This is a genomic window from Synechococcus sp. Nb3U1 (genome assembly GCF_021533835.1).
Lineage (GTDB): Bacteria > Cyanobacteriota > Cyanobacteriia > Thermostichales > Thermostichaceae > Thermostichus.
In genome coordinates this window covers 707,422-938,107 of sequence record NZ_JAKFYQ010000001.1, presented here as the reverse complement: position 1 = coordinate 938,107, position 230,686 = coordinate 707,422, and the positions used below count along the sequence as shown (strand labels likewise).

The window sequence follows — 230,686 nt, the reverse complement described above, 5'->3', positions numbered from 1 at the left end:
TTGCGGCGACGACCGACCGAACAGTACGGTGATGCCATCAGTAACGAGTACAACATCCAAACCGAAACCATTCCCCACTGGTTGCAGCACTGGCTGGGATCCCGTGGGGGATATTTGATCGGTAATGTGCGTACGGGCCGCCTGGATTTTCGCTTTTTTTCGTTGGGAAACTGTTTGGGGGCCATTTTCGATGTACTCTCTCAAGCCCAACAACGGGCTTTATTCAGCCTGATTTTGCACAACCGGGGTGAGCTGATTGCGGAAATGCCCTTACGCATTTGTCATCCACCTCTAGATGATGTTGACTGGCGCAACAAAACCGGCTACGACCCGAAAAACCGCGCTTGGTGCTACCACAATGCTGGACATTGGCCCTGCCTGCTCTGGTTTTTGATTCTGGCGGTGCTGCGTCATCAGCAGGGTGCGCCAGGCTCGGGTGCACAGAGATCCGGCCCCGATTCCGGTTTGCGCAATGGCTGGCTATACCTGCCGATGCAGGATCTGTTGCAGGAGTCTTATCAGAAGTTGCTGAAACGCTTGCCAGAACAGAAATGGGCAGAATACTTCGATGGCCCTACAGGGATGTGGATGGGACAACAGGCACGACTTTATCAAACCTGGACGATAGCAGGGCTGCTGCTAGCTCATCATCTGCTCAAGGTGAACCCCGAAGATGCCACCGTGTTTAATCTGCCTAAGCTGGGATCCCTGTATCGAGGCTGTTAAGAAGGAGAATCTGAGCAAGATTCTAAAACCTATTCCCTGAAGCAAGAGGAACACACATCCTTTTTACATCCCGTTTAACAAGAGAGATTTCCCTAGTTTTTCACTGTCTTGCGATAAATTTGATACAAACCTATGATTTTCGATCAATGATGCCGTCTTTAGTCAGTCGGTGTAGGTTTTTTATGTCCCTACACCAGAAAGTTACTGTTGCTCTACTGAGTGGGGCTGTGGGACTCCTTGGCTTAATGTATGGCTTAGCGTCGGTCACACTACACAGAGGTTACCTTCAGCTCGAAGAAGAGGAAGTGAGTCGAAATGTAGGAAGAGCTCAAGAAGCCTACGAAGGTTATCTTAAGCAGCTCAATGCTGTGAATTATCAATGGTCTGTATGGGATGACAGCTATGAATTTATTCAGAATCCCAGGCCAGACTATGTCGAAAATAACTTATATTATGATGTATTCTTGACTTCCGGGTTTGACTTAATCGCTTTTTTTAATTCCAATAATCAATTAGTCTATGGAGATTTCTACGATCCAGTCACTGGCGAGAGACATCCATTTCTAGAAGAGATTTTCGATTATCTAAGGAGCAATAATCTATTCGACAAGTCTTCGGATCCCAAAGCCCCTGTCTCGGGATTTATCAAGGTAAATAAAGATATAGTTATAATTAGCTTAAGTCCAATTGTACGAAGCAACGAATCAGATCCTATTCAAGGAGAACTTCTAACTGGAAGAGTCCTGAGTCAACACATTACTGATGATATCTCTAACAAAACTCGTCAAACAGTTATTTTCCATCCCCTCTCCAGTCAACTCATCTTTCAAAGGAATGATGTTCTTGATATGCTTCTTGCTGGACAATCCACTGTTGTTTGGCTTAAAAATGAAAATACCATTCATGGCTACAGTATCCTGTCGGATCTTTCCGGTAATCCAGGCTTGTTATTGCAAACCATACAAGATCGTTCAATTTATCAACAATTTATCAACAAGGCTTAAAAAGTCAAAGATTTCTATTTATATCTATTGGTGGTGTCACCCTCTTATTTGGGACTTTAATTATCGCCCTATCCCAAAGAATTATTACATTCTGGGAGCGTCAGAAAGCTGATCAAGCCAAGTTGGCCTGGCAAGCGAGTCGGGATCCCTTGACTGGTTTGTTCAATCGTTGGGAGTTTGAGAATAGACTAGGGCAACTTTTGAATGATGGTAAATTACACTCTCTTTGCTATCTTGATCTAGATCAACTGAAGGTTGTTAACGATACCTGTGGTCATAATGCCGGGGATGAGTTGCTACGACAGGTTGCCAAGACTCTACAAGCCCAACTTCGTTCAGCAGATATATTGGCTCGGCTAGGTGGAGATGAGTTCGGTGTGCTTTTGCCCAACACCACTTTAGAACAAGCGGAAAAAATTGCTGTAAATCTCAATCAATCCATTCGAGAATATCGGTTCCTCTGGCAAGATAAAGTTTTCTTTCCAGGAGTCAGCATTGGTGTAACGAGCTTCCATAGTAATAGAGAAACCCTAGCTCAGATCATGAGTGCTGCAGATGCTGCCTGTTATGCTGCTAAATGTCAGGGGCGAAATCGAGTGCAAATTCATCAACTTGGGGATGAACACTCAACCGTCAACAACGGGAAATGGAGTGGATTTCAGTATTAACTAAAGCTCTGAGCGAAGATCGATTCTGTCTTTTCGCACAAACAATCTTGCCAATTCAAACTGCTGTTCAAGCAGAAGGCAAACACTACGAAGTTCTCTTGCGTCTTACAGATGAAAAGGGAGGCTTAGTGAGCCCAGGTGTATTTATCCCAGCGGCGGAACGTTATGGCGTCATGCCCATGCTCGATAGATGGGTTATCCATACACTGTTCTCCAACTATTCCAGAATATGTTCCCAAGTTTGGCAGGAGTGTCCTCTAGATAACTGTACCGCCACATATGCGGTCAACCTTTCTGGAGCCAGCATTAGTGACTTGGAATTTGCCGATTTCCTTCAGGCTGAATTGGAACGATATCAGATCCCAAATAGGCTCATTTGTCTTGAAATTACCGAGACTATTGCTATTAATCACCTGGAAAGAGCTACACAATTTATACGCAGATTTAAGTCGCTAGGCTGTCGATTCGCTTTAGATGATTTTGGGGCTGGCATGTCATCTTTTACTTATCTCAAAGAGCTGCCAGTTGACTTTATCAAGATTGATGGTCATTTTGTTCAAGATCTACTGACTAACCCAGCCCATCTGGCGATTGTGGAAGCCTTTTGTCAGGTAGCACATGTAATGCAATTACAGACTGTGGCAGAATTCATAGAATCACCAGAAATCCTGAAAAAGATACAAGAAATAGGTATTGATTATGCACAGGGATTTGCTATTGATTATCCACGCCCTTTGTTGATGAAGTCTGCTGAAAATTTGGAACTACTCCTTGGGCAAGGGAAAAGTTGATTTTGGTATCTTGAAAAACACGGGCGGTACCAGTTCTTGTCGCCGTCGCCACCGGCGCTTCTCTGAGGAGCTTGAGTCCCAATTACTGAATCACCTCTGTCGGTAAGTGAAGGGTTGTGGCCCCCGTATCAACTAGCACTATCAACTAGCACATTGTTGAGGGTTACTGAACGAATCTTATCCGAAGGGAGCAACCCATCTTCGGTGTTGGCCTGGTCAACCCGATTGATGACAGTGAGGCTGGTGATGATTTTGCCCATTGGTGAATCGGGTGATGATAAGGTTCGCGGTTGCATCACGGATCCCTCTTGTGAGGTGTGCCTACAGCCCAATCAATCCGGATCCAGCCTTTTCTTAAGACCGGATCCCTAGCAAATCCTCGATTTTGGGCATTTGATCGAGGGGAATGACTCGTCCTTCGTCCTCAAAGTTGGGAATCTCATTGAAGTTGAGGTAACGATACAGTTCTCCGGCGAAAGGTTGCAGTTTGTTGGAGACAATATCTTGATACTCTTCAGGCGTTGGGATCCGTCCTAGCAGAGCACAAGCTGCCGAAAGTTCCGCAGATCCGAGGTAAACCCGGGCATCTTTGCCCATGCGATTGTTGAAATTGCGAGTGGAGGTGGACATCACCGTAGCCCCATCTTCTACGCGGGCTTGGTTGCCCATACAGAGGCTACAGCCGGGCATTTCCGTGCGGGCACCCACAGCGGCAAAGGTGCCATACACCCCTTCTGAACGCAATTGCGATTCATCCATGCGAGTGGGAGGACAGATCCAGAACTGATGCACTTTAGCCCGCCCTTGGCCTTCCAAAACTTTAGCAGCAGCGCGATAGTGGCCGATATTAGTCATGCAGGAGCCGATAAAAACCTCATCAATGTTGATGGGAGTATCGGGGTTGCCCGCTGCATTTTGAGCATAAACCTCGCTCAAGGTCATCACCTTATCGGGGTCATTGGGGGCACAGACAATCGGCTCGGTGATGGTGCTCAAGTCAATCTCGATCACCTCGGCATATTCCGCATCTTGATCGGCTGCCATCAAACTGGGATTGGCCAGCCATTCCTCCATTTTGGCGATGCGCCGCAATAGGGTTCTGGCATCCTGATAGCCCCGAGCAATCATGTTTTTCAACAATACAACGTTAGAGCGCAGGTATTCTGAAACTGTTTCAATACTGAGCTTGATCGTGCAACCGGCACAGTTGCGCTCCGCAGAGGCATCAGTAAACTCAAAGGCTTGTTCCACTTTTAGATCGGGCAAACCCTCGATCTCCATAATCCGTCCAGCAAAGACGTTCTTTTTGCCTTTTTTCTCAACCGTTAATAGGCCCTTTTGAATAGCCACATAGGGGATGGCGTGGACGATATCCCGCAGGGTGATCCCGGGTTGCAACTCCCCTGTAAAACGCACCAAAACCGATTCTGGCATATCCAAAGGCATTACCCCCAGTGCAGCCGCAAAGGCCACCAACCCTGAGCCAGCCGGGAACGAGATCCCCAGCGGAAACCGAGTGTGGGAATCGCCTCCAGTGCCGACCGTATCAGGCAGCAGCATCCGATTCAGCCAGGAATGGATAATGCCATCCCCGGGGCGCAGGGCCACCCCCCCCCGTGAGGCGAAAAAGTCCGGCAACTCTTTGTGGGTTTTGATGTCCACAGGCTTAGGATAGGCTGCCGTATGGCAGAAGCTCTGCAGGACCAAATCGGCGTTAAAGCCCAGACAGGCCAGCTCTTTGAGCTCATCGCGGGTCATCGGCCCGGTGGTGTCCTGGGATCCTACGGTGGACATCAAGGGTTCGCAGCTCATGCCCGGACGTACCCCCGGCAGGCCACAGGCTTTGCCCACCATTTTTTGGGCCAGGGTATAGCCTTTGCCCGTTTCCATGGGAGGCGTGGGGCGAATGAAGAGGGGCGAGGGAGCCAGTCCCAGAGCTTGGCGGGTTTTGTCGGTGAGGGCGCGGCCAATCAGCAGCGGGATCCGTCCCCCGGCCCGCACTTCATCAGTGAGGGTTTCTGGCTTGAGGCTGAAAGTGGAGAGGGTCTGACCCGACTCAGAGGTGATCACACCCTGGTAGGGATGGATGGTGATCACCATGCCGGTTTCTAACCCGGAGACATCGCACTGAATCGGCAGCGCCCCGGCATCTTCGGCAGTGTTGAAGAAAATCGGCGCGATCGTGCCTCCCAGGATTACCCCCCCAGCCCGCTTATTCGGTACATGGGGAATGTCGTAGCCGATATGCCAGAGCACCGAGTTGATGGCGGATTTGCGGGAGGATCCCGTCCCCACCACATCCCCCACAAAGGCGACAGGATAGCCCTTCTGCTTCAGCTCGGCAATCGTGGCTAGGGATCCCGGAGCGCGAGATTCTAGCATCACCAAAGCATGTAGGGGAATATCGGGTCGGGTGGTGGCATGGGCAGCGGGCGACAGATCATCGGTGTTGATCTCCCCGGGCACCTTAAATACCGTCACGGTCAGGGACTCGGCTAAGGGCTCTTTGCCGGTAAACCATTCGCCATTCACCCAGGACTCGATCACCTGTTGGGCGTAGACATTGCCAGATTGGCTGAGTTCCAGCACATCATGAAAGGCATCGAAAATCAGCAGCGTATGGCTGAGGGCCCGAGCAGCAGCAGTGGCCATGTCACCCCGGGGATCCTGCAATAGATTCACCAGCACCTGAACGTTGTAGCCCCCCAACATCGTGCCCAAAATCTCTACCGCCTGTAGAGGGGTGATCAGAGGAGAGTTGGTCTCCCCCTTGGCTACCGACGCCAAAAAGCCCGCCTTCACGTAGGCTGCCTCATCCACCCCCGGCGGGATCCGCTCCGTCAGCAGGTGCATCAAAAAGGCTTCTTCCCCGGTGGGCGGGGCCTTGAGCAGATCGCACAACTGGCTGGTCTGGGCCGCATCGAGGGGTAACGCCGGAATCCCTTGGCTCTCACGGGCAGCAGCATGGGTGCGATAGTCGGCCAGCATAGGGATCCCCTCCACGAATCGAGACGCAATGGACAAGGATTCCTATTCTACGCCTGGAGCAGGGATCCGAGGTGTTTGGGATGGACTCAGGGGAGTAGCTTGCCGATTTGAACCTACGTTTTCCTACTTTTTCAAGTAGACGGCTGCCCCTAGCCCCACCAACATCTCCTCAGGGGTGATCTTGCCATCTTGGTTGGCATCAAGGGCATCGAAGACGCGATCGGCTCCCATCCATTCCTCGCGGGTGATGAAGCCATCCCCATCCAGGTCATAGACCCGGAACACATCCTGGGCGGCATGGGTGACGATTTCTTTGTTGCCCTCTAGCTTGTGCAGCCGTTCGGTGAGCAGGTTCTCCAAAGCAACCAACGCCTTGGAGAAGCCCTGGATCCCTTCTTCCAGCTTTTCGGTAGCCATGCGATTTTCACTGTGCATTTGATCGAAGGTGGCTTTGTCGATCACCAGACGGGGGATATCCAAACTTTGGGCTTTTTCCGGATCTAGCTTGCGGGTCAACTCTCCTTCTGTATTTTGCAGCTCTGTCAGCAAGCCAGGGGAAATGGTGAGCAGATCACACCCGGCCAACTCTATAATTTCGCCAATGTTGCGGAAACTCGCCCCCATTACCTCCGTTTGGAAACCAAATTTACGGAAGTAGTTGTAGATCTCGGTTACTGAGAGCACGCCCGGATCTTCGGCAGGGGGGTAACTCTCACGGCCTGTGTTTTTCTTATACCAGTCCAAAATTCGGCCCACAAAGGGGGAAATCAGCTTGACGCCTGCTTCCGCACAGGCAATGGCTTGGTGTAGGCCAAACAACAGGGTGAGGTTGCAGTGGATCCCTTCTTGTTCCAGGATCTCGGCAGCTTGAATCCCTTCCCAGGTGGAGGCGATCTTGATCAGCACCCGACTGGGGTCCGCTCCAGCCGCTTTGTACTGCTCGATGAGATAGCGGGCTTTGGCCACAGTGGCTTCGGTGTCGTAGGAGAGGCGGGCATCGACTTCGGTAGAGACCCGTCCGGGGATGATCGACAAAATGCGTAACCCAAAGGCAATCGCCAGTTGATCGATGGCGCGGGAGACCACCGTTTGCGGATCCGCCTGGGATCCCACTTCTTGGCGGGCTTTGAGCAGAGTTTCATCCACAATGCCCTGATACTGAGGCATCTGGGCTGCAGCCGTGATCAGGGAAGGATTGGTGGTGGCATCTTGAGGCTTAAAACTCTCAATGGCATTGATATCACCCGTATCGGCGACCACGACAGTCATCTGCCGCAACTGCTCCAGCAAGCTCTTACTCATTTCCGGCTCCTCGGGATTGCGCTACGCGCCGCTTTTGCGACCTTAACCCAGTTCTACCCTCTTCCTGCAGGGATCCCGGCAGACGTGAGATTGTCTTAATTGTCTGGTCATTGTCTGGAGGGTCTGGGGTGAGGTTTCTAACGCTTTCCCGCAGTAGACATGGCCCCAAGCCGCTATTCTCTGCGCTTCCGGTTGGCAGGGATCCCATTTGTCGTGTAGAAATGTGAAGGATTGCTTAAATCAAGCCTCTGAAAGGTTTGCAAAGTCAACCATCAGAGTTTGAACCATTTGCGGAGGGGAGCAGTCAAACCCAGTGGGTCTTCTATTTTTGTTGATCTGAGGTTTTGACACGGGCAGTGATGGTAAGCGAGTAGGTTGTGAGTGGCAATGCGGTATTCTCAAACCCCAAAGGGCTCCGGGCTGCGGAGTTTAGCAGGCGGGATGGGTCGGACTTGTGTCACTGGTCTGTTGTGGGTGTTGCTGCAGCTGGATTGGACTTGGGCTCAGCCGGGGGTAGGAGCTCAGGGGGGAGAGGCTCGTCTGCTATCGGTGGATGTGGCGACGGCCCAGAGGGGATCCCTGAAGGCTAATTTGCGTTACACTGGCACCACCCAACCGTTGCGGCAAGCCACGCTGCGCACTCGTACTGAGGGATTACTGCTGGAGCTAAGGGTGGATGTGGGGGATCCCGTCCGAGAGGGGCAAGTTTTGGGGCAATTGGATCCCACTCTGTTGCAATCGGCTCTGCTCCAGGCCCAAGCTCAAGTGGCGGCGCAAGAGTCCCAGGTGGCCCAAGCGCAAGCGCAACTGAGCCAGGCCCGTACGCAGGTGGAGCAGGCCCGCGGCAATCTCTTCCAACAGGAAGCGGATGCCGAGCGGCTGGGGCAGTTGGCCCAAGAGGGAGCGGTGCCTGCCCAACAGGCGGAACAAGCCCGTACCGCCGCCCGTACCGCTGCCCAAGCCCTGCGTTCTGCCGAAGAACAGGTGCGCGCCCAAGAACAAGCGGTGATCGCCGCTCAACGCCAGGTGGAAGCCCAGGGATCCCTGGTAGCCCAAGCCCAAGAACGCCTTTCCTACACCCAACTGCTGGCCCCCCTGAGTGGAGTGGTGCTCTCCCGCCAGGCGGATCCCGGCACCTTTTTAAACTCGGGGGCGGATGTACTGACGGTGGCGGATTTTAGTCAGGTGAGGGTGGAGTTTCCCCTCTCCGAGTTGGAGCTAGGGCAGGTGCAGGTGGGGCAAGCCGTTCAGATAGAATTGGATGCTTTCCCTGGTCAGAGCTTTTCTGGACAAATTACCCGCATTGCCCCAGCGGCGGATCCACAGGCACGGTTAATCCCGATTGAAGTGGTGATCCCCAACCCCGACGGGCGGATCGGCAGTGGGCTGTTGGCACGAGTGCAGTTGGCCCTACCGGAAAATCAACGGGTGATCGTTCCTGAAAGTGCTATCCAGCAGTACCAGGGCTCTGCTGCGGTGTTTGGGGTGGAACGACAAGGGGAGTCAGTACGAGTGGTAGCCCGTCCGGTGCAACTGGGGGAACGGCGGGATGGCCAGGTGGAAGTTTTATCGGGGTTGGAGGTGGGGGATCCCTTTGTGGTGCGCAGCTCTACCCCCCTCCAAGACGGCCAGGAAGTGCAGTTGAGTGTCATTTCCACCATGCCCGATTAAGGAAGGATGCCAGATGAATTCGCAAAGGAGCTAACCCCATGACCACAGCCAAAACTGGACTCAGTGTCAGTGGCCTCTCGATTCGTCGCCACATTGGCACGCTGATGTTGGCCCTGGCGGTGATCATCATGGGCATTTATTTCATCACCCGCCTGCCTGTGGATCTGTTGCCTGCCATTGTCTATCCGCGCATTGGGGTACGGGTGGATGTGGCAGGAGTAACACCTGAGGTGGCTATCCAGGAGATCACTCAACCCCTGGAAGAATCCCTCTCCACCGTAGAAGGAGTCGAACAGATCTACTCCACCACCCGTGAAGGCCAGGTACGGGTGGATCTCTACTTTGCGCCAGGCGGCAACATCGACCAAGCCCTGAACGATACAACGGCGGCGGTGAACCGGGCCAGGGGACGACTGCCAGAGGATGTTTCGGCTCCCACGGTGTTTAAGTTCGACCCTTCGCAGCTGCCTGTCTACGAGTTTGCCTTAAAGGCACCAGGTTTAGAAGGCGTGGAGCTGCGTCGCTTTGCGGAAGAAGAATTGGCCCGCGATCTGGGGGTGGTGCCGGGGGTGGCCACGGTGGATGTGGCGGGGGGCATTACCGAAGAAGTGCAGGTGGATCTGGATCTGGAGCGGATGCAGGCGTTGGGGTTGGGCCTGACGGATGTGTTGAGCCAGGTACAAGCCCGTAACCAAGATATTGCCGGTGGACGCATTCGGGGGGGATCCTCTGAATCTTTAACCCGAACGGTAGGACGGTTCCGTAGCCCAGAAGAAATTCAGGCTTTGCGCTTCAATACCCCCAACGGCTCGACCGTCCGCTTGACAGATTTTGCGGCAGTGGCGGTGCGTCCGGCTGCCGAAGGAGTACGGGTAACCCTGAATGGTGAGCCAGCGGTGCGCCTGAGCATTCAAAAACAGCCGGATGCCAACACCATCGTGGTGGTAGAAGGAATCCGTCGTCGCCTCAACCAACTGCGAGCCAGCGGCATTATTCCCCCCGAGATGACCCTAACCCCTACCAGTGATGAATCCCGCTTTATTCGCAGCTCCATTCAAAATGTGGCCACCGCCGGTTTGAGTGGAGCCCTGCTAGCGGGCCTGGCGGTGCTGTTGTTTTTGGGATCCCTGCGCCAAACCGTGATCGTGGTGATCGCCATTCCCTTGGCAACCCTAACGGCGATTTTGCTGATGGGCCTGTTTGGTCTCTCCATCAACATCATCAGCTTGGGGGGCTTGGCTCTGGGGGTGGGCATCGTGGTAGACAACGCTATTGTGATGCTGGAAAACATCGCCAAAGGGGTAGAAGGGATCCCGCGAGAGAACGGCAACGCCCAGTGGTTTGGGCAGCGGGTGATCGATCAGGCGGAGCGCAGTAGCCGCCAGTTGGAGTCGGCTCTGTTGGCTTCTACGGCCACCAACCTGGTATCAGTCTTACCCTTTTTGCTCATTGGCGGCTTTGTATCTTTGATCTTTAACGAGTTGATCCTAACCATCAGTTTTGCCGTGGCCGGATCCCTGGTGGTGGGCCTGACGGTGGTGCCGATGCTCACTTCTCGTCTGCTGACGATTCGCCGCAGCAGTGGATTGAAACGATTCTGGTTGTTGCAACGGTTTGAGCAGGGGGTGATCAGCGGTACCTATGCCTATCAACAACTGTTGGGTCGCCTGTTGTTGCGGCCTGGGTTGTTGATCTTGGTGGCCTTTTTGCTGCTGGGGGGCGGCAGCTACTGGATGGCCGGGCAACTGAATCAGGAGCTTCTGCCTCGCATCAGCACCGGCCAGGTGAACCTATTCGCCAACTTTGCCCCCGGTACCACCCTGGAGACCAACCAGCGCATCATGCAGGCGGTGGATCGCATCCTGCTGGAGCAACCGGAGGTAGAGTATGTGTTCACCACGGCGGGAGGCTCCGCCTTCGGGGGTAACACCACCGAAAATCCGCTGCGGGGCACCAGCAATATCACCCTTAAACCCGGTACGGAAGTGGGCCCTTTTGTGGATCGGGTGAATGGCTTGATGAACCGCCTGAATTTGGTGGGATCCCGGATCCGGGTTGCGTCGGGCAGTGTACGGGGGCTTTCCACCCGCAATTCGGCGGTGAATGCCGAGGTGGATGTGGTGTTGCAAGGGGAGGATATGCAGGCGCTGCAACAGGCCAGTCGCTTGGTATTGCGGGCTTTGGATGAACAAGCCAACCTCTCCACTTTCCGTCCCGATGCCGATGACAACCAGCCAGAGGTGCAAATTTGGCCGGATTGGGAGCGAGCTACCCCGCTGCGCCTGAGCACCCAAGATATGGGCCGGGTGGTGCAAACGGCGGTACAGGGATCCGTGCCTACCCAATTGCAACAGGGAAACCGCCTCATGGATGTACGGGTACAGTTGGGCTCCGGCGGCATTACCCGACCCTCGCAACTGGAGCGTTTGCCCCTGTTTGTGCAGAACGGTCAGCCGGTGCGCCTGGGGGATGTGGCCCGGTTGCAAATGGCGGAAGCCCCCGGAGAAATTCGCCGCATCAACCAACGGCAGGTGGCGATCTTGAATGGCAGCCTCACCGCTGGAGCTAGCCAGAGTGCCGCCATCACCGAAGTGGATGAGATTTTATCCGGCTTGGAGTTGCCCGCCGGTGTCACCCGCTTGCCCAGCGAGGCTCTGGCCACGAATCGGGAGCTGCGCAACAACCTGCTGCTGCTGGGATCCCTGGCGGCTTTTCTGGTGTTTGTGGTGATGGCGGTGCAATACAACTCCCTCATCGACCCACTGGTGATCATGCTGACGGTGCCCTTGGCTTTGTCAGGGGGGATCCTGGGCCTATTCATCACCCAAACTGCTGTGGGGGCAACGGTACTGGTGGGAGCAGTGCTGCTGGTGGGGATTGTGGTCAACAACGCCATTTTGATGGTGGAGTTGGCCAACCAAATTCGGGAGGAGCAGGGCTTGGATTATCGCAGTGCCATGTTAAATGCTGCCCCGCAACGGCTACGCCCGATCCTGATGACAACCGTGACAACCGTGTTGGGCCTGTTCCCCTTGGCGCTGGGTTTGGGGGAAGGCTCTGAGTTATTACAACCCTTGGGGGTGGTGGTGTTTTCCGGCCTCTCGCTGGCGACGCTGCTGACGTTACTTGTCATTCCCTGCTTCTATGTGCTGCTGCATGGCTCCGGGCCGCAGACCCCCACTTTGCCCAGCCTACCCAGCTTGTCATCCCCGGCTGTGCCGGTGGGCAGTCGGAAGTAAACGCTTTTGTTTAACCCACTTTTGGGCTGCAGACTAGGGTCAGGCCTTGGGTTACGGGCTGGGTTTCCTCAGTAATATCCGGTACCAAACGCAGGGGTGAGCCAAAGTGGCCAATGGCAATGGTGTTGTTCAAGGTTTCAATCTGTCGGATGGATCCCTGACGCAGGCAACGGTGGAGGCGGCGGAGTAAAAACAGGTCAGCTTCAGAACATTCTTGCTTGAACAGCAGCACATTCAGCTCGTGCTCCTGAGCGGAGGTGAGCAGCCCAGTCATCATGGCGGATTGAATGATTTGCTGCACGGTCATGGTCTTAGCCTCATTCATATTTTTCCTGTTTTTATTCTCGACAAATACCTCCAAGAATTACTCCGCCGAATAGCGGATTGGATGTACGCACTTTGCCTTTCCTTTCTGCCCTCTGTGGAGGGTGAATTTTGAGGTGTCAATCGATGCTGCTTTGGGCCAAGAGCCGGTGCTTGAATCTTAAATCCCTTGCTGTATAAGACTTTTTTAAGTCACCGTAGAATGAATAAGCGATTTAGCGTATAGAGATACGACTCTTGTCTTAGCCTGAAATTAGACCCATTAACTAATTATTTGAACTCGCAAAAGAGCCAGTGATTCCATGTTTTCCCGAACTCTTTTTTGAAGTGGCTAGCCTGCATCTGTGACAATACGGAAATAAAAGGCAATTCTCAGCACCGACAAATGGCGTAGAGGAACCTGTGATTTTGTGCAGAACGGTGCTGTGTTAGGGTGAGACCGTCCTATTCTTTACGGTTGCCTGTGTCAGAAAGTCCTCAAAAGGTGGGGTGTGCTACTCCTTTGGGCTGTTGTGGTTGTGGTTGCCTGGGGGCGCTGGCGGTGCTGAGCTTAGGCCTGGCGGGAGTCGGGTTCTTGGTTTGGACTGGGATCCGCGCTTCTGGGGCCTTTCGCAGCTACCACTTGGCGGTTGAGGTGCTCGAACACAATCCGGTGGTGGTGGAGCGTTTGGGGGATCCCTTAAGGCCGGGATGGCTGTCTCAGTTGCGCTTTCAGGAAAATGAGGAGGCAGGTTGGGTGTGTCTCTCCTTTTTGATCACGGGGGCTCAGCGGACGGGAGATGTGACTGTGGAGTCGGAACGGGGCGCAGCCGGATCAGAATGGTATTTGCGGGATGTGCAGGTGAAGGTCGATGGGGATCCCAATCCGATTCAGGTGATTGGCTCAGAGGAACGGGGATCTCGGTGTAGGCAGGCAGAACCAGATAGCGAATGGCAGCCTGAGGCCGATATTTAGATGTCTAGTTGTGCAGCCAGAATTTGAGCAGGTAGAGTAAATCCATTTTGGCCTGGGGTTCCTATGCGTTTGGTTCCTTACCTGCGCTTGCTGCTGTTGTTGGTGCTCTTGGCTTTTTTCACGGGCCTGATTGTTTGGCTGATTCAGTCTTTTCTTGATTTGTACTATGCCACCCGTTACCACCCGATTCTGGGGGGGCTGTTGATCACGGTGCTGGTGCTGCTGTTGCTGGTGTTTTTGGCGGCTTCTATCTATTATCTGTTTCTGTTTCGTCGCCCGCCAGAAACGTCCCCACAACCGGCCCTACCGGAAAAGGCTGCGGACAAGCGAAATGTTGTCCAACAAAACTTGGCCCAACTGGAAGCCCAGATGGCGCAAATTCAGGATCAAGTGGCACGGGCAGCTCTGGCGGAACGCTCAGCTCTGTTGGCAAAACATTTGGCTCAGCCACAGCTCAAGGTGGTGGTTTTTGGCACCGGGTCGGCAGGCAAGACCTCTTTGGTAAATGCCTTGCTAGGGCGGCGGGTGGGGGCGGTGGGGGCAACTCTGGGCACCACCGAGGCGGCCACCCTTTACGAATGGAACTTGCCTGGGATCCCGGAACCTGTCCAGATTATAGACTGCCCTGGCATTCTGGAGATTGGCCCGGCGGGGGCGCTGCGGGAAAGTGAGGCCCGTGCCCAAGCGGAAGCGGCCGACTTGCTCGTGGTGGTGGTGGATGGGGATCTGCGCCAGTCGGAGGTGGATCCCTTACGACAGTTGATTGCTCTCGGGAAACGCGCCCTGCTGATCTTCAATAAAACCGATCGCTATACCTCCGAAGAACAAATAATTTTGCTACAACGCCTGCGGGAACGGGTTTATCCGCTGATTCAGCCTGGCGATGTGTTGATGGCCTGTGCCGCTCCGGCTCCCGTACAAGTGGGATCCCAAACCTGGCGACCAGAGGCCAATGTGGTGGCGGTGCGGGATCGCATCCAGGCGATCCTCTATGCGGAAGGGGGATCCCTGGCTTTAGACAACGCTTTGTTGCAGTCACAACAATTGGGAGAAGAAGCCAAACGAATTATCCAAACCCAATTGCGCCAGCAGGCAGAGCAAGTGATCGATCGCTTTCAGTGGATTGTTACAGGCGTAGTGTTTGCCAACCCAATCCCGGCGGTGGATCTGTTGGCCATTGCGGCAATCAATGCCCAGATGGTGGTGGAATTGGGATCCGTCTACGGTTGCAAAATGAACCTGCAGCAGGGGCGGGAGCTGGCCCTTTCTTTGGCCAAAACCCTGGCTAGCCTGGGCTTGGTAGAAGGGGCAATCCAACTGACCACGGGGATTTTGGCAATGGTTGCGGAGGTGAGTGTGGTGGGATTTTTGGTCACTGCTCCAATCCAAGCCGCCAGTGCTGGCTACCTCACCCGCATTGCGGGCAAGAGCTTCATCGAGTATTTCCAGCGCAACCAAACCTGGGGGGAAGGCGGGATGCAAGCAGTGATCCAGGCTCAGGTTCAAAGCACACAGAAATCCGGCTGGCTGCAAGACTTCATCCGCGAGGCTTCTAGGCGTATTTTTCGGAATGGCTAGAAGGGTTAAGAGCCAGCGCTAGATCAAGCCTGAGCCAAGGGATCCCTAGTGGCTACTCATGGCAATATCCGTCGGCAGAAAGGCCAGCTCCATTTGCGCCACATAATCCGCATAGCTGAGCACCGGCACCGTATTCCATTCCGCTAAGCCGTGCATACACTTCGACCACTGAATGAAAGCGGCAGGATAGGCATACACCAAGCTGGGATCCTGCAACACCTCCTTAGGCAGGGGAGGAATAGACTTGAGCACTGCCAAAAGAGCCGGAGGTTTGTGGAGAACCCCGCGCGTGGCTTCGATTTGCTCTGGGGAAACCTTGAACTTAGCGGCAATAAACGAGATCACCCTGGAAATTCTCATCGCTCAACACCAACCTTGCTTAGACATAGGGTGCCCCAGGGCCAAACTCCAAACTTCAGGGATCCTACGGAGCCTGGAAAATTTAAAGAATCACAAGGAATCAAACCCTTTGCCAAAGACATACGGAAAAGGAGCCGGGGCTCGGAAAGGGTGCGGCTAGCATCCTCGGCGGTGATGTTCGCATCTGAAGGGGACTTGGTTTTGCTTCGCATCGGGATCCCCTTGCCTGAGGCAGGCGGTTCTCGTTATCCTGGTAAAGCTGAAAAATCTGGGGAAACAAGTGAACCGTGGCTAAAAAGAGCATGATCGAGCGGGAGAAAAAGCGCCAACGCTTGGTCGATAAGTATCGGGAAAAGCGACAACAACTGAAGGCAGAAATGGCCAATCCAGAGATCGACCAGGCCACCCGCATGGAGCTGCACGCCCAATTGCAAAAACTCCCTCGGGCCAGCTCACGTACCCGTCTACGCAATCGCTGCTGGCAAACGGGCCGTCCACGCGGTTATTTTCGGGATTTTGGCCTGTCTCGCAACAGCCTGCGGGAAATGGCTCACGAAGGGCTGCTGCCCGGCGTGGTTAAGTCCAGCTGGTAAGCCCCTAAATCTGCGATCGATTGAGCTTGATTGAGCATTTGAGGGATCCCGGGTGGGCCTACAGCCTTTTCAACTTTGCGATGAGGATCTCTCTGCCGAGGTTCTAGAGGCTCTTGCCCAGGAGTCTTGTTTGGCTGTGGATACCGAAACCATGGGCTTGATCCCGCAACGGGATAGGCTCTGTGTGGTGCAAATTGCCAATCCTGCTGGGGAGGTGGTGCTGTTGCGGCTGAGTCGCGGGGTACGACAGACCCCTCGCTTGACCCAGTTGATGACGGATCCCGGCATCGAAAAGATCTTCCACTATGCCCGCTTCGATCTGGGGATGCTGTTGTATCATCTCGGGATCCCGGTTTGGCCTGTGTTTTGCACCAAAATTGCCAGCAAACTGGCGCGTACCTACACCAACAAGCACGGCCTTAAAGAAGTGGTGAACGAGCTGTGCGGGGTGGAGTTGAACAAAACTGCCCAAAGTTCGGACTGGGGATCCGTCCAGGCTTTGTCTGCCGAGCAACTGGAATATGCCGCCAACGATGTTCGTTATCTGATCCCAGCTCGGGATAAGCTAGCCCAAATGTTGCAACGGGAAGAGCGCTGGGAACTGGCACAGCGTTGTTTTCAACATTTACCCACGCTGGTGGATCTGGACTTAATGGGCTTCAGCAACATCTTCGAGCACCAGTAGCTCCCCTCCAAAGGGCATTTCGACAGTCCGTTGTACAGGGCGGAAAGACGGTTAGAGTCCCCCACGAGGGTTTCCAGAAATCACCAGGTGCAGAGCCTGAGCCGTGACGAATCTCTGCTTTATCTCACTTTTTCTCTGCAATGAATGAATCCCTAGGGATCCCTCTCAGGCAGGCTCCTCTCCTCTGCCGGGAAATGGGCATATTTGGGGGAGGGTAAGGTGAGCTGGAGTCTAGCGGACAAAGTATCAGGCAACACAGTTGGCTGCTGCTCTCTCTGGTGTAGTGATGGCAGGATGAGCTCTAAAAACATTTTTATTGTTTTTTATTATGAAAATTTTTAGTAAAAACTAAGCCTTCCTAGGCCTTCCCTGCCCTGTGCGTTTGCGCAAACACCCGGAGTTAAGTCGATGTTGGAGTCTCAGAGGGTTGCCCAAGATCCGTCAAGCCCCCGCAATAGGATTCTGGGGCAGCCGGTTCTGGAATTTCGCCACGTCTCGCTGCAATACCCTGGCAAAGGGGCTCCCGTCACCATCATCCGGGATCTCAGCTTTTCTGTAGAGCACTCTGAATTTGTCTCCATCGTCGGGCCGAGCGGCTGTGGTAAAACCTCGCTGTTAAAAATGGTGTCGGGTTTGAATACCAACCATGGCGGCACCATCTACTTTCAATCCCAACCGATCGATGGCCCCCTGAAAAACGTGGGCATGGCCTTTCAAAACCCGGTGTTGCTGCCCTGGCGCAATACCCTGAAAAATGTGTTGCTGCCTTTGGAGGTGGTACAGCCCCACAAGCGCACCTTCAAGCAAAACCTGGCCCAGCACAAAAAATCTGCTCTTGATCTGCTGGCGACCGTTGGTTTGGATGGCTTTCAAAATGCCTATCCCTGGCAACTGTCGGGTGGAATGCGGCAACGGGCTTCTTTGTGTCGAGCCTTGATTCATCAGCCGGAGCTGTTGCTGTTGGATGAGCCATTCGCTGCTCTAGATGCCTTTACCCGCGAAGATATGTGGGAGATGTTGCAGCGGCTGTGGATGCGCACCGCTTGTACCAGCATTTTGATCACCCACGATTTGCGAGAGGCCGTTTTCCTCTCCGACACCATTTATGTAATGGGGCCGCGCCCTAGCGAGATCATTTTTTCCCTCAAGGTGGATCTGCCCCGCCCACGCCCGCTGGAGATCTGCCTGACGGATGACTTCCACCATCTGGTTTCGGAAGTGCGCAAACACATTCGCCGAAGCTATTAGAAGCTATTAATTGGTTTGTCCTGCAAGGTTTTGACCGACTGGCTGCGAGCACCATTTGCCGAGGGATCCCGATGAAGAAATCATTCAACCAATTTCTACACACCAAAGCGGCTTCGATCATCCTGCCCGCCGTCACCATCATCCTCAGCATTGTGCTGTGGCAGGTGGGGGTACGCCTACTCAATGTTCCCCGTTTCATCTTGCCCGCCCCCACCGAGATCATCGGGGCCATGAACCAGTGGAGTCAAGTGATCATGCGCCATTCCCTGATTACCGTTGGCTCGACGCTGTTGGCCTTTATACTGGCGTTGGTGGGGGGGGTCTTGCTGGGATCCATTATCGGCAGTTCCCGCCTGGCCTATCTGTCTTTGTATCCGCTGCTGGTGGGCTTCAACACGATCCCGAAGGTGGCCTTGGTGCCCCTGCTGGCGATTTGGTTTGGTTTGGGCCTGATCCCAGCGGTGGTGACGGCCTTTTTGCTAGCTTTTTTCCCGATCGCCGTGAATGTGGCGGTGGGCCTAGAAACCGTCGAGGCAGAAATGCGGGATGTACTGCGCTCTTTGGGGGCAAGTGGCTGGGAGATCTTCATCAAGGTGGGCCTGCCCCATAGTATGCCCTATCTGTTTGCCTCCTTGAAGGTGTCCATTTCTTCAGCGTTTGTGGGTTCTGTGATCTCAGAAACGGTGGCCTCCAATGGCGGCTTGGGTTATCTGATCGTGTCGGCCAGTTCCTCTTTTGATGTGCCTTTAGCCTTTGCTGGGTTGGTTGCTCTCGGCATTATGGGCATTTTGCTCTACACCTTCTTCGCGGCGCTAGAGCGATACGTGCTGGCCTGGCGGCAGTAGGGATCTCGGATCCCTCGTGGAGGTGGAATTGGCTTGGGGGCTATTTGGATGGGCTCCTTTTACCAACAAGCGGGTTTCAGCTCAAATCGGGGAAGGTGGCCTGCACCGCCGGATGGCTCAGCTTTCCGGCTTTGACGTTAAGTCCTTTGGCCAGAGCCGGATCCTGTTCCAGAGCCGCTGTTAAACCCAAGCGAGCTAGTTTAAGGGTGTAGGGCAGCGTCGCGTTGACTAGGGCCTGGGTAGAAGTCCAGGGGACGGCTCCCGGCATATTGGCTACACCGTAGTGCAGTACTCCATAGGCTTCGTAAACCGGCTGGGCGTGGGTGGTCACCCGTGTCGTGGCAATGCAGCCCCCCTGATCCACCGCCACATCCACAATCAAGGAGCGGGGCCGCATTTGGGCCACCAAGTCTTCTTTCACCAAAACTGGAGCCCGACTCCCCGGTACCAGCACCGCTCCTACCAGCAGATCGGCATCTTTGACGCAATCTTCCACACTTTGGGTGGTGCTGTAGATCAGCTCAACCCGGGATCCAAAAATCAGCTCCAACTCATTCAGGCGATGCAGATTGATATCCAGAATTTGCACCCGCGCCCCCAAACCCACGGCCATTTTGGCGGCTTCTGTACCCACCGTGCCGCCCCCCAAGATCACCACCCGCCCGGGCGATACCCCAGGGATCCCGCCCAGCAACACACCGCGTCCCCCCTGTTGTCGGGTGAGGTAATGAGCGCCAAACTGCACCGATAGTCGCCCGGCAATCACGCTCATGGGCATCAGCAAGGGCAGGGAGCCATCCGTCAATTCCACCGTTTCGTAGGCGATGCAGGTGGCTCCCGATTTCATCAACGCTAGGGTAAGCTCCCGGCTGGCGGCTAAATGCAAATAGGTAAACAGGATCAAATCGGGATGCAACAAAGGATACTCAGCAGGTAGAGGCTCTTTCACCTTCACCACCATCTCCTGCTGGTAGATCTCCTGTGGGGTGGTTGCCAGTTTGGCCCCTGCTTTTAGGTAGTCTTCGTCCGTAAAGCCTGCCCCTTGGCCCGCTTGGGTTTCTACCCAGACTTGATGCCCTTGTTCCGTCAGCGCCCGTATCGCCGCCGGAGTTAACCCGACCCGGAATTCTTGCTCTTTGATCTCCTTAGGCACACCGATTTGCATAGGGATCCCTGTTGTCGCTGGTCTTTCCAGTGTGACATCCTCTTCACACATTCTCATCTCCTCGAAAATTCCCTCGATCCTCTTGCTATGGCTGCCTTTGCCTGAGCAAATGGGAGGGTAAACTAAACGCACCCTCACATCTCTGCTATGGATCCGCTGATCAATCCGCTGCGCAGCGTTCATACCACCCACTTTCCGGCCATTCTCAATCAGTTGGGGATCTCGCTGGTGGTCTCTACTTATCAGGCGGGCAAGCTGATCGTGGTGCGGGCGGATGGAGACAAGCTCAACACCCACTTTCGCATCTATCAAAAGCCCATGGGCCTGGCGGTTGCAGAACAAAGGCTGGCAATAGGCTGTGCGTACCAAATCTGGGAGCTGCGCAATGTCCCAGCGGTGGGGCACAGGTTGAATCCACCGGGGAAACATGATGCTTGTTTCATCCCCCGCCAAACCCACATTACCGGGGATATCGACATTCACGAGATGGCCTACGGAAAGGAGGGCTTGTGGTTTTTGAATACGCGCTTTTCTTGTCTGTGCACGGTGGATACTGAGCATAGCTTTGTCCCTCGCTGGCGGCCCCCCTTTGTGACCGCCTATGACCTGACGGATCGCTGTCATTTGAATGGGCTGGCCTTGGTGAACGGGATCCCCCGCTACATCACGGCCCTGGGGGCAACCAATACCCCTGGAGGGTGGCGGGCCAACAAGGCTAACGGCGGCATTTTGATGGATGTCGGCAGCAACAAGATTCTCTTGCAGGGGTTATCGATGCCCCACTCTCCTCGCTGGTATCAAGATCGCCTTTGGGTGCTGGAGTCGGGGCAGGGCAGTTTGGCTCGAGTAGATTTGCACAGGGGTACTTGGCAAGCGGTTGCCACTGTGCCGGGGTTCACCCGTGGAGTTGACTTCTACGGGCCACTGGCCTTTGTGGGGCTTTCTAAGGTGCGAGAATCGGCGGTGTTCAGTGGGATCCCGTTGACTCAGCGCTTAACAGAACGGATTTGTGGGGTTTGGGTAATACACATTGAAACCGGAGAGACACTGGCCTTTTTGCGATTTGAAGAGGGTGTTGAAGAAATTTTTTCGGTGCAGGTGCTGCCCGGGATCCGCTTCCCTGAGGTCTTTGGGGATCCCCGGTTTAATGATCCGGAGCAAGAGAAGCTGATTGGATCCACCTATGTACTGCCGGATGAAGCCCTCAAACAAGTGGTCAATGAGCCAGTGCCAGTTTTTTGCATGGATACAGCCACAACCGAACCTGAACCGGAAGTTAAAAGTTTTGCCGTAGTTGTGCCGATATTCAATAAAAAAAAGAACAAAAAGAAAGGTTGGCCAATTATCGAGCAAACCCTAACAAGCATCGAAGCCAGTACTCAGCATTTTTATAAAAACTATCCTTTTGCCGAACAGATAAGTCACGAAATTGTAATTGTAGACGATGCCTCAGAAGGCAATACCTGGGATTTGCTAAATCAATGGGCCCAGCAAAAGAATAGGATCCGTTTGATTCGGCATACAAATCATCAAGGGCAAGGGGCAGCCAGAAATACGGGCATACAAGCCACTCAGGCCCAGGCCATTTTCTTTTGTGATGAAGGCAATTTGTTTTTGGAAGATCACGTTTTGACCTGTCTGAAGCTTATTAACCGACCCTTGGATCCCAACTTGGCCAATCCTATTTATCGCCTGCCCAAGTCCTATCCGGCAGCAGTAAAGACCGGGATCCGCATTCAGCTGAGCCTTCATCCCTACTGGTATGACCAGATTAAACAGGTATTGCCTTTGAATCTATGTATTCGACGTGAGGCCCATGAATTCATTGAGGGCTTTCCTGCTGACAAGCCTTTTCGAGAATCAAATTATGAAGATGAAGGCAAAGCCTATATCCAATGGTTGACAACATTTTTTAGCGTTGTCTGGACTCCTGAGCAAACTGTAGAATATGTGCATTATCCTGGCAATTATTTGAGTCGGCAGCTCCAAAAATTTCAATCTGATCCGCGTACCTTTCAAGAGACAATACCCCCAGAGCAGCAGACATACTTTGAGCAAATCCATCAAATCATAGCCCAAAGACAAGCCTATCTCCATCAAAAGTTCGAGCAAGATTTCAACCCGGATCGATTGCTGGCCTTAGGTAACGAAGCCCATGTGCAAGGGGAGTGGGAAAAAGCTGCCGATTACTTCCGACGATGCTTACAGCTGGATCCACAGATGAAAGTGGCCCGCTACAACTTGGGGGTAACCTGTGGCGATTTGGAGCACTGGCAGGAAGCTGAATATCACCTGAGTCTATCCATTCAAGAGGATCCAGGTCACCCACGCGCCCACAATTACTTGGGGCTTATCTATGTCAAGCAAAACCGTTTGGCTGAGGCCATTCAGCAATATGAGAAGGCGATCCAGTTGGATCCCCAATTTGCGGATGCCCACATGAACTTGGGAATGGCCTGGCTCAAGCAAGGGGAACTGAAGCAGGGGTGGCAAGAGTTTGAGTGGCGCTGGCAAACCAGCCAATTTACACCTTTTCAATGCCCTCACCCCCGCTGGCAAGGGGAAGATATCTCTCAGCAAACCTTGCTGGTGCATACGGAGCAGGGATCCGGAGATTCTATTCAGTTTGTTCGCTTCCTACCCTTAGCAGCTCAGCGGTGCCAAAAGCTGATCTTGGTCTGTCCGAATCCCCTCAAAACTTTGTTTCAAGGGATCCCTGGGGTGAGCGGTCTTTACGGGGCAGGAGAGATCCCCCTGACGGCTTTTCAGGTGTATTCTCCCTTAATGAGTTTGCCCTGGTGTCTAGGGATCCATTCCCTTGATCAAATCCCCAATCAAGTGCCTTATTTGCAGGTACCAGAGATCCCGAGCTCTCTTAGGATTGAAAAATCACCGTCCATCCTCAACGTGGGCATCTGTTGGGCAGGTAGCCCCACGCAGGGGAACGACCGCAATCGCTCCAGTCATCTCAAACAATGGCTACCGATTTTGTCTGTATCTGGGATCCAGTTTCACAGCCTACAAAAAGGGCCACAGGTGAAACAACTGGCAGATCTACCCTCAGATATTCAGCTCAAAAATTGGGATCCCTGGATTACAGATTTTGCCGATACGGCGGCCTTGATCAGCCAACTGGATCTGGTCATTTCTGTAGATACGGCAGTTGCCCATCTGGCCGGAGCCCTAGCCAAACCGACCTGGATCCTCTTGTGCCAAAACTGTGACTGGCGATGGTTAAGAGAGCGACAAGATTCTCCTTACTACCCCTCTGTACGGTTGTTTCGCCAGCAGCAGGAGGAGCTGGGATGGGATCCGCTGATGCCTAGGGTCAGCCAATCTCTGAGAGAACTGTCGCTGGGTTCTACCATCTTAGTTTGAGTGTGTTCGAGGATCCTTGCCAAACTGGGCGATGGTGCGTGACTCGTTCAGGCTCTGAGCTAGAGCTGCCAAATCAGCCCCTGTAACCCGGTTCAAGATCCACTCTGTGTGTTGTTTAGCCCCCATCCGGCGGTAAAATTCAATCGCCGGTTCATTCCAATCCAGCACCATCCACTCCAGCCGTCCGTATCCCTTAGCCACCGCCTCTTGCGCCAACCGCACCAACAGCGCTTTGCCAATGCCGCGACCGCGAAACTCGGGCAATACAAACAGGTCTTCCAAGTAAATGCCTGGTCGAGCGAGGAACGTAGAAAAACTACGGAAATAGAGGGCAAACCCTACAGGGGATCCGGGACGTTCTTCCACTTCAGCCAGCAACACCATCGCCACCGCCTCAGGGCCGAACAAATGTTGCTGTAACTCTGCTACGGATCCAGTCACTAGATGGCTCAGTTGTTCATACTCAGCCAGGGCACAAATCAGCTTATAAATGATCGGCACATCAGCTGGGGTAGCGGGTCGAATCTGCATAGGACAGTTGGATACAAGAATAAACGTAAAAACCACTAGCGGTGACTGGTGCGCAGGGCTTTACCTCGATTGTTCACCTGTTTCAAAAACAAGGGTAAAAGTTGCTCTTGAATATGAACAAAGGCGGCTTGTAACCCCTTACTTTCATAAAGCAGCCCAATTTCCGCCTCAACACGAGTAGGATCTCCTAAAGCAGAAAGAAATTGATTGGAAGTGATCCAGGTAAAAAGCTCTGCTCGGGTTAAATCACAATTTGGGGGTGCAGGAAGCTGCCCCTTTTGCGACGAACCAAGTAGCCATTGGCGGGCAAATAAACTCAACACCGCATCCCCCAGCCAAGCTTTATCCCGACGGGATCCCTCATCTAATTGTGCCACTTGCTGTTTGAGAGTGAGGGGGAAATGAGAGCCTGTGGACATGGTGATTAAATCTAATAAATCTAAAAAGATCCAAAAAGAGTCCTTGAACCAGGGAAAATCACTGTTTGGCTATTGTGAATCCATTTTCTGTACTGATATCAGGTTGATATTCCGGTAGTAAGAAGTAGAAGGTTGTACCCATACCTACGGCTGAGTCAAACCCAATTTCTCCTCTGTGCTGTTCGATGATCGCTTTGCAGATGCTCAAGCCCAAGCCCGTGCCTCCCCGCATACGAGTGGTGGAGCTATCCGCCTGAGCAAACTTTTGGAAGATGCGCCCCTTGAATGCCTCAGGGATCCCTGTACCTTGATCGATCACAGCCACCCGTACCTGACCCTGAAGTTGGCCTACCTGAATCTGCACTGTGGATCCTGGCGGAGAAAACTTACAGGCATTGGAGAGCAAGTTAGTCAGTACCTGCAACAATCGATGGCTATCCCCCATCACCCAACATTCTGTTGCACTTGGATCCAACTGCAGCTCTACTTCATACTGAGTGGCATAGGTGCGATTGTCTTCCATGGCCTGATGCACCAGCTCCAACATCTGTTGTGGCTGCATTTGGAACTCCATTCGGCCCGCCTCGATCTTCTCAATATCGAGAATGTCATTCACCAAAGCTACCAACCGTTCCACACTTCGATAGGCAATTTCCGCCAAAGACTTCACCTGGGAAGGTAATTCTCCCGCTGCACCACCAATAATCAAGCCTAAGGCTCCTCGAATAGCAGTTAGGGGAGTACGCAGCTCATGGTTGACTGTCGAAACAAATTCTTTTTTCATCTGATCTATGTGCTTGCGCTCGGTGATGTCTTCGATAGTGCTTTCGAAATAGAGCAACTCGCCTTCGCGGCTATACACGGCCTGTGCACTTTGTGAAATCCAGACCAAACGACCATCCAATCGCTGCACCTGAGCCTCAAATTGGGAAATTTGCCCCTTCGCTTGTAAACCTTGCAAAAAAGTTTGATAATGCTCTGGATCTACGTAAAATTGCTCCATACCCTGCTTCAAATTTGCCAGCAAATCTGCCGGGGATCCATAGCCAAAAATGCGAGCTAAGGCTTGATTTGCACTTAAGTATCGTCCTTGCGGTGAAATCTGACACATGCCCTCGGGTGCATTTTCGAAAATGCTACGAAAGCGAGCTTCAGAGGCCCGTAGATCTGCTTCTATCGTATCCCCATGCTCAGTGGTAGTTTGTAGGATCAGCTCCAAATCTGATTTGGCCAAGACCAATTCTTCGGTTTTCTGGAATAAAACTGCCTCGACGGTATCGGCATGTTCAGTGGTGGTTTCCAATAAAATTTCCAGATCCCGCTTCTCTTGGGTCAGTTTTTGAATCTGTTGCCAATACTCCTCCACCTGGGTGAGCAGGTGCATCCGCTCTTTTCGTTCACTGGCAAGCTGCTGTTGCAAAAACTCCACTTGTTTTTGCAGATCAGTCTCTACCCAATCTGGCATTGCGTCAGAAGGCTGCGAAGATGGCACGGACAGGGGAGCCTCAACCTCTTGATATTAGCGACTTAAGGCTCGATTGAGCCATCCGAAACGACACAGGGAGGAGAGAGCAGTAACTGGAGCAGTAAGTAAACCCAGCAGCAAAGCGCTCCTAGCTCATTTTAAGATAGGGGCTGGCCTACCCTCTATCGGGCTACGGATTAATTTTGGCATTGTTGAGGATCCTAGAGCATGTTGTTGGAGCTAACCCCAGAAGAGTGTGAAGCGGTGATTCCGGTGGTGCCGACCCGCCTGCAGTATGCCGCCTACTGGAGCGATGCCCTCAAGAGCACCGGTCGCATCATCACGGCTATTTTGGTCGGTGTAGCACTGCTGGTGCTTTCCCGTGCCTTTGGCGAGGGATCCTTTCTTGGGGCCATTTGTTTTCTAGCCGGGATCCTCTCCTTGTTGTACCCCTTCTTGTGGGGGCCGCTCTACGGCATTTCCCGCCGCCAACTGGCGTTTCGAGAGATCCCTTATGGGGGCCTGTTTTTTGGACAGGTGTTGCGCACGCGCCGCATCAATGTAGTGGTAGAGGAACGGGAAAAGCTGGACGAAAACGGAGACCTGTATATCGAAGAGGTGCAGGAGCGGCAGTTTGAGATGGAAATGGGGGATGAAACCGGGGTCACCTATCGCCTGCGGGCTAAGGATGATCCCCGCTATGGGCGGATTGTGAAGAAGCAATCGGTGATTGGCTTGGTGAAAGCCTATTCCCGCGATCTGGAGCGGCGCCCTACCCTGAGCGAAATCTATGTAGTCAAGCTGGGGGAATGGGTGGGAGATGTTTCCTACCTGGATCGGGAGGCTTTTTTGGATATGGCGGACGAACTGTTAGAGCTACAAGCGCAAGGGCTGGCCGTGGAGAGTGGAGAGTGACCAGGGGATAGTGAAGTTAGAGCTACAAGCGCAAGGGCTGGCCTGATCCCAGCTTCACCCCCTGAACGACTTTTCTCTGTTTTGTATTTGTAGAGCTTTTATAAAACATTAGGGCCATCCGCAGCCCTTTTTCATCTACAGGGATCCCTCTCGAAAGGACCCCAAATCAAGTCAATTGCAAAACGCTTGCATTACGAAGTCACTTGTATTATCTTTGATCGTACATAAAGTGCGGTTTTCCTTCGTATTTACCGTAGATTATAGTGAGCTTTAGGACTTGTGTATGTCAGTGTTTTGTGTGGGTTTTGCTCGACGGGGATTTCTGGCAGCCACCGGTATGTTTGTGTTTGGTTTGGTCTTGAGCCGTCTGTTTATTGCGCTTAGCCAGGCTCAAGAGCGGGTAAATCTCACCTTGGTCAGCTATGCTGTCACCCGTGCCGCCTACGACAACATCATTCCTAAATTTGCTGCGCAGTGGGAAGCGGAAACTGGACAACGGGTGTTCATTGAAGCTAGCTATGCTGGATCTGCTACCCAATCTCGCGCCGTCATTGATGGGTTAGACGCTGACGTTGTGGCTTTGGCGATGGCTTTGGATATTTATCGGATCCAAGAAGCGAACTTGATCCAACCAGGCTGGGAAGACCGCGCCCCCAACGGAGGTATTCTGACTCGCTCTGTGGCGGTGATCGTCACCCGTGAGGGCAATCCCAAAGGGATCCAAGATTGGGATGATCTGGCTGAAGAGGGTATCAACGTGGTGACCGCCAATCCCAAGACCTCAGGTGGGGCACGCTGGAACTTTTTGAGCCTCTGGGGACACAAAACCCTAGTTCAAGAGGCAACTGATGATGAAGCGCTGGAGTTCACCACCCAGGTCTACCAAAATGCCGGCGTCTTATCTCGGGATGCCCGCGAAGCCACCGATGTCTTTTTCCAAAAAGGTCAGGGGGATGCCCTGATCACCTATGAGCATGAGGTCCTGCTGGCGAATAGGCGCGGCAAGAATCTGCCCTATGTCCTCCCTAGCTCCAGTATCTCGATTGAGAATCCCGTCGCCGTAGTGGACGAGATTGTGGATCGCAAGGGTACCCGCGAAGTGGCAGAGGCGTTTGTGGCATTTTTGTTTACCCCCGAGGCCCAGCGGGAGTTTGCCGCCGTTGGCTTTCGCCCTGTGAATAAAGAGGTGGCTGCCGAGTTTGCCGATCAGTACCCGACCCTCGACAACCTGTTCACAGTGGAGGATTTAGGGGGTTGGGATGCCGTGCAGCAACAATTCTTCGACGATGGGGCCATCTTCGATGACATCCAGGCGCAACTTTGACAACGGATGACAACGCTGAAATCAAGCCCTGCTGGGCGACAAACGGATCAAAGTCTCGGTTCCTGTCAAGCAATGGGATCCAACTAATAGCAAAGGTACAGCCCTTTCCAGCGATATATACCACAGATACATACCACAGTCGATGCAGGCCAACCCTTTGTCCAACAAGAATTTCTTCTTGACCTTGTGTTGTACGTGAAGTCGGAAAAGACTGTAGTAACTGAAATCACGGTTGGCTTTCTAGACACATCCCAGACCGCCCTAGCTGGTGAGCTGGAATTGAATCCTAAAACACTTGCATTCTAAGCTTGACCGTGGTAGATTCAACCTTAATTAGCGGTTATTCGACCGGAATACCGTGGAATTGAGTACTGTAAGATTATGTCTCGTCTAGCCAGCATTCGTTTCATCGCCAAAGGCACGTAGCATGGGCATCACGATTGAAGGGGTTTCAAAGCGGTTTGGAGATTTTCAAGCTCTGCAACCGACGGATCTCACCATTGAAACGGGATCCCTTGTTGCTTTGCTAGGGCCATCGGGATCTGGGAAATCCACTTTGCTGCGGCTGATTGCCGGCCTGGAGATGCCCGATACTGGGCGGATCTTGCTCACCGGACGGGATGCCACCTATGCCAGTGTGCAGGAGCGCAACATTGGCTTTGTATTCCAGCACTATGCGCTGTTCCGGCACATGACGGTGCGGCAAAATGTCGCCTTTGGCCTGGAGATCCGCAGAGCATCGCGGGCAGAGATTCGGGCGCGGGTGGATGAGCTGCTGGAGTTGGTACAGCTCTCAGGCTTTGGGGATCGCTATCCCTCGCAGCTCTCGGGCGGGCAACGGCAGCGGGTGGCGCTAGCCCGGGCCTTGGCGGTGGAGCCGCAGGTATTGCTCTTGGATGAACCCTTCGGGGCCCTCGATGCCAAAGTGCGCAAGGAGCTACGGGCTTGGTTGCGGCGGCTACACGATGAGGTGCATGTTACCACCGTGTTTGTCACCCATGACCAAGAGGAGGCGATGGAGGTGGCGGATCAAATTGTGGTGATGAGCCACGGCCAGATCGAACAGGTGGGATCCCCGGCGGAAATCTACGACCATCCGGCCACCCCCTTTGTGATGAGCTTTGTGGGGCAGGTGAATGTCTTGCATCCGAAGTCTGCCCTGTCCTGCCAGTTACCTGAGTTTCAGGGATCCCAGCAGGTGTTCTTGCGCCCCCATGATGTGCTAGTCGAGACGGATCCCTGCAGTGGTGGAGTCTCGGCGCAGGTACAGGATGTGCTGCACTTAGGTCGAGAAATTCAAGCGGAGTTGGTTCTCCATGATGGCGGATCCCTGTGGGCACACCTGAGCCGCGAGCAATATGCCGCAACCCCCATCCAGCGGGGTCAACGGGTGTATGTACGACCCAAAGCAATCAAGGCATTTCCCATGGATTCAAATCATCGGGCAGTACAGAACAGCTCTATTCCTGCCTGAGATAACCTCACTATTCTGGGTTTAATATGTGTTCAGAGGAACACCCTTAACTAACTCTGTTACCAAGATAGATAGCTCAACTTGATTCTTCAACTTGATTCTATAAGATTAAGATCACCTGAGCAGAGGTCAGAGTGACCTTTCAACGCAACTACAGCCTTTTCCGACTTCACGCAGACTCTTGAGCTAAGCAAAAAACCTTATGAAGCAAGGGATTGAGCTGAATCTGCTGTATCTCCCATTTCTGTCAGATTTCATAGGATAATACGAGCTTCAGGAGCAAAATTCATCATCACATTCACCATCACATTGATGTCGCTAACCGGTTGAAAGTTATCTTGCAATAGGCAGACAAATAGGGCAAATTCCGTCACCTGCTACTTCTGGCAAAACTCGATAATCTGGATAATCTGCTCCATGGCTCACTCAACCTAAAGCGTGCTCACACTGAACTACCCTCTATGACTTTATCTGCTGCTCCTTCACAGTCTAACGTCAACTCCTTCAAGGCTCTGGCCAATCTATCGTGGCCGTGGCGGGTGACCTTCATCTATTTGTTCTTCATGCTGTTGGTGCCCCTGACAGCCTTGGTTCTGCGGGCGAGCACGGTGGGGCCGGCGGAGTTCTGGCGGATTGCCACGGATCGGGTGGCGGTGTCTACCTATGAAGTTACCTTCGTTACGGCGTTGATCGCGGCCTTAATTAACGGCATTTTGGGCACCCTGACGGCCTGGGTGCTGGTGCGCTATCGGTTCCCATGCAAAAAAATGATCGAGGGGATCATCGATTTGCCTTTTGCCCTCCCCACGGCAGTGGCAGGGCTGACCCTGGCGACGGTCTACAGCAACAATGGCTGGATGGGATCCCTGGTCGCCCCTATGGGAATCCGCATCTCCTTTACCCGCTTGGGGGTGGGGGTGGCGATGTTGTTTATCTCGCTACCCTTTGTGGTGCGGACGGTGCAGCCGGTATTGCAGGAGATCGAAAAAGAGGTGGAAGAAGCCGCTTGGAGTCTGGGGGCCTCTCGCTTTCAGACCTTTTGGAAGGTGCTTTTACCACAGTTGATGGCAGCCATTTTGACGGGGGTGGCACTGGGCTTTTCGCGGGCGGTGGGGGAGTACGGATCGATTGTGATCATCGCCTCTAGCATTCCCTTTCGAGACTTGATTTCGGCTGTGCTGGTGATCCAACGACTGGAGCAATATGACTATGCGGGCGCGACCGTGATCGGCACGGTTTTGCTCTTGATCTCGCTAGTTTCGCTCATTGCTATTAACCTCTTACAAGCCTGGGGGCGTCGCTATGAAACCTGAGATCTACGGCCAAACTGGGATCCTTCCACCCTCTCAACACGAGCGCCCAGGAAAATCTCAAGGCTCCCGGGTACAGTGGGTGTTGATTGGCATAGTGGTTGTCTATATTGCCTTGCTTTTAGGGATCCCGGCAATCAATGTGTTTTATCAGGCGTTTAAGGGTGGCATTGGGCCATTTTTCCAGAATCTAACCCAGCGAGATTTTGTTAGTGCCCTATGGCTGACAGTAATGACAGCCCTGATTGTGGTGCCCCTCAATACAATTTTTGGGGTGTGTGCTGCTCTGGCGATTGCCCACAAAAGATTTCGAGGGCGCACATTTTTACTAAGTCTGATTGATCTGCCTTTTTCCATCTCGCCGGTAGTAGCGGGTTTGATGTTTGTGTTGATCTTTGGTCGCCAGGGGTGGCTGGGGGATTGGCTGCAAGCCTGGAATATGCGGGTGATCTTTGCGTTTCCGGGGATCGTGCTGGCCACAACCTTTATCACCATTCCCTTTGTGGCGCGGGAAGTGTTGCCCGTGCTGGAAGAAGCCGGCACCGATCAAGAGGAAGCAGCCAAAACCCTAGGAGCCAATCCCTGGCAGATCTTCTGGCGGGTGACGTTGCCCAACATTCGCTGGGGCCTGCTCTACGGGGTCATCCTCACCAATGCGCGGGCCATGGGGGAATTTGGCGCAGTAGCAGTGGTCTCAGGCAACATCATCGGTCGCACCCAAACCCTACCCTTGTTTGTGGAGGATGCCTACAAGAGCTATGCCACCCCCTCGGCCTATAGTGCAGCGGTGTTACTGTCTTTGTTAGCGCTGGTTACTATCCTTGCCAAAGAAGTTCTGGAGCGAAGAACCCCAGTTCGATGAAGGAACAACTGCAAGAAAAATCTGTTTTTCGGTCATTTTTGGGGTGTCTGGATCGGCCCTAGGGCATAAGACTTCTCCAAAAAATCAAGGGCATGGTTCCGCAAATCATGATAGTTTTGCATCTCCCTCAAATCATGTCGGCTGGGGCGAGGGCGCGGCAGATCCACTGTCAAGATTTCGCCAATTCGGGCTTTGGGCCCATTGCTCATCAGGATGATTTTGTCTGACATATAAACAGCTTCATCTACATCGTGGGTAATCATGATTACCGCCTGCCGATGTCCCTCCCAAATGGCCAAAACCTCCTCCTGCAGGCGGCGGCGGGTTAAGGCATCCAAAGCGCCAAAGGGTTCATCCATCAGCAACAACTTGGGTCGAATTGCCAAGGCACGGGCAATGCCAACCCGCTGCTTCATCCCACCCGAAATTTGGTCAGGATATTTATTGGCCGCCGCCTCTAGATGCACCAGTTGAATGTGGGCTTCGACAATCTGGCGCCGTTCTTGCAGAGATTGGGTTTTGAGCACCTCATCTACCGCCAGTTGAATGTTTTCTCGCACCGTCAACCACGGCAACAAGGAATAGTGTTGAAACACCATCATCCGCTCGGCTCCGGGCTTGCGAATGGGCTTACCCTCTAAGGTCAGAGAGCCCTCGGTGGGTTGCTCTAACCCTGCCACCAATTTGAGCAAGGTGGATTTGCCGCACCCAGAATGCCCAATAATCGAGATATATTCGGTTTCACCTACAGTCAGATCAATGCCATTGAGCACCACCAGATTCTGGCCTTGGGGATCTCGATAGGCTTTCACCAAGCCCCGGATCTCTAAAAACTTCTCTGATGAATGGGCGGCATCTAGTGTCTGGGAAAACGGCACAGGATAATTCATCAAAACCACCTCCTTCTGTTTAGCTTCTCTCACTGCACAGCCATGGCCTAACCCACCACAACCGTCTCAGACGGCACAACCCCTGTCTCCGGGATCCCCAGAACCACAGCCGGACAATTTCCTAACAGCCGTACCAAGGGATGTTGGGATGACCGGCAGCCCACGATCAAAATCTGGATCCCTTCTTGGGCGACCACCGTTTTCAACTCCGCAGCCGGATCCCCAAACCGCAAATGGGCATGGAGTTGCCCCCGCCATTCATCCGCGAGAGCACGGGCTTGATGGAGTAGGACATCAGCCTGGCTGAGGGCGGGGGCATTGCTTTTCAGGTTGGGATCCCCGACAAACACCACATGCAGAGCCACAATTTGCGAGGTGGCAATACGAGTTTGATGAGCCATCCAAAGAGCTAAATCCAGGGCCGCGTGACTGCCGGGGGATCCGTTATAGGCAACCGCCAGCTTGAGATAATCTTGGGGGGCATCACTTTGGGATCCTGAAACCAAAATAGGCGGATGTAAGGCTGGATGATCTAACCCATCCTGGAGCTGTTGCAAAATTGGGCGCAAAAACGGAGAGGACTGTAATGTTTTTTGGGTCTTCATGGTGAGATCTCCGGTGAAGAGTGTTCACGTCAGTATGCACTTGGCGCAGTGAGAAGAAGAATCTTTGGAACTGGATTGGACTCAACGTCTTGACCTTATGACGGATAAAAAGCTAACGGGCGATTGGCTCGAATCTCAAAGCTATTCAGATAGCCCACTGGGTCACCCGCATCAAAGGCTTTGTTGTCGATAAATACTTCTGCTGGCTCAAGCTTGAAATCCTCCGCCGGGCAGGGGATCCCCATATCAGCGGCAATGTCCCGGTAGAGATCGGTGCGCCAAGCCCGTCGGATCCGCTCTTCTACATCAGCGGGGATCTCCGGGATCTGACCCCAACGGGCCGCCTGAGTAACTAGCCAGATGCCCTGGGATTGCCATAGAAAGGTGGAGTGATCTTGCTCGGGATGGGGCAAATCCTCCGGAAGCCGGAAAAATAGCGTGCTGTCTGGCATCTGGCGGATGCGATCCTGTTCATCAAAGCCGCCGTAGTTATAGTTCCCGACAATGGCGGGGCTGGTGTAGCGAGTTGGGGCACCCGTATAGGCTCGGGCCGAGATCAATTCTGCTATCTCCTCCCGGTGTTCATCGCAGTAGCGACAAGCCTCGATCATCGCCATCACCAGGGCGCGATAGGTGCGAGGATTCTTTTCAATAAAGTTCTCCATCACCGCCAACACCCGGTCGGGATGACCTCGCCAGACCTCTTTGCCATGGGCGAAGGTGAACCCTACCCCCTCATTGCCCGTGATGGCGCGGGTATTCCATGGCTCCGCCACCATGTAGGCTTGCATGGCGCCAATACGAATGTTGGTCACCATCTGGGGCGGCGGAATGATGATGATACGAAACCCTGCGATCGGATTGATCCCGGCATCAGCGGCCAAATACCGGATGAAGTATTCGTAAATGGCCGAACTGAGCACCGTGGCCCACAGTCGCCGCTGGCTGGGCAAAGTTTGAAAGTAGCCACGAAAGTCTCGCCCAAAGGCTTCTAGATTCCCGGCATACTCATACCAAGGCCGCAAGCCAGCCTCCCACATGGCAGGGTTCATGGTCATGGCATTGCCGTGGCGGTGAATGGTCATGGCCGCACACATAGGCGCTCGCCGCGCTCCTTCCGCCCCCAAGCGGGCATTGGTTACAGCCCCGGCCACCACAGGCGAAGCATCCAACCGCCCGAAGATTACCCCATCCCGAGAGTTGGCCCAACTAGATTCGCGATTGAGGCGGACATTCAGCCCATATTTCCGAAAGAAGCCCTTCTCATAGGCCACTGCAAACGGGGCACAATCGTTGACCGGCACATAGCCCACCGTCAAATTGGGCTTCTCCAGAGAACTCGGATCCACCACTGGCTCGATGTCGGCTGCTTGTACGGTTGGATAGATCCTGCCTGTTAGGATCCCAGCCCCGGCGGCGCCCAACCCTCGCAATAAGCTGCGCCGGGAATGAGGTCTTGAGAGCATGAAAAAACCTCGCAATCGTATCGATAGATCAAGTCAGAAAATCAAAGAAAATCAAATCAAAGACCAGCACCAGAGCAACTTCCTACCTCAATGTGGGGATATTAGGCCCTGCTCCTAGTTAGTCATTGCCAGGTTAGTCATTGCCAGGATGATGAGCCGAACCGCGGGATCCCTCTCGGTTAGCCTTGGGCTGCCGGTCGATGGGTCGCCCACACTTGGATCTGGCCCAATAGGTAGTCCAACACCAACCCCGTCACTCCAATCACCAGCACCGATAAAAATACAGCGCTGAGATTGAGACGGTTCCACTCATCCCAGACGAAAAAGCCAATACCAATGCCGCCCGTGAGCATTTCCACCGCCACAATCACCAACCAGGCGATCCCCAAGCTAATCCGCAAGCCTGTAAAGATGTAGGGCAAGGCTGCCGGCCAAATAACCTTGAGGATTTGCCGCCAACGAGGCATTTCCAATACCTGTGCCACATCCAGATAATCTTGCGGCACACTGGCCACGCCGACGGCAGTATTGATGATCGTAGGCCAGAGGGAAGTGATAAAAATTACGAAGATGGCGGAAGGATTGGCCAAATTAAAGATAGAAAGAGCAATCGGCAACCAAGCCAGGGGAGAAACCGGCTTCAATATCTGCACGATCGGGTTGAACATCAGCCATGCTGAACGTGACATTCCCAGCCAAAATCCCATCGGAATGGCCACAACAGCACCCAACAAAAAACCTGTCAGCACTCGCCTTAGGCTGGCCAAAAGCAACCAGCCTATCCCCAAGTCCCCGGGGCCCCGGCGATAAAAGGGATGCAAAATGTAATCCAAATTGGCCACGAACGCCTGAGGTGGGGTGGGCATCAAGTCGCTGCGCCAGAGGGCTATCCCCCACCACAAGGCCAAGAGGATCCCGAATCCGGCCGAAGGCCAAAGTATTTGCTCTTGAAAGACCCAGGCCCACAGTCGCCGCACCCAGGCAGCCGTATCATCAAATCTATTCTGCATAGGGGCATCCGTGGGGAGTGAAGTAATAGGAGAAAGCAGAGGACTCTGGCCAAAAGCCCAAAAACCTCTGTCACCACTGATGTTCAGCCCCGTAGGTCTCTAACGAACGAAACTCCGCTCACAGACGGATCCCTCATTCTTTAGCCACCTCTTAATGCCGACGGAGTTAGCTGACGGGCTAGAGCTAAGAGATACTCTCCCTGGCGTATGCTCAGAGTAAGCCCCTGGAAATGGTTCCCCCGCTTCTGCATTTAGATCGGTGAGTCGGCAGACTGAATGGCCCTTAACCCAGTGTGACCCGCAGAATTAGGCTGGCTGACATGAAATTATGGTATCTATGCAGCCTAATTCCTGTCAAGCTACCGTCACGTACAATAAATTCCCAACTTGAGGATTTTAAAGTTCTATTTGATTTCGATCTATACATGATCTATGTAGAGATCTATACAGAACTATCCTTGAGAGTTAATCTCATTCATGAATCTCACCCATGAATCGAGATGGCTATTTTGGATACACCTATTTTGAACACACATAATACAGCTAATACAGCTCTTGAGGCCAAGGGCACGCTAGCGCGTTCGCCTGTAGCGGCCCATAGGGCAACGCTCGTCACCTTGCATAGGCTATGTCACCAGAGTATTTTTCTACAATCTTTCAGGTAAAGTCTTTCAAGGACACAAGCATTGTTGTAGGAAAACCGCGCAAGAGCTGAATCTACAGAGGGTTGTCGAGGATGAGAGATAGCATCTCTTGTACAGGCCTGATGCCTCCCACAAGAATCCTCTGGCTTGTGCAAAACCTGTTTGTTCCTCTTGGTTCAGGATGAGATCTGAGGTTAGGCTATTCCCATTCCGGGGTAGCAGGGATCCCTGTAGCACTGACCGGATAAGCAACCTAGCTGTATGTGAGGTAGAGCTGAGGTGAATTGGAAACTTGTTCGCCTGACCGCTGTGCTGTCGCCTGTCCTAGTTTCTTGGGGATCCCTAACCTGGGCGGGAGAGTATTTCACCGAGGAAGTGACCAGTCCTAGTTTGGAGATCATTCACGGTTGGCGGCAGGACGTGTACGGCATTACGGTCACCATTACCAATACCAGCCTGGGATCCTTTCAGGTGCCGATGGAAATCGACCTAGAGGATCGGGACAGTTGTGAGCGTGCCGACTTGGTGCTGACCAACAACCGCACCATGCCGATGGGATCCTTTCAGGAATGCATTCTCAACCTCTTTCCCTACCTGGATAAGTTCATCAACCAAGAGGTCTCCAGCATTCAAGTCACCTTAAGCGGGGCCAGCCCTCTTCTGGAGATTCCGGTAGAAGAGTCGGATCGGCTGATTTTGGCGCAGGTGGCTAACCAATCGCGGGAAGCCTTTGTTTTCTTTCAGCAGGAACTGGCTCGAGTTTTGGAGCTTCTGCAGCAATCGGATCCTGGCCCAAGCGAGACCGCCCAACAGCCGCCTTCTCCTGAACCCACCGCAACCCCAGCGGCATCTGCTGCCAATCCGGGCGATTTTGTCATTGTGGGGCAAATTCGGGAAGAACGGGTGGGAGCCGGCAGCCGCCTGAGTGTGGAGGCGATCAACCGCAGTACCCGCACCGTGTTGAATGCCCAAGCCCGCTTTAGCTTTTATCAAGGGGAAAACGTGGTGGATACACGGGTGGCGGGGTTTGAGCCCAGCGATGTGCCTGCCGGAGAACAGGCCTTTGCCAGTGTGCTGAAAACGGAGGCCAACTGGGATCGCGTCACGGTTACTTTCCAGTGGCAGTAGACTTGTAGTCAATCTTACAGTCATTATGTCATCGAGATCCGGTGAGAACCTTGGCAGAAATACCACTTCTCATCTCACCTGATGCTCAGCGCCCCAAATCATCCAAACTAAAGGCGCCGCCAGGGGTAGTCAGGAGAAAATCTCCTCGCTCTTGGGTCAGACCCACCGGGCGACTGGGGAAGGCTACCAGGATCCCTTCCAAACGCAGCATTTCTGCTGTCGGATCGTAGGCTAAGCGCAACTCAAAATCCCGCAGATCACGACGTACTTCCACACGGCGGATCCCTTCTTCCGTCAGGCCCAATCGGAACCGCCAGTGATTTTGCCATTGCGTGCCGATAGTGGCATCTAGATCCACCCCGTAGGTGGAAATCTCACCCAGTTTGGGGTCGTAGACAGCTTGCAAGGAATAGCTGATCCCTGGCTCATACACATCCAAACCGGAGCGCTGATCCCGGTTGAAGGTGGTACTGCTACGTCCCCGATATTGTAGGCGGACTGGCCGCAGTTCCCCTTCGTTCAGGTCATAGGCGGTTTGCAACTGAATGTTGAACAGATCGGGGGTGGTGTTCCAGGTGAAGTTGGCGTTGACTACATCCCACTTTTGGTTGATGAAGTCGTAGCCGGCGGTGGTGTCCAGACGCAGCAGATTTTTCACCTCCGCCTGCAATTCCTGCAGGTTCCGGGTGGCGATCGCCTCCAAATCTTCTTGTGTATCATCAGGGAACGTCAGGGCTATCGGCAGCTCACCAGGCAGGTCATCTTCAAAGGCAATGTAGCCAGGTGGCACGTTGGGCAGGAGATCGCGGGGGGTAAAGAAGCTGATGTTGGCGTTGATGCGATCCACATCTTTGGGGCTGGTGGAAAGGGTCTGAAAGGGCACGGAGTTGTTGCCGTAGAAGGTGCGGCTATAGCGCAGATCGATGGTGTTCCAGTCGGCAGGCCTGAGGCTAAGGCGGGGGTTGAGACTGACGGTGGATTCCTGGTCGGGGGTGGAGTAGAGTACCTGGCTGTAGTCGATGGAGCCGGGTATAACTGTCACCCAACGGGCCGGTTGAATGTCGTTAAACCGCAGGCTGGAGCGCAGCTCGTAGCGATTAAAAAAGTTGAGGCCGGATCCCACTTCTCGATCTGGTTGTTGCTCCTGGGTCAGGGTGAGGGCATTGGTGAGGGAGATATCGGGGGTGATGCGGATTAGGTCGGGGTTGAAGGCCAACTCGAAGTTGCGGCGTGGCTCGTTGTCGCCATTGGAGCTGCTGTAGGCGCGGTAATTGAGGCGGTAGCTACCTCCCCAGCCGGGCGGGGTTAGTTGCGTACCCAAAGTCAGACGGGCATCGGCAAAGTCGGGGCCATCTTGAATGCTCACCCGCTGGTTGTAGTCCAGCCGCAAGTCCGATTGCAGCCAGTGCACGCCCCCGTAGCGTTGGTTGTGGCTGAGGGTAAGAGGAAAGCTGTAGGTGCCCCGCTCCTGGGATCCGGTGCGGCTGATGTTCAGGGTGGTGGTGGAAAGATCCCCCTGGAAGGTGGAGTTGAGGCGTAAATCGGCGTTATCGTTACGCCCCCCCGCCGGACGGTAGGTGTTGTCCAGGTTGAGGTTGAGCTGACCCCGCAGTTGCCCCGCTTGGCCAAAAATCGTGGCGGCGTAAAAGTTGAAGTTGTGATCCACCCGGAAGCGACTGGACATCCGCTGTTGATCCGCTTCTGTGACCAAATAAAATTGGGCCCGCCCATAGTTGACGCTGTCGGTGATGGGCAGAATGTAGTCGTGCAGGAAGCCCACCCCCAAGCCTTTTTTCTGGATGGCATCCACCCGCAAGCCGCCGAAGTTGTACTCATCGAAGCGATAGGCCCAGCTGGACTTGACGAACACCCCTTCCGTTTCGCTTTGCCCGGGCAGAATCCACTGGTGATCTCGCAAGCTATACACAAACAGCGGAAAGTAGGCGATCTGGGTGCCCGCCTGCAGATCGCCCTGCTCGGTAAGCTCCCCACCAGCAAACATGCGCGCGTCGTAGACCATCACCCGGTCATCCGGGAACACCTCCACCCGATCCCCCTGCACGTAGTGGGTAATGGGCGGCTCTGGCGAGGTGGTGATGGTGGCCTTCTCGAAGAAGATCTGATCCCCCAAAAGGGCGGTGGTCTCTTCGCTGCGCACAAAAACTTTCGTCCCCGGCTCTTCCCCCGGCAGGATCACCAGCGAGGTTTCAAATTGGGCGGTACGGCTAGGGATATCCAGATCCAGGTTTTCCCCTTGAATTTGGCGTATCCCGCGTCCTTGCGGGCCAGGGGGCTGCTCCATGAGGAAGGGGCCATCGCTGCGCAAGCGCCGTTCTCGCCGATAAAACAACAGCCGGTTGCCGGTAATGCGGGTGCCATCGGAAAGCTGGATCAGGGCGTTCCCCTCGACGATGCCCAGATCCTCTTCGGCGATGTAGCTGAGCACATCCCCATTGACGTTGATTTGATCCGGATCGAGGGGGATTTGTCGTTGGGCGGTGGCGGTGGCCGACAGTTGCTGGCGAATCTGGGATCCTTGGCTGCTGGATCCGGGCAGATCTGGAGTGGGGGGGAGCGCCGCCTGCAGATCTGAGGAGGGGGAATCCGCTTCAGCTCCCAAGGTTCTCAAAAGAGGGAAACGCTCTAGCAGTTCTGGAGCCAGAGACAAACCCGAGGTAGAGGTCAATGTTTCTGTTGATGCTTCTGTTTCAGGTTCTGCTTCGATGGAGGACGGGGATCCCTTCTGTAGCAGGGGGAAGTTTTCTACCAGCTCCGGATCCAAAGGGGATCCCTGGGAGAGCATACCCCTCAGCCCCAGCTCTCCACCCGCCTGCGAAATCAACAGCGGGGCCGTTTCCGGGAAAGACGGGATCCGACCCAACTCCTCTTCTTCACTGGCGTTCTCCTCGGGTTTGCCGACGGCCACGGTCTCGGAGGAGGAGGAACCGGGGGTGAATGGCTCCAACCCATCGTTGGAGCGCAGCCAGGGTTGCTCTTCCACCCGCAGGGCGGAAGCTTGGGAAGTCGTGGGTTGTGGGGGCTGAGTCGAGGTCAGGGTCGGAGCTGGGGGATTAGGTGTCGCCTGAACCCGCCCCGCCGTTGGCGGGGTTGTGGCCTGTTGTGCTTGTCGTTGGGCATGGGCTGCCGCCCCTTCCGCCAACAGACGTTGGATGCGCTGCCGGTTCAGCTCTTCCGAGGTGAGGGCTGTGGCAGGAGCCGTTTCTTGCTCTTGAGAATAGGAGGAACTCGTTGGGGCCGTGATGGGTGGTGGCGAAGCATCCGGGATCCCAGCGGTCGCTAGAGGGGATGCAGAAGCAGAGGCAACGGTGGAGGAAATCGAGGGAGCACCAGCCTGGCTGGGCTGTTGCGCCTCCGCCAGAGTCAGGGGATCTCCCAACAAGCTTGCACCCGAGGGGGCGGTGGGTTCTGGGCGGGGATCCCGGCGGGCCAGTTGTAGGCGTTGGGCGGGGGTTTGCATGGCCCAAAACCGCTGATAGCCCTCCATCTCGGTGGGTAGGGGCTCCAGCTGCGCAAAAACCGCCTCCCCCATCACCAACCAAAGGGATCCGCTACAACACAAGGCCAACCAGGCGGTTCTCGCCCAAGAGCCAAAGCCATCTGGGAAGTTGCAGGATTTCACCGTAAAAACCGCCACAGTAAAGAAAAGCCTACCCCACCGAAAATCATATTCGGCAACCAGGCCGCTAGCCAAGGATCGATATGCTCCACTCGACCCATCGCTCGCCCCAGGCTCATCAGTACATAGTAAATAAACACCAGAACAATCGCTAGCGCCACGCCTCCGTAGCGTCCGGTTTGCCGCACCGTTTGCAGACCCAAGGGGGCCGCCACTAGGACAGCGAAGAAACTGGCCAAGGGAATGGCGAACTTGAGGTGATATTCCGTCAGGCAGCGGGCGACATCTGCAGAGGGGCGCTGTTCCTGTCGGTAGCGCTGGCACTGATCCCATAACTCTCCAGCCCGTTGTTCTTGGGGCACCTTTTCGGCGTAGATCAGGCCCACCAGTTTATTGACGATGTTCAGCTCCATTTCTTCTACTTGGCCCTCGTAGTAGGTACGCCCCTGCTGGTCATAACGACGCACCACCACGTCCCGCAGTTGCCAAGATTGCCCCACTTGTTGGGCCGTTTGGGCAGAAATCACCTGCGGGTAGCGCAAATGCCCAGTTTCCGCTTTGCGATCCAAAATCACCAAATCCCGCATCAAGCCGGTTTCGGGGTCGATGGAGCCGACATGAAACCAGAGGTCATCATCTACCCGCACGATCTCTTCCGGGTTAAACAGGATGGCATCCTGAGCCAAGATCAGATTCTTGTTCAGGGTTTTCACCTTCTGGTTGGTCTGGGGCACAATCACTTCGTTGGTAAACAGGGCCAAACCACTCACCAGCAACCCAATACAGAGCACCGGAATAAACACTTTGCGATAAGGGATCCCGGCGGCACGCAGGGCGATGATCTCGCTGTCGGCTCCCATTTTGCCGAGGGTTAGCAGGGTGGCAAATAGGCCGGCAATCGGGAAGGTCACCACCAGGATAGCGGGCAGATTGAGGATGAGAATGTGCAAAATTGTTAGCGGAGGAGCACCCTTTTTCACTAATAGATCGGCATAAATGAATAGCTGGTTGCCCAGCATCATTACGGTGCCCCCCGCCACCCCCAGAAAGAAGGGGCGAATCATCTCCTTGAAAAGGTACAGCTCCAAAAAGCCTGCCCCCAACTGCAGGGATCCCCAAAAACCGCCTCTCCGGGGAGGGGCGGTACGGGGTTTGGGATCGGGTTCTGTGGAGCGCGGCGCGCTATCGGCATATTGGGTGGTCATCTCACCTCCACAACTTCAGTCAGCCTTCCCAACACCCCCAGCCCCTGACACCCCAGAGCGGATCCCCGGCTGGGTACTTTAGAGGGAATCGGTGATGCGAAATTGAAACATCCCCTGCTGCGCCTCATCTCCTTCGACGGTGTATTCATCCCGATCCATATCGAGGGTGACCCACTTACCGCTGAGGCGGTTGGCACCTCGACACATCTGATCCAACGCATTCCGACCGGGTAAGGCTTCGGTACTGCCGCGCGGGATTGGGTTCATATCACCCCGATCGCAGAGGACAACGGGATCCCGTTCGGCGGTGATTTTGAAAATCTGTTCTTGATCAAAGTAATCGGCGCGATCTCCTTCAATGGCCCGATTGGCCTGCACGATCACCACATTGCCAAAAAAGCGGGCATCGCTGCTGGCCTGGTCGATCTCCACCCGATCCGCATAGATCACCGTGGGTTGATCTACATCCGCCTGAGTCTCTGGATTTTGAAGGCGCTGCGCCAGCCAATCCCCCTCAATTTGCTCAATCAGCACATCCCCACTCAACTCCACCATCTCAGGCGTAATCGTGGCTTGCATCGCCCTGGCTTTACGTCCCCGCTGAATAAACTCCACGGCATCGCTAAACTCCGAGGTTTCGGTGCGGGAATTGTAGACCAAACGGGCAGCTCGCACTTCAGTTTCCGCCTGCCTCAGCTCATTCGTCAGGGATCCCCCTTCTGGGGTGGGGGTGGCAGCGGCCATCTGCTGGTAGAGCACGTCTTCCTCAAAGAAGAAGATCTTGTCGCGGTGGTTGCCCTCTAGGCGGGCGGAAGTCAGCACCCGGCCCGGTTCTCGTAGGGTGACCCCCCCTGTCAAAATGCTCTGGGATTCGCGGCGGCGGTAGGTGCCCTGGGCGGACTCGATGAGGGTTTCCCCCTGTTGGATCTCCAGGTTGCCTTCCCCTTGAGCAATTTGGGTGTTGCGGTCGTAGGTGAGGCGGTCGGCGATGATCGTCACCTCCTGATCTTGTTGATCTTGAGTGGATTCGGGGTTGGGAGAAGCCTGGGCCAACGCCAGATCCGCCAGCAGCGGATCCCGATCGCCATCGCTGGCCAACTCCTGCAACACCACCCCTCCGGACAAAATACTTTGGGCCTGCTGGCGTAGGTAGGTGCCCTGAGGGGCGCGAATCTCGATGCCACTTTCTTGAATGAGCAGGTTGCCTTCCCCCTGGGCCACTTGGTTGGTGCGGTCGTAGGTGATCTGGTCAGCAGTGATGGTAGTGGAGCCGGGATCCGCAGCAGCACTGGCTAACCATTGGGGGGCGCTAGCAGGATCAGCCATGGCAATTTGGGTGGCCGCAGGGCTATCGGGGGGCAACACGATCAGCTTGCCCTGTTGGGCACTGAGGAGGGCAAATTGAAAGTTAAAGGAGCCGGAGCGGCCATGCAGCACCATTTCCTGCCCCTTAAGGGTGAACTCTGCCGGCACTTCGATGCGCTCTTCGGGGGTCACTTTTAGGGCGCTAGTCAGAAGCAGGCTGCCATCATCACTCTGCACCCGGACATCTTCCTGCAGGTGAAGTTCATCAGCGGTGGCATTGTAGCGGGCTTGGTTGGCTCGCCAGGTCATTTGTTCGCTGCTATCAAAAAAGGGATCCGGCTCTCCCTGGCGCTGGGGGGCAGGTTCCCCGTAAAAGTACCCGTGCGCCCCCTGCTCAAACACCTGCTGGCCTGTTGCCGAGTCCACCTGTTCGGCGATCAACCGCCAACGCTGATAGCCTCCCCGACGACCGAGAATATCCACCCTGCGGCTAACGGAGGCCGGCTGCTCGACGGGAGGCGCCTCCACCTTCACTTCTTCGATATCGATGAACAAAGCCCAGCCAATCAAAGCAGCCAGGATCCCGCTCCCCAACAGGGCCACGATCAGGTTGGAATTGAATAATCGCCGCATGCTGTTCTCGCTGCTCTCTCACCTCAACCCCTAACCTGCGCTGGAGCCGATACCCCGCTCCGGCACACTAGGCTGTAGCTTATCTTAAATTTCCCAGTAGCATCCGGGGGATCCCCCGCACACCTGTCGGCTTGGGCTCGAACCGGCGACTCAGCCAAGGCGACTCAGCATAAACCCCAACCCCAGAAATAGCCCCACCCAAAAGTGCAGAGCGACAGCGATGAACTTCGATTGGCTAATTCGCTGCGGCTGGTCATGATAGGTACCCAACAACCGCGACAGCTGCACCGCAAAGGGGATCCCCGCCAAGCTGAGCAACGTCCAAACCGGAAATATCCCCAAACCCACAAAGATCGCCGTCAACCCAAAAATGCTGCCACAGATCCAGGGGATAAGGCGAGCCGAGCGCAGGGTCCCCAGCCGCACCACCGGCGAGCGCTTGCCGGAGGCCAGATCATCCTGAACCTGATGAAAATGGGAACAAAACAAGATCAAACTGGTGACCATCCCCACCACCAAAGAAGCCGCTAGCCCCGTCAGCGACCAGGTTTGAATTTGGCTGTAGTGGGCGGCCAGAACCGCCAATGGTCCAAAGCTGAAAAAGCAGAGGATCTCCCCAATGCCCTGATAGCCCAGACGCAAGGGTGGCCCTTGGTAGGCATACCCCAGCCCACAGGCGATCAACACCAGCACCAGCACCGTCGGATCCGATTGCCGCCAGCTCAGCCATAGGATTCCCAGTAGGCCGAGGGCTAAGAAAGCGTTGCCCACCCAAAACACCTGCTCCGGCTTACCCGTCAGATTCACCAGCGAGTGATGCTTGTTTTTGTCGATACCCGTTTGTGCATCGAAGACATCATTGCTGATGTTGATCCAGGCCAAAATGCAGATGGCAGCCCCCAAAAATACCGCCAAAACCCGCCAATCCATCGCCCCCACCTGAGCATAGGCAATGGCGGATCCCACCCAAATCGGCATGATCGCCACACTGTACATGGGAGGCTTGATGGCGGCTATCCACAGTTGTTTGCGCGAGGGGCCGCTCCAGGAAGCCTGTTCGGAAGGTTGCACTGGGCTAGCACCGAGATCCATGCGAGTTCTCCTTGGCGGTTCTGGCTGTATGAGCAAATCTCTACCTGTTCTATACAGTAGAGTGCTTCAACTCAGAAAGCCGTGGAGTTTGAAGGATCCTTGCCAGCCAGAGGGAATCAAACTCTCCGAGAGCCTGAATCCCCCTCTCATAACGGCAAGCGGATCCAGCGGCGCGGGCAGAAATTCACCCCCGCGATAATCCAGGAGCTGTACCAACAGCAGATAGCCCACCCCCAGCGCAATCGCCAGGATCCCTGTGACAACCGCTACCCATTTGGGCCGTTCCATGATGGGTTCCTCCCCAAAACCGCTGGATCTACTAGACCTACTAGATTTGATAGATCTGATCTACAGAATCTTATAAATCTTATGATGCGCTATGCCCCTACTGGGGTGGAATCAGCACCGCATCAATGACGTGGATAATGCCATTGGCCGCCTCGATATCGGGGGTGATTACCGTCGCGTCGTTGATTTTGATCACGCCATTTTCAATGGTGACAGTCACAGGGGATCCCTCTAAGGTGGTCACCTGCTGGCCAGAGCTGAGCGCGCTGGATGGGGCGGCAGCAGGCACAACGTGATAGGTGAGAATGCGTACCAATTCAGCCTGATTTTCTGGCAGGAGCAGACTCTCTACAGTTCCTTCGGGCAAAGCAGCAAAAGCATCGTTGGTGGGGGCAAAGACCGTGAAGGGGCCTTCTGCTTGGAGTGCCCCAACCAAATCTGCGGCCTGCAAGGCGGTGACCAAAGTGCTGAAGTCGGGATTACCGGCAGCAATCGTAACAATATCTGACGGAGCAGGAGTAGGGCTGGGAGATACGGTGGGCGGAGGGGAAGGAGGAGACACCGCCGTGTCGCCACTAGAACTTCCGCAGGCAGCCAGCAGCGCAGCGGCGAGGATGGCCAACCCAGCCAGAGAAAATTTACGAATCATGATTAAATTTAATCAATTGAAATGTTCGCCCCAATTTTAAAAAGCAAGCTTGGGAATTACAAAGGGGGAGAAGGGAATTCTCGGGGTACTGTTGCCGCAACACCGGCTACTCGAAAGCTCTGCTTTGAGGCGATATGGTGTTGGTGTGACAGGCTTGGCAGGTGGAACGATGAACGGGATCCCTTCCTGGTTACGGCAAATTCGCCGTTGGTTGCCCTGGGTAGCATTGCTTCTTGTCTTGGTGGTGATTGGCTACTGGGTCGGCCCTAGGCCTAGACCCTACGAACGGGATCCAGATCTGCCCACCCTTGCCGCCCTGCCCCAACATCCGCGCATTCGAGTGGAGTTTAACCAAAGCCGCGAAAGCACTTACCGGGATCCCTATCGACAGATCTATCGCTACGGCTACAACCTGGAAGACCTGATCGTGTCGCAGATTCGCTCGGCCCAAAACTCCGTCGATATTGCCGTCCAAGAATTGAACCTGCCCCTGATCGCCCAAGCTTTGGTGGAACGTCGCCAGGCCGGGATCCCTGTGCGTTTTATTACTGAAAACTCCTACGTGCGGGCCTGGCATGAGCTCACCCCTAGCCAAGTCCAGGCGCTAGATGAGCGCAGCCGAGGCAAATTTGAGGAGTATCGCAACCTGGTAGATGTGAACCGGGATGGGCAATTTTCGCAAGAGGAGATCGCCACACGGGATGTGTATGCGGTGTTGGATCGGGGCAACGTGCCCTGGCTGGATGACACCGCCGACGGCTCTAAGGGGAGTGGTCTGATGCACCACAAGTTTGTTGTCATTGACGGGCAAAAAGTGTTGATGGGATCCGCCAATTTCACCCTTTCTGATATCCACGGCGATTTTGATTCTCCCGGCAGTGTTGGCAATGCCAACCACATGGTGCTCCTGGACAGTCCCGAGCTAGCCCGCATCTACACCGATGAATTCAACGTCTTGTGGGGGGATGGCCCCGGCGGTTTGCCCGACAGCCTGTTCGGAGTGCAAAAGCCCAGACGACCGCTAGAAACCGTCTTTATTGCCGATGCGATCGTGGGGGTGCATTTTTCCCCCAGCAGCCGTTCTCTACCCTACGAAGCCACCTCCAACGGCATCATCGCCGCCACTTTAGCCCAAGCGCAGCAACAGGTGGATCTGGCCCTGTTTGTCTTCACCGATCAAGGCATTGCCAACCAGATGAAGCAACTGCGCCGGGAGCGCAATGTGGAAATTCGCGGCGTGTTCGACCCTGGTTTTGCCTTTCGGGATTACAGCCGCACCCTAGAAATGTGGGGGCTGCTGCTGCCTGGGGAAAACTGCACGGTGGATCCGGTGCGTTTGCCCTGGACGATGCCCGCTCAGTTGGTAGGGGTGCCCAATCTGGCCCGTACCGATAAACTACACCACAAGTTCGGCATTATCGACCCTGGTACTCCTAGCGCCACGGTGATCACGGGATCCCACAATTGGTCGGTGGCGGCCAACCACACCAATGACGAGAACCTGTTGATCATCCGCAACAGCCAGGTGGTAGATCACTTTGTGCGCGAGTTCGACCGACTGATCACTGATGCCCGCTTTGGCCCTAGCCGCCGCCTACAACAACGGGCCGAAGAGGGATCCCGCCTCTGCCCCAACCCTGTACCCGCCACAGCTGCTTTGCCGGAGCCGGATCTGGAGCTAGAAGTGGAGGGGATTCCAGAGCCACAACCGACTGCCCCCCCGGTGGCCATCACCCCCGCCGCTCAACCGGCAGGATCCGCACGTATCAACATCAATACGGCCACAGCCGCGGAATTGGAACAGTTGCCCGGCATTGGCCCGGCGATTGCTCAGCGCATCATCGAGGCCCGTCCCTTTTCTTCTTTGGAGGATCTGCAGCGGGTGAATGGCATTGGCCCGGCTCGTCTAGAACAGTTGCGGGAGCAGGTGAGCTGGTAGTTCTTGTCTCGAAAAGACTGGGATCCGAGGAAATGCGCTCAAAACAGCTTGGCTGAACTCGGGGAGGGAGCCGTCGGGTCGTATTCCTAACGCCCATCCCGCTAACGCTAGCTACAAAGCGAAGGACTAAATCTCAGTAACCTCCCGCACCTTAGGGGCCACAAAATGCCACAGCGAGGAGCAACTCCCTCGATCAAGCCCGACGGCGTTCTTGGTCTTGCTCTTCTTGCTGTTGCCACTGGCGGATCAGCTCTTTGGCCGCTTGCGGGGTGAAATAATCTAGCTCCATCAGCTTGCGGTAGGTCATCACCTGCCGCATCTCCAGCGGCATATCCGCCTTTTGGAAAAAGTAGTGGATGCGGTTGATGGAGCGCTCCATTTCGGTAAACTCCTGTTCCCGCTTAAGCTGCTTTTCCTGCTTGAGCACCTCATGAGGGGCAGACATGCGGTTGTAATTCGGGATCCGCTGCGTACCGGTGGTTTTACTGGAGGCGGGAGTGCGGTGGGATCCAGTTTGTCGATTATTGGAGTCGTTGGACTTGAAGAAGGAGAACATCGATAAACCTCGCAGAGGCGGTTGGGGTGCAGTGGCCTTGACAGAAAATCGACAGTATCAAGCTTAGATGAAGAAGTCGGTGATCGGGATCGCTTTTGAGAAAATTCCGTAGTCGCGGGAGATCAAAGGTATCTGCCCCAAAGGTCTGCGGTGGAGCAAGCTCGAGAAAAGCTAAAACCAAGCTTGAGATAGGCCAAGCTTACAGTATAAATACGGAAATTAGCAACTAGTGTATCCAAAAAATTCAAAATATTTACGTGTTTTCGCCAAGGATCCCGGCTGTTCTAAGGAGATCTTCCCTGGGTTCTCCCTCTGAGACCCATTACAGATGGGATTCATCCCCACTGAGGAGCCAGGTCACGGAGACCCCCAGTGCTTTGGCAAAGGCCACCAATTCTTTATCGATCACCCGCCGTTTCCCCTTTTCCACCTGGCCGATCTTGACGTAGTCCAACTGCACTCCGTACTTAGCCAAGCGACCCGCCAGCTGATCTTGGGTGAGTTGCAGCCGCTCACGCACCCAGCGCACCCGTTCCCCAATCAAATTGGCCGAGGGAGAGTTCTGGTCGGGGTTGAACTCCATGGGAGCGAAGGATTGTAAAGATTCTTTAGCTAAGCTGAGAGGGCCAACGACCTGCCAAGCTTTGCATGATAGCTTGGGCTGGCAAAGACTTCTGCCCCAGATGCATATGAATCGCTCTGAGGTTGTGGTGTGGTATTTGCTTGCCTAAATACAATCCTACAACAAGGCTTGATCGAAAATCGCTTACCGGTTTTTTCGGAGATAACCAACTTCTGATAGCCACTTCTAGAATTGGATCCCGCTTGAGGCTCTGTCTGTTTCCAAGAAATCCCTGGGCAAAAAAAGGGCATGATCGATTTTCGCTCGCGGCAGCAGAAGAAACTTTCCTAGACTGGTAGGTGAAGTTCTCTCCTCCCCTGACTGTGGCTTTTTCGCGTCCTCATCCTCAAGTGTCCGCCTCTTCCTCTCAGGAACTTGACGATTTCTGGTCTGACTCCGCAGCGACTCCAGATGGGCAAGGGATCCCCGTGGAGGCTGATCTAGAGCCCAGCGCCAACGGATCCCGGCTAAACGAAGATGCTGTCGATCACTATCTCAATGAGATTGGTCGTGTACCCCGCATCGATCACACTGAAGAAATTGAGCTGTCACGGAAAATTCAGCAAAAGCTCCGCATCGATCAAGCCCGACAGGAATGGCAAGAACAGAAGGGCGAGGATCCCAGTGAAGCCGAGCTGGCAGGGGTACTGCAGATTTCGGTACCCACCTTACGCTCCCGCCTTCGGCAGGGGGAACGGGCCCAACGCAAGCTGATCAATGCCAACCTCCGCCTGGTGGTCAGTGTTGCCAAAAAATATCTCAATCGGGGGGTGCCCTTTTTGGATCTGATCCAGGAGGGCAACGTAGGGTTGATTCGGGCCACCGAGAAGTTTAATGCCGAGCGGGGCTTTCGCTTCAGCACCTACGCTCACTGGTGGATTCGCCAGGGCATTACCCGCTGCATTGCCAACCAAGCCCGGACAATTCGCTTGCCGGTACATATGGTGGACAAAGTGCGTCTCCTCAAACGCACCAGTCGTGAACTGATGAAATCCCAAGGGCGACGACCCACTGAAGTGGAACTGGCGGAGGCTCTGGGCATCAAGGTCAAAAAATTGCGCATGATCCAGCAGGCTGCTGCTTTGCCCTTGTCGTTGGATGTGCCCGTCGGGCAGGAGGGGGAAAGCCGCCTTGGAGATCTGTTGCAGGATGAGCGCCAGGAGCAACCCATTCAAGGGATCCTCGTGCAGTCGATGCAGCAGGATGTGCGTTCTGCTATGCAAACCCTAAAACCCATCGAGCGGCAAGTCTTGGAGTTGCGCTATGGATTGGATGGGCAACAGGCAAGAACCCTGCGGGAAGTGGGAGATCACTTTAATCTGACGCGGGAGCGGATTCGGCAGATCGAGCGGGATGCTCTGCGCAAATTGCGGGTGGGGCATCCTTCGCGAGCTTTGGCCCAGTACATTCGCTGAGGAACCCGTTACAATCCCCAAAGACCCGCAGCTTTTGCCCTAGGAGTGGGATCCCCAGTTGAGACTTTTCCTGTCTTGGGCTGTCGGGGTTGACCGTAGCCCCCTAAAATGGCAGTGAAGTTGGCTTGATGGGGATCCTCCATGCAGACCCATTCCACCCCCTCCCTTCAGCAAGAGTGCTCGCCAGAACAAGCTGAGGTATGGCTGCGCGGATTGCTCAGCATCGCCTGGGCAGATGGAGAATATGACCCCAAAGAGCAAGCCCTGATCGAAGACTTAATCCGCTCGGAATGGCCGCAAGAGGAGGGCAAAACGCTGGATCCCCTTTCACCAGAGGCGTTGGCAGCCCAGCTACAGTCGCAATTTCGAGAGGATTTCCTACGAACAGCGGTGATGACAGCCGTTGCCGATGGGGTGTATTCCGAGTCGGAAGATCAGCTGTTACACCAATTTGCCACCGCCCTCGGGCTAGAGCTACCCCAGCTCAACCTGTTGAAAACCACTCTTGCCACCTCAGAAGCGGGATCCCGCCAAACCCTTACCCCCACCCAGGCCGATACCAGCCACACCGATCCGTTGGATCCCTTGCGCCACTGGATGGACGGGATCCAAGTCCACAACCCAAAGGTGGCACGGTTTTTGTGTCGTATGATCCCCTCCCAGTGCCCATTTGAGCGGGATGTGGTGGTGTTTGGCCACAAAGTCATGCACATTCCCCCCATGTGTAAACTCAACCCCCTCTACGATCAGGTGGTAGGGCTGCGCTTTCGGGCCTTGTCGTTATTGGCTGAGGAAGGGGAAGATACCACCCAATATATTTAGGGTGTTGGAAGTGAAGCACCCTTCAGCCATTCAACATCCAAGAGCACCCTTTACCCCAGGCGCTCCTCCTCCTGTTCTGATACACCGGGCTTGAGATGCGGGGGCAGAGGCAGGGTCAGATTGTAGTGAATGGATCCCAGTCTGAGAAGGATCGTTGCCAGGATCCCTCCCAAATCGGCAAACGGGATCTCGATGGGCAAAGTCAGGAGATACACCCAGCTGCCCACAAACGAGCAGGTGGCATACAGACTGGTTTGCCGAAACACAATCGGAATTTGGTTGATCATCACATCCCGCAGAATGCCACCGAAGACCCCGGTAATCACCCCGAACAGGGAGGCGATGAAGATCGGCATTCCGGCTTCTAGCGCTGCTGCACACCCGGCAACGCTAAACAGTCCTAGCCCCAACGCATCGATGAGGTCAAAGGTTTTTTCTGCCAAAGGGTGCAAGGGCTGAAAAAGCTGAGGTAGGTAGAGAAACACCAGCGCCAACCCAAAGATCAGAATCAGATATTCCTGATGGCTGACCCAAAAGAGGGGGCGGCGTTCCAGCAGCACATCCCGCAGGGTGCCACCCCCAAAAGCGGTAATGGCCGCGACGGTGAAGGTGCCAACAAAATCCATTCGTTTGCGTCGGGCTGCGATCATGCCTGAAAAGGCCGAGACCACCACCGCACTGCCCTCCACCAATGAACCCAAAGAACCCGAAAGAGCATTCCATTCCATCAGGGATCCCCAGCGGATGCGTGAGAACGTTGTCAGGATCCCATACCAAGGGCGAACCCCTCAAGAATGGGTCGGATCAGCTTCTCCCAGGGGAATTGCCTCTATTGCCAAGGCCGCCTCAGCCTCTTCTGTGCGCACATCCCGCAACAAACTCTCTAAAGAAGTATGGGCTTCTGCTTCTAGGTCTACACCTCCTGAAGGGATGCGACAGGTCGCTGCTGGCGCGAACCCTTCCGGCAGCCACCCCAAAAACGGCAGCGGCAACAGCGTGGAGAGATTCGTCAAGATCAACAGCATCCCCAGCGTGGTGAAATCTTGCTCTGTCACCCCCAGCCCGTACATGAGCAGGGATCCCAGTTCTTGCGAGAGAAACCCTGCCAAATTAAACGCCGACATCAGCAGAGCAAACAGAGTGGCCTCGATCCCCGGTGGACACAGCCGCGCTGCCAGCACCAACACCGGCATAAAGGCAATTTGCCCCGCCACCGTCAGCACCAGGCTATCCCCCAAACTAAACCAGTGGTCATCAATGCCCCAGCCCCGGTTCCAGTGATAGACCAAGATCAGACTGGTCAGGCCCAACCCCGCCGAGATCACCGTCATCCAGCCAAACAAAGGACGCAGTGGGATCCGCCGCAGATAGACCTGAAAGATCCCCACCCCGATCAAACTGGCGATGCTCGTCACCAGCCGCACCTGCCCCAAAAACTCTGGTCCAAACCCCAGATCATTGGTGACGAAGTAAAAAAAGGCCACATCTGCGCTAGGGGTTGCCTGCCAGACAAACACAAACAGCACCGGCAACAAAATACTGGGCTGCCGCACCGCCCGCCATACCTCCCCCACCTGTTGTTGCAGCGGATCCCAGCCCTGAGACAGAGCGACCGGATGATCAACAATCACTGAGGCCGAGCAAGCGATCAACAAGGGCAAAAAGGCCGTCGCCCCAAACACCACCTGGGGCGGATAGTGGGCCAAGAGCGCTCCCCCCCAGTAGGCGGTCAACAGGGATCCTAAGGCCGTCGCCCCCCATGTCAAAGATTGCAGCGTGCCGGTACTGGCCCAGTCGCTCTCCCGTACCCGCTCCACCACTAGCGAATCGACGATCACATCCCCCACCGCCACCGCCAGGGATCCCAGCACCACCCACATTGTTGCCAGACCTGCCGTCGGCGCCCAGAAGGCCATGCCCAACCAAGCCCCGCATCCCCACAGGCCAGAAAGCACTAGGTAGGGTTTTCGCCGATAACCAGCAATCGGTAGCGTATCCGACAGCAAGCCGTATAAAGGTTTGAGAGTCCAGGGAATCACCGCAATACCCGTTAAGGCCGCCACTTGGGCCGGACTCAACCCCAAGCTGTCTTTGAGGTAAAAACTGGTGGCCAGCCGTGCCAACCCCACTGCCCCCTGCACAAAGTACACCAAGAGGATCCCGAATAGCTCCGGTGTCCAGTGAATGCCCCGCAGCGGGGTGGGGGTGAGTCCGCGCAGCCGTCGCAGCAGGAGTGGAATCATGCGTGAAGGAATGTTAACGGTCTTCTTACTGTAGCCTTTTTGCTCAGGGATCCCCGGCCTCGACAGATGACATCTGTAAAGATCCCAAGCCCTGAGAGCCCTTTGGCCCACATGGCCGACAATGCGAGGGAGCCCTTCTTGGATTTCTCATGAGCTGGCAACGCCCAGATGGTCGCACTCCTGCCCAATTGCGTTCGGTCTCTTTTGAGCGGCACTTTACCCGCTATGCGCCCGGATCAGTTTTGGTCAAGTTTGGCCATACCCACGTTCTCTGTAACGCCAGTGTGGCTGAAGAAGTCCCCCCCTTTTTGCGGGATAAAGGCCAGGGCTGGCTGACGGCCGAATACCGCATGTTGCCCGGAGCCACCCAACCCCGACAACCGCGCGAGCTGATGAAGCTGTCGGGCCGTACCGCCGAGATCCAACGGCTGATTGGGCGCAGCCTGCGCACCGTCCTAGATTTTCAGAAGCTGGGATCCCGCACCATCATTCTGGATGCCGATGTGTTGCAGGCGGATGGGGGCACGCGCACCGCGGCGATTACCGGGGGCTATGTGGCCCTACACGATGCCATCACCTGGCTATATAAACAGGGCTTGCTCGATCCAGCACAGGGATCCCCCTTGCGGCAGCAGGTGGCGGCCCTTTCGGTGGGGATTGTGCAGGGAGAGGTGATCGCGGATCTGTGCTACGAGGAAGACAGCCAGGCGGAGGTGGATATGAACATCGTCATGAACGAGCAGGGATCCTTTATCGAAATTCAGGGCACTGCTGAACAAACCTGCTTTAGCCGTCCCCAGTTGATGCAGATGCTGGATATAGCCCAAAGCGGGATCCAAGAATTGCTCCAGGCCCAGCGACAGGCGCTCTATCTTTCCCCCCTCCATTAAGCTCCAGTAAACGTTCTGTATAAAGCAACTGCCTCAGAACAGGGTTTTCTCGCTACAGAAATGGCGCAAGAGAGCGCTAAGATGAACGGATTGTAAACTTTTCCTTGCCAGGAATTTGGGTGTATGGGTGAGGTGATGCAACCCCAATTGACCCGGAGAAGGCCACATGTCCCGTTTTGTGTTCGGATCTGAGGAGCTTGCCCCCCTGCTCAGGCAGCAAAGCCGACAGTTCACAACCGGATATCTGCGCATTCACCTTAGAGGGGCGGATCCCTCTGAAGGGACAGAGTCTTGGGTGCTCACCTACTACCACGGCAGGCTGATTTTCTCCGCCGATCAACCCCTTGATATCCAGATTTTTCTCAAGCGCCTGTGCCGCTTTATCCCCCGCCTGAACTTGGGCTGGTCGCAGCGGGCAATCCGGGTGGTGCAGGAGCGCCTGATGAAAGAGAACTCGCTGCAGGAGCTGATCGAAGGCATGACCCAACTGGCCCTGCTCAAGCCGGGGGAGGTGGAAGATGCCCTGTGGCTGAACCTCCTGACAGACTTTGACCGGTATCTGTTTGAGCGGGCGGGCACCTGTCGCTTTGAGGTGCAAGAGCGGGTGGCCCAAGATGCCCCAATCGGCGGTTTCGAGCTGGGGCCGCTGCTCCAGGAGGCTGCCCAACGGTGCGATCAATGGGTGGCCCTGAAGGTGGCGATCCCGACGATGCTGGCGGTGCCGGTGGTCAACTGGGAGCGCGTCAATCGCTATCGCATCACCGAAGAACAGCGGCAAAAGCTCCACAGCCTTACCAAAGAGGGTCAGTCGCTAGAGGTGATCGCCAAGAGGCTCTCCCGCGATCGGCTGGAAGTAGCCACCCTCTTTGCCGGATGGCTGAAAAAAGGCTTGATCAGCCTACAAACGCCCCCAGAATTGCTTCAGGCCAAGCGCCACAACCCGATTACCATTCTGGCGGTGGATGACAGCGTGGTGATGCAGGAGATCATGCGGCAATCGTTGCCCAAGTATCAAGTGATTACAACGGGCAACCCTTCCGAAGTGCTCCACCTGCTGTTTCAGTACCGGCCCCATTTGCTGCTCATGGATGTAACAATGCCGGGGATCGATGGGCTGGAGCTATGCCGGATTGTGCGCAATTTGGAGGAGTTCAAATCCATTCCCATCGTCATGGTCACCTCGCGAGATGGCCTGTTGGATCGCATCCGCGGCAAATGGTCGGGTGCAACGGCTTACCTCACCAAACCCTTCACCGAAACTCAACTGAATGCCGAAATAGAGCGCCTTTTGGCCCAACAGCCCCACTTGCAGAATCCATTGTCGGGTCTGGGGATCAAGGTGGAGCAACCCACCCTGTTCCGGGGAGTCCCTACCTCCCTCGGAGATCAGGCCAACGCGTGAAGAACCCGATGCCCTTCGCACAAATTCACACTAAGGGGATCCCGCCTCGCCCATAGAGCTGGGATCCCAGGCTTTGTAGGGAGAGAGTTGCCCCCCCTGCACCTGAACGATCTGGGCAGCCCTAAGCCAACGGGCATCGAAGGATCCCAGATGAGTGGTAGTGACCAGGGTTTGCACGCGGCTTTGAATGGCATCTAAGAGCTGGTTTTGCCGATGCAGATCCAACTCCGCCAGCACATCGTCCAATAGCAGCAAGGGTGGCTCCCCGATCACCTGCTCGATCAGCTCTAGCTCCGCCAATTTCAGAGCCAACACCAAGGTGCGTTGCTGTCCCTGAGATCCATAAGCGCGGGCGGCGCTATCGTTGATGCTCATCTCCACATCATCCCGATGAGGCCCCACCAAGGAGCTGCCCAAAGCCAGTTCAGCCGTGGCTTTCGCTTGAATTTCCTGCATAAACTGGGCTTGCACCACCTCAGCAGTAGTCTGGGGATCCGGCAGAGGCACTTGGGGACGATAGGTCAGCTTCAGGGTTTCCCGTCCACCGCTGATGGCCTGATGCCAATGTTCCGCCAGAGGATCCAAGCGCTGTAGTAGTCGTGCCCGTCGGCGCATGATGCGGCTGCCTGCGGTGGCCAACTCGTCATTCCAAAAGGCCATTTCCGTGGCGACATCCGTTGAGAAATGCCCTGCCGGATCCCGCTGGGCTTTCAGGAGGGCATTGCGCTGTTTCAGCACCTTGCGGTAGTGCTCCAGCAAGCCAGTGTAAATAGGCTCCAGTTGAGTCAACACCCCATCCAACCAGTTGCGCCGGGACTCTGGCCCACCCCGCACCAACTCCAGATCGAGGCTGGAAAACAAAACGGCATTCACCTGGCCGAGAAACTCCGATTGACGGCGTAGCGGTTGCCCGTTCACCTTGAGGGAGCGCCTGCCACTGCTGCGCAGATCCATCACCAGTTCGTGCGCCACCCCCAGCCGTTCGATGGTGGCGGCAATTTGAGCCTGAGGGGAGTCGTTACTGACCAACTCCCGCTCCCGACTAGCCCGCCGTGAGCGTAATGTAGCCAGCAGTTCTACGGCCTCCAGCAGGTTGGTTTTGCCCTGAGCGTTATCCCCCACCAAGATCGTCTTGGGCGAGCCAAAGTGAATCCCTTGATCGCTGTAGTTGCGAAAATGCCGCAGATGAAGGGAACGCAGATACACAGAAATCGAGAAAAGAGGAAGACGGTGACTCTCTACCTCAGGGAGCTTTACGGACTGAGGCTTAGCTCACTATAAGCTCTCACAGACTTTCCCAACTCTACACAGGATCTGAGGCTGAACATCTGCAGGACAAAGGCTTGCGAGCAACCGGCATTCATGGGATAACTTATTAAGAACTATTCTCAAATGCGAGCGGCCCTGTGATCTTTGGCTAGGCCCATCTCATGCTCATTCATCCGCCAGGAGACACTATACATGTCCACACTTCATGTCCAGCTGCCGTTGCGTAACCCCCAGGCTGGCTTGGGCTGGTTCCCCAGTTTTACTTACACTGACTGGCAACAAGGGATTGGAAGGGGGCTACTGGCCAGTGTGCTCCTGCTTGGCCTAGGCCGTGGGGATCCGGCGCGGGCGGAGATGCCTTCCTTTGCTCTGTCGGCGGAGGGGTTTACGACAGCTGCCGATGTGCGGCCCCACAACCGCCTCAGCCTAGATATTGCCGAGATCAACGGCGCTTTGACCGCATTTCCACCGGATTATTCGGCTGCTTTGCAACGGTATGCTTTTGGGCGGCATTTCAACTGGCGGGATAGCTCCCATTCTCTGGCGTTCTTTGCCGATGACTACCAAGGTAGAATGCCACGCACATTGCCCGGTGCCATCGCCCTGGGATGGGATCCCACCTTTCAACATCAATTTTTAACTTCTGCCCTGATGGGTACGGGAGCCTTTTCGGGACAAAACCAACGTCGTTCCCTGTCGGATGCAGCCCGCATTGCCGCCATCCGATCGGGGATCCTGGCCACCGTCTTGAATTGGTGTCGGCTGGAGCTGACGGAAGCCTCCATCCGTGGCCCCCAAGACAACAACTGGAGCTTGGCCAACGGATCCCCAAAAAACTGGAGCGAGCTGTTTGCCTTTTGGTATGGCGTGGAAGGCCAGCACTCTCTGCATGCGGAGATGAGCCGAATCAGCACTCGCTTCGGGCTACCCGAACACCCAACCCAGAGGGTGACACAACCTTTGGCGGCAGGTCAACCGGCTCTACTGGAAAAACGTTGGCCAGAAGCAGAGGCAACTTCCGTACAACAAGCTTTGGATGTGGCGGCACTACTGCTGTTTTTGGATCGGGTGGCGGATTTGGACGCGGCAGTGGCCGCAGGTGGGGATACTGCCTTGGCGGCTCAATGGTCAATTCGCGGGGCCTGGCTGGCGGCTGGAGATACCTTGGGTCGCGCTAACCCCGAAGAGGGCAAAGCTCTACATGAAACCCTTTGGGCTATCGAAGAGTTTCCCAATGCCACCACCCTCAAAGACGCTGTGAATCAGGCCATTGATCAACTTTCCCTACCCAGAGAGGCCTTTGGTTCAGCGATTTGAACCTTATTTGAACCCTCATAGGAGCCTTAATGAGTTCCATCCAACCTGTTGCTACTTTCTCACCTCCCTTTTCACCGCTTCCGCTTGTTCCCACAACGGCACTGGGGGAGACCAGAACCTTTAAGCGGGGGGATCCCTTGCCTCTTACAGGGGGAATCCTGTGGCAAATCGAAACAGGCGTGCTGCGCACCATCACTTGTGGGATCGAAGGAGAGCTATTAACTCTCGGAGTGTGGGGAAATGGCGATGTGGTTGGATGGGAACAAAATTTACTTCAAGAGGTGGGGGCAGAGTGCTTATCCTGGGTGGAAGCCAGACTTTTACCCGTAGAACAACTGCAATGTTCTTGTCAGCAGGAACCAAGTTGGATCCAAGAGGCAACCCTGCAGCATATACAGCGTTGTCAAGAAATGATTCGCATCTTACAATGTCGAAAACTTTACCCAAAATTGCTGCATCTGTTGGTTTGGATCGCTCAAAGATTTGGAACTTCTGAGGGGGAAAGTTATCGCCTCAATCCTGCTCTCACCCGCCAAGACCTAAGTGAAATAATCGGGACAACCCGGGTAACGGTAACAAGATTTTTCCATCTTTATGAACAAGCTAAATTGCTCCGCCGTCTAAAGGATCGCTCCCTGGCAATTTATGCGGAGAAAATTAAGAAGATAGGGTTAGACTATTAAATTTTAATGATGTCGCATCATTCCTAATGCTGAGCAGTTTGAAATCCTCACCTTCTATTTAACCACCCTGTCAGCATAGCCAGAGCAAACATTCCCAACAGAGCCAAACCCAGGAGCCACCTTCCCTGCTCTAGAACACCGGCCCCAAGGGCTACTACAGGAGGAGTAGAAACTGCAATACCCAGCACCAAAGACAGAGTAAAATTGTGCCATTTCATTTGATTTAGTCCAACCGCATAAGAAACAAAGTCAAACAGGCCCGTCATTAAAAAGCCTGAAGTAAGAAAAACATTGTTCTCTAGATAGTTGCTCGAGAGCGCATCAACCTTATACATGAACTTCTGTCCAACCATCCTTTGAACCAAATGTCTTCCAAATCGCTTAGCCAAATAAAAATTAAGCATGCAGGCCAGAAAATCAGCAATCGCTATGTAAAGAATGCCCGCTCCAAAGCCAAAGAGGGTTCCCGATAAGATGGAATAAACGGTACTGGGTATAGCCGGGATGAGAATACTTATGGAACGTAACCCAATGAGGGCAATGGGGGCCCACAGACCCAAGCTAGCGATGGATTCTCGGATTGTCTCAGCATCCAGTCGATTGGCCAATAAAACTGATAGGATTAGGATAGAAAGCAAGAGAAAAAGAGAAAAGATATCCTTAGACTTTCTGGATATGGGAGCTAATAAAATTGAGGAAGTTGGCAGTGTTGCTGGGTGAGTATCTAGCTGACCATCTGAGTGAGCAAATGTTGTGCCTGGAGGATAATACAAATCATCCTTGAGGATCCAGCCGGTCTGCTGCTGAAGATAGTCATGGGTGCTAAGCCCCATTGCTTTGGCTGCTGCGGCAACCGTTTTGTAATCTAAGCCCAATTGGTTACAAAGCTGTCTTTGTCGGATCCCTTGTGGTGATTGCATAATGTAAGAGAGAAAATGCACATCATTAAGTATCATACAATTATTATAAATTGCCGGTTTTGATTTTTGACAATCAAGGATACAGTCTTTTCCAGTAATACATACTACAGCCGATGCAGGTCAATCCTTTGTCTGACAAGAATTTCTTCTTTACCTTGTGTCGTACATGAAGTCAGAAAAGGCTTCAGCTTAAAGGATAATTTCTTTATAAGAAAGCAGTCATATAGCTCTTCTCGACTAATCTCTATTTTGGCAAGGCGCTGACATGATTTTATGTATTGCGGATGTTCTCAGCCTGGTAGAGCTTAATGAGATTATAGAGCTGCTGAGTCAAGCAGATTTTATGGATGGAAAAATAACAGCAGGGTGGAATGCCAAGCTGGTTAAAAACAATATGCAACTGCCCAAGGGATCCTCTCAAGGGCAGAGAGTACAGGAGATCATCACTGCGGCTCTGGCTCGCAGTTCACTGTTTCAATTGGCGGCTCGGCCTAAAGTGATACATCCCATTTTGGTCAGCCGCTATCAGAGGGGTATGTTCTACGGGATCCACACGGATGATGGCCTGATGGTGACCCAACAGCAGGTGATGCGCTCAGATATTGCTTTTACATTATTTTTAAGTAATCCCGAAGATTATGAGGGAGGAGAGTTAACTATAGAAAGCAGCGAAGGGGAACGGGCCTATAAATTGCCCGCTGGTGCCATGGTTCTTTATCCCGCCTCAACCTTGCATCGAGTCGCAAGTGTTACCCATGGGATCCGTCTGGCCGCAGTCAGTTGGGTGCAAAGCTTGGTGAGGGATCCGCAGGAACGGGAGATTCTCTTTGACCTAGAAACGGTACGCCAGCAACTATTTCAGAAATCTGGCAAAACTCGCCAATTTGATTTACTCTCCAAAACCTATGCCAATTTGTTGCGAAAGTGGGCAGATATCTAGAGTATCCGAGGTTCGGCACATTAAGGACTGTGTCCCGCTAGAAAAAGCTATACATAGAAATTAAGGAAAAGCAGAGGATATCAATATCATCAGCCACCTCGTAAAACTTGTGCCAACTGCTCACAGGCTACCTTGATTTTTTCCAGACTACCGGGATTCACCAAGCCGTAATAGTCAAACCCATACACCCTCTTGGTTTGTACCGCCTGCAGTTGATTCCAGAAGGGACGGGACTGGAAGAAGGCTAAGGGATCCGATGCCTCCGGGTTGACCACCAACAGAATCTCCGGGTTGGCCTCCAGGATGCGCTCCGCCGAAAGGGTGACATAGCCCCGAAATTGCCCTTGGCTTTGCAGGGTGGCCGTCAGATTGTCCGCACCAAAGCGTTCCAGCAGATCTCCCGCCCAGCTTTGCCGATTGGGAGAGAGAATGGGTTGGGTGCCCGCCAGGAGCAGGGTTTTGGGTTGGGGATCGGGCTGTTGCTGGGGTAAGAGGGATCCATACTCCTGAAGCAACGGTTGAGGATCTGCGCCTAGGGCAGTGGCCAGGGTAGTGATCGTCTCTTCGAGGGCAGCCCAACTGTTGACCTGGGTAAGATAGGTGGGGATCCCCAGTTCCTGCAACCGTTCTGCCAAGGCGTTGTGAAAACCACTGGCTCCCACTACCCAATCCGGTTGTAGAGCAATAATTTGCTCCAGATTGGGCTGGTTGCCTAGACCCAACCGGGCAAGGCCCTGAAAGCGTGGATCGGATTCCAACAATTGTCCTGCGGGGATCCCCACCAGTTTATCCGGGGCCAGATGATAGAGAATATCCGCTGTCAGGGTGGTAAGGCTGGCAACTCTATCGACAGGAACTTCCGGCAAGGGTTGTGGGATCCCCCCCTGTGCCCTGACAGCACGGCTTAAGCCCCAGGCTCCCAGGCCAGAGAGAGCGAAGGCCAAGGTTTGACGGCGGGAAAAACGAGACAGCATGAGCAATCTCCAAAGCGAATTAAAAGCAATTAGTTGAGGGCAAATTGGATGGGCACAGTTACCCAAGAATCAATGGGAATGTTGTTTCTCAAAGCCGGGGTGAATTGCCAGCCCTGCACTGCCTGTTGAGCCGCGTTGTCTAAGGCTGGAAAGCCACTGGAGGTGAGAATTTCCACATTTTGCACTTGCCCCTGGCTGTTGACCTTGGCTTGCAGCAGCACCTGTCCCTGTTGGTTGAGGCGACGGGCTTGAGGGGGATATTGGGGAGGGGGATTGCGGCCCGGAATCGGTTGGGCCAGGGTATCCGGTTGTGGGTTGGCGGCAACGGCGGGTGGAGCTGGGTTGGGAGATGCCGCAGCTCCGGGGGCAGTAAGGGCAGATGAACTGGAGCTTGGCTCACCAGAGGGTTCCGGCGAGCCGGATTCGCTGCCACGGGGTGTTGAGGCAGGAGCAGCGGCTTGAATCCCTTGTAACAGGGGGGTAAAGCGGGGTGCTGGAGGGACGGGGTTCGCGGCAGCAGCGGGATCCAGGGGGGGCTCCTGGGCAATCGGGGCGGGGGTTGGGGTAACCACTGGTGCGGGTATCGGCTCTGGGGTTGCTGCGGGAATGGGGGTAGAGGTGGGTGAGGGAGTCTCAATTGGCGGGGGAGGGGGTGGCGGTGCTGTAGGGGCAGGCGTGGGGGTAATCAACGGAGTAGGTGGTTGGGGGGTAGGAGTTGGGGGCGGTGGGGGGGTAGGGATGGGTTCGGGGGTGGGTGTAGGAGTTTGTAGGGACAGCAAAGATTCGGTCTCCGGAATGGGGGAGATCTCCTGCTCTTGAGGTATGGGCTCTGTCAAAACCGGATCCGGTGGATCTGGTGGTGGGATTGGCTCCGATGGGGGTAGGTCGGGTTCGGGGGGCGGGGCCGGCAGATCTTCTGGAAGAGGTTCTGTTGGCGTCAGCGGGACAGATGCCTTGGGGATCTGCTCTGGTGAAGGTGCTTCTGAAGCTGCTTCCAAATCCGCCTCGGATAATGCTGGCTCTTCTGCCGGTTCCTCCAGCAAAAGGGTAATCGGGATTGGAGTTTCCCGTTCTGGCAAAGGCCGGGATCCCCACCAGGCCACCCCCAGTAGCACCAGCACATGCAAAAGTAGGGAAACCCAGCTCTCCCAGCGCAGCGGCTGGGGATCCCTTGTCTGCACCCGTGGAGCCGGAGGATCTGCTAAATCCTCTTCTAAATAGATACGGGCCACACACAGGGCTGTACAGCAACAGCTAGCCCGCAGGGCATAGCTGAGAATCCCTTCGCTGTACTGGATCCATCGGATCCCCAAGATCCCGTTCGAGCCTCGGCTAGATCCTTGGCCTCGCTCCTGCGCCCACAGGCCCAATTCCAACCAAACTAGTCCAACCCCGTAGGCAATACCTTCCTGCTGCCAATACCACCCTTGCAAGTGCAGCAAAAGTGAACCCTGGGATCCCTTCCGAGGAGAGTGGGATCCCTTAGAGGGGAGGGTGGATCGCTCAGCAAGCATGGGTCAAGGCATCACCAGAACTAGATTCAGGGGTACTAGATTCAGGACTTTCCCACCGGGAAGATCCCTAAAAACGAGCAGAAAAATTCAAAGCCACATTCCTGCCGGGCTGGGCACGCCGCTCCACTTCCGGGCCCACAAACAGGCTGCGAGTTTCGGAGTAGAGGAAATACTTCTCATCGAAGAGGTTGAACACCCCAAAGTTCAACTGCCAATTGTTATCCAGGTTGTAGTAGGCCAACAGATCCACGACGCTGTAGCCACTGGCTACAAAGGGAATTTGGGGGGGAGCATTGGGGTTGGTTTGCACAGGCTCCCGCTGCGGATCGCGGGGATCCGCTACCAAAGTGGCAATCAATCTGGCTCCCCAAATCTGGCTGGGATCGTCGTAGTGCAACCCCAGCACCGCCGTTAGCGGCTCGATGGAAAGCAGGGGTTCATTGTCGGTGAGATTATCCCCCACCGCCCAGGCAAAGCTGCCATTCAGGCTCCAACCTGTCAAATCTGGGCTGAAGAAATACTGGCCTGTGGCCTCTACCCCATAGATGCGGGCACGGCTGACATTTTGGCTCTGGAAAAGAATCACCGGCGGCGGTGGCGGGCCACCAGGCGGGCCGGATCCGGGGGGAGAAGGTTCGGATCCCACTTCTCGGAAGGCTTCGATAAAGTCGTTGTAGGTGTTGTAGTAGGCAGCCAAGCTAAAACTGGCCTGAGGGTAGATCCCCCGCAAGCCCACCTCAAAGCCCTGGCTGGTTTCTGGGCGTAGATTGGGGTTGGAGAGGGTGCGGTAGCGAAAAAAGGGACTAGTGAGGTTGGTGAAACCGCTGTTGATCTCGTTGTACTGGGGGGCACGAAAGCCCGCCGCATACTGGGCTGTGAAGGTGAGGTTGGGGTTGAGGCTCCACACAAGGCCCAGCTTGGGGGAGATGGCATCAGCAAACAGGCTGACAGCCTCTGCTCCGCTGCGCAAAAAGTCTTCATCCGGGCTGGGGGTGAGGTTGTAGGTGTCGTAGCGGATCCCGGGGATGAGGGTGAGGTTGCCGCCATTAAAGTCAATTTCATCCTGGAGATAAAGGCCGAAACGCACTGTATCGGAGTCGGGAAAATCTTTGGTGGGGAATGTATCGGGGGGAATGTTTTGGGTGACTGCCCCTGTTTGTAGATTGGTTTGGAAGCGGTTGCGGGGCCGCTCGTTGCGAGTGGTGGAAAGATCCATTCCATACACCAAGCGGTGGGCAATATCCCCGGTTTGAAAACGGCTTTGAGCCTGCAAATTCGCCCCTAAAATGTTGCTGATTAGCTCGTTAAACGTATCCCTTCGGACAGGCACCGGCTGCCCCTGCACGGTGATGGTGCGATTTTCCACACTGGGTTCTTGGGTGCGAGCCGGCTGGTAGTAAATCTGCGCAGTGGCCAACTCAAAGGCTGGGGTATCGGGGTTGGCATAGCGGTATTCCAGGCTGAATCGAGTCCGCTCCGTGTCAATAGTTTCTTCAAAGAAGCTGATGCCCGTTGCCAAGTTGCGGGGAGTGGTGGTGGTCGTGGTGCGACGGTTGAAATACTCTCCGGTCAAGTTGAGACTGTTGTACTCGTCAAAGCGATAGACCAGCTTGGCCAAGACGTTGTCTCCCGCTTCCCTCTGGGGGTTAACAAGGTTGGAATCGGCTTTAATATCGGTTTCCCGGCCATCCCGGCGGGTATAGATGAGTAGAGCCTCCAAGTTGTCCTGCCGTCCCGCCAAGCTCACGGTATTGACAAATCCTTGGTTGCTGCTGTCGTACTGACTGGATAAGCCCACGTGGCTATCCCGCTCCCCTAGTAGATCCCCCGGATCTAAAGTTGTATAGGTAACAACTCCCCCAAGAGCATCGCTGCCGTAGAGGGTAGAGGCGGGGCCACGGATAATTTCTACGGTTTTTAGGGTTTCTAGCTCGAAGCTGTCTCGTCCAATGTTGAAAGGGCCAAAGGTAAAGCGTTCCGGCTGCCGGATCCCATCCACCTGAATCAGCACCCGGTTGGCATCTAGGCCACGAATATTGAAATCCTGAAACCCATAGCGGGGATCCCGTCGTACACTCACCCCCGGCTCGTAGCGCACCAAGTCCTGAATATTTTGGATTAGCTCCTGCCGCAGGCGTTCCCGGTCGATCACTGTAATGCTGGCGGGGGAATCTACTAAGGAGCGCTCGGTGCGGGTGCCGGTGACGGTAACCTGTTGCAGGTTAAAAACCGGTGTACCCTCCTGCTGCAGCACCCGCAGATCCGCCTGCAGCCGCTCTACTTCCGCCTGATCCCCCCGTTGGCGGGCCGCTTCTATCTGCGCTTCTAGCTCCCGGATCTGTTCTTGCAAGGGGGTTGCCCCTTGCACAGGAGCTGGGGTCGCTTGAGCCAGCACCGCCGGGTCTGACAGGGACTCCGTCACCTGTTGGGCTTGGCCCCAAGCCAGGGATCCCCAGCCTAAACCAACACTCAACCCCAAACTCACGACTCTGGACAAACGACCGATAACGCTCATATCGCCTCACTCACAGAAAACTCACAGAAAAAAGTTCAAAAGTTCAGAAAAAAATTCAAAACCAACCCATCACCCGTGTCATCCCTCACACTGACAGAGGCACGGACTCTCCACTGGCTCCCACAGTGGCTAAGGGACAAAGCTGCCAACCCACCGGGGTAAGGATCCACTCCACTTCCAGGCCAAACACCTGGGCCACCCGACTGGGGGTCAAGACTTCCCGTGGGGATCCCATCGCCTGTAACTGGCCGGATCCCAGCAGAGCAATGCGTTGGCTGTAGCGGGTTGCCAGGTTCAGGTCGTGCAACACCGTGATCACCGTTAACCCCCGCTCCTGATTGAGTTGTTGCAACAGCTCCAGCAACTCCAGCTGGTAGCGCAGATCCAAAAAAGTGGTGGGCTCATCCAACAGCAACACCTGCGGCTCCTGCACCAGAGCCAGAGCCAAGAAAGCCCGCTGCCGTTCTCCACCCGATAGGGTTTCCAGTCGTCGCTCCGCCAGGGATCCCAGTCCGGTCTGGGTTAAGGCCTGATTCACTCGCTGCCAATCTGCTCGCTGCAACTGCCATTGCCACCACCGCTGATGGGGGGAACGCCCCAAACTCACCAACTGCCGCACCGTCAGCCCCTGGGGGATCCGCTGCTGTTGGGGTAAAAGGGCAAGCTGCTGGGCCACCTGTTGTGGGGTGAGTTGCCGATGATGGATATCCCTGCCGTTCAGTTCCACCCGTCCGGATAAGGGCGGTAACACCCGGCTCAGCAGCCGCAACAGTGTAGATTTGCCGGATCCATTGGGGCCGACAATGCTCAGCCATTCCCCTCGTTCCACCTCCAGGCTTAGATCCCGCACCACCGGTTGGGATCCATAGCCCCCCGTCAAGTGCTCCGCCCGCAGAAGTGTCACCCCTTCCTTCATAGACCCATCCCTCGCCGCTGCAGCAGCCAGCCAAAAAAGGGGGCTCCCATCAGGGCAGTCACGATCCCCACTGGCAGCTCTACGGATCCCAAACGGGCCAAGATATCCGCCCCTCCCAGCAACCCCGCCCCTGCCAGGGCCGAGAGGGGCAATAGCCAACGGTGATCGGATCCCACCGTCTGCCGCACCATGTGGGGCACCACCAACCCGACAAAGCCGATCAGCCCCCCGACACTCACCGCCGCCGCCGCCAACAACGCCGCTACCAAGCCGATCACGACCCGCGTCCGCGCTATAGGGATCCCTAGGCTGACGGCCATCTCCTCTCCCAACCCCAGTAGGTTCAAAGCTCGCGCCTGCCCCCAACCCAGCCCCAATCCCAAGAGGATGTAAACCCCGGCCACCTGCACCTCCGGCCAGCCCCGCCCGCTCAGGCTGCCGATCAGCCAGGTTAGGGCCACCTGCACCCGCTCATCTGCCATCAGCAGCAAAGTAGAACTGATGGCTCCAAATAAGGCACTCACCGCCACCCCCGCCAAGATCAGCCGCTCCACCGACACCCCTACCCTGGTGCGTGCCAATCGGTACACCAACAGGGTGGTGAGCAAGCCCCCCGCCCAAGCTGCCAAGGGCACCCAACGGCTCCATTCCCCCAGTGTCAGCAACCCCACCGCCGCCAGACCTGCCCCTGCTGAAATCCCCAACAAATAGGGATCCGCCAAGCCATTGCCCAGCATTCCCTGCAACAAAGCCCCAGCCATGCCCAGAGCTGCCCCCACCAGCTGCGCCAACAAAGCCCGTGGCATCCGCAACTGCCAAAGAATCGTCTGCCGGGTGGGATCCCCCTGTCGCCACAAAGCTTGCCAAACCTCCCCCCCACTCATGGGCACAGAACCAAAAGACAAAGAAAACAACAGCAGCACACTGACGCCACTGAGTAGCAGACAAGCTAGACCAACAGGACGAGATCGCCATAATTTCTGACTACAGTTGCTATCAGTAGTGGACAGCGAACGCTCATTGCCAACCAGCACCTCAAGAACCTCTAAAGTCTGGGATGATTAGAAAAATCAAGCTCCTTTAAGGCGCAAAAACTGCCTAGAGCACGGAAAAAGACAAGCCTTTTATTGAGAGTTAACCTCAATAGTTGTGTAGTTGTCAGGATATCAGTGCTTTTTAGATATTGCAAGTCAGTACCAGTAAGTCTGGAGAAGAGTTGCAGGGAATGGGTCTAATCCGGCTGAGCTATCAGCCTTTGCCCGCATCGGTTTCCGCAACAGCCTAAGCCATTGCGTGCTAACACAATGATCCTGAGGGTCAGCCTGATGCCTACCGGCTTAGAGCTGGCCGTCGTTTTCGCCGGATTGTCGGACAGGATCCTTACCTTAGATCCTTATTTTTGAGATTGTTGAGTGTGCCGCTATGTCTTCATCCTCTTCTCCTGCCCCAACCTGGGATGCCCTGACTGTGGATCCCACCCTGCTCACTCCGATGATGCAGCACTACGTAGAGCTGAAGCGGCAATATCCCCATGCCCTCCTGCTCTACCGGCTGGGGGATTTCTACGAGATGTTTTTTCAGGATGCTTACATCGTCTCGCGGGAGCTGGAGCTGGTGCTCACTGGGCGAGAGGGGGGAGCGCTGGGGCGGATCCCGATGTGTGGCGTGCCTCATCATGCCTTCGAGCGCTACGCAGCCCAGTTGGTAGGCAAGGGCTATGCCATCGCCGTCTGTGAACAGATGGAGCCAGCAGATCAGGCCAAGGGCTTGGTGCGGCGGGAAGTGACGCGGGTAATCACTCCGGGTACTCTTTTGGAAGAAGAACTGCTAAAAGCCCGGCAAAACAACTATCTGGCAGCCATCGTCCGCCTCAAAAACCTGAAACAGCCGGATCCCCCCTGGGGCTTGGCCTATGCCGATATTTCTACAGGAGAGTTTTGGGTTTGCCAGAGTACGGGGCTGGAGAGACTTGAGCAAGAACTAGCGCGGCTCCAACCAGCGGAGATCTTGATCCCAGCGGAGGATGGCCTGGGCTTGACTTTGATTCGCCCCGGGGATCCCCAAGCCCTCCTCGATCTACCCAGCCAGTATAGCTATACCCTGCGCCCCCCAGAACCGTTTGAGTTGACAGTGGCTCGGGATCATCTGCTGCAAACCTACCGCCTGCGATCTTTGGAGGGGTTGGGTTGTGCGGGGCTGCCCCTGGCGGTTCGGGCGGCAGGCGGACTGCTGCAGTACCTAGAAGAAACCCAGAAGAACCTGGTGCAACCCTCCCCAGAGGGGATCCATCCCCTGCTTCAGCCCCCCCGCACCTACCAACTGACGGATTACCTCATGTTGGATCCGCAAACCCGGCGCAACCTGGAGCTAACCCAGACGATCCGGGAAGGTGCGTTTGCCGGATCCCTGCTCTGGGTGCTAGATCACAGTCGCACCGCCATGGGGGGACGAGCGCTGCGACGTTGGCTGTTGCAGCCTTTGTTGGATCCAGATCAGATCCAAACCCGTCAGGACACGATCCAAGAATTGCTGGATAATCCCTCCCTGCGCACCCGCCTCGGCTCCCTGCTGGACTCCCTCTACGATCTGGAGCGCTTGGCCAGCCGCGTCAGCTCCGGCACGGCCAACCCACGGGAACTGGTGGCTTTGGGATCCTCTTTGAGCCAACTGCCGGATCTGGCAGACTTGGTGGCGGAAGCCCAAACCCCTCTCCTGCAAAGCTTACAACAGGTGGATCCCGCCCTGTCGGATTTGGGTCGGCTGATTGGGCGCACCCTGCTCCCCTCGCCACCGCCCATCCTAACGGAAGGGGGATTGATTCAACCGGGGGTGGATCCGGCGTTGGATCAGCTGCGGCAACAGGTGGAGCAAGACCGACAGTGGATTGCCAATTTGGAGAAAATTGAGCGCGATCGCACCGGGATCCCAACCTTGAAAGTGGGCTTTAACAAAGCCTTCGGCTATTACCTAAGCATCAGCCGCGCCAAGGCCAACCAAGTGCCAGAGAGCTACATCCGCAAACAAACCCTGACCAACGAGGAGCGCTTCATCACCCCCGACCTGAAGGAAAAAGAAGCCCGCATCCTCACCGCCCAGACCGACATCAACCAACGGGAATACGAACTGTTTTTGCAGCTGCGCCTCCAGGCGGGATCCGAGGCCGAATCCATTCGCCAAATCGCCCAAACCATCGCCGCTGTAGATGCCCTGCTGGGTCTGGCGGAAGTGGCGGTGCAACAGGGGTATAGCCGTCCCCACATCACCCAGGATCGCCGCCTGTACATTGAGGGGGGCCGCCACCCCGTGGTGGAAAAATCGCTGCCGAGTGGGTTATTCGTGGCCAACTCTGTTGATTTGGGATCCCCTGAGGGCACCGATTTGATGGTGCTGACGGGGCCGAATATGTCCGGCAAATCTACCTACCTGCGGCAAATTGGGCTCATCCAAATCCTGGCCCAGATGGGCAGCTTTATCCCGGCAGAACGAGCAGAGTTGGGCCTTTGTGATCGGGTGTTTACGCGGGTGGGGGCGGTGGACGATCTGGCCACCGGACAATCCACGTTTATGGTGGAAATGAACGAGACCGCCAACATCCTCAACCATGCCAGCGAGCGTTCTTTGGTCTTGCTAGACGAGATCGGGCGCGGTACAGCGACTTTCGATGGTCTTTCCATTGCCTGGGCAGTGGCGGAATACTTGGCCACCCAAGTGCGGGCCCGTACCCTCTTTGCCACCCATTACCACGAGATGAACCAACTGGAAACGCTGCTGCCCAATGTAGCCAACTTTCAGGTGGTGGTGAAAGAGTTGGGAGATCACATCATCTTTTTGCACCAGGTGCAGCCAGGGGGGGCAGATCGCTCCTATGGCATCGAGGTGGGGCGCATGGCGGGTCTGCCCAAGCCGGTGATTGAACGGGCCAAGCAAGTCTTGGAGTTAGTAGAAAAGCACAGTCGCATCGGCCTGGGCCTGAGAAACCAAGGGCGAGATCATCCCCCCAAAACAAAAAAGCCAGCTCAGGATGGGATCCCCAGCGGCGATCAACTGTCCTTGCCACAACTTGCCGCTAGTGCGAACACCTCCATGCCGCTCTTCCCCGATTTGCTCTAGCCCTCATCGGGATCCCGTTCCTGCAGAGCAAAGGTGGCCGCCAATACGTCCAGCTCATCCCGATGCCCCTCTACCCACAGCCGCGCTCCAAGCTCCGCTTCCTGTAGTTTTAAGCGAACCTGTTCTGGCCGTTGGTTGCGCTGCCGATAGTACCAACCCGCCCAAGGGGAAGCCAGCATCAGCATCCAGGGCCATCCTCCCCATTGGGGCTCAAGGGTATGCACCACCAGGGCCAAACAGGCCAAGCCCAACCCCGCCAGCCCCGTCAAAAAAGCCGCCAACCCCGCACTGGCCCTAGCCTCTCCTGCAAAGGTGGCAATGCCCTCTGAATCGGTGGACTGCAGTTGGTAGCCCCGACCTCGCAAATGGCTTCGCAGGGCGGATCCCATTTCCTCCAAACTACGGTTGCTAGAATAAAGACGAGCCTCAACTCGATCTTTGCCAGAAGCTCGCAGAAAAAAGAATAGCCCGATGGCCAGTAGCGCCGTCAGCGTTAAGGTCGAGACCGTCTCCCCCCTCAGAGTGCTGTCTGGCAGAGCAATCGCTAGTCCAAGGGCTTGAGTAGAGCTAACCCTGCTTCTGCTCAGTTTCTCTACCATCGCCAGTTTGCCTTCCACCATGGATCTGAATCCCTCTTGGGGTATTTGAACAGGAACAATCCATTTTCAATCCATTTTATTGAATGGCTTACACGTTGTTCAGACGATTCAGGCCTCGAGGATTGGCCGACCGCCTCGCTCCCCACCATTGTCCGAAATAATTGCTGGCTTTAGCAGAGACCTCCCCGAGGGCAATACGCTTTTCGGCAGTGGCTGTGACGGTTGAGACAGCAAAGCTCTACGTTAGATCTCATGCATCTGAATCGAGAAGAGCAACTATAATTAAGTTATGATAAGAGGCTCACGCTCTACTATAAACGGATCCCTCCGTTGCTGCTTCCGTCTCCCTTGATGAGGCGCAATCTAGAAGCCAAGCTCCTGAAGAGGGTAGTGCCACATCCACTTGGATGATGATAGCGCGAGGCCACACCGTTGTTGGGGAACACTAGATTTAACCCGCTCTGTACTGCCGTTATTACCCTTTCAGTCCACTTGCCCACCCGCCTCTGTCGCTATAGCCACACCTTACATGTCTAACTACGAACCTGATCTCAACGACGTTTTATCGATGGCCGATGGCCCTACTGATCTCCTCGATAACACCGAGGGGGTGGAGGTTGATATGGTCGATAGCGAGTTTTTAGAAGAGGAACCTGCCCGCCGCTCTACCGACCTTGTACGCCTCTACTTGCAAGAGATTGGCCGCGTCCCTTTGCTGGGGCGGGATGAAGAGGTGTCCCTAGCCCAAAAAGTCCAGGACTACATGAAGCTCTTGGAGTTGCGCCTGCGCCTGCAGAAAGATTTGGGGCGGGATCCCACCCAAGCGGAATGGGCCGCCAAGGCTAACCAAAACCCCGAATGGGAGCACCTTACCCCTGAAAAGCTACAACAGATACAGCGGATTGGTAACCGTGCTAAGGAGCACATGATCAAGGCCAACCTGCGCCTTGTGGTATCGGTGGCGAAGAAATACCAAAACCGCGGCCTGGAGCTGCTCGATTTGATCCAGGAAGGCACCCTTGGGTTGGAACGGGCCGTCGAGAAGTTTGACCCGAAAAAAGGTTATCGCTTCAGCACCTACGCCTACTGGTGGATCCGGCAGGGCATCACCCGCGCCATCGCCACCCAAAGCCGTACCATCCGGCTGCCCGTCCACATCACCGAAAAGCTGAACAAAATCAAGAAAGCGCAACGCAAAATCTCGCAGGAGAAGGGCCGTACCCCCACCATCGAAGACATCGCCTCTGAGTTGGAGATGACCCCTCCCCAGGTACGGGAGCTACTGGTGCGGGTGCCCCGCTCTGTCTCCCTCGAAACCAAAGTGGGCAAAGACAAAGATACCGAACTGGGGGATCTGCTGGAAACCGACGACATTTCGCCGGAAGAAACCATGATGCGGGAGGCACTGCATCGAGATCTGCAGCATTTGCTCTCGGATCTAACCACCCGTGAGCGGGATGTGATCCGTATGCGCTTCGGCCTGGGGGATGGGCGTACCTATTCTCTGGCGGAGATTGGACGCGCCTTGGATCTGTCGCGGGAACGGGTTCGGCAAATTGAGGCCAAGGCCCTGCAAAAGCTACGGCAACCGAAGCGGCGTAACCGGGTGCGCGATTACCTAGAGGCGATGGGCTAACTCCGGCCTCGGCTCAACTTACCCATAAGACGACCAGAGCGATCCCGGATTTGGGCTGCCACCCAGTCCATTTCCGGGATCCGCAAAAACAGCGCCCCCACCGTAAACAGTCCTAAGCCCAGCCCAGCCGCCAATCCGGCCCAAATGAGTGTTGTCAGGAATGGGGATCCGAGCACTGCAACCGTGCGCAACTGAATCCAGAGCCAGGCACTCAGGCCCCCAGCTAAGGTGGTGATGCCCAGCAGAGGCAGCAGGCTGCGACCCATCTCTAGCCAAGGGATCCCCCCCAAGCGCCTGTGCAACTGGATCCCTAGCCCGATCAAGGCCAGAACATTGACACCAGCGGTGGCCAGGGCGATGCCCGGCCCTCCAAAAGCTCTAAGGAAAAGAAAGTCCAGCAGCGCATTGAGACCAATGGCAAGGGCACTGATGCGCAGGGGGGTGGCTCCGTCCTCTAAGGCGTAGAAAATGCGCACCAATACATCCCGCAGCAGATAGCAGCTCATACCAACGCCATAGGCCATCAGCAGGGCCGCTACCTCCTGGGTAACTTCCGGAGTGAAGCGACCCCGTTGATAGGCCACCTGCACAATCGGCTCCGCCAGAGCCACCAGCAGCATCGACAGGGGCAAAGTCAAAATTGCTGTAATCATCAAGCCCTGTCGGATGCGTTGGCGCAGTTCTGGCCAGAGGGACACATCCCCGGCCAACTGGGCATAGAGGGGCATGAAGGGCACCAACACCATATTGGAGAGGATCCCGAGGGGAGTTTGCACCAAAAGTTGGGCGTATCCCAGGTTGCCAATGGTGCGATCCCCCGGCACGAAGGAGGCAAAAAACATATCCACATAGACGTTGATGTGGATCATCCCGGAGGAGATCACAGCCGGCAACATCAGCAGCCCCACCGCCCGTACCTGGGGGGATCCCCACTCAAACCGTAGGCGTGGTCGTCCCAACCCCAACCGTATTTGCAAGGGCACCTGGGCCAACCACTGGGCTACCGCCCCGATCACGATGCCCCAGGCGATCAAAGATGGGATCCCCGTCCACCCAAAGGCCAGCAAAACCGCAATTACAGCCAAGCTGGAGATCAGCGGGCTGAGGGCGGGCAAAGCATAATGCTCGGCGGCATTTAACGCCCCAAAGCCAATGCCGATTAACCCTGAAAGCAGCGCTAAGGGGGCCATGATCCGCAGTTGGGTGGCAGCCAAAGCGTGAACTTCTGGACTCGCCCCTGGCGCGTTCAGGCGTACCACCCACTCCGCCCCCCACCACAAGCCCAGGGTGACCAGCAAGAGTAGACAGCCCACCAAGGTGGAGATCGACTCTAACCATCGAGCCGGGTCTTCCAGGGCGGGATCCCGCCGTTTCTTCAGGATGCTGACGATGGCGCTGTGGAAAGGGCCGTTGATCCCCCCCAGCAAAATCAGCAGAAAGCCCGGCAGAATGTAGGCCACCCCAAAGGCGCTGTACTCTGGCCCCGAGCCGTAGACCGCCGCGATCAGGGCTTGCCGAATGAACCCCATGCCCTTGCTGAGCAAAGTAGCCCCGGCCACCAAACCCGCCACCGAAAGCAAAGAGCGGGATGGCAGCGGGGATCCCACCGGGGTTTCTTCCTGAGTCGCAGCATCCTCAATCATCGGCTTCCCCGCAACATCACCCATCCCCACAACATTGGCCACCAACGGCGGCTAGAAACCTCAGAGGAGTACCCGCAGCCAAGACACCATTATCTGGGATTTCCGCCAAACCCATTGAGCCAAATCCGCCGAGATGCGTCGCAGGGCTCCAACCCTAGCCGTTAGGCTTGGTCGGGGGTGTAGCAGCTGAGATGGGGAGAGATAGAGCGTGCCGACAAAGAGATTGGGCCAGCTTAAGCCAGCAGTTGCCGCTCGTGTTCCAGTTGTTGCAGCAAATGCTCATCACCACGGGCTTGGGCGGAACGGATTCGCTCCTGCAGCCGGTGCATCAGATTTTGTCGATGGGTTTCCTCGAGCATGGCCATGAAGTGTTTCCGAGAGGAGGTAACCGTCGATGGGGCTACTTCCGCCACAGGGATCCCAAGCGTCGCAATCGGGGCGGGATGGAGCGCAATGCCACGGTAGGTGAGGGCAAAGGCATCTGGCAGAACCATGACTGCCGATTGAGAATGCCAGTTCCACTCCAGCCCCCGGTAGGGCACAATCCGATCTTGCTCTTGCCACGTGCCAGAGGGGGGGACAAACTCATAAGCGATGCCCCGATAGGTCAGTTGCATAAGGAGACTCCAATGAAAAACAAGGACTGGGCTTTACAAAACGGGAGCCCTTCCGCCGCACTCAAATGGCTAGAAGGGTAAAAAACAAGATTATTCTGTATCCATTTTTACGAAATTCATCTTTCTGTGTCAAATATCTGGGGAGTGTCAGCAGGGGGATCCCGTTCACGATCAAGATCCGTCAAGATCCGTCCTAGGGCTCTGCTTATACCGCTAGCGGTTGGGGGGTGGTGTGGTGACCCAAACAAAAAGCCGCCCCAACGGGACGACTGTAGATGAGGATGAGCACACGTCCTCGTGTCAAAGCAGCTCGTCGATCAACAACAGAACCTCACGCAGCTCTGGATCGAGTTTCGCCGAGTCAGAAAGACTCGCTTCCACCAAACTTTTCAGGGCAAGCAGCTTGATATTGGCCTCCACTGCCGCCACCGCAATCGCCCTAGCGCCTGGCAAATAACCAGTGGCCCCCAAATCCAGGAGGGCGGCCCGCCGCAGATGCACATTTTCGTGGGCCAACACCGGCAGCAGACGCTGGGCAAAGACAGGATCTTGAGTGAGGCGATAGCAGGCTCGGGCTGCCGCACATTGTAGACGAATCGAGTCGTGTTCCAGGTAGGGACGAATCTGCTCAAGGGCAGTGGCCAGTTGTAATTGGCCGAGGGCTTCGATGATCGCCTCTAGGGCGGCCAGGGCTTCTGTTTCTAGCCCTTTCTCCACCAAGCGCAACCCCTCGAGCAGTACAGAGCCCAATTCCTCAGGCCCATGCTGGAGAGCAATCTCAGCCAGAGCTTGGGCCGCCGCCGCCACCACCTGACCGTCGGAACACCGCAGGGCCTCAGTCAAGGCCGGGATCCCGGCGGGAGACCCCAATTTACCCAGGGCACGGGCGGCATTGCGCCGCAGCGGGTAGCCCCCCTGAGCAGTGCGATCGGTCTCATCTGTCAACGCTTCGATCAAGGCCGGGATCCCTTCCGGGATGCGCATACGCCCCAACCACCAGGCAGCATAGTAGCGTTCCCCCGGATCCCCGTAGCGCAGCTTGGCGATCTGTCCTGCAGGGGTCAGATCCACCGGCGGATTGGGATCCAGAGGAACAGCAGTGGTCATAGCAGCAATGGCAAAGGAAACAGTAAGGCGAGATCAGGCGCTACGAACGCTGACGATCTTGGCTCCCGATTTGAGCACCCGCTGCATCGTCGCCGACAGTTGATCGGCAGAAACGAAGATCTGCTGGTTGGATTTGCGCACCCGGCTAGAAGTGGCCAAGGCAGAGGCAGGGTTGAGCAGATGGGTCACTTCCACACAGAACATGCGGTCGGATCCGCCCGTTGGGGGCCCTAGGTGCTTGGAAATGGGGCTAGGGGGCAACAGACCCCGCACCCCAATGCGCCGAATCGCGGGGGTAAACCCAGTTCCCAAAGCTGTCATCAAGCGTGGTCTGGCCCCTTGAGAACGGTCGTTGTTGGCGTAGCCGCCGTAGAGGGCGAACAGATTGGTAAAGTCTCGGGTGGAATAGGAGCGACGGTACTCAAAACCGCGTGGGTGGGGGACAATGTTGTCGCTGAAGGATTCCAGATATTCTGGGCTATCGATGTAGGAGTCGATTTCTGCTCCATGGCCGCCGGATTGGTAAATATCCAAATGGCGGGCAATATCTTTGCCATCCGTGGGGGCGCGGCCCAACAGATGCTTGAAGTTGAGTTCGATAGCGCGGGTTTGGGAGTTGGGGTAGAAAAACCGCTTTTTATAGGCTTCGGATTTGGCGATCAAGCGCACAAATTCCCGCACCGTCAGGCTACCTTGGCGCAGCAGCGATTCAGCACTGGCCAATTCATCCACATCGGCTCCAAACAAATGATCATTGCCCAGCACCTGACGATAGATGGCCCGCAGCACTGCATTGATCTGATCCTGGCTGGCATTGGGGCGCAATTCTAATGGGGTGGTATCTGTTATGCCCCGGATCCCCATCTGGCTTGCCACTGTGATTGCACTCATGCTGATTCCCCTAATTGAACTGGTATTTACAAAAGGCTTCCGTGATCACCCGTTTATCGGTCACCCGTGTACCGGCTAGATCAAACTGGAGCAACAGCGGTGCTCCCCTATCCGGGAGATTGAACCCTCGCCCAAGCAGAGCAGAAGGGATCCATCCACCAGGCGACAGGCTCACCACCGTTGCCCCAAATGACTGTTCCAATGACCTTCCCTCAGAAGGGTGCACAACCCTTTAAGCAACCCTCAGAATTACCCCAAGGCAGCTCGGAGGATCCCACCCTAGGTTGAGCTGGCTTAGCTGAGGGCGTTGATGGCGTAGTCGATGTAGGTGTTGGCTTCAGTAGCCGCTTGTCCACTCAAGCCGTGGTTGGCTTTGATGTGGCGCAAGGCTTCGATGAACCAGCTGGGGGAGAGTTCAAAGGCGGTGTTGATCTCGCGGATCCCGGCCAACTGATACTCATCCATGGGGCCGGTGCCACCCGCCACCAAGCAGTAGGTGACATAGCGAAGGTAGTGGCGCACATCACGGGCACACTTGTCTTTGCCAGCTTGATTGTTGCACTGCCCACCGGGTTGGGTGGTGTAGGGGAACTTGGCATACACCGCTTCGGTGGCACTGCGTACCAGGTCATCGGCCCGGCTGGTCAGAGCTTGAGCCGCTTCCATGCTGGCGGCAGCACGTTGAAGGCGGCCATTGATGGCTTGCAGTTCGCTGTTGCTCAGATAACGCCCCTGGCTATCGGCGGTGGCAATGGCGTCAACGATCGGGGTTTGCATGATTCAAAACGCTCCTTTACTTAAGCTCGACGCAAAAAAACAAGGCAAAATTTCAGCAAAATTTCAAAGGTGCAACTGCAAAAAGATGCAGAAAGAAGATTGTTCGTGCACCGGATCCCAACAGGCGACCCAGATCCCACTACCTGGGCAAAATAGCTTGAACAGATCCGACAAATCCGAAAGCCCAATCCGGATCAAACCACTGCAGCGGCAGCGCGATCGAAGTAGGATTCCACTTCCGCCACCAAAGCACTGCAATCGCCACGGGTGATGCCATTGGGGTCATTCACCACCGCCACAGCGGCTTTCTTCATTTTTTGGATGCCATTGGCAACCGAGCTGCCGGGAGTACCCAAAGCTTGATAGGTTTCCCGCAAGCCGTTCAAGCAGCGCTCATTCAGCACACTGGCATCACCAGCGGCCACGGAGTAGGTGACGTAGCGGAGGATGATGTCCATATCCCGCATACAGGCCGCCACGTTGCGGCTGGGGTAGGCAGGGCCACCAGGAGCATTCAGGTTAGGCTCTTCGGCGAACAGCTCACGGATGGCATCGGTAACGATCTTGGAGGCATTGCTGGTAAGCCGGTTGACGGCATCCAGACGCTTGTTGCCTTCGGCAATCACCTGCTGTAGAGCAGAAAACTCGTTGGCCCCCAGAAAGGCACCTTTGGAATCGGCTTGTGCAACAACTTTGCCAAATACATCATTCATGGTTTGAGATCTCCCTAGCGAAAGCAAAAGAGGTTATGAATCAACATTCCCTTCGACGGGGCTGAGAGCACACGCTGGGCAGGAATGCGCTGATGCTTGGATCCCTGTTGCCGAGGGGCGCTGTTTCCGCAAACAGACCTGCCGACGGGATCAAAGCCAGTAGAACCAAGATGGGCAAGCGACCCCCTGCAAGCCTCAGCCACTACAGACCAACCCCCGAGGGGCAAAACCCCTTGACGGTGCAACCTGCGGGATCCAACGCTCAAGGGATCCCCGATGGCGCTACGCACCCCCCAGAGCGGGAGCACGAACGGCAATCTCAACTGGGCAGACGAGGAAAAGCTGGCTCGCCTTGTTTCCAGTCCTTTTCTACCCCGAAGGCAGGAATCGATTGAGTCAAAAAATGTAAAGGGTCTTTACTCGACGCAAAGGAGCCCAGAAGCCTTCAGAACCAGGGATTCAGGCCAGTCTGTTCTATCCTTTGTAGCCTTAATTTTTACAAAAGAAAATCTTCCTTGACGAGACTTCATCTTTTTAAGGAAGGTAAAAATCTTGATCTTGCTCCAGCAGCAACAGCTATAGCTGTCTTTGGGGTACCAATGGACATTCTCATAAAGAATACATAAATTAATAATTGCCAAGAGGCTTTGATAGAGCTGAGGTTGAGGGCAAAATCTGAGAAAATCCTCCTCAATGGCCTGGAATTTTCGGTATACACCTTTACAGAACTTTTGAGTATCTGCTGATGTCTGCTTCACTGCATCCCCACTTTTCCCCAGAGCTGTTGCAGATGGCGCGCTGGTTGGCAGGAGACTTTAGCAACCAAGAGCAAGCCTGGGAAAACCCGCCGTTTTTCGCCCAGATCCGTGTGGCCTATCGCCCGTTGCCCACTCAAGTTTTTTCGGGGATTGGCTTTTATGTGGAGCAAGCCTATGGGGGCCATTTGGAGGATCCCTATCGTCAGGCAGTGGTGGAATTGGGACAAACCGCCGCTGGAATGGTAATCCGCAACTATCGACCTTTAGAACCGGAGCGATGGCGGGGTTGTGCGCGGGAACAGGCTGACCAACTGAGTCAATTGAAGGTTGCGGATATCACTTATCTGCCGGGGTGTGATGTTCATGTACAGCAGCAGGGATCCCTCTTTGTGGGGGCAACTGAACCGGGGCAGAGGTGTTGTGTGGTGCGCAAAGGCCAAACCACCTATCTACAAACCAGCATTGAACTGAGCGAAAACCAGTTTAGCAGCCACGATCAAGGCAGGGATCCGACAACCCACGAACAGGTTTGGGGGGCTTTGGCGGGGGCCTTTCGCTTCCAAAAGATCACCGATTGGCAATCCGAATTGCCCATGATCTCGGGAATCTAGCTTGGAGCTAGCCCCTCAACCCCCAAGTTGACTGCGCTCTTGCGCGACTGCTGCAGACAAGCTCTGTGTAAACTGACCTTGAGTTGGGATCCACCCAAATTCTGCCAAGCGACTGCAAAGGATCCTGTTGGCAGGCTCCGGTTCACCCTTGATTCACCTTGATTCAACTGAAGTGGATCCATGTATACCCTGCCTGGAAAGCTAGCCAGACAACTCGATGGATCGCAGTGGGGATCCCTGTGGGCCGTGGCCTGGCGCTGGGGGGTACTGCTGGCATTGGTTTGTGTTCTGGGCAGCAGTGGCTGTTCTGGCCAAAGTGAGTCTACGGCTCCTCCATTGGTGCCTCCTCCGCCTCAGTTGGGAGCTGAATCAATCCCGATGCCGGTGCGCACCCTGGGCAACAGCCGCTTTAAGTTGCTGGGCTTGAATGTGGGAGTGGCGGGGGGGAGTGCCGAGTTACTTCTGGATACGGGTTCAGCAGGGCTACGCATTGTGTCTAGTGCGGTGGGTGCTTTTGGACTAGAACGAACTACGACCCCTTCTACCGTGACTTTTGGAGATGGCACTCAATTCATCGGTGTCTTGGCTCGTGCTCCCTTTAGCTTGGGGGGTATTCAAAGTCGAGAACCCGTGACAGTGCAGTTGATCGACCAGATCACCTGCGTGGATGCATTGGTGGGTGGCTGTTCGGAAACCTTGTTTGGGGAAGGGCGGCCCTTCGCTGGGATCCTCGGTACCGCTTTGGATGAGCGCAGTGCGGATCGCGAGGTGTTTAGTCCGCTCACTCGCTTACCGGGCAATTTTCGTTCGGGTTACATTATCCAAACCGGCGGATTTGAATCTCCCCAAGGCATTTTTACGGTGGGTCTGACGGATGCCAATACCGCTGGCTTTAATTTTCGGCAATTTCCACAAGTGGGCACCTTTCCCGATGGCACTCCCATTTGGCGGGATGAAGCCCTACAAGCTGCTTATACCATCAGCAATACCTCGATTCAAAATGTCCTCAGCCCCACCAATTTCGACAGCGGTTCTTCGGATATTTTTCTCAATGTCAGTTTGTTGGGGGCAGCTCCCTTCTCTACCTCTACCTTGCCAGCCGGGGCAGAGTGGCGGGCGGTTTTGGAGGGGGCTTTTGACTACCGCATCCGGGTTGGTTTCCCGGTTACCCCCAGTCGGGATCGCATTTTTGTGAACGGGCTTTTGAATAAGCAGTTGTTGGGCATGCCCCTGTTTTTTAATGCTGATATTGCCTTTGATATTGAGCGAGGTCGGGTGGGTTTTCGCTTGCGCTAACGGGTGAGATTTGTGAGTGCCGTTGGGTTGAGTTCTGGAGCAAACTTTACGATGCCAAGGCAAGATGGGATCCGAGTTCGAACAGGGAGCAAACGGTTGCGAAAAAGGTTTTTGGACTGGGGGAAGGTGCTACGTACTGCTAGCACAATCGGGTTGGTGCTGATCGGTTGGCTGGGGCTATCCGTAGCGGGGTGGGCGTTGAGTTTGGGGGATCCCTTACCGGAGTGGGCCGAACCGATGGTTGTAGGGCGGCAACAGGTGCGCGGTGTAGAGCACTACCAGGGCCAAGACCAGATCCGCGCCTACGGCAACGAAGCAGGGCAGGTGTTCTGGATTCAAATTAGCAGCCAATCGGATCTTCCGCCTGATTATCGAGAGTATTTGGGCGAGTACCAGCACTTTCCGCCGCAGGTGGTGGAAGTGGTGCCCTTGCGGGCGCGCACATTACGCTTTCGCCAGGGAACTCGCAGTGCCGAATGGCGGGTGATGGGCATGAGCGGCCAGTTTCAAGCAGAGGCCATCAGCCAGGATCTAGCCCCAATAGGATTGAAATAGTGCCAGTCTGAGGGACAAGATGTGTCTGCTCAGTCTTGGAGTTTACGAAACCTAATCTGTTGGGACGGGCTCCTGGGGGACAGTGGCCAGTTCCGCCAGCAGTTGCTTGCGCAGGGGCAGGATCTCTTCTAAGACTGATTGAGCTGTGGGGTAGCGCTCGTCGGCATCGGTGGCGATCATCCGCTCCAAAATGGCCAACAGGCGGGGATCCCCAAATCCAAAGGGAATGGCTTCCTCCAGAGATTCCCCGATCTCCGGCAACGTTCCCATGGACATTTCCACCGCTACCCGACCGAGGGCAAAAATATCACTGTTGAAGCGGGGCCGCCCAGAATATTGTTCGTAGGGGGCATAGCCGGTGGTGCCGATAAAACTGGTGATGTGTTCGCTCGGCGGGTCTTCGATGCGTTTGATGGCACCAAAGTCGATCAGGGTGAAATAGGTGCGCTTATCCCTCTGGGTTTGAATGATGTTGGAGGGCTTGATATCGCCGTGAATCACGCCGTGCTGATGGACAAAGGTGAGGATCTTGAGAAGCTCGCAGAGAAAGTAAGCTGTTTGGGCCGGTGACCAGATCACCCCCTGATTCGACTGTTGCCGCAGCGAGGATCCCTGCACGAAATCCTGCACGGTGTAAAATTGCTCATTCTCTTCAAAGTGAGCCAACAACTTAGGGATATGGGGATGACTGCCCAGCTTTTCCAGGATATCGGCCTCCCGTGCAAAGGCTGCCTTGGCAATTTCCATCACCTTTCTGTGCTCATCCGTCCAGTCTTTGCCTTCTCCATCTTTGTCGTCCATGCGCTGTAGACGCTTGACTATACAGCGAGGGTGGCCGGGGCGGTGGGTATCTCGGGCTAAATAGGTTTGGCTAAAGCCGCCGATACCGACCAAGCGTTCGATTTGGTAACGCCCATTGCCAACACTGTCCTGCTGCTTGGGAGCACTAGCCCGTTTGGTTGCGGCCAGGGTGATTTGGGAGCGAATGCGGGCTAGTACCACCTCTGGGGTGAAGGGCTTGGTCACGAAGTCATCTGCGCCAAGATCAAAGGCTGCCACCATCGTGTCGGGATCCGTGCGACCGGAAAGGATCAACACTGGCAACTCCATGCGGGAACGGGCCGAGCGGATCATTTGCAGCAGCTCCAAGCCATTCAAACCCGGTAGGGCCAACTCCATCAAAATGACATCCAGCGGTTGATGAACAATCGCTTCTAGGGCTTTGGCACCACTTTCCACCACGATGACGCTGTATCCACCTTGCTCCAGCCGGAGCTTTAGCTGCTGGTTAGCTGCTGGATCCCCATCTACCAACAGGATTTTACCAAGCGGTTCTCTGGACGACATCGGGAATGCCCACGGAGCGCTGAGTCGAGTATATCTAACAACAGTAGGCCCGCGGGGAAGTGGGATGGGTTGGCCGTAGGGTGGGGTGTCGGGATCCCCGCCTAAGTCACCCTGCTAGGATTGGGGGGTGATTGGTGCTGTGGCTATGGAAACGAATGATGTTTGGAAAGAATTTCTGAGCCATCCCGTTCCTTTCTGTGGTGGTTTGCTGAGCGGCCTGCTGGGTTTGGACATCAAGCAGGATCCCTTACGCAGTTGGCTGGAATCTCAGGGGCTGATGATGGAAGATAAATCCTCCTCTGGCGAGGGGCCCAAGTCCATTTCGATCGAATAGGTGTATAGAAAGTAAGCGGGCCATTCTCAGGTGTGGGAAGCGCTCCAATCAGGACAAAAGCAACAAGAGCAGGGGTACGAGGTGAACCGATGCTCCCAAAATCAGCCAGGATGAAGAAGCTGCGCCGACAGGGATGCCAGTGGGGGGTGATGCTTTTGTGGAGCCTACTCGGTGGTGTTCAGATCCTGCCCACAGTGCCCACAGCCTTCGCCCAATCCCCTGAGCCAGCGGCACAGCCGACAACCGCCGCTCAAAGCTCAAACCCAGATCCCCTAGAGTGGCTGAACCGCTACAACACCGCCCTACGCCAACTTCCTCCTTTGCCCAATCTGCAATATCGCCAGCAGGTGCGGGTGGAGGGATCCCAAACCTTTACGGCCACGTTGGATGTGCTTTACCGCCGCGACGGCAGTTGGCAAGCTTGGGTGGCGGAAGGGGATCGGATTCGCCTGTTGGATTCCCGCCAGTTGGAGGTGGTGAACCAGTCGGATTTGCTGGGGCTGTATTCGGTGTATGTGAACCGACCAGAGGCGCTGTTGCCCTCGGTGGGCTTTAATCTGGAGGCACCGCCCAGTCGCTATCGAGTGCTTTCTTCAGAGTTAGTGGATTTGGCGGGATCCCCTGCCCAGCATCTGCGCCTGGAACCCATTCAGGAGGGCCAATTGCGGGAACTGTGGCTGGATCCCGAATCCGGCTTGCCTCGGCAGGCTCTGCTATTTCTCTCGGGGGTTTGGGGACAGGCTTATGCTCTGATTGGGTTTACGGCTGTGCCCGCCGAGGGAGGAGCAAGCTACTGGCTGCCGGAGAGAACCCGCATCACTTTGGGCTATGGGTTTTGGACCTTAGAGGGCCTGACTCGCCGGGTGTTTAGGGGATCCCTTTCCATCCAGCACGACTATCAGGAGCATCGGATTTTGCCGGAGGGGACGCAACTGCGCTTTGTCCCCTCGCAACCACCCGTAGACGATCTGCCGGTGGTGGCCGGGTTGTCAGACAGTACCCCACGCATCGAATTGGGGGATGTGCAGACTTTGGGAGTGGATGAGCAGGGCAACCAACAGTTCAGCATCGGCATTGGCGGGCGCACTTCCCCTGAGACCCGCCTGGAAGACCGCATCGCCGCCTTTAACCTGACCCGTCCGGCCAGCCGCAATGCGCTAACCCAGATCGATACCTTGGCCTTTTTACCCCTCGGTTCCGACCGGTTGCCCATTTACCTGTTTCAATTCGACACAGGCCGCCCCCTCTCGCCGTTGCAGGGGGTGGAAAGCCCGCAGGTGGATCCCAACGAGGTATTTGGCCCCAGGCCACCTGCCCTCAAACTGTTCGGAGATTGAGCACCCCCATGCTGACGGATGCTGCCTATGGCCTGATCCCCGTGATTCCCGCCACCCCTACCCAGGGATCCCCCTATCTATACCTCCTGATTCAGCACCAGAAAGGACATTGGGCCTTTCCCAAGGGGCACAAAGATGGCCCAGAGACCGACCTAGAAGCCGCCCAACGGGAGCTCCAGGAAGAAACCGGCCTCACCAACTATCAGGTGCTCACCCTTCCCCACCAGTCCACCCCCCTAACGTTACAGGAGACTTATCATTTCATCGACAAACAGGGGAACTTAATTGCCAAAACCGTCACCTACTACGTTGCCCTGCTCCCCCACCAATCCCCCCCACCCGCCCTTCGTCTACAACCGGAAGAGGTGGCGGACTACCGTTGGTGCTCTTTCGGTGAAGCCCTAGAGCAAATCAGCTTCGAGGAAAGTCGGCAGTTGTTGCGCCGCTGCCAGTCCCAGTTGGATCAGCTTTAGGGGATATTTGGCATTTGTGCAGGAGCTTTCAGTATTTTTGCGGAAGAGATTTGTCCTTCTTGAGCTCTATACTCAATCAAAATCAATATCTCGTAATATTGTGTCGGTGTTGTACCCATACCAAACATTGAACGGGGCCTACCTCCAAGCTATTTGGCTTGACTTTCCTCATGCCCTAGAGGCAGAGCCGGGGTCTTGGAGCTGAAGTGTCTTTGTTGAATATTTTTCATCTGTTTTGCGCATCTATGGTTTTTAGATATTCAAAAGGCTTGACATTGGCCGGAGGTGTTTTTCGATTCAGATGGAGATATAAGTGTGGGGAATCATCTCGGTATGGCTCAATTGATGGATCGCCCAGCCACTTTCATGGAAGTTCCCACTCATTTGTTGGAAGCAAAAGCTGATTTTACAGGGATTGTGCGCTATCAGGATGACTCAATTGCCTCAGAAATTCTGAGCACTTGGTCACTGTTTTTTAGCCAAGGTCGGTTTGTTTTTGCTAGCCACAGCCTTGACCCGCTGGAACGATTGGATCGTCATTTGCGGCGTCTCAGCCATCAGAGTTTCTCTCTCACCCGCGAGGTTTGTCTGCGCATTCGTCAGCAAGCGGAATTACTTTTAATCCAAGACTCTGGCCCTATGGCAGCAGATTTCCAGGTTTTGGGTTGGATAGCAGAAGAGCAGCTGGTATCTGTTGAGGCCATTCGGAAATTAAGCGACTGGATGAGCGAGGAAGTGCTGCAAAACTTGCTTCTTTCCCCCAGCTCAGGTCTGAAAAGACAGATGATCCGACTCGGGGCTCTACCTGCTTTGGGCCAATGGGAAGTGGGATCCCTACGTAGCCACAACCCTGCCTGAGGGAGGAATTTCTCATCGCCAGCCAAGAATTGGGGGCACTGGGGGAAATGTTGGACTTGCCCGCTTTCGCCACCCTCTGTGGATCCCTAGCCCAAACCTTAGAAGCAACCCCTGTGGAGGCCAAGGAGCAGGTGTTGTCCCTGGCTCAGGCTGCTTTACAAGCGTGGCGGCGGTCTCAGGCTTTGGTGCTGATTGGCCAGTTCGATCTGCTGCCCACCGCCTGGGATCCCAGCCCACCCTCTGAAGTAAGGACTCTGCCCCACTCACGCCAGCAGCTCCCATCCCGCCAGGCTGCCATTGACCCAGCGGCGGTTCTTCCCGTAGCAGCACCTGCAGTTCCCGGCCCCAAGTTGGATCCTGGCTTGCCCTCCCCCAGCGATGGCATGGTGCGGGTGCCGGCCCGACAATTGGAACACCTAGAGGAACTGTTTGGGGAATTCTCCACCGAGCGCAATGGTTTGAATGGCAACCTGCAACGGCTGCGGGAGCTGGTGAGCTTGCTGAAACGACGGGTACGCGCCCTCGAAGCAACCAACAGCCGCCTGCGCAACAGTTACGACCGGGTTGCTACTGCCTCTACCCATTCTCCGCTTGTCACGGAAGGCCATGAGGTTGGCATCCGGGATCCCTTTCAAGCCAGCCTGTTTGCCAGAGAATTCGATCTGCTAGAGATGGATCGCTACGGCGAAATGCACCTTCTAGCCCAAGAGGTGATGGAAACCGTCGTCCAGATCGATGAGGTGACCGGCGATATCGACATCGCCCTGCAAGAAACCGAAGGCCATGCCCGACAACTTACCCGCACTTCCCGGCAAATGCAAACCCGTCTTGCACAGGTGCGGATGCAACCCCTGTCTGAGCTGACGGATCGGTTTCCCCGCTCTCTGCGGGAGATGAGTTTGGACTATGGTAAGCCAGTGGAGTTACGGGTTTGGGGGGGATCCACCCTGATCGAACGCTCCCTCCTGGAGCTGTTGGCGGATCCCTTGCTGCATCTGATTCGGAATGCCTTTGACCACGGCATTGAGGATCCCGAAACTCGCCTTGCTCAGGGCAAACCTGCCAAGGGGCTGATCGAAATTACCGCTGCCCACCGAGGCAATCGCACCCTTCTCACCGTTCGAGATGATGGGGCCGGGATCCGCTTGGATAAAATCTGGGCGCGGGCCTTGCAAATGGGTTTCCAGGAATCCGATCTGGCCACCCCCCCCACAAGAGCTGCTGGAGCTGATTTTTGAACCTGGCTTTAGCACGGCAGATCAGGTGAGCGATCTCTCCGGACGGGGGGTGGGGATGGACGTGGTGCGCACCAACCTCGAACAGGTAGGTGGACGGGTGCAGGTGGAATCTTGGCCGGGGCAGGGCACCCTCTTTACCCTGACCCTGCCGCTCTCCTTGACGGTGACGCGGGTGTTGCTGGCAGAATGCAACGGTCTTTGGTTGGCCTTCCCAGCGAATGCGGTGGAGGAATTGCTAATTCCCTCAGAACTAACGGCTGCCCCCGCGATCCCCGATTTTTTCGTTTGGGAAGACCATCAAGTGCCCCTCATCCCGTTGGGAAGGTGGTTTCAGTTCAGCCGACTGCGGCAACGGCTGGAAACCAACGACTCCCCTACGATTGATCAACCCACCGTGCTGTTGGTGGTGGAGGGCAACCAACCTTTGGGTCTGCAGGTGGATCGCTACTGGCGGGAACAAGAAGTCACCCTGCGCCCTGTAGAAGAGGGGCTGCCTCTACCGCCTGGATTTTCCGGCTGCACCCTTCTGGCGGATGGGCGGATTGTGCCTCTGGTGGATATACCCGCCCTACTCGCTTGGATCCGAAGCCAGGGATCCCCGCCGGAACCTACTTCTCTGGCGATGAGCCCACTCCACGCCTCCTCCGGCCAGCGTGATTTACACGACAGGGAGTGCGATCAGCCCACCCTTTTGGTGGTGGAAGATTCGGTGAATGTGCGGCGTTTCCTGGTCATGATCCTGGAGAAGGCTGGATTTCGCGTCGAACAAGCCCGCGATGGCCAAGAGGCGTTAGAACAGTTGCAGGCCGGGATCCCGGTACAGGCGGTGATCAGCGATATCGAAATGCCCCGTCTGGATGGGTTTGGCCTGTTGGCTCAGATCCGGGCTCACGCACTTCACCGTCAACTCCCTGTGTTTATGCTCACTTCCCGCAGCGGCGACAAACACCGACAACTGGCGCACACCTTGGGGGCAACCGCCTATTTCTCTAAGCCCTTTCAGGAACAGGAGCTGATCTCTTCCCTGCGGCAAGTGCTCCAAGCTTCTGCTCCGACTGTACTAAGTGGGAGGTAGCCCATGGCTCTACTGTCTCCGCTACGCTCCCGGCGCTTAGCCCAGCAGGAAGCATTGAGTCATCAACAGAAGTTGATCACCTTTCAGCTAAGATCCCATCGCGTCAACGGGACGGAGTTCTTCGACTTTGGGCTGCCGATCCTGCGGCCACAGCGAGTCTTGGCCTGGCAGGACATTCAAGGGGAACTTGAATCCAATCTAGGCTATGGGATCCCGTCGGTTCGCCTCAGGCTTTCGCCTGGATCCAGCGACGAAGATCATCCCATTCCTCTGCTCAATCCTGGTCGTTTGTTGTTGGGCAAACACCTGCCCTTCCAACCCCAAGCCCTGATCCTATTGCGGGGGCCTGATCAACAGCAAGTAGGTCTGCCCATCCCCACCCCACCCCTGTTGCGCCGTTTGCCCCTCTCTCAACTACAGCCCGTCCCCAGCCGCAATGCCGCTCAAGCTCGCCAACGAGGGATCGTCCAGTGGGTTCCCGCCTCGGGAGCATTCTCCCACTTGTTCATCATCGACCCCGACCTGTGGTTCAGCCCCAGCCCCTCGTCAACTCTATAAACAGCTAAGCACCACAGGACAAAAACCCCGCATTCGCTCAAGAACGAACGGCAGGGATTTCCAAGTCAGGGTTCTCGATGCGGATCAATTCCCAACGATAGGGGTTGCCCCCAGGGCGCTGCCAGAAAAACTGAAACGGTTGCTCCAACGCATTCACCTGATCCCGAGTTAGGTTGGCCAAGGGATCGCCGGATCCCTCGATCACAAACCAAACGGTGGCATTCCCCCTATCCCCTTGGCTGATCTGTACCTGCAGTTCCTGCGGCTGAATGCGCAGGCGAAAAAATTGGCCAAAAACCTGCTGAGCGTAGGAAAGCGCCGTTTGCTTATCAAACCCCCAGTCATCGGTGTAAGCCTCGGAAAAGAGCGACTCCACCCGTTCCCAATCGCGTCCCTCTACCGCCCGCAACAAGGTTTCAGTGTGAACGCGCACCTGTCGCTCCGGTTGCCCATGTTGCCAAAAAGCCCCCAGCCCAATGGCCACAACCACGGATCCCACCATGGCCCAGCGGAGCCAAGGGGGCAGTGGAGCAAGTGTCGGTGCATTTTTGGTCGTAGGCAAGGGATCCCTTCCCGAAACGGGTGATTTGTTCTTAACCCTATTCTTTACCTTACCCAGAAAGTCAAAGGACTGTGTGCTGGAGATTCTGGAAGCTTAATAGGGGGGTGTCTGACGGGAAAGAGCAGAAGGATTCTGTTTTTTCTGCCTGTGAGGAACCGGATATGAGAAGATCGACGTTCAACCCTATCCAACCCAAAGCCCGTTTTTGGATCGGTCATGACCAAATCTACCGACCGTATGCTGCTGGATTTTGAGCAGCCTGTCGCTGCCCTAGAGCAACGCATTGAGGAGATTCGCTCTTTGGCAGAAGACAATGAGATCGAAGCTTCCGAGCAAATTCGCCAACTGGAAGCTAAAGCTGAAGAACTGCGCCGTGAGATCTTCCGCCAGCTTACCCCGGTGGAACGCCTGCAGGTGGCCCGTCACCCCCGTCGCCCCAGCACCCTCGACTACGTGCAAACCATCTGCGACGACTGGTTCGAACTACACGGAGATCGCCACGGCCAGGATGATCCAGCGATTGTCGGTGGTTTGGCCAAACTAGAAGATCGGCCGGTTGTCATCCTGGGCCACCAAAAAGGCCGTGACACCAAAGACAACATTCACCGCAACTTCGGCATGCCCAATCCGGCTGGCTATCGCAAGGCGCTCCGACTGATGGAACATGCCCACCGTTTTGGCCTCCCCCTACTCACCTTTATTGATACTCCGGGGGCCTACCCCGGCCTGAAGGCAGAAGAAGAGGGACAAGGAGAGGCGATCGCCGCCAACCTACAAGCCCTCTTCCGCTTGGAGATCCCGATTATCTGCACCGTCATCGGTGAAGGGGGATCCGGTGGAGCCTTGGCCATCGGTATTGGCGACCGGGTGTTGATGTTTGAACATGCTGTTTATTCAGTGATCTCCCCGGAAGGGTGTGCAACGATTCTCTGGAAAGATGCTAAAAAAGCCCCACAAGCAGCGGCGGCCCTGCGCATCACTGCTCAAGATCTGCTGCAACTAGAAGTCATCGACGAGATCCTGCCCGAACCCGTTGGAGGTGCCCATCGCGCTCCGGTGGAAGCAGCCCAAGCCCTAAAGCAAGCCCTGCTAAGACATCTACAGGAGCTTTCTAGCTTAAGTGGCCGACAACTGCGGGAGGATCGTTACCAGAAGTTTCGCCGCATGGGATCCTTTTTGGAGGTGACCCGTTAGCCCAGTCAGAGATGGGGAAGGGATCTGGCCTGACCTGATGCGGAGGATGGATGACTCGTCGATCGATGACCTAGGGATTGCGCACGGAACTATGGTGCTCACGGGCTTATTTCACATCGCCATTAAAACCAACGATTTGGAAGCCACGATCCGCTTTTACACCCAGATCCTGGGTATGCGGCAAGTTCCCCGCCCCAACTTTGGGTTTCCGGGAGCATGGCTGGCCTGCCCAACCCCCGAAAATCCTGCCATTCTTCACATCTACGCCGGTGGCCCAGCCTTGGGGAAATCAGGGGTGGCTCCCTTAGAAACCGGAGCCATTGATCACGTTTCCCTTCAGGCAGTAGGATTCCACGAATTGAAGCGGCGGATCGCCCAGTTAGGCCTTTCCTGTCGTGAGTTCATCGTGCCGGGAACCAGCCTATGGCAACTGTTTGTCTACGATCCCAACGGGGTGCTGTTGGAGCTGACTTTCGATGGCCAAGCGGAGGCAGATCCCTTGCCGGATCTCTCCCCCGGTCGAGCCTATGTAGCTGGGGATCCCTTTTTTGATCCGATGGAATATCAGGTATTGAGCCAGTCGCGGCATGAGAGTCTCGTTTGACCGGGTTCAGGGGCGGGCAAAACCACTCAAGCGCTCAACTCGTACCATTACTAAAGTAAGACCCCCGCTTTGGAGAGAACCCCATGGTCCTGAACAAGATGACAATCCGCAAGATCCACCGCATTCTCGCCCCCATCCTGTTTTTGCCGTTGGTGGTGACTGTGCTGACGGGATCCCTGTACCAAATTGCCCTTCTCAATCAAAACTTCGACTACTACTGGCTCATCCAAATCCACAAAGGCCAATGGGGGCCTCTGAATCTGCAAGCGGTTTATCCTTTCTTGAACGGATTGGGATTGTTGGTCATAGCGGCGACAGGTCTCAGCATGTGGTTGCAAACACGACCCAATCGTCGGCCCAAACGTACCGAGCCCTAGTCCATTCCAGCAGGGGCGGCAAATCCCCTAAAGACATTCCAGAAAACCCTACATATCTCCGGCTACTATTGCCTAAATTAGAAGCATAGAGGTTGTGTCAAGCCTCTAGGTTTGGATCGGAAGTTAAAGCAAAACATGAAGATCATGTCAGGAGGACGATTTATGAATATCGTTCGCTGGGATCCATTTCGTGAAATTGATGAAATCCAACGGGAAATGAACCGGATGTTTGACCGTCTGGTTCCCCGTGCCAACGATGGGGATCTTGGATTTGCATTTGTGCCCGCAGTAGAAATGCATGATGACCCAGAAGCCATTACCTTGAAGCTGGAGTTGCCCGGTTTGGATGCCAACGATCTGGACATTCAAGCGACAGCGGAGGCGATTTCCATCAGTGGGGAACGGCGATTTGAAAAACGCTCTGAAGACAAAGGAGTAACCCGCAGTGAGTTCCGCTATGGGCGTTTCCAACGGGTAATCCCGCTGCCAAACCGGATCCAACATGATCAGGTGAAAGCGGAGTACAAAGATGGGATCCTGACCCTAACGTTACCGAAGGCGGAATCGGAGAAAGCCCAACTGGTTAAAGTGAATGTTGTTTCTTGATCTGGATGTGATTTAGATGTGGATTTGGGTTTACATCCACATCCATAGCTCTCATCCTGATTCACTGATTCAACTATGATTTGTAGTTGAAGGGGCTGTGATTTCAGCATGATTACAACATGATTGCAACATGATTGCAAGTTAAGAATGAGGATTCTATTGGGGTAGGTGATGAACCTACCTTTTTTCTTTGCCATTTTGTCTTCGACTCTTAACGAGGTCGAAACCGCCGCAGCCGCAGAGCATTGGTCACCACCGAGACGGAACTCAAGGCCATGGCTGCTCCCGCCACAATTGGGTTGAGAAGCCAGCCAGTGAAGGGGTAGAGCACCCCCGCCGCAATCGGGATCCCAAGGGTGTTGTAGATAAAGGCAAAAAATAGGTTTTGCCGAATGTTGTTGAGGGTGGCCCGACTCAATTGAATGGCGGTAACCACGCCCCGCAAATCTCCCGACATCAGGGTGATATCGCTGGCGGCTATGGCCACGTCCGTACCTGTGCCGATGGCAATGCCCACATCCGCTTCAGCCAGAGCGGGCGCATCATTGATGCCATCCCCTACCATCGCCACAAGGTGTTGAGGCTGCCGCAATTGGCGTATATGAGCTGCCTTTTGATCGGGGCGCACTTGGGCAATCACTCGCCGAATCCCTGCCTGTTGAGCAATCGCTTCGGCAGTCGTTGGGTTGTCGCCCGTGAGCATGATCACCTCCAGGCCCATCTGTTGCAGCTGTTGCACGGCTTCAGGGGAGGTGGGTTTAAGTGGGTCAGCAATCGCCAATAGCCCCAGCAAACTTTCCGATTGAGTCACCCCGATCACGGTTTTGCCCTGGCTTTCCCAGGCTTGCACCTGCTCTGCCCAAGCGGGATCCCAGAGGATCCCCAGCTCCTGCAACCAACTTAGCCGACCGATGCGAATCCTCTGATCCTCCACCCAGGCTTCCGCCCCATTGCCCACCATCGCTTGAAAATGCTGAACTGCAGGGATCGTGATCCCCTCTGCTTCAGCTTTTTGTACCACTGCCTGAGCCAAGGGATGCTCCGAGTGCCGTTCTACTGCCGCTGCTAGGCGCAACACAGCCAGGGAAGAGGGGCCATTCGTCCAGATATCCGTGACGGTGGGACGGCCTTCGGTGAGGGTACCGGTTTTGTCCAAGACCACGGTGCACAAACGATGGGCCAGCTCCAGGCTATTGGCACTTTTTATCAGTACCCCCAATTCTGCCCCCCGCCCTGTACCCACCATAATCGAGGTGGGGGTAGCCAACCCCAAGGCACAGGGACAGGCGATAATCAGCACGCCAATCGTATTCACCAGGGCCAAGGTCGGGTTACTTGCCAGCACCCACCAAAGGATAAAAGTGAGGATGGCAACTCCAATCACCGCCGGGACAAACCAAGCCGTGACCTGATCCGCCAACTGTTGAATGGGCGCTTTGGATCCCTGAGCTTCCTGGACCAAGCGCACGATCTGGGCCAGTACAGTGTCTTTACCTACCCGGCGGGCCTCCATCACAAAGCTACCTGTCCGGTTCAACGTTGCCCCAATCACCTCATCTCCTACAGACTTCTGTATGGGCAAGCTCTCCCCGGTTACCATCGACTCATCCACCGCCGAGGATCCCTCTAGAACGACCCCATCCACTGGCACTTTTTCTCCAGGGCGCACTCGGATCTGATCCCCCACCTGCACCTCCCGAATCGGGATATCCCGCTCCACACCTTGGCGAATCACCCGCGCCGTTTTGGGTTGCAACCCCATCAGCTTGCGAATCGCTTCAGAGGTTTGCCCTTTGGCCTGTTGCTCCATCCACTTGCCCACCAGGATCAGAGTGGTGACCACCGCCGAGACCTCGTAATACACATCCGGCTGCAGCCCCTGTTGAGAGAAATAGTGAGGAAAAACCGTCGGGAAAAGAGAATAGAAGAAAGCTGCGCTCGTTCCCAAGGCCACCAACGTATTCATATCCGCCGAACGCCGTTGCCAAGCCGCCCAAGCGCCGCGATAAAAATGCTTGCCCACCCAAAACTGCACCGGGGCCGTCAACAGCAACTGCAACCAAGGATTGTGCAGCCACATGGGAAAACCTGGGATCTCCATCCCCAGCATCATCGGTAGGGATCCAATCACCAACACCGTACTGATACTCACCCCTATGGCTACCTTCAGCCGCAATTCTCGTTCGGCGGCCCGTTGAGCGATCCGCTCTGCATCTGTGGGATCCGGCCAGTCGTCTTGGATCAACCGCGCCTGATACCCCGCCTGCTCCACTGCCCGAATCAACCCCTGTGGATTCACCAGCTTGGGATCCCCTTTGACCGTGGCCTGCTCCGTAGCAAAATTAACAGATGCCTGGGATACCCCCGGCACCTGGGTAAGAGCCTGTTCGATGCTGTGGGCACAGGAGGCACAACTCATGCCCTGCAAGGCCAACTGCCAAGTGCCCTCGCCAGGGGGTGTAAAGACCGATAACGCACCCGACGATACTTTTTGAGCAGACATGGCAACACCTGGATGAAATCGGTAGCCACCCATCCCCCCAAGAAGGACAAAGGCAGCTACTTGTAGAAAGAGCATCTGTTTGGATCAGACCGTTTCCAGCCACGAATGGGCTATACCGGGGGATAGCCCACTTGGATGAGAGCCTGCCGCAAATCACTCACAGGGCGCTCGGAGGTGATCACCACCTGCTTGGTTTTGGGATCTGCCTGGACATGGGCTTGTGGATCCAGTTGCTGCACCGCTTGGGTAATCGTTTCTACACAGGCCAAACAGGCTAGCTTGGGCACGGTCAACGCAGTCTGCATCTTGGTTGGAAAACCTCCTGAGAGTAAGGTGCTACCCCCCGAAGAGGGTTGTAGAAGTGACATCCTCCCGACGCTATGCCTACGACAGGCTACGCCGACACCCTAACGGCTAGAGTGCGGGGCTGCTTGCGGGAATAGCTCAGTTGGCTTGATGCTAAACCTTACAGTCCACTGGAGAGTCAAGAGGGGTCACGGTTCTTCCATATTCCAACGGTGATCCACTTGATAACCCCGTTGTCGCCAGTCTTCTTCCAGTTGCTGCTGTTGGGTCAGGGCCTTACGCAGGGAGTTGATCAGCTCTTGCATGCGGGCCCGATTGTTAAAATCCTGTTCTTCGACTGCCGGAAAAGTCTGCCGCTCCAGAACCCGCAGCAAAAATTCGTAGTGGACATGAGCAGGCACAGGAATGCGTTTCATCGGTCTGAGTGATCCCTGGGATCCATGTGATCCCCATTCAGTGAGATGCCAATAGGTGCCGAGCTGCTTGGCCAGGATCCGGCTGCTTGACCAAGGCTTCCCCCACCAAAACGGAGCGTACCCCCCAAGCCTGCAACTGTTGCAAATCAGCGTCAGTATGAATGCCAGATTCGCTCACAACCGGTAGATCTGCGAGGGGATCCCGGTAGGCCGCCAACAAATTGTGGGTTGTGTTCAAATCCACCGTAAAGGTTCTCAGATCCCGATTATTGATGCCAATCAGCACCCGCCCCTTGGCCTCCTTCAGCTGGGGTAAACGCAGTACCCGCTGCAACTCTTGGGGGGTATGCACCTCCAGCAGAGCCGCCATACCCAACTGAGCAATCAGCTTCAGAAAATAGCCCAAGTCCGCATCCGAGAGGATAGCCGCAATCAACAGCACTGCATCTGCTCCCAGCGAGCGGGCCCAGAGGATCTGGTAGGGATAGAGAATGAACTCTTTACACAGCAACGGGATCCCCACCGCCGCCCGAATTTGCCGCAGAGACTCGCCACTGCCCTGAAAAAACCGCTCATCTGTCAGTACCGATAGGCAACTGGCCCCCCCTGCCACATAGCTTTGGGCGATTGCCACCGGATCAAAGGGATCCCGGAGGACGCCGCGGCTGGGAGAAGCCTTTTTCACCTCTGCAATTAAGGAAACCGGATGGAGAGATTGGGTGAGTGCCGCCACAAAATCTCGGGTGGGAGGAGCTTGGGCCACCTGTTGCTGCAACTGCTTAAGGGGCACCTGTTGACGCTGGCGCTCCACTTCCTGCTCTTTGTGCCAGACAATCTCCTCTAAAATGTGGCGGGGCTCGGCCTCAGGTGAGGCGGTTTGATAGACCTGGGAGGCCACCACCACCGCTGGAGCAGGAGAACGACGACGGATGGTCAGGGTTTCATCTCGTAGCTCCATAGAACCCCTCAACAGAACTCCACACCACACCCTAGACTACTCTAGTTTTTCGGTGACAGTTTGAATAGTTACTGCAGCCCCCCGCCAGCCTAGTTGCAGGAAAGCGGTTTTTCTTGCTCTTGGGGTGAACGATCTGAGCGGAAGCTGGTTAGACTGCAAGTTAGGATAGGGGCCAAGTTGGCTACTGTGTTGCCAAGCATGTGGATCAAACCGGGGTGGACAAAGCGCGGGCATTGGCTGTTGAGCCTGGATAGGTTGACTAGCTGCACCCTAGACGCCATCCCAACTTCCCGGGATGGGAGTTCAGCTCGGCTAAGTCAGGGTTTGGATCATCGCTACTGTTTTGAAGGAGTCCGGGTGTGCTGTACATAGCAGAGCTATCCAAGCCAATTGGGTTTGCCAAGTCGTCTCTGCAATTGCTGGCTAAGCAGCAACAAGACAATACCTGGGTGGCGGTCAACGAAGAAGCCATTACCCTCGAGGGTCGCATTGCCCAGGATGCGAACCGCTTTAAGGATGGGTCGTTGGTTCTGGCGGAAATATCGGGTAGCCGTCAGGTTTCTCGCATCAGCGAAGCAGCCCGCCAAGTGGTGAGTTACTTACAAAACTTCAGCCGCGTCCAAGACAAAGCCCGTAGCCAAGAGGAAGAAATCGAGGTTTGGAAACAATCCCTCACCTTTCAGGCGCAGGAGCTCACCCGCCGCGAAATGGAGTTGGAAGGGCAAGAAGAGGAAATCCAGCGGCTATACGAGCAGTACAAAGGAGTGGAGGAGGAGCGCAAACTCCTGGATAGCCTCAAAGAAGAGCTGGAAACCCAACAGGCCCATCTGGCCGAGCAGCAGCGCCTGATCGGGCAGCAACGGGAGGCCCTCAATCAGCAGCGGCAAGAACTAGAAGCGCAGTTGCAAGAAGCCCGTTCTAGCCGTCTAGGGGAGGAGGAAGCGGCGCAGCTCCAGGCCCTCATTCAACAGCTACAGGAGGGGTTACAGCCCTCCAGGGATCCCTTCGCCCCTCTCCAGGGCTTGAAGGGTCACATTCAGCAGCGCCAGGAGCACCTCAATCAACACATTGCTGAGCTGGAGCAAGAACGGCAGCAGGCTCAAATCCGGCAGGACGAGTTGGATCGAGACTACCGCACCTGGCAAGAACGCCGCACCGCTTGGTGGGGAGCCCGTCACGCGTGGGATCAAGCTCAAGCTGGGTGGCAAGCCCACCAGGGAGCCCTGCGGGCTTATCAAGAGCAACTGCAGCAGGTAGCCAAGCACCTGCAACTGCAGGAGATCCTCTACCAGCAAGCCTATCGCCTCGTACAAGAATACGACTTCATCACCGCCAGCGGGGCCGACAACAGCGCAGCAGGAGCAGCCCCTCTCCCCATCTCCCTGGAGGAATTAACAACTTTGGTCACCCAACTGCGGCGGGATTACGAACAGCGCTCTGCCCAGGTGAACCAACAGCGGGCTGAGTTGGAGCAAAACCGGCAAGCCCTCCGGGAGTTGCAAGAACGCTTAGCGACGGCCTCTCCCGATGAGCAGTTCGATATTGAAATGGATATCGACTACGCCCAGTCTGCCTGTGGAGCCTTAGAAGAAGCCCTGTTGCCCCAAGAGAAAAACCTACAGCGAGAATACGAAGAGCTTGTTCGCCAAGAGGCTCGCCTCAGCCAACTGCAAGGCCAGCCCACTGCCGCCCCTGTCCTGACTACCGTCGATATTGGGCCCATTTTGGGACAGATCGACAGCCAGAAAAAAGCCCTCCTGCAGGAACAGAACCGTTTGCAAACGCTCATTCAGCAAATGGAATCTTCTCTACAGCCTCAACAGGAGACTCTAGCCCGCCAACGGCAAGATCTGGAGCAACAGTGGCGACAACTGGAAGAAGAGGAGGGATCCCTGCGGGCACGCACCCAGGCGCTGGCGGAAACCTGGGGGCGATTAAACCATCTGCAGGCCAGCCTCTACTCCGAGCGGGATCTGTGGGCGGATTTGGGGACACAACTGGCCCAACTGGAAACAGACTTGGGGCAACACCAACAAGAAACTTCCACCGCACGCGCCCATGTGGAACAGGTGCAATCCTTGCTGGCCACCCTCACTCAGGCGTAATCGGATCGGATCCCTTCCGGTTAGAATCGCCTCCGATCTCTGCGTCGATCCGCGGCCTCAAGAGGGAGGGCAAATCTGGTAAAATTTGTTGAGCCGGCTCCTGGCTCACTGGGTAGTACTTTGCGGTCATCAAGGCCCAAATTGGTCAGGGTGAGGAAACTTAAGAGTCATTTGGGGCTGCCAGGGGTATTCCAGTGTGAGGTCAGCTTGTGCGAATTGCGGTTGATGCGATGGGGGGTGACTACGCTCCCGAAGAGATCATCAAGGGTGCCCTGTTGGCCCATCGACAGCTTCAGGTTGAGATCGCGCTAGTCGGTCGTCCCGAATCTCTTCAGCCTTTCTTGCCACAGCCCTTGCCGTCTGGGATCACGATCGTGCCCGCCGAAGACGATGTGGGTATGGCGGAAGAACCCCTGATGGTGCGAAAAAAACCCAAGGCTTCCATCAATGTCTCGATGCAGCAGGTGCGGGCCAAACGGGCGGATGCGGTGGTGGCAGCCGGGAACACAGGCGCGGCCATGGCCGCGGCTCATCTGGGGTTGGGGCGGTTAGCGGGGATCGATCGTCCCGCCATTGGCGCTCTGTTGCCCACCCTGAAAGGCAAGCCAGTTCTGCTGTTGGATGTGGGGGCGAATGTGGATTGTCGGCCCCGCTTTTTGGAACAATTTGCCCGCATGGGATCCCTTTATTGCCAGTGTGTGATGGGCATCGATCACCCGCACGTCGGCCTGCTCAACATCGGCGAAGAACCCAACAAGGGGAACGATTTGTCGGTAACCACCCACCAACGCCTTGCGGAACTCAAAGGGATCCGCTTCAGCGGTAATGCCGAGGGGCGGGATGTGCTGACAGGGGAGTTTGATGTTGTCGTCTGTGATGGGTTTGTGGGCAATGCCCTGCTCAAATTTGCCGAAAGCGTCGGCCAGGTGATCACGCAGGTGTTGCGGGAGGAGCTACCGCGAGGTTGGCGGGGCAAGATCGGTACCTGGCTGCTCAAACCCAACCTCAGACAGGTGAAACGGCGCATCGACTATGTGGAATATGGCGGCGCTTTGCTGTTGGGGGTAAACGGTATTTGTGTGATCACCCATGGCAGCTCCAAAGAAGCGATGGTCTATCACGCGATTCGGCTGGCCAAAGAGGCGGCTGAGCAGAAAGTCTTGGAACGGCTACAGACAGAGATGGCAGACGACACAGACCCAAAATCCAATTCAAGGCTGAGTTCTCGGCCTGTCGAGAGCAGTGAGGCTCAGCCCTCCGACCTTAGCCACGAAGTGTTGCCCTTTCGACCATTGGATCGGGTGGAAGGATAGAGCCAATGCCCAGCGATAGCCTCCCGACGGTGCGGTTGGTGGGGATTGGTGCCGCCCTGCCGAATCCCTGTCTGCACAACGACGATTTGAGCCAGATCGTCGAAACCTCGGATGAATGGATTTGGCCCCGCACGGGCATTCGGGAACGACGCATTCTCCCGCCCCAGTTGAGCGTGGTAGATTTGGCCTCTCAGGCAGCCACTCAAGCCCTTGCTCAGGCGCAGGTGCATCCGCAAGAGCTGGACTTGATTCTGTTGGCCACCTCCACCAGTGCCGATCGCTTCGGCTCTGCCCCTCAAGTGCAAGCGGCTTTGGGAGCGACGCGGGCGGTGGCGTTTGATCTGACAGCGGCTTGCACAGGGTTTGTGTTTGCAGTGGCTACGGCAACCCAATTTTTGCAAACCGGGCTGTATCGTCGGGCCTTGGTGGTGGCGGCGGATGTGCTCTCGCGCACGGTGGATTGGACGGATCGCACCACCTGTGTGTTGTTTGGGGATGGAGCCGGGGCAGTCGTTTTGGAGGCGGATACTGCAGGCCGGTCGGAGGTTGGTACTCGCGCCAGCATGCCACAGGTACAACAAGGTATTTTGAGCATTGAGTTGCGCAGCGATGGTACCGGCAGCGAGCTGCTCAGCTTGGGCATGGAAACCGAGGCCCGTCCCCTCGTGGGATCCCTTGAAGTGGGGCAATACCGCTGTCGCCCCATCACCATGAATGGTCGAGAGGTTTACAAGTTTGCCGTCAATGCGGTGCCGGAGATCATCGAAAAATCCCTGTTCCGGGCGGGGATCTCAGCAGAAGCAGTGCAGGGGTATTTCGTTCACCAGGCCAATCAACGCATTCTCGATGCCATTGCCAAACGCCTTGAGGTGGATCCGGAGCGGGTGGCCAGCGTGCTGGAGCGCTACGGCAATACCTCTGGGGCCTCAGTACCGATTGCTTTGGCGGACTGGATCGAGAAAGGGCGCTTTGGCCCCGGGGATCTGGGGGTGATGGTGGGTTTTGGAGCCGGCCTCACCTGGGGATCCATTGTGTTTCGTTGGGGGAAATAGATTGATGACCATTGCCTGGATTTATCCCGGCCAGGGATCCCAAGCGGTCGGCATGGGAAAGGACTTGCGGGATTGGGAAGGGGCCGCCTCAAAATTGGCCTTGGCCTACGATCTGTTGGGATGGGATCCGTTAGGGCTGTCGGAGGAGCAGATCCAACAAACTCGCTATACCCAACCAGCCTTGTTTACGGTTTCCGCCCTGCTGACGGATTATTGCTACGCTCAGGGCAAAGCCCCCGCCTGCACCGCAGGACACAGCTTGGGAGAATACAGCGCCCTGTATGCCGCAGGGGTGTTTGATTTTGAGACCGGGTTGCGGCTGGTGGCGCTGCGGGGCCGGTTGATGGATGCAGCAGGAGAAGAGGATCAAGGGGATCGAGCGCACACAGGGGGCATGGCGGCGGTGATCGGGTTTGACCGGGCCAAGTTAGAATACCTCTGCGAGATCATTCCCGATGTGGCTATTGCTAACGACAACAGCCCGGATCAGGTGGTGATCACCGGCCAAGTTGAGGCTGTGCAAGCGGTCTGTGGGCAACTGCAGGCCAAACGAGCGGTGCCTTTGAAAGTGAGTGGCGCTTTTCACTCGCGGTTTATGCAAGCTGCTGCTGATGAATTTGCCCAAACCTTAGAGCCCATAGCCTTTCAGCCCCCACGGGTGCCGGTTTACAGCAACTGTACTGCTACCGCCAGCCGGGATCCGCAGGTACTCAAACAAGCTCTTTTGGTGCAAATGACCGCCCCGGTGCGTTGGCGAGAAACCGTTCTGCAAATGGCCGCCGATGGCATCCAACAGGTGTGGGAAATTGGCCCAGGGAACGTGTTGACAGGCTTGGTGAAGCGAACAATACCTGCGCTGGAGCGGCAAAACTTCAGTGCTTTAGGCCTGTAATGTCTCCTCAGTCGAGAGGGGGATCCCGACTCACACGCGCCCCCGAGTCCGGATCCGACCCAACAAAACCTCGATCAAAGCCTGTAGAGAAACGGGGGTTGTGCCATAGCAAGCCAGGTAAACCGGGATCTGCGGCAGCGCGGATGGATCATCTGGGGATCCCAACGCTAGGCCGATTACCTGTTCCGGGATAAGAGCGCCCAGTAACTCCACGAGTAACTCTTTCTGAGCCGGGTGACGAAAGAGATCCAGGGATCCCACCACCACTTGGTCAGCCCTTGCTGCCCTTGCCAGGGTTGTTTGCCAATCCTCAGGAGTAGGCTCTGGGCTGATCTGGAGGACTTGAGCGCTGGGTAAGGCCTTTTGGAGCAGATCCCCCAACAGAGGAACAGGGGTGATCAGCAACAGATCAGGGGCTAAAGGGGGCAGGGATCCCTTGAGGAGGGCGATACTGGCCTGGGCGATGCGCTGGGCGAGAGCCTGGTGGCTGGGACTGGCGGCAGGATGGACGGTTTCGGCCCCAGGTGGGGATCCCAATCGGTAGCGCTGTTTCAAGCTCAAGATCCGCTGCAGCGATTGATCCAGTTGCTCCACCGACAAACGTCCGCTGCGGAACCCCTGCAACAAGTGGGCATAGGCGTCTTTTTGCACCACTGGCGTAAACCCGCGATCCGCTCCAAACAAAAGCATATCGGCCCCAGCCTTGAAGGCCAGTTCTGCCGCTTCCGGGATCCCATAGGTTTGGGCAATCGCCCCCATCGTCAGGGAATCAGTGCAGATTAGCCCCTGAAACCCCAACTTGTTTCGCAGCCAGCCGGACAAGACCTCTGGGGCAAGGGTGGCAGGTTGATCGGAGCCCAACGCAGGCATCACCACATGCGCCGTCATGATCGCTTCTGCCCCCGCCTTGATCAGGGTTTGAAAAGGGTAGATTTCCGTGGCTTGCAGCTCAGCTAGGGGACGATCCACCCGCGGCAACCCCAAATGCGAATCGATGTGGGTATCCCCGTGGCCGGGAAAATGTTTCGGGGTGCAGAGGATCCCGGCTTGTTGATACCCACACAACATCGCCAGACCGTAATCTGCCACCTGGTTTGGGTCAGAGCCAAAGGCGCGGATACCGATGATCGGGTTGTGGGGGTTGCTGTTCACATCGACCACTGGTGCGAAGTTGAGATTAAATCCCAGGCTTTTGAGTTCTACCCCCACGACTTGGGCCATTGCTCTGGCATCTGCCAGGGATCCCGCCGCCGCCACTGCCATGGCGCTGGGAAATACCGTCACCCCTTCGGTTATGCGGACGACCGGGCCACCCTCTTGGTCGATACCCATCCACAATGGGATCCGACTTTGGGCTTGGACAGACGCGGTTAACTGGGCTAGTTGGGACAGAGTTTGGATATTTCCAGCAATGGAGTAGAAGATCAAACCGCCCACGTGATAGTCCTGGATCATCTCCTCTAGGGCAGGAGAGAGTTCTGGCCCTTCAAAGTAAACCAGAAACAGTTGCCCGACTTTTTCCTCAAGGCTCCAGGTGCTGAGGTCAATTTCGCCAAAATGGGTTGAACCAGCCAAAATCAGGATCCTTTTTTCTTCGATGCCAAGGGTAGCTTAAGTTGGGAATGGGGAGTTACAAAGAACTTCTTCCCATATCTCACATGACATGTCACATGACATGGGCACTCCAAAACCCACACCAAAACGGCTGATAAAATCAGAACAAATCCTCTCATGTTGTGGGCTGACAATGTTACCCCTGCACCAGCTTTGGATCACAGCCTTTGCCGCGTTGGTCGGAGTTACGGTGGCTATTGGCGGCCTTGGGGCGGGAGGATCCCTGTTGCAGGCAGGGGCAGCGGGTTTGGCGACAGGAATGACGGGCTATGTGGCTTCCTCAACTGGATGAACCCGCCGCAGGGATCCCTGATTCAAGGCTGGGAAAACCCAGTGAGGATATTGGGCCTTGGCTTGCTGAAGCTCTTGAAAAACGGGAGCAGGCCGATCTGCGCGAGATCCCCCCGTCACCCCACACCACAACTTGGTGTGCATTAAGCCCACAAAGGCTTCGTTACGCTTGCGCAGTTCCTCTTCGTCTCTTTGTCTTGAGGATTGAGCTGTGTTCTGAAACCGACAGACATAACAGACATAACAGACATAAACTTTCCAAGCTTCAGAAGCTGTTTGTAAATGCATATGAAGCAGGAGTCACATTAGAGTCACATTAGGTGGTAAATGGGCGATACCAGAAGAGCTTTATCAAGCTTTATCAAACTGACTTCAGAGGATGAATCAATCATACAATGACAGTGACCTGACGGATGAGGAATGGCCCGGATTAAACTGCTTTTACCTCCCGAAAAGCCTGTGGGCAAGGGACGAGAAGTGGATCTCCGAGCTTTTTTGCCACCCCCAATCGATCCGTTGAGGTTGAGTTGAGCCAAGGTTCAACTGAAACAGAAGGATTTCAAGTGGAATCGAAGCGATGGATTGTGGAGCGAACTTGGACATGGCTTGAGAATGCGCCAGCACTGACACGAGACTATGAAACCTTGCCTGAAAATCATGAAGGTATAATTTACGTGGTCATGATTCGGTCGATGCGACGAAGGTTAACAAATAATCATCGAACGAGAAACTCGAAACTTGCTTAACTGATGCTTACCAACAGTTTCTCAGACAAGCTCATCTTGATGATGCCGTTCCAGTAGGCCCGACTGAGGTAGTCGTGGGTTTTGCTCGTGGCAATGGTTGTGGGTGACATCGACCCTCTAGGCATCCAGGGAGAATATGTAAGCCTATGAAATAAAAAACCGCATCAAAAGCTACAAATAACTGGGCTTCACCTTGGCTGTAATGAAATCGGCTAGGGACGGGATCCCTACGGCCCAAAGGAGCACTTGCGTTCGCGAACTGGATCCCTGCAGCGGATCGTCATCGGCCTTTCTTTGTTGGGATTAACGCTGTGCTGCGCCGTGCTGGGCTATTACCTGGCCGGGTGGGCACTGCTGGATGCGGTTTACATGGTGGTGATCACCATCTTTGGGGTGGGCTATGGAGAGGTACGGCCCCTCGATTCTCCTGCCCTTAAGGTTTTCACGATTTTGGTGATTGTAGCGGGCACCTCGGCTTCTGTATACGCGGTGGGCGGGTTTGTGCAGCTGATCACCGAGGGGGAAATTCAACAGGCATTGGGAGCCAGACGCATGAGCCGTGGCATCGATACCCTCAAGGAACATGTGATCATCTGTGGGTTTGGCCGCATCGGCCAGGTGCTGTGTCGAGAACTGGCCCAGGCTCGGCAACCTTTCGTGGTCATCGATTCCAACCCAGAACGGGTGACTTTGGCGGAATCTTTGGGTTACTGGGTGCGTCTGGGGGATGCGACGGAAGAAGAGGTCTTACAGGCGGTGGGGATCCAACGGGCCAAGGCTCTAGCCACTGTGCTGCGTAACGATGCGGCCAATGTGTTTATTACCCTGACGGGGCGTGGCCTCAACCCCAAGTTAACAATCATCGCTCGCGGCGAGTACACGACCACCGAAAAGAAGTTGCTCCAAGCGGGTGCCGACCAAGTGGTTCTGCCCGCAACCATAGGGGGGCTGCGTATCGCCCATATGATCACCCATCCGGCAGCCGTAGACTTGCTGGAGGAGAAATTCTCCCGCGGGCTTCTCAACGAGCAACTGGCGGAAATCGAGATGCAACTGCTGGATCTAGAAATCAGCACCAGTTCTACCTTGGCGGGGCAAACGATCGGCCAACTAGAGGTGCGGGGCAAACAAACCTTTTTGATCGTGGCGGTGCGGCGGGCGGATGGAACGGCCATTTCTCATCCTCCACGGGAGCTGGTGTTGCAAGCGGGAGATCGGGTGGTGGTGTTGGGATATCGGGATGACATTCCCCAGTTTGTGCAGCGTTACAGCCAGCGACGGGAACTGAAATATCGGGGGGCGCAGAGTTAGGCTTCTTTCGGATAGGCAGCAGCAGATTAAGATCGAGGGCTAGGCCAAACAGAGGAACAACCCATGCAGGTGGAGTTTCGGGAATGTGACCCAGCAAATCTTTGGATCTGGTTTGAATTTGCCGAGCCGCCCGTCAAGGCGGAGTTGGAGTATCTCAACGAAGTCTTGGAGTCTTGGTATGTGCTGGGCAAGTTGGGGGGCTTTAATGCTGAGTTTTTGGTGGCCCAAGAGTCGGAGGTGGAGCTGAGCTACCTAGACTACCCCACCGAATCGGATCCCCTACCCTCTCTGATGCACAACATGGGATCCCTGGAGGAACAGGAGAACTGGGCCCGTTGCTGGTTTGATCTGGGCACCGCCGATGCCTTGGCACTGGATGTGTTAATTAATGCCTTGCGCACCCTCAGCCTGGAATATATCAACCTGACCCGGGTGATCATCGGCGGTCAAAATGAGGACTGGCCCACCGTCGACCTAGAAGAAGCCGATCGCTACGAGCACAATGGATATGCCCAAGATCACTTCGGGGAAGAAGGGGAGCTGGAATAGCCCATAGAAGGGATCCCTGCCTACTCCAGATAGCCCAACTCCTGCATCCGCCGTACTAGCTCGGCATCGCTTTCCACATCCACCTTGCGAGGGGCCGTGCTAGGCCGGCGGGATTCCGCCCAGTCCACCCACTGTCTTAGCCCTCGCCGCAGTCGAGCCAGCCAGGTTTGCGGGGAAGGTTCCAAAACGTTTGGGTCTGGCGGCGGATCCCAGTTGAGGAGCAAATCTCGCAGTTCCGCCGGATCTTGGGCCAAGTCGTAGAGGCTGGGGGTCTCCCCTGTTTGGATCAGCTTGGTTACCCCTTCGTAGAGGGCGCGGCGGGTGTCGTAACAGGCTCGCTCCTGCAACAGCCGGTCATCCCGGTTTTCCATGGCGCGGATCAAGATGTGGGGCGGGAAGGCTTCGCTGAGCACCGTGCCCTGCTCGGGATCCTCCCCAGCAAGGGTGCGGGCCAAACTGAGGCGAGCGATCTCGCGGCGAACCTTGAGGCTGACCCGGGGGGCGCGGTTTTTGCCGAGAGAAAGGCTGGGGCTAAAGCCAGCAGCTTCCAGGAGGGTATGAAACAGTCTGCGGGTGGAAACAGGGGTGGAAATGCGCTCACCAGCGGGAAGATGGCCGGGGTAGCGCAACAGCAGGGGCACCCGGATCAGCTCCTCGTAAACCACAAAGGCATGGCCGACAAACTCATGTTCTCCCAAGCCCTCCCCATGATCCGCCACCACCGCCACCAGCGTATTGCGCTCTAGGCCAGTATTGCGTAGGGTTTCAAAAACGGATCCCAGCAGATGATCTTGATAGGCCACCTCTGCATCGTAGATATCGCTGAGTACCTGCGCCTGCAAGGGCGAGAGGGGTTCTGGCAGCGGCGCCATCCAGCGATAGGGTTGCCCATTGTACTGGCGCAAAAAGTCGCGCGCCTCGCGGTTGCTCTTGAAATAGGGGGCAAACTTTTGCACAAACGGCTCTGGCGGCCAGTAGGGCAGGTGCGGCTCCATCAAATTGACGAAGCAAAAGAAGGGCTGGTTGGCTGAGCGGGGATCCGACTGGCGGCGGGCCATCTGCTGCAAATACCGATTCAAATCTGCAATCGAGGCAGCGGTATTGCCCTTGAAGTTCATCAAGCGGGTCCAGATGGGCACCAACCAGGGCTGCAGCGCCAACTGAAACAGCTTATCGGAGCGGGCAAAGGCATTTTGAACGGGGTAGGAAAGTTTGCGCCAAAACTGGGTATAGGCGGCGATCAGCCGATTCAAGGGCTGCGGTAGCGGATTGCCTTCGGCAGGGCGGGTGGGCAGGGCACCGCCATAGTTGTAGAAGGTTTCAAACCCGCGCCTGAGGCCATTTTTTAGGATCCCCACCAGCGGGTTGTTGCAAAAGCCCACGGTTGTGTAGCCGCTGAATTTCAACAGTTCTGCCAAGGTCGGAAAGGAGGGACTCAGCTCAATATCCGCCTGGATCGTCTGATGGGTGCTGGGATACTCCCCTGTAAACATTGAGGCATGGGAGGGGATTGTCCACTGGGCGGGGGCAATGGCCCGTTCAAACAGGGTGGACTCCGAGGCCAGTCGATCCAAATTGGGGCTGGTATGGGCTCGTTTGGCTCGCTCTGCTTCCGACCAATAACAAGAAAGCCGATCCGCCCGCTGCGTATCCAAAACGATCAATAAAATATTTGGACGCTCTCCAGAGCCAGCATTGGCCATTTCTTGAAGATTCACCACGCACTCACCCAAAACTTTTCTTAGGGTATCCTGCCTAGCCTCCGGCTGACCTTCCCGTTATGGCATCTTCAAGGCACCGTGAATTGGGTTTGGCTGTTGCCCCGCACCTGGGCGGTGTTGGTTTGCCAGTCGAGGAGGGCTTCGTTGCCGCTCACAGTCAGGGTTTGGCCAGGCTGTCGGTAGCGGACGTTGCCTGTGGCTTGCAACTGAGTGGAACCGATGCGCCAGCGGATCTCGTCGGCTGCCAGTTCTTGTCCTGTTTGTTCGGCCAGTCCCTTCACATGCTCCGACAGGCGCAGCTCTGTAAAGGGAACCTGAGTACGTAACTGCTCACCGCTAAGGCGTAAGGCTTGTTCGGGAGCGTATACCCTTACTGATCCAAGGGCCTGCACTTCTCCAGCGGCGATCCGCCAAAGGAAGCGGGTGGCTGCCAGTTCCAGAGCGGGATCCTGATAGTTAGCTTGGACGGGCTGCTCAGGGTCGAGGTTCTCCAGTTGCATCTGATCTTGGCCAAAGTCGATCACCAGCCGATCCCCCCGCAGAGATCCCTGTTGATCGAGCAGCTCAATCTGGACTTGCCCATTGGCCCGTAGAAGGCGGTTCTCCGGCAGCCATTCCACCTGTTCCGCTTGCAGGCGCAGGTTATCCCGTTCCGATTCCACCTGCACTTGGCCCGTCAATTCCAGCCGGCGTTCGCTTGGGTAGACGGATCCCCGTTCGGCACGGGTTCGGATAGCGCGGTTGTCTTCGTCAAAAAATTCCCCTTGGATCGACTGCAGATGAGCGGATCCCAAGCGCACCTGAGTGTCAGTGTCGGTTTCCCCATTCGCTTCGTATTCCGCCAGCCGAGCCTCCAACCGCCATAGGATCCCGCCGTCGGGTTTGGCCTCTGTGAGGGTGATGTCTTCGTAGATCAGTTGCGGTGTGGAAACGGGATCCGGGGCACTGGACTCCTCTGGGGGTGGAGATTCTGGCCCACCACACCCTATGAGTACACCCACCAAGGCCACAACCCCAAGCGAACCCACGATACGGAACGGTGTTGGCTGCATTTAACCTCCCTGGCTCCCTCAGGAGCTTCATCCCTCATCGCTACCCTATCCTCTGGAGGGAGAGCAAGGGATCCCTCAATGTTCACAGTGTTCACTTTCCTCCACCAACACTTGATAGGTTGCCGATTTTCGCCTCAGTTCCTCCCGCAGTCGGATCCCCGCTCTTGCCGAACCCGTGGCATCATCAGTGCAAAGTCTTTATCTGCGGCATTAGCGTGACCCAACTGTTGCAACTTCTCATCTATGGCCTCGTCTTGGGCAGCATTTATGCCTTGGGGGCAATCGGAGTTTCCCTTACCTTTGGCATTTTGCGCTTTGCCAATTTTGCCCATGGGGATCTGATGACTTTGGGGGCCTACTTCGTCTTTAGCTTTGTGTCTTTGGGTTGGCCGATTGGGGTGAGTTGGATCCCGGCTGCTCTGGCTACGGCACTCTGTGCTGTTGTCATTGACCAGTTGATCTATCGACGTTTACGCCGGGAAGCCCCGGTGATTTTGCTCATCTCCTCCTTTGGTACCGCCCTCATTTTGCGCAGCCTGGTGCAGATCCTTTGGGGCCCCAACAACCAAGTGTATCGCAGTGGTATTCAGCTGCCCTGGCAGTTCTGGGGGCTACGCATTAAGCCCGACTGGGCGGCGATCTTGCTGGGGGCCATCCTGCTGGTGGTGGCGCTGCATTTCTTCTTGCAACGAACCCGGGTGGGCAAAGCGATGCGGGCCATGGCGGACAATTTTGATCTGGCCAAGGTCACCGGCATTGATACCGAAAGCATCATCCTTTGGACTTGGGCAATTGGGGCTGTGTTGGCCTGTGCGGCGGGCATGTTTCTGGGCCTGGATACCCGTCTGCACCCGACGATGGGCTGGCGGCTGCTGTTGCCAATCTTCGCGGCGGCAATTTTGGGGGGAATTGGTCGTCCTTATGGGGCAATTGCAGGCGGCTTGGTGATTGGTGTGGCGGAGGAACTCTCGACTTTGGTGATTAGCCCGGCTTACAAAACGGCAGTAGCCTTTGCCATTTTGGTGGTGATGCTGATCATTCGGCCTACTGGATTGTTTGGAGGACGGGCCTGATGCTGAGCTATGGCATTTTCTTTTTGATTTTGGTCGGGATCTACGGCGTGCTGGTGCTGGGCCTGAATTTGCAGTGGGGCTATGCCGGCATGTTCAACATTGGGGTGGGCGCTTTTTTTGCGGTGGGGGCCTATGCCAGTGCCATCGTTACCACTCCTGTAACCAGCGAGCATTTGGGTGGGTTCGGCATGCCCTTTTGGGTGGGATTTTTAATGGCTGTGGCGGCAGCCGGATCCATCGCCTTTTTGATTGGCCTGATCACCCTGAAGTTGCGCTCCGACTATCTGGCCATTGCCACCATTGGTATTGCCGAGATCATCAGCCAAATCCTGAAAAATGAGGGCTGGCTTACCAATGGCGTACGCGGCATTACTCGTATTCCCCGTCCCTTTCGCGGTTGGATCCCGGGGCAAGATACCTTGCTCTACCTGGGGTTGGTGCTGCTGGTATTGCTGTTGGTGTACTGGGGCAGCGAACGGGCCTATCGCTCCCCTTGGGGGCGGGTGTTGCGGGCGATTCGGGAGGATGAACCGGCAGCGATGGCAGCGGGCAAAAGTGTGTTGAAGTTTCGTCTGCAGGCGTTTGTGCTGGGATCCATGATCATGGGGTTGGCGGGGGCGCTTTACGCCCATTTTGTCAATTTCATCAGCCCAGAAGCCTTTCAGCCGGAGTTTGCCACCTTCATCGTTTGGGTGATGTTGATCGCCGGGGGCAGTGGCAACAATCGCGGTGCCTTGCTGGGGGCACTGGTGATCTGGGGGGTATGGTCGGGCAGTGAACTGTTGACCAACCGATTGCCCGCCCAATGGACAACGCGGGCAGGCCCACTGCGCATCTTGCTCATCGGCATCCTCCTACAGGTAATTCTTCTGACGCGCTCCCAAGGGCTATTGCCAGAACGCCCGCCCAAGCCGATTCTGTTCGCGTCAGCGGGCCGGAGGCATGGTACCTCCCCCAACCGAGATCCGGCAGGGTAGGATTGGGGCGGTTCCAATAGTTGTTGATGTGTTCCAGACAACCTAACCCTTCTCCACTATGCCCTCGCATCCCACGGACACTGACCCGTCGTTGGACTTAAACCCAGAGGTTGCCGCTGGCCATCCAGGGATCCCAGCTACCCCAATCAAGGAGGGCTATGCCCTGCCGGATCAGTATTTCAACCGTGAGCTGAGTTGGATTGAATTCAACGCCCGGGTTTTGCACGAGGCTCTGGATGAGCGCACGCCGCTGCTGGAGCGGCTGAAATTTTTGGCCATTTTCGAGACCAACCTGGATGAGTTTTTCATGGTGCGGGTGGCGGTGATTCGCCGTCAGTTGGAGACGGGGGTATTGGCCTTAACCCCTGATGGCCTCACCCCGCAGCAGCAATTGCGGCAGATCTCCCAGCACCTACGACCCCTGATTCAAAAGTTGCACGATTGTTTCCGGCGGGATCTGCTGCCCAAGCTGGCGGAACAGGGCATTCACATCCGCGATTTTTCTGATCTGGCGGAGTCGGAACGGCAGGAGCTGCGGGACTATTTCGAGAGCCGTTTGTTTCCGGTGCTGACGCCTTTGGCGGTGGATCCGGGCCATCCTTTCCCCTATATTTCCAACCTTAGCCTCAGCCTGGCGGTGGTGGTGCGGGATCCAGAAACCGGTAAGGAACATTTTGCCCGTGTTAAGGTGCCCAACACCTTGCCCCGCTTTGTGCCCTTGGGGGATGGGTTGAGCTTTGTGCCGCTAGAGCAGGTGATCGCCCATAATTTGGAGTCGTTGTTTGTCGGCATGGAGGTGCTGGAATACTACCCCTTCCGCATTACCCGCGATGCTGACCTGGAGATCCAAGAGGATGAAGCCGACGATCTGCTCTCCGCCATTCAGGAGGAACTGCGCAAACGTCGCTTTGGCTCGGTGGTGCGGATGGAGATCGCCAGTCATACCCCGGCGGCGATCCGGCAACGGTTGAGCGAAGAGATGCGCCTTGACAGCTACTCGGTGTATGAGGTGGATGGGCTTTTGAATATGGGAGGTCTAATGGCCTTTATGGGTCTGGATCGTCCCGATTTGAAGGATCCCCCTTGGGGTGCAGTTAGCCCGATTCGTTTGCGTACCGCTTCGGTGAGTGATGAGCCGGTGGATATCTTCTCCATCATCCGGAAGGGGGATCTGCTGGTGCATCACCCCTACGACTCGTTTAGTACGAGCGTAGAGCGCTTTCTAGAAGAGGCCGCCAATGATCCGCAGGTGCTGACCATCAAACAAACCCTCTACCGCACGTCCGGCGATTCCCCGGTGGTGGGGGCCCTGATTCAGGCCGCCGAAAATGGCAAACAGGTGGCGGCACTGGTGGAGCTCAAAGCCCGCTTCGACGAAGAAAACAACATTCTCTGGGCCAAAAAGCTGGAAAAAGCCGGGGTGCATGTGGCCTATGGCCTGCCGGGGCTGAAGATCCATTGCAAATTGGCCTTGGTGGTGCGTCAGGAGAGGGGATCCCTGCGGCGATATCTGCACATCGGCACCGGCAACTACAACTCCAAGACCGCCCGCATCTACACCGATTTGGGCCTGTTCACCTGTGATGAAACCCTGGGCAATGATGTCACCGAGTTATTTAATCTGCTGACGGGCTACTCGCGGCAACGGCAATTTCGTAAGCTCTTGGTGGCCCCCAGAACCCTACGACAAGGGATGGAAGCTCTGATCCGCCGGGAGATCCGCCATGCCCAGGAGGGCAAAACCGCTCGTATCATCGTCAAGGTGAACTCGCTGGTGGATCCCCAGATGATCCAGGTGCTCTACGAAGCTAGCCAAGCGGGTGTGGAGATCGACTTGATCGTGCGGGGGATGTGTTGCCTCAAGCCGGGGATCCCGGGCCTAAGCGAGCGTATCCGGGTGATCAGTATCATCGGACGCTTCCTAGAGCACTCCCGCATTTTTTATTTTCACAACGATGGCCAAGAAGAATACTGGATGGGCAGTGCCGACTACATGACCCGCAACTTGGATCGGCGTGTCGAGGTGGTTACCCCCGTACAGGATCCCTTGTTGCAGCAGGAGTTAAAGGCCATTTTGGAAATCTGCTTGAGTGACAACCGGCAAGCTTGGGAACTGCGCCCAGATGGCACCTACATTCAGCGGCAACCACAAGCGGGAGAAGAGGTGCGCTCTACCCACCAGCGCCTCATGGATCGGTCGGCCAGCCGCATCTAAGAACCTTTTCGAAGGATCAAGTTTCTAAGGATCAAAAAAGGGATCCTGCCCAAACCAGAGCGGATCCCTCAGAACAGTCAAACCCCAAGATAGGGTTCAGGATTGAGCAGCCTTGGCGGCTTCAGCTTCTTCTTCCCCCAAGGCAATCACCCGCTCGGTGGCTTCCAAGGAGGATTGCAAACTCACCAGCTTTTCTCGGCTGGAACGATTCAAACCTGCTTCGATCCCATTCACCAAAAGCTGATCCAAGGAGAACACTCCCCCGCCGTTCACGGCAAAGGCCAAGAAGATCGCTGCGTAAATGGCCGATAGCTCCAGATACGGAACGCTAAAGCCTGCTAGCTTGATGTGGTGAAACATGGCCACAGCCATGGTGCTAAACAACCCCAAGGCTGCCACGCGGGTGAACAACCCCAAGGCCACCATCGGAGCCGCGATCAACTCGGTGAAGGCGGCCACATAGGCAAAAAAGATCGGGAAAGGCAGCCCGATCACTTCCACATAGGCCACTGCAAAGCCTTCGATATCCGCCAATTTGTCAAGACCGTTGTGAATCATGAATAACCCTGCCACCACCCGCAAAACGGCCCAACCAAGTTGAGACCAGCGCGGGGCAACGCTGTCGTGGCGCAAAGCCGAAGCAAGCAGCACCGGAAACTGCTGAATGAGTGCCATGAGATGAAACCTGCAATGCAAAGATATCAACTATTGTAACGATTCTAAATTTCTGTAACAAGCTCAATGGCCTGTTCTCCCACGGGATCCCATTCGCCAACCCCCTGGTGTGATGCAAATCACCCATCCAAAGCGAACGACCGCCGTACTCCCTATAGAAGCCAGACAGGGTTGGAATGAAACACAGCTTCTACCCTCTGGCTTTGACAAACACCAACCAGAATTTACGGAGATCGATCCTCATGTCTAAGCCTTTCCTTGCTCTGGCCGCTCTGGCCACCCTCTTGCTGGCCAATCCAGGGTTTGCTCAAGCCTATGGCCAGGCCAGCAACAGCTCCAGCACCACTAGCAGTGAGTGGAAGTCTCAAAACTCTGGGCCAAATGAATCTACTCTGCATCAGTTGGTTCAGGAGGCGCGCAGCTCCAAGAAAAATTGATGCCCAGAGCAGAGCACAACCTGAGTTCAAACTGGATCTTGACTGAGTCCCTTTTCAGCAAACTCTTCACCCACCCACAGTTTGCACTCAAACCCTTCTCAGGCTGGACTCGTTAAATCAAATCATGGTGATAAACACCCCTAGCACGACGAGGAAAGAGAACTTCACTTCTCACCTCAACTTCACCTTTCACCCTACTCTCCAGGAGATCTGACCATGAATACCGTTACCCGTATCGCCTTTAGCTTTTTGTCTGCTGCTTTGTTGGTGAATGGCTCTGCCTCTCTGGCCAGTGCTGCCACCTCCACCCTACGGGCTCTGCAAATTCAAGCCAGCCAAACCCGTGACAACGGCGGCAACTTTGACCACTACCTGTCTGAAGTTCAACCCGAGTTGCGGGCTAGCTTGGTCACCGACAGCCCGATTGTGGAACCCGGCCCATCCTCTCGCATCCGTGAACTGGTGCAGCAAGCTCGTAACACTGGTTCTGTGCGTGACTGAGTCGGAACTTTACCCCAAACAGTCATGTGAATATTCAGTCATGTGAATATTTGAATGGATGTTGAATAGATGCTGGATCCCCTTGCTACGGCAGGGGGTTTCCTAAATCCAACTTCTACAGGATCCCCAAACAGGTAACCCAGCAAGGATACTGCGAGGTGCGCTAGGCTTTAGCTCACCAAGCCCTTCTCGCCCTCACCCCTGACCTATGCCACAACTGGATGCCCACACCTGGAACTTGGTCTTCAGCACACTGGATACGGAAAGCAAATACAAGCCCTTTGCCCTGCCCGGATCCCAGCCCCACTACACGCCGGATCGTCCGGGACAGGTGCAGCATATCCGCTTGCAGTTGGACTTGGATCTGGAGTCTGAGACCGTCTTGGGCCTCTGCCAGATTCGCTTGCAGCCGATTCGGGCCGGGATCCGCAGCTTAAAACTGGATGCGGTGCGCCTCGGGATCCAATCGGTACGGGTGGATGGAGAGGAACAATCGTATGAGGAAGACGGCGAGACATTACAGATCCAGCTCAGCCAACCCACCGGCGAGGATCCCCTCTCCCTCGAGATCGCTTATCGCCTGGAAAAGCCACAACGAGGTCTCTATTTCATCAAGCCCAGTGCTCATTACCCCGATAAACCTGTGCAAGTGTGGACGCAAGGAGAAGATGAAGATTCTCGCTATTGGTTCCCCTGCTTCGACTATCCGGGCCAGCTGGCCACCTCCGAACTGGTGGTGACCGTGGCGGATCCCTATCGAGCTATTTCCAATGGCCGTTTGCTGGCGGTGGAGCAACTACCGGAGGGCAGAACCCGTTATCACTGGCACCAAGACCAGGTACACCCCACTTATTTGATGACCTTGGCTGTGGGCGACTTTGTGGAGATTCAAGACCATTGGCAAGGGATCCCGGTCACCTATTGGGTAGAAAAAGGGCGAGCAGCAGATGCCAAGCGCTCCATGGGCAAAACCCCCGCCATGATCGAGTTTTTCTCCAATGCCTTTGGCTATCCTTATCCCTACCCGAAATATGCTCAGGTATGTGTGGCGGATTTTATCTTCGGTGGTATGGAAAACACCTCCACCACCCTTTTAACCGATCGCTGCCTAATGGATGAACGGGCGGCCTTGGATTATCTGTGGACGGAGTCATTGGTGGCCCATGAGCTGGCTCACCAGTGGTTTGGAGATCTGCTGGTGATCAAGCATTGGTCTCATGCCTGGATCAAAGAAGGAATGGCCACCTATGCGGAGGTGCTTTGGGAAGAATATACCACTGGCTATGAAGAGGCTGCCTATCATCGCTATCAGGATCAACAGGCCTATCTGAACGAAGACAGCAGCCGCTATCGTCGCCCGATGGTGACCCATGTTTACAAAGAAGCCATCGAGCTCTACGACTGTCATATTTACCAAAAAGGGGGCTGCGTCTATCACATGATCCGCCAACAATTGGGGGATAACCTGTTTCAAAGGGCGATTCAAACCTTTGTGCAAAATCACGCCCATCACACCGTTGAAACAGTCGATCTGTTGCGGGCCATCGATCAGGCCACCGGATATAATCTTGCTCCCTTATTCGATCAATACGTGTTTCGCGGTGGCCACCCCGACTACAAGGTTGCCTACAGCTGGGATCCCGACGCAAATCTGGCCAAAGTGACCGTGACTCAAACCCAGGATAAGGAGTATTTATTCGATCTGCGCATCCCGATTGTGTTCGGGTTTGTCAGCGCATCTAGCCCCATTCCCAAGCTGAAAACCTTCACCGTTCGCATTCACGAAACCGAGCAAAGCTTCTACTTCCCCCTCGAAGAAAAGCCCAGCTTTATCAGTTTTGATCACGGCAACCACACCCTCAAAACCGTGGAACTCACCTACGGGATCCCGGAACTGAAAGCCCAGCTCTACTATGCCCCTGATTCCATTGCCCGCCTGCTGGCAGCTCAGGCATTGGCTAAAAAAGGGGGAGTGGAAGCCGTGCGTGCCCTAGAAACTGCCCTCAAACAGGAGCCCTACTGGCATGTGCGGGTGGAAATTTGCAAAGCCCTGGGGAGCATCTCTCTGGATCAGGCTTTTGAGGTATTGCGGACTACGATTCAGGACTCCAGCCCCCATGTGCGCAAAGCTGCCATCGAAGCCCTGAGCCAACAGAAGTCTCTAGAAAACTTCCAAGCAATTCGGCCCTTTCTGGAGCAAGGGGATCCCAGCTATCAGGTGGAAGCCGCGGCAGCCGTGGCTCTGGGCACCATCGCCGGATCGGCCCTGGAGCCTAAACCGCAGGAAGCCGAGGTGATAGCGCTGTTCCAAATGGCCTTAGAGCAAAAGGCGGGCTGGAATGAGGTGGTACGAGCCGGGGTGATGTCTGGCTTGGCCCAAATGAAGCGATCGGAAAAAGCCCTGGATCTGCTCCTGCACCACACCCAGTTGGGGATCCCGCAGCCGTTGCGTCTGGCCGCCATCCGCGCCCTGGGCACCTATGCTTCCGAGCAAGAAAATGCGCGGGTTCTGGAGTGTTTGGGAGATCTCGGCCGCGAGACCTTTTTCTTCACCCAAATGGCGGTGATCACGGCCCTCAGCCAACTGAACAGCCCGAAAGCCATCCCTCTATTGCAAAGCTTGGATACACAGGATGGCCGCATCGAACGGCGCATTAGCGAGGCGATCCAAAAGGTGCAATCTCGTCTTGGAGGAGATCAATCGACTCAACAATTGCGTGAAGAACTGGATCAACTGAAAAAAAACCATCAGGAATTGCTCAGTCGCCTCGGCTCTTTGGAAGCCAAAGCGGAATCCCCCCCAGCCAACGGCACCTCTTCACCCAGCTAGACTGCGGTGCAGAACAGCGTTGGGGTTGTTTTCTGGGCAGTTGCGGCTACCATTACACCTTGAATGCTGCCGTGAGAGGATCCCTTTAATTGAGGAGGGCAGACTGTCAAAGGGCAAGCTGTATCCAAGGATGGGGAAAAGTCATGTTCCAGCGTGTTGCTCTCGGCTCTGCTGCATTGGGGCTGCTTTTGGCCGTGCAGGTCATGCCCAGCCACGGATTTGGAGAGCCTCGGGTGGTGCCCGACACCAGCTTCTATTTCGATAACCACCGCTTTGATCGCTACCCAGATGCGATTGTGGTGCGGGTGGTGGATGGTGAGACTTTGGTGGTGCAAATCCAGGGCGAACAGAAAATGCGCCTGATCAAGCTGGCTGGGATTGAAGGCATCAGCGCAGAAGAAGACCCCTACTACCAACAAGTGACTGAACTGATTCGTGAGCGCATTCTCTACCGCACTGTCAAACTGGAGGGGGATAAGCTGCTGCGTAACGAAGATGCCACGGGCTTGGTGGAGGCCTACGTTTGGTTGGAAGGCCACCAGATGAACGCCATGTTGGTGCGCAATGGCTTGGCCCGCATCGTCCCCTATAGCCACAACATCAAATACGACAGCTACTACGGTGGTTTGCAGGAAAAAGCTCAGCAAGAGCGCCTCGGCATTTGGAGCCGCTTCTAAATTCGCTCTAAGCTGAAGTTGGTTCTCTTGTTACGCTTGCTTTGACCATTGAACCCACTCAACCTTCCAGGGATCCCAATCGCTGGGTGAGGCGGTTGCCTTTGGTAACCGGCCTTTTGGGTAGCGGCTTACTGGTTTTGAATCGGCTGGCCTTTACGCCGGAATTGGCCACCAGCCAGTCTCGCTCCGATGCCTTAGGGATCCTCCTCAGCGCCCTCTTGATCTTGACCGGACTCCTTTGGCAGCAGATCCAACCGATTGCTCCCAAAAACGCCCCTTTGCAAGGGATCCCGGGTCTCGACTGGCACCCTGACTTATCGGAGACTGCAAAACTGGAGCTGGCTTGGGCCTCGCATACCTTACTGACCACCACTGCTGCTCGCACGGTACTGGTTTGGCTAGATGGTCAAACTCTGCTGCAACGGGGTCTACTGGCCAGTGCCGGAAGGTTGCCTCAGATTGAGCCCAAGAGCATTCTGCAACGGGTTTTGCAGACGGGCCAGCCCGTTTATCTGGTGGATTTGAAGTTGTTTCCAGCCCGAGCTGAGTTTGATGGGATTTTACCCACGGGATCCCAGGCGGTGCTGTGTCAGCCGATCGGCCAGAAAGGCTGCCTCATTTTGGGCAGTGATACGCCCCGCAGCTTTACTCAGCGGGATCAAGCCTGGATTGCCGCTATTGCCAGCAAACTGGATGTTCTGCTGTCGGGGAGAAATGCGGCGGCCAACACAGTGCCTACCGCGACGCGGAAGCAACAGTAAGCCGGGGAGTTATCAAGGGGCAATCCAAAAGCAGAGGGCAGCCGTATCCAGCATAGAGGAAATGAGAATGAGCTCAGGAGCACGCGTTGGGTTTCTGGAGGTGGGCTCCTATGCAAGCGACAGTGCTGAGCTACAAGTGGACTGGTCAGCCGACTGGGTACTGCCCACAGAGAGGGCATGGGTTGGCGCTCAACTTTGCACTTAAAAAAGAGAGGGAGCCGCAACCCATTAGGATAAGGTATGGTCTCAGGAGCATGCTGTGCTTACAGTACCCTGTTGCTCTGCAACGCCCGCCCCGCCTCTGGCGGGGTAGAGGTCGTGATGGCGGGAACCACACGACCCTCATCGGGTCTATCTTCTTACTGCGCCGCACCTTGGCGTGCTTCATTGTGGGGCTGGATGTTGGCTCTATGTCTGATGTTCCTCGGCTGAGCGATTTGCCCTCTCGCAGCGATTCTGAGCTGATTGAGGCCGTCAAGGCTAGGCAACCTACCGCTCTCAGCGTGCTCTACGACCGTTATGCCGGGCTGGTTTACGGGCTAGCCCTCAAGATTATGGCCAATGCCACCGATGCTGAGGATCTGACTCAGGAAGTGTTTGTCACCCTCTGGCGAAAACCCAGCTATGATGTGCGGCGCGGATCCCTGAGCAGCTTTCTGTGCGTGTTGACCCGTTCTCGAGCCATTGACCGGCTCCGTTCTAAGGGGAGTCAGCAACGCTTTTTGGAACGCTGGCAGCCTATTCTCAGCGCCGACACCCCGACGCCAGCTCCTTTTGAACAGGTTTCCATCGAGGAACGTCGTCAGGTGGTGCAGGAGGCCCTCAGCCAGTTGCCCGAAAACCAGCGGCAGATCCTGGAGTTGCTCTACTACCAGGGGTTGAGCCAGGCGGAAGTTTCCCGACAATTGGGGATCCCGTTGGGAACGGTCAAAACCCGCTCTCGCCAGGCCCTTTTCAAATTGCGTAGCTCCCTACAGCCCCTTCTCCATTGAGTTGCGTTTGCCCGCATTATGTCTGAATCGTCTGAATCTACTGAATTTGAAAATGAAGTCGGCCAGGGCCACACAAACGAAGACCTGGCAGGCTATCTGCTCGGGGATTTGCTTCCCGAGGAGGCCCGTGCTCTTGAGGAACGCCTGCAGCAGGATCCCCAGTTGGTGGCAGAAATGCAAGTGCTTCAAGAGGCCCTGGAATTGTTGCCCTACGGGTTGCCAGGAGTGATCCCGCCCGCGGGCTTGCGAGATAAGATTTGGGCGGAAGTGGGTTTGGCAGAAGCCCCATTGCCCCTTCAATCCGCTTTGCCAGCGCTTCCGGCCAGTCGATTCAAGGCGTGGTGGCGGTGGTTGGCGGGCCTAGTGGCGGTGGCTCTGGTGTTGCTGGGTCTGGATAATTGGCGGTTGCGTCAATCGTTGCAACTGGCCCAATTGGAATCTGTACAGGAGTTGGCCAACCTGCTGCAGCAACCGGGATCCCGTCTGGTGAATTTGCGGGGTGAGGCTGGAGTGGCCAACCTGCTGTTTCGGGCTGGGGAATGGCAGGAGGTTGTTTTGGCAGCAACTGATCTGCCGCAATTGTCTGCTGGGGAGCGCTATCACCTTTGGCTGAAACTGGATAACGGGGACATCCTTTACTGCGGTGACTTTCTGGTGGATGCCTACGGTTCAGCCATCGTGGCGATGCGCCCGCCTCGCACCCCTCCCATTGGAACCCGTGCCCAAGAACTGTGGATTACGGCCCAAGTCCCCACCAGCCCCCGAGAACCACGCGGAGAACCCGTCTTGACCGGCACAGTGTAATGGCCAAGCGCGATCTACGGAGATTACTCTTGCTCATCGGGCCGTTGCTGGCTCTACTGGCTTTGTGGTGGACAGATCCCACCCCGACAACCCTCAGCCATTACGTCACCGCTTTGCAGCAGCGCAGCGGATCCCAAATCCACAACATCCGTCAGGCGGCCCAAGCTTTGGATGGAGTTTACATTCAGCCGGGGGCCATTTTTTCTTTTAATCAGGTGGTGGGATCCCGCAGCCTAGAACGGGGCTATTTGCCCGCGCCAGTGTTTATGGTGGCCGAAACCCTTGATTCGGTGGGGGGTGGAATTTGTCAGGTGTCTTCTAGTCTTTACAATGCCGCTTTGCTGGCAGGGCTGGAGGTGGTGGAGCGACATCCCCATTACACCGTCGTGGAGTCCGTGCCTGCTGGATTGGATGCCACAGTTTGGTATGGTCTAGCGGATCTGCGGTTGCACAATCCTTTCCCTTGGCCAGTGCGGTTGCGAGCGGAAATCCAAGGGCAAAATCTAGCTGTATCGGTACTTGGGCGGGGATCCCGGCAAGACTCTCAAGTTCCTTCTCTACAAGTGCAGCACCATTGGTTGGATGACCAGCACCTACAAGTGAGTGTGTATCGAGGAGATCAACGCCTTTCTCAGGATCGTTATGTGATTCCTCGAAGGTGAAAGACTCTCTTGCTCAGTTGGATCTAGAGATGATCTAGGGAGAGTTTGGTCAGCTAGGGATAGGAGGCAGGGATCCCTAGGGCTTGCATAGCCCAATGTCGCAGATGAGGACGGTTCACTTTGCCCTGTGGTGTTCGTGGGATCCCATCCCAGCAGAGCCATTGTTTTGGACATTTGTACCCACTCAGTTGCTCACTCAAATGCCGTTTGAGTCGATGCTTGAGATCCTCCAGATCACTTGGCATCCCTTCGGTTGGGACAACGATGGCGATCACCTGCTGCCCCCACTCAGCATCCGGCACCCCTAGCACACACACATCCTCCACCCATCCCGTGGCCCGGATCTCCCCTTCTACTTCTGCTGCCATCACCTTCTCGCCACCCGTCAGGATCAGATCATCAGCCCGTCCCAGCCAATGGAGGGATCCCTGTTCATCTAAGTAACCCCAGTCTCCTGGAACCAAGCCTTGGTCCCGTTGCCATAGGTGAGGGTAATATCCCAGCGCTAGCGACTCCGCCCAAAGGTGAATCGGGCCAACGGGATCCCCGGCGGTGCTCTGAATCTGGAGGGTGGCATGGGGTAATGGCCGACCCAGACTATCATTTCCGCACAAAAACGCCTCCGGCCACGAGGTACACACCTGGGAAGCGGTTTCCGTCATGCCATAGGTGAGGGCGACCGGAATCCGCTGTTGGCGGGCTTGTTCTCTAAGGCTGGGCCAGGTGGGACCACCCCCAACCAAAACGGCCCGAAACTGTCGTAGCGCTGCCAACACAGCCGGATGAGCCTGAAGCAACAGCCGTTGTAACTGAGTCGGCACCAGAGATAGAAAACTTCCCGGCAAAGGCGTTTCCCACTGCTGTGCGTATTCCAGAGGCTTCCAATCCCAGAGCACCAACTGCCCCTCGCTCAACCACGAACGCACCGCCTGCATCAGGCCACTGACATGGTAGAGGGGCAAGAGGCAATAGCTGTGGACGATCCCGACGGCAAAATGCTGTTGATGAGCTCTGGCAGAAGCAGCAAGGGTGGCCCAGGAATGGATGGCCCACTTCAGATGTCCACTGGATCCGCCGGTCGGGATGCAAATAGGTGGGGAATCAGCCGCAGGTAAAGCGTTGAGCAGATCCCGAAGGGGTTGATGGACAGAAGATGGGTAAGGCTGCAACTGCCCCTGCCGCCAATACCAACCGGATCCCATCTGCTCCAAAGCGTGCCCCCATTCCCGCTCCCCCCAGGTGGGGTTGCCTAAAAAGAGCGGGATCCCCAATTGCTGACAGGTGAGGAACGTGGCCCACACCCGAACCGGCTCCGATTCCGCCAGCAACAAAGGGGCTTTCCCGCCCGCCAAGGGTCGCAACTGCGCTTCTAGCTGTAACAGATGCTCGGCCAAGAGACTGGATCCCCGCTCAAGAACTAGCACCGGGTTCTCCCTCCTTCATCGGCAGCTCGATCATCAGATCCACCCGTGTTGCCACCAGGGCGATGGCTTGTAAGACAGCCCCCATTTGTTCCTTCATGCTGGCCAATTCCCGCTCTAGAACCTGCACCCTTTCCGCCAGCCCACTGGAGAGATGGCCCTGGATCAACGCCGATAGAGTCGCTTCGGGAGAAGGATCCCTGCGCTCCTGTTGCAATTGGATCAACTGCTCGTAAACATCCTCAGGCAAGGCAAGGGTGATCATATTCATAGGGTCTTAGCGGTACTCCAGCCGGGGTTGCTTTTGGGGATCCCCTGCATTTTAGAGAGAATCCGGATGTGCGGGCGCGTTAACAAATAGAGAAGATTCATTTGATGGCCAAGGCTTGTGCCAGGGATTGCAACTTCAGGCGAATCTCGGCTACCTCCTGCTCCGGACAAGAATCCGCCACGATGCCTGCACCCGCGTACAAACGGGCCCGATCCCCACGAATGAGCGCCGAGCGGATCGCCACCACAAACTCCCCATTCCCCTGTAAATCTACCCAACCCAAGGGTGCTGCATAGCCGGAGCGGTCAAAGGGTTCTGCTGCTTCGATCCAATCCACTGCCGCCTGCTTGGGGTAGCCTCCGACAGCGGCTGTTGGATGCAACTGGGCCAACAGGTCAAAAAGATGGAGATCAGGTGGCATTTCGGCCTGGATCAGGGTTTGTAGGTGCTGGATATTGGCCAACCGCAACAGACGAGGCTGGGAGGGAATGCGCGGCTTTAACCCCACTTGGCGCAGGGCTTCTCCCACCGATCGCACCACCAACTGATGTTCCTGACGGTCTTTAGGACTCTCAAGTAACTGCTGAGCTAAGGCTTGATCCTGGCTGACGGTTTCCCCCCGTGCCACAGACCCGGCCAAGGCATCGATCTGGATTTGCCCTTGCCAGACAGAGAGCAATCGTTCTGGGCTTGCTCCCAAAAAGACTCGCTCTGGAAAAGGGGCAGGCTGCCCCTGACCGGATGTTTCTAAAGCCCAAGCTTCCCTGCGGCCAATTCCCTCTGCAAAAGCAAACACGCTGCAATCGGCATAGCGCTGTTCCAGGTAGGCCAACAAAGTCGGGATCGGGGGGGGGGTGGCCAAAGGCAGATCGACGGCTTCCGCCAGTACCACCTTCTCCAGGGATCCAGATCGGATTGCCTGCAAAGCCTTGTCAATGCGGGCCAGAAGTCCCTGTCTATTGACCTCCACCTGTAGAGGCGTTTGCAATTCCCAGCGGGGCAACTGTTGTTGAGACAACCGCGACATGTGGGCAAAACAGTGGTGGATGCGAGTGCCCAAGACAGCCAAATCGCTCTCGGGCATAACCTCCAGGTTTAACCGCACTACCGTCCGGGCTCCTTCTGCAACAGAGCCAGTTGGCTCCTGCTCCTGCCAGATCTGCCATTCCGGCAACACCAGCAGGGCGGCTGGGCCACAGGTGTGCTGAGCCACAGACGCGCTGGCGCGAACGGGGTTGAAGCTAAAGCGGCTAAAGCACAAAGGCCGTTCCTGTCCACTTCCCGAGGGCAAAGCTAGGGATCCCCAACCCACTGCTTCGGCGTGCAAATGGGGTTGTAACTCCTCCAAAAAAGCCTGTGATGCTTGAAAGCGCCCTTCTCCCAATAGATAAACCCGCCGCAGGGATCCCAGGCCGAGCACCCTAACGGTACCGTGGCGGGCCCTGTGGGAGAGATAGCAGTAGCTCGGATCCTCCGGTCCACTCCGCCTGTTGGGGCCGAGGGTTTGTGCCAGCACCACCAAAGGATCCAGCCCTGAGAAGGAACGGGACAGACTGAGAATCTGGGGAATGCCCCGCGCCCGCGCCATCTGTTGGCAGGCTGCCAAGACGGGATCCCAGCCGTGTGGATCCCTCTCCGGAGTGATCCAGGGAGAAGATTGAACTGGGAGCGTTGGCCAAATTCTGGGCCATTCCGAACAGGGAGAAAGGGAGGAGGTCATGCGAGAGAAAGAAAGGACAAACCTGCCTGGGTTGGATCTGGGCCAGAAAGTGCTCTGCACCGTGGGCAGCAAAAAGCCCGATCCGGATCAGGAGGAGAGCCCAGCGAAGATGGCTTTAAGATATGAGATTACGAGATGGTCTGGCCAGAACTTGCCTTGGCAACAGGATCTTCACGGGCTTCTTCACGATCTGCAAAATTTCTTAGCATCCTTAGGGATTCCACTTGAACACAGATCTGGATTCCTCCCCAGGGATCCGGCTCATCAAAGGCTCAAAAAAGTGTGTGTCTAGCTACAGCGGACCCTATGCTGGAAAGACGGATGCAGATGCAGTCTGGGAAGAGTGCTGGTGTTTTCTATAACCCAGCAGTGCAGGATCCTTTGGACAAGCTGTGAGTTGGGATGGTGTTGTCGCGCTCTACTTGGGTGTGGTTGTTGTCTGGGTTGGGTTTAGCGGCCCTAAGTCAATACATGCAATGGGTGGGGGGTATCTACGGCGCGGTTGCTCCCTATTCTGTCCCCTTAGCGGATCTGGCGGTGTTTGGGATCCTCGGTGGGACGGTAGCAGCGGGGCTTTCGGCACGAAATTGGTGGCAACAGGCTCACCAGCCGCAAAACGCTCCAGCCCAAGGGCACAAACCGCTGCGGCGGGTCAAACTCACACCGGATCAGGTGCAATCAGATCTTGAGGATGCCGACCGCTTGATCCAAAAGCTGCAGGACGACATCAGCCGCCGTGCCCTGCGGGCCAAAATTCAGGAAATCGATCAGCGGCTTAGCCAGCAGGAGCTGCACCTGGTGGTGTTCGGCACCAGCTCTGCTGGAAAAACCTCTTTAATCAACGCCTTGATGGGGCAGCCGGTGGGCGAAACGGCCCCCACTTTGGGTACCACCCGGCAGGGATCCGTCCATACCTATCAACTGGCGGGTTTGAGTAGCCCCATTTCCCTCACCGATACCCCAGGATTGCTGGCCATCGGCGGCGCGGGGGAAGCGGAGGCGCGGTTGTTGGCCCAGAAGGCAGATCTCCTGATTTTGGTGGTGGCGGGGGATCTGCTGGCTTCGGAATATGCAGAGCTGATCGAGCTGGCTCAACTGGGCAAGCAGGCGATTTTGGCCCTGAACAAGACGGATCAAATGCTGCCGGAAGATGTGGAAACGATCCTGGCTCACCTACGCCAACGCACCGCAGCGGTCATCCCTCCCGAACAGGTGGTAGCCATTGCCGCCGATCCCGAACCTTTGAAGGTGCGCTATTGCTTTGAGGATGGATCCCTGCAGGAAACCTGGGAACCGCAATCGCCTGACACCGCTAACCTCATTCACGAAATAGCCCATCTGCTGCAACAAAAGGGATCCCATCTGCGCCTGGCCAACGCTCTGCTGCAAACCCAAAATTTGGCCGAAGCGGCCCAAACTGCCCTACAAGAGGAGCGCACCCAACGAGGACGGCAGATCGTCGAACGGATGCAATGGGCCACCGCAGCCGCTTTGGCGGTGACTCCCATGCCGGCGTTGGATGTGGTGGCAGGAGTAGCCATTCAAGCACGTATGATTGGGGAGCTGCATCAGGTGTTTGATCGGCGCATTACCCTAAAGCGGGCCCAGCAAGCAGCCCAAAGCTTGGCGCAAATTTTGGTGCAGTTAGGTGGAATGGAGTTGGCCACACAAGCGTTGGGATCCTTCCTCAAGGCCAGCCCGCTCGCGCTGATGGGGATCCCGCTGCAGGCGGTGAGTGGGGCTTATCTGACACGGGTGGCTGGCCTGAGTTACCTGGAATGGCTGCGGTCTGGGGATCCCTGGCAAGAGGAGATCCTGCAAGAGCGCGTCAAACAGCAACTCCACAACCACCGCCCCCTGGCCTTTCTCACCCAACTGGCTCGCCAAGCCCGCTCTAGCTAGTCAACCAACTTTTGCCAGAATATCCGTATTTTTTGCGATACGTAAGTGTTATTTCAATATGTTTTAGATAGGTGCTTTTCGTGAATTGGGCGATTTCCATCTGTCTTTGCGCGATCTTGCCGAGTATTTTTAGGGCTTTGGCAGGTCAGAATCAAATTGAGCTAGAAGATGCAGGGAATAGACTCAAGCATCTCTATAGCATTTTTGAAAAATCTTTGAATAGTTTAAATTGAAGCGTAGAGAATTTCCGGATTTCAACAGCTTGGTGAAAGTAATGGTGAAAAAAATCTTAGGAATCCACGATGGCGGCGATGGATGGCCATTGATTCACGTCAGCCTGAAGGCCAGTGGGTTTGAGGTTGGAGTTACCGACGATCTGCGTATGAGCTTGGAAATGGCAGTACTCTGCCATCCCGATTTGATTCTGTTGGATCTAGATCTCAGTGATCTGGCTGGCTGGAAGCTCCTACAGCAACTCAAGACCAACCCCAGCACAGCCGCAATTCCCGTGGTGGGCTTGTCGGAATATCCGATTAGCTTGCGGGATCGGGCCTATGGGGAAGGGTGTGTTGCCTGCGAGTTTAAGCTGGAAGCCCCCCCCATTCTGCTGGATCGCCTGCGCCCTTGGTTGGGTGAAGAACCTCTCCCTCTGCACCCTTCAGCAGGGAGCCCGGCACCTGAACCTGTTCTGGGTTTGCCGGAGTTGAAAGAGCCGGCTCAAGGCACTGTGCTGGTGGTGGATGATGACCCTGCCGCTCGACGCATTCTCTCCCGTTACCTAAAAAGCCGGGGTTACCAGGCAATTGAGGCCAGCAGTGGCCCAGAGGCTCTGGAGATCGTTGCCCAGCAGCCGATTGACCTGGTGGTGCTAGACATCATGATGCCGCAGATGAATGGACTCGAGGTGTTGCACCTGCTGCGTTTGAAGCATTCCACCGGACGCTTGCCCGTGATTATGGCCTCGGCGATGGATGACCGTGATGGCATTGTCGGCGCATTTGACTTGGGTGCCAACGACTATATCACCAAGCCGATCAACTTCGATATTGCCCTGGCTCGCATTCAGTCGCAGCTAGCCGTGGCCTCGCAACTGGGCCTCTTGCCCAGCCAAACTCCAAAATTGTTGGGAGGACACTACCAAATTGAGCGTCCCCTTGGATGCGGAGGATTTGGCTGTACCTATTTGGTGCGGGATCAACATCGCCCTGGAAAGCCCCTGTGTGTCTTGAAGCAACTCAACCCAACAACGGTATCCGGCGAAGCGGGATCCCCCCTTTCGGCGTGGCAGGGACTGGAAACGCTCTCAGCCGCTCTACTGGGCTTTCAACAGGAAGCAGAAATGCTGGAACGAGTGGGATCCCATCCCCACCTACCGCAACTATTGGCCTACTTTGAACAAGACCAACAACACTACTTGGTGCAACAGTTTATGCCCGGATCCCCTCTAGATAGGCTGCAGGCTCAGGGATCCCGGTGGACTGCGCCACAGGCAATCCACTTTTTGCGGCAGATGCTCAACATCCTCAGTTATCTCCACCAAGACGGGATCATCCATCGAGATATTAAACCCGCCAACATCTTGCAGGCAGGGGATCCTGACCAGGTCACCTACAATCTGGTGGACTTCGGAGCCGCCGTCTCTAGGGGTGATCAACCCATCTACTCCATGTTTATCGGCACCGATGGCTATGCCTCACCCGAGCAATACGAAGGCCAACCCCGTCCCAACAGCGATCTCTATGCTCTCGGCCAAGTGACGCTGGAAATGCTGACAGGGCAAGCTCCCTCTGGTCAATCCTCGTGTCAGGTGTACCCTTTGCCCCCCACCCTCTGGCACATCCTGAAAAAGATGACCGAGGCGGATCCCAACCGGCGCTATGCCTCCTGTGAGGCGGTACTGCAGGATCTCGATCTCATCGAGGCCGAGCATGAGCCTGAGAAAGCAGCATCTGCACAAGACAGGCTCCTCACCCCGCTTGCATTACCTGATCAGTTAAGAAAAGTTAAGCAAACTGCAGGCTCAGCCTGGCCCACGCACTTTCGAGATGAGTCAGCCGGGATGAGTTAGCGCCAACAGGCTCAGGCTCTACCTAGAACATCCAGACCTAGGATATCAAATTAAGTAAAAAATTAGTAAAAAATTAGTAAAAAATTAGTAAAAAATTAAGTCTGTGGCTCCTCGGGCTTGTCTTCCCAGGCATCTGTAGCAGGAGATTCAGAGGTTGGCTCTGGCGGGGCATCTTCTTCGGCGTACTCTTGCTCCCATTCCGGCTGCTCGGGTGCAGGTTCAGGCCGACGTGGGCGCACAGGTTCGGGTTCTGGCTCGTCTTGTGCGTAGATGTCCTCTTCTTCGGCTTCGTACTCCTCGTCATATTCTTCGTCGTAATCTTCCTCCACAACGGGGCTATCGACAGCACTGGGGAGAGCCGGGGTAGGGCCAGATCTAACTTCCCAAGGAGGTTTGCCAACCCCGAGAGTTTCCAGAACACCTCTGGCCAGTTGAGTGAGGCGGGTTTCTGCCCCATCTTCAACAATCAGGCGATCCCCGCCGATAGAAACAATCTCATCAGTTGAAAGGAGATAGGTGCTGAGAATGAATCCGGGCAAAAAGGTCAGGCCGAGATTAGAGAGCACCAAACCCGTAATCAGACCAGAAACGGAGTTAAATTCAAAATCCTTGACTTTGCCGAGGCGAATCCCTTCTTCGGTCACCACTTCACTACCGACTACGCGGCTAAGCCCGTCTAAATCCAAATTGTCGAAGACTTCATCACTGGGTACGAGCAGCGCATCCTGGCCCAAAGCCGTCACTTGCCGCAGTTCCAGCAGGCGGGGAGAGCTGGCAAAGGCTTTTTCCAATACCCCCAACACCAATACCTGCTTGGCTTCCAAATCAGCCCAGACTTCGCTGACTACGCCGAGCCGGGCGGCATTCCCCTGGCTGATCACCTGTGTTCCCAGAACCTGTGACCGCCGACGAACCTCTGATCGCACCAGCGCAACAGATTCTTTCCCAGTCGTCATGGTGTCTTCCCCGTCGTGAGTCGAAACGTTCGCGTAAGTGGGCTATGGATCTGGCACAGAGCGCCAAAATCAAGACAATAGTACCACTGCCTGCCTCCTCCCTTGCGGCGTGCCTAACCGGGATCCCCGCAAATTTGCTTATCCCAGGCCAGAAACCGTTCTGCCATCACGCTCAGAGAATAGTGCTGTTCAACCCGTTGGCGACAGTGGTTCCTATCGATGCGCTCTAGGCGACCCACAGCATCGGCCAAAGCCGGCACATCATCGGGATCCACCACCCAGCCGGTTTCTCCATCGCTGACAATTTCCGCTGGCCCGCCGCGTCGATAGGTGATGACAGGTACTCCACAGGCTAGAGCCTCCACCGCCACCATGCCGAAGGCTTCGATCCACTTGGGGGTCATGACCAAAGCGGAGCACTGGCCCAGGATCTGCTGCATGGCTCGAGTGGGTAAGAACCCTCGGTAATCCAGTTGCGCTCGGGGATAGTGAGCCTGGATTTGCTGCCAGTAGGCCGGATCCTGCAGATGGCCTAAGATCACCACCGGGATCCCTGTCTTTTCAGAGAGGGCAGCGCAATCTTCTAAGCCTTTTTCGGGGGCAATGCGGCCCACCCAAGCCAGGGATCCATTGCCGTGGGGCACAAAATCATAAGTTTGCAAATCTACCCCGCAAGGCAAATAGACAAAGGGATCCCGACCTGCCGCCATCCATGCTGGGGCAAAGGCGAAGGTTTGGGCTTGGGCACGGGAATGCACTGCCAGCCGACCAGGGTGGGTTTGGGCAACATGTTCCAGAGCCTGATCCACGGCATCGGTGAGGGATCCCATGCTGACGATATGGGCCACCGGGGTGCGGAAAAAATCCGTCAGATAAAAAGAAAGCCAATCGTAGCTCCAGTTGACGATCAGATCAAAATCAGCCTGCATTTGGGCGGCCCGTTGCCATAGGCACGCCAACAAAGAGGGGGTGTGAATCTGTACCGGCTGATCCCGGCCTTGGCTTTGGGCATAGGCAGGGGGTAAACCTGCCACCGGCTCGATGACGGACTGGGGCAATCCAGCGATGCGGGATCCCTGAGGGGCCAACACCTGCACCTGGGATCCCCCCTCGAGCAGGGTGCGCGTCAGGTTGGCTAGATTCAGTTCCACCCCACCCCCGGCTCCGGATCCCAAGGAACCCACCGGAGTAGAGAGGAACAGATATCGGCGTGGCTGAGTCACAAAGGGATCCTATCCTGAAGGGCTCAACCAATTGTCTAGGATTCTGTCCGGGAAATTTAGGCTTTGGCCACCAAAATTTCCCCATCCTCAACCTTGACTTCATAGGCCGTCAGGTCTGCATTGGCTGGGCCACGGGTACGACTACCATCGGCAGCGAAAGCAGAACCATGACAGGGACAGACATAATTTTCACCGCGCCAGTTCACATCACAACCGGCATGGGGGCAAGCCGCATCCAAGGCCAGCAAAGAGTCTGGATCCTCCGGATCCCCGCTCAGCCACAGGGTAGGGGTGTTGTCCCCAAAGGCGTTTTCCACCTTGAAGGGGCCATCCGCCAAATCTTCCACCGTTGCCACTTTCACAAATTCCGGCTCGGGTGTTTGGGCGATGACACGGGCAGAACGACGTTGGGTGAATGCAGGCCACAACCCCGCCACTGAGCCAAACCCGAGAGCCAGCCACTGTAAAAAACCGCGACGATTGTTCAGCATAACTATGTGTCCTTGGATGTGTGCAATGGGCCAACAGAGGACTGGATCTCCCCAAGCAGGATCCTGGCAACAGCCCAAAGGTAGCCCTTAACATTTTGTTGCATTGAAACGGTCACTGCCAGGGCTTAACCGTACTCTTTATGGATACGTACCGGAGGGGATCCCGGATTTGGGGAGAGAATGCGCAAATCTGGATATGAGGATGTACGAGGATAGAGGGCCCAAGTCAACAAGCCCGTGAGACAAAAAGATCCGCCACTGCGCAGTTAAACCCCGGCAGGAGAGGGGAAGACAATCTATCTTGAGCCAACAGGGTTTCTACCAACACCAACTGGGCACTCTGGCGACGATACACTTCCATTCTTTGGGCCAGTCGATCCACGATCCAGTACTCTTGTACCCCCTGCACAGAATAGAGCTTGAGTTTTGCCAAACGGTCTCGGTCTTCATTCACTCTTCCGGGTGATAGCACTTCAACTACCAACTCAGGGGCACCACAAAAATGTCCTGCTTCATCTTGAATTTGAGGTAACCGCTGATAGCTCACCCAAACAACATCTGGGCAGACATTATCGGAGTCTGAGAAGATCAACCCTGGCATGATTGAGGGTTCCCCTAGCCCCGTGCTCAGCGACCATTGATCGAGAAGAGAGAAAATTCGCCCAGCCAAATGCTGATGGCGATGATGAGGAGAGCGAGTCACCAGTAGTTCTCCGTCAATGAGCTCGTAGCGGATCCCTTCGTTCTCTGGGAGCGCTTCGATATCCCGAGTGGTCCAGCGTACTCCTGGAGCTGTCATTGCTACCCCCATAGCGATGGATGGTACCTTTGTGTAGCCAGATCGTAGCCCAGGTGGCTCCAGCAACAGAGTCATCAAGACTCTATGCCCTATTGACAGGCTTAATAAGCTGGGATCTGCGGGAGTTATGGAGTACCGTTCACTTGGGATAAATCCGCAAGCGGCGGTTGGGTTCTTCGCCAAAGCTCTGGGCGCGCAAATGGTAATGCTCCACCAACTGGTGCTGCAACTTGCGGATCAGGGCGGAGCGGGGCAACAATTCCACCGGCTGTGACTTGGGGATCACGATCTGCTCTACCGCTAGGCGAGCTTCTTCTAGGGCTTCGGTTTCATCGCCAGCGCTGGCCTGGATAAACAACTCCAGTTCCGAGTCGGATCCGTCTTCCGTTTCAATGTTGAGGATGTGGCGCAGGGCGCGGGTCAGGGCGATTAGGGTATTGGCTTTGACGGTATGAATCGGGATCTGGCGAGAGTGGGCCAATTGTTGGATCTTGGAGCGATTGCGCACATGGGATCGCAAGGCCAAGACAATATCTGCCCCATCCAAATCCTTGGTGACCTCCGCCTGCAACTTCAGGGTTTGGATCACCTGCTCCAGATGAAAGCGGCTCACCCCGTAGGGGTAAATCATCAAAGGCCCATCACTATCCCGTGGGTTGTCTTCGGATCCCTCAAAGTCCAAGCTCTCTTCTTCATCTAAACCAAGGCTAGAACGGAACCCCAATCCCAATCCCGATCCCGATCCCGCTTCCACCAAGTTGGTTTCCCGAGGATCCCGCTGCCGCAAGCGACCTTCCAGGGGCTCTAGGGGTAATGCTTCCATCCGTCCAGAACGTCGCCATCCCCCCCGTTCTCGCGCCGGAGACATTGTGCTGCTGCTGCTAGTGGGCGGCCATTGTGGGCCAGACATGACCGGACGCTCGATCACCACCTGCCCCTTCTCATCTAGGCTACGGGTTTGAATCAAGGGTTCTCGATTGCGCAAGAGGCGATCCACCGTGGCGGCCACATCTTCGTGTACCACCCAGCGGGCTCGCTCTAGCATTTCCACGGCAATATCAAAGGTGGGAGGGGCTTTGCGCTCTAAGACGCTCTTCTGGCTGCCCCGTCGCCGCGCCTCATCATCTCCCAAGGTTACAGATTGGATCCCCCCCACCAAATCCGAGAGGGTGGGATTTTTCATCAGGTTATCGATGCGGTTGCCATGGGCGGTAGCCACCAGTTGCACCCCCCGTTCGGCAATGGTACGGGAGGCCAAGGCTTCCAGTTCCGTGCCAATTTCGTCGATCACCACCACCTCTGGCATGTGGTTTTCCACCGCCTCGATCATCACTTTGTGTTGCAGTTCGGGGGTGGCCACCTGCATCCGTCTGGCCCGGCCAATGCCCGGATGGGGCACATCCCCATCGCCAGCGATCTCATTAGAGGTATCGATGATCACTACCCGCTTGTGCAGATCGTCCGCTAGCACCCGCGCAATCTCCCGTAGGGCAGTAGTTTTGCCCACCCCCGGTCGGCCCAGTAACAGCATCGAACGGCCCTGCTCCACCAAGTCGCGGATCATGCTGATCACGCCGATGATGCAGCGACCCACCCGACAGGTAAGGCCGATGATCGTCCCTTGGCGGTTGCGAATGGCACTAATCCGATGCAGCGTGGAGGCAATGCCAGCCCGGTTGTCGCCGCTAAACTCCCCCACCCGGCTAATCACCTGATCCAAGTCGGCCCGGGTGACCACCTCTTCTGAGAGGTAATCGGCGGATCCAGGAAAACGGGCCTCTGGACGTCGGCCCAAATCCAGCACCACCTCCACCAGGCGATCCAACTGCGGATGGTGCTCCAGTCGTTCCCGAATCGGGGCAGGCAAAATGTCCAGGAGCTTGCTCAGGTCGTCGGTGTAGTGGGCTTGGCCGGGAAAATCGGTACGGTCGGGATCCACCAGCGGGTTCAAGGTCGAGGACTCTACAGGGAAATTCATAATCAAACGTAGGAAAAAGAGGTTTGTTTAAGTCCAGGGGCAACTGCCACCGGTCGATGCTTGACTTGAGCCACCAACTGTTTGGCCAACGGGATCCCAGCAGCCAATCCCTTTTCCAAGTAGGAGGCCACCAACTGCCGTGCGTAACTGCCAAAGGCCAATCCCGCCACTGGCCAGCGGGGATCCAACAAGGGTACCGTTTGGGCATTGGTTCCCCCCGCTAACTGCACATAACCGGGCAAACCCATGTTCAGCACCTTCTGAGCCAGCTTCAGGGTGGCTTTGCTGGTGCCCGAGCCAGACCCAATATCCCCGCTCATGGGCCGGCCATCTACCTGCCAGATCAACACCTTGGGTAAGGGATCCATCAGGGCTAGCAAATCCTGTAGATAAGCTTCCAATCCAGGGCCATCGTTAAAGCTGATGGATAGAGCCTCCAAGTGAGGCAGCCAGGGCCGCAGGGATCCCCACAGTTGCCCGAATTGCGCCTGTCGACCAATTTGGGTATGAATTTCTACCGCTTGAATGCCCAGGCCGATGAGCGACGGCAATACCTGTGGCAAAGGCACTTGATGGTTGGGGGTGGCAATGCGCCGGTGGGGGCAGATGGGTTCACAGCGCCCGCAGCCGTAGCACAGCTCCGCTTGAATATGAACGGTTCCGGAAGTTGCGAACGGAGCCAAGGCGTGGGGAGGACAAACCGCTACACAGGGCTGCGGACAATCGGCAGGACAAACCGGATCCGTCAATACCGCCTTGCGAAAATGCACATCCTCGCCATCGTTAACACTGACCATCAGCCAAGGGGATCCCGCTTGCAGATCCTCCGCTTGGGCCCACTGGATCCCCTGTTGAGCGGCCCGCACAATCGCTGGATCCGCCGCTAAGTCAATGCAATCCACTCCGGCCAGCGTGTAGAGGAAGGCTAGCTCCCGAACCGAGGGCAAGTGATGGAAACTTGCACCACAGATCAGTTTGAACCAGGTACCCTGTTGCAGCGAGGCGTTTGGCAAGGTCACGGGCACGAAAAGCCACTAGCGGGATGGTTGTCTGGGCCGCGGGCTATCTACCTGAGATGGTAGCAAAGAATTCTTCAGGCGCTCTGCAAAGGTTGCCAACGAATCGCTCGATCTCGCCCCAACTCCACCACAACCTTCACCCCCTTGTCCTCCTGGCTCAGCTTCACCAAGTAAGACAGCTCCTGCTGGCTGAGCACATGCCCTTCATAAAACCAGAACACCAACCCCTTCGCGTTTGGGGGTAAGGTGGCCCGATACTGCTCAATCAAGGGAGGGAAGAAGTAGGTGCGCCGTTCCGACTTGCCGAGAATGGCTGGGCGCACCCCGTGGATGCGAGTCAAATAACCAGCTAGATCCCCGATGCCCTTGCTGGAGAGGGTAACCACCTGATAGCCTGCTCCCCGCAGCCGCCGTAAGTAATGCCCTTCGGATCCCCCTTCCGGGGTCACAAAGATGGCCAAGGCCCCAGATTGCTCCAGTTGCCGCACAAATTTTTCGCCTGAGCCGACCAGCAGCATAAGGATAACTCCATGACCTACAGGACCGATGTTGAGGGAGAGGGATCCCACCAAACTGCCCTTACAGATCCCAAACCTGAACTCATTGTAAAGGCAGATGTCGAAATCCTCACATAAGGTGGGACGGAGCACCCCTTTTTCAGCGCTCACGAAGAACAGTTAAGATGCCAGTAGAGCACCCCAATCCTCGCTCCGATTGGATAACCCCCATGAGACGACGCAAGCTGTTTACCTTGACGATGGCCGGGCTCGTCACAGTACCCCTTAGCTTGACAGGAGAGCACCGCGCGATGGCTCAGCAAACCTATCCTTTCAACAAGACTGAAGCCGAGTGGCGGCAGCTGCTCACCGAAGAACAGTTCTACGTGTTGCGCCAAGAGGGCACCGAACCGCCCTTTCGCAATGCCTACCACGACAACAAAGCTCCAGGTATTTACGTCTGTGCGGGCTGTGGACAACAGCTGTTTTCTTCTGCCGCCAAATATGACAGTGGCACCGGTTGGCCCAGTTTCTGGGAACCAATTGCTGCCGATGCGGTGGGTACCAAAACCGATTGGAAACTGTTTGTCCCTCGCACCGAAGTGCATTGCTCCAACTGCGGCGGTCATTTGGGGCATGTGTTTCGAGATGGCCCTCAGCCGACAGGGCTGCGCTACTGCATGAACTCTGCTGCCCTTAAGTTCATTCCAGCCACGGCCTAACCGGTTGCTTCACCCACTGGGTATTGCTCCGGCCTTCCCCTGTTACAAAGCTAGGATGGAATCGTCTGCTGGGGTGAGACCATGTCGGACTACACCGCTTTGGATGCTGCTTCAATCTTGCTGCGGGAGGGTCTGGAGGCTCTGTTGGTGCTGGTGGCTCTGCTGGCCTTCTTGGGCAAAAGCGGACAATCGACTCAGAAGCGCTGGGTGTGGATGGGCGGGGCGGTGGGTTTGCTGGCAGCGGTATTGCTGGGTCTGCTGGTGAAGCTGTTTTTTCAGCAAATGCTCACCCATACCCGACAGGAAGTGTTGGAGGGGATCACCGGGCTGGTGGCGGCAGGCTTGTTGTTTTCGATCAGCTTTTGGCTGCACCGTCGGGCGGCGATTGCCTCTTGGCAGGCATTTGTCCAAGAACAAGCGCATGCAGCGTTGGTCAGTGGCCAGGTTTTCTCTTTGGCTTTCCTCGCCTTTACAGCTGTGTTCCGGGAAGGGGCGGAAACGGTGTTGTTTTATATGGGGTTGGCGCCTTCTCTATCGGCGGCAGATTTTTGGGCCGGGGTGGGACTGGGATCCCTGGCATTGATGGTGGTGGCGGTGTTGCTGTTGCAGGTGGGCATGAAGTTGCCTTTGCGGGCTTTTTTCCGGGGCTTAAGCCTGTTGATTTTCTACTTGGGCTTTAAGTTTTTGGGCAGTGGCTTGCACGCGCTACAAATGGCCGATTGGTTGCCGATTACACCTTTGGCTGGGATCCCGAAGTTGCGCTGGTTAGGCTTTTACCCCACTTGGCAAACGCTGCTGCCCCAGATGGTGTTGATTGGGGTGGCCTTGGCTTTGGGGGTGCGGCAATGGTTACGGACTCACATTGCTCAGGAACTGTCGCAGTGAGGGCAAAAAGCAAGCTCGATGGATATGCTGGGGGGCTCCAATCCAGATCAACCTAGATCAATCCAGATGTCTGTCGCAAGACAAAACCTGCCAGAATTGCTCTAGCAGGCCTGTAGAGGCTACCAGCAAGGCCCTTCTTTTGAGGGATCCCACTGGGAGCAAGAATCATGCCCACAGGGGTTGGCTTGCTGAGGTGTGTTGAGTTTAGTTGTCGTAGACGCGACATTCGATCGCATCCGGGTTTTCAGCGCAGTGCTGTTCCAGGCTACTTGGAGTGGTGGGTTGGTGGCTGCGGGCCGCCAGTACTTCCTCTACTGCATCCCAAGCGGCACGGCAGTGGGGATCCCCTTCACCGTACTCGGAACAGATGCTACGAGCGTTTTCCAGTTCTTTGGCGATGACGTCAGACAGTCCCATGTACTTGAGCTCCTCTAGGTAAGTGGGGCCAGTAGCCCGCTGGTGTGATCGGCCGACGATGGCTCCTGTGGATCAGTAAAGTAGATCCATAAAAAAGAATGAGTCCAGGATAGTCACCTTACGCCAACCGATCTCGTAGTTTGGATACAGTTTTATTCTAAACAATGGCGGTGGGGAGCTGTACCCACCCTTTTGGGATCTCTTTGGGATCTTTCCGCGCATCCCCTCAACTCCTTTAGGTTCCAAACAGTTGCCCAATCTGCTGACGAACCATCTGTGCGGATCCCTGTTGGCGCACTTGTCCCTCCGATAAAAAGATCGCCCCATCTGCCCATTCCAGCTCCGCCAGACGATGGGTTACCCAGAGGGCGGTGATCCCCTCTTGATCCACCAGTTGTCGGATGCACTCCACCAGATCCGCCTGGCTATCGGGATCCAACAAAGCCGTCGGTTCATCCAGGAGTAGCACTTGAGTGCGCCGTGCCAAAGCTCCCGCCACCGCGACCCGTTGTTTTTGTCCGCCACTAAGGCTGTGTATGGGCCGACGGATCATGTGCAGTAAGCCCACCTGCCCCAGGGCCGTTTTCACCCGCTGCCGGATCTCTGCCAAAGTGAGCGGCTCTGCCCCCAAGCCAAAGGCTACATCCGCCCCTACCGTGGGCATGAACAGTTGGTGATCCGGATTTTGAAAGACATAGCCCAGTCGCCCGTTGATCTCTAGGTGGCCAGAAAGAGGTTTGGGATACGTCAGGGATCCAGATAACAGTTGTAGCAAAGTGGACTTGCCGCTGCCGTTAGGCCCCAACAACATCCACAGTTGCCCGGTTGGGATGGTAAAGCTGCACTCTTTTAGGACAGGCGGACGCTCCGGCCAAGCAAAGGTCAGATGCTCCACCCGAATCGCCACCTCACGCATCGGGATCCCTACCAGAGAGGGCAAAAACCATGCTCAGCTTTCCACCTGGGCCAAAAAGCCAGTACGAGATCCCATCGGGCTAGCGCCACCGGATTTGGAGGTCATTTGCACGCCACACAATTCGCTGGTGAGGACGAACACCTTTTTGCCGGTGCGGTCGCAGGTGAGTTCCAGGCTCTCGGGGGATCCTTTTTGCAGGGCATTGACCACACTTTGGTAAGCTTGGTGGGCCGCTTCTTCCTCCTTCTGATGGATGACGATGGCCGCCGGATTCCCTTTTAACAACAATTCCAGAATGTACATGATTGACCGTTCGCGTAGTGTGCCGTAGCAGGACAAGGGGCTGATCCCAGTATTGCAGGTTGAAGGGGGCTGCAAGCAGGGCTGATTCCACAACTCTCCATTGCTAGGGAGCGCGCTTGACAATCAATGTCTTCTCAATGTATAACTTTTTTCAATTTCGGGTATTTGGTTCTTGCAATCCGCGGTGGGTTGAGCCTGTACAGGCGGCTGGATCCCTGGACAAATTGACTCAGCCTATCCATTCATCTTCTGTTCGTACCCCAAAGGACTTTCCCCTCATGAACATCGTGCGGCCTGTTTCCTTGCTGCTGGCTCCTTTGTCTGCACTGGTCGCTTCTGCGGTTTTGGCGCAAGATTTGCAGTTCACTCTGCACAACGAGACCTCCAGCGCTTTGGTGGAGTTTTACATCAGCACCAGTGAGTCCGATAGCTGGGAAGAGAATCTGATCGTCACCCCGATCGAAGCGGGCGAAAGTGCCACCGTCACCATTGCGGACGGAGAAGCTGTCTGTGAGTATGACATCCTGGGCATTTTTGAGAATGGCGCGGAAGCCGAAGACTACGAGCTCGACCTCTGTGAACTGGGATCCTACACCTACACAGAGTAGACCGCTAGGAGCAAGTTTGGGTTGGGATGGGATCCTCACCATTGAGACTGCCAAACCACCCCAACAGAGCCGTTGGCAAACACAGACCCGGATTCTCCTGCACTTGTAACCGTTGCAGTCGGGGCAGTTCCGCCAAAAAGGCTGGTAGTTCTCCCGTCAGTTGGTTGCGATCCAGGCGCAGATCCCGCAATTGTTTCAGGTCTGCCAGTTCTGGTGGCAGGGAGCCGCTCAAGTCATTACCCGATAGATACAAATTCTCCAGGTTGTACAGTTGCCCCAGTTCCGGTGGAATCGGGCCAGAAAGTTGGTTGTGATCCAAAAACAGCCCTTTGAGCAGGATCATCTGGCTCAGTTGGCCAGGAATGCTGCCAGAGAGCTGGTTGTTTTGTAGGATCAAGTTTTCCAATTGGCGCAACTGGCCCAATTCCGGTGGGATCGGCCCAGACAGTTGGTTGTGATCCAAAAACAGGCCTTGTAGATTCTGCAGTTGCCCCAACTCCGGCGGGATTGACCCAGAAAATTGATTATAGTCCAAAAAAAGATGTTGCAGCTGGTTCAGTTGTCCCAACTCGGGTGGAATCGGGCCAGAAAGTTGATTGTGGCTGAGAGAAAGAGCACGTAACTGCCGGAATTGCCCCATCTGACTCGGCAGGGATCCGCTTAACCCTTGCCGATCCAACACCAGCCCGATCAAACAGCGCCCCGGATCAAACAGCGCCACTTCCTCTAGCACCACATCTGGCCGGCCCATCTGCTCTAGGGCTTGCAGCAACAGGATTTGATCTCGCTCCCCACAGTTGGGAGCAGGTAAGGTCACCGCCGCCCACCCCACCGAAGCAAAGCCCACCAACAGGCTCAGCGCCCACAAGCCCTGCTGACCAACCCATCCAAGTAGCCTCATCGGGATCGTGCTCCCCAGCGGATCCCTGCTAGATTAACACCCAAATTAGAAAACCTCCTGCCACCAACTCCAAATCGCTTGGGAAAGCACCGGAGCACCATTTTCAAAATGACCTGGCATGGGCCGTTCCCCTAATCGCTCCATCCGCCAAATAGAATCATTCGGCCAAACGGACGGATAAAGCCGACAAGGGATCCCATAGTAGGCACATTCCCAGAACAGGTTATAGCTGCCAATGCCCACCAAGTGCTCAATCTGCTGTCGCATGGAAGTGATGGGGTGGACGAGCTTATGAGTGTAATCCGGATGAAGCCGCCTCAAATACTCTAGATTGCTGGCCTCGTTACAGACCAACACATGATTAGGGAAAGGTTTATGAACTAGGGGAGTTTCTAAGACAACAGGTGAGAAGTCTCCAGGCTTGTCAAGATCAGAAACGGTCATAACTTGGGTATAAACATTTGGATCCGGGCTTTCCCTGCTGGTTTTGCGTACACAGAGAATTTTAGGAAAATCTGATGCTTGATAGGGATTAAGAGATTCAAACCCATGTTCACAAACAAGAGGGATCCCTTTTTGTAAGGAGTAAACACGTTTGATATTTGGGATCCACTTGGGTAAGGGAAGGTTTGGGATCACAGTGTTATAGATTTCGAACTGCACTTGAGGCTGATGGAGAGCCAGCGCCAAGATCCTCGTCCAGTGACCCCAGCCCGCCATATTGGCCGCAACTTGAATGGTGGCGGATGACATGATCACTCTTAAATCCTAAGCCTGGATGAACGCACCCTAAGGGTTGTGACCTCGAGCACTACATCCACCGATAGAATAACCACTTTGGCCAGCTACTTCACGATAATCCCACAATTCCTGTTCGACCAAGTCAATTTCTTCTGGGCTAAGAGAAGCGCTAAGATCAGGGGTTGAGTAGGAATAAAACCGACTCAAATTCGGCAGGGCACTGACCGGGGGCAAGCCTGATAGGCTGGTCAATGGATTACGGGATACATCTAAAACCCGCAGATTCGAGAGATTCTCAGGTAGTCCTTCCAAATTCGATAGTGTATTGTGGTTGAGAATTAAAACTTGTAGTTTGGCCAAATTACTTGGCATCGCTGGAATTTGAGTGAGATCGTTGTAGCGATACCCGACACGATTCAGGTTGAAGCCCAAGTACAACTCAGTCAGATTCGGAGGGAGATCAAGTAGGTTAATTCCATCAGGGCCTACTGCACAGCTGAGATTGATCCTAAAGCTAGCTGCATTACTAGCATTAAATCCAGCAAGGGAACCTATAGAGTTGGCTCCTAGGTCTAGTTCCTGTAACTTGGGCAAGTTAGGATAACCTCTCAAATCGATCAGGCTATTGTAAGTTAGGAAAAGCTTCTGTAGTTCTGGTAGATCAGGTAGTCCTTCAAGACTGGTTAACTCATTGCCTTCTAGATCTAAAGTCTGCAGGTTAGGCATAGCAGGCATACCTTCAAGAGTGCGAATCTGACGATAGGAGGCATCTAGCTCCGTTATAGAAGCCAGGTCAGATGCTGTAATGGCAGGTTTGCCGACTGCCGCACGAATAGCAGCGCTCAAGCCAGGATCTATTCCATCTATATCCACCAAATCAGATGTTGGACATTCAGGGCCTGATTTCTGGGGAGTCAATCTAATTTCAACTCCTAGAAAGATAGAAGACAAGCTCTCTAAATAGCTTTGAGTCAAGCAATTAAAGCTCACATCCAAAGCATCTCCAGAGTTAAGCCCATTTCCGTACAAATTGGGAATGGGATCAATATCTGTTAAGAGATTAGAGCTGATATTGATATTTTGAATACTGGGAAGATCGGTAGGTAAACCTTCTAGAGACCGAAGTTCATTCGGCCAAAGGCTCAACAACTCAAGAGAAGGCAAACGACTGGGCAAGCCCTCTAGAGAGGTTAATCCAGTTCCATTGACGGAAAGCACTTTCAAGTTCGGCAAAGCATCGGGTAGACCTACTAGACTGCGTAATGTGCCATTCCCAACTCCTAAAAACTCAAGCTTGGATAGATCGCTGGGCAGACCTCTGAGATCATTGAGCTGATTTCCTCCAAGTGAAAGAGCACGCAGCTCAGGCAAGGTTGGTGGCAATCCATTCAGGTTCTGCAAAGCGTTATCTGAAACATCCAGAGATTCCAAATTGGGAAGATCCGGTAGCCCTTGCAGAGTTTGGATCCCACGGTTCTTAGCATTAAGTTCTACTAAGTCCAGCAGATCTGATGGAGAAAGAGAACCTGTGAGCTTGTTAATGGCATCCCGAATGGCCGCCTCAAGACCCGGATCTAGGGCAAGAGGTTGATCTTGCGCGATGACCTCTACAGTTCCGGTTTCGGTAACACTCTGGTTGGATTGATCTGACAAAGTCAAGCTATAGCTGTAGGTTCCTGGCAAGAGGTTGGAGGGGAAAGGATAGGTAAACTGACAAGTGCGAGCACCTATCGCACATCCTGTTATCGACTGAGGTAAAATTTGGTCGAAAGTTAACCCAAGACCATTGATTGTCAACCGAATGGATTGCAATCCACCAGGAATAGTGGCAGATAAGCCCAATGTAACAGGATCCCCCAGAGAGACTTGCTCCGGTACACTCAAGACAACCGTGGGCGAATCTGCTAGCTCCAGTGACTCTTCAGGTGGGCTGACCTGGGTGAATACCTCCGCAAAGGCTTCACCGCCAATAGCTACGTCCACAATGCAGGCTTCTAGCAGGGCAGCTTCTGTAATACCTCGACCTAGACAGAAGGTTTCTGCTGCCTGTCGATCTGCCGGATCTAGGGTTTCTGAGGTAACAAATTCGGTAGGAGCGCCTACAAAGGTGCCAGTAGTCTGGTCAGGCTCATAGTCAAACAAAGATTCACTTTGGTTAATTCGCCAACTTTCGCCGAAAATATTGTACAAATCCCCCAAAGCCACTGGAGGATCCAGGGTTTGTCCAGTTCTTGTGGTAATGTCATTAGCACGATTGCGATCAAAGTTACCTAGCAAGCCTGATATTCGACCCAGTCGAGCTGAAGAAATGAAAACCTCAAGGTCTACTGACTGAGAAGCGAATGAAGGTTCATTAAAAATGTTGATCCGGATAAATTCTCCGGTTGGCCACACCAAGCGATATCGAGAACCCGACTCTCGCAGTAAAACCCCACCATTGTCAAATACAAATCGACTTCCAGTATTTATCGAAACCAGGGATCCATCTACTCGAATTTGCGGGCCATAAAATCCCACTCGCTGGGATCCCATCTTAGTGGCAACAGCAGCATTGAGGGTGACATTGGCTCCTGGTCTGACGGGGATTTGCCGGGTTTGCACTTGAATCTCGTCATCATCAGACTTGATTAACCAGAATTCCCCTTGTCCATGGAAAGCGTAGTACAGTCCATCCAGCGTTTTGAAGTGGGGATCCCCAATTGTAAAACCGTCGCTGCAATCTTCGCACTCAGGTAAAGGAGTTGGGGTTGGGCTTGGAGTCGGGGTTGGATTTGGCCCCCCTCCGCCAGGGGCTCCGCCACTGCCCGGACGATTACCACCACTACCAAAGCCGCCGATACCAATTGGGATCCCTCCGCCAGAAGGAGGATCGCAGTTGGGTTCGATATCGCAAATATCTCTAGCAGAAACTGTTCTACGGTCTTCGAGTACGATAATCTCTCCATCAAACTCTGTTGTGCGACGAACAATAACTCCTAGCACTAGCTCTCCGAGGTTTTGATTCAGAGTAGCAGTCGTCGTGAAAACGCCCTCAGCACTTGTTGTTCCGGTACTCTGCACAACTGTTCCATTGTCACTCAAGACTACGATTTCAACATCGAGGGGTTCACTAAAAATGATATCTCCCGAACGATCTCGTAAGCCGGCTTTAACCGTCAGAGGATAGGCTTGCCCATCTTCAATTTCACGAGGAAAATCGATTGACTCAATCGCTGGATCCAGATCAGGGCAACGAATCTCGGGCGGTGTGATGGTAATATTAACAGGCTGGCTCTCTGCCAGGGGGGTCTCACCGTTCTCATCAGTGGCGCTAAAGATAACCGCAGAAATTTGTCTTTGACCTTCTTCACCTTCCTCGTAGAAGCAGCTATTCAACCAAACCACCTGATCCAGTTCACTTTCTGTAATAAAGCCAATCTGAGAATCTTTCCAACCTAGCCAAAAAGTTGTCTCCCCTATGGCCGAACGATTAAATGGCAATGGTGTAGTGAATAAAGTCTCTTCTACAAAAGGAAATTCAAACCGACCCAAATCTATCTGTTTGAAGAAACCCAAATCTTTCGCACTGAATGCAGTCACTTCTAGAGCAAGTTTTCCATCAAGATTTAGGGTAGGTGCGAGCTCTGCTGTTGCCAGCAAGGGGATTTTGTCAGAACGACTAAAGCTTTCTCCTACCAAAGGAAATTCAGGGTTAATATCAACACCTCTTGCAAAAGTACTGACATTGGGAGTAAGGGAAGGAACAAAGCCTACCTTGGGGCCGCCGATACTGTAAAGTTTGAACCCAGCTTCAATCTTGAGTTGATTCTTGAGCGCTCCTTCTAAATGAAGATTGCCTGAGAAAAATTCATTAAATTCTCCGTTAGCGCTTGCTCTGCCAGTCCAGTTGCCCTCTCTATAATTGACATTAAGATCATAATCAAAGTTCTGATTAAATCCAAGCTGACCACCTCTGACCTTTACAGAAGCTGAAGGCTCAGTTGCCAACTTGGAGACTACTTTGATCTGTATCCAGGATGGAACTGGGCCAATCAAAAATGGTATTGTTTTTACTGGAATTTCGAATAACTGAATCTCAAAAGCTGTATCTAATTTTAGAATTCCGTCGATAGCAATTCCAAGTAGTGCATTTTGCTTGCCTTTTAACGTGAAGTCAAAATAATTGAGACCAAAATCGGAGCTAAATGGATTCAATCCAAAATCCAATTCTCCAGACACTACTGGCGTAAAGTTAAAACCCCCATAAACTTGACTTAGAAGCTCCCACTGAGTTCTTAATCCAGAACGCTTGAAGCGACCTCTCTCACCCTTGAATAGGCCCAACTCAACTCGACTGGTTGGTGTTGCAATTAATGTTCTTACAAACTGAGCATTCTCTGGTATAGATTGAGAATATTTTGCTTTGAGAAGACTTTCGGCAACGAGATCAACTAGAAAATAAGATAATGGGTTGAACTCCAGTTTTTGAGAATTCAATCGGAAGTCAAGTTGTGAACGATTCTGAGGAGTAAGATTGAGACTGAGATCCACCTGCTGACTAAAGCTTGCTGATCCTTCTAGGATGAGATTTGAGAAGGATGTTAGCTCAACCGTCATCCTCAAAACATTTCCCTCTGTCTGAAGAGTCTTAATCTTCATCGGAGGAATCCGTGTATCAGCTCCAACGATCACGTCACTAGGCTTCAGTGTAGGCAGGTTTTCGTTATCTAGTAGAACTAGAGAAAATTCATTAGATGTTATCTCTTCATCCTCGGGATCAAAATCAAATTCTAAAATCTGAGTTCTCTGATTGGGCAAGACCTTAACATTAGGAGCAACACGTATATCTGGAGTGCTCAGTGTAAAACTGACTCGATCAAAACTTGTGCGCCCATCAGAAAGCCGCACTCTAGCTGTGATCGTTTCCATCAAGGGACGGGATCCACTATTGTAGGTAAAATTAGAGCCGGATCCCATGGGTCTTCCCTGATGATCTAGCCACTCAATTAAACTAGACCAATCTCTGCCCTGTTCATCTGTAGCTGTTGCCTGGAGTGCGACAGAAGCGCCTGTCGTTTGAGGCTGGCCATCCACCTGATCTCGATTGGTAATTTGCACTACCAAGCCATTGGCTGGCGGCAACCCTCCGGTTTCCCCACCTCCAGGTGGCGTTGAGGTAGGGATAGGTGTTGGCCCCGGCTGTGTGCCTCCAGGAGTTGGGGATGAGGACGGAGATCCGGGAGATGGGCTTTGTATTGGAAAAGAAGGTGTTGGAGAATCCAGTCGGGGCAGCTCAATTCCGGGAGATAAGTTACACGAGATTTGTAAAACCTCTAGGCAAACTTGTTCTATACTTTCTGAGGTTTCTGAGCCAAAGAGTATTCCTAAGATAACTCCGAAGTCTTCGAGGGTTCCAGATATTCCATCTCCGTTAAAATCATAGGCTGCAATAAGAACACGTTGTGCAGCAGTGATATCTTCTTCAGAAAGTCTGATCCCAAAAATATCAAAGATAATTTCTTGAATCTCCAAAAGCGTTGCATTTGGGTTGATCATTCTTGCCAAAGCAACCATGAAATCTCTGATATTAAAATTAATTAACTCTCCATTGAATGAAAGAGTAGCCATATCTATGGTTGCACTAGGAACAGGCTCAATACTGGGCTGACTGGGAGTAGGCTGGATGGTCGGGATCCCACTTGGCGCAGGGGGTACCGATACCGTCGGCGCTTGTGTAGCCGAAGGCGTAGAAAGAGAGAGCGTAGAAGGGGATCCCCCGCCGCATCCCATTGCCAATCCCAAAACCGAGGTCAGAGTGGGAATCAGAACCAGTTTCTCAACAAAATTAGCCCTGTTGCTCACGGTGCACCTCAAAGAATCGAGCAGCTTGCCTGTTGCTGGGTTTTGCTGGTTAAAGGTCGAAGACTGCCTGACTTCACGCTTTCACCGAGTGATTGGAGAAGCAATTGGATATGTATCCCGACCTATGGATAAATGGATAGATAAAGCTTCTATGTAAATGGAAGCGAGGTTTATATTGACATCACATCGTTAAGGGAACCTACAGCCAAGGGTTAAACATTGGTTAATTCCTCAAATTGATCTCATTCCGGTTGATGCTTGGTTCTGAGACCGTGGCTATGGGGGAGCCAGCTTCAGCTACACTGTAGGGCCGACGGACATTCTCATCGCTCAACCCCTATGGCCAGGATCAACGACCACTACCTCAAGCTCAAGGCCGGATACCTCTTTCCCGAAATTGCCCGCCGGGTGCGAGCCTTTGCCGAAGCCCATCCCAGCGCACCCATCATCAAAATGGGTATTGGCGATGTGACCGAACCTTTACCTGAGGCTTGTCGGGCCGCCATGATCCAAGCCGTGCAAGAAATGGGGGATCCAGCCACCTTCAAGGGCTATGGGCCAGAGCAGGGGTATGAGTGGTTGCGCCAGGCAATCGCTCAGCATGACTTTCAGGCGCGGGGCTGCGATATCGATGCCTCTGAGATTTTCGTCTCCGATGGCTCGAAGTGTGATTGTGGCAACATCCTCGATATCCTCGGCCATGACAATACCATCGCCGTCACGGATCCGGTTTATCCGGTGTATGTCGACACGAATGTGATGGCAGGACACACAGGGCCAGCCAACGACCGGGGCGAATATGAGGGCTTAGTCTACCTGCCGATCACCGCAGACAATGCCTTTATGGCTCGGATCCCTGACCAAAAGGTGGATGTGATCTACCTTTGTTTCCCCAACAATCCTACGGGAGCCGTGGCGACACGGGAGCATTTGCAGGACTGGGTAAACTATGCTCGGGCGCACGGATCCCTAATTTTGTTCGATGCTGCCTACGAAGCCTACATTACTGAGTCAGGGATCCCCCACTCCATCTACGAGGTGGAAGGGGCACGAGACTGTGCCATCGAGTTTCGCTCGTTTTCCAAAACCGCTGGGTTTACGGGTACCCGCTGTGCTTTTACGGTCGTGCCCAAATCCTTGCAGGGAGAGGCTGGCGATGGATCCCGGGTGAATTTGTGGAGCTTGTGGAATCGCCGCCAATCCACCAAATTCAATGGCGTGTCTTATATTGTGCAGCGAGGAGCAGAGGCTGTCTATTCAGAAGCTGGACAGGCGCAGGTTAGAGGCTTGGTGCAGTTCTACCTGGAGAATGCCCGTATCATCCGTGAACAACTGATGGCTGCTGGGATCCAGGTTTACGGTGGGGTCAATGCCCCTTATGTTTGGGTGAAAACCCCAAATGGGCTGAGCAGTTGGGATTTCTTCGATAAGCTGTTGCACCATTGTCATGTGGTAGGTACGCCGGGCTCCGGATTTGGCAGTGCTGGAGAAGGTTATTTCCGGTTATCAGCTTTTAATAGCCGTGCCAATGTAGAAGAAGCAATGCGCCGCATGACCAGCATCTTTTGAGGGTACTGGCACAGGCCAAGGACTGTGATCCTATGATCGGGACTTGGCTTTGGCTCTTAGTTGCCCGTGATACATCCTCTAGAGGGTGCGGAGAAAATAAACTAAAGCTTCCCTATCCTTAGGGCTCATGTTTTGAAATGCTTTTCGGGACTTTTCCGCTTCTCCGCCGTGCCAAAGAATGGCCTCCTCTAGGTTGCGGGCGCGGCCATCATGCAAGTAGCCAGAATAGGGCAAAACCGTTTGCGACAAGCCAATACCCCACAGAGGCGGTGTACGCCATTCGCTGCCTGTGGCCTGAAAGTCAGGACGATGATCTGCTAATCTCTCTCCCATGTCATGCAGTAGCAGATCTGTGTAGGGGTGAATGATTTGGTTTTGCAAAGCGGCTATTTCGTGAATCCCGGTGCGCAGTTCTGGCAGGTGACAGGCGGTACATTGGGCTTGGGCAAAGAGCTTTTCTCCCTGCTGTACGGTTGGCTCCTGCCAGAGGGTACGGCCAGGTACGGCTAGGGTTTGCACATAAACTGTCGTGGCCCTCAAGGTCGCTTCATCAATGTCATGGCTACCATCAAAAGCTGGAAATAAAGGATTCGTTACGCCCATGTCGTTGACATAGGCAGCGGCAGTTTGTTGCTCGAGGTTAGGGGTGTTGGCTTTCCAGCCAAATCGTCCAAGTGAGATTTGCTGATGGACGGCATCCCAAACAAAATTGGGTCGCCCAGAAATACCATCCTGATCAATATCGTCAGGATCCGCCCATTGTAACAGCTCCGCCTCCGGAATCGCCTCCAATAACCCAACCCCAAACACTGGCTGAGGGATCCGCAGGGAGAACAAGACACTGTCAATCGGGTTTCCCTCCGGAGTATGTAACTTCACCTCAGGAAAGCGCAGTGTGTAGGATGTTCCATCTGGGTATTGGCCTGTTTGTTCTTGCCAATTCAGGTCTACTTTGGCTTCCGGCTGATAACCCCAAATGGCTTTTTCCTGTACTTGCGTGCCGATGCCGGGTACGGGGGGGGTATTGCTGTTCGGGGCCATCGCCTCCCAACCTAAAGGGCTGAGGACGGGATCCCAATCCTTAAGGGGCTGGTACTGGCTGACTCGCACCACCCGCTGTCCTTTTTCGGGTAGGCCACGGCCATTCCTAAGATGACAACCGGCACAGGAGTTGTTGTTAAACATAGGCCCCAACCCCGGATTGACAGGGGCTGGAGCAGTTACAAAACGAGCCTCGAAGGTGCCGTCTCCCATCGCATGTAGTTTGGCCCAGTCGGGCTCGAAGTTGGGAGCAGGTTGCTCGTAGGCAGCGGAAGTACGATTCCAGAGGGTTGTTTCTCCACCCGCTCGGGGGGGCAAGGGCTGGGATCCGCCATGAAGAGCCAGAAGGCCCGCTGCCAAAAGGGATCCCACCCCTAGCACCAGGATCCGAACCCTTCGACGCATACGCCAGAACAAGGAGAGCAACATCATCAGCACTGAGCGAGAAGATACTTGATAAGCTGCTCAACCCTACAGCCTTTTCCGACTTTACGCAGGCCCTTGAGTTAGGCAAAAAACCTTATGGGGCAAGGAATTGACCTGAATCTGCTGTATCAGATAACGCTGGAAAAGGCTGTACCTTGGTAGAGACAGGCTAAAGCTAACCAAATCGTAATGTAAAGATGAAAATCCTTCTGGGTCTATTGCTGTTGAAAAAGGGGAAGAACCCGCTGGGCAAAAGTATCGTGGATACGCAAAACTTGGTCTTGAGCAGTAGTGATTTTGACACGGGCCTGTGGATCACAAAGGCTCTTTTCAATGGGAGAGGGAATCTCGGCTAGGGTTGCTGCGGCCTGCTGAAACTGTGTCTGAATTTGGGTATCTAAAGCGGGATCAATACTTTTGACAAACTCGCTCAGGCTACGCCCTTGTCGCTCTCTAAAGCCTCCTGAATAGGCATATTGAGCGCTACGCAGGTTGGCCTCAAACTCTGGCAAAGAATGGTGAGCAAAGCGACTTTCCAGCAGAAAGGGGTTTTGTTCTGCAAAAGCTTCGCCGATTTTGACATTGCCCAGTTCATCCAACAGCCCCAGGATCCCTTGGGCGATCTCTTCGGCAGCCGCCTGCAGGGTGAGATAAGTGTTGCTACTTTCTCCTGCTTTCACCAGTTCATCTCGGTAAGGGGGAAAGCTCTGTACACCCTCCGTCCAACTTTTGAGCAGCTCATGAGCGGTATCTGCCAATACCGGGGTGACGGCGGCCAAATACTCCAAGTCCCGTGGGGTGAAATCTGCCAAAGACTTGTTGTTATCCACGCCGAACAGCAGAAAGCCTATGGCGTGAAACCCCTTTTGCCCACTTTCGAGCTCTACGATGGTCTCGGGGGTGAGGGGATCCCCGCTCTCCAGAACCTTCACCACATCCATCTCGTTGAGGGGCCATTCATCCAGATCCGCATCCAACCCCAAAGAAGCTGCCGGCCCAAAGGCATAGGCTTCGCTCTCTTCCCAAGTAATGCGGGCGGTGAACCAAGCTTGACGGGCCGCCTCTAGCTTCATCTGTTCGGGCGTTTCTACAAAGGCTTGCACCACTGCAGCCAGATCCTGAGTTTCGGTGGCCAGCTGCTCATAGTTGGGGATCACCACTTGATCCACAAAGTCGAGAATAATCTGTGGATCTTGAAACTGTTGCTCAGAAGCCAAGGTCATAGTCGGAATGGCAGGGCCAGAGGATCCCTCGCCCCCTTCTCCTCCCTCACCCCCTCCCTCCACCGCAATGGGCCGACAGTCCGGATTGGTTTGGGCCAGCAACCAGGGAACCTCAGACGTTAAGTTGGGCTCCTTCATCATTTCAGCCTGAGCAATCCCTGAACCATGCAGAAGGATGTGGTGCCCCAGAGCTTGGGTTGCCCAAAGCCCAATCCCTGCCCAGAGCTTGAGGTGTGCCGACATACCCTACAACTCCAAATTTCATCTCAATGGACTGCATTGTAATTCAGCTATTGAGACTCAATCTTAAAAAGATCTAGTTTTTTGTAGCTTCAAGAGCAGTCCTCAACCCAACCATCCTCCTGAAAGCCCTCCTCACCTAATTCATCTCCCTATACCGATCTTTACTTAATAAAACTTAACTAGATAGCTATTGATATTTAGTTTCAGCAGCTCTAGGGTGGGTCAAAGCATAGCTATTGAGATTAAATCTCATTAGTGTTCGCTTGTTTCAAAAGGATGTGTCCATCGGGCCAGGGCCACTGCTGGGGTAGGAGTTCTGGCCTTTATCTCAATCTCAAGGTTTGGAGTCACTGAATATGACGGCAACGACACGGGTGCAGGGTAATGAGTCTGGCTCTCAGGAGGGGATCCCGTGGTGGGCGGGCAACGCCCGTTTAACGGAGCTTTCGGGTCGGCTGTTGGGGGCGCATGTGGCCCATGCTGGGCTGATCGTTCTCTGGGCCGGGGTGATGACCTTGATCGAGTTGGCCAATTTCGATCCCAGCCAACCGATGTATGAGCAAAGGTTGATTCTTTTGCCTCACCTGGCCAGTTTGGGCCTGGGGGTGGGATCTGGCGGGGAAGTGCTGGAGACCGACACCTACTTTGCAGTGGGGGCAGTGCATTTGATCAGCTCGGCCTTCTTGGGATTCGGGGGCATCTTCCATGCCTTGCGGGGGCCGGCGGTGTTGGAGGCCAAGACCTTCCCTCTCTTCAGCTACGACTGGCAAGACAAAAACAAGATGACCACCATTTTAGGGATCCATCTGGTATTGCTGGGGCTGGGGGCCTGGTTACTGGTGCTGAAGGCAATGGTCTTCGGGGGGCTGTATGACTCTGGAGTGGGGGCAGTGCGCACCATCTCTCCCGATCTCAATCCTTTTGGCCATGTGTTGGGCATAGAGGGGCGGCATTGGATCGCTGGGGTAGACAGTCTGGAGGATGTGGTGGGCGGCCACATCTGGGTGGGGCTACTGCTGGTGGCAGGGGGAGTTTGGCACATTGCCACGAAGCCTTTTGGCTGGGTAGAGCGGCTCTTTATCGGGTCTGGGGAAGCCTATCTTTCCTACAGCTTGGGTGCTTTGGCCTTGATGGGATTCATCGCTGCCTATTTTGTCTCGGTGAATTCGGTGGTCTATCCAGAGGTGTTCTACGGGCCGCTGTTGCAGGTGGGGTTGGATCGCTATCCCTTATTCGAGCAAGGGGGGGAACTAACTTCCCGGGTGTGGCTTGCCAACACCCATTTTTGGTTGGCCTTTTTCTTCCTTCAGGGGCATCTTTTTCATGCTCTCAAGGCACGCGGGTTCAACTTCCGTACGGGCAAGCTGAATGCACCTGCTCAGCCTGTTCAGATGACCTGAGGAGTTTGGAGTGGAGTGTTGAGGTTTACTTTGCAGTTTTGGAGCAGAAGTGATGGCAAAAGTTGGTTTGTTTTTTGGCACTCAAACTGGTAACACGGAAACAGTTGCTGAGATGATCCAAAAGGAGTTGGGGGAAGAGAATGTAGATTTGATCGATATCTCGGAGGCTAGCATTGAAGATTTTGATAAATACAACTATCTGATCATCGGCTGCCCTACCTGGAATATTGGCGAGTTGCAGTCTGATTGGGATGGATTTTTTCCAAATTTGGATGAAATAGATTTTTCGGGTAAGACAGTAGCCTATTTTGGGGTTGGAGATCAGTTCGGCTATCCCGATAACTTTCAGGATGCGATGGGGATTCTAGCGGAGAAAATCGCTGAGCGAGGCGGGAAAAATGTCGGTTCTTGGCCCATTGATGGCTATGAGTTTAACGAATCGAGGGGATTGGTAAATGGTCAGTTTGTAGGGTTGGCTTTGGATGAAGACAATCAATCGGAACTGACGGAAAAGCGGGTGAAAGAATGGACGGCTAAACTCAAGCCTACGTTTGGCCTATGAGAGGACGAGGAGTATTGTTCTTAGATCGTGAGCCTAGAAGTCTTGAAGATTGGGCCTTATTGATTAACTTTGAGGAGGATCGATGACAACAGCTATGTCTTCTCCACCAGCAGTATCCAGTCCTGGTTGGATTGCTGGCAATGCCCGTTTTGTAGATTTATCCGGGAAATTGTTGGGTGCTCATGTGGCCCATGCTGGGTTGATTCTGCTCTGGGCTGGGGGGATGACCCTGTTTGAGTTGGCCCACTGGGATCCCGCTCAACCGATGTACAGTCAAGGGCTGATTCTGTTGCCCCACTTGGCCACGTTGGGAATTGGAGTTGGGGCGGAAGGGCTGGTGACGGATCCCTATCCCTTTTTTGTGGTGGGGGTGTTGCACCTAATCGCCTCGGCAGTACTGGGGGCTGGGGGAGTTTATCATGCCCTGCTGGGGCCTGAGGTGCTGGCCAAAGGGGAGAACTTTGCTGGCTTTTTCGGCTACGACTGGGAAGATGACGACAAAATGACCACAATCATTGGCATTCACCTGGTTTTCTTGGGGTTAGGGGCTTGGTTACTGGTGGCCAAAGCCCTGTTTTGGGGTGGTCTATACGATGCTTCTCTGGATCGGGTGCGCCTGATTACGGATCCCACCCTGAATCCGGTTCGCATTTTTGCCTATCTCACACCGCTGCTTGGGGAGCAGGGGATGGCTGGGGTGAACAACCTAGAAGATGTGGTGGGTGGCCATGTTTATGTGGGCTTGATCTGCATTCTGGGTGGATTTTGGCACATGGCGACGCGGCCTTTTACTTGGGCCAAGCGGGTGCTGATCTACTCTGGGGAGGCTTATCTTTCCTATAGCCTAGGGGCTTTAGCCTACATGGGGATCCTGGCAGCCTATTTTGTCAGCGTCAATGAGACGGTCTATCCAGTGGCCTTTTATGGGCCAGTAGGATTGGGAGCCGATGAGATGGGGGTAGTTACCAGTCGCACATGGTTGGCAACCGCCCACTTTGTCTTGGGGATCCTGTTTTTGGCGGGGCACATTTGGCATGCCATTCGTGCTCGGGCGGCAGCAACCGGTTTTGACTTTCAGCAGGGGGGCTGGGTGAAAACGGTGGATCCCCAAGTGGGTAACTTCAACACCCCCGTAAATGGTAGCGATTTAACCCTCCTACTGCTACAGAATTTGCCGATTTACCGGGAAGGGCTATCGCCGATGGTGCGGGGTTTGGAGGTGGGAATGGCCCATGGTTACTTGCTACTGGGGCCGTTTTACAAGCTGGGGCCATTGCGGGATTGGGAGCTCGCTTTGACGGCGGGTACCCTGGGGGCCATTGGCTTGGTGCTGATCCTCACGGTTTGTCTGTCCATCTACGGGCAGGTGTCCTTCCCCAAATCCCGCTGGGTGGCCGTGGCCAATACTCCCTATGGATCGGTGGCCTACCCAACGCCAGGGGTACAACTGATGGCGGAATCGAGCGGATCCCCTCAGCCTGTTCGGGTCTCTGCCGGATCCGATGAGTTGCCAGAAAATCTACGTACCCGTGGCGGTTGGAGCCAGTTTGCTGGGGGCTTCTTGGTGGGGGGTGTAGGTGGCGTGCTGTTTGCCTACATGCTCCTGAGCAGCGTTGATGTGTTCGCCCAGGTTTTACCAGGGCTTTGAATGTTTTCCGCAACAGTATCGGCATCTGGGGGGTGGGTAGGACTCCGTCCCACTCACCCGTTTACCCTCGGCGGCCCACAGGGCACAGTTCGGTGAGCCAGGTGGGAAGGTTTTGGCCTGAGCAAGGCTGGTGAAGCCAAAGGACGTAAGGTGCAGTTTACGTCAGATTTCTACGTCAGATTTACTCCAATCCCCCAAAATCTTCTCTCTCCCCCTGGATGAAGGGAGCCAACCCTCGCGGATAGCTAAGCTACGGCTCGTGAACGGGCTGTACTGAATCTCGCCAATATACCCCCAAGGGGATTCGAACCCCTGTCGCATCCGTGAAAGGGATGTGTCCTAGGCCTCTAGACGATGGGGGCATCTGCAAATGACGTGATTCTGATCCTAGGGAAGTAAGTGTCATCTTGTCAACCTGCACATTTTCCCAGATCTAACCAGATCTAACCAGATCTAATCTGCATCGCTTGACCCACCACCGGCCAAATTCAAGATTAGGATCCCCAGCAGGGCCAAACCCAGCAAGCTGGCGATCACCATCGGCTCATCAGGGATTAAGTCCATCTTCTCCTCACACCCTCAACGGAGTTCTTGCATGGGCCTGCTCCACCACCTGGCTGAGGATAGTTACCCCCTGCTCAATTTGCTCTAGTGTTGCCGTTAAGCTGATGCGCACACACTGATATTGATGCGGCCAACTTGGATCTATCCCTGGGAAGAAGGGGGATCCCGGCACAACCACCACCCCTTTTTGTTTCAACCGCTGGTAGAGTTCTCGGTCAGAAATGGGCAGCTCCGGCAGCCACAACCAGGCAAATAAAGCTCCTTCTGCCCTGTGCAAGAACCAGGGCAAATCATCGGGAAATTCTCGTCCAAAAGCCACCTGTAGGCGTTCCATCTTCTGCCAGTAATGGGGGCGGATCACCTGCTCTGAGAGCTTGGCTAGTTCTCTGGAGCGAATCGCCCGTGCCGCGATGGCCTGACCCAGTTGGGAGGAGTGAATGCTGGCATTGGCCTGAAAACATTCCACAGGTTGCAAAAGATGTTCTGGCCCAATGGCAATCCCCACCCGTTCCCCTGGCAAGCCTGCCTTGGAGAGGCTGAAGCAATGGATAACATTGTCGGCCCAAGTCAAGCCCATGGGTACATACGTGAGGTGAGGAAAGGGAATGGCATAGGCAGAATCGATGATCACCGGCACATCGGCAGCAGCAGCCCGCTGCACGATCTGTGCCACTTCCTCATCGGTGATCACGTTGCCGGTTGGGTTACAGGGCCGGGAAAACAAAATTGCTCCCACCTGTTCATCCACCTGCAGTCGCTCCAGATCTGGGCGGTATTTGAACGTATGGGATCCCTGTTTCTCGATGGTGGGGGGCGTGGCTTTTAGATCGGACTCCTCGATGAGGATCCCGCCATAGCCGGTGTAATCGGGGCTAAGGGGCAACAGGAGAGGTCGTCTTTGCCCGTCAGCATCTGGCCCACAAAACACATTCACGGCAAAAAAATAAAAACTTTGACTTCCAGGGGTGATCAGAACATTCCGTCGCGTTATGCCCCAGCCATACTCCCGGTTGAAATAATCCACCACGGCCTCGATCAGGGGCCCATAGCCCTGGCTCACCCCATAGCGACAGAGCACTTGACCAAATTCTGGCTCTGCCATCAGCTCTTGAGTGTAGCGGCGCCACATCGCTTCCACTTCCGACAAAATCACCGGGTTGCCCGCCCCCAAATCAATCCAATGGGATCCCTCTTTTTGCAGAGTTTCGGCAATATCTTTGTTGATAGCCCGCACCCCCGATAGACGAGACATGCGTTGGCCCAAATGAGACAAGCGGGGATCCACAGCAGCCTTCCTTTCCCGGACTGGGGATGACAGGATCCATAAGTTTCGGAATCTTAGCAGACCCCCCTACCCCATAGACTAGGTACAGATCTTTGCTGCTTAGACTGGTACGGATCGTGGGCGGTAAACCCTCCTGAGCAAGGGATCCGGTCGGCAGCTTACACTAGAAGAATTGACCCATCACTTGGACTGGCATGATTCCCACCGTTATCGAGCAATCTGCGCGGGGCGAACGCGCCTTCGACATCTACTCGCGTCTGCTGCGGGATCGGATTATCTTCTTGGGCACCCAGGTGGATGATGACATTTCTAACCTGATCGTGGCTCAGATGCTCTACCTGGAATCTGAGGATCCCGAAAAGGATATCTATCTCTATATCAACTCCCCCGGCGGCTCCGTTTATGCCGGTATGGCCATTTACGACACGATGCAGCACATTCAGCCGGATGTATCCACCATCTGCATCGGGTTGGCAGCCAGTATGGGGGCCTTTCTGCTGGCGGGCGGCACCAAAGGCAAGCGCATCGCCCTTCCCCACGCTCGCATTATGATCCACCAACCCTTAGGTGGGGCCCAGGGGCCAGCTACCGACATCGAAATTCAGGCCAAAGAGATCCTCTACATCAAGCAAAGCCTGAATAGCCTGCTGGCTCACCACACCGGCCAACCCTTGGAGCGCATCGAACGGGATACCGACCGCGACAATTTCATGACCCCAGAACAAGCCAAGGAGTATGGATTGATCGATCAGGTGATCAGCAAAAGGCCCCAACCAGCTCTAGCAGCAGTTTCCTGAACATCAGACCGAAGATAGTCGGCGATACCCCCTTGCTCAAGGGGGTTTTGGGCTTTGTCAGGGATCCCTTGCCAGGGAGATACAGGGAGATATTAAGAAAGCCAAAGAAGTCTATATTCTCAACGCCAAGAGACGCGGCTTGCTTTAACTAAACTAATCGAACTCATAAAGAAAGTAATAATCGGTCCATCATTGTGGGTGATAACTTAGGATTAAACCTAATGTAAGCCTGTGTTTGACAGGGATCCTAGCTTCAGCAACAGGTATCAATCTTTCAATTGGGTTTTCATGGGTCAACCTGTTCAAGCTAGCGATCGTCCTTCGGATCATCCGCAGGGCATTGATAGGGGATTAAGACTTTCATCCGCTGGGTGAAGAATGTCTTAGAACCCGAATTGGGTCTCACGATTGTGGGACAGGTTTATTCGCGGAAATTCAATAGTCTGGGGTTTTGGCCCTAGGTTTTTGCTTCCTTCTTATTATTATTGTGTCCGTGAATGGTAGTTTTGGATTTCGTGATTCAGTTCAGAGGGAGATCAACGTGGCCTATTCAGCAACCCAATCCAAAAGCGGCTACCAAGCCGGGGTGAAGGATTACAAACTCACCTACTACACTCCCGATTACACGCCCAAGGATACCGACATCCTGGCGTGTTTCCGGGTCACTCCCCAGCCCGGTGTTCCCCCCGAAGAAGCGGGGGCAGCTGTGGCGGCTGAGTCTTCGACGGGCACCTGGACAACGGTGTGGACGGATTTGCTCACCGACCTGGATCGGTACAAAGGCCGCTGCTACGACATCGAGCCGGTTCCGGGCGAAGACAACCAGTATTTTTGCTTTGTGGCCTATCCCCTGGACTTGTTCGAGGAAGGCTCCGTCACCAACATGCTCACCTCGATTGTGGGCAACGTCTTCGGCTTCAAAGCCCTAATGGCTCTGCGGCTAGAAGATCTACGGATCCCGGTGGCCTACTTGAAAACCTTCCAGGGGCCTCCTCACGGCATTCAGGTGGAACGGGACAAACTGAACAAATATGGCCGTCCGCTCTTGGGTTGCACCATCAAACCCAAGTTGGGCCTGTCCGCCAAAAACTATGGCCGGGCAGTGTACGAGTGCTTGCGAGGCGGTTTGGACTTCACCAAAGACGACGAGAACATTAACTCGCAGCCCTTCCAGCGCTGGCGGGATCGCTATCTGTTTGTTATGGATGCCATCCACAAGGCACAGGCAGAAACCGGCGAAATCAAAGGCCACTACCTGAACGTCACCGCCCCCACCTGTGAAGAGATGTTCAAACGGGCCGAGTTTGCCAAAGAGCTGAAAGCCCCGATCATCATGCACGACTACCTGACGGGGGGGTTTACCGCCAACACCAGCCTGGCCAAGTGGTGTCGGGATAATGGCATCCTGCTCCACATTCACCGCGCCATGCACGCCGTGATCGACCGGCAGAAAAACCACGGGATCCATTTCCGGGTGCTGGCCAAGTGTTTGCGCATGTCCGGGGGGGACCACCTGCACTCCGGTACCGTGGTCGGCAAACTGGAAGGGGAGCGCAACATCACCCTCGGCTTCGTGGATCAAATGCGGGAAAACTATGTGGAAGCGGATCGCTCCCGGGGTAACTTCTTCACCCAGGACTGGGCTTCCATGCCCGGTGTGATGCCGGTGGCCTCCGGTGGGATCCACATCTGGCACATGCCGGCACTGGTGGAGATCTTCGGGGACGATTCCTGCCTACAGTTTGGTGGGGGTACCCTGGGTCACCCCTGGGGCAATGCTCCGGGCGCGACTGCCAACCGGGTGGCTCTAGAAGCCTGTATTCAGGCCCGCAACGAAGGCCGTGATCTGGCTCGCGAAGGCAACGATGTCATCCGCGAAGCGGCCAAGTGGTCGCCAGAGCTGGCGGCGGCTTGTGAGCTGTGGAAGGAAATTAAGTTCGAGTTCAAGGCCGTCGATACCCTCTAAAGATCCGCCGGGGGCAAGGGATCCACAGGTTGCTTTTCTCGACCAACCCGGCCTTTGTCCCCTTTCCGGCCCACCCCTTGGATCTGCAATGGATCTGAAACAGATCGCCAAAGATACCGCCAAAACCCTGATTAGCTACCTGACCTATCAGGCGATGCGCACGGTGCTGGCCCAACTTGGCGAAACGGATCCCCCCAGAGCCTTTTGGTTGCAGCAGTTCTCAGCTCGGCAAAACCTTCAGGATGGGGAAGCCTATCTGCGGGCTTTGCTGGCGGAACGCCCTGAGCTGGCCTATCGGATCATGACCGTTCGAGAGCACATTGCTGCGGAAGTGGCCGATTACCTGCCCGAGATGGCCAAAACCGGCATCCAACAGGCCAACATGGAGCACCGCCGCGACCACCTGGAACGGATCACCTCAGCCACGGAATCCCTACCCGTTACTCACCCGGAAGCGGGATCCCCCTCCTCTGCACAAGACTCAATACCCGAAACGGAGTAACATCACCATGCAAACCTTACCGAAAGAGCGTCGTTACGAAACCCTGTCCTATCTGCCCCCCTTGACAGATCTGCAAATCAGCAAGCAACTCCAGTACATCCTGGATCAGGGCTACATCCCCGCCGTGGAATTCAACGAGTCTTCTGACCCGAAGGTGTACTACTGGACGATGTGGAAGCTGCCCCTGTTCAACGCCACCTCTACCCAGGAGGTGCTGAGCGAAGTGCAATCCTGCCGCAGCGCTTACCCCAATTGCTACATTCGCGTGGTTGGTTTCGACAACATCAAGCAGTGCCAGATCCTTAGCTTCCTCGTTCACAAGCCCAGTGGTGTGCGTTAAGAAGCCCTGAGCGGGCTTTGATTGTTCCAAAACAGTTTGGGAGGGATCCACCGAGTCGGATCTCTCTCGATTTTTTTTGTTGATTTTTGCAGAGCAGCAGACGACTGGAGCTGCGCTGGGATGCCTCAAGGATTGGTGGGCAAACTGAGCACCGGGACAATCAACTCCTGAACGGGCAGGGCAGTCGATTCTTCAGTGACACTGGTAGAGGCATCCGTAGGAGTAGAGGGGGTAGGGGCTGCACTGGTCGGGCGCAGTTGCCAACGGATGATCTGCTCGCCCCGGTAAAAGGTGACAAACAGTTGATCCCCTTGAGCTTGGATTTGCCAGGTACCATCGCCACTGTTGACAGAGGTATGTCCACCGGAAAAAGGAGCGTTCAAAGCTGGTCCTGATTGTGTCCAGATGCGACCGCCACCGGTTTCCACAATGAGTTGCACGGTTGCTCCTTGCCCATGTCCGCTCAGAATTTGGCCAGTGCCGCTCCAGGTGCGGGTTTCGGTTTGAGCCAGAGCTGGCTGCCCCAGTTGGAGCGCCATCAGCAACAGCCCTGTCCAACCCAAACGACTTCGTGCCGGTACCATCCAAGCCGAAGGAGGGGAAGCAGTTCGAGAGAAGAAAGCCATTGCACTCACGTTAATACCACACGCCGCGATAGGACTGAAACACGAGAGGGAGAAAGAATAAGGGTGTTGAAGGAAGCATTCCTTTACACAACCCATTACACAGTCTACCGAAAGCCCGCAGAGATCCCTATTGTTGAGCTTCCTGCCAGAATCCTCTGCTGGACTGATCCCAATCTAGGCAATCCCCAGACCCACAGACAGGATGCAACCTGAGTCTCTAGCTACGGGGATCCCCACTAGCCATTTCGCCAATGCGTAGCGCTGAGTTGAAATAGACGTCTCGGGGAGCAAACCCTAGCTGAGAGAGAGGAAGCGCTCCAGGGCAGCTACAACAGCAGGCGGCCAACGGCGGATGGTTTTGACCCACTCCAGATCGGCATAGCGCGGATCCAATCCCTGCACCGCGACCCAGTGGCTTTCTGCTTCTCCCGGGCGGCTTTCTGTCCACAGAATGGCACTGAGGGCAGCCCGCATATCGGGGAACTTCGGGTACTTCCGTACCAAAGCCCGCATCAATCGCAAGGCTGACTGGGTTTCCCCCACCTGGTACAGGCTGAGAGCATAGTTGGCTTGGGCAAACGCATAGTCTGGGGCTAATTGCGTGGCGTGGCGGTAATCCGCAACCGCCTGTTGCCATTCTCCCAAACCGGCTTCCGCATTGCCCCGGTTGTTGTAGGCTGCCGCATCGTTGGGATCCAATTGTAAAACCCGCTCGTAGTCGGCGATCGCTTCTTGCCACCGCCCCAACCCTTCCAGAGCCGCCCCCCGATTCAGATAGGGATCCGGTGCATTGGGGGCCAAACGAATCGCTTCGGCATAATCCGTGAGCGCTTGCTGCAACTTGTGCTGGCTGACGCGGGCATTGCCTCGGTTGCTCCACAGAGCCGGGTTATCTGGTTGACGTTCCAATAGTTGGCTCCACAGGGTTTCCGCCCGCGCGAAATCCCCCTGATTGGTGGCAGCAAAGGCTTCGTCAAACAGGTGATCAATCTCGGCGCTCACCGTCTGTAGGTTTACTATGGGCGATCCCTGAGACTCCATCGCATCGGCAGCCGGGATCCCCAGCCAAAACAGCAGCCCCAACAGCAGTAGAGCAGGGATGACTTTCACAATCTGCATGGCCTTACCGGATTTTTGTTCGGTTGCCCACCCATCATAAGCCTCCCACACAAGGGATCCGTTGGCTCTTTGGCGGCCAATCTTGAACCGCAGACCCCCTCCCATCCCCATGGGAGTGCTTGCTTTCATCCAGGGCAACCCGTTATGCTACCGCCCAGATTGAGGCATTCTTCTGTGGCCAGTCAGCAGCTTCGTGTCTATGTTCCCCCTCATCCCTTGATCAAGCACTGGTTAACAGTGGCTCGGGATGCAGAAACCCCGATGCCCTTGTTTCGCAGCGCCATGTCAGAGCTGGGCCGTTGGCTCACCTATGAGGCGATGCGGGAGTGGATCCCCACCCAACCGGTGCGGGTACAAACCCCTCTGGAACCTGCTCCAGCGGAAGTGATTGCCCCCGATACCCCGATGGGCATCGTGCCTGTATTGCGAGCCGGTTTGGCGATGTTGGAGGGTTGCCAGGCTCTGTTGCCCCAGGCGCGGATCTTCCATTTGGGCATGGTGCGGGATGAAGAAACGCTGCAGGCCAGTTGCTATCTGAATCGGCTGCCGGAGCGGATCCCGGAACAAATGCGCATTCTCATTCCGGAACCGATGTTGGCGACCGGGGGCACGTTGGTACAGGTGTTGGATGAGTTGAAGGGGCGGGGAGCGGATCCCAGTTTGGTCAGGATTGTCAGTGTGCTGGCGGCGCCGCCGGGGTTACAGCGGCTGGGATCCCATTACCCGATGGTGCAAATCTTCTGTGCCATGATTGACGAGCGGTTGAACGACCAAGGGTTTATCATGCCAGGGCTAGGAGATGCAGGGGATCGTGCCTTTGGTACCGAGAGCTAGCTCATTCACCCATTGGATGAGATCTATCTTCTCTATCGCTAGTGTTACCAAGTCAAACTGATCGGCAAAACACACATTTCTTAGCTATCGAAGCTATCGATCGAGCTTTTCGCGACTCCTGGCGCTACACTCATTCAGCAGGTGCCCCGAGGAGGGCATTTCGGACTAAACCCATTCTGGTTGGTCAAGCTGTTGGATTATGGGAATGTTGGCTGCTTTAGCCCCAGAGCCTGCTTTTGAGATCCCAGTGGAGCGGGGTTCGTGGGCTTCCCATGGTATCAGCGCCTTTCCTCTCCCTGCGCCTATGCGACTTATCCTCACCAGTTTGGATGGCAGCCTGTTGGATATGGAATCCAATAGCTATGGTGCTGCCCGACAAGCGTTGGCTGCCCTAGAGCGGCGCTCGATTCCCTTGGTGCTCTATAGTCTGCGGACTCGGGCTCAACTGGAGCATGTGCGCCAGCAATTGCGCCTGGAGCATCCGTTTATTTGCGAGGATGGTTCTGCCCTCTACGTTCCTGAACATTACTTCCCAGCGGGCATTCTGGATGAGCAGTGGCAATATCAGCCTCCCTACTATGTGCGGGCTTTAGGGTTGCCCTATTCCCGCTTGCGCAGCATTTTGCAACAGGTGCGTCAAGAGTCCAACTTGGATCTGGTCGGGTTTGGGGATTGGACAGCTTCTGAGCTAGCTGCTGCCACCGGGATCCCGGTGGAGGAAGCGGAACGGGCTCAACAGCGAGAGTACAGCGAGATTTTCAGCTATTCTGGCAATCCGGAAACCCTGAGGGAAGCCTTTGCTCATCAGGAATCCAACCTGACCCAGCATCTGTTGCAACTGCGCCAGCTCAACCTCTCGAGCCCCCCACAAAAGTGGTACCTAACCGGCTGGACTCAGCCGGCGATGACTACAGAGCCCGGATTTTTGCCGGGGGAACGGGCGGTGCGACTGTTGTTGGGCTGCTACCAGCGGCATTTAGGTACCGTTAAGGCTCTGGGCATTGGCTGCTCTCCGGCGGATGCGGCTTTTTTGCGGTGGATGGAACGGAAGGTGGTGCTTCCAAGCCCAATTGCGGATAGCCTCTGGAGTGAGGCCGAACCCCAATGGCAGTTGGCCCAGCTCCCTGGCCCAGAGGGGTGGAATGAAGTGGTGTTGATGTGGTTGGAGGAAACAGATCATGGTGATGATGAATAACAAACAGCTCTTTCGGCAGGGGGCCCACTTGGGTCTGAGGGCAATGGGATGTCTGCTTGGGCTGGCGCTCATGGTTCCGGCGTATGCTGAAGTGCCCATGACCCTATTAACTGGGGAACAAACCGTGGCCCAGCTCAAGGAAGATGGGGCCCGATACATGCAGATGGGCTTCCATACCCTGGCCATCAATGCCTATCGGGGGGCGATTGAACTAGAAGAAAAGACGTTGGTTTTGCCCAGTGAACGGGATCCCGATGTGCCGTTTAATCTCGGCTTGATCTATGCTCGCCAGGGCAGCCTGCCGGAGGCTCGTACCGCCTTTCAACGGTCGGTAGACGTGGATCCCACCAGCTTTAAGGCTCGCTACCAATTGGCCTTGGTGGATCTCAAGCTGGGAAATCAAGGGGCAGCCAAGGAGCAGCTCACCCTCCTGGCCGATGCCGCCAATGGCAATCCCGAAACCCGCAGCCATATCCAGTCTTTGCTGGCCACTTTGGAGTCGGTTCCCCTGCCCAGCCAAAAAGGTGACAACTTGGCCCGTACCCCTGCTGTGGAGTCTGAGGCCGCCAAACTGTTGCTCGAACCCGGTAAAACCGAAACGGCTGCTTTGCCAGCAGCAACAGAAACGGAATCGCCAGAGGAGGAGAAACCTCTTTCAGCCCTGCAACGGTTGCGCCAGCGGGAGCTGAACTAGTCCCGGCGCTCCCAGCCCCAATCGAGACCCTGCGTTGAAGGCCAGGGATCCCCTAGAGGGCCCTGGTTTTTCATCTGATTTTTCAATTGCCGCCGGTTCTCTGCCCAGGGTGAGGAGCCTATCGGTTTTTGGGATCCGGCTGAGTTGGATCGGGTTTTGGCCCTTTGGTGGTAAACACCGTGGTGAACATCATCAGCATCCCTCCTCCCAAAATGAGTAGGGCCAATCCTCCGACTATCCCATTCATCCAGGTTTGTGCCTCGAGGTCCATTTAGATCTCCTTAGATCTCCGCTGGAGGGATCCCTCCCATCCTACCGATTGGCTCGGTAGAGCAGCCCTAACCCCACCGCTGCACAGATCAAGTTGGGCAACCAGGCTGCCACTGCTGGGCCCAAGGTGCCAATTTGCCCCAAAGCCTGCGTGATGAACAGCAGCACATAGAAGGCAAAAATAATCAGCACACTGATACCCAGTCCCAGGGAAGAACTGGTACGCTGCGGGCGCAACCCCAAGGGTGCCCCGATCAGGGTAAAAGCCAAACACACAAAGGGAATGGCATATTTTTGGTTAAGACTGACCTGGAGCCGCCGTACCCGCTGCAAATCGCCGGAACTGGCAATCACTTCGATATAGCGGCTCAGCTCTTGGATGTTCATTTCCTCCGGGCTGCGGGCTTCTTGGGCCAAATCCAACGGTGCACGGGACAGGCGCAACTCCTGGCGACCAAAGGTGGCAATGTTGCTGTAGGTGCCATCGGGAGAAACAATGTAGTTGGTACCCTCCTCAAATACCCACAGGTTATTGCGGGGATCCCAGCTTCCCCTCTGGGCCAGCAGAATTTGATTCAGAGCCTCGTTGGAAAAATCCAGGACAACGATGCCGCGCATGAGGTTTCCATCGAAGCTACGGGCATAAAACTGGCGCGTCAACCCCTGCCGACGGGAAAAGCTGCCATCGCCTTCGGGGCTAAGGATCTCGCCAAATTCTTGGTAAAGAATGTTCTCTCGCCGAAAGTCGGGATCCCGATTCAAGGCCCGATCCAACGTGATGGCCGCTTGGCGGTTGCTATTGGGAACCACTAGCTCATTGAACAGGAAAGTCAAACCGGTCACCAGCAAACTCAGGGTGAGGGCCGGCACCACCAGGCGATAGAGGCTCACCCCACAACCCCGCATGGCTGTGATCTCGCTATCCGAAGACAAGCGCCCATAGGCCAGCAACGTCGCCAACAACATCGACATCGGGAAGGTGAGGACAATGATCCCCGGTGCCCGAAAAGCAAACACCTGCAAGGCTGCCGGGATCGATAACCCTGCTTCTACCACCAGGCCCACCAGCTCAAACAGGGATCCCACCGCCATCACCAGCGCGGTAAATGCCCCCACCCCAAATAAAAAAGGCAGGGCCATCTCGGAAATGATGTAGCGATCCATTAGGCCCACCGAGCGCCATAGGGAAACCACAGACGCAGCCTGAGGAGAACGGGTTGGAGGTGGAGTAGAACTCACTTTCACGATGAAAAGCAAAGGGTAGGGGGCAGGCAAGATAAACGTAGGCCAGGGATCCCAGCAGCTAGAGCCGGAATTTCTCCCCCAGGTAGTATTTGCGCACCAAGGGATCCGCCGCCAACTCAGCCGAAGTGCCTTTGGCCAGGATCGCCCCATCGTTGAGGATATAGGCGCGATCGGTAATCTCTAGGGTCTCCCGCACATTGTGATCAGTGATCAACACGCCAATGCCCCGGTGCTTCAACTTGGCCACCACCTCTTGAATATCCGCCACCGCGATCGGATCAACCCCCGCAAACGGCTCATCCAGCAGCAAAAATTTCGGCCCTTGAATCCCGGCGGCCAAAGCACGGGCGATTTCAGCACGGCGACGTTCTCCCCCCGAAACTTGCAAGCCCAAGCTGCGGGCGACATGGGTAATACGAAACTCCTCCAGCAGTTGGTTCAAACGTTGTTGCCAGAGACGACGGGGCACCCCCGTTTGCTCCATGATCAACAGTAGGTTGTCTTGAATGCTAAGGCGCCGAAAAATGCTTGGCTCCTGGGCTAAATAGCCGATGCCCAGTTGGGCACGGCGATGCATGGGTAGGTTAGTGATATCTTGATCGTCCAGCCAGACATGACCTCGATTCGGCTGGATCAAGCCCGTCATGATGTAGAACGTGGTGGTTTTACCGGCTCCATTGGGCCCGAGCAAACCCACAATCTCCCCCTGCTGAATGTTCAAGCTGACATCGCTCACCACCTCACGGCGACCATAACGCTTACAGATATTTTCTAGGTGAATCTGCATAGGGCTGAACCAGGGTTGCTTACCGATTCTAAGGGGGCTTCTGGAGGGACAAGGTGAAGGGCCACTTCACATCTCAGATATACAAGGGATCCCTCCACAATGAAGATGGAGCAAACCCAGCTTGCAATCCAGGGGGATCCGAGCAGAATCGGTCATTCTGAAGCTGCTCTAGGGAATCTTGGATATTATCGCTTCGTGTCACAGCCCCCTTACCTCCCCCATCAGGATGGGATCCCGTCTTCATGCTCCGTTGCCCAGCCTGCCATTGGATTAATCTCGACTCAGATTACCACTGTCGCCGTTGTGGGTATCTTTTGCGCCGACATCCCCACTTTTCTAAGGGATCCCTGGCACCATCCCACCGCCCGCTGGGCATGAAAAAAAGGAGGAAAGGTAGGGGGCAAATTCGCTGGGATCGCGTCTTGACCCTGACGGCAGTTTTGGGAGTTTTGGTGAGTTTGGGGCAGCTGTCTTGGTACTGGGTACAGCCAATGCTGGAGGAGCCTCCCCCCCCAACTTTTGGGTTCGATCCAAAAGCCTTGCGCCAGAGAGACTATGAACGCGCCCGTACCTTTCGAGAAAAAATTTATTGAATATCAGTCGAAGAAATTAGGCAACCCAATCAAAGAGTGGTCGAAGTCAGTAGATGCCACTATCATATGACCAACTGACCAACGCAGGAGAACTTCGGTCTGCTGCATCCTCGTACCCTTAACATCGAAACTCTAGGGCTTGGCAACTATGAATCTAAAAGTTCCCGCCATTCTGGCACTGCTCACCACAGCGGCTGTGACCTCTACGGCAGCAGCCACCACCTATAACTCCTGCTTCATGCGCTATCTGATGGCTTCCAAAACCTGTGCCAACTGCCGCATGGGCTCCATCACGCTGAACAATCTGGATCTCACAGAAGCCAATTTCAGCGGCTCCGACATGATTGAAGCCAACCTTGAGCGCACCACCCTGACGGGTGCTGATCTCAGCCAATCCTATTTGGTGGGCGCCAACCTGCGTCGGGCCAAGTTGGGTGAGGCCAACCTGAGTGGTGCCTACCTGGAGGGAGCGGATTTGCGTGGGGCGGATCTGCGTGGGGCTGACCTGTCTTCTGCTTCTTTGTACGGGGCGGATCTGCGCGGAGCTGACTTGCGCGATGCCAATTTGGTGGGGGCTGACCTGCGCTTCACTCGCACCTGGGGTGCTCGCATGCAGGGGGCGATTACCCAATAGGCCACTGCTTGGCGCACTCAAGCTACACATTCGGATTCAAGCTTTTTCTAGCGACACCTGTTGCAGCTTAGACAGACTGGCTGCCTGCTCGGCAGGGCTTTTGGGTTGCCCCAGAATCTCTGTAGAAGTCGGCTGTACCAGACTGAAAGAGGCGGAGGTAGAACTCTGTCTGAGGCTCTAGCCCGAACAACGGCTCACAGCGTAGCTCGAAAGAGCGAATAAAGGCTCGAGTATGGGGGGTGGGGCATCCCCGTCCCTAGTTGGTTCCCTAATTAGTGTATTGTTGGCCTAGCCTGGGCATAGCGTCGGGACTATGTCACGCAGGTGTCTACCTTAGATTAAGATCTGGTTCCATGTCCGATCTATCGTAGAAACATCGAGTCGGATCCCGCATGAGTTTGCATTGGTTGACCTGGGCCCAACAACTTCAGGCAATTGCCCAGAACGGTCTTACCTACAGCCAAAACCCCTTTGATATCGAGCGTTATCAAAAACTACGACAGATCGCGGCCCAGATCCTGGCCCAACACACCGATTTGGAAGCGGGAGCCATCTTGAAAGGCTTTGAACGAGAGCTGGGCTATGCTACGCCGAAGGTGGATGTTCGGGCTGCGGTCTTTCGGGATGAGCAAATCTTGCTGGTCAAAGAGCGTATCGATGGCTGTTGGACGCTGCCAGGGGGGTGGGCAGATGTGGGCGACTCTCCTAGCGAAGCGGTGGAACGGGAAGTTTGGGAAGAATCAGGCTACCGGGCCAAAGCGGTGAAGTTACTGGCGGTTTACGATAAAAGCCGCCATGAGCACCCCACCTACCAAGACTATTCTTACAAGTTGTTTTTCCACTGCCAGCTCATTGGGGGATCCCCCAGCACCAGCCTAGAAACCGATGGGGTGGAGTTTTTCCCAGAAGACCAGCTACCGGCCCTATCTTTGCCACGAGTGACCCCCGCCCAGATCGCCCGCCTGTTTGAACACTACCGCCACCCGGATTGGCCCACCGATTTCGACTGACTACCCTGTATCCGTCGGTTCACAGCACCCCTTTTTGCCCCAAACCGCAAGTTGAAAAAGGGAGTCGCTACCATAAAACAAAGTGAAAACAAAGTGCGAGATCGTGCATGACTCCCGTCCCGTTCGAGCAATTTTTTGAACATTGCCCCCGCCTACTTTGGGCGGTTGACGGTGCAGGGCGGGTTTTGCACATGAACAAGGCCTGGGAACGCTATCTGGGCTACTCTGTGCAGGTTTTGCAAAAGCAACCTCTCCTGGAGCTCCTACATCCCGAAGATCGTCCCCGGATCCAAGCGGAATGGAACAAACTCTGGCAAGGCCAGGGATCCTCCACGCTCTCGCTCTCTGGAGTACAGAACACCATCACCTTTGTCGGGCGCTTGCAGATTCAGGATGGTCTCTGTCACCGATTCATCTGGACGGCCTCTCTGTTGCCCCTCCAGGAGGGTGAGGTGATCGGGTTGTGTGGCAGTGCTGACCCGGAGCTCCCCAGTACGGGAGCGGATCCCCCGACCGCCCAAGTTCTACGAGACAATCATCATCATCTGCAAGCTTTGATCGAGCAGGTCAGTGTCGGCATTGGTCTCACAGATCTGAAAGGGTGTGTGCTCAGCATCAACCCTGCCGCTCAGCGTATGCACGGCTACAGCCAGGACGAGTTGCTGCAGATGAACTTCGCGGACTACACCCATCCCGATGATCTGCAAGAAGACCAGGAGCTGTTTCAACAGTTGGTGGCCGGAGAAATCTCTTCCTATTGCCTGGAGAAACGCTACCTGCGCAAAGATGGTAGCCAATTTTGGGGTCGCCTCACCATCAGTTTGGTAAGGGATCCCCAGGGGCAGCCCCAATTTGCCGTCTCAGTGTTGGAGGATATCTCGGAAGCTAAGCAGGCGGAAGCTGCCCTCCGCCAGAGCGAGGCGGAAAAACAGGCGATCATCCAAGCTATTCCCGACCTGATGCTGTGGATCAGCGCCGAAGGCCGCTATCTGAGCATGGTAAGACAGCCGGTTGGCTTCCCAGTGTTGGCTAATATGGACGAGATTCAGGGGCTGAGTATCCCCGATATCATGCCCCCAGATTTGGCAGAACGGGAGCTGTTTTATCTGCGGGAGGCCCTGCGTACCGGCCAACAGCAGATTTACACCTACCCGCTCATTTTGGCAGGGGAAGAACGGCACTTCGAAGTGCGCATGGTGCCCAGCGGCGGAGAGAAAGTCTTGGCGGTGGTGCGGGAGTTTACCGACCAGAAACGCGCAGAAACCGCTCTGCGTAACAGTGAGGAACGCCTGAGGGCGATTCTGGAAAACGCTCCCAACGCCATCAATATCCTTAGCCTAGACGGACGCATTCTGGAATGTAACCCTGCCGCTCTCCACTTGCTGGGCTACACACTTCAGGAGCTAAAAGCCTTGCGTTTTGCCGACTACACCTATCCTGAAGATCAGGGCCTATCAGAAGGAATCCTCAACGAGTTGCTGACAGGGCACCGGGAAAGCTACCGCTACGAGAAGCGCTTTGTCCACAAGCAGGGGCACGTGATCTGGACACGGGTAGCAGTTTCGTTGCTGCGGGATAGCACCCATACCCCCACCCACATCATCAGCATTATCGAAGACATTACCCAGGCCAAACGGCTCGACCAAGAACGCTTGGTGGTGTTGGAATCCTTGAAAGAGAGCGAGGCCCGTTACCGGTTACTGGCGGAAAATGCCACCGATATGATCTCTCGTCACGGGCCCTTGGGGCGCTTTTTGGATGCTTCCCCTGCCTGTCTGGCCATTCTCGGCTACCGACCGGAGGAGTTGAAGGGGAAACTGCTCTTTGACATGGTGCATCCTGAAGATTTGGCCAATCTCCAGGCCGCCTTTCGTCCCAACCTGGTGTCGGGGGTAGAAAATGAGCCGCGGGTCATCTACCGGGTGCGTCATCAGCAGGGGCATTTCGTCTGGCTAGAAACCAGCAGTCGGCTGTTGATTGGCCCAGATGGATCCCTGGAACGGGTGGCGGTGTCGCGGGATATTACCGAGCGCAAGCAGGCGGCCCGCGACTTAGAACGCTCTTTGGCCCTTCTGCAGGCAACCCTTGAGGCAACCACCAACGGCATTTTGGTAACCGACCTACAGAGCCATCTTTTGGTGCACAATCGCCTGCTGGCACAAATGTGGCAGTTGGAATCCTTCCATCTCAAGCCGGAGGCAGAGCGTACCCACCACATGGCGGAGCAGGTGCAGGATCCCCAAGCCTTCCTTGCTCTGGTCGACGAGTTGCTGGCCCACCCAGATACCAGTCATAGTGCTGTTCTGGATCTGCTGGATCAGCGCATTTTGCACTTGGTCACCAAACCCCTTTGGATTGGAGGGATCATCACCGGGCGGGTGTGGAGCTTCCAAGACATCACCAACAGCAAGAAAATCGAACGGATGAAGAACGAGTTCGTCTCCATGGTCAGCCACGAGTTGCGCACCCCCCTCACCTCGATCCGCGGATCCCTGGGGTTGATCTTGGGAGGGGTGGGGGGGCCCCTGAACGAACAGCTGCGCCACCTGCTGGACATTGCCCAGAAAAACAGCGAGCGACTGCTGGTCTTGATCAACGACATCCTGGATATTGAGAAGATTGAAGCGGGGCGCATCAACTTCGAGATTCGACCCCTGTTCCTGAGGCCGCTGCTGGAGCAGATTTTGCAGGTGAACCAAGCCTATGCTGAGAGTTACGGGGTGCAGATGCGTCTACAGGTGGATCCCGACTGTGAAGGTTGCCAGATCCGCGCCGATAGCCACCGCCTCACCCAGGTGGTGACCAATTTGCTCTCCAATGCCATCAAGTTTTCTCCCCCCGGAGAATGGGTGGATCTGCGGGTCATCCGGATACAAGGCTGGCTTCGTCTTACCGTTCAAGATCGCGGGCCCGGGATCCCCCGCTCCTTCCGTTCCCAGATCTTTCAGCGGTTTGCCCAGGCGGATGCCTCTGACACGCGCCTGCGGGGAGGGACGGGATTGGGGCTGAGCATTAGCAAAGCGATTGTCGATAAGCTAGGGGGGCACATCGATTTCATCACCTGCTCCGCAGAGGAGGGAGACGGGGAAACCGGCACCTGTTTCTACCTAGACTTTCCTCTGTTTTTGGATGGGGATCCCCTTGCAGCAAAGGACGCTGAGAAGGATTTTCCCTTTAAGGGATCCTAAGTTAGGATTAATACCTAAAGTTACCGAAGTTTCCTGTCCCCTCTCCGTAATCTCCCCATGGTAGTCTCATTGCAACGCATTCTTCTGGTGGAGGATGACCCCGATATTCAGGCGGTGGCCCGCTTGGCCTTGGAGGCGGTGGGGGGCTTTACGGTGGGGATCTGTAGCTCCGGCAAAGAGGCTCTGGATCAGGCGGTGAGCTTTGCGCCTGACTTGATTTTGCTGGATGTGATGATGCCGGTCATGGATGGGCCGACCACCTTAAGGGCGTTGCGGGAGTTATCTCCCCTAAGAGATACCCCGGTTATCTTTATGACAGCGAAAGTTCAAACCCATGAGGTAGAAAGCTACAAGCAACTGGGGGCTGTGGATGTGATTTCCAAGCCCTTCGACCCCATGAGCCTATCCAGCACAATTCACACCATCTGGGCAACTTACCATGCCTAGCTCCCCGGCCACCACCAGTCAAATTCAAGAACAGATGCAGGCACTACGGGCCGCTTATGCCGAGAAGATCGGCGAGCGGGTGGGGCAAATCGAACAGTCTTGGGATCGGTTGGTGCGGGATGACTGGAACCTAGAAACCCTGCGGACGCTGCATCGCATGGTGCACAGTTTGGCCGGCTCAGGTGCCACTTTCGGCTTTGCTTACCTGGGCACGATTGCTCGTACCCTAGAAATTTTGCTTACCTCGATTCTAGAAACCGGTAACCCCCCGATCGCCCTGCAACGGATTCAGGTGCATGCGCTGCTGGCCTCACTGCGTCAGTCTATTCACGAATCGGAGCAAAGCCTGCCGGAACTGACGGCCTTGATTCCGTCCCCAAGTTCATCCCTCAGTAGTGCCGATAGTCACCTGATTTATTTGGTGGATGACGACCCTCAGTTGGCGGAAGATTTGGCCCTACAGATTGGCTATTTCGGCTATGACGTGGTGCGTTACCACAACAGTACCGACCTCAAAGCAGCGGTGTTGCAACAACTTCCCGCCGCTATCCTGACCGACATCATCTTCCCAGAAGGGGATTCTGCCGGTATTGAGATGATTTCAGCATTACGCGAGCAACTGGGATCCAACATGCCCCCGGTGGTGTTCATGTCGGTACACACGGATTTGATGGCCCGCCTACAGGCTGCCCGTGCTGGGGGCAAAGCCTACTTTACCAAGCCCGTTAGTGTGCCCAGTTTGGTGGATAAGCTGGATGAACTGACCCGGGCTCGCCCCCAGGAAGCCTACCGTGTCTTGATCGTGGATGATGAGTCCCATCTGGCGGTTTACTATTCCCTGATTCTGCAACGCACTGGCATGGTCACCCAAGTGGTGACCGATCCCTTTGATTTGATCCCGGTGTTATCGGAGTTTAACCCGGATTTGATCCTGATGGATGTCTATATGCCCCATTGCAGTGGCCTGGAGCTGGGGACGGTGATCCGCCAGCAGCCAGCCTATGTGGGGATCCCGATTGTCTTTCTTTCTACTGAAACCGACCTGAACAAACAGCTAGATGCCATGAGCCTTGGGGGGGGTGATGAATTTCTCACCAAGCCGATCCAGCCGGATCACCTGATCATGGCAGTTTATTCGCGGGCTCAGCGGGCCAGAACCCTGCGTTCTCTGATGGCCACCGACAGCCTGACAGGACTCCTGAACCACACCACCACCAAAGAACAGTTGGTGCAAGAAACCCTGCGGGCGGAGCGTTCCCAGAGCAGTTTGGCCTTTGCGATGCTCGATTTGGATCATTTCAAATCCGTGAATGATACCTACGGCCATGCCACCGGAGATCGGGTGATCAAGAGCCTGTCTCGCCTGTTGCAGCAGCGCTTGCGCCGTACTGATATGATTGGCCGCTATGGGGGAGAAGAGTTTGCCGTTATCCTTCCCGATACCGATGGGGCCGCCGCCTGCAAAATTATGAACGATATTCGCCAGCGCTTTGCTCAAATTCGGCAACAGGCGGAAGACGAAGAATTCTCTGCCACCTTCAGTTGTGGGATCGCCGTATATCCCACCTTTTCGGATGTGGGATCCCTAAAGATGGCGGCGGATAAAGCTCTCTATCAGGCCAAACATCGGGGGCGCAATCGGGTGGTTTTGGCGGAACAGTAGCCCACTTAGGGATCCCCTGCAAGGGTTTCATTGCTCTGAGCAAAGACATCAAAGCAGACATCAAAGCACCAGCTCAACCTGTTCAAGAGCCTGATCCGGCCCCACCAGAGCAATCACGGGAGTGACCAGATAGGTTTGTACCGCTTGAAGCAGGTATTCCGGGGTGAGGTGTCTGACCATCTGCAAATACCGTTGGTCGAACTCCATCCCCAAGCCCAAAATTTCGTACCAGCCTGCCAGTTGTGCCACCTGAGCATTGGTTTGTTTGCTGAGGGCGTATTGGCCCAAGAGTTTGCGCTGGGCCATTTCCACTTCTGCTGGGCTGAGAGGGTGGGCATGCAGGCGTTGGATCTCTGCTTGCAGCCGGTCTAGAGCCATCGCGGTATTCTCAGAGGCGGTGCCCATGTAGGTGACAAAGGGGGCAGGCTCCCGGCGGGTAGCAAAAAAAGCCGAGACTTCGTAGGCTAAACCACAGCGCTCCCGCAACTCCACAAACAGGCGGCTGGAAAGGCCATTGCCCAAGTAGGTACAGAGCAGCTTCAGAGCGGCGTAATCGGCGGAGCCAGCAGCGGACCCCTGAAAGCCAATCATCATTGTCGTTTGTTGGGTGGGCTGGGGCAACCGCAGGAGTTTCGGGTGTTCGAGAGGAGATAAAGATAGGGCGGGATCCAACCCTGCACGGGGAGGGGCGACCCAATCGGATAAAGCGGCTTCGATATGGGCGGCCATCTGTTGGATGGACTCGGGACCGATCACCACCATCACCATCTGGTCTGGACGGCAATAGGTGGCATGATGGGCGACCAAATCCTCACGACAGAGGGATCCCACTGTTTCCAGCCGTCCTACCCCCGGCAGAGCATAGGGATGATCGCCATAGAGGGCTTGTCGCACCTGATCAAAAGCCAAACTGAAGGGTCGCTCCTGCTGGGCGCGAATCGACTGCAACATCAGCGCCTGTTCCCGGTCCACCTCTGCTTCCGGGAAGGTCGGAGCCTGTAAAATCTCGGAGAGCAACCCCAACAGCTCGGGAAAATCCGCAGACACGCACCGCAGGCTAACCTCGAAGTAATCGGCAGCACTATCGATGGAAAGGGCAGCCCCCAAAGATTCCACCCAAGCGGCGATCGCTTGAGAATCCCGTTGCTGGGTGCCTTTGGTGAGGACAGCAGCCATCAAATTGGTCAGCCCCGCCTGCTCCGGTCGCTCCACGCGGCTACCCCCGCGAAAAAAACAATGGGCCGCCAAGATATCCACCGTTGGATTTTGTCCCAACAGCAAAGTGGCACCATTGGCCAAGACAACACGCTGTAAATGGCCGCGCTGAGCAGCAAAGGGGGTAGAGGTCATGAATGCTAAGAAGGGATCCCGTTGGGAAAGACTTAAAAGACTTAACGGTAGGCCAGTTGCAGCTGGGGCGAAGAGGCCGAATCAAGGTCAGCGGGCTTGAGGGTGGCGACCACGTAGGCATCGGGAGAAAGGTGCTGCTGGGCCAACTCTCGCACTTGGGTTGGGGTGAGAGACTGCAGCAGCTCCAAATATTCTTGAATGCGTTGCACGCCCCCTAGGGTTTCGTAATAGCCGTAGATGCCCGCCAACTGGCCGGGGGACTCTGCCGAGAACAAGAACTCATGGGTAAGGATGCGCCGGGTGCGATCCAATTCCGCTTGGCCGATGCCATCCTGTTGTAGCTTTTCGATCTCGTGCAGAATGGTCGCTTCCACCCGATATAAATGATCGGGATCCATTTGGGCGCTGACGCAGAATAGACCGCCTTCCTTCAGCACCATCGAAGAGCAGCCAATACCCCTCACCCAACCCCGCTGTTCCCGCAGCAGATGAACCAAGCGGGAGGTACGCCCATCCCCAAGGATAGAGGCCAAGACTTCTAATCCACAAGCTTCTTGCCAATGGTGGGCACTGACGGTGGGCCAAGCCAACAGCAACCGTGCCTGTTCCAAACGAGGATGGGAGCTCTCTCGGCGCAGGATCCCTTGGGGACGCGGTTGTGCCGGGGCGTGGGGGATCCCCAAGGCTGTACCGCTGGGGGAACCCCCAAATTGCTCTTCCACCAAAGCCAAGGCTCGCTCCGGATCGATACCACCCGTCACCACCAGGGTCATTTGTTCAGGTCGGTACCAGCCTTGATGGTAGGTGCGCATCAGTTCTGGGGTCAGCTCCATCAAGCTTTCGGGAGTACCCAACACCGGTCGCCCGTAAGGATGATCCGCGTAGGCAGCCTGCATCAACTGTTGATAGGCGTTGTAGTCAGGGTTGTCCGCTGCCCGGCGAATCTCTTCTAGAACCACCTGACGCTCCCGCTCAAACTCATCGGCAGGGATCCCGGCGCGGAGAACCACTTCCGCTAGATAGGGCAGGCTATCGGGTAGATCGCCAGAGGCAACCGTGATGTAGTAGTGGGTGTAATCTTGGCTGGTGGCGGCATTGGTAACTCCTCCCCGCCCTTCGATCGCCCGATCCAGCTCGCCCGGAGCCAACCGATCACTACCCTTGAACACCATGTGTTCTAAAAAGTGAGACAAGCCCAACCACTCAAGGGGTTCGTTGCGTCCCCCAGTCTGCACCCAAATGTCGACGGTAACAGAATCGGTGATTGGGATGGGATGAAGAATAACGCTTAACCCATTGCTCAGACGGTGGGTGTAGGCAGGCAGGAGGCGAAGGGAGCGATTCAAAATTCTTAATTGATGTAGAACTCTCTTATTGTAGTCAGGGGAGGTTCCCACAGGACAGTATTTGCGATCACTTTTCATCTAGTGTTTAAGGATCCCTGTCTGGTGTCTAGTTAAGACTTGTTAAGACTTGTTCTGGAGGTCTGGAGATCCCTGCAAAGACAAGCTGGGAGAGGATCCCTCGCTAACTAGTCCTTCTTCCGCTTGAAAGCCTGGGGGCCACTCTGGGCTGTCTCGAATGCGTTGCACCACCTCCTGCGGCAGCATCACCCCCAACTGTCGGGCGGCCATGGCCACCACATCCCCCCGATCGATCAGCCCAGCAATGGCTCCGGTAGGGGTCAACACCAAGACTCGGCGCGGCTCCGACTGGCGCATCATCTGAATCACTTGTGGGATGGGGGTTTCTTCTCGCACCCCCTGCAGTTGCTCCATCGGCTTCAGGATCGCCTTGAGGCTGAGGTGATCCCATTGGCTGCGTTCGATATCGCTGAGCAACTCTGGTCTCACCAACCCCCGATAGCGGCCATCTTCTTCGGCAAAATAGATCTTAGGTTCCGGTTGGGCTCCTTCCGGCTCGCTTTTCAGGGAGGAGGGCACCACATAGCGATCCACAAACTCTCGCAAGCTCATACCCGCATCCAAAACCCGGAAGTTGCGGGTCATGACATCCCCAGCTTTTAACCGGCTCAACACCTGCTGCAGCTGAGCGTACTGGCTGTAACGGCGGGCATTGTTCAAAATAAACAACCCAATCAACCCCAGCCACAGGCCATTCAGGCTGCCAGCAAACACCACCAGCAACCCTAACCCCAGCAGGCCAAAACCAATCCACTGACCGACTCGAGCTGCCCAAATCAGGCCCCGTTGTCGATCCCCAGTCATACCCCAAATGGCAGCTTTGAGCATTTGCCCTCCATCCAGCGGTAGACCCGGCAACAGGTTAAGTAGGGCAAGCGTCAGGTTGATGGCGGCCAAACTGGCTAATGTGGAGGACAGCAGGGTTTCTGGAGTTGCCCAAGCCAGCGCCAAGCTGAGGATGGCAAACAAACTCAAGTTGAGGAGAGGGCCAGCCACCGCCACCTGAAAAGCCCCTAGCGGATGCGGGACTTCTTTCTCAATCGCAGCCATACCCCCAAAAAGGAACAGGGTGATGGAGTTGACGCGGATCCCGTGGGCGCGTGCCACCAGGCTGTGGGCCAGCTCGTGAGCCAGTATGGAGAGGAACAGCCCCAAAGCGGTCAGCACCCCATAAGAGAGCATGAGCAAAAGGGCCGCCGGGAACCAGCTGTAATCAATGAAGAACGGGATCCCCCAGAGGCTACCGATGCGCAGGCGACTGGTCATGGTGATCAAAACTCCTTCTTGTGCTGCACACGGGGTATCGCATCATGGGCAAATGGCAGCCCAATCTGCTTCTCGGGACAACCCGGAGGGGCAGCAGGAGGCCGACCCAGAATTTGCGAACTTCCACTGCCAATTTCCACCGCCGAATGAACTTAGTCCCAGTGGCATCTCTCTTCCACTGTAGCCCTCCTGTTGTTTCTCTGCTCACTCTGCCGGATCTACAAACCTTTGGAGGGAATCGCAGAATCTACTCGGGATCCCTGTGGGGCATTTAGCTCGAAAAGATGCGATCAAGGCGGGGAGCGAATTTGGCTTGCTCTATCCCTAGAGGATCTTGAATAAATGCACAAAGAACGACACTACCCGTGACATCCGGTGCTTGAGGATTGTGATAGCCTGATGGGCATCGCGTTGGGTGAATCCCTGCAAGCGGCCCTCTCGGTCTGGGGTGGTTCACGGATGGTCAAAAGCAAAGGATTAAGTCTATCGTGCTCCGCAGGGTGCGGAGCGTCATCGCAGGAGGGGTGTGAGTATGGTTCAGAGCAAAGAGGCGCATTCTGCTGAGGTATTGGGATCCCTAAGCAATGGCGATTTTCCAGAAACAGCCCCGGCGGCCAACCCCGTTTTTTACCGCACCTACAGTCGTCGCCAAACCGACAAAGGCCGAGAAACCTGGAACGAGGTTTGCGATCGCACCCTGACGGACATCACCGAGCTAGGCCAGTTCACCCCAGAAGAACAGAATTTGATCAACCGCATGCAGCGGCAACTGAAGGCTTTGATCTCAGGCCGTGCCCTGTGGGTGATGGGCACCGACTGGATTCACCAACCGGAAAACTTCTCGGGAGCCTACAACTGCACCAGCACCAACGTCATCGACTGGCAAGCCTTTGGTTTGATGATGGATCTGGCCATGATGGGCTGTGGCACCGGCGCTGTTTTGGAACCCAAGTTCATCAATCGCCTGCCGGCCATTGTTAATCGTCTGCACATTCAAATTACCGGAGAAATCGGCACTACTCCTGCTAGTGAACGTCAGGACAAAACCCGTGTTCACCGGCAGGGATCCCAGGTACACATCCAGGTGGGGGATAGCCGCCGCGGCTGGGTAGATTCTTATCAGGTGTTGATGGAATTAGCCTCGGATCCCAGTTTTGGTGGTGAAATCCAACTGACGGTCGATCTAAGTGATGTGCGGCCTGCTGGTGAAGTTCTCAAGGGGTTTGGGGGAGTAGCTAACCCGATTAAATTGCCTACTTTATATGAGCGGTGCGCGGCCATTCTGAACAAAGCTGTCGGTCGACAACTGAACTCCGTCGAATGTTGTTTGCTGATCGATGAGGCAGCTTCTTGTATCGTGGCCGGGAATATTAGGCGCAGTGCCGGTATGCGTCAATTTGATGGGGAAGATTTGCTCGGCTCCAATGCCAAAGATAACCTCTGGCAACAGGACGAAAAGGGCAATTGGCGTATCGATCCAGAACGAGATGCTCTGCGCATGGCCAATCATACCCGTGTGTTTCATCGCAAACCAACCCTAGAAGAAACCATCGAGGCGGTGCGCAAGCAGTTCTACTCCGGGGAAGGGGCCATTCAGTGGGCGGGCGAAGCGGTGGCACGGGCCAATTGTGATCTGATCCCTCCTGATCAAAAATCCGATTTTCTCAGGGCTTATGAGGCCGGATCTGCCAAAGATTGGTTGCGAAAACGGGATCCTTCTCTGAGTGAGGAAGAGCTAGAAGATCGGATCAATCGTTATGGGTTGAATCCCTGTGGGGAAATAATTGGATCTAATTATCATTGTAACTTGTCTGAAATTCATCTGAATCAGATCGATCCGTACAACACCAAAGAACAAGAAGAAGCCTTCGCCGCTGGGGCATTGGCGGTAGCGGCCCTACTCAATCATCGCTTCCAAGAACCCCGTTACCAGCGCTCGCGGGAATGGGATCCAATTGTGGGGGTGTCCTTCACTGGGTTGTTTGATTTCTTTGTCAAAGCCTTTGGGGTGGATTGGTTGCGCTGGTGGCAGGAGGGGCGACCGGAAACCATGACCGGCCTCACCTTCAAGCAGAAAGAGCAAGAATACCTCAGCCGTTGGCGAGAAGTGGTGCACCAAACCGTCTGGGACTACTGCGATCGCCACGGCCTGCGCCGACCCAACCGCTGTACCACCGTGCAACCGGCGGGAACCAAGTCTCTCTTGACAGGGGCAGCCCCTGGCTGGCATCCTCCCAAAGCGCAGCGCTATATCCGGCGGATTACCTTTGGCAAAAACGATCCGGTGGCCCTGGCCTGTCTGGAATACGGCTACTCGATCGTGCCTTCACAATCGGACAAAGATGAAAATGGCAATCTTCTCAACGATCCCTTCGACCCCCGCTGTACGGAGTGGCTGGTGGAGCTGCCGGTGGAGGTGCCCTGGGCCAATTTGCCCGGTGCCGATCAAATCGAGATCGAGCAGTTTTCTGCCCTAGCCCAATTTGACTTTTACATGCAAGTGCAGAAGCACTACACCACCCACAACACCTCCGCCACCATCGAGCTGCGGGAAGACGAGGTGGAAGCTCTGGGATCCCGTATTTTCGAGGCTATTTGGGAGGATGAGGGGTACATGAGTGCCGCCCTGTTGGCCCGCTTTGATGCTCCGTTTCCCCGACTACCCTTCGAGAAGATCGACAAAGCCACCTACGAGCAACTCTCGGCAGCAGTCTTACGCCGTCGGCAAACCAATGACTTTTTCGGGGCGCTGATGCGCTACGACCGTGGATTTTTGAATACAGAAGGGCCAGCCGGCTGCGATGCCATGGGCTGTCTGTTGCCAGAAGCGGCTCCCCAAACCCAAAGTTAGAGGGATCCCTGTTTTGCACTCAGGCCCATCTGAAAAGGGAAGAGTCCCAAATCCGGTCAGGGCCTGTGATACTTTTGTAGAAGTCGCTTCCAGCTTGGCTGGAGACTGAGAATTCTGTCCTGCGCTCTCGCGTTGCGAGGTGCGTAGCACTATCGGGATTGGACTGTATGCAAGATCAGCTTCTCGCCCTACAAAGCGAAGCGCTCGCCCAAGTGGAGCAAGCCACTGACCTCGAGGCCCTGGAACAGTTGCGCATTGATTACCTGGGCAAGAAAGGCAAGCTCTCCAAAATTTTGGGGGGAATGGGGAAGTTGCCCCCCGAAGAGCGACCCGTGATCGGTGCATTGGCCAACACCTTCAAAGAGGCTTTGCAAGCCAGTCTGGATCAGCGCAAACAAGCCCTCAGCGAAGCCCAACTGCTAGAGCGCTTAGAGGCGGAGCGGCTGGATGTCACCATGCCGGGATCCCGTCGTCCCTTGGGGCGGATCCACCCTTTACAGGCCACCATCGACCGCATGCTGGATATCTTTGTGGGCATGGGCTATACGGTGGTGCATGGCCCCGAGATCGAGACGGAGTATTACAACTTCGAGGCCCTGAATACCCCTTCCGATCACCCAGCGCGGGACATGCAGGATACGCTTTACCTGGAAAACGGCTACCTAATGCGCACCCAGACTTCTTCAGTACAGGTGCGCTATATGGAGCGACACCAACCGCCACTGCGCATTGTCCATGCCGGACGAGTGATGCGCCGCGATACTGTCGATGCCACCCACTCCGCCGTGTTTCACCAGATGGAAATTTTGGCGGTGGGGGAAAACCTCACCTTCTCTGACCTCAAAGGCACCCTGAACGAGTTCATCACCCGTCTGTTGGGTAAACGGGAAACCCGCTTTCGCCCCAGCTATTTTCCGTTTACGGAGCCTTCGGCAGAGATGGACGTGCGCTTTGGCTCGAAGTGGCTGGAAATTTTTGGCTGTGGCATGGTGGATCCGAACGTGTTTCAGGCGGTGGGCTACGACCCAGAGCGCTACACCGGGTTTGCCGCTGGGATCGGTATCGAACGCATGGCCATGCTTCTACACGGCATTCAGGATATCCGCCTGTTCTACACCAGTGATCTGCGCTTTCTTTCCCAGTTTTAGCTTTAGCCTGTTGCCTAAGGGGGGAAAGTCTTGAGCCGGAACACGAGAAAACCTCTGTTCAGGAAAAGGTTTGCTTGTAGATGAGCTGTAGCTGCTCTAGCTCATCTTTGCGGGCGGCCCGGCGCATCAGGCGCATCTGTTCTTCAATTAACTGGCGGGCCTCGTTGCGGCTAATTGGATCGAAGACCAGCTCTTCTGCACCCACATTCTGTGAGTCTGTGGCGTTCTCAAGGGATCCAAAATAAACCCGAAAAAACAGCCTTTGGGCGTAAAGGGTCGTGAAAAGAGCCTGGCTTTCATTGACCTGACACAGGCTGTAGAGCAGACCAAAAGTGGGGTGATTCAGGTAAGACTCACTCATGCTCAATAGCGTATCACCCTTGAGGGAGAAGAGAGGCTTTCTGCTGACATTAGAGGGGCGGAGTCCCTGGAATGGCATTGCTGTCGCTCTTTAGACTGAGGGATCAGATCATAAGTTCCATCCAACCCGATTTTTGTTCCCTCGACCGGATTTAACAAAGATTTTAGTCTGAGGTTTATGCTAAAAGAGCGGATCCCTTTGATCATGATCAACTCATGCCTAGAACCTGTACGATCTATCGCCGTGCGCAATTTGCCGCTAGCCATCGTTACTGGCTGCCTGAGCTCTCAGAGGCTGAAAATTTTGCCCGATTTGGCCCAAATGCCCGTTTTCCTGGTCACGGGCACAATTATGTGTTGCAGGTGGGCCTGCAGGGGGAAGTCGATGCGTATGGCATGGTCTTGAACCTATCGGATGTGAAACAGGTTTTGCGACAACGGGTGCTGCAAGATCTCAACTTTGCCTATCTGAACCAGGCGTGGCCAGAGTTTGCTCAAACCCTGCCGACCACTGAGTTTATCGCCTATGCGATTTGGCAGCGTTTGGCCGATGCGTTGCCCCTGACGAGCATTCGTTTGTATGAAGATCCTGAGCTTTGGGCCGACTATCAAGGAGAAGAGATGCAAGCCTATTTAACTGTGGCCACCCATTTCAGCGCCGCCCATCGATTGGCGTTGGATCACCTCAGCCTAGAGGAGAACAGCGAGATTTACGGGCTGTGTGCGCGTCCCCACGGCCATGGCCACAATTACGGCCTAGAGATTACCGTCAAGGGATCCATCGACCCACGCACGGGCATGGTCGTGGATCTGGTGGCCTTGCAGCAGGTGATTGACCACTGGGTGGTGAAGCCCTTCGACCACACCTTTTTGAACAAAGACATCGAATACTTTGCCCGGGTGGTGCCCACTGCTGAGAATATCGCCCTGCGCATCCAGCAGTTGCTCACTTTGCCGGTGCGGGAGCTGGGGGTACGGTTGCATCGGGTGCATTTGCAAGAGAGCCCCAACAACAGCAGCGAGGTATACGGGGAGTTTCCGCTCGAAGAGCTCCTCGCTGCTTCTGAAGGGATCCCCGAGGGAGAACCTGTAGCCCTGCCAGCCTCTCGCGACAGCGGGGTGGAGGCATATGTTGGATCTCGTTAAACTGAGTGGCCAAATCCCCGGCCTCACCCAGCATCTGCATCAGGAATCCAAAGCCAGCCAGGAGCGTCTGCGTCGGGCTTTGCAGGTGTTTGGACGCTTACAGCAGGAGCCGCAGGTTTGGCAATCTCGTCATGTCGATTGGGGATCCCATCTATCTTTTACCTGTGCCAGCCCGGCTGAGCCGCTGGAGAACTCCCGACCCAAAATCGAGCCTCTGAAAGGACGACACACGGTGGTGGCCACGGATGGATCCCAGATTGTGCCCAACCATCACGAGATCGCCTATTGCTCCTTGATCAATGTCGGACGGGTGGTGTTGCACTACGGCACCCAGCAATGGCCGCTGTTGGATAGCCTGCCGGTGTTGCTCTACCCCTCGGTGGAACTGCAACAAAACTCCGGTTTGGACGCAGAAGAGGTTTTGGCTTTGCGGCGGGCTCAGGCGGAAGTGGAGGAGCTGGCCCAGTTGGCTCTATCTGTTCCCCGTCGCCGTACCACCTTGGCACTGGTAGATGGATCGTTGATCCCCTGGGGATTAGAGCCGTTGTCTGGGCAGGAGCAACGCCTGTGGTTGAATCCCCTGTTGGCAGCTCTGGAACGGTTACGAGCAGCACGAATCCCATTGGTGGGGTACATCAGTGTCTCCCGCAGCAGCGAGACGGTAAATTATCTGCGCCTGGGGTTGTGCCCGTTCTTGAGTTGTGAATGTTACCGCTACTGCAACTCAGATCAGGCTCCGCCTTGCCAGACGTTTGCGCCGTTGCCGGATCGGGTCTTTTGGGGATCCCTGCTACAACCGGGAGAGCGCAGCCCGATTTGGCGCAGTGGGGCAAAGGTGTTGAATCCCTTCGGGGAGCACCATATCCACTGTTGTTATCTGAATGTCAGTGAGGGATCCGTGGGTGAAGCGGAGATTGCCCGACTGGAGTTTCCCGCCTGGGTTGCTGCGGATGAGGAGTTGCTAAAGCGGGCCTTGGCAGGAGTCTTGAGCCAGGTGCAAAAGGGCTTTGGCTACCCGGTTGCGTTGGCAGAAGCCCATCACCTGGCGGTGGTGAGGGGCGGGGATCGGCAGCGGTTCTTTGCCCTGATCGAGCAGGAGTTGATCCGTGCCGGCCTGCGCAATGTAGCGGTGTCACCTAAAGAAGCCCAGAAGCGGGGTGGGATTGCTTAACGACTTGAAAACACGACTTGAAAACCGATTGACCCACTCACCCCCGCCGGGATCCCATCGGGCAGAGTCACCACCACCGCTCCGTTGCGATTGGTTCCCTGACAAGCGGCAGGAACGGGTTGCCCAGCCGGGATGAACTGTGTTGTGAAATCTCGGCTGGCCACCCCAGCGATTATCACTTGGGTACTCGCCTGCAGCGGCAGTTGCGGTGAGCTGAAGGCCAGTCCCTCCGGCACCAGCACACACACTTGCACCGGAACCCGAATTGGCCCACCCAAGTTGCGAAAATCAAAGACTACCCCCCGCAACTGGTTGGCCTGCACCTCCAAAGTCGGGATCCCCTCTTGCCGGGTTTCTTGCACAATCAACCGGGCAGGATCCCAAACCAAACGACCCGCCGGGGGACGGTTGGGGGATTCTGGGGTCGGGGTGGGAGTTGGTTCAGGGGTCGGGGTAGCTGTGGGTGTCGGGGTGGGAGTTGGTTCAGGGGTCGGGGTAGCTGTGGGCGTCGGTGTCGGGATTGGCGTGGGTGTGGGCTCGGGTGTCGGGGTGGGAGTTGGTTCAGGGGTCGGGGTAGCTGTGGGCGTCGGTGTCGGCTCGGGTTCTGTCAGAGCACTTTCAAAGGCCCCGATATCGCAGGTGGTGCTAGCCGGCTGGGGACGAGTCACCCCTCTTTGGTCGAGGTTATTGATAGGGGCTGCTGCACAGATACCAGGGTCTGCGGCCTCTAGGGCGGGGCTATTGGCTACCAAGGCCAGGGTCAGAACCGGTGTTCCCGGCAGAACCCCAGCAAAGATCGTGGTGCCATTGGCAGCTAGGGTGGTCTGCAGAACCGTGGAAATAGCCCCAGTTGGCACAATGTTCCCTGCCACGGGGCAACCACCAGCATTGCCACTGACGCCAAAGACATTCTTGCTGCCGCTGATGCTGCCGGAACATTCTTCATTGCCGGCAGAACCCGTGTTGCCAGCGATAATACTGTTGTTCACCGTTGCTGCGGTAACGGCACGGATCCCGCCGCCATCGTTTCCTGCGCTATTGCCACTCAGGGTGCTGTTGCTCACCGTCGCGGTATTGGCACGGATCCCGCCGCCATCGAAGTTTGCGCTATTGCCACTCAGGGTGCTGTTGCTCACCGTCGCGGTGGTATCGGCAAAGATCCCGCCGCCCTCATCGTTTACGCTATTGCCACTCAGGGTGCTGTTGCTCACCGTTGCGGTGATACTGGCTAAAGATCCCGCCGCCATCCTCGTTTGCGCTATTGCCACTCAGGGTGCTGTTGCTCACCGTTGCGGTGTTAACGGCATAGATCCCGCCGCCATCACTGCCTGCGCTATTGCCACTCAGGGTGCTGTTGCTCACCGTTGCGGTGGTAACGGCACGGATCCCGCCGCCCACGCCTCCTGCGCTATTGCCACTCAGGGTGCTGTTGCTCACCGTCAGGGTGGTGCCGCTACCTGCCCGGATGCCACCACCGTCGCCAGCAGTGTTTCCATTGCTGATGGTCAGTCCCTCAATCTCTACACTGAGGTTATTCCCAATATCAAACACCCGAACTAAATTATTCCCACTTACCTCTAGGTCGGTTGCTCCTGGCCCGTCAATCACCACATCTTCAGTAATCGTCGGTAAGGCAGTGACCAGGGTAATGATTCCTGTGACGCTGAAATCGATGGTGTCAACAGTAGGAAGAGAATCCCCTGCTGTGCAGCCTTGCACTGCGGCATTGGTATTGGCCGCTTCGATGGCATCCCGCAGCGTACACTGCCCGGCTACAGAGCCTTGATCCAGGCTGTTCACCGTAATCGTTGCCGCCTCTGCTGCTCCTGCCCACAGTGCCAGTGTCGCCAGCGGGGATCCAAGCAGGAGCAACATTTTCCACCACCTATGTCCGTGGGTCAGCGCCAGTTGGTTTGCAGTTGGATTCATCTGAGGCAACTCCTAAGAGCCGAGTCTTGTCGTGAATCTTTTTGAGTGACAACCTCTAGTCATCGAAGCAAAGCAAACTCTGCCAATCAGTTACCCCATGGGCCTGCGCAGAGCAGGAACTCATCGCTAGGTTGAAGCCTCAGGAAGCATTGCCTCGAAAGAACCGTGAGAGAGCTTTCTGTGTTCGCCAGGATAGTATCCCATTGTTGTTCTAAAGGCAATCCGTAGATACAGAAGAGAACGGTTTGGGTGTATGCCTACCGATGCTCTTCCGGGATCAATTCCTTGAATCCGTCAGGGATCCAAAATCGAGCGGGGCTTCCCCCAGAGTCTTGAGTGGTTAAAACGATAGGCAAATCTTAAGTTTTAAAGTTAAAGATCGCAACTTGTTGACTCTTGTTGATTCTTAATGGTGTGAACATGGTGTGAACCTGAAACGGTTTCTACCTGGCTATGCCTTGAGGGGATCCTTGCTCAGCAGCTATGGTTGCGAAGTTGCCCACTGCTGTTTTTGTCTTGGAATGATGACTCGAACCTCTCTGCGCTCCACCTCCACCACCCTGATTCAAAACCCCCTTTGGTATAAAGACGCAGTGATCTACGAGGTGCCGGTGCGAGCCTTTGCCGATAGCGATGGTGATGGGGTAGGAGATTTTCAGGGCCTGACGGAAAAACTCGATTACCTGCAAGATCTCGGAGTCACGGCCATTTGGTTGCTGCCCTTTTTCCCCTCACCGCTGCGGGATGATGGCTACGACGTAGCAGATTTCACCAGTGTTAACCCCACCTTCGGTACCCTAGAAGACTTCAAAGCCCTGCTCGAGGCGGCCCACCAACGGGGGATCCGCGTCATTATCGAGCTGATCCTCAACCACACCTCTGACCAGCACCCCTGGTTTCAACGGGCCAGACGCGCCGCCCCCGGTACCCCAGAGCGAGATTTTTATGTTTGGAGTGATACCCCTGAGAAATACAAAGAAGCGCGCATCATTTTCCAAGATTTTGAAACCTCCAACTGGAGCTGGGATCCAGTGGCCAAAGCCTACTACTGGCACCGTTTTTATTCCCACCAACCGGATTTGAACTACGACAACCCCGCCGTACAAAAAGCGGTCTTTGAGGTAGTGGATTTTTGGCTGGATATGGGGGTAGATGGCCTGCGCCTGGATGCAGTGCCCTATCTGTACGAGCGGGAGGGCACCAACTGCGAGAACCTGCCCGAAACCCACGCCCTACTCAAGGCCCTGCGCAAACACATCGACCGCAAATATCAAGATCGGATGTTGCTGGCGGAGGCCAACCAGTGGCCGGAGGATGCTGTGGCCTACTTTGGCGACGGGGATGAATGCCACATGGATTTTCACTTCCCGCTAATGCCGCGCCTATTCATGGCCATTCAGATGGAAGACCGCTTTCCGATTATCGATATTTTGCAACAAACCCCTCCCATCCCCGACAACTGCCAGTGGGCCATCTTCTTGCGCAACCACGACGAACTCACCTTGGAAATGGTTACCGATGAAGAGCGGGACTACATGTACCAGGTTTACGCCAAAGATCCGAGCGCACGGGTGAACCTGGGCATTCGCCGCCGATTATCGCCACTGTTGGGTAATAGCCGTCGGCGCATCGAATTGATGAACAGCCTACTGTTTTCGTTGCCGGGTACCCCCGTGCTCTACTACGGTGACGAGATCGGCATGGGGGACAACATCTACCTCGGGGATCGCAACGGGGTACGCACCCCGATGCAGTGGAGTGCTGATCGCAATGCTGGCTTCTCGCGGGCCAATCCCCAGAAGCTCTACCTGCCGATTGTCATCGATGCCGAGTACCACTACGAAACCGTCAACGTTGAGGCCCAGCGGAACAATCCCTATTCCCTCTGGTGGGCGATGAAACGGCTGATCGCGGTGCGCAAGCGCTTTCAAGCTTTTGGCCAGGGATCCTTCGAGCTGTTGCATCCAGAAAATCGCAAGGTGCTCTGCTTTATGCGGGTGTTTGAAGAGGAGCGCATCCTGGTGATGGCCAACCTCTCCCGCTATGTGCAGTGTGTGGAGCTGGAGTTGGCGGAATGGGAAGGGCTCATTCCGGTGGAGATCTTCGGGCGCACTGAGTTTCCCCCGATTGGGCAGTTGCCCTATTTCCTGACGTTGGGCCCCCATTCGTTTTATTGGTTTTCCCTCGAACCGCAACGGCAACCGGAACGGCTTCACCTCAGCCATAGCAAGCCGGAAGATTTGGAGCGCATCCCCACCCTGACCACCAAAAATGGCTCTTGGGAAAGCCTCTTTCAGGGGGAAGCCCAGAAGCTGGTGGAGGCCGTGTTGGCGGACTACCTCTACCGCTGCCGTTGGTTTGGATCCAAGGCACGACAAATCCAATCTGCCCAAATTGTGGATGCTATTCCCTGCAACCGGGAGGCGGATCCCTCCTTTCGCGGCCAGATTTTGATCTTGCAAACAGAGTTCACCGAAGGGGATGCAGAAACCTATCTGCTGCCGGTGGGCTATGCCACCCAAGAAGCCGCTCTGCAAATGCGCCTGGAAATGCCCCAAGCTGTGATTGCGCCGGTGCAGGTTCAGGGTGATCCGCCAGGGATCCTCTTCGACGCTCTAGCCGACAAGAACTTCCTGCACATTCCGCTGCAGATCATCGCTCAGCAGGGCCGTCTGCGGCAAAACTCAGGGGAACTGTTGGCCGCTACCCTTTCTCCGTTTGAGTATGACCCCAGTCAGGAACCGCGCATTCTTAAAGCGGAGCAAAGCAATACCTCGGTGGTTTACGGCAACCAGTACATCCTCAAGTTCTACCGCAAGATTGCAGAAGGGGTGAACCCGGAACTGGAGATTGGCCGCTACCTAGTCCAACATCACGCCCAGGTGCAGGTGCCGAAAGTGCTCGGATCCCTGGAGTATCGCCGCCGCCAGGGATCCCGCGGTCTTGAGCCTGCCCACAAGTCAATTACATTGGCAATTTTGCAGGAGTACATCCCCAACGAGGGCGATGCCTGGCACTACACCCTCGATAGCCTAGGGCAATACTTCGAGACGGTGCTGATCCACCACCAAGAGGTTGACCCCGTGCCGGTGCCTCAGGGATCCCTACTGCAGCTGTCCCAATCTGCTTTACCAGAACTGGCCTATGCCACCATTGGCAGCTACCTAGAATCGGTGCGGATCTTGGCTAAGCGCACTGCCGAGCTGCACATTGCCCTGGCGGCGGATATCGAAGACAAAGATTTTGCCCCCGAACCTTTTTCCAGCCTTTATCAGCGCTCGGTGTATCAATCGATGCGCAATTTGGCCGGGCAGGTGTTTCCCTTGCTCACCAAACAAATACGCAAACTTCCGGAAACCGAAGCCAAGTTAGCCCGTGTGGTCAAGGAGCAAGAAGATGAGATTATGAGCCGTTTTCGCTTGGTGCTCGAGCAAAAAATTACAGCTCTGCGCACCCGCTGCCATGGGGATTACCACCTCGGCCAAGTGCTGTTTACTGGCAAGGATTTTGTCATTATCGATTTTGAAGGGGAACCGTCCCGCTCCTTAGGAGAACGGCGGCTGAAACGCTTCCCTTTGCGAGATGTGGCAGGCATGTTGCGCTCCTTTCACTATGCGGTGAGTATGGCCCTACGCCAACAATTGGAGAGCGGTCTGATCAATGAAGACAACCGTGCTGCCATGATGCGATGGGCCCAGTTCTGGCACCGCTGGGTATGTGCGGGCTTTTTGGCAGAATATTTGCAGGTGGCCTCCCAAAAGGACTCCGTCCCGCCAGTGCGATCGGCCTTTTTGCCCCGCAATTTGCGGGAGCTAGAAGTATTGCTGGATGCCTACTTGCTGGAAAAAGCGATTTACGAATTGGGGTATGAGTTGAACAACCGCCCCGATTGGGTAGAGATTCCGCTACGAGGGATCCTGCAATTGCTGGGCATTTCCACCAAGGTGTGATCTAGGTCGGAGACCTCCGACAGACCAACTTGGCAGGCTGTTTCCGTTCGCCAGCGTCCGTGGCTTCAGCGTGGCTAAGGTATACCACGAGCTATGGCCACTGGCAAATGCTTGTCTCATGGGGGAATCGACAAGCGCGGGGAGCCCATGTATCCTGACGCTCAGACATTGAAGCGGAAGTGCATTACATCCCCTTCCTGCACCACATACTCCTTGCCCTCGCTGCGCAGTAGGCCCTTTTCTTTGGCGGCATTCAGGGATCCCGCCGCCACCAGATCTCGATAGGCCACCGTTTCCGCCCGGATGAAGCCGCGCTCAAAATCGGAGTGAATCACCCCGGCTGCCTGAGGCGCTGTAGCCCCAACTGGAATTGTCCAAGCACGGGTTTCTTTGGGGCCGGAGGTAAAGTAGGTGCGCAAGCCCAATAGCTCGTAGGTGGCGCGGATCAGAGACTTTAAGCCACCTTCTTTCACCCCCAGTGAGTCTAGATAGTTCTGCCGTTCTTCTGCGGGCAGATCCAGTAATTCCGACTCCACCTGGGCCGAAACCACCACCACACCTGCACCTTCAGCCTTGGCAAACTGCCGTACCTGCTCCACCCAGGCATTGCCATGGGCTAAGTCTGTTTCCGCCACATTGGCAGCGTAGATCACTTTTTTCCGGGTCAGCAACCCCAACCCTTTCACCAGCAGCTCTTCCTCTTCGCTGAGGGACACAAGCCGGGCTGGCTTACCTTCATCCAAAGCAGCTTGTAGTTGTTCTAGGGCCTTTAGCTCCACCTGCGCCGTTTTATCCGACTTCGCCTGTTTGCGTACCCGCTCCACACGCCGCTCGATTTGGGTCAGATCCGCCAGGGCCAGCTCCAGGTTAATCACCCCGATATCCCGCAAGGGATCCACTGAACCCGCCACATGCACGATATTTTCGTCTTCAAAGCAGCGCACCACATGCACCACCGCATCCACCTGGCGAATATGCGAGAGGAACTGGTTGCCCAACCCCTCCCCTTTGCTCGCCCCTTCCACCAGACCGGCAATATCCACGAACTCGATTTGGCTGGGGATAATCTCGACGGAACTGCTAATCTTCCCCAGCACCTGCAGGCGCTCGTCCGGCACCGCCACCCGACCTACATTCGGCTCGATGGTACAGAAAGGGAAATTGGCCGCTTCTGCCTTGGCATTTTCACAGAGAGCGTTGAACAGAGTCGATTTGCCCACATTGGGCAGGCCAACAATACCAGCTTTTAACATTTAGATCTTGGGGAGGTCTTGGGGAGAGCGCCGCAAACAAGAGTCACAGCAGACGGGATCCATTGCAAAACGTTAAGATCCCTGTTCTGACGTTAGCATTTGTTGACCCTTGTCCCAAAACACCTAGGATCAGACCCCAGAATTGAGCAAAGTCAGGTTGGAAAAGGTGAACTTCTTCTCGACGGATCCCGTTTCCGTCTCCGTTTGAATGCGCCGCTCTGACAGGATAAAGTAATTGCCAACCTTTTCGTAGAGATCCTCGAACTGGCTGCACCCGCCCTTTCGCTCGCCAGTTTTGGGATCGTGATAGACGGAGTCGTAACGGTGGGAAAGGTAGCCTGCGCCGGTATCGTGACTGCTAAAGGTGTGGATGGTTACCACCACGCCATGAATATGCCGGTGCACCATCGTCACTTGGTTGTTGCGCACGTGGTAGCGATCTCCCTCGGCTTTCCCCCCCATCACAATTTCCACAGCGCCATCAGGCAGGGTTTCGCCATAGCGGAAGGTGTTCTGGCCGTGGGTATCGGCAAAGCTGCGGCGTACCCGGTGAATGGCAATTTCCCAAATTTGGTTGTGGATGGCTTTCTGGGCTGCCTCATCTTCTACACCTGTAACGGTGGCCTTCAGATCGGCCCCCACCCGTACCTGCCCCGTGAAAGTGCGCTCCCCATCCCAGTAAGTCACTTCTGCGCTGTAGCCCGGAAAGTCGGGATCCCAGGTGTAGCGGTTTTCGTAAGCGGCCCGGAAGAGATCTTGGGCAGAGACTTGGGTAGCGACCATCGGTGCTCTCCTTTCCTATTGCAAGTGGTTCTCATTGGCATCATACCGTTCCTTGTCGCTGGGCTGAACCCCATCGGCTGTATCGGGATCCCACCTCTACTGAAGATAGCCTTGTGAACCGTTGGCCTTTGATGAATCTTACAATTCAGTCCGTTCGCGTAAGCGGGACGAAGTCCATTTGGGAAAAGATTCGGCACAATAGGGAGAACCATTTCACCTCTACCGAGCTGCTGAGGATGTCGTTATGACCTACAAACTCTGGATCGACGGCAAATGGGCCGACAGCCAAGGGGGAGGCATCATGGCCATCGAGAACCCAGCTACAGGGGAAAAACTGGCGGAAGTAGTGGATGCTAGCCCCGCAGATGTGGAGCGAGCTGTTCAGGCTGCCCATACTGCCTTTTACGATGGCCGCTGGTCGAAACTGACCCCCAGCGAACGTTCCCTCGCCCTTTGGAAACTGGCGGATCTGCTCGAGGCTCGCTCGGAAGAACTGGCCCGGCTGGAATCGGAAAATACCGGCAAGCCCTACGAGTTTGTCAGTTTGGGGGGAGATCTACCGTTTGCGGTGGATAACCTGCGTTTCTTTGCTGCTGCCGCCCGCGATACCCATGGCTCTAGCGCTGGGGAATATGCCAAGGGTTACACCTCGATCTTCCGCAAAGAGCCGGTTGGGGTCTGCGCCCAAATTGCCCCCTGGAATTACCCGCTGATGATGGCGGTTTGGAAGATCGGCCCTGCCTTGGCTGCAGGTTGCACTGTGATTCTCAAGCCGGCTCCCTCGACACCCCTGACCACCCTGATGTTGGGGGAACTCATTGCTGAAGCTGGGATCCCGGCAGGTGTGGTGAATATCATTTCTGGGGGCAATGAAACAGGCCAAGCTCTGGTAGAACACCCGGATGTGCGCATGGTTAGCCTAACGGGATCCACTGCAACGGGTAAAAAGGTGATGCGTACAGCGGCAGATACCCTCAAGCGGGTTCATTTGGAGCTGGGTGGCAAAGCCCCTTTCATCGTGTTTGAGGATGCAGATGTAGAGACCATTGCCACCAAAGCCACCTTCGCAGCCACTGTCAACACGGGACAAGACTGTACAGCCGCCACCCGTGTCTACGTGCAAGAGAGCCGACTGACTCAAGCCCAAGAAGCCATTGTCGAGGCAATGCGTAAAGTGACCGTGGGATCCCCTTTTCAATCTGGGGTGGAAATGGGGCCCTTTGTTTCGGCAGCCCAACGGGAGCGGGTCATGGGTTTTGTGGAGCGGGCCAAGGCGGCTGGGGCAAAGGTGTTAACAGGAGGTCGGATCCCACCTGATTTTTCTCAGGGGTACTACTATGAACCAACGGTGATTACCAATGTCGATCAACAAGCAGAAATCATTCAAAGCGAGGTCTTTGGGCCTGTTCTCACCCTCAGTTCGTTCCGCGAAGAAGCGGAAGCGCTACGCCTGGGCAATGATGTCCTATACGGCTTGGCGGCTTCTGTGTGGACTCAAGACATCGGGCGGGCGATGAAGTTTGCCGCAGATTTGGAGTTCGGCACCGTTTGGATTAATGACCACATTCCCCTCGCCTCAGAGACACCCCACGGCGGCTTTAAGCAATCGGGATTCGGTAAAGATCTCTCGGCAGAAGCAGTACAAGATTATCAGATCACCAAGCATGTGATGATCGCTCTCAGTTGATCAAGTTTATCGGGCTCGTGTTGGGTGGATTGCAAGATGAAACTACCCAATGCTAGGCTGCACCTTTTGCTCTCAAACAGCACACCCATTATGCAAATCAAGTATGCAAATCAATGTCGATGATCTCACAGGGAAAGAAATCGCCGACTTTCTCGATCAACACATCCAAGAGATGCGATCTGTCTCGCCCCCAGAAAGCAAACATGCCCTCGACATTCACGGGCTGAGAAAACCGGAAATCACCTTCTGGACGATTTGGGATGAACAAATATTGTCCGGATGTGGAGCGCTCAAAGAATGGGATCCCCTTCATGGCGAGATCAAGTCTATGCGCGTGGCTCCTCAATACCGTAGAAAAAGGGTTGCCTCAAGGTTGCTCCAACATATTCTGGAAGAAGCAAAAGCTCGGAATTATGACCGCCTCAGCTTGGAAACAGGATCCATGCCTTTCTTCGAGCCGGCCAGGCAGTTGTATCAAAAGTTTGGGTTTCACTATTGCCCACCCTTTGGCCATTACAAAGAGGATCCCAATAGCGTTTTCATGGGTTTGTGGCTCTAGATCTGGCTGTCCCCAGTCGCAAACGGGATCCCTAACATCCGGTCAGATGCGCCACCACCTGCCGCAGTTGCCCCCGTTGTCGATGTTCCCACAGGTAAATGCCCTGCCAAGTTCCCAGAGCCAGTTGACCGGAACGGATCGGGATGGTTTCGGAGGTATGGGTAAGCGCAGAACGAATGTGAGCAGGCATGTCATCGGCACCTTCGGCGATGTGCTGGTACCGGCTCAACTCTTCTGGCACTAACTCTGAGAAAAATTTCTCCAGATCCCGCAATACATCCGGGTCGGCATTTTCTTGAATCAACAAACTAGCAGAAGTATGGCAGACAAATAGGTGACACAGCCCCACTTGAATACCCGAGGCGCGCACCAACTGTTGAACTTCCCCCGTAAAGCAATGCAAAGATTTGCCGGTTGTCCGGATGGAAAGGGTGTGTTGTTGATGTTGAACCGTTACCTGCATGGTTGGGATCCCTTATCCAAAAGTAGTGCCATTCCAGCCCCAGAGATAGCCTTTGGCCTCGGCGAACTCAATGTAAATCCTCTTTTTGGAGATCCCCAAATCAGCCTCGATTTTGCCACAAAAGAACTCGCTCATAGCTTGGGTTTGGTTAGCGGAAAACTGCCCAACGCTCTTGATCTCCACATAGCAACAGGGATCCGTACTGCCGGCGAAGGTCATCGGGATCCCAGCCTCAAAAGCCGTCATCACATAAGACTCTGGCTTGCCTAACTGTTGGGACAAAGCAGCAGAAAGCGTCTTGAGCAGTTCCTCCACTCGGGCTGGTTCTGGCTGGATGGAAGTTTGCAGCTGGATCAATGGCATCGTCTACAGTCAAACCCGACTTGCTCATCTTCGCATTCCCAGTTCTCTCTGGGCGGGATCCGCCTGTGGTAGCGTGACAGAAGAGTTAGAACATTGAAGATAAACAACTACCTGCTAACGCGAGGTGGGGGTTTCTCGGAGGTTTCATGATGAATGAAGTCAATCCGGCTGTTCAAGCCATTGGCCACCTCGGTCAGCCGGGGCCTGGTCGTTGTGCGGTTCAAACCGATGCTGCTCCGGCTCCAGTAGGCCCCTACAGCCAGGGTATTGCGGCTCTTGGCCCATTTATTTTTACCGCCGGACAGGTGGGCTTGGATCCCAAAACGGGAAAACTGGTGGGAGAAGATATCACCTCCCAAACTTATCAGGTCTTGCGGAACTTGCAGGCAGTGTTGGCTGCTGGGGGTACGAACCTGTCCAACGTGGTCAAAACAACAGTCTTTCTGGCCGACATGAACGACTTTGCCGCCATGAACAAGGTTTACCAGGAGTTTTTCTCGACGGATCCCGCCCCGGCTCGCTCATGTGTACAGGTGGCCCGCCTACCCCTCAATGCCTTGGTGGAGATCGAAGCGGTGGCTTGGTATCCGTAACATCCTCCCGACGCTGACCGAAGAGCTAAAACTTGCCCATCCCTTTTGCTCTGCGGCAGCTCCACACATAACCCCGGCCTGGAGCAAATAGAAATACCAACAAAAAGATTGAGGCCACCGTCAGAACCATTGCCGCCCCCGAGGCAATGTCGATGTAGTAACTCAGGTACAGCCCTAGCACATTTCCCCCGGCCCCGATCAAGGCCGCCAAAGCCATCATCGCCGGCAAGCGCCGTGTCAGCAGATAAGCCGTCGCCCCCGGTGTGACCAACATTGCTGTCACCAATCCCACCCCCACCACCTGCAACGACACCACCACCGTCACCGCCAACATTAGCAACAACAACTGCCGGAACAACTCTGCCCGAATGCCCTGAGTGGCCGCAAAAACCGGGTCGAAGCTGACCAGCAAAAACTGCCGGTACAACATCAGGATTAGCCCCAGTACCCCCACACTCAGCCCTGCCATCAAAAGCAAATCACTGTTGCTCACCCCCAGCACATTGCCAAACAAAATATGGGTCAAATCCTGAGCGTAAGTTTTGATAGAGCTAATCAGCGCTACCCCCAGCGCCAACGAAGCCGCAAACAAAATGCCAATCGCGGTATCTTCCCGAATCTGTCCCGAACGGGAGAGAAACCCAATTCCACCACTCACCAACCCCGCCGCGATTAGGGCTCCGAGGGTCAAATTGCCCCCCATCAAGTAGGCGATGGCCACTCCTGGCAAAATGGCATGGGCCAAGGCATCTCCCAGATAGGCCATACCCCGCAGTACCACATAGCATCCCAAAACGGCACAGAGCACCCCCACCAACAGAGCTGCTAACAATCCCCGCTGCATGAACCCGTAGGCCAAGGGATCCGAGAGCCAAGCCAAAGGATCCCAACCCGCTAGCATCCCCATTTCACTGCCCGCTCATCCACTCAAGGCACCGCTGCATTTGCTGTTGCATGGTTTCCCGATCCGCATGGTACCGGCGGCCATGGCCCGGCAGCACCCACGTGAAGGAATACTCCGCCAAGCGCCGCATCGACTTTAGCAATTCCGCCCAAGAATACCAGCAAGCATTGCGAAAAGCGACCAAATGCCCCCATTGCTCCGACCACGCCAAGTGATCGCCACTGAAGAGAAATTCCTCCTGGTAGATCAGAACTGTATGACCTTTGGTATGGCCCGGCACCGGCAAAATGCGCAGATCAGGAGCCAACTCAACCGGATCCCGTCCGCTCAGTTGGATTTCTACCGCCTCGGTGCTGCGGCTAATGTCGTCTACATGCAAAATCCGCTGGCAGCCGAAATGGGCCTGAAACTTCTCATGATCCGCCACATCATCCCGATGGGTGAGGTAGAGGTAGCGGATCCCGCCCAGGCTTTCCAAGCGCTTCACCAGTGGGGCGACAAAGCGGGGAGAATCGATCAACACATTCCCTTGGGGTCGCTGAATGAGGTAGCTAGCTGCCCCATAGGAGCGCTCGGAGTGGTAACCACAGTGATAGACATTGTCTATGACCGGGATCGGGAAGCTGGCTTGAATCGTTTTGATCTCCGGGGGTGGATTGAGGGTGCCAATCGAAGCCGTGGGACACGACAGTAGCGCCTGTAAGGCCCGTTCTCGTTCGCTGGCGGTGCTGGGCTGATGATAAACCGCCGATTGGTCGTCGATCTCCTTAAACACCTCCGGGGCCATCCACCGGCAGGTATAGCAATCGATACAGGTGCTATCGACGTAAAATTCACCGCTCACATTCTCGGAGCGCCGTTGTTTCAAGTGCGCCATAAACCACCGCCCCAAAGAGATAATCTAGTCTAAAATTTGTGCCAACGGATGCCCATCCATCGATACCCTTCTCTACAAACCAGCGTGTCTGCGTGAGATCTCTACACTCGGGAAAATCAGAAAAATGCCCAAGGATAGAGCAGATACTCCAGGTAAAACAGCTTCCAGATCAGTTGATAATAATTCACGATCGCTTCCCGTCGCGTTGTATCTAGACGGATCCCATAGCCCAAGAGGATCCCCAACCCCAGCACATGTCCTACCAACAGCCAAATACCGTTTTGCACCGGCAAAAGCCCACTCCCCAATCCAATCAACCCCAGATAGCAACAGGCCAAAATTCCAATACAAAAGGTTGAAATACGCTCTTGCCCAAACTGTAAAGAAAAGGTGGCGATGGCAAACTTACGATCCCCTTCCATGTCGGGAATATCTTTGTAAAGGGCGATCACCAAGCCAAAAATGGACATAAACCCCGTTAGCAACACAATCGGTGCTGATAGCTCCACCCTTGCCTGGAGTAGCTGCTGAAAATAGCTGTAAAGGCCCAAATTGACGATTAACCCCCGCACACAATAGATACAAGCCGAGGCCGCCAGCGGAAAGCGCTTCAACCGGAATGGGGGCAATGAATAGGCCGTACCAATCCCATTGCTCAGGAGCACCGTCAGTACCAAATAGGGGATCCCCATCGCCGCTAACAGCACAGATCCCACTCCGCACACCGAGACAATTCCCACCGCCTGTGCCCAGGTCAGGGATCCGGCAGCCAAGGGCAGATGGGGTTTGTTGATGCGGTCAATCTCAATATCTGTAAGCTGGTTGAGGCCGACAATGTAGACATTAGCCGCCAAACAAGCCCCCCAAGCCAGGAGCAACGAAGGCAGACTGGATAGCAGGGATCCCCAGGATCCCTCAGCCACAAACCCCGCCAACAGGTAAAGGCCCAGCACGCTTGCACTGGTGCCATAGAGGGTGTGAGGTCGGGCAAAACGCCAGAGTACCGGCAAGTTCAACATCAAATATTAAGAATATAAAACAAACCTAAGGGGAATCCTTGAGCGGGGACTGCTGAAGCCTAGCCGCTAAAGATGCCAGAGCGGCCCAGCGGGGATCCACCCGCTCCTGCGGATTTTTTACCACAATGCCCTCACAGTCGGGGCGGCAGGGCAACTGGCGAGGCATCTCCAAATGCAGATGTTGGTAAATCCAGTCCTCCACATCCAACTCACCACTAGGGGGCAAACTCTCCAGCAGTTCCTCATCTTGCAGTTCCAGCTCCAAGGGCAGAGGCTCGGGACTGGGATCCCGAATCAGGATAATCTCCTCAAACTCCACATTCAGCCGATGGTTAAACTGCTGTAGGCAACGGTGACAGGTGAGGGTGACGATTGTGTGCGCCTCGGCACTGACTTCGAGAAAATGGCCCCGATGGCTGGCCTGAAGGGATCCCTCCACGGGAGTCAGGCTTTCGAAGCCCTGGAAAAACTGCTTAAACTCCAACTCCTGCGTTTGTTGGGGAAGCTGTCGTAGATCGGATAGACGAATGGGCTTCAACATTCCTACTCTCTTTTGTCGCTAGCAGGGCTCTCGCCGACCCAGCCAAAGACACAATGCTCACTCCATGTTCAACTTAGCTCCTTTAGGCACCGGACGAATCACCAGGCGCCGTTCAGGCTCTTTACCTCGGCTAAAGGTTTCTAGATCCGCATAGGCGGGGTCGCTCAACAGGGTATGAATTTGCCGCCGCTCGGCAGCCGAAAGGGCTTGAAACTCATATTCCTGGCCGCTAGCTCGTACCTGTTCCACTGCCGAAGTTGCCATATCCTGCAGTTCTTGTAACCGGCGCTGGCGGTAGCCATCCAGCTCTAAGGTATAGGCTTGCTGCTGGTCTTCCGGTTGATTCAGGTTCAGAAGGGTATTGGCCAGATATTGCAGCGCATCCAGTACCACCGGAGAGCGATCCTCTTCATGGCCCAACTCCCTTGGCGATGCGGGAGCTTTGCTCAGCAGAAGTTGCTTTTGTGCCGCCGTGAGCGAAGCAGCCTCGATCTCCACCGCTTCTCCCACCACCCGTACCGAGGCCGGGATCCCCATGGCGGAGAGTACCTGTTGCAGCCACTGTTTGGCACGTTCTTGGTTTTCAGCCAAAGCTGATTCGTTCAGGGTGGATGCTGCGGTTCCCTTAGAAGACTCAGGGGGACTCATCCTGGGCAACTCCCAATCCAAAAGGGGCTGACGAGCTTATTTAAGGATTCAGCTTAGCAGCAGGGGATTCCTTAAGGCTCAAAAGGCAACGATTCCCGTCCTTCTCCACCCGCTTTGGGCTTAGCGGACTTTTCTACCACCTCCGCCTCCACAGTTACCACTTCAGCCGCCCGCCGCCGTTCTTCTTCCACCAACTGTTGCAGATTCTCCGGCAGAGGCTCGCGGGAGAGCAAAGCTGTTTGCACGGTTTGGAAGATGTTGGAAATCAGGATGTAGAGCAGTACACCGGCAGGTAAGGGGAAAAACAAAAACATTGCCGAAAACAACACAGGGGTGATGCGCGCCATAGAACTTTGGCTGGGATCCTCCTTACCTGTATCCTGTCCGGCGGTCGTTAAAGATTGGTTTAGGTAAATCGACACTCCAAAGATGACGATCATGGCGATGATGTCCCAGTGGATGGTGCCGTCTTCGTCAAAGGCTCCCACCCGACCCAGTTTGTCAATGAAGAGGAACCCTGTATCAGAAGCCAGGCCCGGAATCGACACCTGCACAGTTATATCCCCCGGCTCCAGAGCCAGCAGGGTGCCATCGGGCTTGATTTGGGCGCGATCTTCCCCTTTGGTTAGTTTCCAGATGGGCTGTAACCGGCTGGGATCCCCACCCGCTTCCGTTACCAGCTGCTCGAAGGCCTTGCCGCCCGCCCCCTGCAGCAGAAACTCCACCTCTTCCCCGACGCCGATCTTGGTGCCCTTCGGCTCCACCAGCACCACTGGCTTGTGCAGGGAATCGGTCACAAAAATATTTTTGCTAGGACTGACATAGGGAGCAGGCACCACCTCAGCCGCCACCTCTGCAGGCAAGATTTGCAGGTTCACATCGTAGGTGACCGCCGCAAATGGGGATCCCCGCAATGTAGCAAACAAAGCAAACAGCACCGGCATCTGCACCAACAGCGGCAAACAGCCCCCAAGAGGATTAGCTCCCAATTCGCTGTAGAGATTAGACTGGGCTTCCCGCAGCTTCTGGGGATCGTCGCGGTATTTCTCCTGAATTTCCCGCATCCGCCGCTGCATCACTGGGTTGATCACCTTCATGCGCCGCATGTTGCGGATGGAGCCCACGTTGAGGGGATAAAGGGCAAAGCGGATCACCAACGTCAGGAAGATGATGGCCAGTCCGTAGCTAGGCACGATCCCGTAGAAAAAATCTAGGATTGGCAACATGACGTTGTTGGAGAGAAATCCGACTCCGAAATCCATGAGGGGTACTGGCGAATGTCCGTAACCTATTGTAATGGCTTCCGTCCGGTTGACGAGGGCGTTTAGAACAATGACGGGATCCCTACCCACAGTGATCTTGGCCGGATGTGGCTATGGGGCCGTTGATGCCCTGCGGGCGCTTAGGGGTCAGGCACGGGTCATCGCCATCAATCCATACCCTCATATTGTCAATTCCGGGATGTCCACACGGCTTTTGAGTGGCCGCTTTTCGCTGGACTTGGTACAGATCCCGCTGTTGGAGCATATCCAGGTCAATGGGGCAGAGTATGTCCAGGGTCGAGTTACCCAAATTCAGCCACAGGCTCAAACCCTCACGGTTCAAACTGAAATGGGCCTGCAAAGGCTTGCCTACGACTATCTGCTGGTGAATGTGGGCCGCGAGCTGCGTAGCATCGAGGGGATCCAACACGCTTTTACCATTCGCCCCGCAGAACAACTGTTGGCCGCCCAAACCTGGATCCGACAGTGCTGGCAACGGGCCGCCCAAGGGGATCCGACACCGGGCCTACTGACTTTTGTGGTGGCAGGGGGAGGCTGTACGGGCACCGAGCTGATGGGAGAACTCTACGACCTCTGCCGAGAGATGAGCGCCGAAACCGGGATCCCTCTGACTCAAGCCCGATTGGTGCTGATCAACCGCAACCGATATCTGGCCGCGGGCGTTACTGTGGGAGAAGACAACCGCTTCAGCCGCTCCATCGAAGCTGGGATCCGTCGCTTGGGGGTGGAAATCTGGGCAGAACGTCAGGTAAAAGCCTTTGGGCCAGAACAAGTTTGGCTTACAGATGGCACCGAATGGGTGGCCCAGACTCGTTTGTGGGCAGGTGGGTTGCAGGTACCGAATTGGCTCTCTGAATGTGGATTGCCGGTGGGGCCGGCGGGATCCCTGCTCGTGGATGAATGCCTGCGAGTGAAAGGGGCAGAACGGATCTTGGCCATGGGGGACTGTGCCGATTTTGCCTGGGGAGACCCAACTCGACTATTGCCCAAGATTGGGGTGTACGCGGTGCGCCAGGGGCCGATTGCCGCCCAAAACCTGCTGCGGCTGATCCGTGAACAACCCTTGATCTCCTACCGACCACAAGCCACGGCTTTTGTCTGCGTGACGGTGGGCAACCGAGTTGCTGTGGCCAAAAAGGGGGGGTTGATCTGGCGGGGTTACTCGGCCACAGTCCTGAAAAACCTGTTCGATTGGCTTTACATGCGCAAACTCAAACCCGTGCGCTGGCGGGAGTTTTTCTACTAGCCCATGCCCTCCAAGAACGGGGTTAAGATCAAGTACAGACAAGTACAGATCCCTTTTCTTTCATCGACCAGCCGGGCTTTCTCCACGGCGATACACCAGGAGCAAGAATGCCTCTAGATAACCTGCGCGGACTCTATCAGCAAGTCATTCTGGAGCGATACAAAAAGCCCCGCAACCGTGGCAAAGTGGATCCCGTTCATCGTCACCAACGGGGGCATAATCCCTCCTGCGGCGATACCATCGATCTCACCCTGCAACTGGATCCTGACCAAGAGCGGATCGCAGATGTGAAATTTGAGGGAGAAGGTTGTGCGATCGCCCTGGCTTCCGCGGATTTGATGGCAGATGCCCTACGAGGGCTGACGGTGCCAGAGGCGCTGCAGTTGATCGAGCGATTTCAGGTCATGATGCGGGGAGGAGACGAATTTCCCCGGGAGCAGCGGGCTTTGAATGCCATGAAAGGGGTGGCCCAGTTTCCGGTGCGGATCAAATGTGCCAACTTGGCCTGGCATACCCTGAAGTATGCGCTGGAATCAACCGAACTGAATGCAGCGACCTTCGTGAGCAACGAAAGCACCGACTAACTTTTCCCCGATTTTGCCCCACTCGCTTGCTAAGCTGAGCTAGCTAGTAAAGACTCCCAAGATTTACGGTTCAAGATTTACAGTTCTGGCTGAGAGGGACGATGTCACAGCAAGTTTTACTCGTTGAAGATGATCCCAATCTCTGTTACATCCTGAGTCTGCTGTTGCAGCAGGAAAATACTGAGTTTGTGGCGGTGACTTCTGCCCGTAATGCAATTAGCCATTGCCAAATTTCTCGGCCCGATTTGATCATTCTAGACTTGGAGCTGGCAGGAGATGAGGGCTTTGCGCTCCTGGAGTGGTTGGATCAGCATCCCCCTGCCAAACCGATTCCAGTTCTGATCTATACCGCCTGCGATGTGGAGTATCAGGAGCGCCTCCGCCTAGAATCCCATTTCACCCAGGTTTTCACTAAGGGGCGCATTAGTCCGATGGAATTTCAAGAACGGGTACACCAACTGCTAGCCCAAGCCTCATGACCCATCGCCTGTTGATCATCGACGATGAGCCTGATATCTGGGAAATGACTCAGCTCATCCTAGAAAACTTAGCGGGGTGGGAGGTGTTGACAGCGGGATCCGGCCCAGAGGGGATCCAAAAGGCCGTCCAAGAGCAGCCAGAGGCGATCCTGCTGGATGTGATGATGCCAGGCATGGATGGCCCAACCACCTTAGCCCACTTGCGCGCCCTGCCAGAAACCCGAGGGATCCCTGTCCTTTTGCTCTCTGCCAAGGTGAAGAACAATCAGGATAGCGCCTTTGCTCACTTAGGGGTGGATGGGATCCTCAGCAAACCCTTTAATGCGGCCACCCTAGCTTCGGAAATCGCTGCCTTGGTGGGTTGGGATCCGAAATAACCCCTAACTCTCATCCTTAAGTCAATACAATCAGTACAACTTAGCATTCCCCCACAATCTGAGCAGAACCTGAAGAATTGTAGGGATCTCACCTGTTTTCCGCCAAATCGCGTAGAGAACACGTATAAACAGCTTACGTATATTTTCGGTGTTTCCCCGATTTTTCTCCAGTTGATGGCTAGGATGGGGGCATGAATCTTGGAAATAGCGAGGAAATACGGATGAAAACTGCCGTAGATCCAACTTTAGACTACCGTGCCTATCGTCTGGCCGCCCTGCTGAACGAACATCTGGAATTGGGGGAGCTCCGGGGAATTTCCCTGATGTGGCAAACCGCTACCTCTCCCGAACCCACTGGGGTTTCCTCACCCTGTCTTTCATTGCAGCAAATCGAACAGCGCTATCTTACCCTTCGTCAAAAGTAGCCATGAATACCTCCATTTATCCCTCCAACACAGTTTCGCTCTCCGTCTTGAATATTCAAGAGATTGTGGAACAGGTATTTCGCAGTGGATTCCTGAGCTTGAGCCAAGAGAGCTTGATCAGTGACTTACTCTTTCAACGCCGTTACTCGGAAGCTGATCTAGAGATGTTGGATCGCCTCAGCTTAGCTTTGCTCAACCATGACATTGTGACGGAAAAGGTCTCCATTGCCCCAGCCTGTTCCTGTTCGCCCCAGGTGGCCCACAGGGCAACGGCTTAATCTCCCCTCCCCAGAGTTGGCGGGATCCCTAGGAAGGGGGTGTTGAGGTGGGTGAGTTAGGGATCCCGTTGACCCACCTGTTCATCTCCCTCCTGCTCCATACTGGGATCCAGACCAACGCCAAAGCCAGAGGATCCCATGTCCCAATTGAAACGGCTGCTCATGATGGCCGAGGATGAGCTAACCGAATACAGCACACCGGCCCGCAAAATTGAGAAACTGCGCCGCAAAATAAGTCTTTCAGTTCCATCGGTTGAGCAACGAGAAATCCGCCAGGTCTTGGAAGCCGAGGCTGCCAGTGGTGGTTGGCTGGAGCGCCTGATCGAGGGCCAGAGACAGACGGTTGCTCTACCATTTTGGGGAGTTGCCGGGCTAGGGTTGTTGGAAGGCTTTTTGGGTCAGCCGCTGGGTTGGGGGGCGGCCGTTGTCGGGGGATGTGCTGCGATTGGGGTACAGCGCTGGGGCTGGAAATTGGAGGCCCGCCGTTTGCTGTTAGATACGTTTCAAGATATCGAAAGGCGTTTGGCTGAAGAGGAAACCCCGCCTCCGAAAGAGGATTAGGGATCGTAAAAAATTGGGCTGGGTGTTGGTCTCTTCTCAATTTCTAGCTAGACCAGCAAAAAAGAAGGGATCCCTGCGGATCCCTTAGCTAGCTATTGATCGAGTGGCTCCAACCTAAACCGACACGGTCTTTTTCACCTGAGCAGCCAAAGCACCCGAGGCATACTTGGCAGCCATTTCATCCAAAGTTACCACCGGAATCTTGGTGCCATGGCCGGCGCACCCGAAGGCGATATAGCGGTCGGCACACACCTTCTGCATTTCGGTGATGGAAGGCTTGAGGAAATGACGGGGATCGAAGTTGCTGGGATCCGCAGCCAGAGCCCGACGCACCGCAGCACTGATGGCCAACCGGTTATCGGTATCGATGTTCACTTTGCGCACCCCGTTTTTGATGCCCCGCTGGATCTCTTCCACAGGTACCCCGTAGGTTTCCGGGATTGAGCCCCCGAACTCGTTGATGATGTCGATCAATTCTTTGGGCACCGAAGAAGACCCGTGCATCACCAAGTGGGTGTTGGGCAGACGGCGGTGAATCTCGGCAATGCGCTCCATATCCAGGATGTCGCCAGTGGGTTTGCGGGAGAACTTGTAGGCCCCATGGCTGGTACCGATGGCCACCGCCAGAGCATCCACTTGGGTTTGCTCCACAAAATCCACCGCTTGGTCGGGGTCGGTGAGCAGTTGGTCGTGGCTGAGCACCCCTTCCGCGCCGTGGCCGTCTTCGGCTTCCCCTTGGCCGGTTTCCAAGGATCCTAAGCAGCCCAGTTCCCCTTCTACACTCACCCCAATCGAGTGGGCCACCTTCACCACTTCGGAGGTGACTTCCACGTTGTACTCGTAGCTGGCGGGGGTCTTGGCATCTGCCTTCAGGGATCCATCCATCATGACGCTGGTGAAACCGTTGCGGATGGCGGAATAGCAGGTGGCAGGGCTATTGCCATGGTCTTGGTGCATGGCGATGGGAATGTGCGGATAGGTTTCCACAGCCGCCAAGATCAGGTGCCGCAGGAAGTTCTCGCCGGCATATTTGCGTGCCCCCCGGGAGGCTTGCAGAATGACAGGGCTGTTGGTTTCATGGGCTGCTTGCATGATCGACTGGATCTGCTCCATGTTGTTGACATTGAAAGCAGGAATGCCGTAGCCGTGTTCAGCGGCATGATCCAGCAGCGTCCGCATTGCAACGAGAGCCATCGGTTACCTCCTGAGGTGCTGACTTAATGCATGTGAGATTTGCTTACCGTTGATCTTAAGATACTTTTCACGTTTTCGGGATAAGCTGCCTGGGGATCTGGGTGTCTTGCCAAGGGATCCCTGCTGTCCTTGCCGTAAGTGGCCGTAATGGTCGCGTTGAGGCGCAATCGGCACCCCGACCTGTCCAGATACAGTAGGGAAGGGAAAGGCGGCCTAGACCCTCAGTCAGCCATTGAGAAGCAGGGCCCGCTTTCAACCCATGATTAGTGACGTTCAGTAACACAGTGTTTGCCGGGAGGAATCAAGAACGTGCTTTGCGACAAGTGGCCCGTCTTCAAGCAGGCAGTCAAGCGCATGGGACAGTCCAGTTGGATGGGTTTGGGACTGGCCTCTTTGGCGGTGTTGGGTCTTCAGCCGGTGGCTTGGGGGATCCCGGGGCAGTCTCCGGATCAAGCAGCAGCCTGGGTGCGAGACAACCCTGTTTTGCGGCCTCGTCCAGGGGAAACCCTGAACATCAACCGTGTGGAGCCGGATGGATCCCGGTTTACGTTTTTAGCCTCGGTAGCTCCGCCAGGACGGATTATTAATCCCCTCGATCGGGAGACGATTCGCTCGGAGCGCATGACTTTCTTCCGCCCGCAGGGACTGACTCCAGAGGATTTGTTTCAAGCCATTCGGGAGGTCTATGGGCCGGAGATCGCTGCGGATTTGGATCAGGCAGTGGAGGTGATTCGCTATCCTACCCCAGAAGCCTTGGCAAGTAATCAAACCTATAGCCTCTCCCGCGCCATTCAAGGGGTGGTGCTGCGGGGCAATCAACTGGTGTACTGGCTGGAATTGACGCAAAACCCGGATGGCCGTGTGCAGCAGGGGCAAGTTTGGGTGTTTCAAGAGGAATGGTTGCCCAAGGTGGAAGCAGAGCTAGCCGAGCGCTACCCGTTGCAGGTGATGACCCGTTGATCGAGGTTGAATCTGTGCCTGGGGGCTCAATCCGGCTGCCCTCACATCGGGGCTGGGCCATACTGTCAGGCAAAGGTTTGGGGTGGCTCGGCTTTGGTTGTGCTGTTTTCCCTGTGCTTGTTTAGCAGTGCCTTTTGCCTCTTTTGGGGGCAGCTGTTGGTGGGCAAGTTGCTGTTGCCCTTCTGGGGGGGATCCCCGCTAGTGTGGAATACCTGTTTGGCTTTTTTTCAGGTGGCGTTGTTGCTGGGCTACCTGTGGGCGGATCGGGTGCAGCGGTGGTTGAACCCCAGATCTGGCGTACTGCTTCATGGGGTTTTCCTGCTGGCGGGGTTGTGGCTGCTGCCCTTTCGCTTTAGGCTCACGGCTGGGATCCCCGAACTGTTGGGGGGGCAATCGCCGCTGCTGGCTTTGTGGGTGCAACTGACGCTGGCGGTAGGGATGCCGATGCTGCTGCTCTCTGGCACGACGCCTTTGTTGCAACAGGGGTTTGCGGCGGCAGGAGATGGAAGTCGCTGGGCTCAGGATCCCTACTTTCTTTATGTGGCCAGTAATGCTGGCAGTTTGGCGGGGCTGCTCGGCTACCCCTTGCTGCTGGAGCCTTGGCTGCCCTTGGTCTGGCAAACCCGCCTGTGGATGGGATCCTACGCGCTGGTGGCGGGGCTGGTGCTGTTGTGTGGGGGCTGGCTGCTAATTCAGAGGGATCCCCAGGCAGCACGACAGGATCCGGACTCTTCTGAGCCCTTGGCTGTGACGACTCATGGGCGGGATCCCTGGCGCTGGGCGGGGCTGGCCTTTTTGCCCTCGGGTCTGTTGGTGGCGGTCACCACCCTGTTAACCACGGATGTGGCAGCGGTACCTTTGCTGTGGGCTATCCCTCTGGGGATTTATTTGATCACCTTCATGCTGGCCTTTGGGGGCATTTTCCCGAACCGTCTGGGTTTGGGGCTGACGGCGCTCTGGGCCTGTTTGGCGGTGGGGGTGCAGGCATTGGGCTTGGTGAAGCCGTTGATTCTGTTGCTGCCTTTGCATTTGGCGGCTTTTGGTGGGGTTGCTTGGGCTTGCCATAGCGAGTTGGCCCGTCGTCGCCCGCAGGCGCAGCGGTTGACGCAGTTTTATCTGTGGCTGGCCTTGGGGGGAGGGTTGGGAGGGATGTTCAGCGCCCTTTTGGCTCCACAGGTGTTTGAGACGGTGCTGGAATATCCCCTGTTGTTGGGATTGTCAGTTGGGGTGCTGGCGGCTCAGGGGGCCGGGGTGGGCCTGTGGCTGGGGTTGGGGCTGATCTTGCCCCTGTTGATGCTGCGCTTCCAACTCCAGGAAGTGCTTCAGGTGGGATCCCTGGTGGGCTTGGGCTTGGGTCTGGGGTGGCTGACAGTGATTGGGTCAGGGAACGGCAAGGGATCCCGTTGGCGAACCGGAGCCATGGGGGTGGGGACAACAGCGGGGTTGGTTTTGCTGCTGGGGCAACCGTGGCTCAAGCTAGGGTTAGAGGTGATTCACGCCGAGCGCAATGCCTTGGGCCTTAACCGCATCGTGGAGCATCAAAATGAGGTGGGATCCTTTCGCAGCCTTTTGCATGGCACCACCCTCCACGGCACCGAACAGTTGGACACAGAACCGGCAGAGCCTCTCACCTATTTCGCCCGCTCTGGGCCGGTTGGGCAGGTGTTCACGGCCTTTAGAACCCAGGTGACGGATCCCGCTCCCGAAATCGCTGTGTTGGGGCTGGGGATCGGCACGTTGGCCGCCTATGCTCAAGCAGGGGATCGCTGGACGTTTTTCGAGCTGGATCCGGCGGTCGAGCAGCTGGCCCGAACTTATTTCTCCTACCTTGATGGGTATCTTGGTGAGGCTGAGCCCACCGTGATTTTGGGGGATGCCAGGCTGTCCTTAGGGCGGATCCCAGATAGTCGCTACGACCTGATGGTGATGGATGCCTTCAGCTCCGATGCGGTGCCGGTGCATTTGCTCACCCAAGAGGCTCTGGCCCTGTACTTGGCAAAGCTCAAGCCCCAGGGCTGGCTGCTGTTCAATATCACCAATCGCCATCTCGATTTGGCTCCCGTGTTGGCGGGGTTGGCGGGGCAGTTGCACCTACAGGCTTGGCAGCAGGCCCAGAGAGATCTGTCCGAGGCACAGCGACAAGCAGGGCTGGCCCCTTCCCATTGGGTACTCATGGCCAAGGATCTGGCGGAGTTCAAGGGACGGGATCCCTGGCAACCCCTTCTGCCCCAACCCAGTGACCCAATCTGGCGCGATGATTTCTCTAACCTATTGCAGGTGATCCGCTGGCCGAGGATCCCTGCGCTGAAGGTAGTACAGGACAAGAAACCTAAAGAGATCCTTACAGTCCGAAGTTAGTATGAGTTATGATAGTTCGTAAACATGTTTAGGAACTCGACCCATGTCTACATCAACTCTTCAGCCCCTTACTGTCGATTCACAAACTAGAGTGGCAGAAGCTTCTTCGGCGCGTTTTGTGGCGATTGGGGGCAGCATGCGGCCCAATTCCTCCACCTATCGGGCTTTGGAGGTGGCGCGGCGCGAGTTCGAAAAGCTAGGGATCCGACTGCACATTCTTGATCTGCGGCAGATGAACCTGCCCTTTGTGGATGGCTCAGAATCTTATGAAGAGTATCCCGATGTAGCGGTTTTGCAGGAAACCATGCGGCAGGCGGATGGGATTATTCTGGCTAGTCCCGAATACCACGGCAGCATCAGCGGCAGCTTGAAAAACGCCCTGGATCTGTTGAGCTTCGACCAACTGGAGGGCAAAGTCTTCGGGTTGATCAGCGTTTTGGGTGGTGAAACCAACAGCAATACTCTCAACCAAATGCGTCTGATCGTGCGGTGGGTACGCGGCTGGGTGATCCCGGATCAAATTGCTATTGGTCGAGCTTGGAGCGCTTTTGATGAGCAGGGCAACCTCAAGGATGAAAACCTGCAACAACGCTTTCAACGCTTTGCCCAGAGCTTGGTGACCAACACCTACAAGTTGTGCGGCATCGCGGTTCGAGAGCATTAAAGAACGGCACCCCTCTCCCTGGGGTTTTCCCCAGCCGCGGCGCTACCCAGCCTCCGATTTGGGGGCTAAGCTCAAGGTGAGCCAAAACCTGGCTGACACAGCCTTTTGTTTGCGGGAGAACTTGCACATGGTTCAGTCTGTTCCCCACTATTCGGATGGCTCTGAGGCAACAGTGCCCCTGGTAGCCCTGCAAACCACGTTGCAGCAGATGCGGGAGCAGACAGACGCCAAGCTGTTGATTCAGCTCACCCTCGATTACGTCGGGGCTGTGTTTGTGGCACCGCTGATTTGGCTGGCTCTTTACGACTACCAAAATCACCAGTTGGTGGGCCAGGGTGGGGTCACCCTCCTCGAAGATCAGACCCTGTTGCGAGCGGTGCATCCCCTACAGCCGGGGGAGATTATGGAGCAGGTGGTGATTGAGCAGCGCCCAATCAGTCTGCCGGATATGTCGCAGGAGCCGCGCATGGGCATCTGGCAGCGGGAGGCGAAGCGATTGGGCGGGATCCAGGGCTGTTTGATCCACCCGATTCGCAGCCAACGGCGGTGCCTGGGGGTACTGATGCTGGGATCCCAAGTGTGGGGCATTACCACCAGCGAAGAAGAAAAAGCCCTCCTGGGCATCCTGCTGGGGCAGTTGGCGGCCTCGTTGCAACAGTTGGAGAGCGCCTGGAAACAGCAGACGGAAAAGCGCCTTGAGGATCCCCTCCTTGCCCTCGGAATCGCCATGCGCCAGGCGGGATCCCTGCAGGAGCGGGTCAGCCTAGTGATGCAGGAGTTGCAGTCTTTCATCGGTGCTGTGCGCGTTCAGGTGTATTGGCACGAGCGCGGCCAAGGGCAGTTTAGTCCCCATGTCACAGCCTCCAAAGCCAGCCCACCCGCGAAAGGAGCCAAAACTGCGGCAACCCCGGCTCGTGATGGCAGCCTGCCCCTGCGGGAACTGGGGGATATGTACTACACCCTCGCCGATGGGCAGGTGGTGGTGGCCAACGATGCCACAGGGACGACTCGCTCTGAGATCACCCCCAAGTTGATGCAGCAGCTACGGGCCCAGGCGGTCTTAGCGGCCCCGATTTTGCTGCAAAAAGACCTGCTCGGGTTTATCTGTGTTGAGTCAGATGTGCCCCGTACCTGGCAAGACATCGAGCGGCAATTGGTGGCAGCCGCCGGGAACTGGTTGGCCTTGGCTACTCCTCTGGAAGGGCTAGATCGCATGGTGCGACAGTTAGCCAACGACCAAGAGTTTGTGCAACAAGTGGCCCGCTCCGTTTACAGTCAGGCGGATCTGCAACAGGCTCTACAGCAGGCCGTCATCGGCTTAGGTCAACGCTTGAAAGCTAGTGCCGTGGTCGTGTTGATGCTGGATCCCAGCACACAAACCCCACGCCTGTTTTACGAGTATCGCAGCGAGGGCAAACAGCCCCTGCCCAAGCAATTCAACCCCTTGAGCGAACAAGACTGGGGGGATCTGCTGCGCAACGAGGTACTGGTGGCGGAAAACTACGACCAAGATCTGCGCCTGCTTTCTTGGCGGCAGGAATTTGCGGCCTTAGGCACCCGTTCCCTGATGCTCACCTACACCGGCCATGTCGGCGAAACCCATGCTGCCCCCATCGAAGGGCTGATCCTGGTCATGCACCAACAGTTGCGGGCTTGGAGCCGCGAAGAACGGCAACTGCTGCGGGGGATCGCCCAACAACTGGGAGTGGTTTTGCGCCAAAGCCAATTGGAGGAATCCCGGCAGCGACAAGCGCAACTGCTGAACGGGCTAAGCACCACCTGCTTAACTCTACAAAATCTATCCACCCTGCCGGAGATCTACAACACCACTGCTCAACAAACCGCCCAATTGCTGGGGATCCCTTTGGCCCTGGTGGTCAGTTGGCGGCCAGGAGCCAGCCACGGCCAATTGCAACCTCCCTTTGCCACGGCTTCCGAGATTCGCCCCACCGGCCCCACCGAGATTGATCTGCAGGATCCCTTACTGGCTTACGCGCTGCAATCGGTAGAGCCCCTGCCCCTAACCCACGAGCAGATCCCCCCCACCAGCCGCACCTGGTTAAATTCCGTTGGCTTGGGATCCTGGCTGCTCATGCCTTTGGGCTCTGGGGCGGATTTGTTGGCTCCTTTGGGGGTTTTGATCTTGGGGGCAGAAGGGGGCAAAGTTTGGGATCCCTATGAGCGGGCGGCAGTGATGTTGATCGCCCAAACCTGCTGCTGGACGCTACGGCGCTTGCTTTGGATCCACACTCTACAGGAGCGGCAGGAGGTGCTGAATGAATTGAACTGGTATAAGCATCGCCGTCTGCTGGATATGCAAAATACCCTCTTGGAGAACCTGCGTCGCCTTGGTCAGGTGCCGGAAACTCCTGGTGACGAAGCCACGCGCTGGCAGAAGGTGGTGGAGATCGGCAGAGGCTTACGGGATTTGACCACCCACACGGGGCCGCTGTTGCAGTCAGAGTCTTGGCAGGTGCAGCCGGAGTCGATGACGGTGCCCCTGGCGGCTTTGGTTCGCAAAGGGTTGCGCCGACTAGAGGGCCTCACCCAGAAACGCAAGCTGTGGCCGCGGGCCCATGGGGATATGGGTATCGCTGTCCAGGGGGATCCAGGACGGTTGGAGATGATCCTCTGGGAGGTATTGGCAGCAGCAGCTCTGCGCAGCCCGGAAGGGGGGCGGCTAGATCTGTGGAGCCAAACTAGCGATGGCTATGTAGAACTGTTGGTGGTGGATCAGGGCAGCTTTGATCCCAACCTGATGGCGGCACTACAGTTAGATCCGGAAATGGTAATCTACGCGGATCCCTTACTCAAGTCTCCCCTCACTGTCAGTCCGGGTCTGGAGCTGGGACTGTGTCAACGGGTGGTACAGCGGATGGGGGGGCAGCTCTCCTTTTATCAATCTTCCGATGGGCGTTACGTCTCTCGCCTTCTCTTGCCGGTGGGCAGTGAGGAGATCAGCCCAGTAAGCTGAGTTTCCTTGTGGTTCCCTTGTGGAGTCCCTGTGCTTTTCGGGCAGGAAAAATTGAATCGCAGACTACAATCGCAGACTAATGGAGCGGACGGCTACAAATTACACAAAACCCCGCCGCAAGAAAGGCCACTACGCCGATTAAAGCCAAAACCGTAGGTTCAAACTTGGCCTGGGCAAACAGTAGGCCAAACAGGCTAGAGGCTACTGCCCCCCCACTGAAATAGATGCCAGTGCCCAACCCCGCCCGCGCCGCAGGTACCATCGACAGGGCAAAGGGAATGCTGCCATTGGAAACCAAACTAAAGGTAGCCCCAATGCAAAGGGCAATGATAACCGCCAGTAGTGTACTCCCACTGAGCAACGTCAAGGCCAACAACCCACCCATCAAACCCAACCCAATGGCCATTGCCCGTTGGTTACCCCAGCGACTGGCCAAAGAACCCATCGGTACCGCCGTCAATGCCAGGCTTAGGAAGATGGATCCCAGCACCCAGCCTACATTCGCTTGCGGTGCTTGTGCGGCCAACACCTGCGGGAAAGCCGTCATCAACATGCGAAAGCCCAGCCCTACCCCTACCCCGGCCCCGAACACCCAGATCAACCCCCACCAGACAAAAGGAGCTGCTTCGCCCGCATCCGAGTCTTTGTCATGAACCGTTTGGCCAGGATTGGCGAGGCGCAACGCCAGAGCCGCCAAGAGCAACACCGCTGAGCCTACCCCGAAGGCTACCCAAGGCCCCAGATCCAAAATGAACCCACTAGCCAATGGCCCCATCGCTCCCGCTACACCACCCACTAAGGTCAAAATACTGGCTGCCTGAGGCAACCCCGACGAAAAAGCATAACGTCCCAACAGGGACAGTGCCGGGCTGCGGAAGATCGTCATGCACACGGCCCAGGCCACCAAAAAAAAGACGAGCAGAGATCGCATCCAATCCGCTGCATCGGCCCCCAAAAAAGCCACCGCTGGGATGGCGATAAAACAAGCCGCTGAGAGGATCACCCCCACCGATACGAAGGGAAAACGACTGCCCAACCAGCGTTGGGTTTGGTCGGAAAAACTGCCCATCAGGGGCTCCATCACCGCCCCCAGCAGATTCTCAATAATCAACAGGCCCGTGGCCAAACCTGCCGCCAAGCCCATGTCCACCAACAGGTTGGGCAAGTAAAGGTTATAAATTACCCAGGTCAGCGCGATGGCTCCCTGGATAGCGGCCAAGCCAAACACCTGCGCCCACAAAATCGAGCTGGGATCCCGGGCTTCCATGCTTCCCCTGTTCCGTAGGTTGGGCCACTAGAAGCCTATCCTAATCCAGGCCGTGTACCCGAGTAAGCAATGTCCCCGGTCTCTCAGGGCCTAGCCGGATCCCTCTTGGGTAGAGATCAGTGGGTAGAGATTAGCTAGAGACCCTATCGCTCCGCTTGAGCATTCAAGTTGGAGACGATCAAATACATCACGAAAATAAACAGTGCAACCAGCGTCATAGGTTAATCCTTGGGTCAGGTCTCTGGGTTGTAGGAGATAGGGGATCCGCGCTGACGGAGTCGATACCTTCGTAAACTTTTATTCTACAAGATTTGTCTGTGATCTGGATCAATCATCCCGAAGACCACGGTTTTCCGCACTTCCCCAACGGGGTCATCTCCTGACCTGGATTCAGCCAATGGGTAATTTAGCGGAGGCTAACTACAGTAGGGTTAGCGACAGGAGTTGCACAAGATGTTGGAGTTTTGGGTAGAGAGATTAGAAGTCTCCCCTCGGCTGGTGGTGCTGGGGTTTTATACAGGCTTGGCGGTAGTTGTCTACCTAGGTTTGGGGGCATTGATCTGGCTAAAACCCTTGCCTGTGGCTAAGAAACCCTACCTAACTTGGTCGGTGTTACTGCCGCTGATCTTTCTACCGTTGTGGATCGGTGCTAACGCTTGGATTGCCCTAGTGGCTCTGATCTCCGTATACGGCTTCAAGGAATTTGCCCGTGGGACGGGCCTCTATGTCCACCGAATCTATGTGGCATTGGTTTATGTCGTTATTATTGGCCTGGCTCTGTGTGCTGCTTCCGGCAATTATGGCTTGTTCATGGCTTTGCCAGTTTGGGGAGCGGCCATGGCCACAGCCCTACCCGTATTCACCAACCGTTATGAGGAGTCGATTCAGCGGGTGGCTCTCACCATTATTGGCCTCGTTTACTTTGGTTGGTTTTTGGCCCATCTCGGCTACCTCAGCCAGTCTCACTACGGGGTGGGCTATGTGCTCTATGTGGTGCTGGCTACCCAATTTAATGATGCGTTGGCTTTCTTATGGGGTAAGTTGTTGGGTAAAACCCCTTGGACACGCCTTTCCCCCAAAAAGACGATCGAGGGATCCCTGATGGCCTTGGTTTCCAGTTTGGCACTGGCCTATTTGAACTGGCCCATCGCCTTTCCCCATTTTCCAGTTTGGCTGGTGGGGATCACCGGATTGTTGGTGGGAATCGGTGGGCAAGTGGGGGATTTGGTGATGAGTGCGTTCAAACGAGATTTGGGCATTAAAGATTTCGGTGAGTTGTTGCCCGGGCACGGTGGCATTTTGGATCGGGTGGATAGTCTGCTTTGGGTTAGCCCGCTCTTTTTCCATACAGCCCGGTTCTTCTTCAAAGGAGATTTCGGCTACTAATAATTGGCCACAAATAGTTAGCCACGAACAGGAAACCCGCGCAAGAGCCGTGGGTTAGCTATACCTAGCTATTTAGCTTCCCCTTCAAAAAGACGTTGGCCACCAGGATCCCGAACGCTGCCAAGACCGCCATCCCGTAGAAGATATAACTATAGCTGCCCAGCCAATCGCGGAGCTGGCCTGTGAGCATTGTCCCGGTCAACGCCCCAACCCCATAAGCTGTAAAGACAACCCCATAGTTTTGGGCATAGTGATCCGGGTTAAACAGGCGCAGGGTTAGAGTAGGTGCCATTGCCAGCCAACCCCCCAGACAAAACCAAAACAACGAAAACGCCACCCAATAAGACAACAGGGATCCCTCAGGCGAGAAAATCATCAGCCCACAGGCCAGAATAATCAAGCTGTAGGATCCCGTGGCCACCTGATGCGGCTGAAATCGGTCCGCCAACCAACCGAACAGAGGACGACTTAGCCCATTGAAAATGGCGAACAGAGCCACGCTGCTAGCGGCCAACGTGGGATCCAAGCCGATCAGTTCTTCTCCAACCGGGCTGGAGATGCCGATCGCGCTGAGCCCAATCAAGGTGCCGATGGCATAGCAGATCCACAGCCCGTAAAAAGACTGACTTTTGAACAGAATAGGGGAATGGCCGGAAATATGAGCGGGGATTGATCCGGCCCGAGCGGGGATCCAGTGGGTTGGGGGCAACTTGAGTTGGGTGGATATGGCAACAATCACTGCCCCAAAGAGGATCCCAAGCATCCGTAAGGTTGAGCGAACGCCAACCTCTGCAATCCAATGATTGGCCAGGGGAGCGGTGATCAAAGGCGACAAGCCAAAGCCGATGATCGTCAACCCCACCGCTAGCCCTTTGCGATCCGGCAGCCAGTGGGCCACCACGGCCATCGGAACCCCATAGGCGATCCCCACCCCTGCCCCCGCAACGGCGCCATAGCTAAGGGTGACCCAGCCAATCGTGTTGGCAAAGCTAGCCAGGATATAGCCCAGGCCAACAATGCTGCCCCCCAAAGCCAGCACCCGCCGGGATCCCCAACGGGGGATCACAAACCCTGTAATCGGCATCAGGGCGGCGTAGAAGACTAGGGCAAAGGTGTAGGGCAGCAGGCTCTCCGCGGCAGGGATCCCCAATTCTGCTTCAAGGGGCTTTCGGAAGATGCTCCAGGAATAGACCGTTCCTAGGCACAGCAGCACGATCAGCCCGAGGGGAATGAAGAGCCATCTGCCCTGTCGAGCCGGTCGTCCAAATAGGGCAAGGCTGACTTCAGCATCACCCTTTGTCATGGGAGATATCGACGTTGCTTTCCCTAGAGATCCGGCGGACATACCTGATATCAAACGTGATGGCAAAGGGAACCTAGAGACTCCTAGGGTCGAACGTGCTTAGCTTCTACGGTCTTGGGCAAGGGCAGGGGATCCGGCAGATTGTTGATGGATAATTCCCAGCCATTAGCCAGAGTAAAAATGGTTTGTTCTGCTTCCAAACGTTTGGCAACAACCGATTCTTCTAGATCTTTTTTGGGAACATAGACCATCAGATGTCCGTAGGCACTTTGGTGCAGAATGACTTTCATGGGTTTTTCTCCACAAGCTCGAGTTCTTTGGCGCGGCACCCCACCACAAAACCCTTCGTCAGACAATGGACAGCGTAGATATAAAACCGTTGCAGAAAGGTGCTGATGTAGACCACATAGCCTTCGTCGCCGGGGAGGGCTAAAATTTTCCCCATCGGCTGGCCGACAAAGGTACCATCATTGCGAATGGGCTGGCAAATGCGAACCTTATCCCCCAGTTCGAATCGAGGCCGCTGATCCAATTCCTGTTCGTCGCTCATGAGGTACCTCCTCTGGCTTTGGTGAGCAGTTGACAAAGCTCCTGGCGAGTCAGACCCCGACGCACCTGGCGGGCTCGCTGATACACAGCCGCCAAAATTCGCTGGGACTTGGGATCCAAGGGTAACGGGTTAGAAGACATCGGAGTGAGGCTCCTTGAAAGTGTGCTGTAGGGTGTGCTGAACCCACTGAACCAGTTCGGCGATTGGGATGGGCTGCTTGGACTGGGTGACGTGCTGGCGTACCTGTTCCAAAAGCGCTTCCAGATGCCCCGCTGGGATTTGCGCCAGCGGGATCCCTTGCTCCTGAAGCACCTGCAATAGCAGATGTCGACCCGAGTGTTTGCCCAACACTAGGCGGCGCTGGCTGCCCACCACTTCGGGGGGAAAAGGCTCGTAGGTTTGCGGATCCCGTAGGACACCTGCCGCGTGGATCCCGGATTCGTGGGCAAAGGCATTGTCGCCCACGATGGCCTTCCAGGGGGGTAGGGGGGTACCCGTGGCCCGGATCACCTGTTGAGATAGCTCCCGCAGGCGACAGGTATCAATGCCTACATCAATTCCGGCGCTGTGGCGCAGGGCCATCACCACTTCTTCGAGGGGGGCATTCCCGGCCCGTTCCCCCAGGCCGTTGACGGTAGTGTTGACGGCGGTAGCTCCGGCGCGGATCCCGGCCAGGGCGTTGGCGGTGGCCATACCCAGATCATCGTGGGTGTGCATCTCGACGGGAATGTCGATGGCTTGTACCAGACGGCTGATCTGGTCGTAAGTGCTAAAGGGATCCAAAATGCCCACTGTGTCGCAGTAGCGAAAGCGTTGCGCCCCCCAAGCTTGGGACTGACGAGCCAGCTCGATCACTTGCTCAAGGGTGGCTCGACTGGCATCTTCCGCCCCGACCGATACCCACAGCCCCTGCCCGGTGGCCATCTGCACAGATTGGCGCAGTTGGTTGAGCAGCCGCGAGCGATCTCCACCAAACTTGACAGCGATCTGGAGATCCGACACAGGCACTGAAATGTGAACCCGCTTCAGGCCGCAGCGAATGGAGGCCAAAATATCGGTGGGCACCGCCCGGTTCCAGCCCAGCAACTGGGCCCGCAGCCCCAGGCTGACGATGGCGCGGATGGCTTCAGTTTCCACAGCACCCATGGCCGGGATCCCCACTTCGATCTCGGGCACACCAAGGGCATCTAGAAGGGCAGCAATAGAGATTTTCTCGGGAATTTGAAACGCCACACCCGCCGCTTGCTCGCCATCCCGCAGGGTGGTGTCGTTGAGAATGATGGAGGGTTTCATCACAATTTATCCTCCGAGGGGAGAACGTTGGTCTCAGTCTTCAGGCTAGGTGAGCCAACCCGAAGCCATCCAAAATCCACAGATTCGATTCATTTATCCCAATTCACTGGGATTTGGGAGCTGTGGAATGAGGCAGTGGGAGAGCCAAGGGATCCCGTCGGGTTGGGTCGGAGGATCCCTTCTGGGGCTGGCTTAGCGGATCAAGTCAAAGGAAATGTCCGTTTTGCCGGGGATAAAGCTGCGCCGGTCAGCCTCATCCAAAACGGTGTTGACGAGCCAGTTGAGCAGGTTGAGCGCCCCCTGGTAGCCGTAGGTGGGGTAGCGGTGCAGGTGATGCCGATCGAAGATCGGGTAGCCGATGCGCACCAGCGGGGTGCCCGTATCCCGCCAGAGGTATTTGCCGTAGGAGTTACCAATCAGCAGATCCACCGGTTCGGTAAACATTAGGGAGCGCAGATGCCAGAGATCTTTGCCCCCCCAGACAGTGGCACCTTGTCCGTAGGGACTGGAGGCCAGCAGGGTACGGGCTTCGGTTTCAAACTCCTCGTTGCTGTTGGTGACCACGATATGTACCGGCTCGGCCCCGATCTCCAGCAGGAGACTCAGCAGGCCCATAACCAGATCCGGATCCCCGTAGAGGGCCACCCGTTTGCCGTGGAGCCAAGCTTGGGAGTCGGTGAAGGCATCCACCGCCCGGCCCCGCTCGATCTCCAGCTCGCGGGGAATGGGTTTGCCCGTCAGCTCCGATAGCTGCATCAAGAAGTGATCGGTACCCCGGATGCCAAAAGGCCGGGCAGTCAGGGTGGGCTGGCCGGTGCCTTCCGCCAGAAACTCCAGAGTTTTGGGGGTGGTGTAGCGCTGCAGCGAGATGCTGGCATCCGCATTGAGGCACTGGGCCGCTACTGCTAAGGGAGTTCCCCCCGGATACATGTGGAACTCCCCTTCGTTGGGGGAATCCAGGTACTCGGAGTTGTCCGCCAGCAGGGTGAGCGGGATCCCAAACAGACCGAAAATGCGCTTGATCTCCCGCAGATTGCCCATGTAGGTATCGAAGCCGGGGATAACATTGACGGTGCCGTTGCTGGCGGTACGACCCACCGGCTGGGTCAAGGTAGTGAGGATGCCCCTGAGCATATTGTCGTAGCCGGTGATATGGGATCCAACAAAGCTGGGGGTGTGGGCATAGGGCACCGGAAAGTCTTGGGGTAGGGATCCCTCATTTTTGGCGGTGGTGATGAAGGCCCCCAGATCATCCCCGATCACTTCCGCCATGCAGGTGGTGCAGACGGCGATCATCTGGGGTTGGTAGAGTGTGTAGGCGTTTTGCAGGCCTTCGATCATATTTTTCAGGCCCCCAAACACCGCCGCATCTTCCGTCATCGAGGAGGAAACCGCCGAGAACGGCTCCTTAAAGTGGCGGGTGAGATGGGTGCGGAAATAGGCGACACAGCCCTGGGATCCGTGCACAAAGGGCAAGGTTCCCTCAAAGCCGACCGCCGCCAGGATTGCCCCTAGGGGTTGACAGGCTTTGGCCGGGTTCACCGTCAGAGCCTCCCGCTGAAAGTTCTTCTCGCGGTATTCCCAAGATCGGGTTCATTCCGCCACTCGCGCCACCTCCTCTGGGCTGGGGGCATCTTCAAAGGAGCGCTTGGTTTGAAACAGAGCCTGGTAGTCGGGATCCTGAAACAGGCGGGCATGATCTTTGATGTCTTCGATATTCTGTGGCATGGTGGGTCTCCAAATGGGGGGCAGACAACGGGATCCCATTGCGGGATCCCGGGGGCAAGCTAAGACTTCCAGGGGGCCTGAACCAACCCCCAGGTGGGACTATTCAGAGCCAGATCCATATCGCGGGCAAACACCGCAAAGCCGTCGTAGCCGTGGTAGGGGCCGGAATAATCCCAGGAGTGCATTTGCCGGAAGGGCAGGGCCATTTTCTGGAAGACGTATTTTTCTTTAATGCCAGCGGCGATCAGATCTGGCTTGAGCTTTTTGGCAAATTCCTCAAACTCATAGCCCGACACGTCGTCGTAGATCAGGGTGCCATCGTCGATGTACTCGGTGGTGCGCTTGTAGTCGTCGCCGTGGCCAAACTCATAGCCCGTGCCGATCACCTCCATGCCCAGATCCCGAAAGGCCGGGATGACATGGCGGGGCCGCAACCCACCCACCATCAACATCACCCGCTTGCCTTCGAGACGGGGGCGATATTTGGCGATCACCGCCTCGCTCTGAGACTGATAGCGGGCGATCACCGCTTCGGCTTTGGCCTGGATGGTCTCGTCAAACCGCCGAGCGATGGCCCGCAAGGATTCGGCAATGTGGGTGGGGCCGAAGAAGTTGAACTCCAGCCACGGGATCCCGTAGGTTTCCTCCATATGGCGGCAGATATAGTTCATGGACCGATAGCAGTGGATCAGGTTCAGCTTTACCTGGGTGGAGAGCAACACCTCATTCCAGGTGCCATCGCCGGAAAACTGGGTCACCACCCGCAGGCCGATCTCCTCCAACAAAATGCGGGAGGACCAAGCATCGCCGCTTCGATATCATCGCCGATCAGGCCGACGGGGCACTCCGACTCGATGGTGATGCCTTTGGCCAACGGAAAGAGTTCGTTGGCCTCCAGCAACAGTTTGGCCAGCTTTTTGTCACCCCCAAAAACAACATCCCGCTCCTGAAAATCGGAGGTGAACTGCATGGTGCCGAAGGTGTCCACTCCGGTCACCCCGACGTAGTAGTTCCGCCGTCCTGACCAGGAGTAATAGCCACAGCCAATCGGGCCATGGCTGAGGTGAATCATATCCTTGACCGGCCCCCACACCACCCCTTTGGCCCCGGCAAAGGCACAGCCGCGGGTGGTCATGACGCCCGGCACGGATTTGATGTTGGATTTCACCCCACAATCGGATTTGCCTTCTTCATAAACATTGAGGTGTTTGGCCCGCTTTTTTTGGGCCTTTTCGGGATAGGTTTCTAAAACCTCTGCCACGATTTTTCGGGTCTCTTCAACAGTAGTCATGGGATCCTCCGGGGAACGAACTGGGCGATGCGAGGCGGGGAGCGGGGGTTAGGGAAGAGCAGCGGCTGCAGCCGCCTTCCCCCAACCCAGCCGTCAGGGTTAAACAGGAGCCAACTCTTTCTCGGTTTTGCCGATAACATGAGCCAATGCCTTGTCGTCGCCCAAGATGCCGAATTCCACCAACAGCTCTTCCAGTTCATCCATCGAGATGGGGGTGGGAATGGTCAAATGGGTGTTGTTGACGATCTTGTTGGCCAGAGCGCGATACTCGTCCGCTTGGCTGCAATCCGGAGAGTATTCAATCACCGTCATGCGGCGCAATTCGGCATGTTGTACCACGTTGTCGCGGGGGACGAAGTGGATCATCTGGGTGTTGAGCTTTTCGGCTAGGGCCTCGATTAGCTCAATTTCTTGATCCACCTTGCGGCTGTTGCAGATCAGGCCTCCCAACCGCACACCGCCGGAATGGGCATATTTCAAGACCCCCCGGGCGATGTTGTTGGCAGCATACATGGCCATCATTTCGCCGGAGCAGACAATGTAGATTTCCTGGGCTTTGCCCTCCCGAATCGGCATGGCAAATCCGCCCGCAGACCACGTCCCCCAGCACGTCATAGCTGACGAAATCCAGGTCTTCATAGGCACCATTCTCTTCTAGGAAGTTGATGGCGGTGATGATACCCCGTCCCGCGCAACCCACGCCGGGTTCGGGGCCACCGGACTCGACGCAGCGCACTCCTTTGTAGCCGGTCAGGAGCACCTCTTCTAGCTCTACATCCTCTACGGCTCCCCGCTCGGCAGCCAGGTGAAGTACGGTGGTTTGGGCTTTGCTGTGGAGCATCAGGCGGGTGGAGTCTGCTTTCGGGTCACAGCCCACGATCATCACCCGCTGCCCCAATTCGGCCATACCGGCAATGGTGTTTTGGGAGGTGGTGGATTTGCCGATGCCACCTTTTCCATAAAATGCAATCTGTCTCATGATTCAGGTCTCCTAGTGGGACTGAGTGTTTGGGTCTGAAGTTGAACTCGAGGTCGAGAAATGGAGGGTGAGATGGGCATCAGGGCCAAGGGATCCCGACGCAGCCAACCGAGAGGTGGAGCTCTCTCGGATTGGGCTAAGGGAGACGAACGGAGGAGAAAACAGGTAAGCATGAGAAACTCCAAAATGGGGATTAAACAGCTTGCACCGTGAGGCTGGGCCACACCTGCTCTTGCAGGCGGGTTTCGATCAGGTGTTGCAGGGTGGCCTGGCTGCTGGCACAACTGGTGCAGGCTCCCTTGAGGCGCAGCCACACCTGATCCCCGTCCACATCGTGCAGCTCCACGTCGCCGCCATCGGCGATCAGCAGGGGGCGGACTTGCTCCTCCAACACCGCCTGAATGCGGGTGATCTTCTGCAGGGTAGTGAGGGGGGGAGAGGGTTGGGCTGGAAGCGGATCCGGCTGGGTTTTCATTCGGGTTTCCGCCAAAACCGTCGCGATCAGATCCTCGATCTCCACCAGACAGGAGCCGCAGCCACCACCGGCTTTGCTGTAAGCAGTGACCTCTTCGACTGTGGTCAGGTGGTTGTCCTGAACGAGTCGGCGAATTTTGGTCTCGCTGATACCAAAGCAGGAGCAGATCAAGGAGCCATCATCCTCGGCATGGACGGGTAAGGGGATGCCGCGGTAGTTGTAAATGGCGGCTTCTAGAGCCTCTTGCCCCATGACGGAGCAGTGCATCTTGGCGGGGGGCAGCCCCCCCAGGTAGTTAGCTATATCCCGGTTGCTGATTTTGAGGGCTTGATCCAGGGTTAATCCTGTGATCAGCTCCGTCAAAGCCGAGGAGGAGGCGATGGCACTGGTGCAGCCGAAGGTTTGAAAGCTGGCCGCCAAGATCCGTTCTGTCGATTCTTCCACTTTCAGGTGGAGCCGCAGGGCATCGCCGCAAGTGATGCTGCCCACTTCGCCCGTGACCACCCGGATCCCAGGCTCAGGGGTGGGATCCATCGCCCCCTGGTTTTTGGGGTGGTAGAAGAGGTCTAAAACTTTTTCGCTGTAGTCCCACATGGCTGGATCCTTAGGTGATGCTGAGTAATGGCTGGGGGAGGGGAGGTGTGAGGGTTGAAAGGATAGGGAGCTAACGCAGAGCCAGTTCCCGTTCCTGCTGTTGCAACCACCCTTCGGCTTCGCTGTTGAAGGGAGAAATCGCCCGCAGGTGACGGATGATCTCGGGTAATACTTCCAGCACCCGATCCACGTCCGCCTGCTGGGTAAAGCGGGAAAGGCTAAAGCGAATAGAGCCGTGCAGGACGGTGTAGGGCAGGTGCATGGCCCGCAACACATGGGAGGGTTCCAGGGATCCCGAGGTGCAGGCGGAGCCGGAGGAGGCACAGATACCGTATTTGTTCAGCCCAAAGAGGATCGCCTCCCCTTCCACGAACTTGAAGCCCAGGTTGGTGGTGTTGGGCAGCCGTTGGCTGGGGTGGCCGTTGACTTGGGTGTCGGGGATCCGCTGCAAGATTCCCTGTTCCAGAGCATCTCGTAGGTGCCGCTCCTGGGGATCCCCGAGATAGGCTTGGGCCAGTTCCGCCGCTTTGCCCAGGGCGACAATACCAGGCACATTTTCGGTGCCGGCGCGGCGGCCTCGCTCCTGATGCCCTCCGAGCAGCAGTGGACGAAAGCGAAAACCCCGCCGGATATACAAAGCCCCGATCCCCTTAGGGGCATGAAGCTTATGGCTCGATAGGGTCAGCAGATCCACTGGCAGATTGTGCAGAGCTAGCGGGATCTTGCCCACTGCTTGCACCGCATCCACATGGACGATAGCCCCGTAGTCTTGGGCCAGGGATCCCACCGGCTCAATCGGGAAGAGCACCCCGGTTTCGTTGTTGGCAGCCATAAAGGTGACCAAGGCGGTATCACCGGTGAGGGCGGCCTCCAGCTCCAGCAGATCCAGACAGCCCTGCCCATCCACCGACAGATAGGTCACCCGGTAGCCCTGCTTTTCCAGATGTTTACAAAGATTGAGCACCGAGGCATGTTCCACCTGGGTGGTGATGATGTGGCGTTTGTCCGGCTGGGCGGCCAAAGCGGCTCGGATGGCGGTATTGTTGCCCTCACTGCCACAACTGGTGAACAAAATTTCCGTCGGATCGGATCCCAGCAGGGCGGCCACCTGTTCGCGGGCCTGGGTGAGGGCACGCCCCACCTGTCCGCCAAAGCTGTGCATGGAGGAGGGATTGCCGTAAAACGCTTGCAAATAGGGCAGCATGGCCTCCAACACTAGGGGATCCACGGCGGTGGTGGCGTTGTTGTCTAGGTAGATGACGGGGGACATAGCAGCTCCGGGTGAGATACTCAGGCTTCAAATCGAGGGTTCGACGAACGTTCAAAGGACGGGCAGCAGCGGATCTTCTGGGGCTTCAAGTCGTTCGGGGGGCGTAGGAATGGCATTTTTTCGGACAAATGCGGGAGCAGGCTTGGCAACCGATGCAGAGGGCGGCATTGACGATGGTCATCACCTTGCGCTCGCTCTCCTCCTCCTCTTCGTCCTCGACAAATTCGCCCTCTTCATTGAGGGCTTTGAGGGCAAAGACCCCACGACCACAGACTTTCAGACAGCGGCTACAGCCCAGGCAGTAGGTGATATCTAGGCTTTCAATGAACTGAGGGATCCAAGGGGATCCGCCTTTGGTCAGAGCAGTCAAGGTGGCCATAACGGGGTCTCCAAAAGGATGGGGGTCTGTGGAAAGCATCTGAGAGGGAACTTGTGGGAGGGATCCACACTGAGTCAGCAGCCAGTGAGCCTGACTAGTGCTGAAGGGGCTTGTGCTCAATAGCCTGGTTCACCAGCCAGGTTTGGTAAAACTTGAGGGCGACGGTTTCGATTAGGTCGTAGTCTTCCACCACCTCGATGCCCGCCTGGCGGATCCGTTTCATGGGGCAGTCGCCGATCTTGGAGACCAACACTGCCTTGCAATCGCGGAGCAAGTCCAGGATCTGATCCAGATTGTTGTCTTCACCGGTGCCGCCGTGGCAGTACTGCGGAATCTTGCGGTGGCTGACGAATTGGGCACCGCGGGCGTTGACTTCGTAGATCAAAAATTCCTGGGCATGCCCGAAGTGTCGATTCACCAAACCGCCGCCCTTGCTGGCTACCGCCACCAAAATGGCCGGACTATCCGAGGGTGCCGCCGTCGTCAGGCTGTCTTGGGTCACCTGCTGCTGAGCTTGCAACTGGGCAATACCCGCCTGTACTTGGCGACGTTGGTCGGGGTCATACTCAGGCTTCATGGACAAAAAGCGATCTTTGGTGAACTCCTGGCTGCGGTCTTCCCCCAAAAGCCCCACCGCATCCGCCCGGCACTGACGGCAATGGCGCATCATTTTCATATTGCCGGAGCACTGATCTTGCAGGGCTTTTAGCTCTTTGGGGGTAGGACCCCGTTGCCCGGTCAGGCCGAAATAGGTGCCGTGTTCGGGGGCTGAAATCAGGGGCATGATGTTGTGCAAAAAGGCCCCTTTGGCCTGGATAACTCGATTCACCTCCGGCAGGTGGGTGTCGTTGATGCCGGGGATCATGACGGAGTTGACCTTGCAGAGGATATCTGCCTGACGCAAGAGATCCAGGCTCTCCATCTGGCGCTCGTGCAGGATGCGAGCCGCTTCCACCCCGGTGATGCGTTTGCGCTGCCAGCGGATCCAGGGGTAGATCTTCACCCCGATTTCGGGATCCACCATGTTGATGGTCAGGGTGACGTGGTCGATGTTGAGCCGTTTGATGGTGTCGATGTGCTCCGGCAGCATCAAGCCATTGGTGGAAAGGCACAACTTGATATCGGGGGCTTGCTCGGCGATGCGGGCAAAGGTCTCGAAGGTGTGTTTGGGGTTGGCCAAGGGATCCCCTGGCCCGGCGATGCCCACCACCGTCAACTGAGGGATTTTGCCAGCAATCACCAAAACCTTGTGGGCGGCTTCAGCCGGGGTGAGCAATTCGCTGACCACACCGGGGCGGCTTTCGTTGGCACAGTCAAACTTGCGGTTGCAGTAGTTGCACTGGATGTTGCAGGCGGGGGCCACCGCTACGTGCATCCGGGCGTAGTGATGGTGAGCCGCTTGGCTGTAGCAGGGGTGGGTGGCGATGCGCTGCTGCAGACTGGGGGATAGGGTCTGGCCGGAGCTGCTGCTACAGGCACAGGCACTCCCCGGTTGGGGAGGCTGGGAGGATGCAGGGGATCCCACCTGGGGTTGGGTGTACCTTAGGGCAGGGAGGTAAAGACATGTTCAACAAAACTCAAGACTGGCTGGCGGCAATGGCTGTGGTGCTGATTCACTCGGCTCCGGCACAAGCCCAGATGGTTCCTGTCCGCATGGTGCAAGGGATCCCGTTGTATCAGGAGGAAATGTGGGTTGGGGGGAATCGGATCCCAGTTTCTATTTTGACCCTTTCGCCATCGGCCGGTCGCCTGCGCCCGATTTGGGCTGAACCGACAGGGTTGGTGGGTTTACGAGAATTATCCTCCTTTGCCAGCGAACAAGGCGCTTTGGCTGCCATTAATGGGGGCTTTTTTAACCGCAATACCCGGCAGCCGCTGGGGACAATCCGCTTGGATGGCCGCTGGATTTCCAGCCCGATTTTGGGCCGTGGAGTCGTAGCTTGGTCGGATCAGGGCAAGGACTCCGTCCCGCTGACGCGAAAAGTGCGCTTCGGGCGGCTGCGGATGCAAGCAGAACTGCGCAATGGTATCGGGGATCGGATCCCGCTCATGGGCATCAACACAGGCTATATCGTGGCTGGGATCTCGCAATTTACTTCCGATTGGGGATCCACCTACACCACCCAAACCGACAATGAAACCGTTCTCCAGGTGCAAGAGGGACAGGTACAGGCCATTCTTTCGGCGGGCTTGGCGGGCAGTGTCAGTGTGCCAATTCCAGTGGGGGGCTATGTGTTGGCGGCACGGGAGTTAGAAGGATCCCTGGAAGCCCAAAAACTGGTTGTCGGAGATCGTCTCAGCATTCACTTGGCTTTGGATCCGCCGGAGCTAGAAG

At 55.5% G+C, this 230,686-nt stretch carries 208 protein-coding genes, 1 tRNA gene, 3 pseudogenes and 1 riboswitch (2 of these 213 running past the window's edge); of the genes and pseudogenes, 107 read left to right on the top strand and 105 right to left on the bottom strand.

Annotated features, from left to right (window positions below):
• The 4 genes from L1047_RS04275 to L1047_RS04260 all read left to right on the top strand — a co-directional run.
• Nucleotides 1-726, top strand: partial view of a glycoside hydrolase 100 family protein gene (locus tag L1047_RS04275; protein WP_235277588.1) — the 3' portion only. The gene continues 795 nt to the left of window position 1, outside the view; only the last 726 of its 1,521 coding nucleotides appear in the window; the start codon falls outside the window, past its left edge; it ends in the stop codon at nt 724-726.
• A 182-nt stretch (nt 727-908) separates the two neighbouring features.
• The gene (locus L1047_RS04270; protein ID WP_235277586.1) at nt 909-1,730 is read left to right on the top strand and encodes a CHASE4 domain-containing protein; all 822 of its coding nucleotides are present in this window, start codon (nt 909-911) and stop codon (nt 1,728-1,730) included.
• Between the two features lie 122 nt (nt 1,731-1,852).
• Nucleotides 1,853-2,398, top strand: coding sequence for a GGDEF domain-containing protein (locus tag L1047_RS04265; protein ID WP_268836127.1), 546 nt, complete (start codon nt 1,853-1,855; stop codon nt 2,396-2,398).
• A complete protein-coding gene (locus L1047_RS04260) occupies nt 2,377-3,189 on the top strand; it encodes an EAL domain-containing protein (protein ID WP_235277583.1) in 813 nt (270 codons plus the stop codon). The genes L1047_RS04265 and L1047_RS04260 overlap by 22 nt, the downstream gene beginning before the upstream one ends.
• A 354-nt stretch (nt 3,190-3,543) precedes the next feature.
• Here L1047_RS04260 and acnB read toward each other — a convergent pair whose 3' ends face one another.
• Together acnB and L1047_RS04250 are read right to left on the bottom strand one after the other, a co-directional pair.
• Nucleotides 3,544-6,177 carry a bifunctional aconitate hydratase 2/2-methylisocitrate dehydratase gene (gene acnB, locus L1047_RS04255; protein WP_235278856.1) on the bottom strand — a complete coding sequence of 878 codons (2,634 nt, stop codon included), beginning with the start codon at nt 6,175-6,177 and terminating at the stop codon, nt 3,544-3,546.
• Between the two features lie 123 nt (nt 6,178-6,300).
• Nucleotides 6,301-7,479 (bottom strand): transaldolase, encoded by a 1,179-nt coding sequence (locus L1047_RS04250; protein WP_235277582.1) that lies wholly within the window; start codon nt 7,477-7,479, stop codon nt 6,301-6,303.
• A gap of 441 nt (nt 7,480-7,920) precedes the next feature.
• Here L1047_RS04250 and L1047_RS04245 point away from each other — a divergent pair, with 441 nt between their 5' ends.
• Nucleotides 7,921-9,150, top strand: a complete 1,230-nt coding sequence (locus L1047_RS04245) for an efflux RND transporter periplasmic adaptor subunit (RefSeq protein ID WP_235277581.1) — start codon at nt 7,921-7,923, stop codon at nt 9,148-9,150.
• 38 nt (nt 9,151-9,188) lie between these two features.
• Entirely contained in the window at nt 9,189-12,389 is a 3,201-nt protein-coding gene (locus tag L1047_RS04240; RefSeq protein ID WP_235277580.1) for an efflux RND transporter permease subunit, read from the top strand.
• A 10-nt stretch (nt 12,390-12,399) separates the two neighbouring features.
• On the opposite strand, the gene L1047_RS04235 is transcribed toward L1047_RS04240, so the two are convergent.
• Nucleotides 12,400-12,714 carry a hypothetical protein gene (locus L1047_RS04235; protein ID WP_235277579.1) on the bottom strand — a complete coding sequence of 105 codons (315 nt, stop codon included), beginning with the start codon at nt 12,712-12,714 and terminating at the stop codon, nt 12,400-12,402.
• 462 nt (nt 12,715-13,176) lie between these two features.
• Here L1047_RS04235 and L1047_RS04230 point away from each other — a divergent pair, with 462 nt between their 5' ends.
• Complete coding sequence (locus tag L1047_RS04230; protein WP_235277577.1) at nt 13,177-13,668, top strand: cytochrome c oxidase assembly factor Coa1 family protein; 492 nt, start codon at nt 13,177-13,179, stop codon at nt 13,666-13,668.
• A 63-nt stretch (nt 13,669-13,731) separates the two neighbouring features.
• The gene (locus L1047_RS04225) at nt 13,732-15,246 is read left to right on the top strand and encodes a YcjF family protein (protein WP_235277576.1); all 1,515 of its coding nucleotides are present in this window, start codon (nt 13,732-13,734) and stop codon (nt 15,244-15,246) included.
• Nucleotides 15,247-15,291: 45 nt separating this feature from the next.
• On the opposite strand, the gene L1047_RS04220 is transcribed toward L1047_RS04225, so the two are convergent.
• Entirely contained in the window at nt 15,292-15,606 is a 315-nt protein-coding gene (locus L1047_RS04220; RefSeq protein ID WP_235277575.1) for a hypothetical protein, read from the bottom strand.
• Nucleotides 15,607-15,893: 287 nt separating this feature from the next.
• Between L1047_RS04220 and rpsN the strand changes: the two genes are divergently transcribed.
• From rpsN to L1047_RS04200, 4 genes are all read left to right on the top strand, one after another.
• Nucleotides 15,894-16,199 carry a 30S ribosomal protein S14 gene (rpsN, locus tag L1047_RS04215; protein WP_235277574.1) on the top strand — a complete coding sequence of 102 codons (306 nt, stop codon included), beginning with the start codon at nt 15,894-15,896 and terminating at the stop codon, nt 16,197-16,199.
• 52 nt (nt 16,200-16,251) lie between these two features.
• Nucleotides 16,252-16,884 (top strand): ribonuclease D, encoded by a 633-nt coding sequence (locus L1047_RS04210; protein WP_235277573.1) that lies wholly within the window; start codon nt 16,252-16,254, stop codon nt 16,882-16,884.
• Nucleotides 16,885-17,292: 408 nt separating this feature from the next.
• Nucleotides 17,293-18,132: an ABC transporter ATP-binding protein gene (locus L1047_RS04205; protein ID WP_235277572.1), complete on the top strand. Its 840-nt coding sequence runs from the start codon at nt 17,293-17,295 to the stop codon at nt 18,130-18,132.
• A 71-nt stretch (nt 18,133-18,203) separates the two neighbouring features.
• Nucleotides 18,204-18,977, top strand: a complete 774-nt coding sequence (locus L1047_RS04200; protein ID WP_235277570.1) for an ABC transporter permease — start codon at nt 18,204-18,206, stop codon at nt 18,975-18,977.
• 76 nt (nt 18,978-19,053) lie between these two features.
• On the opposite strand, the gene ald is transcribed toward L1047_RS04200, so the two are convergent.
• Nucleotides 19,054-20,142 (bottom strand): alanine dehydrogenase, encoded by a 1,089-nt coding sequence (ald, locus tag L1047_RS04195; RefSeq protein ID WP_235277568.1) that lies wholly within the window; start codon nt 20,140-20,142, stop codon nt 19,054-19,056.
• Between the two features lie 147 nt (nt 20,143-20,289).
• On the opposite strand from ald, the gene L1047_RS04190 reads away from it, so the two are divergent.
• Nucleotides 20,290-23,520 carry a TIGR03032 family protein gene (locus L1047_RS04190; protein WP_235277567.1) on the top strand — a complete coding sequence of 1,077 codons (3,231 nt, stop codon included), beginning with the start codon at nt 20,290-20,292 and terminating at the stop codon, nt 23,518-23,520.
• Here L1047_RS04190 and L1047_RS04185 read toward each other — a convergent pair.
• The 3 genes from L1047_RS04185 to L1047_RS04175 are packed head-to-tail and all read right to left on the bottom strand — an operon-like array spanning nt 23,512 to nt 25,962.
• Nucleotides 23,512-24,051, bottom strand: a complete 540-nt coding sequence (locus L1047_RS04185; RefSeq protein ID WP_235277564.1) for a GNAT family N-acetyltransferase — start codon at nt 24,049-24,051, stop codon at nt 23,512-23,514. The two genes, L1047_RS04190 and L1047_RS04185, sit on opposite strands and share 9 nt — an antisense overlap.
• A 35-nt stretch (nt 24,052-24,086) precedes the next feature.
• Complete coding sequence (locus L1047_RS04180) at nt 24,087-24,470, bottom strand: hypothetical protein (protein ID WP_235277563.1); 384 nt, start codon at nt 24,468-24,470, stop codon at nt 24,087-24,089.
• Between the two features lie 58 nt (nt 24,471-24,528).
• Nucleotides 24,529-25,962 (bottom strand): sensor histidine kinase, encoded by a 1,434-nt coding sequence (locus tag L1047_RS04175; protein WP_235277561.1) that lies wholly within the window; start codon nt 25,960-25,962, stop codon nt 24,529-24,531.
• 201 nt (nt 25,963-26,163) lie between these two features.
• Between L1047_RS04175 and L1047_RS04170 the strand changes: the two genes are divergently transcribed.
• The 5 genes from L1047_RS04170 (at nt 26,164) to cysW (ending at nt 31,820) form a co-directional block, all read left to right on the top strand.
• Nucleotides 26,164-26,850, top strand: a complete 687-nt coding sequence (locus L1047_RS04170) for a hypothetical protein (protein ID WP_235277559.1) — start codon at nt 26,164-26,166, stop codon at nt 26,848-26,850.
• A 283-nt stretch (nt 26,851-27,133) separates the two neighbouring features.
• Nucleotides 27,134-28,174 carry a sulfate ABC transporter substrate-binding protein gene (locus L1047_RS04165; RefSeq protein WP_235277558.1) on the top strand — a complete coding sequence of 347 codons (1,041 nt, stop codon included), beginning with the start codon at nt 27,134-27,136 and terminating at the stop codon, nt 28,172-28,174.
• A gap of 427 nt (nt 28,175-28,601) precedes the next feature.
• On the top strand, nt 28,602-29,648 hold the full coding sequence (locus L1047_RS04160; RefSeq protein WP_235277556.1) for a sulfate/molybdate ABC transporter ATP-binding protein: 1,047 nt from the start codon (nt 28,602-28,604) through the stop codon (nt 29,646-29,648).
• A gap of 461 nt (nt 29,649-30,109) precedes the next feature.
• Entirely contained in the window at nt 30,110-30,961 is an 852-nt protein-coding gene (cysT, locus tag L1047_RS04155; protein ID WP_235277555.1) for a sulfate ABC transporter permease subunit CysT, read from the top strand.
• A complete protein-coding gene (gene cysW, locus L1047_RS04150) occupies nt 30,951-31,820 on the top strand; it encodes a sulfate ABC transporter permease subunit CysW (protein ID WP_235277554.1) in 870 nt (289 codons plus the stop codon). Before cysT ends, cysW begins: the two co-directional genes overlap by 11 nt.
• Before the next feature lie 32 nt (nt 31,821-31,852).
• On the opposite strand, the gene L1047_RS04145 is transcribed toward cysW, so the two are convergent.
• From L1047_RS04145 to ntrB, 4 genes are all read right to left on the bottom strand, one after another.
• On the bottom strand, nt 31,853-32,710 hold the full coding sequence (locus tag L1047_RS04145; RefSeq protein ID WP_235277553.1) for an ABC transporter ATP-binding protein: 858 nt from the start codon (nt 32,708-32,710) through the stop codon (nt 31,853-31,855).
• A gap of 47 nt (nt 32,711-32,757) precedes the next feature.
• Nucleotides 32,758-33,315 (bottom strand): universal stress protein, encoded by a 558-nt coding sequence (locus tag L1047_RS04140; protein ID WP_235277552.1) that lies wholly within the window; start codon nt 33,313-33,315, stop codon nt 32,758-32,760.
• Between the two features lie 95 nt (nt 33,316-33,410).
• Nucleotides 33,411-34,781: a CmpA/NrtA family ABC transporter substrate-binding protein gene (locus tag L1047_RS04135; RefSeq protein WP_235277551.1), complete on the bottom strand. Its 1,371-nt coding sequence runs from the start codon at nt 34,779-34,781 to the stop codon at nt 33,411-33,413.
• Between the two features lie 179 nt (nt 34,782-34,960).
• Nucleotides 34,961-35,791: a nitrate ABC transporter permease gene (gene ntrB, locus L1047_RS04130; protein ID WP_235277550.1), complete on the bottom strand. Its 831-nt coding sequence runs from the start codon at nt 35,789-35,791 to the stop codon at nt 34,961-34,963.
• Between the two features lie 140 nt (nt 35,792-35,931).
• Nucleotides 35,932-36,071, bottom strand: a riboswitch (cyclic di-AMP (ydaO/yuaA leader).
• Between the two features lie 643 nt (nt 36,072-36,714).
• On the opposite strand from ntrB, the gene L1047_RS04125 reads away from it, so the two are divergent.
• The gene (locus L1047_RS04125; RefSeq protein ID WP_235277548.1) at nt 36,715-37,563 is read left to right on the top strand and encodes a hypothetical protein; all 849 of its coding nucleotides are present in this window, start codon (nt 36,715-36,717) and stop codon (nt 37,561-37,563) included.
• A gap of 85 nt (nt 37,564-37,648) precedes the next feature.
• Here the strand turns inward: L1047_RS04125 and L1047_RS04120 are convergent, their stop codons facing one another.
• The 6 genes from L1047_RS04120 to L1047_RS04095 form a co-directional block, all read right to left on the bottom strand.
• Entirely contained in the window at nt 37,649-41,218 is a 3,570-nt protein-coding gene (locus L1047_RS04120; protein WP_235277546.1) for a hypothetical protein, read from the bottom strand.
• Nucleotides 41,200-42,405 carry an LptF/LptG family permease gene (locus L1047_RS04115; protein ID WP_235277544.1) on the bottom strand — a complete coding sequence of 402 codons (1,206 nt, stop codon included), beginning with the start codon at nt 42,403-42,405 and terminating at the stop codon, nt 41,200-41,202. The genes L1047_RS04120 and L1047_RS04115 overlap by 19 nt, the downstream gene beginning before the upstream one ends.
• Before the next feature lie 78 nt (nt 42,406-42,483).
• Nucleotides 42,484-44,343 carry an LptA/OstA family protein gene (locus tag L1047_RS04110; protein WP_235277543.1) on the bottom strand — a complete coding sequence of 620 codons (1,860 nt, stop codon included), beginning with the start codon at nt 44,341-44,343 and terminating at the stop codon, nt 42,484-42,486.
• A gap of 150 nt (nt 44,344-44,493) precedes the next feature.
• Nucleotides 44,494-45,435 carry a 2-carboxy-1,4-naphthoquinone phytyltransferase gene (gene menA, locus L1047_RS04105; protein WP_235277542.1) on the bottom strand — a complete coding sequence of 314 codons (942 nt, stop codon included), beginning with the start codon at nt 45,433-45,435 and terminating at the stop codon, nt 44,494-44,496.
• Nucleotides 45,436-45,501: 66 nt separating this feature from the next.
• Nucleotides 45,502-45,723 (bottom strand): hypothetical protein, encoded by a 222-nt coding sequence (locus L1047_RS04100; RefSeq protein WP_235277541.1) that lies wholly within the window; start codon nt 45,721-45,723, stop codon nt 45,502-45,504.
• A 97-nt stretch (nt 45,724-45,820) separates the two neighbouring features.
• On the bottom strand, nt 45,821-46,372 hold the full coding sequence (locus L1047_RS04095; protein ID WP_328286026.1) for a fasciclin domain-containing protein: 552 nt from the start codon (nt 46,370-46,372) through the stop codon (nt 45,821-45,823).
• A gap of 169 nt (nt 46,373-46,541) precedes the next feature.
• Between L1047_RS04095 and L1047_RS04090 the strand changes: the two genes are divergently transcribed.
• Nucleotides 46,542-48,311 carry a phospholipase D-like domain-containing protein gene (locus L1047_RS04090; RefSeq protein ID WP_235277540.1) on the top strand — a complete coding sequence of 590 codons (1,770 nt, stop codon included), beginning with the start codon at nt 46,542-46,544 and terminating at the stop codon, nt 48,309-48,311.
• A gap of 193 nt (nt 48,312-48,504) precedes the next feature.
• On the opposite strand, the gene L1047_RS04085 is transcribed toward L1047_RS04090, so the two are convergent.
• Nucleotides 48,505-48,867 (bottom strand): hypothetical protein, encoded by a 363-nt coding sequence (locus L1047_RS04085; RefSeq protein ID WP_235277539.1) that lies wholly within the window; start codon nt 48,865-48,867, stop codon nt 48,505-48,507.
• 322 nt (nt 48,868-49,189) lie between these two features.
• On the bottom strand, nt 49,190-49,450 hold the full coding sequence (locus L1047_RS04080; RefSeq protein ID WP_235277538.1) for a helix-turn-helix domain-containing protein: 261 nt from the start codon (nt 49,448-49,450) through the stop codon (nt 49,190-49,192).
• A gap of 467 nt (nt 49,451-49,917) precedes the next feature.
• On the opposite strand from L1047_RS04080, the gene L1047_RS04075 reads away from it, so the two are divergent.
• Together L1047_RS04075 and L1047_RS04070 are read left to right on the top strand one after the other, a co-directional pair.
• Complete coding sequence (locus L1047_RS04075) at nt 49,918-50,904, top strand: RpoD/SigA family RNA polymerase sigma factor (protein WP_235277536.1); 987 nt, start codon at nt 49,918-49,920, stop codon at nt 50,902-50,904.
• 141 nt (nt 50,905-51,045) lie between these two features.
• A complete protein-coding gene (locus L1047_RS04070; RefSeq protein WP_235277534.1) occupies nt 51,046-51,726 on the top strand; it encodes a DUF533 domain-containing protein in 681 nt (226 codons plus the stop codon).
• 50 nt (nt 51,727-51,776) lie between these two features.
• Here the strand turns inward: L1047_RS04070 and L1047_RS04065 are convergent, their stop codons facing one another.
• Complete coding sequence (locus L1047_RS04065) at nt 51,777-52,454, bottom strand: trimeric intracellular cation channel family protein (protein ID WP_235277532.1); 678 nt, start codon at nt 52,452-52,454, stop codon at nt 51,777-51,779.
• Between the two features lie 60 nt (nt 52,455-52,514).
• A complete protein-coding gene (locus L1047_RS04060; RefSeq protein WP_235277531.1) occupies nt 52,515-53,969 on the bottom strand; it encodes a folate/biopterin family MFS transporter in 1,455 nt (484 codons plus the stop codon).
• A 149-nt stretch (nt 53,970-54,118) separates the two neighbouring features.
• Between L1047_RS04060 and rph the strand changes: the two genes are divergently transcribed.
• Together rph and L1047_RS04050 are read left to right on the top strand one after the other, a co-directional pair.
• Complete coding sequence (rph, locus tag L1047_RS04055; RefSeq protein ID WP_235277529.1) at nt 54,119-54,859, top strand: ribonuclease PH; 741 nt, start codon at nt 54,119-54,121, stop codon at nt 54,857-54,859.
• A 166-nt stretch (nt 54,860-55,025) separates the two neighbouring features.
• Entirely contained in the window at nt 55,026-56,261 is a 1,236-nt protein-coding gene (locus L1047_RS04050; protein WP_235277528.1) for a response regulator, read from the top strand.
• A 30-nt stretch (nt 56,262-56,291) separates the two neighbouring features.
• Here L1047_RS04050 and recF read toward each other — a convergent pair whose 3' ends face one another.
• Nucleotides 56,292-57,467 (bottom strand): DNA replication/repair protein RecF, encoded by a 1,176-nt coding sequence (gene recF, locus L1047_RS04045; RefSeq protein ID WP_235277527.1) that lies wholly within the window; start codon nt 57,465-57,467, stop codon nt 56,292-56,294.
• A 255-nt stretch (nt 57,468-57,722) separates the two neighbouring features.
• On the opposite strand from recF, the gene L1047_RS04040 reads away from it, so the two are divergent.
• Nucleotides 57,723-58,847 (top strand): hypothetical protein, encoded by a 1,125-nt coding sequence (locus L1047_RS04040; protein WP_235277526.1) that lies wholly within the window; start codon nt 57,723-57,725, stop codon nt 58,845-58,847.
• 179 nt (nt 58,848-59,026) lie between these two features.
• On the top strand, nt 59,027-59,530 hold the full coding sequence (locus tag L1047_RS04035; RefSeq protein WP_235277525.1) for a Crp/Fnr family transcriptional regulator: 504 nt from the start codon (nt 59,027-59,029) through the stop codon (nt 59,528-59,530).
• 47 nt (nt 59,531-59,577) lie between these two features.
• Here the strand turns inward: L1047_RS04035 and L1047_RS04030 are convergent, their stop codons facing one another.
• Nucleotides 59,578-60,486: a TVP38/TMEM64 family protein gene (locus L1047_RS04030; protein WP_235277524.1), complete on the bottom strand. Its 909-nt coding sequence runs from the start codon at nt 60,484-60,486 to the stop codon at nt 59,578-59,580.
• 229 nt (nt 60,487-60,715) lie between these two features.
• Here L1047_RS04030 and L1047_RS04025 point away from each other — a divergent pair, with 229 nt between their 5' ends.
• Nucleotides 60,716-61,390 (top strand): Fe2+-dependent dioxygenase, encoded by a 675-nt coding sequence (locus L1047_RS04025; RefSeq protein WP_235277523.1) that lies wholly within the window; start codon nt 60,716-60,718, stop codon nt 61,388-61,390.
• Nucleotides 61,391-61,479: 89 nt separating this feature from the next.
• Here L1047_RS04025 and L1047_RS04020 read toward each other — a convergent pair whose 3' ends face one another.
• From L1047_RS04020 to L1047_RS04000, 5 genes are all read right to left on the bottom strand, one after another.
• Nucleotides 61,480-62,364, bottom strand: coding sequence for an ABC transporter substrate-binding protein (locus L1047_RS04020; RefSeq protein ID WP_235277522.1), 885 nt, complete (start codon nt 62,362-62,364; stop codon nt 61,480-61,482).
• A 29-nt stretch (nt 62,365-62,393) separates the two neighbouring features.
• The gene (locus L1047_RS04015) at nt 62,394-63,878 is read right to left on the bottom strand and encodes an energy transducer TonB (protein WP_235277521.1); all 1,485 of its coding nucleotides are present in this window, start codon (nt 63,876-63,878) and stop codon (nt 62,394-62,396) included.
• Nucleotides 63,879-63,945: 67 nt separating this feature from the next.
• Nucleotides 63,946-66,393 carry a TonB-dependent hemoglobin/transferrin/lactoferrin family receptor gene (locus tag L1047_RS04010; protein ID WP_235277519.1) on the bottom strand — a complete coding sequence of 816 codons (2,448 nt, stop codon included), beginning with the start codon at nt 66,391-66,393 and terminating at the stop codon, nt 63,946-63,948.
• 85 nt (nt 66,394-66,478) lie between these two features.
• On the bottom strand, nt 66,479-67,309 hold the full coding sequence (locus tag L1047_RS04005; RefSeq protein WP_235277517.1) for an ABC transporter ATP-binding protein: 831 nt from the start codon (nt 67,307-67,309) through the stop codon (nt 66,479-66,481).
• Nucleotides 67,306-68,232, bottom strand: a complete 927-nt coding sequence (locus tag L1047_RS04000; RefSeq protein WP_328286025.1) for a FecCD family ABC transporter permease — start codon at nt 68,230-68,232, stop codon at nt 67,306-67,308. Before L1047_RS04000 ends, L1047_RS04005 begins: the two co-directional genes overlap by 4 nt.
• 499 nt (nt 68,233-68,731) lie before the next feature.
• Here L1047_RS04000 and mutS point away from each other — a divergent pair, with 499 nt between their 5' ends.
• Nucleotides 68,732-71,419 carry a DNA mismatch repair protein MutS gene (gene mutS / locus L1047_RS03995; protein WP_235277515.1) on the top strand — a complete coding sequence of 896 codons (2,688 nt, stop codon included), beginning with the start codon at nt 68,732-68,734 and terminating at the stop codon, nt 71,417-71,419.
• Here mutS and L1047_RS03990 read toward each other — a convergent pair.
• Nucleotides 71,416-72,039 carry a cofactor assembly of complex C subunit B gene (locus tag L1047_RS03990; protein ID WP_235277514.1) on the bottom strand — a complete coding sequence of 208 codons (624 nt, stop codon included), beginning with the start codon at nt 72,037-72,039 and terminating at the stop codon, nt 71,416-71,418. The two genes, mutS and L1047_RS03990, sit on opposite strands and share 4 nt — an antisense overlap.
• 508 nt (nt 72,040-72,547) lie before the next feature.
• Between L1047_RS03990 and sigC the strand changes: the two genes are divergently transcribed.
• A complete protein-coding gene (gene sigC / locus L1047_RS03985; protein ID WP_235277513.1) occupies nt 72,548-73,654 on the top strand; it encodes an RNA polymerase sigma factor SigC in 1,107 nt (368 codons plus the stop codon).
• Here the strand turns inward: sigC and murJ are convergent.
• The 7 genes from murJ to L1047_RS03950 form a co-directional block, all read right to left on the bottom strand.
• The gene (gene murJ, locus L1047_RS03980) at nt 73,651-75,297 is read right to left on the bottom strand and encodes a murein biosynthesis integral membrane protein MurJ (protein WP_235277512.1); all 1,647 of its coding nucleotides are present in this window, start codon (nt 75,295-75,297) and stop codon (nt 73,651-73,653) included. The two genes, sigC and murJ, sit on opposite strands and share 4 nt — an antisense overlap.
• Nucleotides 75,298-75,530: 233 nt before the next feature.
• Entirely contained in the window at nt 75,531-75,914 is a 384-nt protein-coding gene (locus L1047_RS03975; protein WP_235277510.1) for a DUF4278 domain-containing protein, read from the bottom strand.
• A gap of 300 nt (nt 75,915-76,214) precedes the next feature.
• Nucleotides 76,215-77,021, bottom strand: a complete 807-nt coding sequence (locus tag L1047_RS03970) for a HEAT repeat domain-containing protein (protein WP_235277509.1) — start codon at nt 77,019-77,021, stop codon at nt 76,215-76,217.
• 33 nt (nt 77,022-77,054) lie between these two features.
• A complete protein-coding gene (locus L1047_RS03965) occupies nt 77,055-77,912 on the bottom strand; it encodes a phycobilisome rod-core linker polypeptide (protein ID WP_235277508.1) in 858 nt (285 codons plus the stop codon).
• 10 nt (nt 77,913-77,922) lie between these two features.
• Entirely contained in the window at nt 77,923-78,114 is a 192-nt protein-coding gene (locus L1047_RS03960) for a hypothetical protein (protein ID WP_235277507.1), read from the bottom strand.
• Between the two features lie 92 nt (nt 78,115-78,206).
• Complete coding sequence (locus L1047_RS03955) at nt 78,207-78,689, bottom strand: phycocyanin subunit alpha (protein WP_235277506.1); 483 nt, start codon at nt 78,687-78,689, stop codon at nt 78,207-78,209.
• A 194-nt stretch (nt 78,690-78,883) separates the two neighbouring features.
• Nucleotides 78,884-79,402, bottom strand: coding sequence for a phycocyanin subunit beta (locus L1047_RS03950; RefSeq protein WP_235277505.1), 519 nt, complete (start codon nt 79,400-79,402; stop codon nt 78,884-78,886).
• A 170-nt stretch (nt 79,403-79,572) separates the two neighbouring features.
• Here L1047_RS03950 and L1047_RS03945 point away from each other — a divergent pair, with 170 nt between their 5' ends.
• From L1047_RS03945 to L1047_RS03930, 4 genes are all read left to right on the top strand, one after another.
• Nucleotides 79,573-79,797, top strand: coding sequence for a hypothetical protein (locus L1047_RS03945; RefSeq protein WP_235277503.1), 225 nt, complete (start codon nt 79,573-79,575; stop codon nt 79,795-79,797).
• A gap of 350 nt (nt 79,798-80,147) precedes the next feature.
• Entirely contained in the window at nt 80,148-80,771 is a 624-nt protein-coding gene (locus tag L1047_RS03940) for a chromophore lyase CpcT/CpeT (protein ID WP_235277501.1), read from the top strand.
• 180 nt (nt 80,772-80,951) lie between these two features.
• On the top strand, nt 80,952-82,067 hold the full coding sequence (locus L1047_RS03935; protein ID WP_235277498.1) for a hypothetical protein: 1,116 nt from the start codon (nt 80,952-80,954) through the stop codon (nt 82,065-82,067).
• A gap of 126 nt (nt 82,068-82,193) precedes the next feature.
• Nucleotides 82,194-82,622, top strand: coding sequence for a hypothetical protein (locus L1047_RS03930; protein ID WP_235277496.1), 429 nt, complete (start codon nt 82,194-82,196; stop codon nt 82,620-82,622).
• A 51-nt stretch (nt 82,623-82,673) separates the two neighbouring features.
• Here L1047_RS03930 and L1047_RS03925 read toward each other — a convergent pair whose 3' ends face one another.
• Complete coding sequence (locus L1047_RS03925; RefSeq protein ID WP_235277494.1) at nt 82,674-83,969, bottom strand: protein kinase domain-containing protein; 1,296 nt, start codon at nt 83,967-83,969, stop codon at nt 82,674-82,676.
• Between the two features lie 145 nt (nt 83,970-84,114).
• Between L1047_RS03925 and L1047_RS03920 the strand changes: the two genes are divergently transcribed.
• The 7 genes from L1047_RS03920 (at nt 84,115) to L1047_RS03890 (ending at nt 89,842) form a co-directional block, all read left to right on the top strand.
• On the top strand, nt 84,115-84,303 hold the full coding sequence (locus L1047_RS03920) for a hypothetical protein (protein ID WP_235277492.1): 189 nt from the start codon (nt 84,115-84,117) through the stop codon (nt 84,301-84,303).
• A gap of 110 nt (nt 84,304-84,413) precedes the next feature.
• Complete coding sequence (locus tag L1047_RS03915; protein WP_235277490.1) at nt 84,414-85,640, top strand: hypothetical protein; 1,227 nt, start codon at nt 84,414-84,416, stop codon at nt 85,638-85,640.
• An 8-nt stretch (nt 85,641-85,648) separates the two neighbouring features.
• Nucleotides 85,649-86,113 carry a bis(5'-nucleosyl)-tetraphosphatase gene (locus tag L1047_RS03910; RefSeq protein ID WP_235277488.1) on the top strand — a complete coding sequence of 155 codons (465 nt, stop codon included), beginning with the start codon at nt 85,649-85,651 and terminating at the stop codon, nt 86,111-86,113.
• A gap of 333 nt (nt 86,114-86,446) precedes the next feature.
• Nucleotides 86,447-86,971 carry a hypothetical protein gene (locus L1047_RS03905; RefSeq protein ID WP_235277487.1) on the top strand — a complete coding sequence of 175 codons (525 nt, stop codon included), beginning with the start codon at nt 86,447-86,449 and terminating at the stop codon, nt 86,969-86,971.
• 47 nt (nt 86,972-87,018) lie between these two features.
• Complete coding sequence (locus L1047_RS03900) at nt 87,019-88,209, top strand: hypothetical protein (RefSeq protein WP_235277486.1); 1,191 nt, start codon at nt 87,019-87,021, stop codon at nt 88,207-88,209.
• A gap of 25 nt (nt 88,210-88,234) precedes the next feature.
• Nucleotides 88,235-89,284 carry an ATP-binding response regulator gene (locus L1047_RS03895; protein ID WP_235277485.1) on the top strand — a complete coding sequence of 350 codons (1,050 nt, stop codon included), beginning with the start codon at nt 88,235-88,237 and terminating at the stop codon, nt 89,282-89,284.
• Nucleotides 89,285-89,287: 3 nt separating this feature from the next.
• Nucleotides 89,288-89,842, top strand: coding sequence for a hypothetical protein (locus L1047_RS03890; protein WP_235277484.1), 555 nt, complete (start codon nt 89,288-89,290; stop codon nt 89,840-89,842).
• A gap of 37 nt (nt 89,843-89,879) precedes the next feature.
• On the opposite strand, the gene L1047_RS03885 is transcribed toward L1047_RS03890, so the two are convergent.
• The gene (locus L1047_RS03885) at nt 89,880-90,404 is read right to left on the bottom strand and encodes a hypothetical protein (protein WP_235277482.1); all 525 of its coding nucleotides are present in this window, start codon (nt 90,402-90,404) and stop codon (nt 89,880-89,882) included.
• A 216-nt stretch (nt 90,405-90,620) separates the two neighbouring features.
• On the opposite strand from L1047_RS03885, the gene L1047_RS03880 reads away from it, so the two are divergent.
• From L1047_RS03880 to L1047_RS03865, 4 genes are all read left to right on the top strand, one after another.
• Nucleotides 90,621-91,598 (top strand): acetyl-CoA carboxylase carboxyltransferase subunit alpha, encoded by a 978-nt coding sequence (locus L1047_RS03880; protein ID WP_235277481.1) that lies wholly within the window; start codon nt 90,621-90,623, stop codon nt 91,596-91,598.
• A gap of 46 nt (nt 91,599-91,644) precedes the next feature.
• The gene (locus L1047_RS03875; RefSeq protein WP_235277480.1) at nt 91,645-92,202 is read left to right on the top strand and encodes a VOC family protein; all 558 of its coding nucleotides are present in this window, start codon (nt 91,645-91,647) and stop codon (nt 92,200-92,202) included.
• A gap of 83 nt (nt 92,203-92,285) precedes the next feature.
• Nucleotides 92,286-92,579, top strand: coding sequence for a PepSY domain-containing protein (locus L1047_RS03870; RefSeq protein ID WP_235277479.1), 294 nt, complete (start codon nt 92,286-92,288; stop codon nt 92,577-92,579).
• Between the two features lie 162 nt (nt 92,580-92,741).
• Nucleotides 92,742-93,185 carry an Hsp20/alpha crystallin family protein gene (locus L1047_RS03865; RefSeq protein ID WP_235277478.1) on the top strand — a complete coding sequence of 148 codons (444 nt, stop codon included), beginning with the start codon at nt 92,742-92,744 and terminating at the stop codon, nt 93,183-93,185.
• Nucleotides 93,186-93,396: 211 nt separating this feature from the next.
• Here the strand turns inward: L1047_RS03865 and L1047_RS03860 are convergent, their stop codons facing one another.
• From L1047_RS03860 to trpC, 4 genes are all read right to left on the bottom strand, one after another.
• The gene (locus tag L1047_RS03860) at nt 93,397-95,688 is read right to left on the bottom strand and encodes a heavy metal translocating P-type ATPase (protein WP_328286024.1); all 2,292 of its coding nucleotides are present in this window, start codon (nt 95,686-95,688) and stop codon (nt 93,397-93,399) included.
• A 110-nt stretch (nt 95,689-95,798) separates the two neighbouring features.
• Complete coding sequence (locus L1047_RS03855) at nt 95,799-95,993, bottom strand: heavy-metal-associated domain-containing protein (RefSeq protein ID WP_235277477.1); 195 nt, start codon at nt 95,991-95,993, stop codon at nt 95,799-95,801.
• A gap of 189 nt (nt 95,994-96,182) precedes the next feature.
• The gene (locus L1047_RS03850; RefSeq protein ID WP_235277476.1) at nt 96,183-96,410 is read right to left on the bottom strand and encodes a DUF5340 domain-containing protein; all 228 of its coding nucleotides are present in this window, start codon (nt 96,408-96,410) and stop codon (nt 96,183-96,185) included.
• 37 nt (nt 96,411-96,447) lie between these two features.
• Nucleotides 96,448-97,347, bottom strand: a complete 900-nt coding sequence (gene trpC / locus L1047_RS03845) for an indole-3-glycerol phosphate synthase TrpC (RefSeq protein ID WP_235278854.1) — start codon at nt 97,345-97,347, stop codon at nt 96,448-96,450.
• 380 nt (nt 97,348-97,727) lie between these two features.
• Here trpC and hmpF point away from each other — a divergent pair, with 380 nt between their 5' ends.
• The 4 genes from hmpF (at nt 97,728) to fabD (ending at nt 102,730) form a co-directional block, all read left to right on the top strand.
• Nucleotides 97,728-99,473, top strand: a complete 1,746-nt coding sequence (gene hmpF / locus L1047_RS03840) for a pilus motility taxis protein HmpF (RefSeq protein WP_235277474.1) — start codon at nt 97,728-97,730, stop codon at nt 99,471-99,473.
• A 230-nt stretch (nt 99,474-99,703) separates the two neighbouring features.
• Nucleotides 99,704-100,786: a phosphate acyltransferase PlsX gene (gene plsX, locus L1047_RS03835; protein ID WP_235278853.1), complete on the top strand. Its 1,083-nt coding sequence runs from the start codon at nt 99,704-99,706 to the stop codon at nt 100,784-100,786.
• A 5-nt stretch (nt 100,787-100,791) separates the two neighbouring features.
• Entirely contained in the window at nt 100,792-101,838 is a 1,047-nt protein-coding gene (locus L1047_RS03830; protein ID WP_235277473.1) for a beta-ketoacyl-ACP synthase III, read from the top strand.
• Nucleotides 101,839-101,842: 4 nt separating this feature from the next.
• Nucleotides 101,843-102,730, top strand: a complete 888-nt coding sequence (fabD, locus tag L1047_RS03825) for an ACP S-malonyltransferase (RefSeq protein ID WP_235277472.1) — start codon at nt 101,843-101,845, stop codon at nt 102,728-102,730.
• Nucleotides 102,731-102,760: 30 nt separating this feature from the next.
• On the opposite strand, the gene nagZ is transcribed toward fabD, so the two are convergent.
• Nucleotides 102,761-104,305, bottom strand: a complete 1,545-nt coding sequence (gene nagZ, locus L1047_RS03820) for a beta-N-acetylhexosaminidase (RefSeq protein WP_235277471.1) — start codon at nt 104,303-104,305, stop codon at nt 102,761-102,763.
• A gap of 172 nt (nt 104,306-104,477) precedes the next feature.
• On the opposite strand from nagZ, the gene L1047_RS03815 reads away from it, so the two are divergent.
• Nucleotides 104,478-104,636 (top strand): hypothetical protein, encoded by a 159-nt coding sequence (locus L1047_RS03815; protein WP_235277470.1) that lies wholly within the window; start codon nt 104,478-104,480, stop codon nt 104,634-104,636.
• Here the strand turns inward: L1047_RS03815 and L1047_RS03810 are convergent.
• Entirely contained in the window at nt 104,612-104,923 is a 312-nt protein-coding gene (locus L1047_RS03810) for a hypothetical protein (RefSeq protein WP_235277469.1), read from the bottom strand. The genes L1047_RS03815 and L1047_RS03810 overlap by 25 nt on opposite strands.
• 275 nt (nt 104,924-105,198) lie before the next feature.
• Between L1047_RS03810 and L1047_RS16725 the strand changes: the two genes are divergently transcribed.
• The 3 genes from L1047_RS16725 (at nt 105,199) to L1047_RS03800 (ending at nt 107,241) form a co-directional block, all read left to right on the top strand.
• Entirely contained in the window at nt 105,199-105,381 is a 183-nt protein-coding gene (locus L1047_RS16725; RefSeq protein WP_443081702.1) for a transposase, read from the top strand.
• A gap of 246 nt (nt 105,382-105,627) precedes the next feature.
• A complete protein-coding gene (locus tag L1047_RS03805) occupies nt 105,628-106,692 on the top strand; it encodes a potassium channel family protein (protein WP_235277468.1) in 1,065 nt (354 codons plus the stop codon).
• A gap of 63 nt (nt 106,693-106,755) precedes the next feature.
• On the top strand, nt 106,756-107,241 hold the full coding sequence (locus L1047_RS03800; protein WP_235277466.1) for a DUF3531 family protein: 486 nt from the start codon (nt 106,756-106,758) through the stop codon (nt 107,239-107,241).
• A gap of 20 nt (nt 107,242-107,261) precedes the next feature.
• Here L1047_RS03800 and L1047_RS03795 read toward each other — a convergent pair whose 3' ends face one another.
• Nucleotides 107,262-108,962, bottom strand: a complete 1,701-nt coding sequence (locus L1047_RS03795; RefSeq protein WP_235277465.1) for a sulfatase — start codon at nt 108,960-108,962, stop codon at nt 107,262-107,264.
• Nucleotides 108,963-109,030: 68 nt separating this feature from the next.
• A complete protein-coding gene (lptC, locus tag L1047_RS03790; protein WP_235277464.1) occupies nt 109,031-110,014 on the bottom strand; it encodes an LPS export ABC transporter periplasmic protein LptC in 984 nt (327 codons plus the stop codon).
• 164 nt (nt 110,015-110,178) lie between these two features.
• Between lptC and L1047_RS03785 the strand changes: the two genes are divergently transcribed.
• From L1047_RS03785 to L1047_RS03775, 3 genes are read left to right on the top strand one after another with little or no spacing between them, the layout of a single operon-like run.
• The gene (locus L1047_RS03785; protein ID WP_235277463.1) at nt 110,179-111,087 is read left to right on the top strand and encodes a branched-chain amino acid ABC transporter permease; all 909 of its coding nucleotides are present in this window, start codon (nt 110,179-110,181) and stop codon (nt 111,085-111,087) included.
• Nucleotides 111,087-112,064 (top strand): branched-chain amino acid ABC transporter permease, encoded by a 978-nt coding sequence (locus L1047_RS03780; protein WP_235277462.1) that lies wholly within the window; start codon nt 111,087-111,089, stop codon nt 112,062-112,064. The genes L1047_RS03785 and L1047_RS03780 overlap by 1 nt, the downstream gene beginning before the upstream one ends.
• A gap of 58 nt (nt 112,065-112,122) precedes the next feature.
• Nucleotides 112,123-114,279 carry an RNA degradosome polyphosphate kinase gene (locus L1047_RS03775; protein ID WP_235277461.1) on the top strand — a complete coding sequence of 719 codons (2,157 nt, stop codon included), beginning with the start codon at nt 112,123-112,125 and terminating at the stop codon, nt 114,277-114,279.
• Between the two features lie 96 nt (nt 114,280-114,375).
• On the opposite strand, the gene L1047_RS03770 is transcribed toward L1047_RS03775, so the two are convergent.
• Nucleotides 114,376-114,954: a DoxX family protein gene (locus tag L1047_RS03770; protein ID WP_235277459.1), complete on the bottom strand. Its 579-nt coding sequence runs from the start codon at nt 114,952-114,954 to the stop codon at nt 114,376-114,378.
• Nucleotides 114,955-115,196: 242 nt separating this feature from the next.
• On the opposite strand from L1047_RS03770, the gene L1047_RS03765 reads away from it, so the two are divergent.
• From L1047_RS03765 to L1047_RS03730, 8 genes are all read left to right on the top strand, one after another.
• A complete protein-coding gene (locus L1047_RS03765; RefSeq protein ID WP_235277457.1) occupies nt 115,197-115,391 on the top strand; it encodes a hypothetical protein in 195 nt (64 codons plus the stop codon).
• A gap of 216 nt (nt 115,392-115,607) precedes the next feature.
• Nucleotides 115,608-115,892, top strand: coding sequence for a hypothetical protein (locus L1047_RS03760; protein WP_235277454.1), 285 nt, complete (start codon nt 115,608-115,610; stop codon nt 115,890-115,892).
• Between the two features lie 208 nt (nt 115,893-116,100).
• Nucleotides 116,101-118,722, top strand: a complete 2,622-nt coding sequence (locus L1047_RS03755) for a M1 family aminopeptidase (RefSeq protein ID WP_235277452.1) — start codon at nt 116,101-116,103, stop codon at nt 118,720-118,722.
• Nucleotides 118,723-118,865: 143 nt separating this feature from the next.
• Nucleotides 118,866-119,399, top strand: coding sequence for a thermonuclease family protein (locus tag L1047_RS03750; RefSeq protein WP_235277451.1), 534 nt, complete (start codon nt 118,866-118,868; stop codon nt 119,397-119,399).
• A gap of 86 nt (nt 119,400-119,485) precedes the next feature.
• Nucleotides 119,486-120,160, top strand: coding sequence for a cofactor assembly of complex C subunit B (locus L1047_RS03745; protein ID WP_235277450.1), 675 nt, complete (start codon nt 119,486-119,488; stop codon nt 120,158-120,160).
• A 410-nt stretch (nt 120,161-120,570) separates the two neighbouring features.
• A complete protein-coding gene (locus L1047_RS03740; RefSeq protein ID WP_235277449.1) occupies nt 120,571-121,152 on the top strand; it encodes a sigma-70 family RNA polymerase sigma factor in 582 nt (193 codons plus the stop codon).
• An 18-nt stretch (nt 121,153-121,170) separates the two neighbouring features.
• The gene (locus L1047_RS03735) at nt 121,171-121,956 is read left to right on the top strand and encodes an anti-sigma factor domain-containing protein (RefSeq protein WP_235277448.1); all 786 of its coding nucleotides are present in this window, start codon (nt 121,171-121,173) and stop codon (nt 121,954-121,956) included.
• A complete protein-coding gene (locus tag L1047_RS03730; RefSeq protein ID WP_235277447.1) occupies nt 121,956-122,618 on the top strand; it encodes a VanW family protein in 663 nt (220 codons plus the stop codon). The genes L1047_RS03735 and L1047_RS03730 overlap by 1 nt, the downstream gene beginning before the upstream one ends.
• Before the next feature lie 53 nt (nt 122,619-122,671).
• Here the strand turns inward: L1047_RS03730 and L1047_RS03725 are convergent, their stop codons facing one another.
• From L1047_RS03725 to L1047_RS03715, 3 genes are all read right to left on the bottom strand, one after another.
• On the bottom strand, nt 122,672-124,042 hold the full coding sequence (locus L1047_RS03725; RefSeq protein WP_235277446.1) for a 2-succinylbenzoate--CoA ligase: 1,371 nt from the start codon (nt 124,040-124,042) through the stop codon (nt 122,672-122,674).
• Complete coding sequence (locus tag L1047_RS03720) at nt 124,029-124,304, bottom strand: hypothetical protein (protein WP_235277445.1); 276 nt, start codon at nt 124,302-124,304, stop codon at nt 124,029-124,031. The genes L1047_RS03725 and L1047_RS03720 overlap by 14 nt, the downstream gene beginning before the upstream one ends.
• Nucleotides 124,305-124,407: 103 nt before the next feature.
• On the bottom strand, nt 124,408-125,916 hold the full coding sequence (locus tag L1047_RS03715) for an isochorismate synthase (RefSeq protein ID WP_235277444.1): 1,509 nt from the start codon (nt 125,914-125,916) through the stop codon (nt 124,408-124,410).
• A gap of 516 nt (nt 125,917-126,432) precedes the next feature.
• Between L1047_RS03715 and L1047_RS03710 the strand changes: the two genes are divergently transcribed.
• Entirely contained in the window at nt 126,433-127,932 is a 1,500-nt protein-coding gene (locus L1047_RS03710) for a YcjF family protein (RefSeq protein WP_235277443.1), read from the top strand.
• A gap of 274 nt (nt 127,933-128,206) precedes the next feature.
• Entirely contained in the window at nt 128,207-130,000 is a 1,794-nt protein-coding gene (locus L1047_RS03705; protein ID WP_235277441.1) for a response regulator, read from the top strand.
• A 95-nt stretch (nt 130,001-130,095) separates the two neighbouring features.
• Here L1047_RS03705 and L1047_RS03700 read toward each other — a convergent pair whose 3' ends face one another.
• From L1047_RS03700 to L1047_RS03670, 7 genes are all read right to left on the bottom strand, one after another.
• The gene (locus L1047_RS03700) at nt 130,096-130,956 is read right to left on the bottom strand and encodes a PRC-barrel domain-containing protein (RefSeq protein ID WP_235277439.1); all 861 of its coding nucleotides are present in this window, start codon (nt 130,954-130,956) and stop codon (nt 130,096-130,098) included.
• 113 nt (nt 130,957-131,069) lie between these two features.
• Nucleotides 131,070-132,179, bottom strand: coding sequence for a glycosyltransferase (locus tag L1047_RS03695; protein WP_235277438.1), 1,110 nt, complete (start codon nt 132,177-132,179; stop codon nt 131,070-131,072).
• Nucleotides 132,180-132,235: 56 nt separating this feature from the next.
• Nucleotides 132,236-132,670, bottom strand: coding sequence for a QcrA and Rieske domain-containing protein (locus L1047_RS03690; protein ID WP_235277436.1), 435 nt, complete (start codon nt 132,668-132,670; stop codon nt 132,236-132,238).
• Nucleotides 132,671-132,896: 226 nt separating this feature from the next.
• Nucleotides 132,897-133,469: a Uma2 family endonuclease gene (locus L1047_RS03685; RefSeq protein ID WP_235277434.1), complete on the bottom strand. Its 573-nt coding sequence runs from the start codon at nt 133,467-133,469 to the stop codon at nt 132,897-132,899.
• Between the two features lie 139 nt (nt 133,470-133,608).
• The gene (locus L1047_RS03680; RefSeq protein WP_235277433.1) at nt 133,609-135,447 is read right to left on the bottom strand and encodes a R3H domain-containing nucleic acid-binding protein; all 1,839 of its coding nucleotides are present in this window, start codon (nt 135,445-135,447) and stop codon (nt 133,609-133,611) included.
• 2 nt (nt 135,448-135,449) lie between these two features.
• Nucleotides 135,450-136,466, bottom strand: a complete 1,017-nt coding sequence (locus tag L1047_RS03675; RefSeq protein ID WP_235277432.1) for a Light dependent period protein LdpA domain-containing protein — start codon at nt 136,464-136,466, stop codon at nt 135,450-135,452.
• A 74-nt stretch (nt 136,467-136,540) separates the two neighbouring features.
• Nucleotides 136,541-136,984 carry an NAD(P)H-quinone oxidoreductase subunit N gene (locus L1047_RS03670; protein ID WP_235277431.1) on the bottom strand — a complete coding sequence of 148 codons (444 nt, stop codon included), beginning with the start codon at nt 136,982-136,984 and terminating at the stop codon, nt 136,541-136,543.
• A 209-nt stretch (nt 136,985-137,193) separates the two neighbouring features.
• Here L1047_RS03670 and msrB point away from each other — a divergent pair, with 209 nt between their 5' ends.
• Complete coding sequence (msrB, locus tag L1047_RS03665; RefSeq protein WP_443081677.1) at nt 137,194-137,685, top strand: peptide-methionine (R)-S-oxide reductase MsrB; 492 nt, start codon at nt 137,194-137,196, stop codon at nt 137,683-137,685.
• Between the two features lie 81 nt (nt 137,686-137,766).
• Nucleotides 137,767-138,570 (top strand): FTR1 family iron permease, encoded by an 804-nt coding sequence (locus tag L1047_RS03660; RefSeq protein ID WP_235277430.1) that lies wholly within the window; start codon nt 137,767-137,769, stop codon nt 138,568-138,570.
• Nucleotides 138,571-138,774: 204 nt separating this feature from the next.
• Here the strand turns inward: L1047_RS03660 and L1047_RS03655 are convergent, their stop codons facing one another.
• From L1047_RS03655 to L1047_RS03645, 3 genes are all read right to left on the bottom strand, one after another.
• Nucleotides 138,775-138,987 carry a CP12 domain-containing protein gene (locus L1047_RS03655; RefSeq protein WP_235277429.1) on the bottom strand — a complete coding sequence of 71 codons (213 nt, stop codon included), beginning with the start codon at nt 138,985-138,987 and terminating at the stop codon, nt 138,775-138,777.
• Between the two features lie 235 nt (nt 138,988-139,222).
• Nucleotides 139,223-139,903 (bottom strand): energy-coupling factor ABC transporter ATP-binding protein, encoded by a 681-nt coding sequence (locus L1047_RS03650; protein ID WP_235278851.1) that lies wholly within the window; start codon nt 139,901-139,903, stop codon nt 139,223-139,225.
• Nucleotides 139,904-139,936: 33 nt separating this feature from the next.
• Nucleotides 139,937-140,242 (bottom strand): hypothetical protein, encoded by a 306-nt coding sequence (locus tag L1047_RS03645; protein WP_235277427.1) that lies wholly within the window; start codon nt 140,240-140,242, stop codon nt 139,937-139,939.
• A 242-nt stretch (nt 140,243-140,484) separates the two neighbouring features.
• Here L1047_RS03645 and L1047_RS03640 point away from each other — a divergent pair, with 242 nt between their 5' ends.
• Nucleotides 140,485-140,814, top strand: coding sequence for a hypothetical protein (locus L1047_RS03640; RefSeq protein WP_235277425.1), 330 nt, complete (start codon nt 140,485-140,487; stop codon nt 140,812-140,814).
• A 4-nt stretch (nt 140,815-140,818) separates the two neighbouring features.
• Here L1047_RS03640 and L1047_RS03635 read toward each other — a convergent pair whose 3' ends face one another.
• The 3 genes from L1047_RS03635 to L1047_RS03625 form a co-directional block, all read right to left on the bottom strand.
• Complete coding sequence (locus L1047_RS03635) at nt 140,819-141,715, bottom strand: leucine-rich repeat domain-containing protein (RefSeq protein ID WP_235277424.1); 897 nt, start codon at nt 141,713-141,715, stop codon at nt 140,819-140,821.
• 45 nt (nt 141,716-141,760) lie between these two features.
• On the bottom strand, nt 141,761-141,982 hold the full coding sequence (locus tag L1047_RS03630) for a hypothetical protein (RefSeq protein ID WP_235277423.1): 222 nt from the start codon (nt 141,980-141,982) through the stop codon (nt 141,761-141,763).
• A 522-nt stretch (nt 141,983-142,504) separates the two neighbouring features.
• A complete protein-coding gene (locus L1047_RS03625) occupies nt 142,505-148,297 on the bottom strand; it encodes a leucine-rich repeat domain-containing protein (RefSeq protein WP_235277422.1) in 5,793 nt (1,930 codons plus the stop codon).
• A gap of 339 nt (nt 148,298-148,636) precedes the next feature.
• On the opposite strand from L1047_RS03625, the gene L1047_RS03620 reads away from it, so the two are divergent.
• Nucleotides 148,637-149,866: an LL-diaminopimelate aminotransferase gene (locus L1047_RS03620; protein ID WP_235277421.1), complete on the top strand. Its 1,230-nt coding sequence runs from the start codon at nt 148,637-148,639 to the stop codon at nt 149,864-149,866.
• A gap of 78 nt (nt 149,867-149,944) precedes the next feature.
• Here L1047_RS03620 and L1047_RS03615 read toward each other — a convergent pair whose 3' ends face one another.
• Both L1047_RS03615 and L1047_RS03610 read right to left on the bottom strand, forming a co-directional pair.
• On the bottom strand, nt 149,945-151,312 hold the full coding sequence (locus L1047_RS03615; RefSeq protein WP_235277420.1) for a di-heme oxidoreductase family protein: 1,368 nt from the start codon (nt 151,310-151,312) through the stop codon (nt 149,945-149,947).
• Between the two features lie 236 nt (nt 151,313-151,548).
• Complete coding sequence (locus tag L1047_RS03610) at nt 151,549-152,799, bottom strand: imelysin family protein (RefSeq protein ID WP_235277419.1); 1,251 nt, start codon at nt 152,797-152,799, stop codon at nt 151,549-151,551.
• A 356-nt stretch (nt 152,800-153,155) separates the two neighbouring features.
• Between L1047_RS03610 and L1047_RS03605 the strand changes: the two genes are divergently transcribed.
• The 4 genes and pseudogenes from L1047_RS03605 to L1047_RS03590 all read left to right on the top strand — a co-directional run bounded on the left by L1047_RS03605 (nt 153,156) and on the right by L1047_RS03590 (nt 156,409).
• Nucleotides 153,156-154,199: a chlorophyll a/b binding light-harvesting protein gene (locus L1047_RS03605; protein ID WP_235277418.1), complete on the top strand. Its 1,044-nt coding sequence runs from the start codon at nt 153,156-153,158 to the stop codon at nt 154,197-154,199.
• Nucleotides 154,200-154,251: 52 nt separating this feature from the next.
• The gene (gene fldA, locus L1047_RS03600) at nt 154,252-154,761 is read left to right on the top strand and encodes a flavodoxin FldA (RefSeq protein ID WP_235277417.1); all 510 of its coding nucleotides are present in this window, start codon (nt 154,252-154,254) and stop codon (nt 154,759-154,761) included.
• 94 nt (nt 154,762-154,855) lie between these two features.
• Nucleotides 154,856-155,842, top strand: a pseudogene (locus L1047_RS03595) (chlorophyll a/b binding light-harvesting protein); the annotation flags it as partial.
• A gap of 9 nt (nt 155,843-155,851) precedes the next feature.
• A complete protein-coding gene (locus tag L1047_RS03590; protein ID WP_235278850.1) occupies nt 155,852-156,409 on the top strand; it encodes a photosystem I reaction center subunit XI in 558 nt (185 codons plus the stop codon).
• Between the two features lie 289 nt (nt 156,410-156,698).
• On the opposite strand, the gene L1047_RS03585 is transcribed toward L1047_RS03590, so the two are convergent.
• A tRNA-Glu gene (locus tag L1047_RS03585) sits at nt 156,699-156,771 on the bottom strand.
• Between the two features lie 209 nt (nt 156,772-156,980).
• Nucleotides 156,981-158,258: a valine--pyruvate transaminase gene (locus tag L1047_RS03580; RefSeq protein ID WP_235277416.1), complete on the bottom strand. Its 1,278-nt coding sequence runs from the start codon at nt 158,256-158,258 to the stop codon at nt 156,981-156,983.
• Between the two features lie 194 nt (nt 158,259-158,452).
• Between L1047_RS03580 and clpP the strand changes: the two genes are divergently transcribed.
• The 4 genes from clpP to L1047_RS03560 all read left to right on the top strand — a co-directional run bounded on the left by clpP (nt 158,453) and on the right by L1047_RS03560 (nt 161,863).
• On the top strand, nt 158,453-159,055 hold the full coding sequence (gene clpP, locus L1047_RS03575) for an ATP-dependent Clp endopeptidase proteolytic subunit ClpP (protein WP_235277415.1): 603 nt from the start codon (nt 158,453-158,455) through the stop codon (nt 159,053-159,055).
• Between the two features lie 541 nt (nt 159,056-159,596).
• Nucleotides 159,597-161,021 (top strand): form I ribulose bisphosphate carboxylase large subunit, encoded by a 1,425-nt coding sequence (locus L1047_RS03570; RefSeq protein ID WP_235277414.1) that lies wholly within the window; start codon nt 159,597-159,599, stop codon nt 161,019-161,021.
• A gap of 88 nt (nt 161,022-161,109) precedes the next feature.
• Nucleotides 161,110-161,523, top strand: coding sequence for a RuBisCO chaperone RbcX (gene rcbX, locus L1047_RS03565; RefSeq protein ID WP_235277412.1), 414 nt, complete (start codon nt 161,110-161,112; stop codon nt 161,521-161,523).
• Nucleotides 161,524-161,530: 7 nt separating this feature from the next.
• Nucleotides 161,531-161,863, top strand: a complete 333-nt coding sequence (locus L1047_RS03560) for a ribulose bisphosphate carboxylase small subunit (RefSeq protein WP_235277410.1) — start codon at nt 161,531-161,533, stop codon at nt 161,861-161,863.
• A gap of 125 nt (nt 161,864-161,988) precedes the next feature.
• On the opposite strand, the gene L1047_RS03555 is transcribed toward L1047_RS03560, so the two are convergent.
• Together L1047_RS03555 and L1047_RS03550 are read right to left on the bottom strand one after the other, a co-directional pair.
• Complete coding sequence (locus L1047_RS03555; protein ID WP_235277408.1) at nt 161,989-162,489, bottom strand: hypothetical protein; 501 nt, start codon at nt 162,487-162,489, stop codon at nt 161,989-161,991.
• Between the two features lie 294 nt (nt 162,490-162,783).
• Nucleotides 162,784-163,737 carry a tetratricopeptide repeat protein gene (locus L1047_RS03550; protein WP_328286022.1) on the bottom strand — a complete coding sequence of 318 codons (954 nt, stop codon included), beginning with the start codon at nt 163,735-163,737 and terminating at the stop codon, nt 162,784-162,786.
• 15 nt (nt 163,738-163,752) lie between these two features.
• On the opposite strand from L1047_RS03550, the gene upp reads away from it, so the two are divergent.
• The 3 genes from upp (at nt 163,753) to L1047_RS03535 (ending at nt 166,331) form a co-directional block, all read left to right on the top strand.
• A complete protein-coding gene (gene upp / locus L1047_RS03545) occupies nt 163,753-164,442 on the top strand; it encodes a uracil phosphoribosyltransferase (protein ID WP_235277406.1) in 690 nt (229 codons plus the stop codon).
• Nucleotides 164,443-164,647: 205 nt separating this feature from the next.
• Nucleotides 164,648-165,637: a hypothetical protein gene (locus tag L1047_RS03540; protein ID WP_235277404.1), complete on the top strand. Its 990-nt coding sequence runs from the start codon at nt 164,648-164,650 to the stop codon at nt 165,635-165,637.
• A 70-nt stretch (nt 165,638-165,707) separates the two neighbouring features.
• Nucleotides 165,708-166,331 carry a tetratricopeptide repeat protein gene (locus L1047_RS03535; protein WP_235277402.1) on the top strand — a complete coding sequence of 208 codons (624 nt, stop codon included), beginning with the start codon at nt 165,708-165,710 and terminating at the stop codon, nt 166,329-166,331.
• Nucleotides 166,332-166,449: 118 nt separating this feature from the next.
• Here the strand turns inward: L1047_RS03535 and L1047_RS03530 are convergent, their stop codons facing one another.
• The 3 genes from L1047_RS03530 to lptB form a co-directional block, all read right to left on the bottom strand.
• On the bottom strand, nt 166,450-166,602 hold the full coding sequence (locus L1047_RS03530; RefSeq protein ID WP_235277400.1) for a hypothetical protein: 153 nt from the start codon (nt 166,600-166,602) through the stop codon (nt 166,450-166,452).
• Nucleotides 166,603-166,643: 41 nt separating this feature from the next.
• Nucleotides 166,644-167,795 (bottom strand): LptF/LptG family permease, encoded by a 1,152-nt coding sequence (locus tag L1047_RS03525; RefSeq protein WP_235277398.1) that lies wholly within the window; start codon nt 167,793-167,795, stop codon nt 166,644-166,646.
• Between the two features lie 109 nt (nt 167,796-167,904).
• Entirely contained in the window at nt 167,905-168,633 is a 729-nt protein-coding gene (gene lptB / locus L1047_RS03520) for an LPS export ABC transporter ATP-binding protein (RefSeq protein ID WP_235277396.1), read from the bottom strand.
• Nucleotides 168,634-168,875: 242 nt separating this feature from the next.
• On the opposite strand from lptB, the gene L1047_RS03515 reads away from it, so the two are divergent.
• The 6 genes from L1047_RS03515 (at nt 168,876) to L1047_RS03490 (ending at nt 176,168) form a co-directional block, all read left to right on the top strand.
• On the top strand, nt 168,876-169,226 hold the full coding sequence (locus tag L1047_RS03515; RefSeq protein ID WP_235277394.1) for a hypothetical protein: 351 nt from the start codon (nt 168,876-168,878) through the stop codon (nt 169,224-169,226).
• A gap of 148 nt (nt 169,227-169,374) precedes the next feature.
• The gene (locus L1047_RS03510; protein WP_235277392.1) at nt 169,375-169,860 is read left to right on the top strand and encodes a pentapeptide repeat-containing protein; all 486 of its coding nucleotides are present in this window, start codon (nt 169,375-169,377) and stop codon (nt 169,858-169,860) included.
• A 392-nt stretch (nt 169,861-170,252) separates the two neighbouring features.
• Nucleotides 170,253-170,870: an NUDIX hydrolase gene (locus L1047_RS03505; RefSeq protein ID WP_235277390.1), complete on the top strand. Its 618-nt coding sequence runs from the start codon at nt 170,253-170,255 to the stop codon at nt 170,868-170,870.
• A 107-nt stretch (nt 170,871-170,977) separates the two neighbouring features.
• Nucleotides 170,978-174,058: a PAS domain S-box protein gene (locus tag L1047_RS03500; RefSeq protein ID WP_235277389.1), complete on the top strand. Its 3,081-nt coding sequence runs from the start codon at nt 170,978-170,980 to the stop codon at nt 174,056-174,058.
• Nucleotides 174,059-174,115: 57 nt separating this feature from the next.
• A complete protein-coding gene (locus tag L1047_RS03495; protein WP_235277388.1) occupies nt 174,116-174,505 on the top strand; it encodes a response regulator in 390 nt (129 codons plus the stop codon).
• The gene (locus L1047_RS03490) at nt 174,498-176,168 is read left to right on the top strand and encodes a GGDEF domain-containing response regulator (RefSeq protein WP_235277387.1); all 1,671 of its coding nucleotides are present in this window, start codon (nt 174,498-174,500) and stop codon (nt 176,166-176,168) included. The genes L1047_RS03495 and L1047_RS03490 overlap by 8 nt, the downstream gene beginning before the upstream one ends.
• 60 nt (nt 176,169-176,228) lie before the next feature.
• On the opposite strand, the gene L1047_RS03485 is transcribed toward L1047_RS03490, so the two are convergent.
• The 3 genes from L1047_RS03485 to L1047_RS03475 form a co-directional block, all read right to left on the bottom strand.
• On the bottom strand, nt 176,229-177,518 hold the full coding sequence (locus L1047_RS03485) for a M16 family metallopeptidase (RefSeq protein ID WP_235277386.1): 1,290 nt from the start codon (nt 177,516-177,518) through the stop codon (nt 176,229-176,231).
• 41 nt (nt 177,519-177,559) lie between these two features.
• Nucleotides 177,560-178,864 carry a M16 family metallopeptidase gene (locus L1047_RS03480; RefSeq protein WP_235277385.1) on the bottom strand — a complete coding sequence of 435 codons (1,305 nt, stop codon included), beginning with the start codon at nt 178,862-178,864 and terminating at the stop codon, nt 177,560-177,562.
• A 120-nt stretch (nt 178,865-178,984) separates the two neighbouring features.
• Nucleotides 178,985-180,208 (bottom strand): site-2 protease family protein, encoded by a 1,224-nt coding sequence (locus tag L1047_RS03475; RefSeq protein ID WP_235277384.1) that lies wholly within the window; start codon nt 180,206-180,208, stop codon nt 178,985-178,987.
• 532 nt (nt 180,209-180,740) lie between these two features.
• Between L1047_RS03475 and nrdJ the strand changes: the two genes are divergently transcribed.
• Both nrdJ and pheS read left to right on the top strand, forming a co-directional pair.
• Nucleotides 180,741-183,059: a ribonucleoside-triphosphate reductase, adenosylcobalamin-dependent gene (gene nrdJ / locus L1047_RS03470; RefSeq protein ID WP_235277382.1), complete on the top strand. Its 2,319-nt coding sequence runs from the start codon at nt 180,741-180,743 to the stop codon at nt 183,057-183,059.
• Between the two features lie 167 nt (nt 183,060-183,226).
• Nucleotides 183,227-184,207 (top strand): phenylalanine--tRNA ligase subunit alpha, encoded by a 981-nt coding sequence (gene pheS, locus L1047_RS03465; RefSeq protein ID WP_235277380.1) that lies wholly within the window; start codon nt 183,227-183,229, stop codon nt 184,205-184,207.
• 58 nt (nt 184,208-184,265) lie between these two features.
• On the opposite strand, the gene L1047_RS03460 is transcribed toward pheS, so the two are convergent.
• Complete coding sequence (locus L1047_RS03460; RefSeq protein WP_235277379.1) at nt 184,266-184,568, bottom strand: PipX family protein; 303 nt, start codon at nt 184,566-184,568, stop codon at nt 184,266-184,268.
• Nucleotides 184,569-184,783: 215 nt separating this feature from the next.
• On the opposite strand from L1047_RS03460, the gene L1047_RS03455 reads away from it, so the two are divergent.
• Together L1047_RS03455 and L1047_RS03450 are read left to right on the top strand one after the other, a co-directional pair.
• Nucleotides 184,784-185,713, top strand: coding sequence for a 6-carboxytetrahydropterin synthase (locus L1047_RS03455; RefSeq protein ID WP_235277378.1), 930 nt, complete (start codon nt 184,784-184,786; stop codon nt 185,711-185,713).
• On the top strand, nt 185,697-186,884 hold the full coding sequence (locus L1047_RS03450; protein ID WP_235277377.1) for a DNA double-strand break repair nuclease NurA: 1,188 nt from the start codon (nt 185,697-185,699) through the stop codon (nt 186,882-186,884). Before L1047_RS03455 ends, L1047_RS03450 begins: the two co-directional genes overlap by 17 nt.
• On the opposite strand, the gene L1047_RS03445 is transcribed toward L1047_RS03450, so the two are convergent.
• Together L1047_RS03445 and L1047_RS03440 are read right to left on the bottom strand one after the other, a co-directional pair.
• A complete protein-coding gene (locus L1047_RS03445) occupies nt 186,881-188,131 on the bottom strand; it encodes a choice-of-anchor Q domain-containing protein (RefSeq protein ID WP_235277376.1) in 1,251 nt (416 codons plus the stop codon). The two genes, L1047_RS03450 and L1047_RS03445, sit on opposite strands and share 4 nt — an antisense overlap.
• On the bottom strand, nt 188,067-188,813 hold the full coding sequence (locus L1047_RS03440) for a hypothetical protein (RefSeq protein WP_235277375.1): 747 nt from the start codon (nt 188,811-188,813) through the stop codon (nt 188,067-188,069). The genes L1047_RS03445 and L1047_RS03440 overlap by 65 nt, the downstream gene beginning before the upstream one ends.
• Nucleotides 188,814-189,337: 524 nt before the next feature.
• Here L1047_RS03440 and treS point away from each other — a divergent pair.
• On the top strand, nt 189,338-192,763 hold the full coding sequence (treS, locus tag L1047_RS03435) for a maltose alpha-D-glucosyltransferase (protein ID WP_235277374.1): 3,426 nt from the start codon (nt 189,338-189,340) through the stop codon (nt 192,761-192,763).
• A gap of 161 nt (nt 192,764-192,924) precedes the next feature.
• On the opposite strand, the gene ychF is transcribed toward treS, so the two are convergent.
• The gene (ychF, locus tag L1047_RS03430; RefSeq protein WP_235277371.1) at nt 192,925-194,016 is read right to left on the bottom strand and encodes a redox-regulated ATPase YchF; all 1,092 of its coding nucleotides are present in this window, start codon (nt 194,014-194,016) and stop codon (nt 192,925-192,927) included.
• Nucleotides 194,017-194,145: 129 nt separating this feature from the next.
• A complete protein-coding gene (locus tag L1047_RS03425; protein ID WP_235277370.1) occupies nt 194,146-194,799 on the bottom strand; it encodes a DUF3386 domain-containing protein in 654 nt (217 codons plus the stop codon).
• 244 nt (nt 194,800-195,043) lie between these two features.
• Between L1047_RS03425 and L1047_RS03420 the strand changes: the two genes are divergently transcribed.
• Complete coding sequence (locus tag L1047_RS03420) at nt 195,044-196,486, top strand: gamma-aminobutyraldehyde dehydrogenase (protein WP_235277369.1); 1,443 nt, start codon at nt 195,044-195,046, stop codon at nt 196,484-196,486.
• Between the two features lie 49 nt (nt 196,487-196,535).
• Nucleotides 196,536-197,045: a GNAT family N-acetyltransferase gene (locus L1047_RS03415; protein WP_235277368.1), complete on the top strand. Its 510-nt coding sequence runs from the start codon at nt 196,536-196,538 to the stop codon at nt 197,043-197,045.
• Between the two features lie 31 nt (nt 197,046-197,076).
• Here the strand turns inward: L1047_RS03415 and L1047_RS03410 are convergent, their stop codons facing one another.
• A complete protein-coding gene (locus tag L1047_RS03410; protein ID WP_443081701.1) occupies nt 197,077-197,517 on the bottom strand; it encodes a secondary thiamine-phosphate synthase enzyme YjbQ in 441 nt (146 codons plus the stop codon).
• A 3-nt stretch (nt 197,518-197,520) separates the two neighbouring features.
• Nucleotides 197,521-197,871, bottom strand: a complete 351-nt coding sequence (locus L1047_RS03405; protein WP_235277366.1) for a phenylpyruvate tautomerase MIF-related protein — start codon at nt 197,869-197,871, stop codon at nt 197,521-197,523.
• A 149-nt stretch (nt 197,872-198,020) separates the two neighbouring features.
• On the opposite strand from L1047_RS03405, the gene L1047_RS03400 reads away from it, so the two are divergent.
• Nucleotides 198,021-198,464, top strand: coding sequence for a RidA family protein (locus L1047_RS03400; protein WP_443081700.1), 444 nt, complete (start codon nt 198,021-198,023; stop codon nt 198,462-198,464).
• A gap of 25 nt (nt 198,465-198,489) precedes the next feature.
• Here L1047_RS03400 and L1047_RS03395 read toward each other — a convergent pair whose 3' ends face one another.
• The 6 genes from L1047_RS03395 to yidC form a co-directional block, all read right to left on the bottom strand.
• The gene (locus tag L1047_RS03395) at nt 198,490-199,371 is read right to left on the bottom strand and encodes a metal ABC transporter permease (RefSeq protein ID WP_235277364.1); all 882 of its coding nucleotides are present in this window, start codon (nt 199,369-199,371) and stop codon (nt 198,490-198,492) included.
• Nucleotide 199,372: 1 nt separating this feature from the next.
• Nucleotides 199,373-200,245, bottom strand: a complete 873-nt coding sequence (locus L1047_RS03390) for an MBL fold metallo-hydrolase (RefSeq protein ID WP_235277363.1) — start codon at nt 200,243-200,245, stop codon at nt 199,373-199,375.
• Nucleotides 200,246-200,361: 116 nt separating this feature from the next.
• Nucleotides 200,362-201,264 carry a homogentisate phytyltransferase gene (locus L1047_RS03385; protein WP_235277362.1) on the bottom strand — a complete coding sequence of 301 codons (903 nt, stop codon included), beginning with the start codon at nt 201,262-201,264 and terminating at the stop codon, nt 200,362-200,364.
• A 25-nt stretch (nt 201,265-201,289) separates the two neighbouring features.
• Complete coding sequence (locus L1047_RS03380; RefSeq protein ID WP_235277361.1) at nt 201,290-201,805, bottom strand: YceD family protein; 516 nt, start codon at nt 201,803-201,805, stop codon at nt 201,290-201,292.
• Nucleotides 201,806-201,862: 57 nt separating this feature from the next.
• Nucleotides 201,863-202,453: a Jag family protein gene (locus L1047_RS03375; RefSeq protein ID WP_235277360.1), complete on the bottom strand. Its 591-nt coding sequence runs from the start codon at nt 202,451-202,453 to the stop codon at nt 201,863-201,865.
• A gap of 71 nt (nt 202,454-202,524) precedes the next feature.
• Nucleotides 202,525-203,715, bottom strand: coding sequence for a membrane protein insertase YidC (yidC, locus tag L1047_RS03370; protein ID WP_235277358.1), 1,191 nt, complete (start codon nt 203,713-203,715; stop codon nt 202,525-202,527).
• 70 nt (nt 203,716-203,785) lie between these two features.
• Here yidC and L1047_RS03365 point away from each other — a divergent pair, with 70 nt between their 5' ends.
• From L1047_RS03365 to L1047_RS03335, 7 genes are all read left to right on the top strand, one after another.
• Nucleotides 203,786-204,982, top strand: coding sequence for an NAD(P)/FAD-dependent oxidoreductase (locus L1047_RS03365; RefSeq protein WP_235277356.1), 1,197 nt, complete (start codon nt 203,786-203,788; stop codon nt 204,980-204,982).
• Nucleotides 204,983-205,089: 107 nt separating this feature from the next.
• Nucleotides 205,090-205,566: a Fe-S cluster assembly sulfur transfer protein SufU gene (gene sufU / locus L1047_RS03360; RefSeq protein ID WP_235277354.1), complete on the top strand. Its 477-nt coding sequence runs from the start codon at nt 205,090-205,092 to the stop codon at nt 205,564-205,566.
• Nucleotides 205,567-205,667: 101 nt separating this feature from the next.
• Nucleotides 205,668-206,045: a response regulator gene (locus L1047_RS03355; RefSeq protein ID WP_235277352.1), complete on the top strand. Its 378-nt coding sequence runs from the start codon at nt 205,668-205,670 to the stop codon at nt 206,043-206,045.
• Nucleotides 206,042-206,422, top strand: coding sequence for a response regulator (locus tag L1047_RS03350; protein WP_235277351.1), 381 nt, complete (start codon nt 206,042-206,044; stop codon nt 206,420-206,422). The genes L1047_RS03355 and L1047_RS03350 overlap by 4 nt, the downstream gene beginning before the upstream one ends.
• A 221-nt stretch (nt 206,423-206,643) precedes the next feature.
• The gene (locus L1047_RS03345) at nt 206,644-206,847 is read left to right on the top strand and encodes a hypothetical protein (RefSeq protein ID WP_235277350.1); all 204 of its coding nucleotides are present in this window, start codon (nt 206,644-206,646) and stop codon (nt 206,845-206,847) included.
• Nucleotides 206,848-206,849: 2 nt separating this feature from the next.
• Nucleotides 206,850-207,125, top strand: coding sequence for a hypothetical protein (locus L1047_RS03340; RefSeq protein ID WP_235277349.1), 276 nt, complete (start codon nt 206,850-206,852; stop codon nt 207,123-207,125).
• Nucleotides 207,126-207,263: 138 nt separating this feature from the next.
• A complete protein-coding gene (locus tag L1047_RS03335; protein WP_235277348.1) occupies nt 207,264-207,686 on the top strand; it encodes a hypothetical protein in 423 nt (140 codons plus the stop codon).
• Between the two features lie 114 nt (nt 207,687-207,800).
• Here the strand turns inward: L1047_RS03335 and fba are convergent, their stop codons facing one another.
• Nucleotides 207,801-208,880, bottom strand: coding sequence for a class II fructose-bisphosphate aldolase (gene fba / locus L1047_RS03330; protein WP_235277347.1), 1,080 nt, complete (start codon nt 208,878-208,880; stop codon nt 207,801-207,803).
• Nucleotides 208,881-209,234: 354 nt separating this feature from the next.
• Here fba and L1047_RS03325 point away from each other — a divergent pair, with 354 nt between their 5' ends.
• From L1047_RS03325 to L1047_RS03310, 4 genes are all read left to right on the top strand, one after another.
• On the top strand, nt 209,235-209,840 hold the full coding sequence (locus tag L1047_RS03325; RefSeq protein WP_235277345.1) for a hypothetical protein: 606 nt from the start codon (nt 209,235-209,237) through the stop codon (nt 209,838-209,840).
• 99 nt (nt 209,841-209,939) lie between these two features.
• Entirely contained in the window at nt 209,940-212,198 is a 2,259-nt protein-coding gene (locus L1047_RS03320; protein ID WP_235278848.1) for a fused MFS/spermidine synthase, read from the top strand.
• Nucleotides 212,199-212,241: 43 nt separating this feature from the next.
• Nucleotides 212,242-212,862, top strand: coding sequence for an NADPH-dependent FMN reductase (locus tag L1047_RS03315; protein ID WP_268836107.1), 621 nt, complete (start codon nt 212,242-212,244; stop codon nt 212,860-212,862).
• A 127-nt stretch (nt 212,863-212,989) separates the two neighbouring features.
• Entirely contained in the window at nt 212,990-215,836 is a 2,847-nt protein-coding gene (locus L1047_RS03310) for a sensor histidine kinase (protein WP_235277343.1), read from the top strand.
• 76 nt (nt 215,837-215,912) lie between these two features.
• On the opposite strand, the gene L1047_RS03305 is transcribed toward L1047_RS03310, so the two are convergent.
• A complete protein-coding gene (locus L1047_RS03305; RefSeq protein ID WP_235277342.1) occupies nt 215,913-217,103 on the bottom strand; it encodes an MFS transporter in 1,191 nt (396 codons plus the stop codon).
• Between the two features lie 453 nt (nt 217,104-217,556).
• On the opposite strand from L1047_RS03305, the gene L1047_RS03300 reads away from it, so the two are divergent.
• Nucleotides 217,557-218,489, top strand: a complete 933-nt coding sequence (locus L1047_RS03300; RefSeq protein WP_235277341.1) for a phosphatidate cytidylyltransferase — start codon at nt 217,557-217,559, stop codon at nt 218,487-218,489.
• A gap of 64 nt (nt 218,490-218,553) precedes the next feature.
• Here the strand turns inward: L1047_RS03300 and L1047_RS03295 are convergent, their stop codons facing one another.
• From L1047_RS03295 to nifB, 14 genes and pseudogenes are all read right to left on the bottom strand, one after another.
• Complete coding sequence (locus L1047_RS03295; RefSeq protein ID WP_235277340.1) at nt 218,554-219,792, bottom strand: OFA family MFS transporter; 1,239 nt, start codon at nt 219,790-219,792, stop codon at nt 218,554-218,556.
• A gap of 83 nt (nt 219,793-219,875) precedes the next feature.
• Nucleotides 219,876-220,082, bottom strand: coding sequence for a putative nitrogen fixation protein NifT (gene nifT / locus L1047_RS03290; protein ID WP_235277339.1), 207 nt, complete (start codon nt 220,080-220,082; stop codon nt 219,876-219,878).
• On the bottom strand, nt 220,079-220,342 hold the full coding sequence (locus tag L1047_RS03285) for a nitrogen fixation protein NifZ (protein ID WP_235277338.1): 264 nt from the start codon (nt 220,340-220,342) through the stop codon (nt 220,079-220,081). The genes nifT and L1047_RS03285 overlap by 4 nt, the downstream gene beginning before the upstream one ends.
• A complete protein-coding gene (locus L1047_RS03280; protein ID WP_235277337.1) occupies nt 220,339-220,482 on the bottom strand; it encodes a hypothetical protein in 144 nt (47 codons plus the stop codon). The genes L1047_RS03285 and L1047_RS03280 overlap by 4 nt, the downstream gene beginning before the upstream one ends.
• Complete coding sequence (gene nifV / locus L1047_RS03275; RefSeq protein ID WP_235277336.1) at nt 220,472-221,635, bottom strand: homocitrate synthase; 1,164 nt, start codon at nt 221,633-221,635, stop codon at nt 220,472-220,474. The genes L1047_RS03280 and nifV overlap by 11 nt, the downstream gene beginning before the upstream one ends.
• A gap of 192 nt (nt 221,636-221,827) precedes the next feature.
• Nucleotides 221,828-223,216, bottom strand: a pseudogene (gene nifK, locus L1047_RS03270) (nitrogenase molybdenum-iron protein subunit beta); the annotation flags it as partial.
• A 12-nt stretch (nt 223,217-223,228) separates the two neighbouring features.
• Nucleotides 223,229-223,363, bottom strand: a complete 135-nt coding sequence (locus tag L1047_RS03265) for a DUF3364 domain-containing protein (protein WP_235277334.1) — start codon at nt 223,361-223,363, stop codon at nt 223,229-223,231.
• 59 nt (nt 223,364-223,422) lie between these two features.
• On the bottom strand, nt 223,423-224,148 hold the full coding sequence (locus L1047_RS03260) for a nitrogenase component 1 (RefSeq protein ID WP_235277333.1): 726 nt from the start codon (nt 224,146-224,148) through the stop codon (nt 223,423-223,425).
• Nucleotides 224,118-224,654 carry a nitrogenase component 1 gene (locus L1047_RS03255; protein WP_235277332.1) on the bottom strand — a complete coding sequence of 179 codons (537 nt, stop codon included), beginning with the start codon at nt 224,652-224,654 and terminating at the stop codon, nt 224,118-224,120. Before L1047_RS03255 ends, L1047_RS03260 begins: the two co-directional genes overlap by 31 nt.
• Nucleotides 224,655-224,753: 99 nt before the next feature.
• A pseudogene (nifH, locus tag L1047_RS03250) lies at nt 224,754-225,633 on the bottom strand (nitrogenase iron protein).
• A gap of 193 nt (nt 225,634-225,826) precedes the next feature.
• Nucleotides 225,827-226,702 (bottom strand): Fe-S cluster assembly protein NifU, encoded by an 876-nt coding sequence (gene nifU / locus L1047_RS03245; RefSeq protein WP_268836106.1) that lies wholly within the window; start codon nt 226,700-226,702, stop codon nt 225,827-225,829.
• A 70-nt stretch (nt 226,703-226,772) separates the two neighbouring features.
• Nucleotides 226,773-227,972 carry a cysteine desulfurase NifS gene (gene nifS, locus L1047_RS03240; protein ID WP_235277331.1) on the bottom strand — a complete coding sequence of 400 codons (1,200 nt, stop codon included), beginning with the start codon at nt 227,970-227,972 and terminating at the stop codon, nt 226,773-226,775.
• 85 nt (nt 227,973-228,057) lie between these two features.
• Nucleotides 228,058-228,351: a ferredoxin III, nif-specific gene (gene fdxB, locus L1047_RS03235; protein WP_235277329.1), complete on the bottom strand. Its 294-nt coding sequence runs from the start codon at nt 228,349-228,351 to the stop codon at nt 228,058-228,060.
• A gap of 94 nt (nt 228,352-228,445) precedes the next feature.
• Nucleotides 228,446-229,876, bottom strand: a complete 1,431-nt coding sequence (nifB, locus tag L1047_RS03230) for a nitrogenase cofactor biosynthesis protein NifB (protein ID WP_235277328.1) — start codon at nt 229,874-229,876, stop codon at nt 228,446-228,448.
• A gap of 38 nt (nt 229,877-229,914) precedes the next feature.
• On the opposite strand from nifB, the gene L1047_RS03225 reads away from it, so the two are divergent.
• A protein-coding gene (locus tag L1047_RS03225; RefSeq protein WP_235277327.1) for a phosphodiester glycosidase family protein crosses the window boundary here: on the top strand, nt 229,915-230,686 show its 5' portion. Its footprint extends 410 nt past the window's final position; the window shows 772 of its 1,182 coding nt (coding positions 1-772); it begins with the start codon at nt 229,915-229,917; the stop codon falls past the right edge of the window.

Excerpts from the sequence above, each read along its gene's own strand:
- L1047_RS04270 (WP_235277586.1), top strand. The coding sequence starts at position 909 with ATGTCCCTACACCAGAAAGTTACTGTTGCTCTACTGAGTGGGGCTGTG.
- L1047_RS04260 (WP_235277583.1), top strand. The coding sequence starts at position 2,377 with ATGGAGTGGATTTCAGTATTAACTAAAGCTCTGAGCGAAGATCGATTC.
- acnB (WP_235278856.1), bottom strand. The coding sequence starts at position 6,177 with ATGCTGGCCGACTATCGCACCCATGCTGCTGCCCGTGAGAGCCAAGGG.
- L1047_RS04250 (WP_235277582.1), bottom strand. The coding sequence starts at position 7,479 with ATGAGTAAGAGCTTGCTGGAGCAGTTGCGGCAGATGACTGTCGTGGTC.
- L1047_RS04245 (WP_235277581.1), top strand. The coding sequence starts at position 7,921 with ATGGGTCGGACTTGTGTCACTGGTCTGTTGTGGGTGTTGCTGCAGCTG.
- L1047_RS04240 (WP_235277580.1), top strand. The coding sequence starts at position 9,189 with ATGACCACAGCCAAAACTGGACTCAGTGTCAGTGGCCTCTCGATTCGT.
- L1047_RS04235 (WP_235277579.1), bottom strand. The coding sequence starts at position 12,714 with ATGAATGAGGCTAAGACCATGACCGTGCAGCAAATCATTCAATCCGCC.
- L1047_RS04225 (WP_235277576.1), top strand. The coding sequence starts at position 13,732 with ATGCGTTTGGTTCCTTACCTGCGCTTGCTGCTGTTGTTGGTGCTCTTG.
- L1047_RS04220 (WP_235277575.1), bottom strand. The coding sequence starts at position 15,606 with ATGAGAATTTCCAGGGTGATCTCGTTTATTGCCGCTAAGTTCAAGGTT.
- L1047_RS04205 (WP_235277572.1), top strand. The coding sequence starts at position 17,293 with ATGTTGGAGTCTCAGAGGGTTGCCCAAGATCCGTCAAGCCCCCGCAAT.
- L1047_RS04200 (WP_235277570.1), top strand. The coding sequence starts at position 18,204 with ATGAAGAAATCATTCAACCAATTTCTACACACCAAAGCGGCTTCGATC.
- ald (WP_235277568.1), bottom strand. The coding sequence starts at position 20,142 with ATGCAAATCGGTGTGCCTAAGGAGATCAAAGAGCAAGAATTCCGGGTC.
- L1047_RS04190 (WP_235277567.1), top strand. The coding sequence starts at position 20,290 with ATGGATCCGCTGATCAATCCGCTGCGCAGCGTTCATACCACCCACTTT.
- L1047_RS04185 (WP_235277564.1), bottom strand. The coding sequence starts at position 24,051 with ATGCAGATTCGACCCGCTACCCCAGCTGATGTGCCGATCATTTATAAG.
- L1047_RS04180 (WP_235277563.1), bottom strand. The coding sequence starts at position 24,470 with ATGTCCACAGGCTCTCATTTCCCCCTCACTCTCAAACAGCAAGTGGCA.
- L1047_RS04170 (WP_235277559.1), top strand. The coding sequence starts at position 26,164 with ATGTTGTTGGAGCTAACCCCAGAAGAGTGTGAAGCGGTGATTCCGGTG.
- L1047_RS04165 (WP_235277558.1), top strand. The coding sequence starts at position 27,134 with ATGTCAGTGTTTTGTGTGGGTTTTGCTCGACGGGGATTTCTGGCAGCC.
- L1047_RS04160 (WP_235277556.1), top strand. The coding sequence starts at position 28,602 with ATGGGCATCACGATTGAAGGGGTTTCAAAGCGGTTTGGAGATTTTCAA.
- cysT (WP_235277555.1), top strand. The coding sequence starts at position 30,110 with ATGACTTTATCTGCTGCTCCTTCACAGTCTAACGTCAACTCCTTCAAG.
- cysW (WP_235277554.1), top strand. The coding sequence starts at position 30,951 with ATGAAACCTGAGATCTACGGCCAAACTGGGATCCTTCCACCCTCTCAA.
- L1047_RS04145 (WP_235277553.1), bottom strand. The coding sequence starts at position 32,710 with ATGAATTATCCTGTGCCGTTTTCCCAGACACTAGATGCCGCCCATTCA.
- L1047_RS04140 (WP_235277552.1), bottom strand. The coding sequence starts at position 33,315 with ATGAAGACCCAAAAAACATTACAGTCCTCTCCGTTTTTGCGCCCAATT.
- L1047_RS04135 (WP_235277551.1), bottom strand. The coding sequence starts at position 34,781 with ATGCTCTCAAGACCTCATTCCCGGCGCAGCTTATTGCGAGGGTTGGGC.
- ntrB (WP_235277550.1), bottom strand. The coding sequence starts at position 35,791 with ATGCAGAATAGATTTGATGATACGGCTGCCTGGGTGCGGCGACTGTGG.
- L1047_RS04115 (WP_235277544.1), bottom strand. The coding sequence starts at position 42,405 with ATGACCACCCAATATGCCGATAGCGCGCCGCGCTCCACAGAACCCGAT.
- L1047_RS04110 (WP_235277543.1), bottom strand. The coding sequence starts at position 44,343 with ATGCGGCGATTATTCAATTCCAACCTGATCGTGGCCCTGTTGGGGAGC.
- menA (WP_235277542.1), bottom strand. The coding sequence starts at position 45,435 with ATGGATCTCGGTGCTAGCCCAGTGCAACCTTCCGAACAGGCTTCCTGG.
- L1047_RS04100 (WP_235277541.1), bottom strand. The coding sequence starts at position 45,723 with ATGGAACGGCCCAAATGGGTAGCGGTTGTCACAGGGATCCTGGCGATT.
- L1047_RS04095 (WP_328286026.1), bottom strand. The coding sequence starts at position 46,372 with ATGATTCGTAAATTTTCTCTGGCTGGGTTGGCCATCCTCGCCGCTGCG.
- L1047_RS04090 (WP_235277540.1), top strand. The coding sequence starts at position 46,542 with ATGAACGGGATCCCTTCCTGGTTACGGCAAATTCGCCGTTGGTTGCCC.
- L1047_RS04085 (WP_235277539.1), bottom strand. The coding sequence starts at position 48,867 with ATGTTCTCCTTCTTCAAGTCCAACGACTCCAATAATCGACAAACTGGA.
- L1047_RS04080 (WP_235277538.1), bottom strand. The coding sequence starts at position 49,450 with ATGGAGTTCAACCCCGACCAGAACTCTCCCTCGGCCAATTTGATTGGG.
- L1047_RS04070 (WP_235277534.1), top strand. The coding sequence starts at position 51,046 with ATGCAGACCCATTCCACCCCCTCCCTTCAGCAAGAGTGCTCGCCAGAA.
- L1047_RS04065 (WP_235277532.1), bottom strand. The coding sequence starts at position 52,454 with ATGGAATGGAATGCTCTTTCGGGTTCTTTGGGTTCATTGGTGGAGGGC.
- L1047_RS04060 (WP_235277531.1), bottom strand. The coding sequence starts at position 53,969 with ATGATTCCACTCCTGCTGCGACGGCTGCGCGGACTCACCCCCACCCCG.
- rph (WP_235277529.1), top strand. The coding sequence starts at position 54,119 with ATGAGCTGGCAACGCCCAGATGGTCGCACTCCTGCCCAATTGCGTTCG.
- L1047_RS04050 (WP_235277528.1), top strand. The coding sequence starts at position 55,026 with ATGTCCCGTTTTGTGTTCGGATCTGAGGAGCTTGCCCCCCTGCTCAGG.
- L1047_RS04040 (WP_235277526.1), top strand. The coding sequence starts at position 57,723 with ATGTCCACACTTCATGTCCAGCTGCCGTTGCGTAACCCCCAGGCTGGC.
- L1047_RS04030 (WP_235277524.1), bottom strand. The coding sequence starts at position 60,486 with ATGATACTTAATGATGTGCATTTTCTCTCTTACATTATGCAATCACCA.
- L1047_RS04025 (WP_235277523.1), top strand. The coding sequence starts at position 60,716 with ATGATTTTATGTATTGCGGATGTTCTCAGCCTGGTAGAGCTTAATGAG.
- L1047_RS04020 (WP_235277522.1), bottom strand. The coding sequence starts at position 62,364 with ATGCTGTCTCGTTTTTCCCGCCGTCAAACCTTGGCCTTCGCTCTCTCT.
- L1047_RS04015 (WP_235277521.1), bottom strand. The coding sequence starts at position 63,878 with ATGCTTGCTGAGCGATCCACCCTCCCCTCTAAGGGATCCCACTCTCCT.
- L1047_RS04010 (WP_235277519.1), bottom strand. The coding sequence starts at position 66,393 with ATGAGCGTTATCGGTCGTTTGTCCAGAGTCGTGAGTTTGGGGTTGAGT.
- L1047_RS04005 (WP_235277517.1), bottom strand. The coding sequence starts at position 67,309 with ATGAAGGAAGGGGTGACACTTCTGCGGGCGGAGCACTTGACGGGGGGC.
- mutS (WP_235277515.1), top strand. The coding sequence starts at position 68,732 with ATGTCTTCATCCTCTTCTCCTGCCCCAACCTGGGATGCCCTGACTGTG.
- L1047_RS03990 (WP_235277514.1), bottom strand. The coding sequence starts at position 72,039 with ATGGTGGAAGGCAAACTGGCGATGGTAGAGAAACTGAGCAGAAGCAGG.
- sigC (WP_235277513.1), top strand. The coding sequence starts at position 72,548 with ATGTCTAACTACGAACCTGATCTCAACGACGTTTTATCGATGGCCGAT.
- murJ (WP_235277512.1), bottom strand. The coding sequence starts at position 75,297 with ATGATTGAGGATGCTGCGACTCAGGAAGAAACCCCGGTGGGATCCCCG.
- L1047_RS03975 (WP_235277510.1), bottom strand. The coding sequence starts at position 75,914 with ATGCAACTGACCTATCGGGGCATCGCTTATGAGTTTGTCCCCCCCTCT.
- L1047_RS03970 (WP_235277509.1), bottom strand. The coding sequence starts at position 77,021 with ATGACCACTGCTGTTCCTCTGGATCCCAATCCGCCGGTGGATCTGACC.
- L1047_RS03965 (WP_235277508.1), bottom strand. The coding sequence starts at position 77,912 with ATGAGTGCAATCACAGTGGCAAGCCAGATGGGGATCCGGGGCATAACA.
- L1047_RS03955 (WP_235277506.1), bottom strand. The coding sequence starts at position 78,689 with ATGCAAACCCCGATCGTTGACGCCATTGCCACCGCCGATAGCCAGGGG.
- L1047_RS03950 (WP_235277505.1), bottom strand. The coding sequence starts at position 79,402 with ATGAATGATGTATTTGGCAAAGTTGTTGCACAAGCCGATTCCAAAGGT.
- L1047_RS03945 (WP_235277503.1), top strand. The coding sequence starts at position 79,573 with ATGGGCAAGCGACCCCCTGCAAGCCTCAGCCACTACAGACCAACCCCC.
- L1047_RS03940 (WP_235277501.1), top strand. The coding sequence starts at position 80,148 with ATGTCTGCTTCACTGCATCCCCACTTTTCCCCAGAGCTGTTGCAGATG.
- L1047_RS03935 (WP_235277498.1), top strand. The coding sequence starts at position 80,952 with ATGTATACCCTGCCTGGAAAGCTAGCCAGACAACTCGATGGATCGCAG.
- L1047_RS03925 (WP_235277494.1), bottom strand. The coding sequence starts at position 83,969 with ATGTCGTCCAGAGAACCGCTTGGTAAAATCCTGTTGGTAGATGGGGAT.
- L1047_RS03920 (WP_235277492.1), top strand. The coding sequence starts at position 84,115 with ATGGAAACGAATGATGTTTGGAAAGAATTTCTGAGCCATCCCGTTCCT.
- L1047_RS03915 (WP_235277490.1), top strand. The coding sequence starts at position 84,414 with ATGAAGAAGCTGCGCCGACAGGGATGCCAGTGGGGGGTGATGCTTTTG.
- L1047_RS03910 (WP_235277488.1), top strand. The coding sequence starts at position 85,649 with ATGCTGACGGATGCTGCCTATGGCCTGATCCCCGTGATTCCCGCCACC.
- L1047_RS03905 (WP_235277487.1), top strand. The coding sequence starts at position 86,447 with ATGGCTCAATTGATGGATCGCCCAGCCACTTTCATGGAAGTTCCCACT.
- L1047_RS03900 (WP_235277486.1), top strand. The coding sequence starts at position 87,019 with ATGTTGGACTTGCCCGCTTTCGCCACCCTCTGTGGATCCCTAGCCCAA.
- L1047_RS03890 (WP_235277484.1), top strand. The coding sequence starts at position 89,288 with ATGGCTCTACTGTCTCCGCTACGCTCCCGGCGCTTAGCCCAGCAGGAA.
- L1047_RS03880 (WP_235277481.1), top strand. The coding sequence starts at position 90,621 with ATGACCAAATCTACCGACCGTATGCTGCTGGATTTTGAGCAGCCTGTC.
- L1047_RS03875 (WP_235277480.1), top strand. The coding sequence starts at position 91,645 with ATGGATGACTCGTCGATCGATGACCTAGGGATTGCGCACGGAACTATG.
- L1047_RS03870 (WP_235277479.1), top strand. The coding sequence starts at position 92,286 with ATGGTCCTGAACAAGATGACAATCCGCAAGATCCACCGCATTCTCGCC.
- L1047_RS03865 (WP_235277478.1), top strand. The coding sequence starts at position 92,742 with ATGAATATCGTTCGCTGGGATCCATTTCGTGAAATTGATGAAATCCAA.
- L1047_RS03860 (WP_328286024.1), bottom strand. The coding sequence starts at position 95,688 with ATGTCTGCTCAAAAAGTATCGTCGGGTGCGTTATCGGTCTTTACACCC.
- L1047_RS03855 (WP_235277477.1), bottom strand. The coding sequence starts at position 95,993 with ATGCAGACTGCGTTGACCGTGCCCAAGCTAGCCTGTTTGGCCTGTGTA.
- L1047_RS03850 (WP_235277476.1), bottom strand. The coding sequence starts at position 96,410 with ATGAAACGCATTCCTGTGCCTGCTCATGTCCACTACGAATTTTTGCTG.
- plsX (WP_235278853.1), top strand. The coding sequence starts at position 99,704 with ATGGGGGGTGACTACGCTCCCGAAGAGATCATCAAGGGTGCCCTGTTG.
- L1047_RS03830 (WP_235277473.1), top strand. The coding sequence starts at position 100,792 with ATGCCCAGCGATAGCCTCCCGACGGTGCGGTTGGTGGGGATTGGTGCC.
- fabD (WP_235277472.1), top strand. The coding sequence starts at position 101,843 with ATGACCATTGCCTGGATTTATCCCGGCCAGGGATCCCAAGCGGTCGGC.
- L1047_RS03815 (WP_235277470.1), top strand. The coding sequence starts at position 104,478 with ATGTTACCCCTGCACCAGCTTTGGATCACAGCCTTTGCCGCGTTGGTC.
- L1047_RS03810 (WP_235277469.1), bottom strand. The coding sequence starts at position 104,923 with ATGCATTTACAAACAGCTTCTGAAGCTTGGAAAGTTTATGTCTGTTAT.
- L1047_RS03800 (WP_235277466.1), top strand. The coding sequence starts at position 106,756 with ATGCAGGTGGAGTTTCGGGAATGTGACCCAGCAAATCTTTGGATCTGG.
- lptC (WP_235277464.1), bottom strand. The coding sequence starts at position 110,014 with ATGCAGCCAACACCGTTCCGTATCGTGGGTTCGCTTGGGGTTGTGGCC.
- L1047_RS03780 (WP_235277462.1), top strand. The coding sequence starts at position 111,087 with ATGCTGAGCTATGGCATTTTCTTTTTGATTTTGGTCGGGATCTACGGC.
- L1047_RS03775 (WP_235277461.1), top strand. The coding sequence starts at position 112,123 with ATGCCCTCGCATCCCACGGACACTGACCCGTCGTTGGACTTAAACCCA.
- L1047_RS03770 (WP_235277459.1), bottom strand. The coding sequence starts at position 114,954 with ATGGCACTCATTCAGCAGTTTCCGGTGCTGCTTGCTTCGGCTTTGCGC.
- L1047_RS03765 (WP_235277457.1), top strand. The coding sequence starts at position 115,197 with ATGTCTAAGCCTTTCCTTGCTCTGGCCGCTCTGGCCACCCTCTTGCTG.
- L1047_RS03760 (WP_235277454.1), top strand. The coding sequence starts at position 115,608 with ATGAATACCGTTACCCGTATCGCCTTTAGCTTTTTGTCTGCTGCTTTG.
- L1047_RS03755 (WP_235277452.1), top strand. The coding sequence starts at position 116,101 with ATGCCACAACTGGATGCCCACACCTGGAACTTGGTCTTCAGCACACTG.
- L1047_RS03750 (WP_235277451.1), top strand. The coding sequence starts at position 118,866 with ATGTTCCAGCGTGTTGCTCTCGGCTCTGCTGCATTGGGGCTGCTTTTG.
- L1047_RS03740 (WP_235277449.1), top strand. The coding sequence starts at position 120,571 with ATGTCTGATGTTCCTCGGCTGAGCGATTTGCCCTCTCGCAGCGATTCT.
- L1047_RS03735 (WP_235277448.1), top strand. The coding sequence starts at position 121,171 with ATGTCTGAATCGTCTGAATCTACTGAATTTGAAAATGAAGTCGGCCAG.
- L1047_RS03730 (WP_235277447.1), top strand. The coding sequence starts at position 121,956 with ATGGCCAAGCGCGATCTACGGAGATTACTCTTGCTCATCGGGCCGTTG.
- L1047_RS03720 (WP_235277445.1), bottom strand. The coding sequence starts at position 124,304 with ATGATCACCCTTGCCTTGCCTGAGGATGTTTACGAGCAGTTGATCCAA.
- L1047_RS03710 (WP_235277443.1), top strand. The coding sequence starts at position 126,433 with ATGGTGTTGTCGCGCTCTACTTGGGTGTGGTTGTTGTCTGGGTTGGGT.
- L1047_RS03705 (WP_235277441.1), top strand. The coding sequence starts at position 128,207 with ATGGTGAAAAAAATCTTAGGAATCCACGATGGCGGCGATGGATGGCCA.
- L1047_RS03700 (WP_235277439.1), bottom strand. The coding sequence starts at position 130,956 with ATGACGACTGGGAAAGAATCTGTTGCGCTGGTGCGATCAGAGGTTCGT.
- L1047_RS03690 (WP_235277436.1), bottom strand. The coding sequence starts at position 132,670 with ATGCTGAACAATCGTCGCGGTTTTTTACAGTGGCTGGCTCTCGGGTTT.
- L1047_RS03685 (WP_235277434.1), bottom strand. The coding sequence starts at position 133,469 with ATGACAGCTCCAGGAGTACGCTGGACCACTCGGGATATCGAAGCGCTC.
- L1047_RS03680 (WP_235277433.1), bottom strand. The coding sequence starts at position 135,447 with ATGAATTTCCCTGTAGAGTCCTCGACCTTGAACCCGCTGGTGGATCCC.
- L1047_RS03670 (WP_235277431.1), bottom strand. The coding sequence starts at position 136,984 with ATGCTGCTGGTCGGCTCAGGCGAAAAATTTGTGCGGCAACTGGAGCAA.
- msrB (WP_443081677.1), top strand. The coding sequence starts at position 137,194 with ATGAGACGACGCAAGCTGTTTACCTTGACGATGGCCGGGCTCGTCACA.
- L1047_RS03660 (WP_235277430.1), top strand. The coding sequence starts at position 137,767 with ATGTCGGACTACACCGCTTTGGATGCTGCTTCAATCTTGCTGCGGGAG.
- L1047_RS03655 (WP_235277429.1), bottom strand. The coding sequence starts at position 138,987 with ATGGGACTGTCTGACGTCATCGCCAAAGAACTGGAAAACGCTCGTAGC.
- L1047_RS03650 (WP_235278851.1), bottom strand. The coding sequence starts at position 139,903 with ATGCGTGAGGTGGCGATTCGGGTGGAGCATCTGACCTTTGCTTGGCCG.
- L1047_RS03640 (WP_235277425.1), top strand. The coding sequence starts at position 140,485 with ATGAACATCGTGCGGCCTGTTTCCTTGCTGCTGGCTCCTTTGTCTGCA.
- L1047_RS03635 (WP_235277424.1), bottom strand. The coding sequence starts at position 141,715 with ATGAGGCTACTTGGATGGGTTGGTCAGCAGGGCTTGTGGGCGCTGAGC.
- L1047_RS03630 (WP_235277423.1), bottom strand. The coding sequence starts at position 141,982 with ATGCGACAGCAGATTGAGCACTTGGTGGGCATTGGCAGCTATAACCTG.
- L1047_RS03620 (WP_235277421.1), top strand. The coding sequence starts at position 148,637 with ATGGCCAGGATCAACGACCACTACCTCAAGCTCAAGGCCGGATACCTC.
- L1047_RS03615 (WP_235277420.1), bottom strand. The coding sequence starts at position 151,312 with ATGCGTCGAAGGGTTCGGATCCTGGTGCTAGGGGTGGGATCCCTTTTG.
- L1047_RS03610 (WP_235277419.1), bottom strand. The coding sequence starts at position 152,799 with ATGTCGGCACACCTCAAGCTCTGGGCAGGGATTGGGCTTTGGGCAACC.
- L1047_RS03605 (WP_235277418.1), top strand. The coding sequence starts at position 153,156 with ATGACGGCAACGACACGGGTGCAGGGTAATGAGTCTGGCTCTCAGGAG.
- fldA (WP_235277417.1), top strand. The coding sequence starts at position 154,252 with ATGGCAAAAGTTGGTTTGTTTTTTGGCACTCAAACTGGTAACACGGAA.
- clpP (WP_235277415.1), top strand. The coding sequence starts at position 158,453 with ATGATTCCCACCGTTATCGAGCAATCTGCGCGGGGCGAACGCGCCTTC.
- rcbX (WP_235277412.1), top strand. The coding sequence starts at position 161,110 with ATGGATCTGAAACAGATCGCCAAAGATACCGCCAAAACCCTGATTAGC.
- L1047_RS03560 (WP_235277410.1), top strand. The coding sequence starts at position 161,531 with ATGCAAACCTTACCGAAAGAGCGTCGTTACGAAACCCTGTCCTATCTG.
- L1047_RS03555 (WP_235277408.1), bottom strand. The coding sequence starts at position 162,489 with ATGGCTTTCTTCTCTCGAACTGCTTCCCCTCCTTCGGCTTGGATGGTA.
- L1047_RS03550 (WP_328286022.1), bottom strand. The coding sequence starts at position 163,737 with ATGAAAGCAAGCACTCCCATGGGGATGGGAGGGGGTCTGCGGTTCAAG.
- upp (WP_235277406.1), top strand. The coding sequence starts at position 163,753 with ATGCTACCGCCCAGATTGAGGCATTCTTCTGTGGCCAGTCAGCAGCTT.
- L1047_RS03540 (WP_235277404.1), top strand. The coding sequence starts at position 164,648 with ATGTTGGCTGCTTTAGCCCCAGAGCCTGCTTTTGAGATCCCAGTGGAG.
- L1047_RS03535 (WP_235277402.1), top strand. The coding sequence starts at position 165,708 with ATGGTTCCGGCGTATGCTGAAGTGCCCATGACCCTATTAACTGGGGAA.
- L1047_RS03530 (WP_235277400.1), bottom strand. The coding sequence starts at position 166,602 with ATGGACCTCGAGGCACAAACCTGGATGAATGGGATAGTCGGAGGATTG.
- lptB (WP_235277396.1), bottom strand. The coding sequence starts at position 168,633 with ATGCAGATTCACCTAGAAAATATCTGTAAGCGTTATGGTCGCCGTGAG.
- L1047_RS03515 (WP_235277394.1), top strand. The coding sequence starts at position 168,876 with ATGCTCCGTTGCCCAGCCTGCCATTGGATTAATCTCGACTCAGATTAC.
- L1047_RS03510 (WP_235277392.1), top strand. The coding sequence starts at position 169,375 with ATGAATCTAAAAGTTCCCGCCATTCTGGCACTGCTCACCACAGCGGCT.
- L1047_RS03505 (WP_235277390.1), top strand. The coding sequence starts at position 170,253 with ATGAGTTTGCATTGGTTGACCTGGGCCCAACAACTTCAGGCAATTGCC.
- L1047_RS03500 (WP_235277389.1), top strand. The coding sequence starts at position 170,978 with ATGACTCCCGTCCCGTTCGAGCAATTTTTTGAACATTGCCCCCGCCTA.
- L1047_RS03495 (WP_235277388.1), top strand. The coding sequence starts at position 174,116 with ATGGTAGTCTCATTGCAACGCATTCTTCTGGTGGAGGATGACCCCGAT.
- L1047_RS03490 (WP_235277387.1), top strand. The coding sequence starts at position 174,498 with ATGCCTAGCTCCCCGGCCACCACCAGTCAAATTCAAGAACAGATGCAG.
- L1047_RS03485 (WP_235277386.1), bottom strand. The coding sequence starts at position 177,518 with ATGACCTCTACCCCCTTTGCTGCTCAGCGCGGCCATTTACAGCGTGTT.
- L1047_RS03475 (WP_235277384.1), bottom strand. The coding sequence starts at position 180,208 with ATGACCAGTCGCCTGCGCATCGGTAGCCTCTGGGGGATCCCGTTCTTC.
- nrdJ (WP_235277382.1), top strand. The coding sequence starts at position 180,741 with ATGGTTCAGAGCAAAGAGGCGCATTCTGCTGAGGTATTGGGATCCCTA.
- pheS (WP_235277380.1), top strand. The coding sequence starts at position 183,227 with ATGCAAGATCAGCTTCTCGCCCTACAAAGCGAAGCGCTCGCCCAAGTG.
- L1047_RS03460 (WP_235277379.1), bottom strand. The coding sequence starts at position 184,568 with ATGAGTGAGTCTTACCTGAATCACCCCACTTTTGGTCTGCTCTACAGC.
- L1047_RS03455 (WP_235277378.1), top strand. The coding sequence starts at position 184,784 with ATGCCTAGAACCTGTACGATCTATCGCCGTGCGCAATTTGCCGCTAGC.
- L1047_RS03450 (WP_235277377.1), top strand. The coding sequence starts at position 185,697 with ATGTTGGATCTCGTTAAACTGAGTGGCCAAATCCCCGGCCTCACCCAG.
- L1047_RS03445 (WP_235277376.1), bottom strand. The coding sequence starts at position 188,131 with ATGGCGGCGGGATCTTTAGCCAGTATCACCGCAACGGTGAGCAACAGC.
- L1047_RS03440 (WP_235277375.1), bottom strand. The coding sequence starts at position 188,813 with ATGAATCCAACTGCAAACCAACTGGCGCTGACCCACGGACATAGGTGG.
- treS (WP_235277374.1), top strand. The coding sequence starts at position 189,338 with ATGACTCGAACCTCTCTGCGCTCCACCTCCACCACCCTGATTCAAAAC.
- ychF (WP_235277371.1), bottom strand. The coding sequence starts at position 194,016 with ATGTTAAAAGCTGGTATTGTTGGCCTGCCCAATGTGGGCAAATCGACT.
- L1047_RS03425 (WP_235277370.1), bottom strand. The coding sequence starts at position 194,799 with ATGGTCGCTACCCAAGTCTCTGCCCAAGATCTCTTCCGGGCCGCTTAC.
- L1047_RS03420 (WP_235277369.1), top strand. The coding sequence starts at position 195,044 with ATGACCTACAAACTCTGGATCGACGGCAAATGGGCCGACAGCCAAGGG.
- L1047_RS03415 (WP_235277368.1), top strand. The coding sequence starts at position 196,536 with ATGCTAGGCTGCACCTTTTGCTCTCAAACAGCACACCCATTATGCAAA.
- L1047_RS03405 (WP_235277366.1), bottom strand. The coding sequence starts at position 197,871 with ATGCCATTGATCCAGCTGCAAACTTCCATCCAGCCAGAACCAGCCCGA.
- L1047_RS03400 (WP_443081700.1), top strand. The coding sequence starts at position 198,021 with ATGAATGAAGTCAATCCGGCTGTTCAAGCCATTGGCCACCTCGGTCAG.
- L1047_RS03395 (WP_235277364.1), bottom strand. The coding sequence starts at position 199,371 with ATGGGGATGCTAGCGGGTTGGGATCCTTTGGCTTGGCTCTCGGATCCC.
- L1047_RS03390 (WP_235277363.1), bottom strand. The coding sequence starts at position 200,245 with ATGGCGCACTTGAAACAACGGCGCTCCGAGAATGTGAGCGGTGAATTT.
- L1047_RS03385 (WP_235277362.1), bottom strand. The coding sequence starts at position 201,264 with ATGTTGAACTTGCCGGTACTCTGGCGTTTTGCCCGACCTCACACCCTC.
- L1047_RS03380 (WP_235277361.1), bottom strand. The coding sequence starts at position 201,805 with ATGTTGAAGCCCATTCGTCTATCCGATCTACGACAGCTTCCCCAACAA.
- L1047_RS03375 (WP_235277360.1), bottom strand. The coding sequence starts at position 202,453 with ATGAGTCCCCCTGAGTCTTCTAAGGGAACCGCAGCATCCACCCTGAAC.
- yidC (WP_235277358.1), bottom strand. The coding sequence starts at position 203,715 with ATGGATTTCGGAGTCGGATTTCTCTCCAACAACGTCATGTTGCCAATC.
- L1047_RS03365 (WP_235277356.1), top strand. The coding sequence starts at position 203,786 with ATGACGGGATCCCTACCCACAGTGATCTTGGCCGGATGTGGCTATGGG.
- sufU (WP_235277354.1), top strand. The coding sequence starts at position 205,090 with ATGCCTCTAGATAACCTGCGCGGACTCTATCAGCAAGTCATTCTGGAG.
- L1047_RS03355 (WP_235277352.1), top strand. The coding sequence starts at position 205,668 with ATGTCACAGCAAGTTTTACTCGTTGAAGATGATCCCAATCTCTGTTAC.
- L1047_RS03350 (WP_235277351.1), top strand. The coding sequence starts at position 206,042 with ATGACCCATCGCCTGTTGATCATCGACGATGAGCCTGATATCTGGGAA.
- L1047_RS03345 (WP_235277350.1), top strand. The coding sequence starts at position 206,644 with ATGAAAACTGCCGTAGATCCAACTTTAGACTACCGTGCCTATCGTCTG.
- L1047_RS03340 (WP_235277349.1), top strand. The coding sequence starts at position 206,850 with ATGAATACCTCCATTTATCCCTCCAACACAGTTTCGCTCTCCGTCTTG.
- L1047_RS03335 (WP_235277348.1), top strand. The coding sequence starts at position 207,264 with ATGTCCCAATTGAAACGGCTGCTCATGATGGCCGAGGATGAGCTAACC.
- fba (WP_235277347.1), bottom strand. The coding sequence starts at position 208,880 with ATGGCTCTCGTTGCAATGCGGACGCTGCTGGATCATGCCGCTGAACAC.
- L1047_RS03325 (WP_235277345.1), top strand. The coding sequence starts at position 209,235 with ATGGGACAGTCCAGTTGGATGGGTTTGGGACTGGCCTCTTTGGCGGTG.
- L1047_RS03315 (WP_268836107.1), top strand. The coding sequence starts at position 212,242 with ATGTCTACATCAACTCTTCAGCCCCTTACTGTCGATTCACAAACTAGA.
- L1047_RS03310 (WP_235277343.1), top strand. The coding sequence starts at position 212,990 with ATGGTTCAGTCTGTTCCCCACTATTCGGATGGCTCTGAGGCAACAGTG.
- L1047_RS03305 (WP_235277342.1), bottom strand. The coding sequence starts at position 217,103 with ATGGAAGCCCGGGATCCCAGCTCGATTTTGTGGGCGCAGGTGTTTGGC.
- L1047_RS03300 (WP_235277341.1), top strand. The coding sequence starts at position 217,557 with ATGTTGGAGTTTTGGGTAGAGAGATTAGAAGTCTCCCCTCGGCTGGTG.
- L1047_RS03295 (WP_235277340.1), bottom strand. The coding sequence starts at position 219,792 with ATGACAAAGGGTGATGCTGAAGTCAGCCTTGCCCTATTTGGACGACCG.
- nifT (WP_235277339.1), bottom strand. The coding sequence starts at position 220,082 with ATGAAAGTCATTCTGCACCAAAGTGCCTACGGACATCTGATGGTCTAT.
- L1047_RS03285 (WP_235277338.1), bottom strand. The coding sequence starts at position 220,342 with ATGAGCGACGAACAGGAATTGGATCAGCGGCCTCGATTCGAACTGGGG.
- L1047_RS03280 (WP_235277337.1), bottom strand. The coding sequence starts at position 220,482 with ATGTCTTCTAACCCGTTACCCTTGGATCCCAAGTCCCAGCGAATTTTG.
- nifV (WP_235277336.1), bottom strand. The coding sequence starts at position 221,635 with ATGAAACCCTCCATCATTCTCAACGACACCACCCTGCGGGATGGCGAG.
- L1047_RS03265 (WP_235277334.1), bottom strand. The coding sequence starts at position 223,363 with ATGCCACAGAATATCGAAGACATCAAAGATCATGCCCGCCTGTTTCAG.
- L1047_RS03255 (WP_235277332.1), bottom strand. The coding sequence starts at position 224,654 with ATGACTACTGTTGAAGAGACCCGAAAAATCGTGGCAGAGGTTTTAGAA.
- nifU (WP_268836106.1), bottom strand. The coding sequence starts at position 226,702 with ATGTGGGACTACAGCGAAAAAGTTTTAGACCTCTTCTACCACCCCAAA.
- nifS (WP_235277331.1), bottom strand. The coding sequence starts at position 227,972 with ATGTCCCCCGTCATCTACCTAGACAACAACGCCACCACCGCCGTGGAT.
- fdxB (WP_235277329.1), bottom strand. The coding sequence starts at position 228,351 with ATGGCCACCTTGACTGCTCTGACCAAAGGCGGATCCCCTTGGATCCCT.